198 protein-coding genes and 6 pseudogenes (2 of these 204 only partly in view) are annotated in these 230,686 nt (G+C 44.3%); 41 read left to right on the top strand and 163 right to left on the bottom strand.

Translation table 11 applies throughout. The features are described 5' to 3' along the window. The 6 genes from MHB54_RS21295 to MHB54_RS21270 form a co-directional block, all read right to left on the bottom strand. On the bottom strand, positions 1-1,259 hold the 5' portion of the coding sequence (locus tag MHB54_RS21295; RefSeq protein WP_069081181.1) for a glycoside hydrolase family 3 N-terminal domain-containing protein. 1,045 nt of this gene lie to the left of the window's left edge; only the first 1,259 of its 2,304 coding nucleotides appear in the window; it begins with the start codon at positions 1,257-1,259; its stop codon lies beyond the left edge, outside the window. Between the two features lie 22 nt (positions 1,260-1,281). Further along, complete coding sequence (locus MHB54_RS21290) at positions 1,282-2,202, bottom strand: carbohydrate ABC transporter permease (RefSeq protein WP_028542304.1); 921 nt, start codon at positions 2,200-2,202, stop codon at positions 1,282-1,284. Between the two features lie 23 nt (positions 2,203-2,225). Next, a complete protein-coding gene (locus tag MHB54_RS21285) occupies positions 2,226-3,155 on the bottom strand; it encodes an ABC transporter permease (RefSeq protein ID WP_069081138.1) in 930 nt (309 codons plus the stop codon). Between the two features lie 111 nt (positions 3,156-3,266). Next, positions 3,267-4,745: an ABC transporter substrate-binding protein gene (locus MHB54_RS21280; RefSeq protein ID WP_340981945.1), complete on the bottom strand. Its 1,479-nt coding sequence runs from the start codon at positions 4,743-4,745 to the stop codon at positions 3,267-3,269. 187 nt (positions 4,746-4,932) lie between these two features. Continuing rightward, complete coding sequence (locus tag MHB54_RS21275) at positions 4,933-6,456, bottom strand: response regulator transcription factor (RefSeq protein ID WP_340981943.1); 1,524 nt, start codon at positions 6,454-6,456, stop codon at positions 4,933-4,935. Further along, positions 6,449-8,293, bottom strand: coding sequence for a sensor histidine kinase (locus MHB54_RS21270; protein WP_069081140.1), 1,845 nt, complete (start codon positions 8,291-8,293; stop codon positions 6,449-6,451). Before MHB54_RS21270 ends, MHB54_RS21275 begins: the two co-directional genes overlap by 8 nt. A gap of 190 nt (positions 8,294-8,483) precedes the next feature. Between MHB54_RS21270 and MHB54_RS21265 the strand changes: the two genes are divergently transcribed. After that, positions 8,484-11,231, top strand: a complete 2,748-nt coding sequence (locus MHB54_RS21265) for an endo-beta-N-acetylglucosaminidase (RefSeq protein WP_076157370.1) — start codon at positions 8,484-8,486, stop codon at positions 11,229-11,231. A 135-nt stretch (positions 11,232-11,366) separates the two neighbouring features. On the opposite strand, the gene MHB54_RS21260 is transcribed toward MHB54_RS21265, so the two are convergent. The 22 genes from MHB54_RS21260 to MHB54_RS21155 form a co-directional block, all read right to left on the bottom strand. Beyond that, entirely contained in the window at positions 11,367-11,903 is a 537-nt protein-coding gene (locus tag MHB54_RS21260; protein ID WP_023989666.1) for an SMI1/KNR4 family protein, read from the bottom strand. Positions 11,904-11,959: 56 nt separating this feature from the next. Continuing rightward, positions 11,960-12,619 (bottom strand): DUF2625 domain-containing protein, encoded by a 660-nt coding sequence (locus MHB54_RS21255; RefSeq protein WP_340981939.1) that lies wholly within the window; start codon positions 12,617-12,619, stop codon positions 11,960-11,962. Between the two features lie 36 nt (positions 12,620-12,655). Then, positions 12,656-13,174, bottom strand: a complete 519-nt coding sequence (locus MHB54_RS21250; RefSeq protein WP_340981937.1) for a hypothetical protein — start codon at positions 13,172-13,174, stop codon at positions 12,656-12,658. A 35-nt stretch (positions 13,175-13,209) separates the two neighbouring features. Next, positions 13,210-14,361, bottom strand: a complete 1,152-nt coding sequence (locus MHB54_RS21245; protein ID WP_340981935.1) for an Imm26 family immunity protein — start codon at positions 14,359-14,361, stop codon at positions 13,210-13,212. Positions 14,362-14,445: 84 nt separating this feature from the next. Continuing rightward, positions 14,446-15,453 (bottom strand): phosphotransferase enzyme family protein, encoded by a 1,008-nt coding sequence (locus tag MHB54_RS21240; RefSeq protein ID WP_023989670.1) that lies wholly within the window; start codon positions 15,451-15,453, stop codon positions 14,446-14,448. Positions 15,454-15,547: 94 nt separating this feature from the next. Next, positions 15,548-16,546 (bottom strand): AraC family transcriptional regulator, encoded by a 999-nt coding sequence (locus MHB54_RS21235; RefSeq protein WP_034095071.1) that lies wholly within the window; start codon positions 16,544-16,546, stop codon positions 15,548-15,550. An 84-nt stretch (positions 16,547-16,630) separates the two neighbouring features. Continuing rightward, on the bottom strand, positions 16,631-17,827 hold the full coding sequence (locus MHB54_RS21230; protein WP_023989672.1) for an MFS transporter: 1,197 nt from the start codon (positions 17,825-17,827) through the stop codon (positions 16,631-16,633). A gap of 34 nt (positions 17,828-17,861) precedes the next feature. After that, positions 17,862-20,603, bottom strand: a complete 2,742-nt coding sequence (locus MHB54_RS21225) for an alpha-L-rhamnosidase (protein ID WP_023989673.1) — start codon at positions 20,601-20,603, stop codon at positions 17,862-17,864. Positions 20,604-20,870: 267 nt separating this feature from the next. Continuing rightward, the gene (locus tag MHB54_RS21220; protein WP_023989674.1) at positions 20,871-21,872 is read right to left on the bottom strand and encodes an ABC transporter ATP-binding protein; all 1,002 of its coding nucleotides are present in this window, start codon (positions 21,870-21,872) and stop codon (positions 20,871-20,873) included. Next, positions 21,856-22,845 (bottom strand): ABC transporter ATP-binding protein, encoded by a 990-nt coding sequence (locus tag MHB54_RS21215; RefSeq protein WP_023989675.1) that lies wholly within the window; start codon positions 22,843-22,845, stop codon positions 21,856-21,858. Before MHB54_RS21215 ends, MHB54_RS21220 begins: the two co-directional genes overlap by 17 nt. Before the next feature lie 64 nt (positions 22,846-22,909). Continuing rightward, positions 22,910-23,845, bottom strand: coding sequence for a DUF1177 domain-containing protein (locus tag MHB54_RS21210; RefSeq protein ID WP_023989676.1), 936 nt, complete (start codon positions 23,843-23,845; stop codon positions 22,910-22,912). 13 nt (positions 23,846-23,858) lie between these two features. Continuing rightward, positions 23,859-25,130 carry a M20 family metallopeptidase gene (locus MHB54_RS21205; RefSeq protein ID WP_023989677.1) on the bottom strand — a complete coding sequence of 424 codons (1,272 nt, stop codon included), beginning with the start codon at positions 25,128-25,130 and terminating at the stop codon, positions 23,859-23,861. Positions 25,131-25,264: 134 nt separating this feature from the next. Then, positions 25,265-26,857: an ABC transporter substrate-binding protein gene (locus tag MHB54_RS21200; protein WP_023989678.1), complete on the bottom strand. Its 1,593-nt coding sequence runs from the start codon at positions 26,855-26,857 to the stop codon at positions 25,265-25,267. A gap of 35 nt (positions 26,858-26,892) precedes the next feature. Then, positions 26,893-27,801 (bottom strand): ABC transporter permease, encoded by a 909-nt coding sequence (locus MHB54_RS21195; RefSeq protein WP_028542289.1) that lies wholly within the window; start codon positions 27,799-27,801, stop codon positions 26,893-26,895. Between the two features lie 34 nt (positions 27,802-27,835). Further along, entirely contained in the window at positions 27,836-28,846 is a 1,011-nt protein-coding gene (locus MHB54_RS21190) for an ABC transporter permease (RefSeq protein ID WP_023989680.1), read from the bottom strand. Between the two features lie 405 nt (positions 28,847-29,251). Next, positions 29,252-29,659, bottom strand: a complete 408-nt coding sequence (locus tag MHB54_RS21185) for a hypothetical protein (RefSeq protein WP_231517239.1) — start codon at positions 29,657-29,659, stop codon at positions 29,252-29,254. 15 nt (positions 29,660-29,674) lie between these two features. Next, on the bottom strand, positions 29,675-30,001 hold the full coding sequence (locus MHB54_RS21180; RefSeq protein ID WP_076157390.1) for a hypothetical protein: 327 nt from the start codon (positions 29,999-30,001) through the stop codon (positions 29,675-29,677). Between the two features lie 333 nt (positions 30,002-30,334). After that, positions 30,335-31,537: an MFS transporter gene (locus MHB54_RS21175; RefSeq protein WP_076157394.1), complete on the bottom strand. Its 1,203-nt coding sequence runs from the start codon at positions 31,535-31,537 to the stop codon at positions 30,335-30,337. 108 nt (positions 31,538-31,645) lie between these two features. After that, positions 31,646-32,608, bottom strand: coding sequence for a helix-turn-helix domain-containing protein (locus tag MHB54_RS21170; protein WP_028542287.1), 963 nt, complete (start codon positions 32,606-32,608; stop codon positions 31,646-31,648). Positions 32,609-32,824: 216 nt separating this feature from the next. Beyond that, on the bottom strand, positions 32,825-33,808 hold the full coding sequence (locus MHB54_RS21165) for a sensor domain-containing diguanylate cyclase (RefSeq protein ID WP_340981929.1): 984 nt from the start codon (positions 33,806-33,808) through the stop codon (positions 32,825-32,827). A 24-nt stretch (positions 33,809-33,832) separates the two neighbouring features. Then, positions 33,833-34,639, bottom strand: a complete 807-nt coding sequence (locus MHB54_RS21160; protein ID WP_023989686.1) for an alpha/beta fold hydrolase — start codon at positions 34,637-34,639, stop codon at positions 33,833-33,835. 183 nt (positions 34,640-34,822) lie between these two features. Beyond that, positions 34,823-35,377 (bottom strand): TetR/AcrR family transcriptional regulator C-terminal domain-containing protein, encoded by a 555-nt coding sequence (locus MHB54_RS21155; protein WP_053325875.1) that lies wholly within the window; start codon positions 35,375-35,377, stop codon positions 34,823-34,825. A gap of 196 nt (positions 35,378-35,573) precedes the next feature. Here MHB54_RS21155 and MHB54_RS21150 point away from each other — a divergent pair, with 196 nt between their 5' ends. Continuing rightward, positions 35,574-36,068: a nuclear transport factor 2 family protein gene (locus MHB54_RS21150; RefSeq protein ID WP_028542284.1), complete on the top strand. Its 495-nt coding sequence runs from the start codon at positions 35,574-35,576 to the stop codon at positions 36,066-36,068. A gap of 87 nt (positions 36,069-36,155) precedes the next feature. Here the strand turns inward: MHB54_RS21150 and MHB54_RS21145 are convergent, their stop codons facing one another. From MHB54_RS21145 to MHB54_RS21035, 23 genes are all read right to left on the bottom strand, one after another. After that, positions 36,156-36,992, bottom strand: coding sequence for a methyl-accepting chemotaxis protein (locus MHB54_RS21145; protein WP_023989690.1), 837 nt, complete (start codon positions 36,990-36,992; stop codon positions 36,156-36,158). 276 nt (positions 36,993-37,268) lie between these two features. Further along, complete coding sequence (locus MHB54_RS21140) at positions 37,269-38,726, bottom strand: glycoside hydrolase family 1 protein (protein WP_076264744.1); 1,458 nt, start codon at positions 38,724-38,726, stop codon at positions 37,269-37,271. Between the two features lie 30 nt (positions 38,727-38,756). Then, the gene (locus MHB54_RS21135) at positions 38,757-40,670 is read right to left on the bottom strand and encodes a beta-glucoside-specific PTS transporter subunit IIABC (RefSeq protein WP_340981925.1); all 1,914 of its coding nucleotides are present in this window, start codon (positions 40,668-40,670) and stop codon (positions 38,757-38,759) included. A gap of 107 nt (positions 40,671-40,777) precedes the next feature. After that, positions 40,778-41,611 carry a BglG family transcription antiterminator LicT gene (gene licT / locus MHB54_RS21130; protein ID WP_068942159.1) on the bottom strand — a complete coding sequence of 278 codons (834 nt, stop codon included), beginning with the start codon at positions 41,609-41,611 and terminating at the stop codon, positions 40,778-40,780. Between the two features lie 586 nt (positions 41,612-42,197). Beyond that, positions 42,198-43,214, bottom strand: coding sequence for a GTP 3',8-cyclase MoaA (moaA, locus tag MHB54_RS21125; protein ID WP_075154568.1), 1,017 nt, complete (start codon positions 43,212-43,214; stop codon positions 42,198-42,200). Positions 43,215-43,251: 37 nt separating this feature from the next. Then, positions 43,252-43,485 (bottom strand): MoaD/ThiS family protein, encoded by a 234-nt coding sequence (locus MHB54_RS21120; protein WP_023989694.1) that lies wholly within the window; start codon positions 43,483-43,485, stop codon positions 43,252-43,254. Then, positions 43,482-43,922, bottom strand: coding sequence for a molybdenum cofactor biosynthesis protein MoaE (locus tag MHB54_RS21115; protein WP_023989695.1), 441 nt, complete (start codon positions 43,920-43,922; stop codon positions 43,482-43,484). Before MHB54_RS21115 ends, MHB54_RS21120 begins: the two co-directional genes overlap by 4 nt. Before the next feature lie 85 nt (positions 43,923-44,007). Beyond that, positions 44,008-45,027 carry a ThiF family adenylyltransferase gene (locus tag MHB54_RS21110; protein WP_023989696.1) on the bottom strand — a complete coding sequence of 340 codons (1,020 nt, stop codon included), beginning with the start codon at positions 45,025-45,027 and terminating at the stop codon, positions 44,008-44,010. After that, complete coding sequence (locus MHB54_RS21105; protein ID WP_023989697.1) at positions 45,020-46,174, bottom strand: nitrate/nitrite transporter; 1,155 nt, start codon at positions 46,172-46,174, stop codon at positions 45,020-45,022. The genes MHB54_RS21110 and MHB54_RS21105 overlap by 8 nt, the downstream gene beginning before the upstream one ends. A gap of 166 nt (positions 46,175-46,340) precedes the next feature. Next, the gene (locus tag MHB54_RS21100) at positions 46,341-46,871 is read right to left on the bottom strand and encodes a hemerythrin domain-containing protein (RefSeq protein ID WP_340981921.1); all 531 of its coding nucleotides are present in this window, start codon (positions 46,869-46,871) and stop codon (positions 46,341-46,343) included. A 22-nt stretch (positions 46,872-46,893) separates the two neighbouring features. Then, positions 46,894-47,541 carry a response regulator transcription factor gene (locus MHB54_RS21095; protein ID WP_071559595.1) on the bottom strand — a complete coding sequence of 216 codons (648 nt, stop codon included), beginning with the start codon at positions 47,539-47,541 and terminating at the stop codon, positions 46,894-46,896. Between the two features lie 7 nt (positions 47,542-47,548). Further along, positions 47,549-48,613 carry a PAS domain-containing sensor histidine kinase gene (locus tag MHB54_RS21090; RefSeq protein WP_340981919.1) on the bottom strand — a complete coding sequence of 355 codons (1,065 nt, stop codon included), beginning with the start codon at positions 48,611-48,613 and terminating at the stop codon, positions 47,549-47,551. A gap of 1 nt (position 48,614) precedes the next feature. Further along, positions 48,615-49,067: a GAF domain-containing protein gene (locus MHB54_RS21085; protein WP_340981918.1), complete on the bottom strand. Its 453-nt coding sequence runs from the start codon at positions 49,065-49,067 to the stop codon at positions 48,615-48,617. A gap of 45 nt (positions 49,068-49,112) precedes the next feature. Then, positions 49,113-49,796, bottom strand: a complete 684-nt coding sequence (narI, locus tag MHB54_RS21080; protein ID WP_081327516.1) for a respiratory nitrate reductase subunit gamma — start codon at positions 49,794-49,796, stop codon at positions 49,113-49,115. After that, a complete protein-coding gene (gene narJ / locus MHB54_RS21075; protein WP_028542276.1) occupies positions 49,796-50,362 on the bottom strand; it encodes a nitrate reductase molybdenum cofactor assembly chaperone in 567 nt (188 codons plus the stop codon). The genes narI and narJ overlap by 1 nt, the downstream gene beginning before the upstream one ends. Beyond that, positions 50,355-51,932, bottom strand: coding sequence for a nitrate reductase subunit beta (gene narH, locus MHB54_RS21070; protein ID WP_028542275.1), 1,578 nt, complete (start codon positions 51,930-51,932; stop codon positions 50,355-50,357). The genes narJ and narH overlap by 8 nt, the downstream gene beginning before the upstream one ends. Next, positions 51,922-55,596, bottom strand: a complete 3,675-nt coding sequence (locus tag MHB54_RS21065) for a nitrate reductase subunit alpha (protein ID WP_339200630.1) — start codon at positions 55,594-55,596, stop codon at positions 51,922-51,924. The genes narH and MHB54_RS21065 overlap by 11 nt, the downstream gene beginning before the upstream one ends. Before the next feature lie 198 nt (positions 55,597-55,794). Next, the gene (modB, locus tag MHB54_RS21060; RefSeq protein WP_028542273.1) at positions 55,795-56,472 is read right to left on the bottom strand and encodes a molybdate ABC transporter permease subunit; all 678 of its coding nucleotides are present in this window, start codon (positions 56,470-56,472) and stop codon (positions 55,795-55,797) included. Next, complete coding sequence (gene modA / locus MHB54_RS21055) at positions 56,469-57,320, bottom strand: molybdate ABC transporter substrate-binding protein (protein WP_076264745.1); 852 nt, start codon at positions 57,318-57,320, stop codon at positions 56,469-56,471. Before modA ends, modB begins: the two co-directional genes overlap by 4 nt. 29 nt (positions 57,321-57,349) lie before the next feature. Further along, complete coding sequence (ric, locus tag MHB54_RS21050) at positions 57,350-58,069, bottom strand: iron-sulfur cluster repair di-iron protein (protein ID WP_076264746.1); 720 nt, start codon at positions 58,067-58,069, stop codon at positions 57,350-57,352. A gap of 109 nt (positions 58,070-58,178) precedes the next feature. Then, positions 58,179-59,600, bottom strand: a complete 1,422-nt coding sequence (gene hemG, locus MHB54_RS21045; RefSeq protein ID WP_076264747.1) for a protoporphyrinogen oxidase — start codon at positions 59,598-59,600, stop codon at positions 58,179-58,181. After that, positions 59,584-60,699, bottom strand: a complete 1,116-nt coding sequence (locus tag MHB54_RS21040) for a TIGR04053 family radical SAM/SPASM domain-containing protein (RefSeq protein WP_076264748.1) — start codon at positions 60,697-60,699, stop codon at positions 59,584-59,586. The genes hemG and MHB54_RS21040 overlap by 17 nt, the downstream gene beginning before the upstream one ends. Before the next feature lie 14 nt (positions 60,700-60,713). Then, positions 60,714-61,502 carry a YwiC-like family protein gene (locus tag MHB54_RS21035; RefSeq protein WP_076264749.1) on the bottom strand — a complete coding sequence of 263 codons (789 nt, stop codon included), beginning with the start codon at positions 61,500-61,502 and terminating at the stop codon, positions 60,714-60,716. 169 nt (positions 61,503-61,671) lie between these two features. Between MHB54_RS21035 and MHB54_RS21030 the strand changes: the two genes are divergently transcribed. Beyond that, positions 61,672-62,094 (top strand): hypothetical protein, encoded by a 423-nt coding sequence (locus tag MHB54_RS21030; RefSeq protein ID WP_023989712.1) that lies wholly within the window; start codon positions 61,672-61,674, stop codon positions 62,092-62,094. A 29-nt stretch (positions 62,095-62,123) separates the two neighbouring features. Here the strand turns inward: MHB54_RS21030 and MHB54_RS21025 are convergent, their stop codons facing one another. The 5 genes from MHB54_RS21025 to MHB54_RS21005 all read right to left on the bottom strand — a co-directional run bounded on the left by MHB54_RS21025 (position 62,124) and on the right by MHB54_RS21005 (position 65,869). Further along, on the bottom strand, positions 62,124-62,921 hold the full coding sequence (locus MHB54_RS21025; RefSeq protein WP_023989713.1) for a hypothetical protein: 798 nt from the start codon (positions 62,919-62,921) through the stop codon (positions 62,124-62,126). Positions 62,922-63,000: 79 nt separating this feature from the next. Next, the gene (locus tag MHB54_RS21020) at positions 63,001-63,468 is read right to left on the bottom strand and encodes a hypothetical protein (protein WP_023989714.1); all 468 of its coding nucleotides are present in this window, start codon (positions 63,466-63,468) and stop codon (positions 63,001-63,003) included. A gap of 50 nt (positions 63,469-63,518) precedes the next feature. Beyond that, positions 63,519-63,989, bottom strand: a complete 471-nt coding sequence (locus MHB54_RS21015; RefSeq protein ID WP_053325884.1) for a DUF6097 family protein — start codon at positions 63,987-63,989, stop codon at positions 63,519-63,521. 231 nt (positions 63,990-64,220) lie between these two features. Continuing rightward, positions 64,221-64,931 (bottom strand): DUF1963 domain-containing protein, encoded by a 711-nt coding sequence (locus MHB54_RS21010; protein ID WP_445671135.1) that lies wholly within the window; start codon positions 64,929-64,931, stop codon positions 64,221-64,223. Positions 64,932-64,942: 11 nt separating this feature from the next. After that, a complete protein-coding gene (locus MHB54_RS21005) occupies positions 64,943-65,869 on the bottom strand; it encodes a cell division protein ZipA C-terminal FtsZ-binding domain-containing protein (RefSeq protein WP_340981913.1) in 927 nt (308 codons plus the stop codon). A 161-nt stretch (positions 65,870-66,030) separates the two neighbouring features. Between MHB54_RS21005 and MHB54_RS21000 the strand changes: the two genes are divergently transcribed. The 4 genes from MHB54_RS21000 (at position 66,031) to MHB54_RS20985 (ending at position 69,483) form a co-directional block, all read left to right on the top strand. After that, positions 66,031-66,777 (top strand): hypothetical protein, encoded by a 747-nt coding sequence (locus tag MHB54_RS21000; protein WP_075154578.1) that lies wholly within the window; start codon positions 66,031-66,033, stop codon positions 66,775-66,777. Positions 66,778-67,049: 272 nt separating this feature from the next. Beyond that, a complete protein-coding gene (locus MHB54_RS20995) occupies positions 67,050-68,135 on the top strand; it encodes a WXG100 family type VII secretion target (RefSeq protein WP_028542261.1) in 1,086 nt (361 codons plus the stop codon). A gap of 33 nt (positions 68,136-68,168) precedes the next feature. Beyond that, positions 68,169-69,005 carry a hypothetical protein gene (locus tag MHB54_RS20990; RefSeq protein WP_028542260.1) on the top strand — a complete coding sequence of 279 codons (837 nt, stop codon included), beginning with the start codon at positions 68,169-68,171 and terminating at the stop codon, positions 69,003-69,005. Continuing rightward, positions 68,998-69,483, top strand: coding sequence for a DUF5381 family protein (locus MHB54_RS20985; RefSeq protein ID WP_023989721.1), 486 nt, complete (start codon positions 68,998-69,000; stop codon positions 69,481-69,483). The genes MHB54_RS20990 and MHB54_RS20985 overlap by 8 nt, the downstream gene beginning before the upstream one ends. Before the next feature lie 18 nt (positions 69,484-69,501). Here MHB54_RS20985 and MHB54_RS20980 read toward each other — a convergent pair whose 3' ends face one another. The 3 genes from MHB54_RS20980 to MHB54_RS20970 all read right to left on the bottom strand — a co-directional run bounded on the left by MHB54_RS20980 (position 69,502) and on the right by MHB54_RS20970 (position 72,337). After that, positions 69,502-70,212 (bottom strand): 5'-methylthioadenosine/adenosylhomocysteine nucleosidase, encoded by a 711-nt coding sequence (locus MHB54_RS20980; protein WP_013311357.1) that lies wholly within the window; start codon positions 70,210-70,212, stop codon positions 69,502-69,504. A 40-nt stretch (positions 70,213-70,252) separates the two neighbouring features. Next, a complete protein-coding gene (locus MHB54_RS20975; RefSeq protein ID WP_081365969.1) occupies positions 70,253-71,428 on the bottom strand; it encodes an aminotransferase class I/II-fold pyridoxal phosphate-dependent enzyme in 1,176 nt (391 codons plus the stop codon). Between the two features lie 69 nt (positions 71,429-71,497). Continuing rightward, the gene (locus tag MHB54_RS20970) at positions 71,498-72,337 is read right to left on the bottom strand and encodes a MetQ/NlpA family ABC transporter substrate-binding protein (RefSeq protein ID WP_071558422.1); all 840 of its coding nucleotides are present in this window, start codon (positions 72,335-72,337) and stop codon (positions 71,498-71,500) included. Positions 72,338-72,626: 289 nt separating this feature from the next. On the opposite strand from MHB54_RS20970, the gene MHB54_RS20965 reads away from it, so the two are divergent. Continuing rightward, positions 72,627-73,184 (top strand): YdhK family protein, encoded by a 558-nt coding sequence (locus MHB54_RS20965; protein ID WP_071558421.1) that lies wholly within the window; start codon positions 72,627-72,629, stop codon positions 73,182-73,184. A gap of 85 nt (positions 73,185-73,269) precedes the next feature. On the opposite strand, the gene MHB54_RS20960 is transcribed toward MHB54_RS20965, so the two are convergent. From MHB54_RS20960 to MHB54_RS20940, 5 genes are all read right to left on the bottom strand, one after another. Next, a complete protein-coding gene (locus tag MHB54_RS20960; RefSeq protein WP_339200637.1) occupies positions 73,270-75,153 on the bottom strand; it encodes a stalk domain-containing protein in 1,884 nt (627 codons plus the stop codon). Positions 75,154-75,320: 167 nt separating this feature from the next. Beyond that, on the bottom strand, positions 75,321-75,608 hold the full coding sequence (locus MHB54_RS20955; RefSeq protein ID WP_023989726.1) for an antitoxin Xre/MbcA/ParS toxin-binding domain-containing protein: 288 nt from the start codon (positions 75,606-75,608) through the stop codon (positions 75,321-75,323). 13 nt (positions 75,609-75,621) lie between these two features. Continuing rightward, on the bottom strand, positions 75,622-76,107 hold the full coding sequence (locus tag MHB54_RS20950) for a methylated-DNA--[protein]-cysteine S-methyltransferase (protein ID WP_023989727.1): 486 nt from the start codon (positions 76,105-76,107) through the stop codon (positions 75,622-75,624). A 25-nt stretch (positions 76,108-76,132) separates the two neighbouring features. Beyond that, complete coding sequence (locus MHB54_RS20945; protein WP_023989728.1) at positions 76,133-76,693, bottom strand: bifunctional transcriptional activator/DNA repair enzyme AdaA; 561 nt, start codon at positions 76,691-76,693, stop codon at positions 76,133-76,135. Between the two features lie 37 nt (positions 76,694-76,730). Further along, the gene (locus MHB54_RS20940; protein WP_339200640.1) at positions 76,731-77,519 is read right to left on the bottom strand and encodes an isocitrate lyase/PEP mutase family protein; all 789 of its coding nucleotides are present in this window, start codon (positions 77,517-77,519) and stop codon (positions 76,731-76,733) included. Positions 77,520-77,792: 273 nt separating this feature from the next. Here MHB54_RS20940 and MHB54_RS20935 point away from each other — a divergent pair, with 273 nt between their 5' ends. Continuing rightward, positions 77,793-78,821, top strand: a complete 1,029-nt coding sequence (locus MHB54_RS20935) for a chitosanase (RefSeq protein ID WP_339200642.1) — start codon at positions 77,793-77,795, stop codon at positions 78,819-78,821. A gap of 229 nt (positions 78,822-79,050) precedes the next feature. Here the strand turns inward: MHB54_RS20935 and MHB54_RS20930 are convergent, their stop codons facing one another. Then, positions 79,051-79,422, bottom strand: coding sequence for a hypothetical protein (locus tag MHB54_RS20930; RefSeq protein ID WP_023989731.1), 372 nt, complete (start codon positions 79,420-79,422; stop codon positions 79,051-79,053). 437 nt (positions 79,423-79,859) lie between these two features. Here MHB54_RS20930 and MHB54_RS20925 point away from each other — a divergent pair, with 437 nt between their 5' ends. Both MHB54_RS20925 and MHB54_RS20920 read left to right on the top strand, forming a co-directional pair. Further along, positions 79,860-80,126, top strand: coding sequence for a hypothetical protein (locus MHB54_RS20925; protein WP_023989732.1), 267 nt, complete (start codon positions 79,860-79,862; stop codon positions 80,124-80,126). 28 nt (positions 80,127-80,154) lie between these two features. Further along, positions 80,155-80,301 (top strand): hypothetical protein, encoded by a 147-nt coding sequence (locus tag MHB54_RS20920; RefSeq protein WP_254347592.1) that lies wholly within the window; start codon positions 80,155-80,157, stop codon positions 80,299-80,301. Between the two features lie 100 nt (positions 80,302-80,401). Here the strand turns inward: MHB54_RS20920 and MHB54_RS20915 are convergent, their stop codons facing one another. From MHB54_RS20915 to MHB54_RS20900, 4 genes are all read right to left on the bottom strand, one after another. After that, positions 80,402-81,574, bottom strand: a complete 1,173-nt coding sequence (locus MHB54_RS20915) for an MFS transporter (protein WP_340981907.1) — start codon at positions 81,572-81,574, stop codon at positions 80,402-80,404. A 70-nt stretch (positions 81,575-81,644) separates the two neighbouring features. Further along, positions 81,645-81,923: an ArsR/SmtB family transcription factor gene (locus tag MHB54_RS20910; RefSeq protein WP_013311367.1), complete on the bottom strand. Its 279-nt coding sequence runs from the start codon at positions 81,921-81,923 to the stop codon at positions 81,645-81,647. 220 nt (positions 81,924-82,143) lie between these two features. Continuing rightward, positions 82,144-82,881 carry an SDR family oxidoreductase gene (locus MHB54_RS20905; protein ID WP_028542250.1) on the bottom strand — a complete coding sequence of 246 codons (738 nt, stop codon included), beginning with the start codon at positions 82,879-82,881 and terminating at the stop codon, positions 82,144-82,146. Positions 82,882-82,920: 39 nt separating this feature from the next. Further along, on the bottom strand, positions 82,921-83,199 hold the full coding sequence (locus tag MHB54_RS20900; RefSeq protein WP_013311369.1) for an Atu4866 domain-containing protein: 279 nt from the start codon (positions 83,197-83,199) through the stop codon (positions 82,921-82,923). 199 nt (positions 83,200-83,398) lie between these two features. Between MHB54_RS20900 and MHB54_RS20895 the strand changes: the two genes are divergently transcribed. Further along, a complete protein-coding gene (locus MHB54_RS20895) occupies positions 83,399-84,328 on the top strand; it encodes an AraC family transcriptional regulator (protein WP_028542248.1) in 930 nt (309 codons plus the stop codon). 160 nt (positions 84,329-84,488) lie between these two features. On the opposite strand, the gene MHB54_RS20890 is transcribed toward MHB54_RS20895, so the two are convergent. Continuing rightward, positions 84,489-85,139 (bottom strand): hypothetical protein, encoded by a 651-nt coding sequence (locus MHB54_RS20890; RefSeq protein ID WP_075154587.1) that lies wholly within the window; start codon positions 85,137-85,139, stop codon positions 84,489-84,491. A gap of 107 nt (positions 85,140-85,246) precedes the next feature. Beyond that, positions 85,247-86,284 carry a LacI family DNA-binding transcriptional regulator gene (locus MHB54_RS20885; RefSeq protein ID WP_013311372.1) on the bottom strand — a complete coding sequence of 346 codons (1,038 nt, stop codon included), beginning with the start codon at positions 86,282-86,284 and terminating at the stop codon, positions 85,247-85,249. Positions 86,285-86,624: 340 nt separating this feature from the next. Here MHB54_RS20885 and MHB54_RS20880 point away from each other — a divergent pair, with 340 nt between their 5' ends. After that, a complete protein-coding gene (locus tag MHB54_RS20880) occupies positions 86,625-87,677 on the top strand; it encodes a 2,3-butanediol dehydrogenase (protein WP_023989740.1) in 1,053 nt (350 codons plus the stop codon). Between the two features lie 115 nt (positions 87,678-87,792). On the opposite strand, the gene MHB54_RS20875 is transcribed toward MHB54_RS20880, so the two are convergent. Next, a complete protein-coding gene (locus MHB54_RS20875) occupies positions 87,793-89,787 on the bottom strand; it encodes an AraC family transcriptional regulator (RefSeq protein WP_264454703.1) in 1,995 nt (664 codons plus the stop codon). Between the two features lie 180 nt (positions 89,788-89,967). Between MHB54_RS20875 and MHB54_RS20870 the strand changes: the two genes are divergently transcribed. The 3 genes from MHB54_RS20870 to MHB54_RS20860 all read left to right on the top strand — a co-directional run bounded on the left by MHB54_RS20870 (position 89,968) and on the right by MHB54_RS20860 (position 94,018). Continuing rightward, positions 89,968-91,233 (top strand): VWA domain-containing protein, encoded by a 1,266-nt coding sequence (locus MHB54_RS20870; protein WP_069081164.1) that lies wholly within the window; start codon positions 89,968-89,970, stop codon positions 91,231-91,233. A 279-nt stretch (positions 91,234-91,512) separates the two neighbouring features. Beyond that, complete coding sequence (locus MHB54_RS20865; RefSeq protein WP_028542243.1) at positions 91,513-92,856, top strand: amino acid permease; 1,344 nt, start codon at positions 91,513-91,515, stop codon at positions 92,854-92,856. A 7-nt stretch (positions 92,857-92,863) separates the two neighbouring features. Next, entirely contained in the window at positions 92,864-94,018 is a 1,155-nt protein-coding gene (locus MHB54_RS20860) for a VanZ family protein (RefSeq protein WP_264454702.1), read from the top strand. 134 nt (positions 94,019-94,152) lie between these two features. Here the strand turns inward: MHB54_RS20860 and MHB54_RS20855 are convergent, their stop codons facing one another. The 9 genes and pseudogenes from MHB54_RS20855 to MHB54_RS20815 all read right to left on the bottom strand — a co-directional run bounded on the left by MHB54_RS20855 (position 94,153) and on the right by MHB54_RS20815 (position 103,712). After that, the gene (locus MHB54_RS20855) at positions 94,153-94,806 is read right to left on the bottom strand and encodes a nitroreductase family protein (protein ID WP_069081166.1); all 654 of its coding nucleotides are present in this window, start codon (positions 94,804-94,806) and stop codon (positions 94,153-94,155) included. A 334-nt stretch (positions 94,807-95,140) separates the two neighbouring features. After that, positions 95,141-95,920 (bottom strand): annotated as a pseudogene (locus MHB54_RS20850) (transposase); the annotation flags it as partial. A gap of 100 nt (positions 95,921-96,020) precedes the next feature. Beyond that, a complete protein-coding gene (gene dmpI, locus MHB54_RS20845) occupies positions 96,021-96,203 on the bottom strand; it encodes a 4-oxalocrotonate tautomerase DmpI (protein WP_023989746.1) in 183 nt (60 codons plus the stop codon). Positions 96,204-96,247: 44 nt separating this feature from the next. Next, positions 96,248-96,640: a MarR family winged helix-turn-helix transcriptional regulator gene (locus tag MHB54_RS20840; protein ID WP_028542241.1), complete on the bottom strand. Its 393-nt coding sequence runs from the start codon at positions 96,638-96,640 to the stop codon at positions 96,248-96,250. A 243-nt stretch (positions 96,641-96,883) separates the two neighbouring features. Beyond that, on the bottom strand, positions 96,884-98,260 hold the full coding sequence (gene gdhA / locus MHB54_RS20835) for an NADP-specific glutamate dehydrogenase (RefSeq protein ID WP_264454701.1): 1,377 nt from the start codon (positions 98,258-98,260) through the stop codon (positions 96,884-96,886). A 417-nt stretch (positions 98,261-98,677) separates the two neighbouring features. After that, on the bottom strand, positions 98,678-100,069 hold the full coding sequence (thrC, locus tag MHB54_RS20830) for a threonine synthase (protein ID WP_264454700.1): 1,392 nt from the start codon (positions 100,067-100,069) through the stop codon (positions 98,678-98,680). Positions 100,070-100,284: 215 nt separating this feature from the next. Further along, on the bottom strand, positions 100,285-101,628 hold the full coding sequence (locus MHB54_RS20825; protein ID WP_264454699.1) for a TldD/PmbA family protein: 1,344 nt from the start codon (positions 101,626-101,628) through the stop codon (positions 100,285-100,287). 3 nt (positions 101,629-101,631) lie between these two features. Then, a complete protein-coding gene (locus MHB54_RS20820) occupies positions 101,632-103,026 on the bottom strand; it encodes a TldD/PmbA family protein (RefSeq protein ID WP_264454698.1) in 1,395 nt (464 codons plus the stop codon). Positions 103,027-103,445: 419 nt separating this feature from the next. Next, positions 103,446-103,712 carry a hypothetical protein gene (locus tag MHB54_RS20815; RefSeq protein ID WP_081391261.1) on the bottom strand — a complete coding sequence of 89 codons (267 nt, stop codon included), beginning with the start codon at positions 103,710-103,712 and terminating at the stop codon, positions 103,446-103,448. Between the two features lie 108 nt (positions 103,713-103,820). Between MHB54_RS20815 and MHB54_RS20810 the strand changes: the two genes are divergently transcribed. Continuing rightward, a complete protein-coding gene (locus MHB54_RS20810) occupies positions 103,821-104,048 on the top strand; it encodes a helix-turn-helix domain-containing protein (RefSeq protein WP_053325902.1) in 228 nt (75 codons plus the stop codon). A 304-nt stretch (positions 104,049-104,352) separates the two neighbouring features. On the opposite strand, the gene MHB54_RS20805 is transcribed toward MHB54_RS20810, so the two are convergent. The 4 genes from MHB54_RS20805 to MHB54_RS20790 all read right to left on the bottom strand — a co-directional run bounded on the left by MHB54_RS20805 (position 104,353) and on the right by MHB54_RS20790 (position 111,711). Next, complete coding sequence (locus MHB54_RS20805; RefSeq protein WP_264454696.1) at positions 104,353-105,375, bottom strand: reverse transcriptase family protein; 1,023 nt, start codon at positions 105,373-105,375, stop codon at positions 104,353-104,355. A 252-nt stretch (positions 105,376-105,627) separates the two neighbouring features. Continuing rightward, entirely contained in the window at positions 105,628-107,706 is a 2,079-nt protein-coding gene (locus MHB54_RS20800) for a retron Eco8 family effector endonuclease (RefSeq protein ID WP_053325904.1), read from the bottom strand. 182 nt (positions 107,707-107,888) lie between these two features. Further along, positions 107,889-109,859, bottom strand: coding sequence for a UvrD-helicase domain-containing protein (locus MHB54_RS20795; protein ID WP_053325905.1), 1,971 nt, complete (start codon positions 109,857-109,859; stop codon positions 107,889-107,891). A 4-nt stretch (positions 109,860-109,863) separates the two neighbouring features. Then, positions 109,864-111,711 carry an ATP-dependent nuclease gene (locus MHB54_RS20790; protein WP_053325906.1) on the bottom strand — a complete coding sequence of 616 codons (1,848 nt, stop codon included), beginning with the start codon at positions 111,709-111,711 and terminating at the stop codon, positions 109,864-109,866. A 642-nt stretch (positions 111,712-112,353) separates the two neighbouring features. Here MHB54_RS20790 and MHB54_RS20785 point away from each other — a divergent pair. The 4 genes from MHB54_RS20785 (at position 112,354) to MHB54_RS20770 (ending at position 118,258) form a co-directional block, all read left to right on the top strand. Beyond that, positions 112,354-113,136 (top strand): alpha/beta fold hydrolase, encoded by a 783-nt coding sequence (locus MHB54_RS20785; RefSeq protein WP_053325907.1) that lies wholly within the window; start codon positions 112,354-112,356, stop codon positions 113,134-113,136. A gap of 582 nt (positions 113,137-113,718) precedes the next feature. Continuing rightward, positions 113,719-116,766 carry a nucleic acid/nucleotide deaminase domain-containing protein gene (locus MHB54_RS20780; RefSeq protein ID WP_340981896.1) on the top strand — a complete coding sequence of 1,016 codons (3,048 nt, stop codon included), beginning with the start codon at positions 113,719-113,721 and terminating at the stop codon, positions 116,764-116,766. A gap of 4 nt (positions 116,767-116,770) precedes the next feature. Then, positions 116,771-117,280 carry a hypothetical protein gene (locus MHB54_RS20775; RefSeq protein WP_053325908.1) on the top strand — a complete coding sequence of 170 codons (510 nt, stop codon included), beginning with the start codon at positions 116,771-116,773 and terminating at the stop codon, positions 117,278-117,280. A 618-nt stretch (positions 117,281-117,898) separates the two neighbouring features. After that, on the top strand, positions 117,899-118,258 hold the full coding sequence (locus tag MHB54_RS20770) for a putative zinc-binding protein (protein ID WP_053325909.1): 360 nt from the start codon (positions 117,899-117,901) through the stop codon (positions 118,256-118,258). Between the two features lie 319 nt (positions 118,259-118,577). On the opposite strand, the gene MHB54_RS20765 is transcribed toward MHB54_RS20770, so the two are convergent. Further along, positions 118,578-118,733: a restriction endonuclease gene (locus tag MHB54_RS20765; RefSeq protein ID WP_264454811.1), complete on the bottom strand. Its 156-nt coding sequence runs from the start codon at positions 118,731-118,733 to the stop codon at positions 118,578-118,580. Between the two features lie 147 nt (positions 118,734-118,880). Here MHB54_RS20765 and MHB54_RS20760 point away from each other — a divergent pair, with 147 nt between their 5' ends. Beyond that, positions 118,881-120,305, top strand: coding sequence for a pyridoxal phosphate-dependent decarboxylase family protein (locus MHB54_RS20760; RefSeq protein WP_245240363.1), 1,425 nt, complete (start codon positions 118,881-118,883; stop codon positions 120,303-120,305). 384 nt (positions 120,306-120,689) lie between these two features. On the opposite strand, the gene MHB54_RS20755 is transcribed toward MHB54_RS20760, so the two are convergent. From MHB54_RS20755 to MHB54_RS20715, 9 genes are all read right to left on the bottom strand, one after another. After that, positions 120,690-121,496 carry a M23 family metallopeptidase gene (locus tag MHB54_RS20755; RefSeq protein ID WP_264454695.1) on the bottom strand — a complete coding sequence of 269 codons (807 nt, stop codon included), beginning with the start codon at positions 121,494-121,496 and terminating at the stop codon, positions 120,690-120,692. Between the two features lie 126 nt (positions 121,497-121,622). Next, a complete protein-coding gene (locus tag MHB54_RS20750; RefSeq protein ID WP_034095077.1) occupies positions 121,623-122,747 on the bottom strand; it encodes a serine hydrolase in 1,125 nt (374 codons plus the stop codon). 10 nt (positions 122,748-122,757) lie between these two features. Continuing rightward, positions 122,758-123,546, bottom strand: coding sequence for a DCC1-like thiol-disulfide oxidoreductase family protein (locus tag MHB54_RS28755; RefSeq protein WP_254347599.1), 789 nt, complete (start codon positions 123,544-123,546; stop codon positions 122,758-122,760). Between the two features lie 544 nt (positions 123,547-124,090). Then, positions 124,091-124,774 (bottom strand): DUF5819 family protein, encoded by a 684-nt coding sequence (locus MHB54_RS20740; RefSeq protein ID WP_028542218.1) that lies wholly within the window; start codon positions 124,772-124,774, stop codon positions 124,091-124,093. A 75-nt stretch (positions 124,775-124,849) separates the two neighbouring features. Next, positions 124,850-125,167, bottom strand: coding sequence for a hypothetical protein (locus tag MHB54_RS20735; RefSeq protein ID WP_028542217.1), 318 nt, complete (start codon positions 125,165-125,167; stop codon positions 124,850-124,852). A gap of 491 nt (positions 125,168-125,658) precedes the next feature. Beyond that, on the bottom strand, positions 125,659-126,171 hold the full coding sequence (locus tag MHB54_RS20730; RefSeq protein WP_028542216.1) for a copper amine oxidase N-terminal domain-containing protein: 513 nt from the start codon (positions 126,169-126,171) through the stop codon (positions 125,659-125,661). Positions 126,172-126,396: 225 nt separating this feature from the next. Then, complete coding sequence (locus MHB54_RS20725) at positions 126,397-126,921, bottom strand: VOC family protein (protein ID WP_264454693.1); 525 nt, start codon at positions 126,919-126,921, stop codon at positions 126,397-126,399. A gap of 51 nt (positions 126,922-126,972) precedes the next feature. After that, positions 126,973-127,599 carry a type 1 glutamine amidotransferase family protein gene (locus MHB54_RS20720; protein WP_264454692.1) on the bottom strand — a complete coding sequence of 209 codons (627 nt, stop codon included), beginning with the start codon at positions 127,597-127,599 and terminating at the stop codon, positions 126,973-126,975. Between the two features lie 113 nt (positions 127,600-127,712). Beyond that, entirely contained in the window at positions 127,713-128,675 is a 963-nt protein-coding gene (locus MHB54_RS20715) for a helix-turn-helix transcriptional regulator (RefSeq protein WP_264454691.1), read from the bottom strand. Between the two features lie 376 nt (positions 128,676-129,051). Here MHB54_RS20715 and MHB54_RS20710 point away from each other — a divergent pair, with 376 nt between their 5' ends. Both MHB54_RS20710 and cdiI read left to right on the top strand, forming a co-directional pair. Next, entirely contained in the window at positions 129,052-132,285 is a 3,234-nt protein-coding gene (locus tag MHB54_RS20710) for a contractile injection system protein, VgrG/Pvc8 family (RefSeq protein ID WP_340981886.1), read from the top strand. 12 nt (positions 132,286-132,297) lie between these two features. Then, positions 132,298-132,681 (top strand): ribonuclease toxin immunity protein CdiI, encoded by a 384-nt coding sequence (gene cdiI / locus MHB54_RS20705; protein WP_049828469.1) that lies wholly within the window; start codon positions 132,298-132,300, stop codon positions 132,679-132,681. A gap of 1,246 nt (positions 132,682-133,927) precedes the next feature. Here the strand turns inward: cdiI and MHB54_RS20700 are convergent. The 10 genes from MHB54_RS20700 to MHB54_RS20655 form a co-directional block, all read right to left on the bottom strand. After that, positions 133,928-134,809 (bottom strand): carbohydrate ABC transporter permease, encoded by an 882-nt coding sequence (locus MHB54_RS20700; RefSeq protein WP_340981883.1) that lies wholly within the window; start codon positions 134,807-134,809, stop codon positions 133,928-133,930. 55 nt (positions 134,810-134,864) lie between these two features. Beyond that, positions 134,865-135,746, bottom strand: coding sequence for a carbohydrate ABC transporter permease (locus tag MHB54_RS20695; protein WP_340981881.1), 882 nt, complete (start codon positions 135,744-135,746; stop codon positions 134,865-134,867). Between the two features lie 26 nt (positions 135,747-135,772). Continuing rightward, positions 135,773-137,116, bottom strand: coding sequence for an extracellular solute-binding protein (locus tag MHB54_RS20690; protein WP_069080745.1), 1,344 nt, complete (start codon positions 137,114-137,116; stop codon positions 135,773-135,775). Between the two features lie 136 nt (positions 137,117-137,252). Continuing rightward, positions 137,253-138,053 (bottom strand): response regulator, encoded by an 801-nt coding sequence (locus MHB54_RS20685; RefSeq protein ID WP_023989783.1) that lies wholly within the window; start codon positions 138,051-138,053, stop codon positions 137,253-137,255. A 2-nt stretch (positions 138,054-138,055) separates the two neighbouring features. Next, positions 138,056-139,822, bottom strand: coding sequence for a cache domain-containing sensor histidine kinase (locus tag MHB54_RS20680; RefSeq protein ID WP_340981879.1), 1,767 nt, complete (start codon positions 139,820-139,822; stop codon positions 138,056-138,058). Between the two features lie 278 nt (positions 139,823-140,100). Beyond that, positions 140,101-141,093, bottom strand: a complete 993-nt coding sequence (locus MHB54_RS20675) for a Gfo/Idh/MocA family protein (RefSeq protein WP_023989785.1) — start codon at positions 141,091-141,093, stop codon at positions 140,101-140,103. A 211-nt stretch (positions 141,094-141,304) separates the two neighbouring features. Then, complete coding sequence (locus tag MHB54_RS20670; protein WP_028542207.1) at positions 141,305-141,748, bottom strand: HEAT repeat domain-containing protein; 444 nt, start codon at positions 141,746-141,748, stop codon at positions 141,305-141,307. A gap of 224 nt (positions 141,749-141,972) precedes the next feature. After that, positions 141,973-142,314 carry a cupin domain-containing protein gene (locus tag MHB54_RS20665; protein WP_023989787.1) on the bottom strand — a complete coding sequence of 114 codons (342 nt, stop codon included), beginning with the start codon at positions 142,312-142,314 and terminating at the stop codon, positions 141,973-141,975. Between the two features lie 89 nt (positions 142,315-142,403). After that, positions 142,404-143,648: a PTS ascorbate transporter subunit IIC gene (locus MHB54_RS20660; protein WP_340981877.1), complete on the bottom strand. Its 1,245-nt coding sequence runs from the start codon at positions 143,646-143,648 to the stop codon at positions 142,404-142,406. A gap of 326 nt (positions 143,649-143,974) precedes the next feature. Beyond that, the gene (locus MHB54_RS20655) at positions 143,975-144,997 is read right to left on the bottom strand and encodes a substrate-binding domain-containing protein (RefSeq protein WP_076157537.1); all 1,023 of its coding nucleotides are present in this window, start codon (positions 144,995-144,997) and stop codon (positions 143,975-143,977) included. A 338-nt stretch (positions 144,998-145,335) separates the two neighbouring features. Here MHB54_RS20655 and MHB54_RS20650 point away from each other — a divergent pair, with 338 nt between their 5' ends. After that, positions 145,336-146,529, top strand: a complete 1,194-nt coding sequence (locus tag MHB54_RS20650; RefSeq protein WP_028542203.1) for a glycoside hydrolase family 5 protein — start codon at positions 145,336-145,338, stop codon at positions 146,527-146,529. A 281-nt stretch (positions 146,530-146,810) separates the two neighbouring features. Further along, positions 146,811-147,140 carry a hypothetical protein gene (locus tag MHB54_RS20645; protein ID WP_061828748.1) on the top strand — a complete coding sequence of 110 codons (330 nt, stop codon included), beginning with the start codon at positions 146,811-146,813 and terminating at the stop codon, positions 147,138-147,140. 149 nt (positions 147,141-147,289) lie between these two features. Here MHB54_RS20645 and MHB54_RS20640 read toward each other — a convergent pair whose 3' ends face one another. Continuing rightward, positions 147,290-147,871, bottom strand: a complete 582-nt coding sequence (locus MHB54_RS20640) for an NAD(P)H-dependent oxidoreductase (protein WP_025723258.1) — start codon at positions 147,869-147,871, stop codon at positions 147,290-147,292. A 74-nt stretch (positions 147,872-147,945) separates the two neighbouring features. Continuing rightward, positions 147,946-148,530 (bottom strand): TetR/AcrR family transcriptional regulator, encoded by a 585-nt coding sequence (locus tag MHB54_RS20635; RefSeq protein WP_023989793.1) that lies wholly within the window; start codon positions 148,528-148,530, stop codon positions 147,946-147,948. A gap of 276 nt (positions 148,531-148,806) precedes the next feature. On the opposite strand from MHB54_RS20635, the pseudogene MHB54_RS20630 reads away from it, so the two are divergent. Then, positions 148,807-148,884, top strand: a pseudogene (locus MHB54_RS20630) (transposase); the annotation flags it as partial. Positions 148,885-148,967: 83 nt separating this feature from the next. Here the strand turns inward: MHB54_RS20630 and MHB54_RS20625 are convergent. Further along, positions 148,968-149,591, bottom strand: a complete 624-nt coding sequence (locus MHB54_RS20625) for a DUF4183 domain-containing protein (RefSeq protein ID WP_023989795.1) — start codon at positions 149,589-149,591, stop codon at positions 148,968-148,970. 454 nt (positions 149,592-150,045) lie between these two features. On the opposite strand from MHB54_RS20625, the gene MHB54_RS20620 reads away from it, so the two are divergent. Further along, a complete protein-coding gene (locus MHB54_RS20620) occupies positions 150,046-150,459 on the top strand; it encodes a DUF4183 domain-containing protein (protein ID WP_023989796.1) in 414 nt (137 codons plus the stop codon). 151 nt (positions 150,460-150,610) lie between these two features. Here MHB54_RS20620 and MHB54_RS20615 read toward each other — a convergent pair whose 3' ends face one another. The 7 genes and pseudogenes from MHB54_RS20615 to MHB54_RS20585 form a co-directional block, all read right to left on the bottom strand. Beyond that, complete coding sequence (locus MHB54_RS20615) at positions 150,611-151,348, bottom strand: cyclase family protein (RefSeq protein ID WP_023989797.1); 738 nt, start codon at positions 151,346-151,348, stop codon at positions 150,611-150,613. Positions 151,349-151,903: 555 nt separating this feature from the next. After that, positions 151,904-153,004, bottom strand: a complete 1,101-nt coding sequence (locus MHB54_RS20610; RefSeq protein WP_028542198.1) for a GerAB/ArcD/ProY family transporter — start codon at positions 153,002-153,004, stop codon at positions 151,904-151,906. 28 nt (positions 153,005-153,032) lie between these two features. Then, complete coding sequence (locus MHB54_RS20605) at positions 153,033-153,275, bottom strand: hypothetical protein (protein ID WP_023989800.1); 243 nt, start codon at positions 153,273-153,275, stop codon at positions 153,033-153,035. Between the two features lie 14 nt (positions 153,276-153,289). Next, complete coding sequence (locus MHB54_RS20600; protein ID WP_023989801.1) at positions 153,290-154,447, bottom strand: Ger(x)C family spore germination protein; 1,158 nt, start codon at positions 154,445-154,447, stop codon at positions 153,290-153,292. Continuing rightward, positions 154,444-155,922 carry a spore germination protein gene (locus MHB54_RS20595; protein ID WP_279835788.1) on the bottom strand — a complete coding sequence of 493 codons (1,479 nt, stop codon included), beginning with the start codon at positions 155,920-155,922 and terminating at the stop codon, positions 154,444-154,446. Before MHB54_RS20595 ends, MHB54_RS20600 begins: the two co-directional genes overlap by 4 nt. 105 nt (positions 155,923-156,027) lie before the next feature. Then, positions 156,028-156,157 (bottom strand): annotated as a pseudogene (locus tag MHB54_RS20590) (Cof-type HAD-IIB family hydrolase); the annotation flags it as partial. 628 nt (positions 156,158-156,785) lie between these two features. After that, positions 156,786-157,118 (bottom strand): annotated as a pseudogene (locus MHB54_RS20585) (HAD-IA family hydrolase); the annotation flags it as partial. Positions 157,119-157,468: 350 nt separating this feature from the next. On the opposite strand from MHB54_RS20585, the gene MHB54_RS20580 reads away from it, so the two are divergent. Continuing rightward, positions 157,469-158,752: a pectate lyase family protein gene (locus MHB54_RS20580; RefSeq protein WP_028542196.1), complete on the top strand. Its 1,284-nt coding sequence runs from the start codon at positions 157,469-157,471 to the stop codon at positions 158,750-158,752. A gap of 147 nt (positions 158,753-158,899) precedes the next feature. Here the strand turns inward: MHB54_RS20580 and MHB54_RS20575 are convergent, their stop codons facing one another. The 5 genes from MHB54_RS20575 to MHB54_RS20555 form a co-directional block, all read right to left on the bottom strand. After that, on the bottom strand, positions 158,900-159,967 hold the full coding sequence (locus MHB54_RS20575; RefSeq protein WP_013311421.1) for an ABC transporter ATP-binding protein: 1,068 nt from the start codon (positions 159,965-159,967) through the stop codon (positions 158,900-158,902). A gap of 214 nt (positions 159,968-160,181) precedes the next feature. Then, positions 160,182-161,561: a HAMP domain-containing sensor histidine kinase gene (locus MHB54_RS20570; RefSeq protein WP_053325918.1), complete on the bottom strand. Its 1,380-nt coding sequence runs from the start codon at positions 161,559-161,561 to the stop codon at positions 160,182-160,184. Positions 161,562-161,563: 2 nt separating this feature from the next. Then, positions 161,564-162,274, bottom strand: coding sequence for a response regulator transcription factor (locus MHB54_RS20565; RefSeq protein WP_340981874.1), 711 nt, complete (start codon positions 162,272-162,274; stop codon positions 161,564-161,566). A 168-nt stretch (positions 162,275-162,442) separates the two neighbouring features. After that, positions 162,443-162,949 carry a hypothetical protein gene (locus MHB54_RS20560; protein WP_340981872.1) on the bottom strand — a complete coding sequence of 169 codons (507 nt, stop codon included), beginning with the start codon at positions 162,947-162,949 and terminating at the stop codon, positions 162,443-162,445. Between the two features lie 157 nt (positions 162,950-163,106). Then, on the bottom strand, positions 163,107-169,337 hold the full coding sequence (locus tag MHB54_RS20555) for a WIAG-tail domain (RefSeq protein ID WP_340981871.1): 6,231 nt from the start codon (positions 169,335-169,337) through the stop codon (positions 163,107-163,109). Positions 169,338-169,526: 189 nt separating this feature from the next. On the opposite strand from MHB54_RS20555, the gene fabV reads away from it, so the two are divergent. Both fabV and MHB54_RS20545 read left to right on the top strand, forming a co-directional pair. After that, positions 169,527-170,714: an enoyl-ACP reductase FabV gene (gene fabV, locus MHB54_RS20550; RefSeq protein WP_028542496.1), complete on the top strand. Its 1,188-nt coding sequence runs from the start codon at positions 169,527-169,529 to the stop codon at positions 170,712-170,714. Positions 170,715-171,012: 298 nt separating this feature from the next. Then, entirely contained in the window at positions 171,013-171,165 is a 153-nt protein-coding gene (locus MHB54_RS20545) for a DUF1540 domain-containing protein (protein WP_023989813.1), read from the top strand. A 153-nt stretch (positions 171,166-171,318) separates the two neighbouring features. On the opposite strand, the gene MHB54_RS20540 is transcribed toward MHB54_RS20545, so the two are convergent. Further along, the gene (locus MHB54_RS20540; protein ID WP_264454681.1) at positions 171,319-171,558 is read right to left on the bottom strand and encodes a hypothetical protein; all 240 of its coding nucleotides are present in this window, start codon (positions 171,556-171,558) and stop codon (positions 171,319-171,321) included. Between the two features lie 93 nt (positions 171,559-171,651). After that, complete coding sequence (locus tag MHB54_RS20535) at positions 171,652-172,023, bottom strand: DUF4190 domain-containing protein (protein ID WP_025720792.1); 372 nt, start codon at positions 172,021-172,023, stop codon at positions 171,652-171,654. 223 nt (positions 172,024-172,246) lie between these two features. Between MHB54_RS20535 and MHB54_RS20530 the strand changes: the two genes are divergently transcribed. Continuing rightward, the gene (locus MHB54_RS20530) at positions 172,247-172,834 is read left to right on the top strand and encodes a hypothetical protein (RefSeq protein WP_340981870.1); all 588 of its coding nucleotides are present in this window, start codon (positions 172,247-172,249) and stop codon (positions 172,832-172,834) included. A gap of 11 nt (positions 172,835-172,845) precedes the next feature. Here MHB54_RS20530 and lpdD read toward each other — a convergent pair whose 3' ends face one another. The 5 genes from lpdD to MHB54_RS20505 form a co-directional block, all read right to left on the bottom strand. Next, the gene (gene lpdD, locus MHB54_RS20525) at positions 172,846-173,193 is read right to left on the bottom strand and encodes a prenylated flavin chaperone LpdD (RefSeq protein ID WP_068942071.1); all 348 of its coding nucleotides are present in this window, start codon (positions 173,191-173,193) and stop codon (positions 172,846-172,848) included. A 305-nt stretch (positions 173,194-173,498) separates the two neighbouring features. Continuing rightward, positions 173,499-179,003 (bottom strand): S8 family serine peptidase, encoded by a 5,505-nt coding sequence (locus tag MHB54_RS20520; protein WP_340981867.1) that lies wholly within the window; start codon positions 179,001-179,003, stop codon positions 173,499-173,501. Positions 179,004-179,569: 566 nt separating this feature from the next. Next, on the bottom strand, positions 179,570-181,195 hold the full coding sequence (locus tag MHB54_RS20515) for a S8 family serine peptidase (protein ID WP_028542492.1): 1,626 nt from the start codon (positions 181,193-181,195) through the stop codon (positions 179,570-179,572). A gap of 516 nt (positions 181,196-181,711) precedes the next feature. Then, entirely contained in the window at positions 181,712-183,493 is a 1,782-nt protein-coding gene (locus MHB54_RS20510; RefSeq protein WP_076265309.1) for a SulP family inorganic anion transporter, read from the bottom strand. Positions 183,494-183,522: 29 nt separating this feature from the next. Continuing rightward, a complete protein-coding gene (locus MHB54_RS20505; protein WP_013311437.1) occupies positions 183,523-183,852 on the bottom strand; it encodes an ArsR/SmtB family transcription factor in 330 nt (109 codons plus the stop codon). A gap of 543 nt (positions 183,853-184,395) precedes the next feature. Between MHB54_RS20505 and MHB54_RS20500 the strand changes: the two genes are divergently transcribed. The 3 genes from MHB54_RS20500 to MHB54_RS20490 all read left to right on the top strand — a co-directional run bounded on the left by MHB54_RS20500 (position 184,396) and on the right by MHB54_RS20490 (position 188,551). Next, on the top strand, positions 184,396-185,853 hold the full coding sequence (locus MHB54_RS20500; protein WP_071558392.1) for an RtcB family protein: 1,458 nt from the start codon (positions 184,396-184,398) through the stop codon (positions 185,851-185,853). A gap of 1 nt (position 185,854) precedes the next feature. Then, positions 185,855-187,135, top strand: coding sequence for an AAA family ATPase (locus tag MHB54_RS20495; protein ID WP_023989822.1), 1,281 nt, complete (start codon positions 185,855-185,857; stop codon positions 187,133-187,135). A gap of 261 nt (positions 187,136-187,396) precedes the next feature. Next, positions 187,397-188,551 (top strand): MFS transporter, encoded by a 1,155-nt coding sequence (locus MHB54_RS20490; protein ID WP_069080317.1) that lies wholly within the window; start codon positions 187,397-187,399, stop codon positions 188,549-188,551. A 119-nt stretch (positions 188,552-188,670) separates the two neighbouring features. On the opposite strand, the gene MHB54_RS20485 is transcribed toward MHB54_RS20490, so the two are convergent. The 3 genes from MHB54_RS20485 to MHB54_RS20475 form a co-directional block, all read right to left on the bottom strand. Further along, a complete protein-coding gene (locus MHB54_RS20485; RefSeq protein ID WP_023989824.1) occupies positions 188,671-189,423 on the bottom strand; it encodes an amino acid ABC transporter ATP-binding protein in 753 nt (250 codons plus the stop codon). Between the two features lie 14 nt (positions 189,424-189,437). Next, on the bottom strand, positions 189,438-190,106 hold the full coding sequence (locus tag MHB54_RS20480) for an amino acid ABC transporter permease (RefSeq protein WP_023989825.1): 669 nt from the start codon (positions 190,104-190,106) through the stop codon (positions 189,438-189,440). Positions 190,107-190,179: 73 nt separating this feature from the next. Then, complete coding sequence (locus MHB54_RS20475; RefSeq protein ID WP_023989826.1) at positions 190,180-191,031, bottom strand: amino acid ABC transporter substrate-binding protein; 852 nt, start codon at positions 191,029-191,031, stop codon at positions 190,180-190,182. A 278-nt stretch (positions 191,032-191,309) separates the two neighbouring features. Here MHB54_RS20475 and MHB54_RS20470 point away from each other — a divergent pair, with 278 nt between their 5' ends. After that, positions 191,310-192,611, top strand: a complete 1,302-nt coding sequence (locus tag MHB54_RS20470) for an MFS transporter (protein ID WP_053325926.1) — start codon at positions 191,310-191,312, stop codon at positions 192,609-192,611. Between the two features lie 129 nt (positions 192,612-192,740). Here the strand turns inward: MHB54_RS20470 and MHB54_RS20465 are convergent, their stop codons facing one another. Continuing rightward, complete coding sequence (locus MHB54_RS20465; protein WP_023989828.1) at positions 192,741-192,998, bottom strand: GlsB/YeaQ/YmgE family stress response membrane protein; 258 nt, start codon at positions 192,996-192,998, stop codon at positions 192,741-192,743. A 296-nt stretch (positions 192,999-193,294) separates the two neighbouring features. Here MHB54_RS20465 and MHB54_RS20460 point away from each other — a divergent pair, with 296 nt between their 5' ends. Together MHB54_RS20460 and MHB54_RS20455 are read left to right on the top strand one after the other, a co-directional pair. Further along, positions 193,295-193,558 carry a YkgJ family cysteine cluster protein gene (locus MHB54_RS20460; protein ID WP_176716855.1) on the top strand — a complete coding sequence of 88 codons (264 nt, stop codon included), beginning with the start codon at positions 193,295-193,297 and terminating at the stop codon, positions 193,556-193,558. A gap of 36 nt (positions 193,559-193,594) precedes the next feature. Continuing rightward, positions 193,595-194,545, top strand: a complete 951-nt coding sequence (locus tag MHB54_RS20455; RefSeq protein ID WP_264454678.1) for an acetylxylan esterase — start codon at positions 193,595-193,597, stop codon at positions 194,543-194,545. 166 nt (positions 194,546-194,711) lie between these two features. Here MHB54_RS20455 and MHB54_RS20450 read toward each other — a convergent pair whose 3' ends face one another. Beyond that, positions 194,712-195,035 carry a DUF3817 domain-containing protein gene (locus tag MHB54_RS20450; protein ID WP_053325928.1) on the bottom strand — a complete coding sequence of 108 codons (324 nt, stop codon included), beginning with the start codon at positions 195,033-195,035 and terminating at the stop codon, positions 194,712-194,714. A 153-nt stretch (positions 195,036-195,188) separates the two neighbouring features. On the opposite strand from MHB54_RS20450, the gene MHB54_RS20445 reads away from it, so the two are divergent. Beyond that, positions 195,189-196,193 carry an LLM class flavin-dependent oxidoreductase gene (locus MHB54_RS20445; RefSeq protein ID WP_023989831.1) on the top strand — a complete coding sequence of 335 codons (1,005 nt, stop codon included), beginning with the start codon at positions 195,189-195,191 and terminating at the stop codon, positions 196,191-196,193. Between the two features lie 321 nt (positions 196,194-196,514). Here the strand turns inward: MHB54_RS20445 and MHB54_RS20440 are convergent, their stop codons facing one another. The 4 genes from MHB54_RS20440 to MHB54_RS20425 form a co-directional block, all read right to left on the bottom strand. Then, positions 196,515-198,131 (bottom strand): cellulase family glycosylhydrolase, encoded by a 1,617-nt coding sequence (locus tag MHB54_RS20440; protein WP_023989832.1) that lies wholly within the window; start codon positions 198,129-198,131, stop codon positions 196,515-196,517. Positions 198,132-198,537: 406 nt separating this feature from the next. Further along, complete coding sequence (locus MHB54_RS20435; RefSeq protein WP_025723818.1) at positions 198,538-198,789, bottom strand: hypothetical protein; 252 nt, start codon at positions 198,787-198,789, stop codon at positions 198,538-198,540. A 223-nt stretch (positions 198,790-199,012) separates the two neighbouring features. Next, positions 199,013-200,773 (bottom strand): dihydroxyacetone kinase subunit DhaK, encoded by a 1,761-nt coding sequence (gene dhaK, locus MHB54_RS20430; RefSeq protein WP_068942057.1) that lies wholly within the window; start codon positions 200,771-200,773, stop codon positions 199,013-199,015. A 1-nt stretch (position 200,774) separates the two neighbouring features. Further along, positions 200,775-201,908: a glycerol dehydrogenase gene (locus MHB54_RS20425; protein WP_023989835.1), complete on the bottom strand. Its 1,134-nt coding sequence runs from the start codon at positions 201,906-201,908 to the stop codon at positions 200,775-200,777. Between the two features lie 189 nt (positions 201,909-202,097). On the opposite strand from MHB54_RS20425, the gene MHB54_RS20420 reads away from it, so the two are divergent. Next, positions 202,098-203,129, top strand: coding sequence for a PocR ligand-binding domain-containing protein (locus MHB54_RS20420; protein ID WP_053325930.1), 1,032 nt, complete (start codon positions 202,098-202,100; stop codon positions 203,127-203,129). 174 nt (positions 203,130-203,303) lie between these two features. Here the strand turns inward: MHB54_RS20420 and MHB54_RS20415 are convergent. From MHB54_RS20415 to MHB54_RS20285, 27 genes and pseudogenes are all read right to left on the bottom strand, one after another. Further along, positions 203,304-204,235, bottom strand: a pseudogene (locus tag MHB54_RS20415) (DUF2167 domain-containing protein). Positions 204,236-204,987: 752 nt separating this feature from the next. Beyond that, a complete protein-coding gene (locus MHB54_RS20410; protein ID WP_264454676.1) occupies positions 204,988-205,626 on the bottom strand; it encodes a suppressor of fused domain protein in 639 nt (212 codons plus the stop codon). A gap of 47 nt (positions 205,627-205,673) precedes the next feature. Further along, positions 205,674-206,162, bottom strand: a complete 489-nt coding sequence (locus MHB54_RS20405; protein ID WP_023989838.1) for a hypothetical protein — start codon at positions 206,160-206,162, stop codon at positions 205,674-205,676. A gap of 258 nt (positions 206,163-206,420) precedes the next feature. Then, positions 206,421-206,909, bottom strand: coding sequence for a hypothetical protein (locus MHB54_RS20400; RefSeq protein ID WP_023989839.1), 489 nt, complete (start codon positions 206,907-206,909; stop codon positions 206,421-206,423). A gap of 339 nt (positions 206,910-207,248) precedes the next feature. Continuing rightward, positions 207,249-207,695, bottom strand: a pseudogene (locus tag MHB54_RS20395) (SUKH-3 domain-containing protein). 565 nt (positions 207,696-208,260) lie between these two features. After that, positions 208,261-208,386 (bottom strand): hypothetical protein, encoded by a 126-nt coding sequence (locus MHB54_RS20390; RefSeq protein ID WP_023989841.1) that lies wholly within the window; start codon positions 208,384-208,386, stop codon positions 208,261-208,263. Positions 208,387-208,510: 124 nt separating this feature from the next. Then, positions 208,511-208,966, bottom strand: a complete 456-nt coding sequence (locus MHB54_RS20385; RefSeq protein WP_023989842.1) for a DUF6630 family protein — start codon at positions 208,964-208,966, stop codon at positions 208,511-208,513. Positions 208,967-208,987: 21 nt separating this feature from the next. Then, entirely contained in the window at positions 208,988-209,962 is a 975-nt protein-coding gene (locus MHB54_RS20380) for a hypothetical protein (protein WP_023989843.1), read from the bottom strand. Positions 209,963-209,978: 16 nt separating this feature from the next. Continuing rightward, positions 209,979-212,885 (bottom strand): hypothetical protein, encoded by a 2,907-nt coding sequence (locus tag MHB54_RS20375; protein WP_264454675.1) that lies wholly within the window; start codon positions 212,883-212,885, stop codon positions 209,979-209,981. 21 nt (positions 212,886-212,906) lie between these two features. Beyond that, positions 212,907-213,299 (bottom strand): DUF4280 domain-containing protein, encoded by a 393-nt coding sequence (locus tag MHB54_RS20370; protein ID WP_023989844.1) that lies wholly within the window; start codon positions 213,297-213,299, stop codon positions 212,907-212,909. Positions 213,300-213,314: 15 nt separating this feature from the next. Further along, positions 213,315-213,839, bottom strand: a complete 525-nt coding sequence (locus MHB54_RS20365; protein WP_028542476.1) for a hypothetical protein — start codon at positions 213,837-213,839, stop codon at positions 213,315-213,317. Then, positions 213,821-214,468, bottom strand: coding sequence for a hypothetical protein (locus MHB54_RS20360; RefSeq protein ID WP_023989846.1), 648 nt, complete (start codon positions 214,466-214,468; stop codon positions 213,821-213,823). The genes MHB54_RS20365 and MHB54_RS20360 overlap by 19 nt, the downstream gene beginning before the upstream one ends. After that, positions 214,465-215,877, bottom strand: a complete 1,413-nt coding sequence (locus MHB54_RS20355) for a hypothetical protein (protein WP_023989847.1) — start codon at positions 215,875-215,877, stop codon at positions 214,465-214,467. Before MHB54_RS20355 ends, MHB54_RS20360 begins: the two co-directional genes overlap by 4 nt. Then, the gene (locus MHB54_RS20350) at positions 215,874-216,473 is read right to left on the bottom strand and encodes a hypothetical protein (RefSeq protein WP_023989848.1); all 600 of its coding nucleotides are present in this window, start codon (positions 216,471-216,473) and stop codon (positions 215,874-215,876) included. Before MHB54_RS20350 ends, MHB54_RS20355 begins: the two co-directional genes overlap by 4 nt. 25 nt (positions 216,474-216,498) lie before the next feature. Continuing rightward, positions 216,499-217,275 (bottom strand): DNA and RNA helicase, encoded by a 777-nt coding sequence (locus tag MHB54_RS20345; protein ID WP_264454674.1) that lies wholly within the window; start codon positions 217,273-217,275, stop codon positions 216,499-216,501. Positions 217,276-217,293: 18 nt separating this feature from the next. Then, a complete protein-coding gene (locus MHB54_RS20340; RefSeq protein WP_023989850.1) occupies positions 217,294-217,446 on the bottom strand; it encodes a hypothetical protein in 153 nt (50 codons plus the stop codon). A 60-nt stretch (positions 217,447-217,506) separates the two neighbouring features. Continuing rightward, entirely contained in the window at positions 217,507-218,019 is a 513-nt protein-coding gene (locus MHB54_RS20335) for an RDD family protein (RefSeq protein WP_103744868.1), read from the bottom strand. 37 nt (positions 218,020-218,056) lie between these two features. Further along, positions 218,057-220,708 (bottom strand): molecular chaperone, encoded by a 2,652-nt coding sequence (locus tag MHB54_RS20330; RefSeq protein WP_264454673.1) that lies wholly within the window; start codon positions 220,706-220,708, stop codon positions 218,057-218,059. A 31-nt stretch (positions 220,709-220,739) separates the two neighbouring features. Next, positions 220,740-221,429 (bottom strand): hypothetical protein, encoded by a 690-nt coding sequence (locus tag MHB54_RS20325; protein ID WP_025720815.1) that lies wholly within the window; start codon positions 221,427-221,429, stop codon positions 220,740-220,742. Continuing rightward, entirely contained in the window at positions 221,426-222,745 is a 1,320-nt protein-coding gene (locus tag MHB54_RS20320; protein ID WP_264454671.1) for a normocyte-binding protein, read from the bottom strand. The genes MHB54_RS20325 and MHB54_RS20320 overlap by 4 nt, the downstream gene beginning before the upstream one ends. A gap of 46 nt (positions 222,746-222,791) precedes the next feature. Further along, positions 222,792-224,669: a PP2C family protein-serine/threonine phosphatase gene (locus MHB54_RS20315; protein WP_264454670.1), complete on the bottom strand. Its 1,878-nt coding sequence runs from the start codon at positions 224,667-224,669 to the stop codon at positions 222,792-222,794. A gap of 22 nt (positions 224,670-224,691) precedes the next feature. Continuing rightward, a complete protein-coding gene (locus tag MHB54_RS20310) occupies positions 224,692-225,522 on the bottom strand; it encodes a PP2C family protein-serine/threonine phosphatase (RefSeq protein WP_023989856.1) in 831 nt (276 codons plus the stop codon). Between the two features lie 35 nt (positions 225,523-225,557). Beyond that, complete coding sequence (locus tag MHB54_RS20305; RefSeq protein WP_023989857.1) at positions 225,558-226,088, bottom strand: FHA domain-containing protein; 531 nt, start codon at positions 226,086-226,088, stop codon at positions 225,558-225,560. 67 nt (positions 226,089-226,155) lie between these two features. Next, complete coding sequence (locus MHB54_RS20300) at positions 226,156-226,704, bottom strand: FHA domain-containing protein (RefSeq protein WP_264454669.1); 549 nt, start codon at positions 226,702-226,704, stop codon at positions 226,156-226,158. A gap of 32 nt (positions 226,705-226,736) precedes the next feature. Then, a complete protein-coding gene (locus tag MHB54_RS20295) occupies positions 226,737-227,186 on the bottom strand; it encodes a J domain-containing protein (protein ID WP_025720823.1) in 450 nt (149 codons plus the stop codon). Between the two features lie 130 nt (positions 227,187-227,316). After that, positions 227,317-227,742: a hypothetical protein gene (locus MHB54_RS20290; RefSeq protein WP_013311475.1), complete on the bottom strand. Its 426-nt coding sequence runs from the start codon at positions 227,740-227,742 to the stop codon at positions 227,317-227,319. Positions 227,743-227,861: 119 nt separating this feature from the next. Next, positions 227,862-230,030 (bottom strand): hypothetical protein, encoded by a 2,169-nt coding sequence (locus tag MHB54_RS20285; protein WP_023989860.1) that lies wholly within the window; start codon positions 230,028-230,030, stop codon positions 227,862-227,864. Between the two features lie 638 nt (positions 230,031-230,668). Here MHB54_RS20285 and MHB54_RS20280 point away from each other — a divergent pair. Further along, on the top strand, positions 230,669-230,686 hold the beginning of the coding sequence (locus MHB54_RS20280) for a vWA domain-containing protein (RefSeq protein WP_340981852.1). Its footprint extends 2,070 nt past the window's final position; only the first 18 of its 2,088 coding nucleotides appear in the window; it begins with the start codon at positions 230,669-230,671; the stop codon falls past the right edge of the window.

The following is a 230,686-nucleotide window of genomic DNA, read 5'->3' as shown; positions in this document are numbered from 1 at the left end:
ATGACCGCAATACGCTTGGAGGTTTTCGGCAGGGGGAGCGTTCCATCGACGTTTTTGAGCAGCACAATCCCTTCTGTCGCAATCTGACGAGCCAACCGAATATGCTCCGCCTGACCAATCACCTGCTCTGCTCGTTCCGCATCCACATACGGTTTGTCAAACAGACCCAGCCTGAATTTTAGCGTGAGCACCCTGCGAACCGCCCGATCCAGCACACTCGTCTCCAGCTTGCCAACGCGAACCGCCTCGGCCAGATGACTTCCGAACATTTCGCCGGACATTTCCATATCAATCCCTGTGCGAATCGCCTGCACAGCGGCATCCAATCCATCCTCGGCCACATCGTGCCCGCTCGCCAACATTTCAATCGCGCCACAGTCCGTAATGATCACACCGTCAAATCCCCACGCCTGACGAAGAATATCGTCCAATAGCTCAGCATTCACTGTACACGGGACCCCATCGATTTCGTTATAGGCTGGCATAACAGATTGCGCCCCTGCTTCCACCGCTTTTTGAAATGGATACAGATCCACCTCCAAAAGCTCGCGCCAGCCCATATGCACAGGTCCGGCGTTACGTCCGCCTTCCGAGCTGCCATAGCCTGCAAAATGCTTTAATGTGGCAGCTACGCTATGTTCGCTGAGTAAGCTTTTCCCCTGAAGCCCCTCCACTGCGGCAACAGCAAATTCACCGATGAGATAAGGATCTTCGCCGAAGCATTCCTCTGTGCGTCCCCAGCGCGGATCACGCACAACATCAAGCACGGGCGAGTACGTGACCGCCCCACCCTGAGCGCGGGTTTCACTCGCAACCGCACGGCACATATCGCGGTACAGATCGACATTCCATGTGCTGCCGATGGACAGCGGAACCGGAAACACAGTGCCGTCAATCGCCATATGCCCATGAGAGCATTCCTCACCGATCAGTATCGGGATGCCAAGCCGGGAATGCTCTACTGCATAGCGTTGGATCAAGTTCACAGCCTTCGCCCCTTGCTTGGCAGATAAGCCATTCTCCAAGGTCACCCCGGTCCACGGATCAGCGCGAAGTACCCCGTATAAGGAACCGACTCCCCCATTTTGCACCTGCTGCTTGAAATCATGATGTAGGGACAATCCCCCATCTGTGTGCTCATACACTTGCCAGCCAAAGGGCTGCACAAGCTGTCCCACCTTTTCCTCTATTGTCATCAAACCGATTAAGTGCTCCACCCGTTCTTCGATCGGTTTGCTTTTATCTTTATAAATCAACATGGTCATGCCCTCTCCTCCCCTGTTATTCCTTCACAGCCCCAACCGTAAGCCCCTGCACAAAATAACGCTGGAAAAATGGATAAGCGAATATAATAGGTAGCGTCGCCAGTACTACCATCGCCATTCGTGAAGTATCCTGCGGAATGGATTGAAGCGCAGCCAGGCTCATAGAGCTATTCTGCGAATTTTGCTGGATGAACTGAATGCTGGATTCAATCCGCATCAGCATGGACTGAAGTGGCACCAGATTGGGATTGTCAATATACAACAGGGCATTAAACCAGTCGTTCCAGTAACCAAGCGTGCTGAATAAACCAATGGTCGCAAGTCCAGGCAGAGAGAGCGGAAGCACCATTTTTAAAAAGGTGTAAAACTCGCCTGCCCCATCTATTTTGGCTGATTCGACGATGGCATCTGGCACGCTGGTGCTATAGAATGTGCGCAGGATCATAATATAAAAGGCATTCATAGCCAGCGGTAAAATCAAAGCCCAAATCGTATCCTTAAGCCCGAGCAATTGGGAAACGACCATATAGGTCGGGATCATTCCGCCATTAAAGAGCATGGTTAAAATTGCAAAAACCGAAAAAAATCTTCTATAACGGAAGCTCTTTCGTGAAATAGCATACGCATATAATGAAATAAGAATGAGACTGATCACCGTACCGATGACCGTTACAGCAATCGTCACCCCATAGGAGCGCAGTAGCGTATCACTGGTACGAAATATGAAACGATAAGCCTCCAGACTCCATTGGGACGGGAGTAACCGATATCCGTCCCGCGCCAGCGTTTTCTCATCGGTTAGGGAAATAATGACGACGAATAAAAAGGGAAATACACACAAGAACGCGAACACCCCTGCTACCACATTCAGAACAACATTCCAGCCCCGTGAAATATGATGGAAATCTCGTTTTTTTCTTTCTTTTCCAGAAGCCACAGTCCACACCCCTCTCCTCTTTTTTAGAACAAAGCGCTGTCTTTATCTATTTTTCGCACAACATGATTGGATAGGATGACGAGAACGAAGCCAACCACCGACTGATACAAACCTGCGGCTGTGCTCATCCCAATTTCCCCTGTCGTTTTCAACCCGCGATATACATAGGTGTCGATGACGTTCGTTACCGAATACAAGGTGCCCGAATCTCTTGGAACCTGATAGAACAAACCAAAATCCGCATAAAAAATCCGACCAACCGCAAGCAGCGTCATTATGATAATGATTGGCGAGAGCAAAGGGAGCGTCACATTACGAATTTGCTGCCATTTGCTGGCTCCATCTATCATGGCTGCTTCATACAAGGATTTGTCGATCCCCAAAATCGAAGCCAGATAAACGACACTGTTATATCCAATCGCCTTCCATAGACTGACTAGAATCAAGATATACGGCCAATAAGCAGCCTCCGAATACCACTGAACCGGCTCGATGCCAAACCCTGCGAGAATTTGATTCAGCATCCCCCGATCCATGCTCAGAAAGCTGAAGGCAAAGTAGCCCACAATGACCCATGACAGGAAATACGGGAGAAACATGCCTGTCTGGTACAGCTTCGCCAATCGTTTATTAATCAGTTCGGAGAGCAGAATAGCCATAGCTACCGAAAACACAAGTCCGAGAATAATAAAGACCAGGTTATACAAAAGGGTATTTCGCGTGATGACATAGGCATCGTTGTTATTGAACAGAAACTTGAAGTTATCCCAACCCACCCACTTGCTCGTATAAATACTGGCCCAGAATCCTTCCCTGTTAAAACGATATTGCTTGAAAGCAGCCACTGTCCCGACCAGCGGCAGATATGAAAAGAAGAAGAACCAGATAGCGCCGGGTAGCACCATGAACAGCATAACTTTGTTTCTAATCACATTTTTGAAAAATGCGGCCATAGGTATCCCCTCCCAATCTGTTATGAGAAAAGCAGCTAAAATAGCTATTGGAAAAAGACCGGGCGTAACTTACACCCGCCCGATCTCTCCTATATTTCACGAATTAAAATATTATTTGCTGTTTTTTTCCTTCCAGGCATCAAGCTGGGATTGCGCTTCCACCATCACCTTATCCAGACCAGCCTGCTTGAATTTTTCAATCACTTTCGGGAGATTCGTTTCCGGGTCCAGCGTACCTGTCATCAGCGAAGCCCAAAATTGCTCTTTGACGTTCTGAACGGCTGCCATCTCCGCAGATACTTTACTGCTGTCAAAGTTGAAGCTTAGGATTGGAGAGTTTTTTCCTTCCGAATTGAACTTCTTGAATTGCTCCCATTTATCAGCCGGATCATTCGGATTCAGATACAACAGCATATTGTTGCCGAGTGAATACGAAGGCATATCATAGTTTTTGGAATTAGCCAGATTTTCGATATACTGGCCATCTGTTTTTTTGTAATGCACTCCTTCAATACCGGAGTCAACCATATTGCGTAATACCGGATCTGTATTCAGCAGGTTCAGGAACTGCATCGCCTTTTCAGGGTTTGCCGAGTTTGCCGAGATCGCCATAATGGAGCCCTGTACAGACGTATTGGTCACAATTGGATCGCTGGCAGGTGTCGATATCACTGGATAACCGTAGCTTGCAGACCACAGGTTATCGGCCAGCGGTTGAGTTTGCGCACGATCCAGAAACCAGTTCCCGGACGTAGTTAAATCATTGGTCGAGCCTGTGGTTGCAGCTTCCGGTGATACGTATCCGGCCTTGTAATACTTATGCATCGTCTTCAGCGCCTGCTTCATTTCAGGCGTTTCCAAGATGTTTACGATCTTATAATCCGTGGTATCCAGTTTGACAGCCATCGGCAGGTTTTGAATGATATAGTCATATGAAACATAGGGAACATAGTTTTTGTCCATGCCGAATGCAGTTACGCCAGGCTCGTTTTCTTTAATCGTTTTGAGCAGAGGCTCCAGGCTATCCAATGAGCGGACATTTGAAAGGTACAGCTTGTATTGGGTCAGCAATTTGTTATTGAACCGCCATACCTCTTGCTGTGGAAGCTCCTTATTGGCAGGAATGCCATAATGATGTCCATCCACCTTAGAGCCTTCCAGAAACGCAGGGTCAATCGTCTTTTTAAGATCCTGGCCGTACTTGTCAAGCAAGTCGTCCAGTTCCATGAATGCGCCCTTTCTGGCATTTTGCACATAATCAAAGCCACCGGAAGCCGTAAATACAATATCCATGGGCTCTCCCGAAGCCACGTTCACCTGCATTTTTTGCGGGTAGTCTCCCCAATCGACCATTTTCATTCTAATCGTGGCGTTTATTTTCTTTTGGGTATACTTGCTAACCTCTTCCATCACCCGATCTACATCTTTTTGAGGCGTACCAATGGTGTACCAGATCAGTTCTACCGGTTTTTCCGCTCCTCCATTCGTCGTTTCCCCGCCACCGCTGCTTCCTCCACAAGCACTGAGAACGAGCGTCAACACCATACACATCACGAGAACAAGCGAGTAGCTTCTTTTGCTTTTACCCATGTATGATCCTCCCTTATGAATTGGAATTTGACCCTATCTTGTTCATTGGAAGTCGCTTATGGGATTTTTGCAAAATCCTCATTTATGAAGCAACTACGTTAACCTTAACTAATGTAAGCACTTTCATAAAGAAGATAAACTTAATAAACCAAGGTACAAATTAAAAAAATCCATGTACACCTGGTATTTATCCCAATCCTTTATAGTCTGTCGGGGAAATGCCCACATATTTTCTGAACTGCTTATAAAAATATCCCGTCTCCCAATACCCCACGTTCCGCGCAATTTCGTGTACCTTGAGATTGGTATTTTTAAGCTGTTCCTTGGCTTTTTTAATCCGGTACTGATTGATATATTCAGCAAAGGTTTCGCCCGTTTCCTTATGAAACAACTGACCGAGATAAACGGGATGAAGGTGGTACTGGTATCCTAATATTTTTAATGATAGCTCCTTGGCATAATGAACATGGATATAGGACAGCACCTGACTTACGATAGGGTTTTTCATATCTTGCAGCAGTGAATTCACCGTCTCTGTCGCCACATGCTGAAGCGCACTCACCAGCTCTGCCAATGTCGTACAGCATTTTATCTGGTGAAGCCCCTGCTGAAACCGTTCCGACTCATTGGAATGCTTGATGCTCTCCAGCTCCATCTTGAACCGGATCACCAGCTCCAGCGCCATATTCCGCAATTCATCCGGGGTAACACTTTCAAGATGCTGAAGCTGCTCAAAATCACTCTGAATTCGTGCGGTAAGCGCATCTAGGTCTCTTGCTATAATCAGCTTCACATAATCCTTCCAGTCGATGGAACAAGTCTCACCAGCGTTGCCCTCGCTCTCCTCCAGCATTGTATAGTCAATGATCCGGCGGTCATTATATATCATAAAATATTCCAAAGATTTTTTAGCTTCATTATAGCTGCGTGGAGCTGCAGCAAGCGAACCGGCGCTGCCTATCCCGATATACACCGTTTCTTCCCCGTCCGTCGACCACTGAACAGAAAAATCCTCCAACAGCGTTAACAAGTCCTGTCTGCCCTCTTCATAATTCGGTAGTGCGGCAATGATTACACTAACCGCATCAACATCGCGAAACAATGTTAAATCGGGCTGGTGTTGAATGTACTGCCTTAACTGTTGATGCATTCCTGCCGAATTCCCTTCCGTCCGTAACACAGCTACCTCCATGAAGGGGATATTTAACGAAAAACCTATCAATTCAGCACGTTCCTGGAATTCTGTAGGCGCAATCTGTCCTGTCAGCCAACGGTACAACGTATTTTCCTTGAGAACTTGCACCCCAAACGTCTCATATTGTTGATCCAACCGGGACCTGTCCAACTTCTCCATTGTATTGCATAAAGTGGATTCCAGTTCCTCCACATTAATCGGCTTCAAAAGGTAATTTTCGATGCCCAGCTTCATGCCTTCCTTCAAGTAATCAAATTCATTAAATCCACTCAACACAATCGCCTTCAAGTCAGCATACAGCTTTCTCGCCTCATGAATCAGCCTGAGACCATCCATCGTCGGCATAGAAATGTCCGTAATCAGTACGTCCACGGGTCTGGAGGCCAGCGCTTCCAGCGCTAAAGATCCATTTTCCGCATGTCCGACAATTTCTAGCCCAAAAGAGGTCCAATCCACAATATCGTATAATCCCTCAATGATAAAAGGCTCATCGTCTACAATAAATACTTTATACATATATGGCATCCATCCCTTCCCTGTTAGGGCATCGTACCCGAATCGTCGTTCCCTCGCCGCTGCGGCTCTCCAGTTCAATCCCGGAATCGGCTCCGTGTAAAAACCGAAGTCGGGTGTGCACACTGCGTAGTCCAAACATTTGTCCGTCTTCTTCCTGGCGTTCCAGTTCCTCCAGAATCTGTTTCAAACGCTCCCCTTCAATGCCCTTCCCATTGTCACGGATCTCAACCAGCAGAACCTCCCCCGTTTCACTCACTTCAATGGTCAGCACATTATCATTCCGGTCGCTTTGGATACCATGAACAATATAATTCTCAATAATGGGTTGAAGCATCAGCTTCATGACAGAACGAGTATACAACTCGGGGTCGACCGTAATCGTGTAATTGAACCTTTCCTTGTAGCGTATTCTGAACAACTCAAGATATAATCTGCAAGCCTCCAATTCATCTTTAAGCGTGTATATTTTTTTCTGCTGAACCAGGCTTTTGAACAATACCGATAAGCTATAGATCATTTCTCCTACATCCTTGGCTCCCTGGGAAATCGCCCTCATACGTATCACTTCAAGCGTGTTATACAAAAAATGTGGATGAATACGTGCCTGCAAGGCAACAAGCTCCGTTTGCTTTTGCTTGATCTCTGCTTTATACACCCGTTCAATATATAGATTAAGATCGTCCAGCATATCGTTGAAGCTTCGAGAGATTTGTCCCAGCTCATCCTCTTGGGGGTCTTGGATACGAGCTGTAAGATCGCCATTTTTCACCTGACGAGTGAATTTAATAATCCGATTCGTTCGTTTAGCAAAGTTAATGACGAAAAAGGCAGGGAACAGCACAGCAAACAGAATACAAACGACACTGATTGTCAAAATCGTATTACGGATACCCCGGTACGATTGAGCCATTTCCTCATTGGGGACTGCCCCAATCACGACATATCCTTCGTCCGGAGAAATCAGCTTGTTGATGTACATATTTTGCTTCGCCTGAATGATCCCGGCATCGGAATCCACATCGTCATATAATGATCGGGTCACTTCGACATAAGGATACGTTTTCCCGTAATAGTTACTCCTTGAATCGAACAGAACCGTTCCATGGGTGGACAGAACGATAATTTCGCCCTTTAGGTTGTTCCCGTAGCTGGAAAGTGCATTGGAGATACTTTTGGAATTTAGAAACACCAGAAGCTGACCGGTATTTTTGAGTGTTTGCTTATTGTTAATGGGGACTTGTAACGAATATAACGAGGGGCTCCACTGATCGATCGCCTTCCGAATCCAGTAATTCGGAGCAGAGACGCTTTTGCTTTCGGCAGCCATCACATCCGGTACAAAGGAACGCGCCGCATGCACCGGGAATTGCTTGAATTGCTTGCTCTCATTGAAGGTGGACAAATATTGCTGGTCGGCACTGTACAATATCAAATTGTTAATATCGCTATTTTCATCCAGCCAATTTTTAAAATAGGTGAGCACATCTGTTGAATAATCATGACTCTCCATGTACGTTTCGTCCATGCGGTGCTGTACATATTCGGAATACGCGTGGTCCATAAAAAAAGAAACGTTCATCGAGAGCGCCTCATTCCGGTACATATCCCGCACCATGTTCTGAACGGATTCATGCCGGAGATGGATATAGCGGTCAACACTCTCCATCGCTGCTTTCTGGGTATCCAGTTCCCGTCGAACCATGGATTGCGAAATGGATATATACGTGACATATGCAATCGTAATAATTGACAAAATGGCAATACAGGAGAACAACAATAGTATCCTCAGGAACATGTTGTTTTTAAAATAAGCTGTGTATCTATTGCCCCTTTTCATCGTATAAGCCCTCCAGGATCGTTCATGCGTAAATAAAGTATACCATGTCCTTCGCTGGATATAAGTAAGCGCATTCATGAAAATGAGGATTTTCTTTAATTTAAACGCCATATCTTTAATTTAGCCTCTATGTAAAAACCGTTTTATTGATTATCTTTAGGGGGATAAATACTCGTTAGGGGGATGAGCTATGAAACGTAACAAGGTTCACAAGTTCGCTTTAAAATGGACTGCGCTGGTTTTGACTTCTGTCCTGTTAAGTCAAACCCTCTCTCCATCCGTTTATGCAGGCGATACCCTCCCATATGAAGGAGAAAGCGCCAAAGGGCCGAATCAGCCTTATCAGCACGGATACGCCAGCTCACATATTTTGGACTGGACTCCTACCAAAGATGTCTATGGAGATATGCTTCGCGCTCGCGTCCCTCTGCAACAACGTAACAGCTCCTTCGCCGCTACACAGGCCCAACCTGCTTTAAGCCCTGACACGCAAATGTTTACACTTAGCGGCGATTATGGAAACGCTTTTTTTGATAGCTATTCCTATACCAATAAATTCAGTCAATACTTGTTTAACTATTGGCAGTATACCGACTATTACGGCTATTGGCACGGCATGCCTACCGCCCGTGTACCCGAAGAGCTATACGATCCCCAAAAGGATTGGACGGAAAAATGGTTCGAGTTCGGCATTCTGAACATTCCAAATCCGGGTTATACAAATGCGGCGCACAAAAACGGCGTTCTCTCCATCGCCTGCATTTTTTTCTCGGATAATGACCGTGGACCGCAAACGTATAAGCAAATGCTCGTACAGGATACTCAGGGTGGATTTCCGGTAGCCAAAAAATTGATCGAAATGGCGAAATATTATGGCTATGACGGCTACTTCATCAACCAGGAGGAAGCTTCAAAAGGCGTAGCTACAGAGGACATCCCCCGTTACAAGCAGTTTATGAAATACTTGCGAGATCAGGGCATGTATGTGCAATGGTACGACTCCACCGTAAACGAAACCGGTAAAATTGCTTATCAAAATGAGTTTAATGCCGTGAACAGCCCGTTTGTCAAAGACAAGCAATACGGACAGGTGTCCGATTCTATTTTTCTCAATTATTGGTGGGACAAAGCGAAGCTGAAAAGCTCCCGCGACCATGCCAAGCAATTGGGTCTGGACTCTCTTAAAACCGTTTTTGCTGGGATTGAGGGCGGGAACGGTGACTTTGGCAGATGGAAGCAAAAATACGATCTTCGTCTGAATATCGGTGATAACGGGCAGCCAATGAACAGTATCGCGACGTTGGGAGCAGATTTCACACATAATGCGCTGGATGAAGAGTTTGGCGGACAGGACACCAATCGCAGAGCTGACAATGCGTATCAATGGATGACCTTTATCCGCGACCGTGTCTGGTGGTCAGGTCCGAATCAGAATCCCGTCCGTGCACAAAGAAACCCAAGTGTAGATTTGTCCGATGTAAAAGCTTCGGGCGCAAACTGGGACGGTATCGCGGCATATATCGCCGAACGTTCTGTCATCCGTGGCTCCCATTTTAATACCAGCTTCAATACCGGACATGGCTTGCAGTATGTCGTGAATGGAGTCATCTCCAATCCCAAGGAATGGTCCAACATCAATATTCAGGATATCCCGGTAACTTGGCAATGGTGGCTCGATACCAAAGGTAAACCGCTCTCGGTTGACTATGACTATGGTCCGAATTATACCAAAGGCACTCGGTTTACCTATCAGCCTGTGGGCGCTTATCAGGGTGGCAGCTCCCTCGTCGTTAACGGAGAGCTGAATTCAGATAACTTTTTACGCCTGTATAAAACGGATCTGTCGGTAAATAAGAATTCAAACTTGTCCATCACGTACAATAAGCCTTCCTCCGATGACAGCTCGGTGCTGAGTATCGGACTTATTTTCAAAGATAACCCCGGCCAAGTCGTAAAAGTCAGCATCCCTAACTCTGGTAAACAAACCACGGGCTGGGTAAGCCACAATCTGGATTTGAGTGCCTATAAAGGAGAAACAATTGTAGCTTTCGGTTTATCTTTTGATAACGCGAATAAAACAATCAAAAACTATCAGATGAATATCGGCCAAATCAAGATAACAGACCATTCTGTCCTGAAACCAGCCGCGCCGACGGGATTCAAAATCACCAAGGCACTGACCGATACGAACGAAATGCTCGTAGCCTGGGACCTTGAGGATTACTCCAAAGTTAAACAATACAATCTGTATGAGAACGGCTCCTATATCGGCGGAATTTATGACTCATCCTATTATATTAAATCCCTAAACCATAAATCCGGTGAATTAATGCTTACTGCAGTTGGGGCTGATGGAACGGAAAGCGAACCGGCTCGATTAAGCTACGATCTGAATGCTGCCGTCAGTCATATTAAGGTGGAGACTCAAGAAAACGGTGAGGCTACAGTAACGTGGAAAAATCCCTCTGAAGCGGACGGAACGGTTAAATTGACCTTGATCACCGACTATACGGACACCGTATTCCATAAAACCATTACGGCGGACAATAGCGCTGAAACGGCTACGTTTACCGATCTGCCCACAAACGGTGATAGCTACACACTACGTATCGCTATCGGCAATCATGAACCTGTAGCATACACTGGGTATCTCGCAGACACGACGATAGAGCCTTATGTAGAAGAGAATGTGACGGTCACTGGGTCAACGTATACGCTTGCTCTACCAACCTTGAAGGACTGGCATCGTTTATATGTATACGAAAACGATGTGCCCAAGCAATTTGGCGTAACTTATGTATCGAAAAAGTTTCCTTACATTGTCCGGGGAAGAACAAAATTAAGTGAACTGACTTTTACCCCTACTTCTCGTACCAGCTCGCTAAAGATCGTGCTTGAAGATTATGCCGGCAATCAGGCCACAACATATGTAAGATAGCTTTGTGCAAGAATCCCATGGTCCTGATTGTGTATCGCATATCCGCTACAAACAGTCCCAATGAAGAGTTCCTTCAATGGGACTGTTTGTAGACTTCTCACTATTGGCTATATATTGGGCAGAATCATGCAGGTATCAATACAATGCCCATTTTTCCGTACACAGCTCTATAAATGAATGGGCAACCTGTTCACATTCGTCATATCCCAGACTACCAGAATGAGCAAAAAGAACGGGATACTCATTGTTTCTTTTTTCCTCTCTCATATCAAACATATAGTGGTTTCCGCACCCATCCATCGCAAACGACACAGCACCCGGCATATATTCCGGCAACTCGTAGGCGAGGTTCATTTCTCTCAAATCTTCGGTATTGAAAAACTGAAAATAACGTTCTCCATTTTGAAACTCCCCACCATTAGAATATTTCAAAAACTCCATATAGCTGTCAGGAAATTGTCCTTGGGGCAGATGCCAGCCAACAGGATCTAAAGGTTTATATTGATCATAGAAAGGAGACGACTTTGGAAAAGGGTTCACTTGTCTTTGCTTGATTTCGTGAATCTCTTGCTCGGATAGCTTTATGTTCCATGTTTTCAAAAAATTCGCGATTTGTTCATCAGTTGCTTCCTGACTTATTACAAACGGTTGTTCAAATTGAATACTCCACATATGTGCCAACCTCCATGCCTTGATGCCTCTAAGAGTTGTTATTTCTACCGAGCAAGCTATTCCTTATCCACTACCGCCTGCCATGCTTTTGTAATGTCTATAGGCGACTTGCTGCTGGTCTCCCCTCCACCTTCTTGGGTCCATAGCGGCGGATAATATGCAAATACCTCTCCCGGCTGAAGTTGCTCCATATCCTTCTGCCAACCGTTCCAGCGGAATGTCTGGTAGAACAAGCCCAAATCTCCCTCAGCCAACCAGCTCAAGAAACCGGAATAGGCCAGCTCAGTGGATTCCCATTCCAATGCATCTGGTGCAAAATAGTAGATATGACCGCTACGTCCGAATTTCCCTATATCCAATCCAAAAAATCCACCTGCTGCATCATAGGCAACAATCAGCATCCCCTCAAGCGCAGGAACACTTTCCGGTTCTTGAAGCCCGTTCCATGAGGTCAAGCTACCGAAAATTCCAGAGCCACCCGCACCCAGCAAGGTGATCCAACCGTAATCAAACACGATTCCTCCTGTCTCATAGGCAACTGTTCCCAAATACGATTTCGTACTCACCTGCAAACGGTACAGCGTGTCCCCTGGAGTGGATTCCGATTCGGCCGATACAATGTGATGTGAATTCCGGCCTTCTTTCAGAATATTTCTGACCTCTTCCCATGCATGGTTATCCTTATCCACCAGTTCATCAACCGTTAAAGTATGCATGTTCATTCCCCTTCCCGCATATCCCAAAATTCACTTTCAACCTACAAACTGATTTTTGAAAACCTGCGTTTGATCTAAAATCACCCACTGATTCACTTCGTCGTATCCTTTTACAATTGCCGTGACCTCATGCTTCGGATACATCCACTCGGATGGTGTCTTTTCCTCATATGTACGAGTGTCTGACAATCCGACCGCATGATGCTGGAAAATATGAATAAGCGTACCGTGTGGGAAAAATACTTCAATATAACCCTTTACCTTAGTTCCAACGGGCAGTGCATTTTTGATTTGATGCCATTCCTGGTTGAAGGTGCGAAGATAATTGGACCAGACTTCTTCAAACTCTTTTTTTGTAATTTGCGTATAATAGGGCTCTGTATATTCAATCGCTTTCTCAGCTAATAAGAAATGATACTGCTCGTGCTTGCGATTAGAGGCGATATACGTGCCGTCATCCTGGATAACAATTTGCCGATAGGCTACGCCATCCGAATCTATTTCAAAATACCAGGTTCCCATGCCTGGTTCCGGACAATCTTTAAGATATTTCATAGGCCCCTCCTATTAAAAAATTCAATTCGTTTGTATCACTTTTTCCCGCCATAGGTTCTTGCCAAATATGCGAGATACTCCGAACGCGTCAGTCCTCCCGTTTGACGGTTGAACTCATCATACGTAATGTCTTCCGGGAATCCGAATTCGGCCAGTGCTTTTCGACGCTCATCCTGATGTAACGGATTATCCAGCGTTTTGTGCCACTCCCGCTCTTCCCAGGAGCCAAAACAGTCGGCAACGATACCTGAATAAGCACCGTTATTTGAAAATTTTCGCGAGGACTTGAACACGGTCTCCCCTTCCGGTTTGGAAACCGTGCCCGTTCCCCAGGACAGACTATATGTTTTTTCTTTTCTACTATCCGTACTACAGCCATAGCCGATGGGGAACACAATATCCTCTTCCACTAACAGCTTATGTCCAACCCGCTCATAGGCACCCCGCATAAAGGAATCATCCATAACAATCCAGGTCGTTTCGGATAATGGGGCGGATGTGATAGATTCCAAAGCTGTTGAACGGTCACGACTCGTAAACAAATATGGACGTACGAATAAAGGCATGGTCATGACACTGTTCCAAATGCTCTCCTCTGCAAACAACTGATCCTTTTGCATTTGGCGCAAATCTCCAACGACCAGCACATATCCATCTGTGAAAAGGTCTATTTCCACGCGGAAGATGTCTCCTGGGACCGTTTTATAACGCTGGTTTTTCATATGCTTCAACCGGTGCAACCTGCGATCGTAATCCTTGGGCACAAGTGACGGATATTGCTGAAGCCAATCGATGATCTCTTCTTTACTATGTAAATGCTCACATCCCGTAATAGGGAGTTTCACACCCGTTTTGCTATTCACAGCAGTAACATAACTAAGAGGACGATCCCTTCGAATGCCTGCTGAAAAGGTCACGCCTTCTGCCTTGATACTCGAAACACTTGTGTAATTCAGCTTTTTCTCTTTGCCACGAGCCGTTTTAGGCAAAACAAATGCCCGATCACGAGTAAAAATCTCTACATCGGTTTCTCCATAAGTATCCTCAGTGGAAGAAATTCGCTTGCGAATTACGTCTCCATCCACACAAATATAGTATCCTTCTTTAATTTCTATCACATCCCAATGCTCTTCCAGCACCTCCAGCCCGAAGTACGGTCGTAACGCGTTCGTTAGCCAACTATTCATCTGTTCCTCCAGTTCCAAGTACATCTCAATGCACCCGGGTTCAATTTTCCCAAAGATTATAACATAACGCGGCATTTAGCTCGTTTATTCATACACTGTTCCAGCTTGGACCAACTCTTCCTGAATCCAGCTACTGCTGGTGGAAAGCTGGCGCAAGTCGGCAGAGATCTGTTTGACCTGCTCTTGCAATACGTGTGACTGATCCGTTCCTTCCAGAAAGCGACTCAAAAAATGAAGAAATACGTCTACCTTCCTAAGCAGCATCAATATAGGCACAGCATCAATCTCGGTGTGGCTTAAATGAACCTGGCGGCTGAAGCCCCGGCAAAAATCCCGAACTGCTGTCGTCTCCTCTGGTTGTCCCAAAAATCCTGATAAGATGACCGCCGGCTCCATGACCCGAACGTCTAGCGTACAAAATTCGAAATCAAGCAGTGCGGTTACTAGACTATGATCAGAATCCTTTACTAACAAATTGGAAGCGTTCAAGTCTCCATGTACAAGCTGATGCGGCAACTCTTCCAATGCATGAAGCGAATCTGTAATCTCTTCATAAGCTTCCCCTATTAATCGCAGTTCTTCATGCAAATCCTTTAGAGGCTCAGGCGGATGTAAACAAAAGCCCTGAACCGTTTCCCGGTTACACAACGGATAGGATTGCTGCAAAGCATAATACGGTCGATAGACTGGAGTCATATCAAGATTAACTGTCGCAAGCACAGCCGATAATTCCCCCGTAGTCTCGCCCAAAGAATAGGCAAAGCTTGAATCCTGCTCCAGGGGTGATATGCCTTCTATGTATTCGAACAGACATACATATTTACCGCTTTCCTTCTCCAGCTGAGCGAGCGTCTCTCCCCTGACCGTCGGAATAGGCGTGGGTGTCCTGAACGATAGTGAATGCTTACTCAGCTCCTGCAAAACTGCATGCTCAAATTCAATTTTGTCCCGATCCTTGTGTGTATCGTAGACGCGCAGCACTCCGTTTCGCCCACCACTCTTAACAAAATACGTCGTATTATTCCAACCCCCGGTTTGTTTCTGCAGCGTTCCGTTCCACTCTGGCCAGTGACGTCTTAGTATTGCCTCCAAGGATGTACCCTCCCTTATAAACACCAGCTTATGAATTTGCAGATATTATAACAAATATAGACGCCCATTAGAATTGGACGTCCTTGTATATCCTTCATTTCCTCAACTGTTTGTTTCGGATATTTTGCGGGGTGGCACCATATGCTGTTTTAAACTTTTTATAGAAAAAACTCATGCTGTTATATCCCACCTGTTTAAATATCATTTCGAACGGCAGATTGGTATTCACTACCAAAGAATAGGCTGCATTGAGTTTAATGTTGGCAATAAGCTGAGTGTAAGTAAGACCGGTTACTTTTTTTAACTTATTACTTAAATACGTGCTATTGTAATTAAAATGGTTAGATAATTGCTGTAGGCTTAAATGCTGATAGTGCTCTTCCATGTAATTCAGAATAGAGGTAATATTATTTTCCTGCTGGTTTAAGTGAATATTATGCTCGCTTTCCAATACACGGACCAATTCTCCAAATACAATTTGCAAATAAGCCTTCACCAATTCCATCGAATCCTCTTGCCTGGAATAATATTCGATTAAGATTCTACGCAATATATATTGAAGGTTCTCATTATGCTGCGACTCAAAAATAATAAAGTGATTATGGTGCTGATGCTGGAGGACAGAGTTGGCTAGAAATTCGCCAATCAGGCTTTTTTTCTTAGATAGCCGCTGCAGAAATAGGGATGAAATTGTTTCTCTTTGTAGCAAGATATTAATCAGTATATCGTCTTCTCCCAAAGGAGCGATGCTGTGCGGCACATCCTTATCCAGGACACATACTTGGCCTTCACAAAGCTGAATTTCTTTGCCTGCTATGATTTGATTGCACTTACCTGAGTAAACATAGTTTAATTCGATAAATTCATGCATGTGCTCCAGCATCGGAGCAAATCTATTGTGCTTGCTAATATAAATATCATGTTCTCCAAAGAAAAATAAAGCGGGCATACGGTATATATTCTGATTTATATCAAAAAAACGCTCATTCTCCGATTCTTTGGAGAGATCATTAATCACCTGATTGTTTTGCTGTTGTAAAAGTTCAATTTCCGTTTTGTTTCTCAGCAACTGATCCAACTCATGAAGGTTCATAAACACTGACTCCTCCTTCACTATATGATGGAAAACGGGCGGTTCTCCGCCCGTTGAAAAAATTACTATATCGGATACATCCCATTAACTGTGGACTGCCGCTTGAGTTTTGCTTCCCTTTCCTCTAATAGCGATTCCCAGACAAAGGAGTGCCGCAATCGTAAATACAATCGCAGAAACAAGGAAGGAAAATGAAGCCGTTTCATTTCCAGACAACACGCCAACTAACTTGATCACATAAGGCGAAGCAAACGCTCCCAAATTGGACCCTACCATCGCAATGGAAATGGATAAAGTCTCACTGCCTTTAGGTACGATTTTAGTTAGTATGGTAAAAATATAAGGAATAAACAGCGCAAAACTAAAGCCAATGATCAGCATGGCAACGGTAACCATGGTAACATTCTGAGCAAACCATAGTAGTACAAAACCAGTTGCTGTTAATAGACTGGAGATAAAGGGAGCGTAATTTCTAAACCATTTATAGATTCTACCAAACAGGAAGCCCGCAATCATGGTGGACAAGGAAAACAGCGTTAACGCAGTTCCTAAAAAACCAGCATTGGGCATGCTCTTTTCAGCAATCATAATGCCTGTTTTGGTATATACAATCATGATAAAAGTCATAAACAGAAAAAGTGCAGCCCCTAATCCAAGTACAGGTATGGATATTCCCCCGCTCTTGTGACCCTTTTCTGTCGAGTTCTCTACTGTAGGCTCCCCGCGCTCTGGTTCGGGAATGATCAGAAAGAATAATAGCGCAATAGGAATGGTGATTCCATAGCATAAAAAAGCGAACTGCCAGTCAATTAGGGCGAGCTGCCCTGCCACAAAGGTAGCCAAGCTGCTTCCGAGTCCTTGAACGGCGCTTTGAAAGCCTACTAATTGAGCACGTTCATCCCCTTCAAAAAAATCACTAATTAAACTGACGGCCAGTGAATTGAACATCCCGAGACCTGCACCTAGTACCAAACGCAGCGCAAGAATCCATGTAATATTCGTCGTGAACATGGGAAGTATTCCGCCGATGACTACGAGCAAAAGCCCTAGCAGGACTGTATTTTTTTTACCCAATCGAGAAGAAATCGGGCCACTCAATAGCACAAACAGCATCATCGAGAAGGATGGAATCGTGACTACGCTTTCAATCAGCGAACTGGAGACGCCTGATAATTGGTTCAGCATCATTGGTATGACAGCCGAAATGGCACTCGCTGACGTCAGGACTAAGGAAATGGATAGCAACGCCGTTTTAAACAAAACTTTGTTCTTTATATTCATTAAGCTCTCACCTCTAGTCTATGTTATTTAGCCTCTAGTTGCATCTGTACTGGAACGTATACTGTCCAGAACCGACCGTAAACGTCATTTCATGATCTCCGCTCCTTTGGAAAATCGCCTGTTCCCCTGTAGAACCTAATTTCCCGGCCAGCTCCTGTGGCACATCACCAGGCGGATACTGAATCGACGGATATTGCATAGCAATGGTCTGCTGTAGTGCATCCGGCTCCATAACGCCCGGAAGTGTAATCTCAGCCGTCGTATTATGTGGTACGTGAACCGTCATCTTCATTTCTTTATTCACGATTTCCCATTGGACTTCAAGCGTGCCATATGGCGTCTCCAGCTTGCCATGGGCCGAAGTAAGATTGGCAGGCGGTTTAGGAGCTAAACGTGATTTTTTATAGCCCGCTTCAAGCACATCGATTCCGGCAATATTTTGGTACATAAAGTCTCCTACTGAACCGTACGAATAGTGATTGAACGAGTTCATATCGGTGCTCCAGAATGAGCCGTCCACTTTAATGCTATCCCAATGCTCCCACATGGTCGTTGCTCCCCGTTCAACCTGATAGAGCCATGAAGGATAATCATTTTGAAATAAAATGTTATAAGCGACATCCGTATAGCCATGGTCGGATAAAACCAGACATAGATAGGGGGTGCCCACAAAGCCGGTATCCAGATGCATATCATTTTTTTCGATGAGCCGTACGAGCTCCTGAATCACTTGCGTTTTATACTTTTCTGGCACCAATCCGAAGTGCAAAGCCACAACCTGTGCAGTCTGGGTATTGGAGGTTAATTTGCCCGCGTCATCGAAGTAGCGGTTCGCAAAAGCCGTTTTAATCCCCTCATGTAAGTTTTTATATGTGTTGTAATCGGTATAGCGATTCAGCAGTTTGGCCGTCTGTGCCAATATATGAGTCGAATACGCAAAATAAGCAGTAGCCACCAGCGTTCCGTCCGTCGCCCCAAAATAGCTTCCTTCCTCGCTATCCAGCGCCAGCCAGTCTCCCAGTTGCAAACCGGTATCCCAAAGACATTCTTCGTCCCCCTGGGCGCGAATATAATCCACCCATGCTTTCATACTGTCATACTGCTGCACTAAGATTTGCTTATCCCCATAGCATTGATATAGGGTCCACGGACATATAACCGCCGCGTCTCCCCATGCTGCCGTCGTTTTGTCCATATTATCGGCAAAGGTTCCTTTGAGGACATCCGGCACTACAAAAGGCACTGCCCCATTTTCCAGCTGGTTGTAAGCCAAATCCCTAAGCCACTTTCGGAAGAAGGAAGCCGCATTCATATTGAAGCTGGCAGTTCTAGCAAAAATCTGTGCATCGCCGGTCCAGCCTAATCGCTCATCACGCTGCGGACAATCGGTTGGCACATCCAGGAAGTTCCCCTTTTGCCCCCACACAATATTGTGTTGAAGTTGATTCAGCTTTGGATCAGATGTCTCAAACACCCCGATCGTCTCCATGTCCGAATGCAGAACAACGCCCGTAAAATCTTCAATCGTAACGCTATCAGGAAAGCCCTCAAGCTTCACATATTGAAAGCCTTGAAAAGTGAAATGCGGCCTAAATATCTCCGTCCCCTTCCCGCTGCAAATGTACGTAATCTGCTGCGCTGCATCCCGAATATTATCTCTGTAAAAGTTCCCTTGCTGATCCAGCACTTCACCATGAACCAGATTCAGAACCGTACCTTCGGGGGCTTCAACTTGAAATTCCAGCCAGCCTACCATATTTTGACCCAAGTTAAGCACCAGCTCACCTTTAGGAGTTCGAATGAGTTCAACAGGCTTCAATCGGCTCATCACACGGACAGGCTCGTTCTCCTGAGCAATCAGATGACTTAACGGGAATGAGACGACCTGCATCATTTTCCGTTCGGTTAAGGAGCTATGTTCGGCTGCCTGCTGCTCAAGTCGGGCATCATAGATTTCGCCGTTATAAATATCCGACATTAAAATGGCACAGCTCGTTTCCTCCCAGGAAGAATCAGAGCAAATGACTTCAGAGCGGCCATCTTCATAACTAATCTTCATTTGAAATAACAATGCATTCGTGTTCCCGTAGGTGTCCTTGCGCTTTTGCCAGCCCAAATAACCGCTGTACCAGCCTTCTCCCACCGTGGCTGTGATTCGATTATGTTGTTCTCGAATGGTAGAAGTCACGTCATATGCTTGCACCTGGACACGATCGTTATAATCCGTCCATCCCGGGGTAAAGTAGGCATCGCCCACCCTTTGTCCATTGAACTCCAGTTCATACAGCCCAAGACTTGTAGCATAAATGACTGCTTTTTTCACTTTTCCCTCAACCGAAAAATATTTGGAAGCGGCAAAAGGAGCTCTTGTCTGAAACTGTTCATGGATGCTCCGCTCCTTCACTGTGATCCATTGTGCTTTCCAGTCCTGCTCATGGAGCAGCCCCATCTCCCAAAAGCCGGACTCACTCCATTCCGATTCTTCCGGTTCTGTGTCACCTGCTCCCTGAGCCCATACTTTTACCCGATAATAATATCTTTGTCCTGATTCCAGCGGGGGGCCTTCATAGGGAAACAAAATGGATTGATCCGAATAGGTAAAATGATTCCAAATCAGCGGTTCAAAAGTGGGATGAACGGATACTTGCAATTGGAAACGTTTTTGAGAAACATACATTTTTTCAGATTCGATCTGCCAACTTAACCGCGGTTTTAGACAACCCAATCCAATCGGATTATTTAAATGCTCGCATCTAAGCGCTTTCACTTTTAGCATTCTTATGTCCTCCCTGAGGTCTTCTTTTGTATTTCTATATTCAAATTAAAACGCTTCCATTGATTGTGCGCAATGTTGTATCCCTGCATGTTATATGCTTGATTTACAGGTGTTGAAATTCCACCCCTTATATTGAATCTTAAAATGGATTTATTAGAAAAATATGTGCGTTTGCAGAGCAGCTACACTTAAAAAAGCCTGAATCCGTTTGAGAAGGATTCAGGCTTGATTCTTGCTAGAAGGTCTATCTATTCTTTTTCAGTTGGCTTATGCTCGTCCGGCTATCGCTTGTTCCGGCGTGGAAGCTGGATACAAGTGACAGGCTACCTGTCGCCCTGGTGCAGCTTCGGCAAAGATGGGCTGTACTTTGCTGCATATCTCCATGGCTGCCGGGCAGCGATTATGAAACGCACAACCACTTGGCGGATTTTCTGGACTGGGCACATCCCCTTTAAGTACAATCCGATCACGCTCCGCTTCCGGATCAGCTACAGGTACCGCAGACATTAGCGCCTTTGTATACGGATGCAGCGGCTCTCTGAACACTTCTTGGGTCGGTGCGAGTTCGACCAGCTTGCCCAGGTACATCACACCCACGCGGTCGCTGATAAATTTGACGACCGACAGATCATGAGAAATGAACATATACGTCAGGTCATATTGTTTTTGCAGGTCCTTCATCAGATTGAGCACTTGCGCCTGAATCGACACATCGAGGGCCGAGACTGGCTCGTCACACACGATAAATTTGGGATGAAGCGCCAGTGCACGTGCGATCCCGATCCGCTGGCGTTGACCACCCGAGAACTCGTGCGGATAACGATGTGCGTGATAAGGAGACAATCCGACCACTTCGAGCAGCTCTTCCACCCGCTCTTTGAGCTGCGTTTTGCTTAGCTTTTCATGCGTGATGAGCGGTTCTTCCAGCACCTGCTGTACCGTCCATCTGGGATCAAGCGAAGCAAACGGATCTTGAAACACCATCTGCATATCCGTTCTGAATTTGCGCAGCTGCTCTGTGTTTAGCTTACGTATATCCGTGCCGTTAAACAGAATCTCTCCATCCGTCGGTTCGATCAATCTGAGAATTGCCCGTCCAGTTGTGGATTTGCCGCAGCCGGATTCTCCCACGATTGCCAGGGTTTCACCCTGCTGTACAGTCAGGTTAATACCATCCACCGCTTTGACTGCTCCCACTTGTTTGGAAAAAAGTCCTTTTTTGATCGGATAGTGTTTTTTCAAATTACGTATTTCAAGCAGTGTACTCATGATATCCCTCCTGCTGTAGCAAGCAGCGGCTTTTGTGTCCGGGTTCCACTTCTGTAAGCTCCGGGGCCTCTGCACGGCAAATTTCCTTGGCAAACTGACAACGTGGTGCAAAGCGGCAGCCATGTGGCATATCAAGTGGGTTGGGAACCTGGCCCGGAATGGAAGCCAGACGCTCCTGATCACTGTTTAATTGTGGCAGTGAAGCTAGCAAACTTTGTGTATACGGATGCTTGGGCTCTTTAAAAAGCGTTTTTACATCGGTTTCTTCTACCACTTGTCCGGCGTACATAATCACGACCCGATCGCACATTTCAGCAACGACACCAAGGTCATGAGTAATCATCAGAATGGAAGTTCCTTCGGACTTCTGCAGCTCACGCATCAAGTCAAGAATCTGTGCTTGAATGGTTACATCTAGTGCCGTTGTCGGTTCATCGGCGATCAGCAGCTTCGGATTGCACACCATCGCCATCGCAATCATCACCCGTTGGCGCATCCCGCCCGAGAGTTCATGCGGATAAGAAGCGGCTACTTTTTCTGGACGTGGAATTCCCACTTTCGTCAGCATGTCCACAGCCATGTCTTTCGCTTTGTGTTTGCTTACACCGTGGTGGTATCGGGCAGACTCCGCAATTTGCTTGCCGATTTTGAACACAGGATTTAGCGAAGTCATCGGCTCCTGAAAAATCATGGCCATCTCGTTACCACGAATCGAGCGCATTTTCCGCTCCGAAAAATCCAGCATGTTTTCACCGTTAAACCGTACTTCACCAGCGGCTACTTTCCCAAGTCCCTTGGGGAGGAGCTGCATAATGGAAAGGGAGGTAATGCTCTTGCCGCACCCGGATTCGCCAACGATTCCGAGTGTTTCGCCTTTGCCAACCGATAGATCGACGCCGTCCACAGCCCGGATGGTGCCAGCCGCAGTCTTGAACTCCGTCCGGAGGTTGGTTACTTCAAGCAGTTGTGCCATGCCCTCTTCCTCCTCCTTGTCCATCATTGAACCTTCATGTTCTTTTTAACTTAGGGAATAAAGCTTATTCAGACTTGCCCATCGTTTGCAGATGCTTCATGGTACCGTACAGTTTAGTAATATGTTGAAACTCCTTTTCCGAATGAAAAGAGCATTGCCCACGTCCATAAGCTTTGGCTGTTTCTACAGCCAATTTAGCCGCCAGCGCAATATCGCTTTCGTGGCTGGCCCCCGTTGCACTGCCTGGGACAGGAGCAGCGGCCGTGATGGCTACACCAACCACTGGAGCGGAAGTTGCCACCGCTGGTTGCAAAATGCTGTTGATGTGATACAGGTCGTTACCATAAGGTGTGATGTCCTGCGTAGTTACAGCAAACGTGACACACGGTTCGCCAGTAACGGTCTGAACAATATCGACGAGGTCTTCACTAATTCGTAGCACATAGCCTTGACGTACCGTCGGGGAAATGGCAATACCTTTATGGTTAATGACCCGATTCCCTTTGGTCGTATCAATGGATAGGATCGCTTCCATTTCGGGTGTCACTTCATATTTGTTCATCGTCAAAATATCTACGGGTGAATCCATAAATGGAACCGGATCATGGGGCTGAGTGGGTGCATCTGGACAAATATGTGTACATATGATCACGTCTCCATCAAGCACATCTCCTTTGGACTGCATGCACAATAGTTTAGCCGCCGCCGAAATTGCCGCTGCCGCACCGTCACCATCGGATACAAATCCGATCATTTCCGGTCGTGCTCCAAGTCCACCAAGTCGCCCTACTACACCCAAGGTTGGAGAATCGCCCCCCTGAACGCGACCCGTTTTACCGGCAATGACAATTTTAATAAAATCCGTAGAGCCCTTTTCACCTTTCACGGTGGAGACCGTAATCTCAGCTTGACCCAGTTGTTCCAAATAAGCTTTGACTTCTGCCCCGCTGGCAAACGGACTATCCAAAAGGTCATAGACTTCAAAAACTTGTTTCATCATACGGCAGATCCCCTTATGCTTCTTTTTGTGTTGTTTTCAGATATTTAAGCGCCGTCAAGGCGTATACTTTCGCAGATTGAATGATCTGCCATACCGGAGCTTTTTCATTAAAATTGTGAATGGTCGACAGTTCGGCAGGCCCGTATTGCAATACCGGGATATTGTATTTGCGGAATGCACGTGCATCGCTGGTTGCCCATTGCAGTACGCCATAGGCCTCTTTACCGCTGACCTCAGCGATAGATTCCACAAGCTCCTGTACAATCGGCTCGGTTGGAGGGGTCCAGTTGGCATTACCATAAAATCCGAATTGTTTGGGTTCCGCGTCAATGCCAACACTTGCAAGCAGTTCTTTGGCTTTGGCCAGTACATCGCGGTGGTCTACGCCAAATGGAACACGGGAATCCACTTGCACTGTGCAACGGTCCGCAACCACATTGACTTTGGTGCCTCCCTGGATCGTACCAATGTTCACTGTTACATGATCAAACGCTTGTCCATAGCTTGGGTTCTCCCGTTCACTTGCATAACGCTTGGAAATTTCAATGATCTCTTTGACTTCTTCCGGGATGTCCGGCTTGATGTCCCACAGTTGTTGCAGCGCTTCAATCCCTTTTGCTGCCTTCAAAATAGCACTTTCACCTGCTATCGGCTGCAAACTGCCATGACCCGGTGTGCCTTCAACGGTAAATTCAAACCAGCAGCTTCCTTTTTGCCCGATGGTCGGGTTTTGTGGGCCTGAAGGCTCTGCGATCACAGCAGCTGTTCCTTCAATCAGCTTTCTTTCCAGCACCCAAGGTACTCCAAGATGTCCCCCGGTTTCCTCGTCTGGAACTACAAGCAACGACAACGCACCTTCGAGTGGTACGCCTAGTTTGGAGAAAAGCGCAACGGTAAATATTAATCCGCCCAGTCCTGCTTTCATGTCCGAAGCACCGCGACCCAGGAGGTAGCCATCACGTATCTCACCACAAAACGGATCAAAATCCCAACGAGTACGATCCCCTGCCGGCACAACGTCTGTATGCCCACAGAAAATCAGTTTTTTTCCGTCCGCCGTTTCAGCGCCATAATCAGAAATGAGATTCCACATATTCGGCCCGGATTCATGCACCGTTGTTTCTATACCTGCTTCTTTAAGATAGTCCATAATGAACTGACTAATTTCGCGTGAATCACCTGGAGGATTTTCCGAAGGAAACTGAATCAACCGCGAGCATAGCTCAAGCAATTCGTCCTGCCGTTTATCTATTTCATCAAGAACCAACGTTTTCCAATCTGTCATTTCCATTCAGTCCCTTCACGTTTTTCATTTAGCCAACTAAATTTTTTACGATCCATCGGGATCAGCTTCATACTTCAGGTGTAAAATGATAGCCTTCGGCTGTAAAAACCGAAGGCATAAGGTAAGATCACAACTTACTCTTTATTCAATGAATAGAATCGGATAACCTCATCTGGGTAGTAAACATATCCAGTGACGTCTTTGCTCATGCCAACAACCCGATTGTATTCATACAGGTACGCCCATGGCGAATCTTGATTTATAAGCTCTTGTGCTTTGCCATACAGCTCTTTACGTTTATTTTCATCTTGCTCTTTGCCTGCTTGTTCCCAAAGCTTATCCACTTCTGCATTAGCATAATGCATATAATTCGAAGAACCGCCGCTGTACATCAGGAACCCGAGATGGTAACCAGGGTCGTTGACGAAGGAAGTCCATTTGGAAATGTATGCTGTCAGGTTGCCTTCTCGTTGCTGTTCAAGGAACTGTGCACGGGCAACATTGACAACATTCATCTTTACGCCAATCTTGGCAAGTTCAGCTTGAATCAATACAGCATCATCTGCCCAGTCCTGGAAGCCGGAACCCAGTGTCAGATCAAAATTAAACCCATTAGGATAACCCGCTTCTGTAAGCAGCTGTTTTGCTTTGTCCAAGTCGTGCTTGTAGCTGTAGCCCGCATCGGTGTAGCCAGGCGTGTTACTCGCTACAGAACTCTTCATTTGCTTTGCTTGACCGTACATGACATCGTCGATTAATTGGTCGTAAGGAATAGCATAAGCAATGGCTTGACGCACTTTTGGATCATTAAAAGGTTTGACTTTGTTATTCATGGCGAAATACAGAATCCGGTTACTTGCATTGGATTGAACCTTCAGATCAGCGTTGGTTTCCAGCTTCGAAACGTCCTTTGCAGGAATTTCAATCGCCATGTCCACATCGCCTTTATCTAGCAGAAGTACACGGTTGGAAGCTTCCTTGGTAAACTTCATCGTTACTTTGCTCAGATTTGGCGCTCCTTGCCAGTAGCTGGCATTAGCATTAAAGACAGCTTCTGTCGCAGGGTCCCATTTTTCAAGCTTGAACGGACCTGAACCTGCCGCATGTGTTTTCAAATAGTCGCCATCGCCATTTTCTTTGACAAGCACATCATCCACAATAGAGAAGTTGTACAATGACAGGATTTGCAGAAACATATGATTGGGTTGGGACAATGTAACGACAACGGTGTGCTCATCAGGCGCTGTAGCGGTTTTAATGGAGCTCATACCATACAGGAAGCTACCGGAATCGGAATTTTTAAGCCGCTCAAAGGAATACAACACAGAATTGGCGGTCAGCGGGTTGCCGCTTTGGAATTTAACGTCTTTACGCAGATGGAGCGTATAAGTCATGTTATCAGCGGACACATCCCATTTTTCAGCCAGCATGGGCTTAATTGCTTCCGTATCTGCCACTTCACCGCTATCCGTAGACTTTTTGCCGTAGGTCACAAGCTGATCATAGAGCGCAAGCACAAGGGTGTCCGAGGTAAGATCACTTGCTTCAGCAGGGTCCATGGTTGACCCTCCCTCCGAGTAAGCAAGTGTAATCGTCTTTGGTGGGGATGGGGCATCTGCGCCTTTCTCTCCAGATGAAGCGGACGGGCTGTTAGCATTGCTCGCACAGCCTGCCGTCCATAGCAACGTAGACAAGACGACAATTAGAGAAAGACTTTTTTTCAACATGGCTTACGTTCTCCCCTTTAATGATCTATTTATTTTTATTTGCTAGAGCGCAGTCTAGGATCAAGAACATCCCGCAAACCGTCTCCAAGCAAATTGAAGCCCAAAATAGCTGTCGCAATTCCAAGACCTGGGAAGGTTACAATCCACCACTCACCGGAAATGATATACGCTCGCCCTTCTGAAATCATTGCACCCCATTCAGCAATCGGGGGTTTCACACCGAGCCCCAGGAAGCTGAGACTGGCTGAGGTGAGGATGGCGAAGCCCATTCCGAGCGTTGCATTCACAAGCAGTGGGGCAAGTGCATTAGGCAAGATGTGGCGAAACAGGATCGTTCCGTTCGTTACACCAATTGCCCGGCTGGCCTCAACAAACTCCTTTTCCCGGAGAGAGATGGTTTGTCCGTGAATCAGTCTGGCGAATTCGGGTATGCCTACAATGCCCACAGCGATGAGTGCACTCATCAGTCCTGGTCCCATCGCTGCAGCAATGGCCATGGCGAGTACCAGCGACGGGAAAGCCAACAGAATATCCATACAGCGCATAATAATGCTGCCCATTCGACCGCCATAGAAACCTGCGATGGCTCCAAGCGGTACGCCGATGATAAATGAGATCGACACGGCAATCATCCCGGTCCATATGCTGATTCTGGCTCCGTAAATGACACGGCTGAGAATGTCACGTCCGTAATTATCGGTCCCAAACCAATGTTCTGCACTTGGCGGCAGCAGCTTGTTCGCCGGGTCGGTTACATAAGGATCATGTGGAACGATCCATGATGAGAGGATGGCAATGAGCGTCCAGCCAACGATAAAGATGAATCCGATTAAAGCGAGTTTATTGCCAAACAGTAATCGCCAAAAGGTCTTGCGTTTCGGTATAGCGGCTGCATTGGGCTGAGGTACAGCCGCTTTTGCCACCAAATCACTTGCAGTGCTCATCCGAGTACCTCCCCCTACTTTTGTGCTTCGTTCATTATTCGTACCGGATACGTGGATCAATCAATCCATAAACCAAATCGACTCCAAGATTGATAAAGCTGTAAATCAGCGCACTTACGAGGGTAAATGCTTGAATCGGTGCGTAGTCAGCCGCCAAAATGGAGTCCGTCACATAGCTGCCCACTCCTGGCCAGGTAAAAATGGTTTCGGTAATAACCGCTCCACCAATCAGGTAACCGACCTGCAAACCAAGTACGGTAAGTGTTGGAATAAAGGCGTTAATGAGTGCGTGCTTATAAATAACAATTCCTTCGCGCAGACCTTTGGCTCTGGCTGTGCGAACAAAATCCTGACCGATCACTTCCAGCATGCTGGAACGCATCATCCGTGCCACAATCGCCATAGTGCCTGTACTGAGACAGACTGCTGGCAGAACCAAATGGGATAAACTGCTTTTTAAAGCTACAAAATCACCGGTCATCAAACTATCGAGTACATAAAGTCCCGTAACGTGCGTCGGCGGATTGATGTCACCGCTAATTCGACCCATGGGCGCAGGAGCGATGCCCCATTTAGCATAGAAGATATAAATGAATAACAGGCCAATCCAGAAAATGGGCATACATGCACCGATCAAGGAAAACACACGTGAAATGTGATCCACAATCGATTCTTTACGGGTTGCTGCCAGGATGCCGATTGGGATTGCCACCAGAATCGCAATAACCAAGCTTGCCAGCGCCAACTCGATGGTTGCTGGAAACCGGGTAGCAAAGTCGCTTGCCACTGACTGTCCGGTGTGATAAGCCTGACCCAGATCACCTTGGAACAATCCAACTACATAATGAAAAAATTGAATGTACTTCGGTTGATCCAGTCCCATGCTGCTTCGAATATTTTCAATCGTCTCGGGTGTAGCCTGTTCCCCCGCAAGCATCACGGCAGGATCACCCGGAAGCACTCTTGAGATCATGAATGTAATGACGACAATACCAAGCAGTGCCGGAATCATTTGTATCAATCTACGTAGTGTGTATACGGCCACAGCCTGTCCCTCCTTATCCGTAATTCCTCGTGTCTTTGTCACCTTTCTTTTCATCACTTGTTATTTTTATTCATTGTACTAAGGAACAAGAACGGTTTCCACGTCCTGAATAACTAAAAATAATGACGAATTTTGTCGTTTGCGCACTAAAGTTACTCACCATGTTATTTAAATGTCGTGTTTTATTCGAATATAGAAATCAAAATCAGCATGATGCCAAAAAAAGCGGTCCCCTTTCAAAAGGAAATCGCTTGTTTTTTATATATAGATTGTAGTATTAGGCCGATCAGGAAAGGAGAAATAATCGCGAGCACTGCAAAGAACGAGGTGTTCGACTCAGCAGCTTGCTGTCCGGTCGCACCTTGAAGCGAGGGGGAGCGAAAATACGTATTGCTTTGTCTTTCTCTATAGATTTCCAGTCACGATAATACCATTTGCTCGCTTCAGGTGTGCTCTGACCCAAGCTATAAAGGAATCGATAAATATGCGCAATTCCGGCTCCTTGGCAGGCCAAGCATCCAATTCTGTTAATATCTCATGCCATATCGACTCCGGAATCGGATTATCCCAACAGGGATCAAAAGCCTCATACGTTTCCCCCGTATCAGGATCGTCAAGTGGATATTTGGACTTTAACGCAGACAACACGATATCAAAGTCATCTGCGTAGATAAAGATTATCTCCTCCAGCTTTGGTTCATCCGTATCCCCATAACGCAGCGGTTCAAAAGTATATCCAATATTGGCTCGTGGACCACTATAGCGATAGATTAGTGTCTGAATCTCTTTTTTGTCCTTCTTACTCAATCTCACCACTCCTTTCTTCGGCTACAACTCGAACCAATCCGCAGCGCATTTCTCTTCTTCCAGCACCCTGCACATTCCTTCCCTCCACTTCACCGCATCTTCGCCACCAATATGAAATAGACAATAGATATAAGGTTCACCATCTTTTAACCCTTCAATATTCCTTGCCTCTTCCACAGACACCTGGAACGCCTCAGGCCAATCGGGATCATTTTGAAGCAGGACAAAGCCATCCTCATCCCTTTGCATCCGATATCCGTCAATCCTAGGCAATGCTTCAGCTAAACGATCCATTAGCACTTGAATATCCTTAACATCTGCGACTTTAATTCCATACTCCCAACCCATCTGCATCCCTCCAATTTTATGAACTCCTCCTTAACTAGCCCCCCCTAAATCGGATTTCACCTTCTCATTCACCTCAGGAGTTCAGTCGTAGTCCGCATATAAGAGGTACTTTTTTGTTTAAAGCCACCCACTTTTGCTGGATTTCCATGAGCCTCCCACTTTCCTTCTGCTTTCCCTGAATTTTCTTAAAACTTATTATAATAGATATCTAAACTATGTAGTTTATGAATTAGCAAATTGAGACCTTTTGACTATCATTCAAACCAGCAAACAAAATAGGCTTCTCGTGAATATAGCACGGAAGCCTATGGGTTCATCAAACAATTCTTTTATTTATTTGGTCCTCTGAGATACCAGCTCACTATTCCCTTTTCTCTTTCTTACCCCCAACATAATGATGGCCATAACAGCTACTAGAGCTGCTATAAGAGCAAAAGGAATATATTTGTCCACCCGATATAGCGTCGTTGTCAAAATAGGAGCAATAATTGCAGAAATCCCTTGGACAGTGGCCACCAGACCAGCGGCTCCCCCTTGCTGTTCTTTACTAACAGAAAGAGAAGCCCCAGCCATAAATCCAGGCATAAGCAAGCCTGTACCTATACCAAACATAAAGAACGCTAAATAGTAAACAACCATGCTGGCTGACATGAGGAATATCAGCATACCGGCAATAAGGAACAGAGAACCGAGCAAAATCATCGGCTTGGGTTGCCATTTAAGCCATTTCATCTGAACGATCTGTACAATCAACATGGCTGCACCGGAAAACATAAGTCCAAAGGAAACCACTCTTGCTGTTTCTTCGGATGAAAGGCCTAGTTGATCTTGAAAATAAAATCCGCCTATAACCTGGATGGTCACAATACTAATCATCGTAACCAAACCTGCAAACAAATACATTCGTAGACCGGGTTGAAACGGGTTAATCCGAGCTGGCTTTTGCTGAATAACGGGTTTGGCAGACGGAATTGCCAGCAAGGCCACTACAAATGCTACAGCCGCAATCACGATCCCAAAATATAGAGGCCACAGCAAGCCTATTAAAGTAAAGGCACCTGCAATAGCAGGCCCAAATACTAATCCAAGTCCATTGGCTGCGCTAATGATCGCCATCCCACTGCCTCGATCTTCTCCCTCGGTCACATCTCCCATATAAGCTTGGGAGGATGACAATACCGCCGGGATAAACCCGCCGATCAAACCGCGTGTAACAATTAACAGGACTAACAGCAGCCCCCCGCTGAGCCAACCTTTTAATCCTACAAAAAGAGTAAGCGTAAACAGCAAGCAGCTTACACACATCCCTATGAATCCAAGCAGAATCACAGGCTTGCGTCCCTTTGCATCACTCAGATTTCCCCATATTGGGGCCATTAAGGCCATCGTTATGGAGCCAAGCGATATAATTAACCCAGAATGACTTTCTCTTAATCCCAACTCACGAATAAGGGGCGGCATAATTGGAGCAATGAGCATGAGCCCAAGCATAGCCACAAATACACTGAAAAAGATGCTCCCTTTTATTCTGTTCATCCTCGCACACTCCTCTGTTATAGATTCTCTCTATGCAGAAGTATACGAGTCACAGCACCACTCTACTGCCTATATACGGATTATTCTACGGTTAAACGGATTTTTATTTTAAAATACCTTCTTTAAGGACGATGGCTTCACTCCGTATTCCCGGAAAAATTGCTCTGAAAATGCACTCACATTGCTATATCCTACAGCCATCGCAGCTTCAGTCACATTGCTTTCTTGGCTTCGGAGCAGCTTCATCGCATAATCAAGACGAATTTGGCGCAAATATTCAAATACAGTAGTTCCAAAGCAGGCTTTGAATCCTTTTTTTAATTTAAAATCGTTTAATCCAACCTTTTTGGATAATGTGATCAGTGAGGGTGGATCAATCATGCTGAACTCAAGTATCTCCCGAGCCATATGCAGCTTTCTGACATCTTCTTTAGACAAACCTTCGGGCATAGGTGTTAAATCAAATAATTGAATCATAAATCGATTTAAAATCTCAAGTGCCGCTGCTTCCATTAACAAAGGCGATTTATGCACACTTTTCAAGTCTTTGATCAAATGTTCAATCATCACTATACTTCTGTGATCCAGTTCAAAACTAAAGTGATGGAATGCAGCTCCCTTAAGAATTTGATTAAATTCAATAGCTACCTGCCGACGAGCCGCTAACTGTGAAGCCGCATAATTAAACAACGAAATCGGAATGCCAAGTGCAAATGATTTGTATTGTTCGTTAACCGGAGGATGAAAGCACGCTTTAAAATCCTGTAAAAAAATAAGTGCCCCCTGTCCCATCGGGAGTGTATAATCCAACCCAGCCACATTCACATGACGTTGACCCGAAAGCGCAAATTGGAGTTCAATCATTTGTCCACTGGAAGCAAAGTTCGTCGGATACGGCTCGTGATATTGAATATGCGAATACACGATCTCAATTCCGCTATAAGTTGTAACTCGGTAGATATGTCCATGGCCCGCTTCCGGTAAAATCATATACGTATGCTCGTTCTGCTGTCTGAACGGAGTCTTTTCCAAATAATGCTGATATATTAATGATAACGAATTTGAATTCACAAGCGTCCACCTCAAATGTTTTCATTCATCCTGATCCTTCGAATGAGAATCGTTATCAATAATAGTAGCTGAATTTGAATGGTTTGACCAGACCTATTGGAGTAAGCTGTGGAGACATTCGGGGGCTTTTATAATAAAAAGCCCGCCGTAAGAGGCAGGCTCGGCTAATTAGCTCTAAGGCGTGTCAGCTCTTAATTCCCTTTATTAAGACTTTATCTATCCCTTTACGAGATTTGCTGAATGAGTGACCCGATTTCTCCCGCCACTTTTGGAAGTATACAGAGCCAAATCCGCTTGATGAACAATCGTTTGTTCCGTATCCTCTTGCGTCACCGTTGCCACACCAATACTCACAGTAATAGCATATTCTCCCCAATCCATCGAGGCCGTCGTGGAGCGGTATCTTTCCGCTGTAAGAATAGCTTCTTCTTGATCGTTGCCCGGAAGAATAATTACGAACTCCTCGCCGCCATACCGAGCGACAATGTCCCTATCCCGTGACATGGATTGCAGTAATTCTGCCAGATTCGTAAGCACTAGGTCGCCCACTGGATGACCATAAGTATCGTTAATACTTTTAAATCGATCAATATCAATGATAAGCAGCGAAAAAGATATTCCACTCTCACGAAAAGACGCGAGGCTAGCTAGTAATTGATCTTGGAAATACCTTCTATTTTTAAGACCGGTTAACGGGTCCGTTGATGCCATCGTTTCAAGCTGGAGATTAATCCTTTCTAGCTCCTGCTGTTTGATTTCATATTCTTCGTGCAACCGTTCAAGCTTCTGGTTCGCTTCATTCGTAGCCTGATATAATTCCTGAAGCTTGGTTTTGGTCTGCAGAATATCTCTCTCATGTTCAATTCGCTTACGCATCATAAGCACTACACAATCAATAACAGTTTCTCCGTTGCGTTCCTGGCGTACCCCGTTTAGAAGTACAGGCACATCCTGTCGATCACTTGTCCGAAACGAGAAGTACATCTCATCGACATGCCCGTACAACTGAATATAGGGATAAAAATAAGTATGAAAAAATAGCTTGTTGGTAACAGACATTGTGGATTCAATCGGCCGTCCGAGCAATTCATTACGATCATAAAGTAGCATATCCAATAAAGTTTGGTTTACCGATTGAATGAAGCCAGAATCCGAGATTGAGAAATATCCACAGGGAGCTTTATCTAATTGAATATCCATTTCATGACTGCCTTTCTCCTGATATTACACACTGGCTAAATACTCTTTAATCAGATCGCTTGTTTCTCCAGGTTGACTTAAGTGAGGATAATGCCCCTTTGCCCTCATCTGTTGAAGCCTGCTGTTTTTAAGATGAGTATGTAAATAATTCCCTACTTCAATTGGAGCAATGCTATCGTCCGAGCACTGGAGAATCAGTGTAGGAATCGAAGCATGCTGGAGATCGACACGGCAATCCGAAAAAAAAGTCACTTCCGCAAATTGTCGTGCAATATGAGGGTCTCTTGAGCAAAAGGTTTTCTCCAACTCTTCGGTTAATTCCTGTCGTTCAGGATTCTGCATAACAATGGGTGCCAGGTAACTAGCCCAGCCAATGAAGTTCATTTGCATCATATCAAGCAATTCATCGATGTCACTCTTATCGAAGCCTCCATAATAATAGGGGAGGTCATTCACATAACGAGGAGAGGGACCGAGCATGACGATGCGCTCAAAATATTGGGGATTGCGGATAGAAGCAAGCATTCCGATCATACTACTAACGGAGTGTCCGACGAATATGACATTTCTTAATTCTAGCGCTTCCATAATATCTAGCACATCTTGGGCATACCCTTGTAAGTCGCTGTATTTTTCTGAATCATAGTACTTAATTTGAGAATCTCCAGAACCTACGTAATCAAATAAGACGATTTGGTAGTTGTCGATAAAGCTAGGGACGATATAACGCCACATATCCTGATCGCATCCAAAGCCATGAGCAAATACGATCGTTTGGCTGCCTGAGCCCAGCACTTTTACATTATTACGTACGAGGATGTCAACGGTCATTATAAATCACCTCTCTGAGGTAGTATCTGTTCTATCAGCTTCTTTTCATTATTATATCGGAAAAGATTTGATTATGGATAATGAATCTCATTCAGAAATACATGTACCCCATATTTTTCTAGTTCGGAGTAACTCTGTTCATTTAACTCATTCAAATTCATATCTGTATCCTCTCCGCGGCATTTATTCATCTAAATGAAAATATTTTTTTATAGGCAAGGGCATCGCAGAGAATATTAATTCGCCTAATTGCTCTGGAGATTCCTTCATGCCATTCTCAAGCCAGTCCTTAGTCACATTCACTCCTCCATAAGCGTTAAATCTTATAGCAAAAAGGATGTCGGGAGGCAACAAAGTCCTATTTGTTTTCTTAAGAATATAATTGGTGTGGCATTCAACCGTATAGTTAAAGATATTATTATAAAAAGACAAGTGCGTATTGTCGTCAAAAGCCTTTTTAAAATAGATGTAATCCTCTTTAATAAACTCAACAATTCTCCCGGCAACACGTCCCCAAGGCTCTTTTTCTATATATTGTTCAATAATTTTATCTGCCTTATCACTATATATCCATGAGATCAGGTCATATTTACTGGAAAAATGATAATAAAACATCTGTCTGCTAACCTGACAATTGTCAGTAATATCCGTTACGGTGATGGACTGGATTGGATGTATTTTGGCTAAGTCTATCAAAGATTCAGCAAGAAGTTCCTTAGGAGTTGTTTTTCGAATCATGTTAGCCCTCACAAAATTTTATTTTACATTTGTACACTATGAAGCATTTGTCTACATTTTTAACACTCTTAAAAATCAGTCTATTATTATTTAATTGCCTATATTTTATACTAATGATGTAAATAGAAGCTGGACAGCCATCTACCAAATGAAAAGGTAATGGTTCAAAATCTTTTTTATAAAGGAGAATAACAGCATGAATCCCAAAAAGATTAAAAATGTAACTATTAATGCTTCATTCAACAGCGAGAATGAAGTTGCTAAAAAGAACATGGATGTCATTGTAGACTTTTTTTCTTTATATTTAGGAGATACGGACAAATTTTATTCTTTGTGGGTTGAAGATAATCCGGCTGTAATTACCCCATTTACCACTGATGATGTGGCAGTTTTGCACAATTCTGTTCAAGAAGGCTGGGATGCTGTAAAAGGCTTCTTTAATCCCATTTTTAATGATATGAAAGGGAAATTCGAATGGACCATCGATGAGTTTATAGTCGGAGAAAATCCTAACACGATTGTGACAAAAACACGCAGCCATATTGATATCACAGCGAATGGACCATGGGGAGAAAATAAAAAAATAAAATACAACGGGATCTATGTCCAGATCTTTAAATTTGAAAACAATAAAATCAAATCTTTCGAAGAGTATTATGATACTGCACTGTTAAACCAACAATACTCGTAAATATTTACTATTAGAAAAAGTCTCGGCCTGTAATCTACATTTCCATACGGAATGTACAATTCACAGACCGAGACTTTTTTTCATTCTTTATTCTGCTTCAACATCATCCGTGATTTTTTCTACTAACCCTCTCAAGCCGTGGTTGGTTACATTTAATTGATCAATAATATTCATAAATTCCGTAACAAGCTTGGCTTGCTCTTGGGAGGATACCGCAATCTGTGTGATTTCTTGTTCCATGTTATAAACCGATTGTCTGACGGCTTGCAAGGACTGCTCAATCCGTCCGGTTGCTTCCTTGGTGCCCGTAGACATTTTTCGGATTTCTGTAGCCACAACCCCAAAACCAGCTCCTGCCTCACCCACTCGGGCTGCTTCAATTGCTGCATTTAATCCAAGCAAGTTCGTCTGCTCTGAAATTTCCTTAATGTAGCCGGCCACCTCAGTCACGTTACCGGAGTCCTCAACCGCCTGTTTAGTATTGCTTAAAATTTCTTCGGCAGTCGCACTAAGCTCCTCCGAATGGGCCGCCACATGCTGAATCCCTTCAACTAGCTTGCTTGTAACATCCTCGGCTTGAGTCATCAACTTCTTCAGTTGATCTTGATTATCCATACTATAGGTGATACACATTACGGCCTCGATCTCATTCTGTTCATTCTTAATCGGATGAAAGTAAGAATCAGCAGCGATGCCGAAAACTTCAGCAGCGTAACGCTCTCTGGTCTTTTCACCGCCTACTAGCATTTTGAAGTCTCTGTGTACATCAGGAAGAGGATCGCCTGCTTTGAAGTCATAAACTAAGCTTTTACCCGACTGAAAGAACAGAAATTTTTCCCTGTCCATTACGGAAATTGAAACATCTTGTCGTGCAGCTTCTTTGATAAATGGCATGGCGGTCAAAACAGCTTCTACTTGATTCATAATATGTATCCACTTCCTTATATTTTGATATAAGTCCTATCTTCTTTTTCGACATTTTCATCCCATGTGTTTAGTGAATTTTAAAATACATGGATGATGTTGAGCCCCTACCTATAAACAATCTCCGTAGTTTCCTGAAGGGAATCCATTTTCACAGCCGGGATGAATATCCATTTAAGGTATTATTTTCGTTTCATAATGTAAATTCAAGCAGCGCGTACCGATTAAAATTGGCACGCGCTGACGGTATGACTTTTATGAAACAGGCGCTAAGATTTAATCCAACTGCTCTCCATTGGTTTCAATCACATTCTTATACCAATAGAAACTCTTCTTTCTGGATCTGGCAAGTGTCCCTTTGCCTTCATTATCCTTATCTACGTATATAAACCCATAACGCTTTTTCATTTCACCAGTTCCCGCACTTACCAGATCAATACATCCCCAAGGCGTATACCCTATTAAGTCTACTCCATCAGCAATCGCTTCTTTCATTTGCTCAATGTGTTGCTTTAGATAATCAATTCGATAATCATCGTGAATGGTGCCATCTTCTTCCACTGTATCTACGGCGCCAAGGCCATTTTCAACAACCATTAACGGGATTTCGTATCGGTTGTAAATGTTATTGAGGGACCATCTCAATCCCTGTGGATCGATCTGCCAATCCCAGGCACTTGCTTTCAAATGAGGATTCTTTAAGCCCATAGATAAATTTCCTCCCACCTTCTCCTGGTTGGGATCGGCGCTGACACAAGTAGAGGAATAATAGCTGAAGGTATAGAAATCTACGCAGCCTTCCTTTAAGATGTCCTCATCCTCTTCTTGCATTTTGATCTGAATGTTATGATCTCTAAAATAGCGTTTGGCAAATCCCGGATAAGCGCCTCTTACTTGAACATCTGAGCATAAGAAATTACTTAAGTTATCCTTTTGTTGAGCTAGCAGAATATCATCAGGATGGCATGTAAGTGGGTAGGAACACATATAAGCAATCATACAACCGATTTTAAAGTCCTTATTGATTTCATGACCCAGCTTTACAGCCTTTGCACTGGCAATAAATTGATGATGCAACGCCTGATACAAAACCTGCTCATCCTTCACTGTAGCATGGGCAAGCTCTCCATTCCCCTCCGGCATCATAGCTCCAGCCATGAATGCGCCAAATGACAAGGTTAAAATATTGATTTCATTAAAGGTTAACCAGTATTTCACAACATCTTTGTATCTGTTAAAAAGCACTTCACAATATCTCACATAAAAATCTACGACTCTGCGATCTGACCAACCATTATATTTTTGGGTCAAATGAAACGGTGCTTCATAATGTGAGATTGTAACCAAAGGCTCAATATTATACTTTTTCAATTCTGCGAATACACGATCATAGAACTGCAAGCCTTGCTCATTCGGCTCTGCATCATCTCCGTTAGGAAATATTCTTGACCACGCAATGGACATTCTAAAGACCTTGAATCCCATCTCTGCAAATAAGCGGATATCCTCTTGATAGTGGTGGAAAAAATCAATAGCCTCGTGACTCGGATAGTTCACTCCTTCTTCCAGTATAGGTGTAATTCTTCGGGAAGTCGTATGCGTTCCAGCCGTAATCACATCCGCAGTGCTTAAGCCTTTACCTTCTTCATTATATCCACCTTCAAATTGGTTGGCAGCCGTTGCACCTCCCCATAAAAATCCTTGTGGAAATTCCAATTTAGTTGTATTTTCCATTGTTAATTCCTCCTCAACATTTAATTAAGATTAGACTACGACGGTCAATAAATCCTCTTGATACTCAATCGCCTTCTTCTCTGTTTCAATGACATCCAGGTAATTCGTAGTATTGGCAACGATAACGGGTGTGGTCAAAACATAACCAGCCTCTTTTATAGCTTCCATATCAAACTCCATAAGCAGCTGGCCTTTTTTAACAGCATCTCCCTGTTTTACTTTAGGATAAAAATGTTTACCTTTTAATTTGACCGTATCTTTGCCTACATGGATGAGGACCTCAACACCGTGATCACTTGTAATTCCAATCGCATGACCTGACGAAAATAATGATGTTAATACACCATCTACAGGTGAAACGACCTTACCTTCAGAAGGTTCAATGGCGATCCCTTTACCCAGAGCACCTGTCGAAAAGGCTTCATCTGTTACTTCAGATAAAGACTTCACTTCACCTTTTAATGGACTCATCACCGTCTCTTGTTTTACTAAAACTTCTCCTTTTGCCGCTCCTGGTGCACTATCTTCCTTTTTTGCTTCTTTCACTTCATCATCTTTAAATCCGCCAAAGAACATAAGCAAGAAACCTAATACAAAGCTTATCAGGATACCGATAACAGCCCCATAAAATCCGTTGTCTATTCCTGCCGGACTGATATAGCTCGGGATAGCGAAAATACCCAATCCACCAATAATGTAACCTTTAGTTCCCATCATTCCTATAATACCGCCGCCTACTGCGGATGCTATACAGCTTAAAATAAATGGTTTCTTACGTGGTAATGTAATCCCGTAAATTGCTGGTTCTGTCACACCAAAAATCCCCGAGATGACAGCTGGAATGGAAAGTGATCTCAGTTTTACATTTTTGGTTTTAAACAAAATCGCCAGTACGACGCCCGTCTGAGCAAAGGAAGCTCCCAGTGTAGCCGCAAGAATCGGATCGAATTTAAGCACTGCTAAATTGTTCATAGCGATAGGAACAAGTCCCCAGTGTAATCCAAAGATAACAAACACTTGCCAGAAAGCGCCCATGAGCATACCTTCAATAATCGGACTTAAGTTATACACAAAGAGGGTTCCAGCACCAAGCAGTTGACCTGCCCAAGTCGAGAGAGGTCCAATCGCAATCAACGCTAAGGGTACAATAACTAACAATGTGAAAAACGGAACCAAAAATGTTCTTACTACGCTAGGGATTACCTTTTTAAAGAAGTTTTCTATTTTTGAGCCTACATAGGTGGATATGATAATCGGAAGAACGGTTGACGCATAACTCATCAGAATGACCGGAATACCTAAGAAGGTGATATATACCGGTGACTCAAATATAGTACCGCTAAATAGAGTGTATAGCGGTTTGCCCGAGGCTGTTATCGTGCTAAATGTTGGGTACACAAGCGATGCACCTATAGCCATACCTATAAAAATGTTGGCATTGAACTTTTTAGCTGACGTATACCCCAGGAAAATAGGAAAGAAGTAAAACAAACAATCACCTAAAGCATTGAGAATTTGATAGGTACCCGATGTAGTGGCCAGCCAGCCCAAAGCTACAAATAAGGCGGTGAAGCCCTTAATCATACCTGTGGCACTTAAGACACCCAGCGTGGGTGTAAATACACCTGAAATGGTATCAATGAATCTATTGAACAAACTCATTTTTTCACCTGATGCTTCTTCTGAATCTCCTGTCTGAAAACCGCCTACAGCAGTAACATCAGCATAAACCTCAGGTACATGGTTACCTATAACAACCTGGTATTGCCCGCCACTCTTTACCACAGTGACAACACCATCCATATTTTTCAAAACCTCTGTATTGGCTTTACTTTCATCTTTTAATTTGAAGCGCAAGCGTGTAATACAATGAGTTAGACTATTCACATTTTCTTTGCCGCCGACATTTCTGATGATGTCTTTTGCTAATGTCTCATACTTCATTGTAACTTCCCCTTTAATTGTATTTATAAAAAAAGGCAAAACCAAAATAGATCAAATTCGATCTAGGTTGGTTTCGCCTGCATTACCAGTAACAATCCAAGTGTTATTCAATTTTCTCTTTGGGTCACACGCTGAATATGAATCGTTATATACAGCTTTTCCTCATCTGACAATACCATATCCAAGTATTTCTCAATCTTCAGCATGCAGCCATAAGCCTTTTTGTACTTTGCTTTCACTTGCCTCCACAAAAAATCGTCTTCCAGTTCTACTTTTTCTTTTTTATTTAATCGCTGAAAGAAGAACCTTAAATGCGTAATAAATCGCTCATAACTGATCGAGTGTTCATCTATGGTGGTATTATAAGAGTATTTAATAATATTCAAGATGTCGTGTATTTTTTGAGTTTGCTGAGCAACATCTGCTACCTTGTTGTAGGAGCTGTTTACTTGAGCATTTATTAAATGAAGAGCAATATTACCTGCTTCATCTTCTGACAATCGTTTGCCTGTTTCGTCTTCAATGAACTCCAGTGCTTTTAATCCAACCGCAAATTCTTTGGGATAAAATTTTTTAATCTCCCAAATTAATGGATTTGCATTTTTAAACCCTTCATCAAACATTTTAAATGCATTGTTCATGTGATCCGTAAGCGAAACATATATATAATCGCTCAATTGTGCTTCTAATATGCTTTTTCCATATTCAATGATGTCATAGCATAACGAAACATATTCTGTTGGAACATCCTCTAACAATAACTTGAATTTCTCTGAAGCATCTTTATGTTTAAGCACAAAGACCTTTTCAATTAGATGCTCTTCTACTTGTTCACCTGCACTCTTTTTGAATGCAATACCACGACCCATAACAACAAATTCATCTCTTTTTTGATCTTTGGCTATTATGGCGTTGTTATTAAATATCTTCGTTATGATCATCTAACTGCCCCCCTTATCCCATCAAATTTAAAAAAGGATTTAGTTGCTGGGCGAAATTTCAGATAGGTCACAAGACGGTAATAGCCGATCAAACCTTCGTCGTAAATCAAATGCAAATGTATTGATTTACAATTTCGTGTTATGAAAACGCATTCATAATGAGAGACAAAGCCTTACGTTTTCCCTGAATGATCTTGAGTGCTTCCAAACCGATCTGATATTCCGTTTTGAAAATGAATATAGTCGGTTAACCACGTCCTATGACATCATTTTTCGGATGTCGATTCGTTGGTCGACGTCATCATCTTTGTTGTTCAGCACTTGTAAGGCTTTATATCACTCACCTTTCTGCGTTATGGCTGGGCCATATATTCATATCATGCAGGATATCGTAAAGCTTGTATTCTAAAAAGAAAAGGCAAAACCCAACACATGGAAATCTAATTCCATGCCTCGGGTTTTGCCTTTTCAGTAACAATCCCAAGATCATAATAACATCGAATTTAAGTTTTGCCAACAAAAATGTTTGCGCTTTCTTTTTCGAGGCGACCACATCAAATACAGCACATTCTCATGGTATAAAATGTCAGCCGCCAATGTAGGACATGTTAATCTTTTTTTTGTTGTTGGCTGTCTGCTCCGTACGTTCATCGGAATACCGATCTGTGCGTTGTTCCCATACTGAAGTAATCACATCGAGTAATTCCTGGTCATTCGCTCCATTACGAAGCATCTGACGTAGATCAAATCCGCCTGAAGCAAACAAACATGTATAAAACTTGCCATCGCACGATAAGCGGGCACGTGTACAAGACGAACAAAACGATTCAGAAACCGAAGTAATAAAACCAATCTGTGCGTCGCTGTCTTTATAACGGTAACGCTTTGCTACTTCTCCAAAGTAATCCTGATCCATCGGCTCCAGCTCGTACGCATTCTTAAGTCGTTCAACGATTTCTTTTTTGGTTAGTACCTTTTTGAAGCTCCATCCGTTGTCATTACCTACATCCATAAACTCGATAAAGCGAAGGGTTATTCCCTGCTCCTTAAAATAAGCGGCCATCGGCAAAATCTCCGAGTCATTAGCGCCTTTTTGAACTACCATATTGACCTTGATTTCAAAGCCGATTTCTCTTGCATATTCGATCTGCTTCAAAATAATATCAGGCTTAATCCCCCGCCCATTCAACCGCCCAAATAGCTCGGGGTCCAGAGCGTCCAGACTGACATTAAGCCGTCGTAGCCCCGCGTCATAGAGAGGCTTAGCCTGCTGTCCTAGCAGCACACCGTTGGTGGTCAAGCCGACATCTTCCACTCCGTCAATGGACAGGATTTGGGAGACCAGGTCGGGTAGATTCCTGCGCATTAATGGTTCGCCGCCCGTGAGTCGGATCTTTTTTACACCCAGGGATACAAAGAGCTTCGTCAGCCGGTGAATCTCTTCAAACGACAGACATTCATTTTGGGGAAGAAAGGCGTAATCGTCACCGAAAATTTCTTTAGGCATGCAATAGGAACAGCGGAAATTGCAGCGGTCTGTAACCGATATACGCAGGTCACGAATCGGCCGCTGCAACTTGTCTTTCAGTGGATGAAAATTCATACGCCCCCTCCTTTCTAGTTGTTTAGCATCGTTATCATTAGCCGCCGCTGACTGGGGGAATGAAGGCTGCAATGTCTCCATCCTGTAATACATCCGTAGACAACGCATACTCCTCGTTTATCGCAATTCGCACAGACTTGATCGGCATATCTGGATATTGATCTGTTATCCAATTGGATAAATCGCCTACCGTTTGGCCCGCCAAATCTGCCAATTCTTCTGCTTTTCCCGTCACCTCACGGAGTCCCGCAAAGTAGTACAGCTTAATCATGACTGATCTCCCCCCGGCTTTTTCTTTTGATCTCCGACCCACTGCGTTCCATCTTCCCAAATCTCTCGTTTCCAAATAGGAACTATTTCTTTGATTCGTTCGATCGCGTATTCATTCGCCTCATACGCATCCGAACGGTGAGGTGAAGAAACGGCAATGACAACGGCGACATCACCGATTTGAAGCTCGCCAATGCGGTGCGCGATCGCCACTCGCGTTCCTTCCCATTTCTGTTCGATTTCGCGACCAATCTCTGCGAGTTTTTTTTGAGCCATAGGGACATAGGCCTCATAAGCAAGGTATAAGGTCCGTACGCCTTGAGTCCATTCTCGTACGTGCCCTGTAAAAATAGTCACCGCTCCTGCTTCCGGCCTTAGGACATAATCCGCATAAGCCTGCGGGATAATGGGCTCCGTTACGATTTCAAACACACTCATCTTTTCCACCTTCCAGCCACCGGACAAGCCACTCTCCGGTGACAGACTCTTTTAAATGTTTCTGCTTTTTGTATCTACATCTCATTTAACCGAACAGCTGATGATATAGTTTTTGACCGTTGGCAACACTCCGGACACCGTGTATGAGAAGCCTTCCGTTTTTGAATAAAATCATTCGATGCTTAAAAGCATAAAACTCAACGAAATAAGGGGTTCTTTTTACACGATCTGCTATAAGCCTGCCCATTTTCTCTGCATCATCAAGCGTGATCGGACGTTGTGGGTCTGGAAGAACCTGTACCACGTTCCGTCCGCACAGAGTCGCATACGCCGAGCGACGTGATGCTGTCAGTGCAGGAAACGTAGGATGTTCTCCACAGGTTGGACAATCTTGGTTACGGATGCGGGAAATCCCTATGTCCATCTGCGTATTCTCCCATAGATCAAATAGATGAACCTTGCGGCGCATCTTATCATGTCTGCCACTCAGCCACTTCATGGCTTCTGCACATTGGAGGGCAGCTGTCACCTGGACTGCGGGTGAGATGATTCCAGCCGTATCGCAGGTCTGATTGATCGCAGGCAACGATGGCAGAAGGCAGCGTAAACAAGCAGACTCGCCCGGCACGAATGGAAAAACAACGCCTGTGCTTCCAACACAGGCTCCATAAATCCATGGAATTCCTGCCTTCAGTGCAGCGTCGTTGATAAGCAGACGAGTTTCAAAATTGTCCGTAGCATCCATCAGCAATTTACTTTTGCTGGCAAGTTCTTGAACAAGCTCGGCATCCAAATTATCGAGATATGTGTGCAACCGCACGTCTTCTCGTATGGCTTTCAGCCTTTTTTCGGCTGCCATGACCTTAGGCTGCATTTCCGCGGCGTCCTGCTCCGTGAACAGCTGCTGACGTTGCAGATTCGACATCTCCACATAATCCCTGTCGACAAGATGAAGCTCCCCAACGCCCGCTCTTACCAATGTTTCGGCAATGGCGGAACCCAGTGCCCCGCAACCGATAATGGTGACGACAGCAGCGGATAAATTACGCTGCCCTTCGCCACCAATAGGTCTAAATAAGATCTGTCTGGAATAACGCTCATTCATTAGATTGTGTCCCTTGATAATACAGCCATATAACGAGGATCAGGCTAGCCAGCGCCACTTGGGAGAGGAGCATGAATCCAATGGAATATTGGCCAGTAGCGGCATGAATCGTCGACAACAAGATCGGAGGGAAAAAGCCACCGAGACCGCCCATCATGGATACAATTCCGTTAACTATACCTGCCTGTTTATTAAAATAAAATGGAACTAGCTTGAAAATGACGCCGTTCCCCATTCCAGCACATACAGCGATCGCCAAGCAGCCTACTGTATAAAGGGTAATCCCTGGTGAAAAAGCCAAAAGAATCGCAGCGACCGTATAAACAGAGAACGTGCCTACCAGCAGGAACAGGGGCTGAAACCGATCCGCCAGCCAGCCACCGATGGGGCGGAAGAAAGTGGCAATCGCTATAAAGCCTGCTGTACGCATCCCTGCATCCACTTTAGTCAGCTCAAAATTCGATACCAGGAAATTCGGCAAGTACACCGTGAACGCTACAAATGAGCCAAATGTAATAAAATAAAAGAGCGAGAAAAACCAAAGCTTTTCATTTTTGTAAACCCCTTTGATCTGTTCCATAATGGGCGTCTTTACTTTAGCTTCATGACGATCCCCTAAGAAGAAATTCAAAGCGATAAAAACAAGCAGCAGAATGAGATACAGCTTCACTGTAGGGGCCCAGCCAATTTGAGTAGCCACAATAGGGGCCGAGAAGGTAGTGACGGCTGTTCCCAAATTCCCTATGCCATACATCCCATTTACAAACCCATGCTTTTCCTTTGGATAATACTTCGGCAGCGAAGTCACCCCAACCGAGAACACAGCTCCCCCAATCCCAAGGAACAAGCCACCGATAATTAAATCCATCATCGTAGAAGCTTCACTGATATAGTAGACGGGAAACAAAAGCAAAATAAAGCTAACGAGAAAAACGATTCTTGCTCCGAAGATGTTGGCATAATAACCAAGCGGAATGCGCAGAATCGAACCAAGCACGACCGGAATTGCTGTGACCATGGCCAATTTTCCGGGTGGAATAGCAATATCCTCCGTAATGAACGGCATAAGAGAAGAAATAATAACCCATACCATGAATCCAAGAATCAAGTTCAATGTTTGTAGCGGCAACTGCATTTTTCTAATCATTTAACTCACCTTTTCAACGTTTTTTCTGTCGAATTATTGATTTGAATTTTCTGTCCCCATTGTAGCCGCTAGCCCATCCATTCGAATATAGGGGAGTCCCCTTTACCTAACAGGGGACTCCCTGAAAATATAAAAAACCGCTTCTATAGGAAGCGGCTTGGTCAATTCAAGAGATAAGCGTATTTAATTTGTCACATAACTTGGTCAGATCATTCCGATTGATCTGTTGCTCTGCCATAGGAAAAAGTACGGCTTCTTCTTTTATAAAATGTACAGTCAGGACTTCGAAGGCCTCCCCTGCGTTCTTGGTCGCCTCTCGAATCTCATCAAGCGTGAGCAAACTCAGATCGCCCTCCGTCTGATAAAGAAAATGATCGATATAGCCCTCTATTTCACGGTGCTCCTCCTGTATACCGACGAGCGGTCCCTGTTCAAAACCAATATAGGTTCCTAGCAGAGAAAAGAAGTATTCTTCTTCCTTATCGGTATGTTTCTTGAGGGGTACCCTAAAATCGATAATCTGCATTCTCAGCTTTTCCAGTTGCTTGCGGCCTTCTTCCAAATCTAGTATTCTGTGCTGCTCAAACCACAATACAATAGCATGCCATTCATCCATCAGATAGGTTAGATATCGATGCTCATTTTCAAGAATACGCATGGCAGGTTTGGAAAAGCGCAATTTCTCATTTTCCAGCACGCGGATTTCCTCCATTCATCGGCTAAAAATCCAGCATTTTTTTCTTTAATGCATATTGGACCAGTTCAGGCCGGCTTCTTAAATTCAATTTCTCCATGATTTTCGCTTTGTTCGCTTCCACCGTCTTGACAGAGATGAACAGCTTTTCCGCAACTTCCTTGTTACCGTAACCTTTTGCGACCAGAGGCAGAATCTCCAGTTCCCGCTTGGACAGGATCTCATAAGGATCTTCTGATTGTGACGCCGTATCTTTTTTGATGAACTCACGAACGAGAGAAGTAGCCATTTTAGGATGGATATAAGTCCCACCCCCATGAATGGTTCGTATAGCAAGCAATAGCTCCTCATCTGGAGCATTTTTCAAAACGTATCCTGAAGCACCATTCTTTAAAATATGAAAAAGATATTCTTCATCGTCATGCATGGTCAGAATCAGAATTTTAGTATCAGGGTGGTCCTCTTTAATCTTGCCTGTAGCGATCAATCCACTTTCGCCTGGGGGCATGCTGAGATCCATGATTAGAATATCCGGACGATATTTAGCTACCATCGTATACGCTTCAATGCCATCCGCAGCCGTTCCGACAACCTCCATATCCGATTGGAAGTTCAAAATCATGGAAAATCCGCTTCGTACAATAGCATGGTCATCCGCTAACACAATTTTGATCAAGTCTCTATTCCTCCTCTTGGCCAATCGGAATTTGTAAAAAGACTTTAGTTCCCTGACCAACATTTGAAAGGACGCCAAAACTTCCGCCTACCAGCTCTGCTCGCTCCTGCATGCCATATAAACCTAATCCCGTTCCAATAGGCTTATTCCCCTTTTCAAAGCCAATTCCATCGTCCTCTACAGTCAAACGAAGTGTATGATCGTGCTCAGTCAAAGAAACTTTAACCATATCTACCTGGGCATACTTCAAGGCATTGAGAACAGCCTCCTGGCAGACACGGTAAATGACCGTTTCCTTTTCACTTCCATATCGCTTTTGGGAAAGATCCGACACAAATTCAACTACCAGACCAAAGCTTTGTTCAACCCTCTTAAAGTGGGAACGAAATGCCGCTTCAAGCCCAAAATCATCAAGTGTGGCAGGGCGTAATTCCACAGACAGGTTGCGGATATCATCCAGCAATCGTGTCATGGATGCTTCAGTCTGCTTCATATTTTTGATGAGCTGTTCATCATTCGTCATGTATTTTAACACCCGTAGTTCAACAACCGCGCTCATCAATTCCTGGGCCACACTGTCGTGCAGTTCCCTGGAAAGCCGTTTGCGCTCATTTTCCTGCGCTTCAATGACATGCTTCATCATTTTGTTTTGATACAATTTTTCTTGCGTCTGAAATTGTGGAGTCAAGTCTCTCAACATCAACACCCGTGTTCCATGTTCAGAATCAATGGTGTGAAAAGAAGCGGCATAGGGAACCATTCGGTTGCTCTTCGTTTCCAGATACACCTGAAAAGAAGCGAAATCCTTGGATTCTGGCATATTGAAATAACAGTCAAGGCAGGTACGGGGCTCCGTTTCGCTTGTATAGCCCCTGCATGTTCCACATAAAGCTCTTTCCTTCCCTTCATAGAGTTGGATGAGGACGTCATCGCCCACAATCTCCTCAGCTGCCGGATTCATGGCTAGGGTATTCCCTTGCCTATCAAAAAAGAAAATGGCTTCCGTACTGTTCTCAAACAACTTCACCATTAACGCACTCAAAGAGCCAGTCCCTAAAGACAATGTCAATTCACATCACTTCCTTCCCGTTCAACTCTCCAATTCCTCTATGTGCCAAGGCTTTCAAATCACGCATCATGGCTTCGGTCATGAGCTGTTCTTCCCGAAATCCACCAAGCAGTACGCCCGCGACGCGAGCATCATTCCATAGGGGAACAGCCCCGAGACTCTTGAGCTTCTCGGATTGAACGATCGGATAGTTAAACAGGTTGTCTGCCCCCACATATTGATAAATAGATGGAATGAAAACGGATTTCCCGGTTTTAAACACGATTCCTGCTATGCCCTTACCGGATTGCAGCACAATCCGCTTAAAGCGATCATTTAAATTACCGGCTGCATTTTTCCATTTAATTACGTATTGATATTCGGCCGGTTCAACCAGAGCAAGCGCCATGAAATCATAACCGAAATGTTCGCGTATTCGCTCAAGCTCCCTTTGATAATCCATCCTATTATTCATCGCTCTCTCCTAATAGAATTAGGAAAGAAGGCAGAGCCCGCTTTCCTAATTCGATTTATGTCTTCTGTAAAGGATATAACTTCTGCGCACATAATTCAACGGAACACTCCACACATGTACAAGCCGGGTAAACGGCCAGAATGCAAAAATCGCAAAGCCCATAAGTATATGAAGCCTGAAAGACATCGGTACGTCTCTCATCAGAGTCGGGTCAACACGGAATATGAATAAACCGCGGAACCAGATCGAGATCGTCTCCCGATAATCGAATTCCGGCTGTACCGCATTCGTTACGAGAGTCGCGAACATCCCCATGCATACAATGGCCAAAAGCAATACGTTTACAATCATATCAGACGCTGTACTTAAACGGCGCACATTGCGCATTGTAAAACGACGAGAGGTAAGAATCAACATACCGAGGAATGTCATCGCTCCAAATATTCCACCAACATAAACTGCTCCAATATGATACAGATGATCGTTTACACCCAGTGCATGCATCCAGGTTTTTGGTATACCCAGACCGGATACATGACCCATAATAACTGGGATAATACCCAGGTGGAATAAGAGACTTCCGATCATCAATTGTTTTTTTTCAATAAACTCACTTGATTTTGCTGTCCAATTGAACTGGTCGTTTCTATAGCGGAAAATATGCCCTACAATAAAGACCACCACGCACATATAAGGGAAAATAACCCATAAAAACTGCTCTAGCATCATCATTGCGCGGCTGCCTCCTGTTCTACGCAAACTTTAAGCGTTTCACGCAGTCCCTTCACCAAATGAAAATACGGGCTTTCCATTTTTTCCAGCGCTTTAAGCAAATGATATGTGCCGTCTTCCAAGATCGCGATTGGCATGCGGAAGTTTTCTGTCGTCTTCGGATCTTGCGACCATTCGGCGGCATACAGAAATTCACACATGAGCGGCAGGTAATCTGGCAGCTCTCCATCTGGCATTTCAAGACCATACATCTCGTATAGCACCTTTAACTTGACCAACATTTGTCCCCGTTCTTTTGCATCTTCGAATTTAAAGTAAGTCATATATAGTGCACAATTTTTTTGAAAATCAAAGGTTTCCGTATACATTTCCTGAATCTCTTCCATACTGAACTCTTGCATAAGGGACCAGTAGGTGTTCGCATACGTATATGCCGGATGGTTCGGATCAAACGATGTTTCCAGAAAAGCCGGATGAAAATCCAGCTTTTCCGGGTACATGAGTTGCTGAGCGAAAAACCCGAATGATGGCTTGCATTCATACAACTTCGCTACATTAATCACGCCAAATACCCCCGTAGAAGTTTTCTTCATACATTTCTTTGCCCGTTTTCAAAGGCTCTTCCATCCCCATCGAACTTGCCATACTACAGCCGTCACATCCAGAGCCAGAACCCATGTTTCCCATGGTATCGCCGTAACCAGCAGATCCTTGAGCCCGATACGGATTCGAGTATCCTTCTTTATGCGATGTCGGAATGACGAAACGATCCTCATACTTGGCAATCGCCAGAAGTCGATACATCTGCTCAGTCTGCCGCGGTGTCATGCCGATGCGCTCAAGACGGCTTTCATCGAAAGATTGTCCTGTGGATTGGGCACGCATATAGGAGCGCATCATAGCCATTCGCTGCAAGGATTCCTTCACGGTTTGCGTGTCGCCCGCCGTCAGCATATTGGCAAGATACTGAATGGGGGTGCGCATCTCTTCGATAGCCGGAAAGATCATATCGGGATTCTCAATCGAGTCTTTCCCTTCAAAGTAATTCATGATCGGACTAAGTGGTGGCACATACCAGACCATTGGTAATGTGCGGTATTCCGGATGAAGCGGGAATGCCAGCTTGTGCTCAATGGCAAGCTTGTAGACTGGCGAGTTCTGCGCTGCTTCAATCCAGTCCTCCGAGATACCGTCTTTTCTCGCTTGAGCAATCACTGCCGGATCACTTGGATCCATGAACAGGTCGCACTGCGCTTTATAAAGTTCTTTCTCATCCTGCGTAGAAGCGGCCTCAAGCACTCGATCCGCGTCATACAGCATAACGCCGAGGTAGCGAATTCGTCCTGTACATGTCTCGGAGCAGACTGTCGGCAGGCCCGCTTCCACACGTGGGAAACAGAAGGTACATTTTTCCGCTTTGTTCGTCTGCCAGTTAAAGTACACTTTTTTGTATGGACAGCCCGTCATGCAATACCGCCATCCGCGGCAGGCTTCCTGATCCACGAGCACGATTCCGTCCTCGTCTCGTTTGTACATGGCGCCCGAAGGACAGGACGCGACACAGCTTGGATTTAGGCAATGTTCGCAAAGCCGTGGGAGATACACCATGAACGACTTCTCAAAGTTAAATTTAATCTCTTCTTCGATTTTCTGAATATTTGGATCAAGCGGACCGGTTACATGCGCACCCGCCAGGTCATCTTCCCAGTTTGGGCCCCACTCCAAATCCATTTTTTCACCTGTTACCGCAGAATGCGCGCGTGCCACAGGTGAATGCTTCTGTTCGCCGGCGTTGGTCAGTTGCTCGTAATTGTAAGTCCAGGGCTCATAATAGTCTTTCATTTCCGGCATGTCTGGATTGTAAAAAATCTTACCCAGTGCTATCTTGGACAGCTTGTTGCCTGACTTCAGTTCCAGTTTCCCTTTGCGGAGCTGCCAGCCCCCTTTATATAATTCCTGGTCTTCCCAGCGCTTCGGATAACCGATACCGGGTTTGGTTTCCACATTGTTAAACCACATATATTCCGCACCTTTGCGGTTCGTCCAGGTTGTTTTACATGTCACGCTGCACGTATGACAGCCAATACATTTATCCAGGTTCATGACCATGGCAATTTGAGCTTTAATCTTCAAGCCAGTTAACCTCCTTCATTTTACGTACCGCAACGTACACATCACGCTGGTTGCCGATCGGACCATAATAGTTGAATCCATAACTAAGCTGAGCATATCCACCGACCATCTGGGTTGGTTTGAGATGAATTCTTGTCGGTGCGTTATGACTACCGCCGCGTGTATCCGTGATTTCGGAGCCTGGCACTTGAATGTGCTTATCCTGAGCATGGTACATGAACATCGTTCCTCTTGGCATCCGGTGGCTGACAACGGTCCGGGCGGTTACGACGCCGTTACGGTTGTATACCTCTACCCAATCATTGTCGGCCAGATCATGTGCCTCTGCGTCTTCATTGTTGATCCACACCGTAGGACCTCCGCGAAACAGTGTAAGCATGTGCTGGTTATCCTGATAGGTGGAGTGAATATTCCATTTACCATGCGGTGTCAGATAACGAAGCACAAGTGAATCTTGCCCGCCTTTTATTTCCCGGTCGCGAGGGCCGAACACCATCGGCGGCAAAGTCGGTTTGTAGATCGGCAATGATTCCCCAAATTGTTGGAAAATCTCATGATCAATATAGAAATGCTGTCTTCCCGTCAAAGTACGAAACGGAACGAGACGTTCAATATTCGTTGTAAATGGTGAATAGCGGCGTCCCTTCTTGTTCGATCCAGTGAATACCGGTGTCGGTATAACTTCACGCGGCTGTGCCGTGATACTTTGGAAAGTAATCCTTTCCGCTGCCCGATCGGCCGAGATGTCTTTGAGTTCCACACCGTGAAGCTCTTCTGCCTGCTCATAAGCCTTTTGCGACACCCGTCCATTAGTCGCGGATGAAAGGTGAAGAATTGCATTGGCCACTTGGCGAGCTGTCTGGATTTTGGGCAGCCCATCTTTAATGGACTCATCGTAATAAACTCCGTTCAACTTTTTCATTTCCTCATATTCGTCCGCTACGGAGAAGCTGACGCCATGCGCACCTGCTTTCCCAGTAGTCAAATTAGGACCGAGTGAGATAAATTTATCGTGAATTTTAGTATAATCGCGTTCGATGATGCTGAAATTCGGCATGGTTTTACCCGGAGTCGCTTCAATCTCGCCCTTCGTCCAATCCTTTACAAGACCCATCGGCTGTGAAATTTCGCCTATACTATCGTGTGCGAGCGGCGCGGTCACAAGGTCTTTATATATTCCTGGTAGATACTCTTTTGCCATATCCGAAAAGACTTCGGAAAGCTGGCGGTAAATATCCCAGTCCGCGCGGGATTCCCACAGAGGGTTAACAGCCGGATTAAATGGATGCACGAAAGGATGCATGTCTGTTGACGACAAGTCTGTTTTTTCGTACCAGGTTGCCGCCGGAAGCACGATGTCCGCGTACAATGGAGTTGTTGTCATCCGGAAATCAAGTGCAACCATCAAATCAAGCTTTCCTTCTACATCTTCTCTCCAGACGATTTCCTCAGGTTTCTGTTCTTCGTTCGGCCGGGCAAGCAGGGCATCAGATGCTCCGAGTAAATGTTTCATAAAATACTCTTGTCCCTTCGCCGAACTGGAAATCAGATTTGACCGCCAAACAAAGAGTGAGCGCGGGAAGTTCTCGGCTGCCCCAGGATCTTCTACAGCGAAGCGTGTCTTACGTGATTTAATCTCTTCCACAGAATGATTAATGATGTCCTCGTTGGACTTCTTGCCTAATTGCGCAGCCTCTTCGGCGAACAGTAGACTGTTTTTATTAAACTGTGGATAAGAAGGTAGCCATCCCAGACGCGCTGCGAGCACGTTGTAGTCTGCTGGATGTCTGTAACTGACATCTCCGCCAATCGGTGACTTCAAGGAGTCTGTTCCACTTTCTTCGTAACGCCACTGCTCTGTTGCAAAGTAGAAAAACGATGTAGCATTTTGCTGTCGAGCCGCCCCTTGCCAGTCTTTTGCAAAGGCAATCGTTGACCAGCCTTCGATTGGGCGAAGCTTTTCTTGACCCACATAATGCGCCCAGCCTCCACCGTTTACACCTTGGGAAGCAGTCAACACGACAAGATTCAAGATGGACCGATAGATCGTGTCACTATTGAACCAGTGGTTGATACCCGCACCCATAATAATCATGGAGCGACCTTTAGTATCGATAGCATTTTGGGCAAATTCCCGAGCAATCTGTACCACAACAGACGCCTTCACACCTGTGATCTTCTCCTGCCAGGCAGGGGTATAATGCGAAGCTTCGTCGTAATAATTCTTGGCGTTATGAGGGCTGTCATTGCGTGCGACACCGTACTGGCTCATCATCAAATCGTACACGGTTGCTACGTAACGTTCCGAGCCATCTGCCAAGCGTACTTTTTTGGCTGGAATTACACGTTTGAACGTTCCATTACCGGCGTTATCAAAGTAAGGGAATACGACTTCTTCCCATTGCTCGCCATGACCTTCCACAGTGAGCGCGGGCTCAACCTTTGTTCCGTCTTCCCGTTCCAGAATCAGGTTCCATTTCTTATCCTGCTCCCAGCGCTGTCCCATCGTACCGTTCGGGACCAGCATTTCCCCCGCCGCTTCGTCATATATGACCGGCTTCCAGTCCGCATGCGGCGAAACATCCCCCAGGTCACTCGCCCGTAGAAAACGTCCACCTTTCCAAGCTCCCTCGTGCGGATCAAGCAGAATCATAAACGGCATATCTGTATATTGTTTGGCATAGTTAATGAACATCGGTTCTTGGCGCTCTCTGTAAAACTCATCCAAAATAACATGCGTCATAGCCTGGGCTATGGCAGCATCTGTACCCGGATGTGGTGCAAGCCAGTTGTCAGCGAACTTCACATTCTCCGCCAAGTCGGGAGCCACGGATACGACTTTTGTTCCCTTATATCGTACTTCCGTCATAAAATGAGCGTCTGGCGTCCGGGTAAGCGGTACGTTCGATCCCCACATAATCAGGTAACCCGCATTGTACCAATCAGAAGATTCCGGTACATCCGTCTGTTCACCCCAAATTTGAGGAGATGAAGGCGGAAGGTCGGCATACCAGTCATAAAAACTCAACATCTGTCCACCGAGAAGCGAAATGAATCGGGCTCCTGAAGCGTAGCTTATCATTGACATCGCCGGAATTGGCGTAAAGCCCGCGATCCGGTCGGGACCATACTTACGAATGGTATAGATGAGTTGCGCCGAGATCAGGCGTAGGACATCGTCCCAAGCGACACGGACATGACCACCTTTTCCGCGAGCTGCTTTGTAGAGCTTGGCTTTCTCCGGATCTTCCACAATGCTTGCCCATGCTTCCACCGGATTGGCATGTTCCTGGATGGCTGCCTGCCAAAGCCGCAACAGCTTGCCGCGCATATAAGGATATTTCACGCGTAATGGACTGTATTCATACCAGGAAAATGTAGCCCCACGCGGGCATCCGCGCGGTTCAAATTCTGGCATATCTACACCGCAGGAGGGATAATCGATCTGTTGATTTTCCCAGGTAATGATGCCGTTTTTTACAAAAACCTTCCAACTACAGGAACCGGTACAGTTCACTCCGTGAGTCGTCCGAACCACTTTGTCGTGAGACCAACGCTGACGGTACACGTTTTCCCATTCTCTATTTTTTTCCTCAAGGATTGACCAATTTCCCGAATAGCTTTCGATCGGTTTAAAAAAGTTGAGGTTGTATTTTTTTTTCATCGATGACCAACACTCCTTTTTAGAAAGAATCATCCCAACGCAAGTTCCAAGGTAAGACTCATTCGCTTACTCTCATTATGTAATTCATTCATCTCTGTTCCCATTAGGGAATGTCCTATAGCGCTACAGGAAATCCCTCGTTCTATGGAAAGATACAAAAAAGCCTCCCCCTGCTAAAGGGAAGCTTGTATGGAGTAATTAATTGTTCTTTTGACCCGTTAACAGGAGCATGATAAAAGAAATGAGTATGATAGAGCATGTCCACGCCCAGGCCATAGGAAGATGACCAGCATCCACCGCAATATAAATGGCCGTCGGAATCGTTTGTGTTTTACCCGGAATATTTCCGGCAATCATCAGCGTAGCACCAAATTCGCCCAGGCCGCGGGCAAAACCGAGTATAAAGGCAGCCTTAAAAGAAGGGAAAATTAAAGGGAAGGTGATGTATCGAAAAACCTGCCATTCACTTGCACCCATCGAACGTCCCGCGTTTTCCAAGTCCCGGTCGACAGAAGACAGTCCCATTCTCAGCGTCCGATAGACAAGAGGAAAAGCCACTACCACCGCTGCTATAACCCCAGCCCACCACGAGAATATAATAGGCTCGCCAAACCATTGCTCCACAAACCGTCCGAACCCGCTTTTTCGTCCAAGTAATATGAGCAGTAAAAAACCAACAACCGTCGGTGGGAGTACCAAAGGCAGCATAAGCACGGTTTCAACAACCGTTTTCCCTTTAAATAATCCCAACCGCGACATTGACCATGCCACAAGCAAGCCTAATATGATTACCAGAACGCTGGATAACAGTGCAACCTGCAACGATAATCGGATAGGAGGCCAATATTCATTCCAATCTATATCTTGCATGCTCACTTCGGTATGGTAAATCCATACTTAGCCATAATATTCAGAGATTCTTGCGATTGTAGGTATGCATAAAAGTCTTCGGCTTCTTGAATGTGCTTTGAAGCTTTGACAATCCCGATTGGATACTCAACAGGTAAATAGGTTTTGGGATCCACCTCAAAGGCGATTTTTGCCTTCTGTGAAGTCAACGCATCTGTTTTATATACAAATCCGACATCAGCATTCCCCGTTTCCACATATTGCAGCACTTGTCTAACGTCTTTTGCTTGAACCAGCTTGCTCTGTAACGTGTCCCAAAGCTTCGCTTTCATCAGCGCTTCCTGTGCGTAGTTGCCCGCAGGGACACTTTCAGGAATTCCGATCGCAACTTTCTTCACTTCTTTTTTTGTTAAATCGGTTACACTCGCGATGTTCATCGTCCCGTCTGCAGGGATAACCGCGACCAATTCGTTCGTCAGCCACGTTTTTTGTTTTTTTGTATCTATTAACTGCTGATCAACAAGGGACTTCATGTTTTTGGTCGAAGCGGACAGAAACAAATCCGACGGCGCTCCTTGCTCAATTTGTTTTTCCAACGCACCAGAGCCGCCGAAGTTAAAATTCAATTTGATGCCTGTATGGGTTGATTCGTATGAATGCTGAATTTCTTTGAGCGCATCCGTTAAACTTGCTGCTGCGGATATGGTAAGCTCAATAGTTTCAGCCGTTTTCGAAGATGTCTGGCTGGAAGATCCGTTCTGACCCGCGCTGCCAACATTTGAATCTAGTTGTTGTTTCGTACCGCATCCTGAAAATAATAAAATAATGGAAATAACCATAACGAAAACAGTGCTACTTTTAATTAATTTATGCATTTGGTTCGGCTCCTCATGTTCGTTCATCATCAATTAATGGGTTTCGCGATTAGCTGTGCCTGTCTTGTACGTTCGATTAGTGTACAATTTTCAAGAAGAATATGATTAAAAATATCTGCTTCCAGGTCTTCTAACCGCTTCAATACGAGTCGGTGCGTACCACAAGCTTCCTGCATTGGCTCAAAGCCGTTTGTGATCAAACGCATTTCCTTCAGGAATTCCACCACTGTTTGATGTTCGTCTTGCAACTTGGATAAAGTTGGATTTAATGCATCTGCTCGTTCCACTGTTGATTCTTGTAAAAATGCTTCAATCATCGGAAACACAAGGTTCTCCTCATTTTGAATATGTTCCGATAATTCCTGTTTAAGCAAGGTGAACAGTTCATTAACCCGCTTTAGATGCGGATAACGTTCGCCGTGAACCCGCGTTAGTTTGGTTACATACGGCGTTAACGCCGATAGTTCTTCCCGAAGCTTCGTATGATACTCATTTTGAATATAGGCGATTAGTTCTTTTGGTTCGAGTGAAGGAGGTTGCATTTGCTTATGCTGTGCCTGCTTTTCTTCCACTTCATGTATCTGCGTTAGCAGTTCACCAGCGTGGAGGCCTCGATTGGCTGCTGCTTCACGGAGCGATATTTTCCCTCCACAGCAGAAATCAATCCTCAGTTTGCGGAACAGATCTCCCGTTTTGGGTACTGCTTTCACAATGTCCGCCACCCATGTTTCTTCCGTTAACTGGCTCATCTTCCATTCCTCCATCTTACTTCGATTTTATGCTTAACTTTCATTCTACGTCTCCCTTAAAGCTGAACCAATCAGGGGGTTCCCTCTTTCACTAGTGGAAAGAGCCTGATTATAAAAAATCAGAAAGCAACTGTTCAGCCGCTTCTTTCCCTTGAGCGATGCAATCTGGAATTCCAACGCCCCCATAGCCGGCACCGCATAGAAAAACACCCGGTAAATACTGTGCAAAGTCCTGTCTCATCTTCGCCATATGCTCTTTGTGTCCAATCGGATATTGCGGCATCGATCGATCACACCTACTGACTTCTGTGAATTCCGGTTCCGCTTCCAGGCCCATTAAATCTTTCAAATCCTTGCGCGCGGCATCCACAAGTTGATTGTCTGTCATTTGAACCCACTCCTGTGCACCTGCATGTCCGATATAGGTCCGTAAAAGCGTATATCCTTCAGGAGCCGTATGGCTCCACTTCGTCGAAGACCAAGTACATGCGGTAATCTTTTTGCCTTCTTTGCGGGGGACTAGAAATCCCGTTCCCTCAAAAGCAAAATTAAGATCTGTGTTTTTATAAGCAAGGGCAATATTGGCTACGGAAACATAGTGAATCTTGTGTAACCAGCTAGCGCTTGCAACGCCGGAAAATAATGCAGCCGCTTCAAAAGCTGGAACAGCACAAATCACCGCATCCGCATCTATTTTTTGTCCATGTTCTAAAATGACCTGATAACCGCTTTCTTTCCTTACTTCAACTACACCTTGCCCCATAACAAAACGTACGGTATCCAGCCTTTCCTTTAGCCGCTCCACGATCGTAGATAATCCTAGCCGATAAGAAAGAAACATACTTTTCTTAGCGATATCCGGCAGTTTGTCTTGTACTGCTGGCTTTCTTCCCGCCCCTTTAGACATACCCTTAATCAAACTTCCATGCTTTTGTTCCATTAGTTTAAATTGAGGGAAAGTTGACATAAGGCTCAGAGAATGAGTATCCCCAGCGTAAATTCCAGACAGCAGAGGTTCTGTAATCTGATCCAGAACTTCTTTGCCGAGACGCCGTTTGATAAAATCCCCTAGAGATTCGTCCTCATCACCTTTCTTCGCTGGAATGAATAAATCCAAGGCTGCCCGTGCTTTTCCCAGCGGAGAAATAAGCCCTGTCCGAATGAAGGGGGTGAGCTTTGTTGGAATGCCCAGAATGAAGCCCATCGGCATCGTATGAAGTTTGCCCTTATGCAAAATGCAAGCAGATTTGGCTTTTGGGTTTGTCGATACCAGCTCTGCTTCCAGCCCCAACTCCATGGTCAGATCCAATATTGCCGTCTTTCTGGCCAAGAAAGCATCTGGTCCTTTTTCGATCATAAAATCGTTTTGGCGAACGGTTTGTAGCTTTCCTCCCAGACGTTCACTTTTCTCCACCAGTGTAATCTCCACTTCAAGCTGCCGATCCTCAGCCAGCTTTTTCACATAAAAGGCAGCACTTAAACCGCTTATTCCTCCACCGAGTATAACGACTTTTTTAGAACTTTTTTTCATGAAAACACTTATCCTCTCCAACCCCGGGTATATAAGCGCAATAAGGGTCACTCTCCAAATAGTCTCCTGTTATTGCAAAAGCCCTTGCTCTAGAGCCCCCACAGACGGCCTTGAATTCACAGACTCCACATTTACCTTTAAGTAGGGACTTATCTCTAAGATTCATCATGATCGGAGAGTTGCGATAAATATCTGCCAGGCTATCCTTTCGTACATTCCCGCACATAAGAGGCAGGAAACCGCTCGGGTATACTTCGCCGATATGACTAATAAAAACAAATCCATCTCCATCATTTACGCCTTTAGGAGCACGTCCTAAAACATCTGCCCTCTTTTGTCCGTCTGCTACACTGCTCTCACCTGCTCTGTGCTTTTGCTGCAGTACGACCCTCCGGTAGTGAGGAGCTTCTGTAGCCTTCACGCCGTACGGCATCTGTTGCTGTATTTGATACAGCCATTTCATTACGGCTTCATGCTCATCAGGAGTAATCATATCTTTCTCCATGCCACGTCCGGTTGGAACAAGGAAAAATAAACTCCATAACACAGCCTGCATTTCCTTTACCCTTTCTGCAATTTGCTCCAGATCATGAAGGTTGTACCGGGACACCGTCGTGTTCACTTGAATAGGGATGTTCAGTTCCTTCAAATAACCAATTCCTCGCATGGTCGTATCGTAAGAACCCGCTGTACCCCTAAAATGATCGTGAATGTCTGCACATGAACCGTCCAGACTAAACGCCCATCGCGATAACCCAACTTGCTTTGCTTTCTCTACCGCTGCTCGTGTCACTTTAGGGGTGGCACTGGGGGTCATTGAAACCGACAGATTTTTCTCTTCAATTGCATATCGTGCCAGTTCAAACAGATCAGGACGCATTAAAGGATCTCCGCCTGTGAATACAACCAACGGATGATTCATTTCAGCAATTTGATCTATCAGCTTCTTACCCTCTTCTAATGTCAGCTGGCGAGGATCAGGTTTGTACTGTGCTTCCGCTCTACAGTGAAGGCACTTTAAAGCACAAGCTCGTGTAACCTCCCAGATGACTATAAACGGGTCTGTATGATAATCACGCGGCGTTTTCAAAGATATCATTGATGTCTCTCCTTTTAGAAGTATAAAAACAACACAAAAACATAGAGCATCATTGAAAATCCAATTTCCGCCATGCCAACTTGTTTTGCCTTTAATCCGAGTTTAGGAAGCCATATGGCTCGTATCAAAAAAATCAAAAAAGGAACAAACAGAGGTAACTTTAACCAAGTAGCAAACAACAAAATCACCAAATGATAGATGACGGAAGCATAATGGTAACGTATATTTTTTCTTTCACGAATGATCGTTTTGACATACAAAGCAGTTCCGATAAAGTAAAGCACCAAAAGCAAGAATAGCTCTGTTGCTACTCTCCAATTCTCTCCTCCCCCCATATAAATAACAGGGTATATAAAAGAACAAAAGAGTAGAATTGCAACAATGTCATTGAGTAAAGCACGTTCATTTTTCGTTTTTGCAAAATAAATATTAGCCATAAAAAAGAGCAATAGAAGAACTCCATACCAGATCAAGGCAGGCTCAAACCATATCAGTGAAATTAACAAAGGAAGTAATATCACTCCGTATACAACGGCGGGTTTGCGGTATCTTGCACTGCTGCCTGTTTTGATCCATTGGAGGACAGGAAAACTGAATAAGTAGATAAAAAACCAGCACACAAATAGGGGAATATGAATAAGTTCCCCTCGAGAAGCAGCTAAACCGAATAAAAATGGAAGAATGAGCATGGCCCAGGCTCCATGTTGATTAGGTATGTATCTGCTCATTCCCTTCAAACCCTTGATCCTTTTTTCACAATCTTTTTTATGTCTGTTATTTCGGTTAATCGATTCATCATCCATTCCCCCAAAATTGAGTTTTATCTTCTAACTTCATTCTAAGTATTATATGAAATTGAACCAATTAGGGAGTTCCCTTTTCCTTAGCGGGGAATATCCTAACCGGAAAAATAACGCTATTTTCTTATGCTATACTGTACTAAAAAAGGGAACAAAGAAAGGATGAACTGTTATGGGAGGACCTTCTTTACGTCAACTGCATGCTCATCATGCCATTCATCAAGGCGGGCTAACTGGCGCTCTAGATAAGACGAGAGAAGTAGAAGAATTACTCGAAGCAAAAGAATTCAAGGTGGCGCGTCAGGCTGCCGACCACTTGATCGAATATTGGGAAACCCGCATTCTCAGCCATGCTGATGCAGAAGAGGAAGGATTCTATCAGGAAAAGGTCGAGAAAAAACCGGAACTGCAGGAGGCTGTCGTCAAACTTACACGGGATCATGACCTGCTCCGAATCATTGTAAAAGAGCTCAAAGCCGGGATCCGTGAAGAAGGGCTTACGCCTGAAGTTCTTCAGCAGTTCCACGCGCTTCTGGTTGTCAATGCTATTCATAGTCGGGAAGAAGAACGTTTGTTGTTTGAGGAACCGTCATGATCAAGATGTGGCATAACGATTCACTTTCTCTATAAAAACGTACCGAAGAAATAGTCCAACGCCTCCTGCGAGTATCTGTCATCTCCTTGCCAAGCTGCTACGGAATAAAAATCATGATTGCCGTGCTGTCGTTTACGAGGCGTGTCCTGTGGGACCAGCAGTCCGGCATATCCCCACACCTCCATGACTACATCACGCTCGTTTTTGCTGGATGGAAACACATCCTTCCAGCGCTTTTCCAATTGACGTGCACTGCTTTGGGCATCACAGTTCTGAACAGCTTCGAGCATGTTATGAAGTATAGCTAGATCCTCATCGGAAACCTGAACATCCTCTTCTTGACTGAACAATTCAAGGTCCATCCAGCAATATAGAAGGTGGTTCAGACGAATACCGCCCCATTTGATTCGTTCAAAATTCAGTACATTCAAATCTTCATTGACGTATTCATTATCAGACATCATTTTATTAAAATTACAATCCCCACAGCTACTGTAATTGGGCAGGACGACAGGCCGCTCACCATAGGTGTGCAAAGGAAGCCCAGCGGTTAATGCCCAGCTCGATAAGGCGCTTCGTAAATGAACCTTTTTCGTGGAAAGGCTGTGCAAAAATGCTGCTGCCACTCGCTCTTTTGTAGCCTTTTGCTGATGCAGCTCATGTAATCTGTTTATAATCTCGTTATGTGTAATGGTGATCGGATCGAACATCAAGCCCTTACTTTTGGCATATTCAAAATCCTCACCCGAAAAAGATCCCCGCTCCTGCTTCCAGCCGCTGGAGGACCAGAATGTGTTCATCAGTATTTTTTTTGCCTTTTTATCCACAACACATCTCCCTTACTCATCTCAACCCCTTCACCTCCAATACAAAGCTCAGGGTTGTCGTGTATTTTATGTAAGATTGCTATTCATCTTTATATTTAAAAGCAATGGCCGTATTTCCTGACCGGGGGTCAAAATAAGAAGAGATTTTCCCCCAGCTCAGTTCATATTCCATATAGGGGTAAGGCTTGGTTTGACGATAGCTTGGCTTCACGGACAAATGTTGCTGTAACAAACGGTCATGCTCCCCTTGCCGCTTTCTCTCCCCTTCCTCAGACCAATTATCCCAAGAAGTTGGAAATTCATTGCCCTGAAGCGAAATCTCCACGACAATTAGGCTTGTATCCTTAAAGCATACAGACACAAAAAAATGCCGACGCAGCAAAGAAACCTGATCGAAATGATACCAGATGTAGTCATTCCCTAGCCTTCTTACAGAATGAAAATATTTCGAATACCAAGTGGTCTCTAACAACTGATCTTCTGTTAAAGATGAGTAGATCGCACGCTCACCATCGACCTGAATGATTCCTGATTCCCAGTCATTCATTGCTGCCACTCCTTCAGCTATTATGCCAATCTCCTACAGTTACTCTGTCCTCATATGTACACATGATTGAAAATGGCCTGCCAAGCCCGCTCTAGCACGCGCGTATGTAATTGTTTGGCATAAACATTTCTAACGATGGCAAGAACGATCACACCCACGAATACAACACTGAGCAAAGTGATAGAGGGAACCCAATGGTCAAACATGGCATTCGCCAGCACTTGCAGCAAATGTCGTTCGGGTTGTAAATATTCCACCGCCGCAACGATGCCTGCTGCCAGCAATATAATCACAGATATGGTCATAAGCATTACATTGATTACTTTGTATTTGGCAAGCCCTCGCTGAAAAACGCGAGTTCCAGCATATTGCTCCAGCACGATGATCTGTTTGTGAAAATCATTTTCTACCTGTTCTACAGGCAGATCGTGCTTCTGAATAAATGCATGGGCTTTCTTCAATTCGGATTGTATAAATAAACTACTCTGGATAGCAGATCCCAGCTGACCTAAAACATTCATATCTTTTTACCCCACTTCAATAGTGTCTAACTTACGAGTATATAGGGACATACCGAACATGGCAATGTATGGAAGAATATAAACCAATAATCAGGTATAATGGTCTATTATTATTAAACAGAAGGGGTAGCATGCCGGAGTTACTTTTCAGGAAAACTTTGATAGGCTCAAAAGTATTCGAACCATGCTCTACAAAACGATCGGTTCCAGACTGCTCTCTAAGTGAGCTTATCAGTAAAAATCAAAGTAACCCCGCCAGGCTCCTTCATTCTGATGCTTCGCAAAATAAAAACTGCCCCCATCGACAATATTCAATTCGGCTTTGGCATCTGAAGCAATCTGAAACACAAATTCATAGCCCTCGCCAAAGTCGATGCCCGATTGAACAAAGCTGGGATAGCCACCGATTTTGTGAACCGCATATATTTCCTCTACGATGTCCTCAAAATAGTCGGGTTCCTCCTCGTCCAAATGGTTGAGGGCATCGCCATATTCCTCAGGAATGTCTTCACCGTCCCAGACCGGATAGTCATTCTCTTTGAGCTCAGGGAATAGCGGGAACGCCTTGATTTGCATAAATGCCGGACCAAAATCTTTTTCGACCAAATCCTCTACCGACGTATACTCACGAATACACATATATCCTTCCATGTCCTCATGATCCAGTACATCGGGAGACAGAAAGACCGTCAACAGCTTGACACTGTGTATAGCCGGAGGAACAAAGGGCAAGGCAGCCAAATACAATTGCATGATCGGAGCCATAACATTCCCCTGTCCATCAATGGGTTGCTCCTCCGTTGGCAAAGCCACTGTAACTCTACCAATCCAGCTTTGTTCAAGGGAATCCGACGGTCTACGACCCCCTGTATGGAAAATAGTAGCTTTACGTTTTAGAATCGTTCTTAGCTTCTCAATAGAGTTGCTGGACAACGAAATCACTCCTTTCTAAACTAGAATAGAAACGCAACAACATCCTCGCCTGCTTTAAATCCAAACTCACTTAATCGATCTTCCATCTCTTGAATCTGATGTAGATAATCTTCCTGCACAGCTGGCAGACCCTGTTCATTCACTAATGTCCCGCCGAGTCTGGCGCATGCATATTCGGCACTTTTCCACATCGTCTCAAACACAGTTTGCGGCTGCACGGTCCGTACCCCATCCATACTGAAAATCAAATCTGCAAAGCAATCCTCCGCGAGTGTACTCAACCAAAAAAATCCAGGCTCGGTTCCCGTATGTACACTAAATAGTTCATCATAGCCTCCCGGCCCGTGATGGTGTGCATGGAAAATATCCATATCTCCCCACTCCATTCCGAGACTCAGCATGACATCCCAGATATCCGCTCCACGGTAAGATTGGCCTTGATCCGCCACCAGCCTAAGCATGACAGCGTGTTCCCTTTCACCTTCCTGATCTGTAAATGCTTTAAGTTTTTCCGCTTTTGCACGTGCACGGGCAGCAACCTCCCGAGGAAGCACATGAACGGTGCCCTTCTCCTGAAAACGCGCTGGCAGTGTGTTCATAAAGTCTGCAACCTTGGCTTCATCTAAACGAATCTGCATCTCTACATTATCGAATATATCCATACAAATACAGATTTTATCAAAATGGCATTCGCCTGCCGATCTGCGCCCCACACTAGTCCACATCTGTAAATCATGGACATGTCCATACACGATATATCCTTTGAGCAATTGCAAAATATCCTCATCTGACAACGTAAAACCACTGAATTCCACATCAATCAGCCAATAGATATTTGCATCAGGCTCCACTTGATGGATTCCTTTTATGGTCTTCACAGGCTCATGTTCCAACTCCACGGCAAGGATGCTAGATACATCCTCACCCCCATGTTCAGGTAAATTCATGAATCTCCCTCCTAGCTAGCTGTTTTCACTTTACAGTTTCCTATAATTCTCAATCTATATTAAACTATAACTCACCAAGCACAAAATAGTATAAAAACGGTGCTGGGTTGTTGAACATAACTTTTTAGAAACTTCACAGCTTCGAAAGGGGAGAACTCATGATGCAAAAACTTTGGCAACAAGGGAAGGCTTTGTCTCTGCCTATTATGGTGTCCGCATCGCTAATATCTGGAGCGCTGTCTGTAAGTACACCTGCGGCGAATGCGGCTGCAACCAAGGAATTGCTTCAGCTATCCGGTCAGACTACTTACTATGGAGAGGTCGAGCATGGGCAGCCCAACGGACGTGGTACGATCAAATGGAGCGAATATAAGCAGTATTCGGGTGATTTTGTGAATGGCAAGCGCTCAGGTACCGGAAAATATATAAATCAATACACCGATGCAGATGGACAAAATCATAAAGTCGTATACAACGGTACATGGAACAATGATACGATGAGTGGCAAGGGTACGCAGACTGAAAAAGTGACCCAAATGGACGGAACCGTACGTTCGAACGAGATCCAAGTAGGTACCTTTCAGAACAATGGATTACAGAGTGGCTACCAAGTGATCCACGCTGTGGCAGATCCAGACTACAGCTTCACTTATAAAAATAGCAAAGAAATACTAAATATCTTGCACAGTAATCAAGATCTGGTCCAAAGATGGCAAAAAGGAGATCTCTTCTCCGTAAATTATAAAAATGGCTCTGTCCAAAAGGAATACTCTATGTTCCCTGAAGAGACTGCTACCAAAGAACGTCAAAGACAAGCGTCCATCAAGTATCTCAAAGGAATTACTGCCAAGGTCACTCCTTATTTGCAGCAGTTTGAAAAGCTGTCCAAGCAGATTCCGCTAAAATAATTAAAACGACGCGAAATATGTATTAGCTTCTACGCAAGAAGGCCTCTCTTTCTAATGGAAAGCTCCATTTGAAAAGAGGGGCTTTTTTCGTTTTCGTTATGAATGGCATATAAGAACTTCGGAGCATAACACCTCCTACTATTCTCCCTTATGAATCCTCAGGAACTCATACAAATGACTTATTTTTCACTTAAATACCCTCCTTTTTTTGCTAACCCCCACTAGATTCACTAGAATATAAGTAATTATTTTAATCATCCGAGGTGGACATCATGGCTAAAATTATGGTTCCTCCTGAGAAACTAGAGGCGGTTTCCAGGCAGTTCGCACAAGCACGTGAGCTGGGGGCACAAATTTGCGGACAACTGTCACAGCATATTCAGATGTTGGAAAATAGCTGGGCGGGAACAACACAGCAGCGCTTTTATCAGGATTTTCATAAAGCGCGTGGACAAATGGATGCTTTCACTCAAACTGTCGATTCTGTCAGCACAGAGCTGCGTTCCATTGCAGTAAAATTCAAGGAAACAGACACCCAAGCAGACACGGGTATTCCCAAAGGAGATCACAGCGGACAGATCGGCAGCAGTGAAGGGGCAACTTCCGGGAAAAAAGGACCCGATCCAGCAGATATAGCTATTAACAGCATTTCAGAAGCCAATAAATGGCGCGGGCAACTGGGATTTGCCGGAACAGCTATCTATAGCGGTCTGGCTTCCACACTTGTGCTCACCAAAACAGTAGAATTCAAGAAAAGTCTGAAGAATCCCACTCGAGCGGTTATACATAATGCGGCATGGGTGAATGGCAAGGGTAACAATGCGTTTATGCGTAATTTGGGCAAAAGCCTAAACCGCCAATTCGCTAAACCCGGTATTGTGATGAAGGGTTTAAAGGGCTTTGATCGTTTAGCTGGAAAGCTTCAAATGGGTAAGCTCGGCCTCGGATTCAACAAAGCCAATAGCTTTCCTCAGTGGACGCGGAACGTCATCGCCGGGGTGGAAAAAGGCCGTTACGGCATAGCCACCCGCCAAATTCCCGGCATGATTGCCAAAAAGCTATACCCTATTAATGCCACCATGAATATTGTGGGCGAGGGTATCAGTCTGGCTGGAAAATGGAAAAGCGGGAAGCTTACCGGAACGGATGTGGCTGTATCTGCTTCTAACGTAGCGATTAAAACCGCTGCAACTTATGGCGGTGCTGTTGCTTTGGGAGCCGTAGGCGGCGCTATCGGTGGTCCGGTCGGTGCAGCCGTCGGTGCTTACGTCGGCGGTACGGTGGGAAGCTGGGCAGGTGGAAAAGTCGCCAAATTCGCCGAAAAGGGGATACGTTGGGCCAGCAAACTATTTAAATGACATACACCTAACAGATGGAGAAGGAGCCTGACTATGGACAAACAAACGGTAATTTTAACGCTTGAGGAACTAGGCTTTGCCTTGACCGCACTGGGCGCAGAAGATATGGCTTCTGGTCTGCTCCAATCTTATTACGGGGAACTAACCGAAGATCGCTGGGAACTGCTTTTTCATGCCGCAACGCATAGCCTGATATCCAAGGGTTTGATGGAACAACGGGATGACGGGCAACAACAGCTCGAATTTGATGCGTTCATTGTTGAGATGCTAGCTCATCTGGTACAAAGCCGCCAGATGCTACGTGGCTACAAGGAGCAACAGGACAAGCAAAATACATTAACGATACACCATGGAAATGAACGTTTTCTGTATCATTTTTCCAGCCACAATGAACTCCATTTCTTTCGCTGGTCTTCCCCAGAAGACTGGCATCACGACATTGATCAATTGTTCGGCCTGCTTGCTTCGAACTTCAATGAGCACAGCCGATACGTCGATCTGACAGAAGAACAGTGGAATGAGTTAACCTCTTCCAGCTTCAGCATGCAGCAAATGACAACGTGGAAGCTTCATGAGTCCGCTCAGCAAATAATACAAGACTGGCGAGAGGATTTTGATCGTAATCAGTGTAGCCTAGATAATTTGAGCCAGATGATATACGCGGATACGGATGAAGATGGACCTTCCGTTACAAATCTACTATTTGTTCTTAAAGGAACGAATGATGTGTGGATCGTAAGAAATACAGAACTGGATATGCAGGCCACCCCATGTCTGCGTATTGAAAGTGTAACCGAAGCTGACTGGAGAGAACGAATAACTTATTTCATTCAGGAGTTTGTACGCGACGAGGCGGTATTCCGTGGATAAAATTGTATATCGAAGATCTTTGGCATTTTGGAAAGCCATGGGCAGCTTGATGTTTGTGCTGATTTGTCTGCTTTTGCTGCTGCTCATTTTTATCGACGAAGATATCTCAGCTCTACAAATCTTCTTCTTTATTACGTCCGCCATTGTCGGACTTCCTTTTTTCGGTAGCTATCTTGTGGTTTGTTTGAGCAGAACGCTTCGTAAGGATACCTATCTGTTCATTTTTGACGAGCACAGCATTTCCGATGGTATTCGAACTGTCCCATGGTCTGCAATCACTAAAGTCGAATTCGAAGGGGCCTCCATCCGCAAATGGTTGCGTCCTCGCTTTCCCGCCTTTATTTTTCATCTGAATGACCACAGCACCTGGGAAGTCAGCACCGATTATGTGTTGAACGATGTTGAGCTAAACCAAGCCGGGAAACAACTTCGAACTCTCATTAACCAGCATGGCAAGCCAAAGAAAAAACGTTCCTGAATAGTGCCATTGGATATGTCAAAGCTTGTCTCTATCATATGCAGCTACAAGAGCCACAACCACTGCTGCCGAGTTGGCCGCAGCCAAATCAAGATTGGAGTCAAAAGAATCCGCCGCTTCTACACCGGCAAGATCAGACAAAGAACGGACAGCCAAAAACGGAACACCAAACTGGTACGCAGTCTGAACGACCGCGGCCCCTTCCATATCCGTCACTTTCGCTTCAGGAAACTGGCTACGGATAAAATGGGCGCGCTCAGCCTGGGAGATGAAAGAGTCAGCCGTCGTAATCAATCCGTTGACGATCTGCCCCTCAATCCTGGTCTCCGCCAGCGCTTCTGTCGCAAAAGCAAGCAGCGCTGGATCGACAGGATAACTTGCCGGCATCTGTGGCACCTGTCCGTAGGTATAGCCGAACGCCGTTCCGTCCACATCGCTGTAAGTCAGCTCGGTCGCCACTACAACATCGCCAACATGCAGCGCTGGATCGAGCCCACCCGCAGACCCGGTATTAATGACAAGCTCCGGGCTAAATCGCTCAATCAGCAGCGCCGTAGTCGAGGCTGCGTTCGCTTTGCCAATTCCTGATTGCAGCAGAATAACCTCCTTGCCCTCAAGCTGGCCTGTATAAAAAATCCCGTTCGCAATCTGGGTCATCTTTATCCCTTCGATCTGCGCTTTCAAATCTGCTATTTCTTCCTCCATGGCTCCGATAATCGCTATACTCAAAGTTCTTCTCGCTCCCTCCATGAATTCCTTGTATTCCAGCTTATACTTGAAAAATACCCGTTGCTGCGATGCGCTGCACCGCCTCCAGCAGCCTTTCTTCACTGTTCACCAGACTGACCCGCACATAAGAAGCTCCCGCACGACCAAAGCCTTCTCCAGGGGCGACCGCAACATGTGCCTCGTCCAATAAAAAGTCTGCAAATGAAGCGGATGTGTAACCCTCTGGCACCTTGAACCAGGCAAAAAAAGACCCTTGGGGAACAGCTACATCCCAGCCAATACCTCGTAACGCTGCAATGAGAATATCACGGCGCCGCTCATATAACGCCGCGAGTTCCCGTACCGGTTCCTGCGTGCCCAGCAATGCCACAGCCCCCGCATCCTGTACCGCTCCAAAAACAGTGCTGTAGGCATGCGTATGATAATGCTTGAGCGCACCAATGATGGACGAATTTCCCACTGCAAAGCCGAAGCGCCATCCAGCCATGTTATACGTTTTGGAAGCCGTATACGTCTCGACGCCATATTCCTTGCCGCCGGGGATTTGCAATAAACTAATCGGCTTATGCCCGTCAAATCCAAGAGCACCGTAAGCAAAATCATTCATAACCGGAAACTGATATCGAGCGGCATAATCCAGCGTCTTTGTCAGAAAATCTGCAGTAGCTACTGCTCCAGTCGGATTGTTCGGATAATTAATCATGAGCAATTTGACCTGCTCTGCGATTTCTTCCGGCACGGTTGTATAATCAGGCAAGAAGCCATGCTTCTCATCAAGCGGAATCGTATGAATATGGGCTCTTGCCAGCGCAGCAGCGGAATAATATTGGGGATATGCCGGATCGGTGGTCAATAACCAATCACCGGGATTCAGCAGCGCCTGTGGAATCCCCATTACGCCTATGGCTGAGCCGTTGAATATGGCAACCTCCCGGTCAGGATCCAGCTCCACCTGATACTCCCGTTTATAGAACGCGGCGACAGCCTCCAGCGTGCTTTTTTTCCCATGAAAAGGTGGATAGCCCTGATTGATCGGTTGATCGACCGCTTCCTTCAAAGCGCTGATGATATGCGCCGGTGTTGGCTGATCCGGGTTGCCGGCTGCCAAATTGATTACATCTATTCCTTTGCTTTTATACAGATTCACTTTGTCATCCATTGCGCTAAAATAGTTGTCAGGCAGAGCCTTGACGAGATCAGAGGATGAAAAAATCACGTTCATCTCCACCTTTTATCCATAAGATACAGGCTGACAACGTCAGCCCGCAGAAGATAATACCCCATATTATTTGAAATAGCTTGGTAGCTTGTAGCCTTCATAAACAGGATTCGATTGGATGTACTTTTGGAATTCATCTGAATGATATCCTTCAATAATGTCTTTGACGAAGGGCTTATCCTTGTTCTTGTTGTCCACAGCTACCACGTTCGTGAACGGATCTGTCATATTTTCAAGCTTTAATGCCGAGGTCAGCTTTATTCCATTCGATACAGCAAAGTTCCCTTGTATAGCCGCAAAATCAACATCCTCTAGTGCACGTGGCCCCTGTGCCGGGTCGGTAGCAACAAATTGCAGATGATGCGGATTAGAGGTGACGTCATTCACCGAGGTTTGCAATGGATCGATTTTGTCCTTTAACGTAATCCAGCCTACTTCCTTCAAAATATTCAGCGCACGCAGCATATTGACTGGCTCGTTGGGCAGGTTGATTTGGGCTCCATCGCTGATTTCGTCAAGGCTGGTGTGCTTGCTGGAGTACAATCCCATTGGAGGAGTCGGGACCTGCACAGCACCAATCAGATCAATATTCTCCCGCTTATTCATAGAATCCAGGTAAAGCGAATGCTGGAACACATTAGCATCAATATCCCCCTTAGCCACGGCTACATTGGGCTGAACACCGTCTGTAAACTCTTTATATGTAATCGTATAGCCTTTCTTCTCCAAATATGGAGCCACACCATTCTTAAACTGATCGCTATATGGACCGGGATTAAAGCTGATATGCAGTGTTTTCTTTTCTTCACCCGCAGCGTTGCCCAACGTATTCTTGCTGCCGCAACCTGAAATAAAAAGCACGACTGCTCCCAGCAGCAATATAAATGAAATCCATGGTTTCTTCATTTTGATGTCTCCCCCTGCTCCTTGATATCATCTACTTTTGGTGAGTTAGAATGTTACAGTCGCTCAAAATACCAAGTAACTTGATGCGTTTTATAGATATTACAATGATTTTTTATTCACTGTCAACAACATTTAATTACGCATCTTCTGCATAACAAAAAAGGGGTCACAACAGGAGATCCCCTTGAAAGCAAAACACTTCACAAGTTTGTCATATACATCCGTTTTAAATATACCCCATAGGGGTACATTTAAAATATGTAATTAAAACCCTAAAGGAGCTGTAAATATGAGAATGCAATGGGCTTTGCTCGCTGGTACAATCATGATTATTTTGAGTGGGTGCGGGAACAGTAACACGCCGAACCAGGAGCACACGACAAACAGCAGTCAACAGCACGACACATCGGATATGAACCATTCCACTTCCAGTGAGCTTCCTACCGGACTAAAAGAAGCTGAAAATCCAGCCTTCAAAGCTGGTAGCCAAGCGACTATCCAAGCCGACCATATGGCAGGCATGAATGGGGCTACTGCCACGATTGTGGGTGCTTATACGACTACTGCTTATACGGTCTCATATACTCCAACCACTGGAGAAGAAAAAGTGAATAATCATAAGTGGGTTATTCATGAAGAGATTAAGGATACAGGCAGCGAGCCCTATGCACCGGGAACGGAGGTTATTCTTACAGCAGATCATATGAAGGGGATGGATGGGGCTAAGGCTACCATTGATTCCGTCGAGCCAACGACCGTATATATGGTAGATTATACGCCGACTACAGGAGGAGAGCCTGTCAAAAATCATAAATGGGTGACGGAGAGTGAGCTTTCAGCCCATTAGAACTCTTACAACACAGGCGCTTATGATAGCAAAAGGGAGCCTTACATCGGCTCCCTTTATACGGCTTATTTGAGTTTGGACAAACCTACTTTGCTAAATTCAGCTTGGCATCCTTGATGTCATACAAAGTCCCTTTGTTGGTTTCTACAAGCTTTTTCATTTGTTTGTTGGCTAGTCCATTTGCAGGCACGATTGCATTAAAAATAACACCATTTTTCTGTAATTGCTCGTTGATTTCATCTACTGAAAAACGGGCTTTACCCAGAGCTGTATTTTTATCATGAACTGGTGCATCTGTAATGAATATAATTGTTTTGGAATTAGAATTCTTGGGAAATTTACTTATAGCTAACTGAATAGCCTCTAATCCCGATTCCTTCAAATCCCCGCCAGCGGAAGGGCGCAGCATATTCAAATTACCTTTTAACTTGTTTTTATCGGTCGTAAACTCCAAAAATTCTAAATCTTTATCTGCCTTCAGATTGATATCCCGAAATGCAACGACAGCAAATTGGGAACCTGCTGGAACGGAATCAACAAAGCCTTTCACCTTCTGTCTCACATAATCCAGCGTCCCTGTCATACTACTCGTAACATCTATGACGAACACAATATCCGTAGATTTGGAGAAGGTGGTGGATATCTTTTTCAGAATCGTTGGATTGGAATGTGATTCGGAAGCATCTTCATTTTCCTCCATTAATTGTTCACTTTCACTGGTTGTCAAAACCTGCGGTGGAGCAAGAAAAATCACAACGCTCTGAGCTGCAATATTCCATTTTACCTTCGCACCCAGCGCCTCACTTACAAAGCGAATAGGAACCATTACTTTGCCATTAATGAGTCTCGGCGCCGCATTGAGACGCACTAATTTACCGTTGATATAGGCATCTCTGGAGCCTACAGTTAACTTAATCGTTGTATTTCCCTTGGTTGCAGTAACGGTCTTGGTAGCTCCATCCCATTTCACTTTCGCCCCAAGCGCCTCAAAAACGGCACGAAATGGCACCAGCATACTTCCGCTAATAGAGGTCGCAGGCTGCTCATATTGTTGCAGTTTCCCGTCTATAAACACCTCAACCTGCTGAGCCTTGTTATTATTTATGGGAACAAATTGGGGTACAGATGCTGCCGAATTTCCCGACTGATCGATCATTTTGATATAAAAGTAGTATCCACCCGTAGATAAATTCAGGTTACTCAATGGGTAGCTAAATGTTGTTTCCGGATCGAACTGAATCCGTTTAATTAATTGAGCATCCGCATTTTTGACCATAACGTATGAAGTGTACGTGGGTTGAATATTTTTCATTTTCAAACGAACCGAAAATGACGTACCTGAAGAGTTGATTGTAAATGTACCCGGAAAATCTTCTCCAGACGGGATAGACAAAGGGATTTCCGGTGACTCATCCACCTCTTGGTCCACTTTAGGCTCCACGACAGGCTGGGTTACTTGAGGTTCAATGACTTTCGGTTCATCCACAGGTTGAGCAACCTCGGGTTCACTGGGAGTGGGAATCTCTTTTATATTGGTCTCCACCTCAGGCTGCGTTACTTTCGGCTCCTCAGCAAGTGGAGTTACTGTAGATTCATCGACTGACTGCACAGTCCCTTCCATAGTTGTAGCTATAGGAAACTCTATATGATTTTCTGATCCTGGCCCAGGTGCTGGTCGTGAATCCGCAATTGAAATTGTGGAGTTGGCATAATCGATCGTAAAGTCACCCGGAGGAATTTCAATATAGTTGCTATACAGACGAATTGGTGTATCAGGCTTAATCGTAAACGGGAGATCGAATTTAAACACTCTGTTTACTCCATTACCATCACCAAGGGTAAGCTTAAGCTTATCTCCATCTCTGAATACTGTCGAATTGGCAGCATGAACACTTTCTGTACACAAAGTGAACAACCCTACGAGTATCGTTAAAAACGAAAGTAGGAACATCATTCTTTTGAGCTTCATTCTTATTTCCCCTTTTGAATCTATAGTCTTGTCGGTAAATCATAGCATAGGGTTAGATGAAGTTCATGCCATCTGATTACAGTTATGGATATGCGAACTCACTTTTTCCATCATTCGCGCTCTGTTCATCTGTTCAATGTTCATATGTATCTCCTTGGCCCGCTTCTTCAACGTGGCATACGTAATATGGCCGCCTTCAGTGCTTTAGTGCCTTCTTCGCTTTTCAAATAATCCGACGGTGTTTCGTTGCCGAGTGCGGGGACTTTTCGATCCATCCAAGTCAGCAAATATTCCCCCATATCGGGCAGCAGCACAATCTGAATCTCCTTGGGAATTTTACTTTCGACCACTTTTGCTCTTATAGCCGGATCTACCTGTGCATACCGCTCCTGATAGATCTGAACCATGTTGGCCCAGTTCTCCGGCTTAAACTCTTTCAAATATATGTCTCTCATCTACGAACCCTCCTTAGGGCCTCAGACAACGCTTTTCATGCTGGAGCAACCATTCTTTTCTCCATAGCCCTCCTGCATAGCCCGTTAGTTTCTGATTGGAACCGATAATTCGGTGACATGGAATCACAATGCTCAGCTTATTTTTTCCATTAGCACTGCCTACGGCTCGGATCGCTTTTTCATTTCCAATAGCAAGAGCAATATCTTTATAAGCTGTCGTTTTACCGTACCCCACGGACACCAGAGCATTCCATACTTTTTGCTGAAAATCCGTACCTTCAAAGGCATAAGGAAACGTAAACTCAAAGCGCTCACCTTTAAAATACTCGTCAAGCTGGATAGCGCATTCCGCTAATACTTGGATTGGAACCTCTTCTATAGCCCTCGTTAAGAGCTCATTCCGATTAGAGAACATAATAGAATAGACAGCCTCATTTGTGCCCTGTATCTCTATCTCTCCAATCGGCGATACATACTTCAATACGTAAAGTTCACTCATAAAAGGATACGACCTCCTTCCTTTCCTATTCCTTACTCAACTTTCTATACTCACTAGGAGAACAATGGTTCAAGCTGCGAAACGCCTTATAGAAATGGGAGGGACTTTGGAAGCCCGTCTCATAGCAAATCTCAAGATTCGTAAGATTTGTACTTTTAAGAAGATAGGCTGCCTTATCTACTCTTATTTTTTCCAAATACGTACGCGGGGTTTCGGCGGTTTCCTGTTTAAAGATCCGATCCAAGTAAAAGGAGCTTATTCCGATATGGTCCGCAATATCCTGCAATACAAGTTTTTCCTTGTAATGATTGACCAAGAAGGTTACTACATTCTGCACAAGTCTGATATACGGCGAATGGTCTGTATGGGGCTGGCATCTTTTGCAAGCACGAAAACCCGCCTTTTCCACTTTGTCCAAATCAAAGTAAAACTCCACATTTATTTTCTTCGGCTTTTTGGATCGACAGGAAGGTCGGCAGTATATGCGGGTTGTTTTCACTGCGGTAAAAAACAACCCGTCATACTTACGATCACACGCTATAATTTTCTCCCACATTTCTTCAAAAGAAAGACTAAGGTTAGCCATGATCGAATGCTCTGTCCTTTCTATAGTTCATATTCATCTAGCTCAAGGATTTTGCAAAATCCTCATATAAATGTGATGTATCTTGAAGCTCTATCAACTGTTCTGCATTCTTTTGCAAAGCAACTATTATCTTATCAGAAAATGCATTTCCAAAGCTAAACCGTTTAACTCCTAACTGCTGAAGCTGGTGGACATTCGTCAGACCCGGCAGGGATAAAACATTAAGCGGAGCATGTATATGAAACACAACTTCCCTGATCTCTTCATCACGCTTTAATCCTGGAACAAAAATTCCGCTCGCACCACTATCCACATACGCTTTGGCCCGCTCTATGGTCTCTGAAAGTGGGGCATCCATCTGCAAATATGTATCCGTTCTTGCGTTTATAAAAAACTTTTTAAACCCACGCGTATCCAATGCTGTTCTTATTTTGGACAACAGGTTACTGTGCAGGCCCACTTCTCGAAGTCCCTTTTTCGTTTTCAAAGAATCCTCAATATTAATCCCTGCAACTCCCACATCGGCTATCCTTAAAATATGCTCAACAATCGTTGCCGTATCCTCCCCATATCCTGCTTCAATATCTGCCGACACTGGAATCTGAACATGCTCAGCAATCGTCCGAATAATGCTTACATGCTGGTCAAAATCAATAAGCTCTCCATCTGAGAATCCAAGCGTATTGGCAATTCCCCAGCTCGTCGTACCTATCGCCTTAAAACCTGCCTTCTCCAGAGCCACCGCAGATAGCATATCCCAGGCGTTCCCTAAAAATAAAAGTTCCTCTGATGTGTGAAGTGCATGAAACTGATGAATTTTGTTCATAAATATAGCCTCCTGATATGTGATGTAACTCATTTTATCAAGAGGCTATCTTTGTTTCGTCCTCATTCTTGCACTTATGGTCTGTAGGAATCTAGGAACAACTAGGTCCATTTATTCACATATAAATCATAATTTTTGAAAAAAACGGTTATTTAAGCTCTATTCAATCATATTCTTCTTATCTATACTCTTGCTAAATCAATTCGAGTTAGATGCAAATCTACGCTTTTAGCTTTTAGCCTTTCACAATTACATTATTATAGGAGGAGTTATATGTATAAAATAAGCAATAAGCTCATTTCCAATAAAACAAAGTTTCTTATGATCTTGCTAAGCTTTACTGTAATTGCTTCTTTCTCTAGCTTGTCGGGCCCACCTGCCAAGGCTTTTGCTAAAGAGAATGGAACTCCAGTACAGAAAACGATCGATTTAAATGAGGGCTTCGACAACTCAAATGAAGCTAGTATAGAGCCATTATCCCTTACCAGCGAAGCAGCTACTAGCCAAGAAGCGGTTACAGCTATTGATCATGATGCTAATTTCTCACCTTCAACACTTCAGTTTCTGAAGGCTAATACAGGACTCGACGGTGAGCAATGGGATAATATTATGAAGCTAGTGAACAAACCAGAGCAAGATTCTTTGAAATGGACTGAATTCTATGGATATGCTGAAGATATCGGCGATAATCGCGGATACACCATTGGTATCTTTGGAGCAACAACAGGCGGTTCAAATGATACGGGACCCGATGGTCCGGACTTATTCAAAGCTTTTGATGCTGCTAGTGGAGCTAGTAACCCTTCCATTGCAGGTGGATTAACACGTGCTGGCCTGAAGGGGAAAATGAGTGGTTCGATTCTAAAGCTCAGCGATAGCGATAGTGTTATCAAGAAGAAGATCAACGCTCTCCAAAACAATGAAGCTTGGAGAGAAGCCATGTGGCGTACGTTCTATGACACCTATATCGAATATAGTGTACAGCAAGCACAGAAACGTGGATTTAATACTGCTCTGACGATTGGTTCATTTGTCGACACAGCACTCAATCAAGGCGCTACTGGTGATTCAGGTAGTCTTGAAGGAATCCTCTCACGTTCAGGCAGTAGTACGAATGAGAAGAAGTTCATGACTAGCTTCTATGCTAAGCGTACATTGGTTGTCGATACCAACGATTATAACCAACCTCCCAATGGTAAGAATCGTGTGAAACAATGGAGCTCTCTCTTAGCTTCTGGCGAAACAGATCTTAAGAACGCAGATGCAGCTGTGATCAAAGCAACGAATTGGGAACTGAAGTAAATATAATATACGTCATTAGGAGGGCATATCGTATGTCCTCCTTTATCTATTTTTTATGAACATTGAGTTGGTGTTGACTGCTAACAACATCCCATTCTCCCATACAGTTCCTCTCATCATTCGAGTATGTAGGTCGCGTGTACAAATAGAGAGACTGTCCCAAAAGCCCGAAAGTTGCAAGCTCCTGAAACAGTCTTGTAAAATGGTTTATGAAGTCGAAATAAGGCCGTTAGATGATTCGATAGCCAGATGGCAGTCTACCGCTACTGCGGATATTACGGATTTGCTGCAACGTCAAACGTTGATTGGTAGAGATAATAGATTCCACATCATTCCCGCGAATCAGATCATCCAGGTCGGCGATGTTGCGATTGCCTCTAAACACACGGAAGTTACCTCTAAACCGCGTGCCAGTAAAGAGTACAAGTGTAGCATTGCTGCTAGTAGAAAAGAAACGCAAACTTTCGATGCCGTTGAGAATGTTATCGGTATTACGAATGCCTAGGTTTCCTCTGAATACTCTCCTGGAACCCCGAAAATTTTCTTCGTTGTAGACTGTAAGACGTGGATACGTTTGAGATACATATGCTTTGTTGTCCATGTTGTAATTCCTCCTTTCAACTTTATCTTATGCTTCACCATCCGATTGGCGCGGGCCTCGCAGCATCCATCTAAAAATAGTTATGTGATTGAATAGAGCAGATGCAGACTTGAAAAAGGAACATATGTTCTGTATAATCTAGCTTAGCAATTTGGAAAATCCTGAACTAACGGAGATGCGGACATGGACGATAAATTTATTGAGGAACTACGTGAAATTAGCAGAAACGACAAGCGAAGATCCGAATTTCTTATTAAGGGTATGAAGGAAACACTTCAGGAAAGAAAAGAAAAAAACTTTATCGAAAGATGGATTTGGCGACAAAAAAATAAGAAGCTTATAGCGCGGAAGTTTAAATCCTAGTAGATATAACAACTGAATCTTCATAGATTTCTACTTTTTGTTTAGGTCATAGCTCATTTTTAGGAGGCAGAGTCATGATTGAGCTACTAGTCTCAAACGACGATATATTAAATCAAAATCAATTTTTGGCTGATGAAGTTCGATACAATTTGATCCATCGAATTTGTGAGTCAGAAGAGTCAACATGCCTCAAAACGTCCGATAAAAATATGATCTTTGCTCAATCACCCGGACATAAGGCTTGGCTATGGATCTCACAACAAATCACAGATGATTATAAATTGACCTATATAGAAGAACTCTTACGTTATTTAAAAGGAACCACCCTATACCCCGCCTAATTTGCGAAAGAAAGGTTTTGCCAGCGCAATGGTATCCGAGCTATGTTGCATTTTGGAAAATGAGCATTTAGTACCCATGCTATATGCAGATTTAAAAAATTCGGTTTCCAATCAAGTTTATAATAATATCGGCTTTGAGGAAGGCGGCAAAATCACTGATATTGCGTTTGAATAAGCCTTCCTACTGCAAGAGAGCATGTTATTGCTCATTCAAATCAAAGAAGGCCGCAATGTCACCTTCATCACTGGGCCTCCTCTTCACTTATCTATACACTTTACTCCGTAACACCCACTTGTGTTTGAACTGAGGATCTTCGTGTAAGTAAATACGTAGCCACAATAGCGATACCAACCCCTGCTGCTCCAAACCAGGTGATGGAAGACAGCGAAACCTGACCAACAACTACACCGCCAATTCCGGCTCCGGCTGCCATAGCAAACTGCATTGTAGATTGATTGAGACTCAGCATCACACCGGAAGATTCAGGCACAAGTGTGACCAGATTATATTGTTGAGTAGGTCCAGTTGTCCAGGCTGCGAACGACCAAAGGATCAATAAAGCAAATACTGCGATCAGGGAATGAGCGGCAAAAGGAAGCAAGAGTAAGGAAATACCGTGCAACACCATACCCCCTAATAATGTAAAGGGTATACCCTTTTTATCCGCACTGTACCCACCAATTTTTGACCCGATTAGACTGGCAATTCCGAAGGCGAGCAATACTGAGCTTAGCATATCCTCTCCTACACCTGATACATTCAGCAAATACGGTGAGATGTAAGTATACGCGAGTGAATAACCACCTAGCCAAAAGAAGGTAATGCCTAATCCCAAAGCAACTTCAGGCTTTTTCAGAAGAGCAAACTGTTGTAGTAAGGGGACAGGTCGATCTCCTTTTAAGCGGGGAATTGTCATAGATATAACAATTAGGGCAATAATCCCTGTCAACGCGATGCCGAGAAATACGGTTTTCCAGCCATATGCAGAAGATATCATTCTCCCAAGCGGCACCCCAATAATCAGCGAGGCTGTAAAACCCATAGTAACCGTAGCAATAGAACTGGCCTGCTTGCCGGCTGGGGCAATTTTCGCAGCAATGCTCAGTGCTGTAACCACGACCATCCCCGCCCCGAGGGCCATAAGAATACGTGCGGCGATAAACATTCCAAAACCCGGCAGAACAAAGGAGAGGACATTGGCTACTGCAAATAATCCGAGGGAACTCAAGAGCAGCTTGCGTCTGTCCCATTTAGCGGTTACTGCCATCAGGATCGGCGTGCCAATCGCGTAAGCAAGGGAAAAGACTGTAATCAGCTGGCCCGCTGCGGACACCGTAATCCCCATGGTTGTTGCAATCTGATCCAAAACGCCTGAGATAATGTATTCGGATGTGCCTACCAAAAAACTAACAATTGCCAAAATATACACTTTCCATGTACTCTGCATTTTCTAGTAACGCCTCTTTCTTTTTATATTTTTATATTTTTACAAATATCGAAATTAAGACTAAAAAAATTTATGTTATTAAGAACGGGGCATATTTCTGCGCTGCTTCCACATCCAAGCTGTAATAAATAAACGTCCCCTCTTTACGGTATGTGAGCAACCCCGACTCTGCCATTTGCTTCAGATGGTGCGATAGCGTTGAAATAGCTACACTGTTCAGCTTCTCGCCCAGCACAGAGCAGCATTGGTCGCTTTCCTCTTTTAGCAGAAGTGCTATCTTGAGACGAGTCGGTTCTCCAAGTGCTTTATATATTTTTACAGCCTGCTGCATCTCTGTTGTATCTTTCACCCTGTTCGGCTCCCTTCTGTTCCAGTCTTAATTTCGATGTTTGTCGAAATAAAATTATCACAAACATTTGTAAAAGTAAATACGTTTATTATAAAGGTACAGCTATTTTACACTCTGTGGTGTAAATGATGTTCTTTCTCATCCGATAAATAACCCCCCATCCATAAAGGATGGAGGGAAAAATGATCTGAGTAGAGAGAGAGTCATGGATGCCATGGCGTTAATTCGGGCTTGCCGTGGGTCTGACAATAATTTCATTAACATCTACATCTGCTGGCTGCTCCATGGCATACAGAATGGAACGGGCAATGGCATCAGGCGAAATCGAAATACGACGGTACTCTTTCATTCCTTGCCGGGCCTCTTCATCTGAAATACTGTCAGCAAGCTCAGATTCGGTTACTCCTGGCGATACCAGCGTCACACGAATATCTCCCCCCACCTCCAAACGCAATCCTTCAGAGATCGCCCGAACCGCATACTTCGTTGCGCAATACACCGCTGCAGTTGGGGTTACACTATACGCGCCAATAGAGGCGATATTGATAAACTGACCAAATCCTTGCTTTTTCATAATCGGAAGCCCTGCCGCAATCCCATGCAGAACGCCCCGTATATTTACATCAATCATGCGATCCCATTCCTCTACCTTCAGGGCTTCTAATTTTGAAAGAGGCATCACTCCCGCATTGTTCAAAATGACATCCACACGCCCAAATGTTTTTTCCGCGTACTTAATGAACGCTTCCATCTGGTCCCTCTTAGTCACATCCAGTTGCTGATAATCAGCCGATCCACCTTTAGAACGAATCTCAGATGTCAGAGCCTCTAGTCGCTCTGTGCGTCTGGCCCCTAATATTACATGAGCCCCATGGTGAGCAAGTAAACGGGCAGTAGCTTCACCGATCCCACTGCTTGCCCCCGTAATAGCTACGACTTTCCCTTTAATATCCAACATTCTTATTCCTCCTCTAGTTAAAAATATCACTGAAACAGATTACTTTTTTACTTCCCTGTAAAAAACCATCCCTGCATGATACAAAACACCATTTTTGAATACACCATCTGCCGTAAATCCGGTGTCGTCCACATATTCGATATAGTCATCTTCTAAGATATAGCTGCCTGTATAGGCACTTTGTCTCTGACCCCGTGCTTCATCATAACGGCCATTAGGCAAGAGTTCGTGACGGATATTTCCGTCTTCAGTTACCCACATCCCTATATAGGGATGCTGCGAAGCGTGTACACTTTTTTCCGCTTTGTTACTCTCCATGACTCCCACTCCTTTGTACTTCTATTTTTTTCTCAATTGCTCATTAGGTGTTGTATCTGCATCTTATTATGAGAGGAATGTCCATCAGCCCGGTAGAAGAATCAGAGCAAATTATTGCCTAATCCTCCAAAGCCCCTTAATATGTAATAAACTACTGAAAATGAAAACGGGCTACGTTGCAAAGAAGGGATGTGTCATGATGGGGGCAACCAAAATAGAAGGTTCTACCCTGGAAAAACAAGCCGAGTTGGCAAGGCTTATAGAACGATTTTCAAATCAGGACGGAGTTCTCACTACAGCCATACCTTCGCTTCATTTCGTCCGAAGTTCAAATACAACCGTACCGATACATCAAGTCCATGAACCTGCTTTATGTATTGTGGCACAAGGCAGAAAAGTCGTGATGCTCGCAGAGGAAAGTTACCATTACGGCACATCCGATTACCTTGTTGTGTCGGTGGATTTGCCGATTTCCGGGCAGGTCATTCAAGCGTCAGCAGAAGCTCCTTATTTGTGCCTCCGGCTCAATTTTGATCCGCATCAGGTTTTGGACCTGATCAAGGAATCTGCTTTTCCCACAAGCCCAATGCCTGATTCCAGACGAGGCTTGTATGTAAGCCAAACTAACTCTCTACTGCTGGATGCCGTGGTAAGGCTAGTGCATCTTTTGGAAAACCCGCAAGATGTTCCGGTGCTGGCTCCATTAGTCATTCGTGAGATACTGTATAGGATTTTACAGGGGAATCAGGGGGAATCCTTAAAACAACTGGTCATGACCGGCAGCCATTCCAACCGGATCGCAGAAGTCATAAAGCGGATTAAGCAGGATTATGATAAGCCGTTACGTATTGAGGAATTGTCCAAACTAGCGAATATGAGTCCTTCGTCACTACATCGTCATTTTAAAGAGGTTACGGCTATGAGCCCAATGCAATATCAAAAACAATTACGTCTACAAGAGTCCCGCCGCTTGTTGTTATCTGAATCAGCGGATGCGGCAGATGTCGGTTTTCAGGTAGGTTACGAGAGTCCCTCACAATTCAGCCGCGAATACGCCCGCTTGTTCGGCCTGCCTCCAATTAGTGATATTAAACGCTTGCGCTCAGATCAGGATCACCAGACCACTTGAACCCATTGTTAGATGAACATCTGAAACCAATGGTTCTACTAACGTTAATCCCAATCATAAATGCCAGGATGTAAAAAACAGCACAAAACAGCCGCTCCTCCGGTAGAGACGCGGCTGTTCAATATATTCCTCTATGCATGTGGTCATCACTATTTGAGCATCAATACGGATTATCCAGCTTGACGAACAAGGCTCGGATGACATCCTTCTCTGCCGTAGTAAGCTTTTGTCCTGCCTGCCATTGTTGAATCTCTTTCTTGACTTCCTTGGGTTCTCTATAGCTGAGAGCATACCCGATGCTTCCTATACCTTGTGTGCGGTTGGTTTTGTCCATATTTGCCAATGCTCGAGTCATCGCAGTTCTATCTCTTGTAAACAAATCTCCCATAAGACCAGCATAGCTTTCGCTTAAAGCTCCATCCAATCCGTCAGAAGCCTGAATCAGATTTGCAAAGCTTTCCGATGGAATAAAAGCACGCTGCCTATACAGATATTCGATAATTTCCAGGCTTTGATGTTCTTTGATTTCGTTTATCTTTCCCCATTGGATTCCTGCTAAATGGTCCGTCATATGACGTACTTTTGCTTCATCACTGAGGGATGAATCCTTATAAAAGGACAGTACAAGCTCCTCTTTACTTTGCTGGGTGTGCTGCGTATTGGCTGCAGTTTGCTTGGACTCCCCATTGTTTGCACCGGACGGCGCCGCAGTTTCAGCATCCTGTCCCACTGGATGAGGAGTACACCCTATGGTTACAGCCAGCAATAGTGCAGCACAAGCTACAGAAACGAACCCATTACCTTTTAACATGAATCCACTCTCCTGTCTGAACAAACAGTGGTCGTTATAATGCCCAAAATCCACTCATAACCTCGTTCATCTATCGTTATAACGATAGGAAGATTCCATCTAGACTTCTACGCGTCACGTCCTACCGTGGGCTTACGGATCACAGAGACGCTCGATTCCCTCACGATCAGACGAGGCTCGAATTGCACACGCTCATAATCCCCAGGTGTCTGTTCCTGAATCCGCTTGAGCAGCAGCTCCGCAGCCAACCGTGCCACCTCTTCCCCCATGATGGAAACTGAGCTGATCTGAGGGGTCGTTACCATAGCCCACAAATTGTTATCAATACCGACTACAGCAACCTCATCTGGCACCTTTACACCCAAATCCTTAAATCGATTGACGATCCCTATCGCCACCATATCATTAACCGCATAAATAGCATCCGGCATATGTTTCAGGCTGTAAAAATAATCGGCTGCGCGCAGCCCTGTCTCAAAGGAGAAATCATCGCCAAAATAAACGAGTGAAGGGTCCACATGCTGGAGAGACTGCTCATAAGCGAAGTATCTTTCCTCGATTTTGTCCTTCGCAGCACCTGCATAGGCAATTCTTGTTCTGCCGATTTTAAGCAAATGCTCCATCACGAGTCTTCCCTCTTGCCGGGCCAGACTGACGATATCCGCTTTGACATCTTCGCCCAGCTTCTTGCCATAGTTAATAATGGACACGGGAACGCTGGCTTTGTTAATCAGATCTACCAACATTTTGGGATACGCCAGCGGCATAATGATGAGCCCGTCGACATGCAGCTTCTTGACCTCACGAACTGTTTCAAGCTCCATTCTGGCATTCCCAGCAGTATTGATTTGCACGACACGGTATCCATGCTGCTTGGCGGCCTGCTCTACGGACCAAGCGATCTCTGGAATAATCGCGTTACGAATGTCCGGCACGGCTAGCGCGATTTGTCGTGTCTGACGAACTTTCAAGCTCTGAGCCGAGGTGTTGGGCGTAAACCCCATCTCTTCAATCACTTGCAAAATTAAGGCTTTCGTTCTCGGGCTGATGCCCTCACTATCATTAATAGCTCTGGAGACAGTCGCTATACCGACTCCTGCCCGCTTGGCTACATCCTCTATGGTTACTTTCTTTTGATCTGTCACGCCCAAAATCCTTTCAAGAACGGAATCGTTTTCTGACTTTCTAAAATAAAGTCTTAATGTTGATATTATACCACAGAATGAGTGTCTAAAAATTGAAGTCGTTTTCTTCTTGTCTTTGCTTCACCTGAAAAATTCACAAAATCTCTTTGTATAAAAGTAATGAGCCAAATATAGCACTGTAGTCACAAGTGATTATATTCACAAAAAAATCAAGTGCTTTTTGCATTAAATTGGTTTGACAATGTGTAAAAATTGTGACATATTATTTTTCGGAAACGTTTCCTAATTCATTCACTTTTATAGAGGCAATGATCATATATTCGTCAAGGAGATGACAGACATGCAAGCATTGAGATGGCATGGAGTAAAAGACTTACGATTGGAAAATATTGAGCAGCCCGCTGCTCTGGCAGGAAAAGTAAAAATCAAAGTAGAATGGTGTGGCATTTGCGGAAGTGATCTTCACGAATATGTAGCAGGACCGATCTTCATTCCCCAAGATGCTCAGCATCCATTGACTGGCGAAAAAGCGCCGATCGTAATGGGACATGAATTCTCTGGACAAGTCGTCGAAATCGGTGAAGGTGTAACCAAGATTCAGGTTGGCGACCGTGTAGTTGTAGAACCGGTTTTTGCATGTGGAGAATGTGATGCATGTAAACAAGGAAAATATAATCTTTGCGATAAAATGGGCTTCCTCGGTCTGGCAGGCGGCGGCGGTGGATTTTCTGAATATGTCGCAGCTGACGAGCACATGGTTCACAAAATTCCAGAAAGCGTATCTTTCGAGCAAGGCGCATTGGTAGAGCCTTCGGCCGTTGCTTTGTATGCTGTTCGTCAAAGCCAACTGAAAGTCGGCGACAAAGCCGTAGTATTTGGCGCTGGTCCTATCGGATTGCTGGTTATTGAAGCATTGAAAGCTTCGGGTGCATCTGAGATTTATGCAGTAGAGCTTTCCGAGGAACGCAAAGCTAAAGCTGAAGAGCTGGGTGCTATTGTGCTTGATCCTAAGACTTATGATGTGGTGGAAGAACTGCACAAACGGACTAACGGCGGTGTAGATGTAGCCTATGAAGTCACTGGAGTACCTCCTGTACTGACTCAAGCTATTGAATCCACTAAAATTAGCGGACAAATCATGATCGTCAGCATTTTTGAAAAAGAAGCTCCGATCAAGCCTAACAATATCGTTATGAAGGAACGCAATCTGACTGGTATTATCGGCTACCGTGATGTATTCCCAGCTGTTATCAGCCTGATGGAAAAAGGTTATTTCCCTGCCGACAAGCTGGTTACCAAACGTATTAAGCTCGAAGAAGTGATTGAGCAAGGTTTTGAAGGTCTCCTGAAAGAGAAAAATCAGGTTAAAATCCTGGTATCTCCGCAAGCCTAATATCGAAAATAAACCAGATGTCTGCTTTATGCAGACATCTTTTTATAAAAAAACGCTCTCCTTCCTGCGACATGCTGTCGTCAAGATGAGTAGCGTTTTTTGTTTACCATTCGGATTACTTAGTTACATTTTTCAGAACATCGTCAATCATTTGACTGTTTGCAATTGTACCTGTATATAACCAGCTGGAATCCTTACCAAAATCGTATACGTGGCCTTCTTTAACGGCTGGGATTCCCGCCCATACAGGATCTTTTACAATATCTTCTTTACTTACATTTTTGCTATTCACGATAAAGATATAATCCGCATCCAGCTCGGCCAGCTTCTCCAGCGATAAATTACTCCAGTTCGCCTTAGCCGTTTTGGAAATCTCCTGTACGACTTGTGGAATCTTGAATCCCAAATCCTTATACAATACATCACCGCTGGATAGATTCTGGTTTACGACATACACGTTTTTATCCGTTACCCATAATGCCGCCGCAGTTTTTTGTCCCACCGTCTGGCTCAGCTTGGCCTTAGCCTCTGCTGCTTTTTTGTCGTAGTTGCTCAATGCCTGCTTCGCTTCATTGCTCTTATTCAGCACCTCACCCACGGTCAGCAGCTCTTGACGCCAATCATTGTTCATATTAGTGCCTACCACGTAGGTTGGAGCAATTTTAGAGTATTGATTATATTTGTCGCCTTCCACCATGCTCGCACTGTCCATAATGATCAAATCAGGCTTGAAGTTCAGAACCGCCTCAAACGGAAGATCTGAAGCAATGGTAGGAACGTCCTTCAGTTCTTTTTGCAGGTAACCTTGAACTGAATTTTTGCCTACCGACCATTGGGCTACGGGTTTAACACCTAGGGCCACTAGATGATCCTCCAGATAAGAAGCGATCACACGCTGAGGCTGAGCCGGAACCTTCACCTCATGCCCAAGTGCATCCTTCAGCACCCTTTCCTGTGATGTTGGTTCCGCTGATGTATTATTGTTCCCTTGGGAAGCGCCATCGGTTGCCGCAGGACTGGATGTGCCTGAGCACGCGCTGAGCAGCAGGGTAAAACTAAGCAATAAAATAAATGCCATGGAATGCTTTGCGTTTCTATTCATTCGTAAAATCCCTTCATCATGATTTTGATAATGATTATTATCCTCAATAACAGTATGCAGGGCGCCACTTGCCGAATCAATGGAACATTCGGACATGCTTAATGGATTATCCAGACTGGTATCTCTCACAAAAGCAGATGAATATAGGCTGTCCCGGTAATGAACCGGGGATACCCCCGTATATTTTTTGAATGCCCGGCTAAAGAAATAAACATCCGGGTACCCCACACTGACAGCGATATCCTGTAAAGTCGCATCCGTCTTCCGCAAAAGCTCCTTAGCCTTGTCCATTCGCAGTTGAATTAAGTACATAATCGGGCTACAATCCGTTTGTTTTTTAAATAACCGAGTCAGATGTCTCGGACTGCATTCCAACAATCCGGCCAAACGTTCGAGCGTTATGGACTCCGCGTAATGATCCTGCATAAATCGAATCGCCTGTGTCACGATATCCCGCGCAGAAGTTCGAGCCTTCGGTTCTTGCAATTGCCGCATACATTCATATGCAAAATCATAGAACCGACCCTGAGCCTGAATCTTGGATAGCGCCTCATGATCCTGCCATGCGTACTCCAGTAGTTGCAGCTTTTGGTACAGTATAACCGGATAAGGCGGTACAAAACCATGAGCTATCGAAGGATGATTATACATCGTGTGTCCGGATAGAGAAGTCGCTTTATATAGTACAAGGATATATTCTATCCCGTATTGCGAGGGTTTCATATTCAGTTCAAAGCCTTTGCTGCCATGCAGTACGTACCCTGAATGTGGCGTATCCTTCCAATCACCATCCAAACGCACGCTACCCTGCAATACAAATACAAAAGCCTGCGCAGGAAGACGATACGGTTGAAGCAACTCTTCTGGCTCCAGTCGAATATGCCGGACATCCATGACACGGATCGACGAATGAAGCCATAGGGACAGCAGTTTGTTTAACTCATCAGCTTCATGTCCCTTGCTCATCCCGGTATGGGAACCTGCCTGCTTTTGCCGATCCTGCTTCACGTATCAAAGCCTCCGCTTCATAAATATCATACTTTTTTTCCAAACCAACCTTATTATATATCATCTTTTACTGCGTCTACCATGAGACAAATATTCCTGCACGAAACAAGGTGAATATACCATTTCCATGGTACAATTTGTATAAATACAAGATTTAAAATACATAGGGGGTTTGACAGCATGAGCGGTCCCAACATTGCATTGAGTACAGGAGCTAATGCACCATTCGGTAAGGAAGATACGGTGCGGGTCACCATTACATGGAAGCATGCACCTGCCGAACTGGATGTTAGCTGTTTTATGGTAGGAGCAGACGGAAAGGTTTCCTCAGATGACTATTTCATTTTTTACAATCAACCCGCTGACCCGCACGGCCATGTACGGTTACAGCGTCCAAATGACAGAACCACTGAGTTTACTGTAGCGCTCCAGGAACTGGAACGAACCGGAGTGGAAAAATGTGTGTTTGCGGCCACACTGGACGGCCCGGGTACTTTTGCCGATGTGGTCGGCTGCTCACTTACTGCTCAAGGCAAGCAATCCCATATCACCTACAGTATCACCGAAGCCACCAGTGAGACATCACTTGTGCTGGCAGAGGTGTATCGTCATACGTCTGGCTTCAAGCTTCGCGCAGTTGGGCGTGGTTTCAATGGAGGACTAAAGCCGCTCGCCGAGGCTCATGGTGTCACCGTAGAGGAAACGGAATCACCAGCAGCACCGTCAGCGGATAAAGCCGGCGTGAAGGAGCCTTCTCCTGTGAATGGAAGAATTAATCTGCTTAAACAGAAGGTACAAATTTCACTCCAAAAGAAGCAGATAGACCGTGAAAAAGCACGAGTAGCGGTTGTATTCGATGCTTCTGTTTCTATGTTCAAATTGTACACGGGTGGGACGGTGCAAAAAGCCTGCGAACGTGTGTTGGCTGTAGCCGCCTGTATGGATGACAATGGTGAAATGGATGTATGGTTTTTTGCAGACAAAGCCAAGCGTGCTCCAAGCGTCACAGAGAGGAATTTCGAGAATTACATTCATAGGAATTATGCTGAGCCTAGTGAAGATAGTGAGCTGGGGTGGGGCAATAACGAGCCGGAAGTCATGAAGGATATCATACTTAAATACACAAAGGAAGATCCCAACGATATAATCCCGACCTACATTATCTTTTTCAGTGATGGAGGTATTTATGAACAGAAAAAAATAGAACAGCTGCTGATTAAAAGCTCAAGCACTCCGATTTTCTGGCAATTTGTAGGTCTTGGTAAAGCCGATTACGGAATCCTTCGAAAGTTGGATAAGATGCGCGGCCGCGTAGTGGATAATGCAGATTTCTTTGCCTTGGATGACATTGACTCCGTGACAGACGCAGAATTGTACGACCGTCTGCTGAATGAGTTTCCTGGTTGGCTCAAGCAAGTGCGGGCTAAAGGAATATTGCGGAGCTAATTCTTCACCGCAATGCGATACTCCTACATGATCACTTAAATATCCGCCGAGCAGAACAATAAAGGCAGAATGACCGCAGATAGAGCAATCATCAGCGCCAGCATGCTGCCTCTGTTTTCCTCGGTTTTCTTCAGTTTGTCCTCTAGCGATTTCAATCTCCCTACCAGATCCTATTTATTTCATTTCCTAATTGGATATTTTCATGTAGTATAAGTCTAATTGAAGTAACCCTGTTTGGGCCATGCTGAAGCTATACACTATATGAAGGAGGATTTCATATTGAAATCAAATGAAGCAACTTTGCACAAAAAGCTGCTCCCACGGCACATTACCTTTATGGCTATGGGTGGAGTTATCGGAACGGGAATTTTTAAAGGAAGTACCGAAACGATTAGCTTGGCGGGACCTGGAGTTATTTTATCCTATGTCTTCGCAGGACTCTTGCTCTTAGTCGTTATGGGCGCAATTGCCGAGATGGCTACCGTCTACCCCAACATGAATATGAAGGATTTTATTCGCAAAGCTTTTGGAGAACGTCTGTCCTTTATTATCGGCTGGTTGTATTGCTTTATGTGGCTGGCCGTCTGTATCATTGAGGTCATTGCTGCGGGGAGCTTCCTGCAATATTGGTTGCCAGATGTTCCTCTATGGGTACTCAGTTTAGTGAGTGCGGCTTTCATTATTGTCGTCAACATGCTGAGTGTCGGCGGTTTTGGGGAGCTGGAATTTTGGCTTGCGGGTATTAAGATTGCCATGATTATTATCTTCATCGCCTTGGGTGGCTGTATACTGTTCGGGATTATTCCCACTGAAACTCCACCTTATCTAAGCAACTACGCGCAGCACGGCGGATTTCTACCTAATGGCTGGTTAGCTATCTTTTCAGCGCTGCTGGTCGTTACCTTTTCATACGGAGGGTCCGAGCTGATTGGACTGACGTTGACGGAGACAGAAAATCCGGAAAAGGTACTGCCTAGAGTGGTTAAAAGCTTTATTCTTCGCGTTGTTTTGTTCTATACGTTGCCCATTCTCATCATTTGTGGCTTGATTCCATGGAACCAACTGGATGCGAATACCAGCCCGTTTGTACAGGTATTGTCTTCTGTAGGGCTTCAAGGCTCGGCTCATGTTATGAACTTTATTCTGATCACTGCTGTACTGTCTGCCGCCAATTCGGGAATTTACGGGGCTACACGTATGCTGCATTCGCTGGCTATCAATGGAGAAGGTCCCAAATCACTCGCCCGCTTATCTTCAAACGGGGTTCCGGTAAATAGTCTCAAATTGTGCGCTGTAGTCCTGATTGTCGGTTCCATGGTTGCTTATGTCGCTCAGGACGGGCTGTTCCGTATTTTAATGGCTGTACCTGGCTTCGTCGTGTTGCTCGTCTGGAGCTGCATTTGTCTGTCCCAATTGAAATTGCGCAAATCTTATCCAGTGGAGCCTACTTTCAAGATATGGGGATTCCCTTATGTAACGGCGGTTACAGTGGGATGCCTATGGGTCATTGCGTTTCTATTCTTGCTTGACCCGCAAAATCGCATTAGCATTAGCGTATGCGTGGCTTTCATGGCATTTCTGGTCATCTGGTCTTTGGTGAAATTCCGGAGAAAGCAGGCGTAAGCAGCACATGATTCAATCTTACCTGTTTCCTGTTTCATATGCCTTTCTTGCGTTTCCTTTTGCTGCCTTATTGTTCACACTGCCTTTCCTAATCGTGCAATATCGCAGGCATGGCTATATTCACAAGGCTAGAGCATGGCTGCTTTACTTGATGCTGTTATACTTAATGAACGCCTTCTTTCTGGTCATACTCCCACTTCCGGCATCGCGTCATAATGCTGCATTAGCCGGGGGAGCGTTGCAGTTGATGCCCTTGCAGTTCGTTCATGACATTATAAGAGAAACATCCATCTCACCCGCCCATCCCTCCAGCTATGTTCATTTGCTGAAGGAGCGAGCTTTTCTGCAAGTCGTTTTTAACGTAGTGATGACCATGCCTTTCGGGATGTTCTTACGTTATTATTTCCGTGCACGATGGGGATGGTGTCTGATTCTGTCCTTTATCCTCTCCCTCTTCTTTGAGGTGACGCAGCTGACAGGACTGTATGGATTTTTTGACCATGCGTATCGTGTGTTCGATGTAGACGATTTGATGGCTAATACATTAGGCGGTATGCTAGGCTTTCTATTAGGCGAATGGTTTTCACGCTTCCTGCCCCGCTTGGAACATCTGGACAAGCATGTGGACATGGCAACGAAGCGAGTGTCCTATACCCGACGGGGCGTAGCCATTTTCGTGGATTCTATCATATGGACCGGGCTACTCGGAATCATGGAGTCTCTGCATGTGCCTGCTGCTTTCTGGGTTTCCAGTGGGGTATACTTTATGGTGGTTCCTTACCTAACGAATGGACGAACTCCAGGGAAATGGCTGGTGCGTATTCATCTCACAGGGACAGGACAACGGATTTCCCTATGGGAGCTCATAAAGCGTTACAGTCTCTTGTACTGGGTGTATTTTGGACTTAATTACGTACTGGGTGGGCCTGTCCTATGGTCTCAAGTGTCCCCTTGGCTAAGTGTTCTGATTAGCCTTTTGCTGTTAGTGATCAACGGATGGTTCTTTTTCCATCTGGTCATACGCCTATTTAAGAAAGACCCGTTATTTTATGAGGAGCTTAGCCATACTTCACACCAAATTATATGGCCCAAGCACTATCATCATCCTCAAAATGACACCGCTGACTCGGCAGAAACGTCGGGAGCGAATACCGTGAAATGATAACTGAAAGACTGACAACGTGATAAGCACCCGCGATCTACGTTGCATCTAAGCAAATAAAAAAACAGGCGAAGCAAAGGATTTCCTTTGTCCGCCTGTTTTTTATTTTGCGCATAGATATTAGTTCGTTTCCCTTATTTCCACTGTGCAATTTGATCAATAGGCAATCGTGTGGACGGATGACCATCGTTGATACCTTTACCCATGGAAATGAGCATAACAGGGACATAACGATCTTTTTCCAGACCAAAGGCTTCAGCAATTTGATCCTTTTCAAAACCGCCAATAGCGTTAGTATCATAACCATGAGCGCGCGCTACCAGCATAAGCTGCATGGATACCAAACCACCGTCAATCAGGACTGTTTCTTTGTTCACAACTGGATCAAGCGCTGCAAAATGAGCTGCCACTTTTTCCTGTTGCATTTCTTTAATGTCTTTTGGCATATAGCCCAGTTCTACAGCTTCTCCGAAAATTTGTTCGAAATTATCAAAGTTATTCAAATCCCCAAATACAGCGATCACTGCCGAAGATGTTTCTACTTGACGTTGGTTGAAACGGGCCAATGGTGCCAGTGTAGCTTTACCTTCAGGGCTGTCAATGACGAGGAAACGCCAAGGTTGCAGGTTAATGGAAGATGGTGCGCGTGTAGCTTCTGTCAAAATCTCAGTCATTTCCTCACGGCTGATCTTCACGGACGGATCGTATACTTTTACAGAACGGCGTCCTAGGGCGATTTCTTTAAAATCATTCGTTTTGACAATATTGGATGTGTTCGTATTACTCATTCAAATCTCTCCCACTATAAATTAATATTTTCTCATGTTTTCTCACTCGTTCTTCGGTTTTCAGCCATTGACATATCGAGCACTGGAGAAGTCATGTAAGGATGTCATTATTTTTCGGATGAGCCGGTGGCAGGAATAGAGGTTGAGACATTTTTCCCAATCTATGGATCGACTTCTATAATCGCACCTTGGATATCCACTCCTGACTCTTGACGGCTTACCCTCCCATATCACGCGGGGTCTTTGCCCTTATGGAAATGATTCCTGCGGCTGCTCCGTGCTTCCTTTGTCTCTGCTTATTCCTATCCGATGAGAAACATGAATCCGGTTTTTCTTAAGCTGTCTTCTGTAACTGGGCCTCACGTACTGGCCCTAAAACGTCGTTTGCATCGTACCGAACTTGCTTGGTGCCGAGCGTGTGAAGAATGCGAATCAGCTTCCCGCACAACGCTACAATCGATTGCTTTTTCTTCAGTGGATTCTGGCTTCGTTTGGTAAAGTATTGGTGCAGTGCCTTAAACTCCGCATTCTTCGCCACCATGAGCACCACGGCCCGAAACAGTAGCGCTCTTAGCCTTGCGCGTCCTCGTTTGGTTATACTGGATTTTCCTTTTTTCTTCCCCGAGCTGTTCTCTTTGAGATTCAGTCCGGCCAGCCGTATAATCTGCTGTCCATGCTCGTAACCCCTTAGATCCCCCACTTCCGCCAGGAACCCCGCCAAGGTGACCACAGCCACGCCTGGCACAGTAAGCATCTCTTTCGTTCCTGGGATTTGAGGGAGTAGACGTTCCACCTCGGCTAGAATCTCTTCGAGCTGTCTGGCGAACATGTCGTACTGTTCCAGAAGTGTTTTAATCTCTATTTTTGCTGCTGGAAGTCCTTCGGTCAGACCGATGGAACTTCTCGCCGTTTCCACCAGTTGCCGGGCTCGTTTCGTCCCTACGGCTCGCTTCACGTCTTTCTTCCAGCGCTGGACGATGGCTTCTGCACCTAATTCTACGATCTCACCTGGCGTTGGAAACTCCTGCAAGGTAATGCGCGAAGCTTTCCCTTCCCAGTCTTTAAATACCTGCGTGTACTCTGGAAAAAAGCGATCCTGCCAGTTCTGTACCCGTGCATACAGGAGGCGCTTTTTTTGTTCAAATCTCAAATTAATTCATTACAGAAATGGCTCCTTACCTTAAAAATGAATGAACCCACTTCATCTTCTGACATTAGCGATCAGATAATAATTTTCCTCCCAAACCAATGTTTTCTTTTTCGCTTTCCTTAATCAAAACAATAAAAGCCGACTCGGGTACATTCATTATGGTTGAAGCTGATGTGGTAAGTTCAGTGACCAACGATCTTTTTTGTTCTTTATTTAATTTGCCTGCTTCAATAGTAATTACTGGCATGTAAATTCCTCCTTGTTTCCCCTATGGGTATAATGTAATTGGGGTCAGTCCATATCGGACATATGACCATTCATAACTTGCAGCATATCGGCTAGCTGGTGCCGCTGAGTCTCGTCGAAACTTTGGAGCAACCGGGTCACAAACTGTGAGCGTTCCTGTTTAAAAGTAACAATACGTTCACGCCCATAATCGGTCAGGCTAACCAGCGTAACTCTGTTGTCCTCCGGCTTGGTTCGTCGTGTGACCATCGCTATCGCTTCAAGCTGCTTCAAATGGCGCGTTACGGCTGCAGCGTCAATGCCAACCTCTTTTTGCAGCAGAGTTTGACTAATCTCCTCCACTTGATACAACTTGCACAATAGCTGCAATCTGGATGCGCTGACTCCTGCGCAACGCTCAAACTTGGAGCTAATCTGCTTGTTCAGCAACAACAGCATGTCAAAAATATACTCAGGCTCGGATGGTGTCTGGGTGATATCAATCTCTCCTCCCTTAAGCATATCGCTGGGCTTCGTGATCCGACCTTTGATCCATCAATTATTGATCTATCAAGTAATATACATCCTCTTTAAAAATAAATCAAGTCCCTGAGAAAAATAAAGTGCTCTTTGCAAATAAAAGCTGAGCGACTCGCACAAGAGCCGCTCAGCTTCAATTTAACTTTATTATGTTCCGTTGTGCTAAATAATCCCGTGGGACAGCATTGCGTCGGCCACACGCACAAATCCTGCGATATTGGCTCCGACAACCAGATTGCCCGGCACGCCGTATTCCTCAGCCGCCTTCACGCTGTTAGCATAGATATTTTTCATAATATCATGCAGCTTGGCATCCACTTCCTCAAAGGTCCATGACAGACGCATGCTGTTCTGCGACATCTCAAGCGCCGAGACCGCTACTCCGCCTGCATTGGCAGCTTTGGCTGGCCCAAACAGAACTCCATTGCCCAAAAATACTTCAATGGCCTGTAACGAGGATGGCATATTGGCACCTTCGCCTATAGCTTTTACCCCATTGCTTACCAGCAGCTGGGCTGCTTGCTCGTCAATTTCATTCTGTGTGGCACATGGCAGTGCGATGTCGCATGGGATCGACCAGATCCCCGAACAGCCTTCTGTATAGATTGCGCCTGGACGCTCTTGAGTATACTCGCTAATCCGCAGACGGCTCACTTCTTTCAGCTGCTTCACCAGCTTCAGATCGATACCGTCTGGATCATAGATGTAGCCATTCGAGTCACTACATGCCACGACTGTAGCGCCAAGCTGCTGTGCTTTTTCAATCGCATAAATGGATACGTTCCCCGAGCCCGACACGACGACGCGTTTTCCTTCAAAGGACGATCCCTGCGCCTGCAGCATCTCGTTTACAAAATAAACACAGCCATAGCCAGTCGCTTCCGTACGTGTGAGACTGCCTCCGTAATGAATCCCTTTACCCGTCAGGACGCCACCTTCATGTCCTCCGCGAATCCGCTTGTATTGTCCGAACATGTAACCGATCTCGCGGCCACCTACTCCAATATCCCCAGCCGGAACGTCGGCATCTGGACCAATATATTTATACAACTCAGTCATGAAGCTTTGTGTAAAACGCATCACTTCGTTATCTGATTTCCCTTTGGGATCAAAATCCGAGCCGCCTTTACCACCACCGATGGGAAGACCCGTCAATGCATTTTTGAAAATCTGCTCAAAACCCAAAAATTTGACGATTCCCAGATATACAGACGGATGGAAGCGAAGTCCACCTTTATAAGGCCCTATCGCACTGTTAAACTGCACACGGAAGCCACGGTTGACCTGTACAACCCCCGCATCATCCACCCAAGGTACACGGAAGGTAATGACTCGCTCCGGCTCCACTAGCCGTTCCAGAAGCCCCTGCTGCATATACTTAGGGTGCTTAGCCAATACCGGAATTAGCGAATCCAATATTTCCTTGACGGCCTGATGGAATTCATTCTCATGAGGATTGCGCGCGATAACCTTCTCAAAAACGGACTGCACATATTCGGCTGCTGCTTGTTGACTCTGCTCTGGACGGATCATGGTCATTATTTAATACACCCCTTTTATAATTAGCCCCTCTGTTAAATGACGGAACGACGTTATTCTGCACCTTCGAGAGTGGAACTTTATGTATTCATAAAATTTAGTTAACTATACATGATTTTTTATAATAATACATCTAATTCGCCTATAAAAAATTTTTGTATCCTTCATTAAATAACTCTATGAACCTCTCATTGTCTGTTAGTTTCCTAAAGCTAAATCCCTTGATTCATGGGCTTTTTTCACGATTTCTGAGGCCCTAACACCTTACCCTACATGGCATTATAATGTGAACAAATTGAAACTAAAACATACATTATGTCTGGAATATGGAAATAAGAAAAAGAGGCTGCGCGCAGGGCGTAGCCTCTTTTCCCATCCTATAAGGGTGCAACAACTCACCATTACAGAAATGATCTTTTACACATAAAAGGCTTCAAGCTGACGCACAATTTCTGCCTCGTCATGCTCTACCACCTGCTGATGCTGTGATTTGGAGAACAATTGTTCAATTTGCGCTGGGAACTCCTGCTTGATGTCCACCAGACGGATGGCTTCATCAAATTTGGCCGGATGTGCTGTCGCAAAGGTCACACATACTTCGTCCCCACCATTATACGCCTCATACGCGGCAATACCGCATGCCGTATGGGGATCGAGCAAATAATCGTATTCGGCCTTGTATTTCTTGATTAGCTCCAGACACTGCTCATTCGAAGCGCCGAGCGCTTCAAAATCCTGCTGTACCCGTTTCAAATCCTCTGCACTGATCACAATCCGTCCCTCGGTTTTGAGGTTATTCATGTATTCAGATACCTTGGCTGCATCTTCTCCGAGGAAGTAATACAGGTATCTTTCGAAATTGCTCGCCACCTGAATGTCCATCGAAGGACTGTATGTGCTTTTGAAGTCGCCTGGCTTGTATTCGCCTGTCTTCACGAAGCGCTCCAAAATATTATTTTCATTGGTTGCAATGATCAGCTTATGGATCGGCAAGCCCATTTTCTTCGCAAGAAAGCCGGAAAAAATATTGCCGAAGTTGCCAGATGGCACACTGATATTGATTTTTTTCGTACCCGTAGACTCCTGCGCCCGGAAATAAGCATAGAAGTAATATACGGTTTGCGCCAAAATGCGCACAAAGTTAATCGAGTTAATCGCCCGCAAATGATGTTTACCTTTGAAATCCAGATCGGCAAACAGGTCCTTAATGACTTTTTGACAATCGTCAAAGTTCCCTTTTACGGATAGATTCAGTACATTTTCATCGTCTACCGTCGTCATTTGCAGCTCTTGTACCTTGCTCACCTTTTGGTGTGGATGCAAAATACAGATTTTAATGCCTTCCTTGCCACGCACGCCCTGAATCGCTGCTGCCCCGGTATCGCCCGAGGTTGCACCCAAAATGTGGATAATCTCATTCTGCTTTTTGGACACATAGGAATAAAACTCACCCATAAATTGCAGCGCCACATCCTTGAACGCGAACGTAGGCCCGTGGAACAGCTCCAAAATAGACAGGGAATCATTGATCTTCTTCACTGGCGTAACTTCCGGGTGACGGAAGCTCGCGTAACTGCGCTCCACCAGCTGCTCCAAATCTTCACGAGGAATCTCATCATTGATATACAGCGCAAAAACTTCCAGCAGCAGCTCTCTGTAGCTCAATGTTGCCCATTGCTCCAGCGTAGCTGCCGACACGGTCGGAATCTGCTCAGGTACCATCAGACCTCCATCGTCAGCTAACCCCATGAGCACGGTATCAATAAATCCCTTGGCTTCTACTCGACCTCTAGTGCTTATATATCTCATATACATCCCCCAATAAAAATTCAATTCGAACCTTTTTTCGAATATATTATTGTCTATAATACCCTGTCGCGGTGCTGTAACCAAGCCTTTTTTTCATATTTCAAAGACTTTCTCCTACTTTACCATACCCTGATGCATCAGGCATCTGTAATCGCTAGGCAATCGGAACGTCAGAAACAGGCCGTGAGACTGAAAAAAGAAGGCTGCTCCAGTCATTAGGAACCTGAAATCGAGAGTGCAGCCAGCTTGAGCGAAGGCGATGTGCAGCTTCCCGTAAAACGCAAATCATTGCCAACTTCCTCTATCTGCTGCAACACATCAAAGAAGTTGCCCGATACAGTGATCTGATTGACTGCTCTGACCACTTGCCCCTGTTCAATCCAGTATCCCAGACAAGCCAGCGAAAAATTACCGGACGCCGTATTCGTACCCGCATGCAGCCCCTGCAGCTCTACGATCATCAGCCCGCGATCCGTCTCGCGAATCATGTCCTCCAACGTAGACGTGCCTGGTTCCACATACAGATTATGATACGACACACCAATTTTGCCGTTATAGCTACCCTTGGAAGCATGAGAGGTACTTTCCACCCCAGCCTTGCGAGCCGTCTTGCGGTTATGGAAATACGTCCGTAGTTCTCCGTCCTTGATGATCTCATTACGATGCGTTGCGCTGCCTTCGGCATCAAACGTACTGCCTGCGGGAACGTTCTCCATCAGCGGATCATCAATCAGCGTAATACGCTCACTTGCCACCTTTTGCCCTAGTTTCCCAGCCAATCGCGAAAAGCCTTTATCCACCGACTCCGCTGAAAATACCGACGTATACGCAGCCAGCAATTGCGCTGCTGCATCATGACGGAAAATGACCGGATAGTTATCCGATTGGATCGTGTGCGCACCCAGCTTGGAAACAGCCTCTTTTACGGCTTTATGCGCCACATCCACAATATCGATTTCCTCCACGCTCCGCAGGGAATAATCATGCCAGCCCCCGGTAACGGTCTCGTCATGGTCTGCTGCAATCACATACACATAAGCGGTCGCCAGACTTTTGCGACGATGGCAGTGCAGTCCTTTTGTATTTACTATCAGGACTTCATTTTCACGAATGCCGACCGAGCAATGCCGAGCCATCACAATCCGTGGATCTGCGGCAAGCGCTGTGCGCTCCATTTCCAGCGCCGCTTCGATCAGAATCTCAGGAGCCGTGTCAGCTAACGCTGCGGCATAGGCAGGCTGCTCAGGGTAGCTCTCAGAGCCTGCGAACAGCTCATCCTGCTCCTCGCTCTCCAATATGTCCGCGTTGCTGCGTGCCTCTTCCAATAAAAAGTCGATCACGTCCGGTTCCAGCTTCTCCGTAGAGGCATAACCCATTTTCCCGTTAATGACACCCCGGAAGGAAAGCCCACCGTTTTCGACGATGGTATATTGATCAATTTCTCCCTTCAGTACCTTCACTGAGGTAGAGCGTCCATTTACATAGTAGATTTCCATATCCGCGTAGCCGATTTCCCGACCTTTTGTGAACAACGCTTCCTGAAATTGCTGAATATTCATCGCCTATTCCCCCTTCCGTCCGCCGACGGTCATCTCGGACACTCGAATTGTCGGCTGTCCGCAATTGACCGGAAGACTTCCGCTGACCGAGCCGCACATCCCCTGACCATGATCCAGATTGTTGCCGACCATATCAATATTTTGTAGGGTTTCAATCCCTTTGCCGATTAGCGTTGCTCCTTTGACCGGCTCGGCAATTTTGCCGTTGCGAATCATATACGCCTCTTCGACTGCAAAATTGAACTCGCTCGTCGAAGTATTCACCGAACCACCACCCAGCGATTTGGCATAGATCCCGTACTCCGTATTGGCAATGATCTCTTCACGGGTAGACTCGCCATTCGCAATAAACGTATTGTTCATACGGGATGCAGGCGCGAATTTATAGGACTGTCTTCGTCCTGACCCTGTCGCAGGTACACCCATCTGGCGCGAGCCCATGCGGTCGATCAGATATCCTTTTAGAATACCGTTCTCGATCAGTACGTTACGCTGTGTCGGCGCTCCTTCATCATCGATATTGAGCGAGCCCCACGCGTTCGGAATCGTTCCATCATCTATAGCCGTGACGAGCGGTGAAGCTACCTGCTGCCCGATCTTATTGGCAAACACGGAAGTTCCATGCGCCACCGCCGTAGATTCCAGCCCGTGTCCACACGCCTCGTGAAAAAGAACGCCGCCGAAGCCGTTCTCAATTACGACCGGCAGTCTGCCACTAGGCGCATATCCCGCTTTGACCATCGTGGTCGCAATACGAGCGGCGTGTCTGGCATTTTCTTCGATATTCAGGTTCTCCAGGAATTCAGTCCCCGCATACGCTCCCGGCCCACGGAACCCGGATTGTCTATGCTCTCCATCAGTCGCAATCGCGCTTATTCTCATGCGTGTATACGTACGGGTATCCTCCACCAGCAGCCCGTTGCTATTGGCGATCAAGACGTTCTGGATCGAGTTGCTAATCCCAATGGAGGTTTGCGTGATGGAAGGATCATATTGGCTTGCCGCCTCATGCGCCCGTCTCATCATGTCGATCTTGGATCGTTTCTGTGAACCGTCAGGAATGATCGCAATCGGATGTTGGTTAGGGATAGCATGAGGATGGAGTGTAAGGGTGTGTGTACCTGGCACTCCACCTCCGCGAATGGCCTTGGCGGCCGATTTGGCCAGTCGGATAAGGCTCTGTTCGCTCATGTCGCTGGTGTAGGCATACACCGAAAAATGCTCCTTCATGATCCGAATACCAATCCCAAAATCCCGGCCTGACAGCGCCGTATCCACGACGCCTCCGGTCATGCCCAGTTGTCCATTGGTACGGTCCTCGACGAACACCTCTGCAAAATCTCCGCCCGTCTCCAGCGCGGCTTGCAGCATATCCTGAATCTGTGTTGGATGTATCATTACGTTCCTCCTCGTTTTTGCCATGTTTCTTATTGTACGTCTAAGCGATCAAGAACATATGCGGGTTCATGTTCATTTCCCATAACTTTACTATACATGATGTTGGGAGTGGGTGTAACTATCTGGGTGGCAGTGTTGGAAGGGTAAGATGAGATTTTAGTCGTGAGGATAGGGCTGTAAAATGAGAAAACCCGAGTAGACCGTGAAGGGTCATGTCGGGTTATTGAGCAAATTGATTGCTGGTTGGATTGAGCAAGTAAGTGCAACTAAGGACGCTACGTAGACGGATCATTCTTCCGATCGCTGTTGCCCCCAGATTTTTTTGATTATATTTTAACGGTAAAAATCCGGGTTCAAAGGCGAACGCTTTGCTTCTTCAGAACGATTCCATCCCCTCCGCTGCTAAGCTTGGGTTTGCTTTATTTTGTTTCAAATCCTAACTGATTAGTTAAAATGCTTTTCTCTAAACGGATATAGTACAAAACATGGTTTAGTTCAATCTCCGTTGAGTGTAAATAATAAGCCGCTTCCTTAACTGAATCCATGCTCAACGCTCCTGCTTTGGCAGCGATAATGTTAAAAGCATCTCCAAGTAATTTAATACAAGTTTGAATCCTCTCTGTGTATTGCTCTTCAAGTTCTACTAACTTTTCATACTCCGCTACCATGTCACTCTGAGAAGTCAAAATATTCCCCACCTTTTGGTACGTATATGAGTACCAGTTTTACAAAAATTATATGTTACGTTTATGCGTATCGTCAAGAAAAATTTGTAAAATAAGGTGGGAAACCTAATGGCAAAGAAAGTAGTTGTGAAAATTAACGAAATTACAAGACAACACAATATTTCCTTGAGAGAACTCTCACGTTTATCTGATGTACGACACGCTGCTCTAAGCGAACTTCAATCCGGTAAACGTGAAAGCATCAATTTTAATCATATTGAAAGAATAGCCGAAGCCATGAATATTGAAGATATTCGGGAAATTATTGATCTGGTTGAGATGGAAGAAAAGAAATAGTCATCATTTGCTGAAAGAAAGTTTTTTGTGGAACGAGACCATATAGAGGCCTAGCATCGATTGCTAGACCTTTAAACTTGATCATCAATTTGATTGGTTTGAAAAGATGGAATAATAAGATCTCTCCCACGCAATGCATACAGAACAATATTTTCTGACCTATCGCTGACAGTGGAGAGATGGGGTCTTGTAAGATAAAAAAATGTGAAGAAAAACCGGGACAAGGCTTTTTTGAATTTCTTGTTTCACTGTTGAGTGCGCCGTAGCATTCAAGAGCAAAAAAGTGTGGCCACGAGGTAACCTATCAAATATTAGCAGCAGTCATATCTAATATTTTCTCTATTTCGTTTATTTTATATAAAATTTTTTTGTCTGTTCTTGTTATAACCTCAGGAAGAACTCCTACGCTATCAAAAGGTAACAAACCAAGTAAAAAAGATCGATAACCTGCTAAAAAGTTATGAAGATTGGGTATCTTGATCTTTATCTCAAGGTTCTTTTCGACCTCAGTTAGTAATTCTTCAAGAGTCTTGTTGGGAGAACATTGATAGTAATAAATGAATGAAGAAATAATTGCTGTTTTTTTACGAGATAAACGAATGTTTTCACCCACTACAAAGCCATTTAAGCATATCTCAGACTTCGTTTTCCGAACCTTTTTAGGATTTAGTTGAAATCCTTGACTCTTAAGAATTTTTGTAATCCCATTAATAAATACTCTCTTATGGATAAATAAATTATCAGATGAAAAGAGTAGATCATCAACATACCTAGTATAATTTATACCAAACTTGCGGCAATATCTAGATATTCTGATGTCTAGGAACCTGAAATAAATATTAGAAAGGACAGGTGAAGTTACTGCACCTTGGGGTAGGAACTCATTAACAGTAACAACTTTAGTAATAAAATCTAAAATAGTTAAACTTTCATTAATACTAACATCATCAACGTAATATTTTAAAACCTCCCTTAATTCCTTTTCTTTGATAGAGTGAAAAAAATCTTTAATATCCAACTTCATATAGTAGCCGTGTTTTACATGTGGTTTAAGATAATCGTAATATGACTTCCCCTTAACATATCCGTATGCATAATTAGAAAGAGGAATGAAATCAAGAAAATTATTCTTCAGTTGTTTTTGAATCTTATATATCAAATGTTCATTATCTATACAATGAATAACTCTATCGGACTTATCCTTCTTTTTAATTATTTTCGTATAATATGCTGTAAGTAGTTGCTCTTCAGTTAGAAGGTCAACATAATGAGATACACTATCACGAAGAACTTTTTTCTCGAATTTACTTAAACTCTCAATACGCATTTAAATTCTCCTAAAAAAGCAAGGGTAAGTACATCCCAGAACCTCGAAATTAATGCATAGGCCAATAAGCGTATACTAGCGCGACAATTAGCAGGCCTCAAACCATGGATTTTCCCTACACCCGTTACTAAGCACGTCACAAGAGATTTTTAGTTTCTTGTATAAGGGATAAAAAAACTGTCATCATGGCATCTATAGTCAATAAATAACTACTTCAGATTTTACTACTTACCCCATTGCTTTAGAATTAGTTTATAACAATTTCTCCAGTTTCTCAATAACTTTTCCTAATTCGGGAAAGCTCGCTTGAAATAAGCTTCTATTTACAAATACATCCTCGGACTTTTCTATTTTTAATTTTCTATCGAAGAACCAATTAAGATAGTTAGTAACCCAACCGCTTGTCTTATCTCCAAAATCAAGTGTAGATTCTTTTAATTGCTTGCGTATCTCTTTTATAACTTTTAATTTTTTCACGAACTCTTGATTGTTGTTATTTCCTTCTTTATCACTACTGAACCAATCTGTTTTCCCAAAAAAGACCAACCTAAGAAAGGTTGTTTTATGATCTTCCGTCTGTAAATCGGAGTACAGATTATCAAAATTCTCTTGGTTCCAATCATGTTCTTTAATCCATTGCCAGAAGAGGTGGTAGTTTCTCTTATTGATAATAGTACCTTCAATAGTTGTCTCTAATGGCATAAAGTTGTACTGATCATAATATTGCTGGATAAGTTCGATTAGTTCAGCTCGTTCCTCACTTTGTTCAATACAAAGTCCTGTGGAATCTACCTCAAATTTATTTGAGTTTAATCTTTGTGTTATCTCGCTTCTGACTCTAAATGTATCATTAAACTTCTTTGTATAGTGATATTTTTCACGTTTAATAATGTTTCTGTTTTTAATCACATTTAAATAAGCACTACCTGAAAGCATATATTTTTTCTTTTTAGGAGAGTAGTTCAATATCTTGTCCATATCAATCATAACTAAATAATTTATTTTAGTTTTTCTATCATTCGGATTAACTAATTTAAGTTTATCCTCCTTTCCATCAAAAGCATATATATCTATTTTATTCAATTTAGGATGCAGAATACGCAAATTGTCGTTTCTAAAAACCTCTAATTCTGTATCCCCTTCTACAAAAAAACAAACCTCTGAGAAGAATAAATTAGCTTCATTATCTGATATTAGTTTATGTTTTTTTTCCTTAAATCCATTTATTCTCGATACATAAGATTTATTAAAAAATTCTGTATTGGTTACGTGAAACATTTCGTAGTTCTCATGTTCAACGATTATGTTCTTTACAAAAGTCGGGGAGTGAGTTGCAAATATCCATTTAGTTGTTGAGAATCTCTCGTATTTTTTGATTTCTCTTGTAAATTGCTCTATTTTTTTTAAGTGAAGATGAAGTTCTGGCTCGTCTATCATTATCAACGGGCTCGATAAATGTTTATTATTAAAAAGGCGTAAGATTAATTTTACATATAAGCTCATAAATGAATAAGAATTCATTCCATAAGAACCAATTTTTAAATTATGAGCTTCGTACTCAAAGCCATTACCCCCTAATTGAAGCTGTATAATCTGACTGATTTTTTCATATATATTTGACTGCTTAACTCGTATATTTGATTTTTCAATTTCTGAGATAATATCTTGAATCACTGTACTGTAATTATCTCGTCCCTCATCATCTAATTCAAAAATCCCTTCAATATTTCCTGTTATAGAGACTTTTTTTCTGAACGGAGCTATTTCTCCTATGAGCTTCCAGATGGATTCCCAATTATAAAGGTCAATATTTCTAGACTCTAAAAAAAAGACAGGGAACCTCACAGAAATAAATGCTCGAAACTCATAGTCTTTTATATTCCAATTAATTGATTTATTTTGACGGTTGTATTTTAGAGTAAGCGTACACTTATCTTTTTTAATATATTTATCAGCATATTTTTTTACTTTCTCTACTATATCATTCAAAGGATCCAAACCACTATGAAATTGACTGAATTTAATGTTTGAAAAAAAGTCATCTAAAAATCCATTATTGACATTGGTATTACCTTGTATTTTATCTAATAACCCTTTGAAATTATACTCTATAGAAATTTCAACTTCATCGTTGTAAGGGTTACTTTTACTAAACATTGAATCATCATAAAATTCCTTAGTTAGATTGATATAAAAAAAATGAATAATTTTCATAATATTTGATTTACCAACATTATTAATACCTATAAAACAATTGATATTCATATTCAAGTTCAGTTCAAGAAACTCAATTGATTTGCAGTTTTTTATTGTTATTTTCTTAATAGACATCTTAACTACACCCTTTTTCTGATATCAAATGTGAGATAGGAGATCAATTCAATAATGGGTTCTGATTTTAGTAAAGTCTAAAGTGGTTTTTCATTCAAGCTTTTAGGCATAATCACAACTTCACCGACTTGATTTTCCATTTTTCCTCTCCGCTTGCTTCAGAGAACTTTATATTTTTTTGGCTATATTATTTCTTGGTAATGTATCCACCCTAAGTCATTTAACTTTACTTTGTTCTCCAAATAAATTTCTTCATTCAACACAATACACAGTAAATCAGTAGGTCTTGTCATAGCGACATACGCAACACGTATGTGTTTTTCAACGTGCTCCTCAATGGTGGAACTTTGTTCCCCAATCAAAAATTTAATAATACTTTCATTTGTTCTAGAAAAATAAAAAGTTTCCAAATATAAAGTGGCATTATGCGTTTGTCCTTTAACTCCATGAACACTGTCTAACTCAATTCTTAAGTCATCATATCTGTACATGTTCACTTCTTCTTCATTAACAGCTATTGTTGCAACCAAAGGAGTTCCGTTCATAAATTCATCCTTATATATGTTAACTTTAAAACGGAATAGACGATTCACAATAATGGCTAAAATGTACTTAAAACTAGCTAATACACATTTCCCTTTAGCTATTGCTAAAACTATTCTTGCAAAGTATCTATGCGTCGTTTTATATAATCTCACATCGTTTTCACGTAAATACTTCAAAAATGATACTTTAGAGAAAAGCCTGCCTTCGTCAGTCCTAATATCATTTATTCGCAAGTACTTTAATATTGCTAGAATGAATCTATCATAATACGCCTTTATACCTTCTTTCTCAATTACCGCTCTGTCAAGCATAACTAAGTAACTCTTAAGATCAGAAAAATCTTTGTTTACATTACTCCTAATCTCTAATTTTTCGAATACTGGGAAATAACTCGTAATAGATAGCTCTTCATTTTTGTCCTTTACCATGCCAACTGCTTTAAATATCGCATTATCCAGTTCATTCAACTTATATTTGATAATCAACTTAGCAAAAGATTCAAGTACATGTGATACATCATTATCTTTATAACTGATAATCACTGGCGAAAGTAGGTTTCCTTTTTGTGATTCTCTGCCTTGCATTCCATAAGGTTTTAATGCTACAACATCTGCAACTTTTGCGATACTTTTACTCAGTCTATTACTGTTTTTTATGAATAAAGGATCTTTGGGTTCCCATGAACAGCCTTTATCATCGGATTCATAAATTGTTTGCTGCGGATCACCAAAACATTGGAAAATCATTTTTTCATTGTCAAAAATTTTTTCTAATACTTGCAACTGAAGTAGGCTAGTATCCTGCATTTCGTCTACAAATACAAACGAAAATCGCTCTGAAAAAATACTTTGTAGTTCTCTTGGAAAATCATTTACATACCTATGTGCGAGTCCTTGAAGTTCATTGTAGGAGTATATACCTTCATTTTGAAGTTGATCAATTAATGTAATGTATTCTTTATAAGCATCCGAGTTTGGATTCTTTAAAACAGTAGTTTTTTTGTTAAAAGTGACTTTTTTTATCGTGTTATCTGTGTAATCCAATTCTAAGGATCGTAGTAAATCATCTTTTGCCTTTGCTATTTTAGAATTGTCTTTTGATTCTTTTATTTTTTTATTGAGTCTTCCATAGAGGAAACCATCTAGTTTACTTCCTGAGAATGGAGGATACAGGGACTTATATTTTTTTATTAATCGTAATTTATAATCTACAGGTTCAAAAACTCTTGAAATTCTTCCAGAGTAGTAGTTAACAAACGCAGGATTAGCTAAAAACTTACTGATAAATGAATGTATTGTTCCAACAAAGTTTGGATAAGTGAGTAATTCATTGGCTTTATCACCTAGCCGTTCTTTAATTTCGTCAATCGCTACATTTGTATGAGTTAAAATACAAATTCCTCTATTATTTTTTAAAGGTATATGTCTTGCTAGAATTAATAACTTAGCGAGTAATACTGTAGTTTTTCCACTCCCTGGGCATGCAACTACATCTCTACTCTCCATGCACTTTATAACGTTAACTCTTGGGGTATCAAAACCATTTGGTATATTTAAAACTTTAGCTGCGTATTCAATATCTTCATCTGTTACGGTTAACATTTGCATTATCCTAAGCTCCTGTCACATAATCTATAGCATCAACTAGGTACTTTAGATAACTGTCGCTTCTGATATCTTCTAATTCCTCCAATGTAAAGCTACGTTCATTCAAAATTTCAGAAAAGCATTGAGCAACAACCGCTTTTGAAATGTTTTTCTTCAGTATTACATCTCTAACTATGTTTGAAGCTAGCATGAAGGGTTCATAGGTGCTCCATCCACTAATCTGTGTTTCAGCTTCTTTTAAATAATCACCGATTTCCTTATATGTCTTTGCCGCTCTCCCCTCTGTTAATTCCTTATCTTGATTAGCATAATCCCTTGCCATGAGAATTGAGGCGAACAGTTCTTTTTTTAAGCAACTACAAGCCAAATCGAATTCTAAAGTCCACTCATGAGATATATAAGCTTTTACATTTTGATCGCTATATTTGACTTTCTTTTCAGACTTTATTTTTTGGGGTTTTCTAGCTGGAAGCATGACAATACCACCAGACTCTTTATCGATCTTTGATACTGGCTCGTCACAATCGGTAACTATTGCAACAGGTAACTGCATAATAGGATCTAATTCTCTAATAAATATTTTTGAGTATCTCAACAATGCAGTACTCCCTACATTGACAATGGAAACTCCATTTTTAGCAAAAGATTTTCCTAATTTATCCGCTAATGTAGGAAGCAATAGGTTCTCTGCATCACCTTCGACAATCATAACTCCTTTAGCAAAGAAAAAGTTAGCTTTTGTGGAGTCTAGGAATCTTTCTAAAAATCTATAGTCTCCATTGTGTAGTTTAGTATTACCTTCAGACAAAGAAAACGACTTGCCTTCAGCAAACAAAATTAAATTATTCAATTTGATAACTGAAGCTAATGTGACACTGTGAGTTGTTAATAGTATTTGCATCGGAGATGTGCTACTTTCACTTAATTCTTGAAGGTAATCTATCACTCTTATCTGAGCCTGTGGATGCAAGTGAGCTTCTATTTCCTCAATGAGTGCGAGGTTAATACCTTCAGTTTTTTCAATTTGTAAAAGTAATAACTCAGCCGCAATGTATAGTTGATTAAGGGATCCTAAACCTGATTTCGTAGTAACAAGCAAAAGATCAATTTTCTCTAAGATCATTTTTAGGTTAACTGCAGCAATTTCTATATTTGAACTCAACAAATTTTTGTTATCAGAGAACTTTGATAAGTAAAAATTGATTGATTTTAGAATCTTTTTTTCCTCACTAGTTAGCTCGTCATAATCAAAGTATCTCTTGATTTTTTGATTAGCCTCCTTAATGATTTCAACCAGTCTATGATCTTCACCCGTAGAAAACTCGGGATGTGAATATAATATTTGAGATAATCGTGAGTTTCGTTTAGCAGCAAGTTCATTTTCTGCATCTCTCAATGGTTTAAGATAAATCGTTCTAAGTAAATCACGTGCTTTACTATGTAGTATTTGCCCTTCGCTATCACTTCCTGCATGCACATCGTCAATTAATATCTTTCCTTTAACATCCTTTTTGGCAGTTAGAAAAACACGAAGACTATATTGTTTATCTGAATCAATAGTAATCCACTCTAAAAAATCCTTTGCTTGGTTTACTGAAAACCCCTTAAAGATGCATTCGATTTTCAGTTCATTTGAATCAGCATGAAAATCATCTTTTTCTAGTCTAGAATATTCTCTGCTTTGTGTTAATAATACAAATTTGATTGCATCAATTACTGTCGATTTTCCTGCATCATTTTCACCAATGAGAACATTCAGCCCTTTATTTAAAACGAGAACCAATCCGGGTTCACCATTTGTTCCTTGACCAAACTTTCGAAAGTTTGTAATTCTAACTTCTAAAAGAAACATAGAAAAGCCCCCCCTTTAGTAGATAGTCAACCCACTACATTAGCACTACTGTTTCGTCATTTTCCTTTTCAAATAAAGTAGAGGACTAATAACCTATAGTGATAAGCAGATCAAGGAAAAAGAATTCTATATTATACCCCTGATACCTACTATGATAGGCAGTCCTCTCGAGAGACTGTAAAGCAAATACGATTTTCGTATCCAGCATTTTGTTTTTTTATACTCTAATCTTAGAAGGCTCTTTTACGATCGAATATTAAAACGGATCATTGACCCACCTATTCCATTATTCTGTCATCGTTTCCGTGTCTACATTGATCCGAATATCTCACTGAGAAATATCCCTTCAGCATAATACGTCCTTGCCACTGACCTTTACCCCATCGCAATATTCCAAATAATATAAAAGGACTATATGCCCATGACCAAAGAAACAACTAAGTCACACTCCTACTAAAACCTGCATAAATTTTCTTTATTTCTTACACTATAGCATATTGTTGGAGATATATGGAACAAAAAGACCCTTTAGTAATACCAAGGGCCTAATATTGAATACCGCTTAGATAATATAACTTTTTAGGGAATTTCCTAATTATATAAAATGAGGATAGCAAATCACCCTGAACAAAAAATTAAAAATTGGTTGTTTTTGTTATCTCCTTCGCTTCTCTAATATCCAACACAGGTGCAAAATTACGTGCAGCCTTTTATTTCAGAGGCTCTGAGTTTTTTATTCCACAATCAAATTCACTCAAGCTAAAATTACGTGATCAGTTTATTCAGCTCTCCAAAGAAGCTTATGGTATTACAGATGAACAGCACTATTTAATTCCCTATGAAAGAGGCTATCTTTCCGCTTATCGTCTTTCGGCAGAAAATCCGAAAAAGACTTTGGTTTTATTTGGAGGTTTCGACAGTTATATCGAAGAGCTTTTCCGAATGTCTATGGTATTCAGAGATGCTGGATATGATGTTATTATGTTTGAAGGTCCAGGACAAGGAAGTGTCTTGGACACCTACAATATTCCAATGACACATGAATGGGAAAAACCAGTTAAAAGTTTGCTGGACTATTTCAAGGTTGAAAATGTAACACTTATAGGCCTCTCTTTAGGCGGCAATCTTGTTTTGAGAGCAGCTGCTTATGAACCGAGAGTAAAAAAAGCAATTGCCTATAATATATTAACGGATTTTTATGAAGTGGTAACGCATCAAATCCCCCCTTCCTTCCGGGATAAGATTAATATCATGATGGATGAAGGAGATTCGCAAACCGTAAATGATACCTTAGCTCAATTGATGAAGCAGAGTTTAATGCTAAATGGGCTCTTGCTCAAGGCATGCATGTTACAGGAAGCAACACCCCTTATGACTTCATTAATGGCACAAAGGCCTACAACGCCAATCACTTCTCTCATTTAGTAACTCAGGGTGTCTTGCTGCTTGCAGGACAAAACGATCATTACGTGCCAATCAATCAGCTTACAGATCAAATTTTGATGCTAACAAATGTTCGATCACTTTCAGCAAGAATGTTTACTCCTCATGAAACATCTGCTACTCACTGTCAGATTGGTAATATTGGACTGGCTTTGCAAGTTATTCTAAATTGGATGGAACAAACAGACTAAGTCTTAGAAGCTGCAAACTATAAATTTTATACAAGAGCTCCCTTTGACATACATCACATATGTATGACTATTCAAGGGGGTTTTTGCTACGTCCCCTCTCCCATTTTCCCTATCTCCAAAAATACACATTGAAAATCCCCCAATGAATGGGTCATTCTGTATACTAAATCTCTCTTTTAACCGATAAATACATATGCTGGGTTGTTTATTAAATATCACCTCTCGTCCCTTTATAGCGTACAAACCTTGTTATACATATTTATATTGACTCACCGTTATACTCATCTGCAGCTTCTTTAATCAGAAGCGAATTCAAGATGACGTGCTTTACTTGGAAATACCCATCGCATCTAGAAAGGAGTCTTGAACTCACTTGAGCGTATTATCAGATGGGATCGGATATGAAAGCCTACGCTTTTATGGTCCCTTTCAGCCACTACACATCGAACAACTTCAAATAACACGTGCTATCAACGACCATTCCTTTTTACATATCAGTGGGTTGCTCTCTGAAGAACAAGGAGCTGCATGCATCGGACAGGATATGGAGCAAGAGCCCATTGTGATTCGTCAGTTGAATGATCAGGGACAATCGCTGAGAAGATTGTTCCATGGGATTGTTACGCATATGTCCGTACACTGTGTGCGAGGCGTGTATACATTTGAACTGGAGGCCGCTTCCCATTCGTACCAGATGGATATTAAGCGTAAAAGGCGCTCCTATCAAGATATTCACCGCACCTATGATGATCTGGTCACTGCGCTGGTTCGAAAATATCAATACGGAGATGCCATTGATACGGCAAGCAACTATGCCAAACTGGAGACTTTTGTTTTACAATATGAGGAGACCGATTGGGCGTTTTTAAAACGTCTCGCTTCTCGCTTTGGCTCCGTACTTGTGCCAGAGGTAACCGCAGCCTCGCCCAAGGTTTTCTTCGGGATGCCCGAAGGCAAGCAGCATAAGGTGGAGCGAGATGTATTTTATCGAGTACGAAAAACGTTTCATGAACTGGATACGGAAAAGCCAGGCGAACGTGCTGGCTCGTATATCACCTATATGATCGAAAGCCTGCAATACTATGCGCTGGGCGACCTCATCACGTTACCCATTGGACAAGGCAAAGAACTGGTCGTGGTTCGAGCCGTGACCACACTAACGGATGGCTTACTGCGCACTCGCTATGATCTTCAAGCCGAACAGGATATCCGCTATGCCCGCTATGAAAACGATCAGGCCACCGGGATTTCGTTGACAGGAACGATACTGAAGGTACAGCAGGATTTTGTACAGCTTCAACTGGACATTGACCCGAAGCAAGATCCTTCCAAAGCCTGCTGGTTTCCAGTGGTCACCCGTTATGTCGCCGAAGAACATAGCGGCTGGTACGATATGCCTGAAGTAGGAGAACAGGTGGAATTGTATCTGCCTACCCACCGCGAACAAGATGCCTATGTAACGGATTCACTGCGACAACAACGCCACACCAATGGTCAGCCGAATGTGAAGGTATGGCAACATGTGCAAGGTAGCGGCGTAGAAATGTCTGAGCATGAACTGACCCTATCCACCTCCGGTGAATTTTCCATTACACTGCATGAAAGTAGCGGAATTACGATCGACAGTCCGGGGAATGTGCAGATTCAGGGTGGTCACGTGAAGCTCGATGCTGGCGAGGAGCTTTCACTGGAAGCTGGAACGGCGCTATATCTAAAAGGCGGAGCCAGCGGCATGGTACTAGATGGTGAGACGGATACCAAAGCTCCAGTGATATATCAGGAAGGTACGGTGAAGGCTCCTGTTTTCGTGACTGACCTCCCTCCTGTGCCTGAGCCGCCACTCATGAGCATCAAAGCATACGAGGCGGCGCAAGCTCCATCAGCTACTAAGACATCAAGCAGCACTCCTACCGCCAAAGTGACAAGTCCGGCTGCACTTCAACAGGCCAACTCTTTGTTGGGTACGGTGTCCAAGCTATTAGGCTCCATTCCAGTGATGGGAAAAGTGGCTGGCGTTGTTGCGGGAGCTTTAGGTGGACCTGCGGCGGGTGTCATTCTGAAAGCAACCGCAATGATCCCCGTTCGGAGCAAAGGAACTGCTACGATTGGAGGCGGAAAGGGGAACGGTATTCATCCGTTGAAACACTTGGCTGGTCTAGCACTCCAAGGATTGATTAACCAGTATGAACATGATCAAGCGAGACAAGCCTACTATAGCAAGTGGATTCTTGGGAAAGTGTTTACGAGTGCACGTCATATAGCGCATTCCGGTGGCCCACTGGAACTGGTTCAAAACCTGCTGAAAGAGTCTAATGCAATGGTTCATGCGTATCAGCAGATTCCTATAGATCTGAGACAACGCTGGAGAGCCAATTATGACAGCTACATGGCAGCTGAAAAAGCCAAAGTATCCTATAATTTTGATGAGTATGATAAAGAATTTATGGGTACTATGTGGGTCCTCAGTAAAAATGGAGTTACCGATCAGAAAGCAGCCCAAGCCACTCTTGCCTATAACGAAGCTATCAAAAATGGAGAAATCAAATTACATCACGAACCAGAAAATGTGGATATTTTCGTAGAACAGATTAAAGCAGCTAAAGAAGGAAAGAACTATTGGACAGGCGAAGAAATACCAAAATGGCAGGCAAATGCAATTATAATCAGTAGCGTATTTTCTGAATTTCAGATGGTTGGAAGTTTATACGGTGCTAAATTTGGCAGGAATATAAAGATACCTTCTAAATCAATTAAAGCTCCAAAAGTTAATGTTGAAACACCGGGGACAGGAGTAATTAAAGTATCTCCGGCCGAACAAATAAAACAGCGAGTATTACAAAACATCGCTCAGAGCAAAGCTGCAAGGGAAGCATCAAAGTTTGGGGATTATTCAATTAAAGAAAAGCTTACCTTTGATGATATTAAGAAACGACAGGCGTTAGAGGGGACGGGTAACCCTAACAGAATACCTAACTCCAAAATTCCAAAACAAGTTGGTTATGGAGAAACAGATTTAAGTGCAATGACGAAAAAGTATCGAATTGAAAATCAAATATTCGATTTAAGAAATCTAGTAGTAGCGGAAATTGAAATAGACGGTGTTCGTTTTCAGAAGGTTTTTGAAAGCACAGAAAGATCAGTAGTAAAGCCGAGTGGAAAAGTAGAAGTAAAAAAGGTCCATTCTGAAAAGGTTTTGGTTGAAGAAAAAATTGCCGCTGAAAAAAACGGGCAGACGTATATAGTTCATCGAGTTTATACTGAAAGAGAACCATGCATCCTTGGTGGTCATAATTGTAAAGAGCTACTTTCTAAGGAATTACCTGATGCTGAAGTAACTTATAGTGTTGAGTATGGGGATAAGGCTTCAAGAGATCGAGGCAATACTGGTTTAGCCCAAGAACTTGAAAAGTTAAAGGAGTGATAGTATGGATTATGATATTCGAGAAATTCGTGAATATTATGACTCAGAAATACGAGACTATGATTTTAATGAATTGGTAGGTCTTGGAGTAAGTCGTGAAAATGCTGACTTTATGATTGACATTGGAGTACCAGAAGAATTTGATGATTTTGTATTTTATGAACTGAATGATTTTAAAAAGTTGTTAATTGGTGAGGTACAATTTATCAAAATCGGTCATTATGCTTCATACGGATATGGACTTTACTTAAAAGAAGGTGAGGGTGGGCTTTTTACTAGTTCTTCTTTTCATCATCCATTTGTTTACATGCTTAATAAGAACTTAAGAACATTTTTTTTGTTTCAATTAATTAGGCAGGAATTGTCATCGGAAATGAGACAACGAGAGATATATACTTCATACAAATATGCAATTGAACTACGAAAGCTTTATGAACAGATTGACCCAGCTGCATTGAAGGATGTTGAAGGATATTGGTCACATTTGATAGAAGACTATGAAACTGGATTATAAAACCATATAAATAGACCCATGGAAACTATTCAAAAGAGTCTGTAAAAATTTTCATACCGTATGTAAAATTAAACGCCATAATACGTGCTAGCCGCGTGTTGTGGTTTCTTTTTATCCGCTGCAATAAGTTAAACAATACAAAAGTATAAGTTGCGGCTGCTCAAAAAGCCCCCCCAGTGCCGCATGAACCCATCATCCATCCATGAACACATCTAACCCATGTAATATCCGTATAAAGATTTCGACATTTTGATTGTACGTCAGACATTTTTAAATTAAATTATTTATTGATTTTTTACGGTAAAGCTTTAGAGAAATTAGAAAGTTCAACTAAACAGACAATTAAAGAAATTTTAATGGTGATTAACGATGACGATCCAGATTTATATTTAGATAGGGCTAATTCTCTATTAGAAAAATTAAGTTAAAAAGGGGGGTCTGGCTGAATTGTATACAAATAGTTAGCCCTATAACAGATTTCACAAAAATAATGTCGTGATCACGATCACGTTTTAGACTGTAAATTTAAGTTAAAATACAAACAATTTTAATTTGATTTCATCTAGAACCAAAGATACCGTGACCGATCACAAAGAAAAAACAAGGAAGTGTACAAAGATGAAAAGAACTGATTTACCTCTTGTTTATTCATGTTCTGGATGTTCCTCCGCAGCACAAACCGCTAACATGATCGCTATACAAATGGATCGAGAAAAAGTCGCTGAAATGTCCTGCATAGCTGGTGTTGGTGGTGATGTCAAACCACTTGTCAGAACAGCAAAATCGGGACGTGACATCATTGCAATTGACGGCTGTCCCTTGTCCTGTTGCAAGAGTTGCTTAGCAAGGCATGATGTTCAACCCAAACACCATTTCCTGCTGTCTGACTTTGACGTACCCAAGATAATAGGAGAAGATCCTAACCCCGATCATTATAGGAATGCTTACACACAAATCTTAGAACAAATTGGACAATAATTCTTAGTCAAAATTAAGGTGTGTATCGAAAGATGGCTCACCCATTTTTTTATTCCTTTGAGGTGTTGGTACAATATACAGTAAAAGTATAGTTGGCTCTTATTAACAATATAAGTAAATTAGTTTTTACTGGTGGCTCCTATCGCATCTTTAAGGGCCACCAGTATTTTTTTACTCCCAGTTTAATCCAGAGTCATTTTTTAAATTTTTAAGTAGCTCATGCAACATCTGGCAAAGCGTTTTTCGAACACTTTTCTTACAAGTACTAAACATTTATTCTCTTTTTTTAATTATTTTCAGATAACTAAGGTTCCCCCTCCTATATTACAAGCTCCCCCGCTCCTTGCTGCCTTGTAAAATTACTCGTCGTTACCATCCAAGCAACACAGCAACTATGTACCTGCTTACCAGCCTTGAGTTGGAGTACTATATCATTCTCAACATCACGTTTCCAGCATTTGCACTGAACGGCGATTTTATAGCTCTCTTTGCCTTTGAGAATTACTTTGCGTAATAGCGAAGAGCCTAAAAATAAACGTAATGATGAAATCGGTGAATATCACAATATGACAACAGATGTTATATTATACTTGATTGAAGTTAAGCAAAGGAGATGCTTATAATGAATCAAGAACCAAGTCAGCAATTAGGTGAGATTATTGAGCAGTTCATACATTCATTTATAGCAGAAAATAACAATATTCGATCCCGAAAAGTAATCAACACTGCAGATGGGGATACAATAGCTCATTTAAGGGGAATTGGTTTTCCGAAAAAAGGAAGACCGATACAAGAGGTCGTCGATGAAATGAGGAAAAACGTCTATCCTCACCAAACCTTCATGCAACACCCTCGCTTTTTCGCATTGGTTCCTGGTCCAATGTCTCTTTACTCGTGGTTAGGAGATATCATGACCAGCGCTTATAATACCCATGCCGGAAGCTGGATGCTGAGTTCGAGCGCAAGCCTTTTAGAGGGGGAAGTGATCCGGTGGATGTGTGACCAAGCAGGATATCCCAATACTGCTGGAGGCTTATTTCTGTCGGGCGGATCGCTGTCGAATTTGACCGCTTTAGCGGCTGCACGCAATGCAAGGTTATCCGAGCAGGAATATGCCATTGGAACTGCTTATGTTTCAGATCAAACTCATTCATCGGTCGCCAAAGGGTTACGCATCCTCGGATTCCGTGGTGATCAAATCAGAAAGATTCCAAGTGATAAAAATTTTCGTATGGATGTTTCAGCCTTAGAAAAAAAAGTAATGGATGATCAGGCGGCTGGCATGAAGCCTTTTGCGATCATTGCCACGGCTGGCACAACCAATACGGGAAGCATTGACCCGTTGAACGAAATTGCTGACCTATGTGAAAAACATAACATTTGGTTACACGTGGATGGAGCTTACGGTGCATCGATTTTGGCTTCTTCGAAATATAAGCCCCTTTTGAGCGGTATATCGCGTTCAGATAGCATTACCTGGGATGCACATAAATGGTTAATGCAGACATATTCCTGTAGCGTAGTTTTAGCCAAAGAAAATCAACAGCTTAGAAACTGCTTCAGCACACATCCAGAATATTTGAAAGATGCCGAGACTAATGAAGAATATATTAATTATTGGGATCTGGGCCCTGAATTAACGCGGCCTGCTCGAAGTTTGAAACTATGGGTGACACTACAGGCTTTAGGAACTAATGCTGTCGGTGAAGCCATAGAGCATGGAGTTCAACTCGCAGAATGGGCTGAAGATGAAATCAAAAAACATAATCATTGGGAAATTGTATCCCCCGCACAGTTAGCGATTGTTAATTTTCGATATGCGCCAACTGGATTATCTGAGCAAGAATTAGATTCACTCAATAAAAGGATCTCCCAAGAAATGATGACAAACGGATACGCCTCTGTGCTTACGACACAACTTAATGGAAAAACTGTTCTCCGAATCTGTGCAATTCACCCAGACACTACGGAACATGAGATAAGGAATACAATTCAGCTTTTATCGAATATAGCACGCTCATTGAATGAGACAAAAGCCTTTTTGTGATGAAAAATCTTGAAATGAAATGCTACGCTTTCTGTAAATGAATAAAAATGCTCAACATCACACAAATAAAAGGGGCTCGCGGCCCCTCTTTACCGTTTCTCCCTACCTCTTCCAAATTAATGTCCTTGTTCAGTAAAAATGAACAGCACTCAATCCTAAAACGTTTTTTTGGAATGCAGGAACATATTCAAATTCCCCTCTATCCCTCGTACATCAATGCTTCTTATCTCGATATATTACTACCACGCACTCTACATGTATCGAGACGATGGTAAGGATATACCTCTCGCTTAAGTTGAAAATACTTGCTTTGAAGAACAATACACCATACTAAAAATCTGGTAAACAAATTCTCAAACCGACTTTCTAGGTAGGTATACATTTTTAACGAAAAATAAGTGTTTGATTAAATAGCAAATCATTTCTCTTTAAGTAATTACCATTAAAAGTAATAGGAACCGAGGTTCCATTGAAGTAATCTCTCTTATTGTCATGTTTTATAGCATGAACATGAAGATGCGGCTCACTACTGTAACCTGAGTTCCCTACTTTCGCAATTTCCTGTCCAACCTTGACAAAATCATTTTTCTTGACTAATAGACTATTTTTCTTCAAGTGTAACAACAGAATATTATATCCTTGGTGTTTGATGATAATCATATTTGTAGTACTACGGCCCAGGGAGTTTGGGACATTATCTTCTACTCCATCCACAACTTCGATAATTCTACCCTCAACCGGACTATATACTGAATCATTATAAATGGGATAGGATTTTAAAGATTCAGGATTATCAAATATCCCTTTTCTTGAACCTAACGGGGTGAGCTTAGTTATATCCACCGCATATTTCAGAGTACGATGCGAAAAGTGATAGTTCATAGATGAACTCATTCCACCATTCACTACCTCGTAAGCCCCTCCTTTCAAAGGGAACGCTAAATCGACTGCATCTTCGTGTTTAGGAGTGGATGTAATGTATGAAATACTAAATAAAATACATATAAAAACTTGATATATTGCTAATAAACCATAAAGAGAAAGGAATATTCGTGTTTTTCTATTTAAGCCATTAAATTTAAAAGAGCGTAAAGTAACCATTTGACGGAATAAGGAACATCCAAACAATACGATGCAAACCGGTCGTAAATAATAGCTAATTTCTGTCCAATCATTTATGAATAAAATCATGAACGTATATGCACTTGTAAACAAAGTGTGTATATACCACGAAATACGATTTTTAAATGGAAAGTAAGCCATGATCCAGTAAAGTATAAGCGGAATCAGCAGCATTTTTACAAAATAAAAAAACATTCAATTTCTTCCCTTGTCATATGATAATTTGCTTCTTACCTCTTCTTGAAATGCAGTATCCGTTAATAATTTGTAAAAAAACAAATCCAGCTTCTGCTTGAGCCAAATATGATCCACCCCAGAATCATCTTGAATAAACATGGCTAGTTGAATGTCATTTCCTTCCCGATCCGTACAATATAAAGCCTCTGTTAGAACAGAAATGGTAGATCCACCTTTGTTTCCAAACTCTATTAACTTGGAGTTATCCACTTGTCGCTGAATTAGCATCTTTAGATATGGATTTATAGTAGAAGGAACCAACTCCCCCTTGTGTATAAGCTTCATGAGGTAAGCATACTCTTTAGTCGTTGAACGAGGAAGCTTGCGCGATTCCAGCACTTGAAGCTTTCGTACATAATTCTGCCTGGTGTTCCATTTCTGAATACATTCTATCCCCTGATCACGATTTAAAATCTGATGAATTTCAATAGATTTTTTCATATATTCCTCGTAGCTCATCTCACTTATCTTTTGTATCGACTCTTTAAAGCCTATGTTTTCGGTCTCTTGGATATAAGGAGACATGAATCCCGCAGATGAAAAAGGAAAGATTTTATCATGGGAAGAAAGTGAGAGCTTCATAATATTCTTATTTATCTTATCCAAACCCATTTTCGCCATCAGAAATTCTGTATTGGCATTGGAACTATATGCTAACATGCCGTGAGTAATATCCAATAACGTAATTTTCCCTCGAACCTCTTTATGGTTTGAGCGAATGGATTTGATCCAGTTATGATGAGCGTTACCATCGGAACCAGGGATATAAAATTTATTTAATTCCTCTAAAGGAACAAGTTCCTGCTCGTCTAATATTTCCGCCGCAACTTGGCGAGCAAATTCGATAGCAATGATCACTTTGACCGTGCTGGCAAGCGGCATTTTAACTTCTGAGTTATAGCTGATTTTCTCCATACCATTTTTGATCATAAACAAGGATGCTTTACTCGGATTTTCCTTCAAAAAACTTAGAACATCCATTTCTGTTTTCTTATTATTTTGGCGCTTCGCAATGAGCAAAAACAGGATACATATGAGAACAAATATTAAAATTATAGCTACTAACAATAAAATTATTTTCATACTTTGCTCCTTAATGGACACGCTTAGGCTGAAGTTCACATAAGTCGTCACAGTTCCCCACGGGAATCACTTTTCTTTTAGAAGCTATATAATCATACAAATAACCACCAATACCCATTTTTTCGAAAATAATTATAAAGGGAACCGCCCACCAAAGATACGGTATTCTTGTACAAATTTGTGCAATAGAGTCAATTCCACGTTGTATTTTACTGGAATCATTCATTGAGAAACTATGCATTCGCCTTTCTAATTCATTAACATCTAATTTGTATGCTTGAACCAATGAAGAATTCCGAAAACTAACAAGCCGTAGCATTCTAAAATAATCTAGCTTGTACAAATTGTCTTTTATATTTGTACAGACAGGACACCAACCATCATAGAAAACCAGAATTTGTTTGTGTTGAAAACTTACATATCCTAATTTTCTTGTTTTTCTTCGAATTGTAATTGATATTTTCCTGAAACTGATCTTTATAAAATGGTATAACTTTTTATATTCTCGATCCGTAAACAACAATAATTCCATAACAATCATAATTAGTGAAAACGTCAGTAAGCCCATGCCTATACCGATTCCTGCATGAAACAATATCATAGCAATAACTACAAACGGTTTAAGGCTTTTATTAATTACAGCAAAAGGAAAAGCTATTTTAACAATTATAGATAAATAAGTGAATAAAATGGTGAGTCCAACATAATGGTTAACCATATAATCCAAAATAGGTCTGCTAAACTCTCTCACCTGAGAGATATAATAAAGTGCCGTTCCGTTTTGCCACATTTCTCCCATAAGCTGATACATTCCTGAGAAGAAATAAACAATACACAGTTGTATAATACAAAAAAGTACTGCAAAATTGTGAATTATTATGGATAACTTATAAATCAAAGACTGCTTCGAGCCTTTTCCATGTAAGCTATTCAATTTAGAATCAAAAGAGAAATATGCAGTATTATTAGAGAATAGGAGAAAAAACATATTTACTATCAGTAAATTGTCTCCTCCGTCACTTATATGAAAAGAACGAACATACAGTGAATAAAAAAATAGATAGGTCAGAATTGAAAAAAGGCGGCCTTTGTATCCAATTAAATAAAAAATAGTAACCACAATTCCTAAATGATAGATAAAGTCAAAAAATAAAGGTGATGAATTCAAATTATATAAAGACCATGTTAATGACTTGTACCCAGCAGAATATATATTAATTCCAGATTCGTGCCAAAAAAAATATCTTTGTTTATAATGAATAAAATAATTGAAAAGTAATATCAACCCGATACATATCCGAAGGATACTTGTGCCAATAAGAAAGCGTTCATTCATAAAAAAATTACGGTAATTCAACAACATCCTTTACAACTCCTTTCCAACCATATACGACATTATCTTCTTTCACTTTAAAATGAAGATCATCTCGCTTTGAATATGGAATTGCATCCGATATTGAGGTCATAAACTGGACATCGGTTATTTCATGTTTCAAAAACTCTCTTTTCGCAAACGCAGAGGCATAGCGGTATATGATTTGTTCAACTTGATCCGAATCCTTTTCTAAAGAAGCATTTATTTCTTTGGCGACATTATCTTTTTTAGATATTTTCTCCATTAATTTATATGTTAGATCATCTTTTCCTCCTATATATAATTGATGTATGTATCCACTTCCAATTCTGAGCATCCTATTATAAGGTGAAAATACTGTCGTCTCATTCGTCCTGATCATAGGTTCAGTAACATCATACCAATTGCTTATAACAGTTTTGGTACTGCCCTCCCCCTTATACTTCACACGTACATATAATTTTAGATTTTGAGTCATAGGCTGGGGAGCAAATAGATGCCAGTTTTGTTGAAAAAACCGTCCAACATAGTTATCAGTTACTGATTTCAATGAAACAGAGACCGGGTTAAGCGGTCCAGCGTGAAGAAAAATAAAGAAGAAATGAACCATCAAGAACAACGATAAAGAGAATAACGTAGCATTTAAAATAAACGCTTCACTTCTTTTTTTCATTTAAGCAATCACCTCTTTTAAATAACATCAGGGAGAGAGAAATATAAAAATCTGATCCTCTCCCTGATGTTTCAGCTATTTATCAAAAATTACATCTGCATTCTCTACATCACTACTAGAAGCACCTGTACCTAATAGACTTCCTAAGCGGGTCGCTTCCCTCAAAGCATCCTTGTTAGCTTCATAAGCTGCTTTACCAACTTGTACTGCTTTACGAGCAAGGGATGCTATTGCTTGAGGCTCAACAGCAGCACCATTTGCATTCACGCTAATTAAAGGAGAAGAATTTCCAGAGGAAACGTCATAATCAGAAGCGTAAGAAGCGCTTAAACTTACAGTAGAGAAGGCTGTGATGGCTAAAGCTAGACTAAGTATTGTTAATTTTTTCTTCATAGATAATTCCTCCTAAGATGGTTAGTAACAAAATAATTTCAATTCCTTAGTTTATGACTTTTTTATCATAAATACTATTATTCAATATAATTACTTAATATATCACTCCCTTCCATATTTTATATCTTATTTTCCCTTGCCAAAAATCATAAGCATAAATTTTTAGTAATTAAAATTAAAAATTATTTCGGATTATATCCTATTCCAGCAGGTGTCGCGCTTCATTTTAAAATCCATCAAAAGAAGAAAACAGCAATGTCTACAAGTTACAACAAACTCTGTGCCTTAAATAGTTTTATGTCTACATTTGGTCTACAATAAGGGTGACTAAAAGCAAAAACCCGCTCAATGAGCGGGTTTCAGTATAGAGACATGGGGATTTGAACCCCTGTTCCAAACTTTTTGATATACATTAAAATTGCTACTCCTCAAACTCTACGACCCAAGATTTAAAGAGCAATTAGTTTTACCCATTTCAAAACTATCAAGCATTATTTCTTAATGTCAACATGTAATGTTCCATTGATCGTAGTTGAATTTACTGTAGCTCCCAGAACTTCCGAAACAAATCTAAGAGGTACCATAACCCGATTTGGATATTCCGGCATAATGGGAGCACTCGGCATCATCTTTTCTTCATCGTTCACGTATGCAACTTTGCTACCCACGGTTAATCGTATAATTGTACCATTCTTCGATTTAATTGTAACTTCTTGTGTAGGCATGTTCCATGAGACAGACTCTCCTAGCCCTTCAATTATGAATTTAATAGGAACATATACGGTGTTTGTGGATCTCTCTATATACGGACTGACGTCTGTCGTCAAGGTGCTATTATTTTCGTTTGTGGCTCTCTCTAGAAATGGATCTAATGTCAAAGCGCTGTTATTTACAGAAACTTCAACATTATAACTAAATTTAGATCCCGCATGTGCTCTCTCAACTGAGACTAAAGAAACGAACACAAAGATAACAGCTAAGGGTAAAATTATACGTTTTAACATGGTTTACCTCTCTCTATTTATCGACTAGACCCTCATTGAGGAGCTAAAACACCACCTATGCATCCTGTATTCAATCTTTCCTTACTGACAGTGAACAGCGCTCAACATGCCTTATGTGGTGATAAAGATGCCGTATTTTCCGCCAACTAATTGCCACCAGAATTTCGATTACATCATTTTAGCAGATTGTCACTTTAATACATTTTACCAAAAAAGTTATTGCATTTATTCTCCACTAAAGCTTTTAGCCCATTCAGCAACCCTACGACTACTTTCTTCTTCTGACAAATCCTCGATTCTGGTCATAATAGACCATCTTACTCCGCAAGGATCCAATATACTTCCGAATCGATCACCTGAAACAAAGTTTGTAACTGGTTCCCTTACTTTCGCTCCTCTTGCTACCGCATTTTCAATGACCTGATCAGCATTCATGACGTAAATTCCGAAAGAATAACACGCATTGTCTTCATCTGGCGGCAAGACCAATTGATATGCCGGATTCGCTGCTCCCAGCTGCAAAAAACCATTTCCAAAATCTAATTCCGCATGAACAATTATTTTATTGCCATTCTCATCAGGATATTCAGTAATATCCTTAACCCTTGCATTGAAAACCGTTGTATAGAACTCTATTGCTTCCGAAGGATTCTTCACTGTAATAAAAGGGGTAATAGATGTAAAGCCGTTGGGCATTCCATTCTTTGTATATTTACCTGACACTCCCGTATATTCTCTGCTTTCAGTCATTTTAACTCCTCCTTTAAATGATCGTAATAGTTCAATTTTATGCTTATACCTTCATTGGATTGAATTCATCAACTCATAGTAATATTTGGATTCACGAGTTTTGTTAAGACTATACCAGGCTTCTAATGTTTTTGAAGAAAACACACCCAGAGCTTTTAAGACATGTACAGAAAACTCCAACGGAGCTGTTCCAGATGCAGTGATCAGTTTTCCATCCGTTACAGCAGACTCCACTTTGTAATAATTTTCGCCCGTGTAGTTGGGACAGATCATTTTAAGGTATTCCAGATCATTGCTTGTATGCCAACGTGAATTCAGCAATCCTGCCTGGGCAAGTCCCATGGTAGCACCACAAATCGCTGCAACCCATATCCCTTCCTCTAAACACCTCTCAGCTATTTTTAAGATGGGTTGGTGAATGGTTTCTGTCCATGTATCTCCACCGGGTAAAATCAATGTATCTGTGCTTTCAATTTTGCACTCATCCAGTTTGATATCTGGCAGGATTTTCAATCCGCCCATTGTAGTTACAGGAGTCTTTTCAATTCCCACGGTAACTATTTTGGATGGGACCAGCCCCTTTTTATAATATCTCCCCGAGTTCAGTTCGGCAGTTAAGTAACCGATCTCCCAATCTGCCATGGTGTCAAACACATAAAGATATACTGTATTATTCATTTGCAAATTCTCCTCATTTTATAATTCATCGAGTGATACCAATCATCCTTCGGTAATCAATGATTATCATCATTATAAAAAAGCTTCACTGACATCTGCTGTCAGTGAAGCTTTTAACGTTGATAATATTCCATTAACTCCGACGCAACAGCAACAAGTTTTCCCTTCAAACTCTGTGGTTCGATGACTTGAATGGATTTCCCATAGGGTAAGAGTAAATAAGGGACATATGTATGAAGTGATTTTTCCTCAAGCAAAAAGATGGCTTGATTGGATGTCCTCTCTTTCAGATGATGCCCCAAAAACCAATGCAGACATAAGTCATCCAATGCCTCTGACCTGCCTCCGATAGTTAAAGAAATTAAACTGTCCTTGCCCACTAAATCAGGTAATAGATTTTGCATAAAAAATTCACGGGCTGAAAAAGCTTCAGAACGCTTAAATATGATTGGAGTACGCTTGATTTGTAGAATTCGATCTGCCCGAAAGCAACGGATCTCATTTCTTAGGTGACAAAATGCAACAGTATACCATTTATTGTTCCAGTAGACCATTCCATAGGGGTCTATCACCCTATTCTTGGGTTGCTCTTCATGGCTTGTGCGATAATCTATTTCTACAGAGAATTCGTTGGCTACAGCCTGCTCCAATTCCGCCAATATCGGCTGAAGAGAAGGGTCTCCCATGCGGTTAATAACTTCAAATCCGGCTAAATGACGGCTAAGTATACTTTCCTGCTCTTGATTCGAATACATTTTCAATTTTGATGTCGCATTGTCTAATGCCTCACTCAAAGGGTATCCAGCTTCTTTTGCAAAAATAGCAGCATGAAGTAGTGCTTTTTTTTCTTCAATATCAAATAGTAAAGGCGCTCTGATAAAATTATTCAGCAGGCTATACCCGCCATTATGACCTGTGTCGGATATTATAGGCACTCCACTGGCACAAAGTGCATCAATATACCGATAAACTGTCCTTATATTTATTTCTAACTTTTCGGATATTTGTTTTGCAGTCATCTTTACGCCCGAATTCAGCATCCATAGAATGGCCAGCATATTATCGTTTTTTGGCATAACATAAACCCTCATCTTTCATTTAAGCTCAATCTTTTATAAATATCTTTTGATACTCCCTCTTACCATCTATTATATGCTTTTTCTGCTCAAAACTCCCCTCCCATATCTTCTGCTTCCAGAAATACACATTGTAAATACCGCTTCTAATGGTTCATTCTGTAAACTAAATCTCTCTTTTAACCGATAAATACATATGCTGGGTTGTTTATTAAATATCACCTCTTGTTTCTTTATAGCGTACAAATATTGCATTGCATTACTATTTTGACTCACTGTTGTACCCATCTGCTGCTTCTATAATCAGAAGCGAATGCAAGATGGCGTGCTTTACTTGGAATTACCCATCGCATCTAGAAAGGAGTCATGAACACACTTGAGTGTATTATCAGATGGGATCGGATATGAAAGCCTACGCTTTTATGGTCCCTTTCAGCCCCTACACATTGAAAAACTTCAAATAGCACGTACCATTAACGATCATGCCTTTTTACATATCAGTGGCATGCTCTCCGAAGAACAAGGAGCTGTATGCATCGGACAGGATATGGAGCAAGAGCCCATTGTGATCCGTCAGTTGAATGATCAGGGACAATCGCTGAGAAGGCTGTTCCATGGGATTGTTACGCATATGTCCGTACACTGTGTGCGAGGAGTGTATACATTTGAACTGGAGGCCGCTTCCCATTCGTACCAGATGGATATTAAGCGTAAAAGGCGCTCCTATCAAGATATTCACCGCACCTATGATGATCTGGTCACTGCGCTGGTTCGAAAATATCAATACGGAGATGCCATTGATACGGCAAGCAACTATGCCAAACTGGAGACTTTTGTTTTACAATATGAGGAGACCGATTGGGCGTTTTTAAAACGTCTCGCTTCTCGCTTTGGCTCCGTACTTGTGCCAGAGGTAACCGCAGCCTCGCCCAAGGTTTTCTTCGGGATGCCCGAAGGCAAGCAGCATAAGGTGGAGCGAGATGTATTTTATCGAGTACGAAAAACGTTTCATGAACTGGATACGGAAAAGCCAGGCGAACGTGCTGGCTCGTATATCACCTATATGATCGAAAGCCTGCAATACTATGCGCTGGGCGACCTCATCACGTTACCCATTGGACAAGGTAAAGAACTGGTCGTGGTTCGAGCCGTGACCACATTAACGGATGGCTTACTGCGTACTCGCTATGATCTTCAAGCCGAACAGGATATCCGATATGCCCGTTATGAAAACGATCAGGCTACCGGGATTTCGTTGACAGGAACGGTACTGAAGGTACAGCAGGATTTTGTACAACTTCAACTGGACATCGACCCGAAACAAGATCCTGCCAAAGCCTACTCGTTTCCCGTAGCCACCCGTTATGTCGCGGAAGAACACAGTGGCTGGTACGATATGCCTGAGATTGGGGAACAGGTGGAGTTGTATCTGCCTACCCACCGCGAACAAGATGCCTATGTCACGGATTCACTGCGACAACAACGCCACACAAATGGACAGCCGAATGTGAAGGTATGGCAACATGTACAAGGTAGCGGCGTAGAAATGTCTGAGCATGAACTAACTCTATCCACCTCCGGTGAATTTTCCATTACACTGCATGAAGGTAACGGCATTACGATCGACAGTCCGGGGAATGTGCAGATTCAGGGTGGTCACGTGAAGCTCGATGCAGGCGAGGAACTTTCGCTCGAAGCTGGAACGGCGCTGTATCTAAAAGGCGGAGCCAGCAGCATGGTACTGGATGGTGAGACGGATACCAAAGCTCCGGTGATATATCAGGAAGGTACGGTGAAAGCTCCTGTTTTCGTGGCCGACCTCCCTCCTGTACCTGAGCCGCCATTGATGAGTATCAAAGCATATCAGGCAGCACAAGCTCCATCGACAGCTAAGACATCATCAAGCAGCACTCCTACCGCCAAAGTAACAAGTCCGGCTGCACTTCAACAGGCCAACTCTTTGTTGGGTACGGTGTCCAAGCTATTAGGCTCCATTCCAGTGATGGGAAAAGTGGCTGGTGTTGTTGCGGGAGCATTAAGTGGACCTGCGGCGGGTGTGATTCTGAAAGCAACCGCAGTGATCCCTGTTCGGAGCAAAGGAACCCCTACGATTGGAGGCGGTAAGGGGAACGGCATTCATCCGTTGAAACACTTGGCTGGTTTAGCAGTGCAAGGGTTGATTACTCAATACGAGCATGAGCAAGCGAGACATGCCTACTATAGCAAATGGATTCTAGGAAAAGTGTATACAAGCGCACGTCATATAGCCCATTCCGGTGGCCCATTAGAGCTGATTCAAAACTTGCTGTCAGCATCAAAAACTATGGTTCATGCCTATCAACAGGTACCTAAAAGTGTTAAAGATAGAATGCTGAGGGAATATAAAGAACAAGAAAAAGCTAGAACTGAAGCTGCCCTTAAAGCAAAAAAAGAAGCTGCGCCACCAGAGCTGACAGAAGAAGACTACGAAAGAATCTGGCAGGATTATCTTAGGGCAGCATATACCGAAGACTTTACACCCAAACTTAAACCGGGGAGTTATCGAGGAGAAGATGGTCTTGTACGTACTCGTGACGGTAAACCGGATCGCCAATACTATAGTGAATGGAAACATAATTATCCCGGCGATTTCTTCATGCTAACTAGGAAGCAAGGAGTATCTGAAGAAGAGAAGAAATGGATGTTCTATGCTATTATCACAGAAAACCCTCTTATGTTTGGTGGTCGAGGGGGGATAGACCATACTAAAGAATTAAAGGGGATACTTTCAAAACTGGGTAGAGGAAAAGGGTTCTTTAATATTTCTTCTGGAGTAAGTGCAAAAGTAAGAGTCCAGGAATTATTAGCGAGACAACAAATAGAAGCTAGAGAAAACATAGCTAACCCAAAAAATAACCAAACTCTTGAAACCAAAGGCTACAAACCACAACCAAATGAAAGGTTAACAACGAAAAACCAATATAAACAACAGGATCAACAGGCAAGGAAAACGCTACGAGAGACTGCCTCCAAGGCAACTAGAGAAGAAAATAGTAAAATTCAAAAGAAGGTCATATATAATGTAGCTAAGAGTACAAATACAAGAAAATCCTCAAATATAAAAGAATATTTAAAAAAGGAAAAAGAAATTGTTAAATCATCAATAACAGCAACTCCCGAGTTGGAGACTCATATAAAACATAGAGAGTTTGTGGATAAGAACGGAAAAGAGCACCCAAACAAAAAAGGAATCGTTGGTGCACACAATAGTGAGGAGTTTTATAAAAATGATGTAAAAGTAGTAAACGAGTATAAAGTTTATGACGTGAATGGTAATGAAGTAAGGGGAGTTAAACAAGTAGAGTATAGCATGCCTGAATTAGATCCTAAAACAAGACAACCGACTGGTACTTATAACAAGAAGGTGCTAAAGAAAACTATTTATGATCCTAATGTTATATCTGATAAAAAATATATTGAGAGAGGTATCGAAGCTGCGAACAATGCTTTAACAAAGGAGACGTCAGGAACTTTACCTCGTGTTTGGATGGGAGTAGATTCAAAAGGAGTATCATGGGTCGGATATTATGAAGATGGAAGAATAACATCGTTATTCCCAACCACACCTTAGGAGGAATGAAAAATGAAAAATATTTTAAATTCTGAAGATTTGATTAGTATTGAACACTTGCCATTGGAAGGGCTGGTGAATTTTTGCTACTTATCAAATTCATTTAAAGATGCAATGAAGTATTTAAGTAGGGAAGTAGGTTTTGGGACAGATTTCGGCGGTTTTACCTTTTGGAGTGATCTTGATGAAAGTGATAAAAGTTTATATCATGAAGAGTTCAAAGGTATTGAAATCGAGTACGGAGATGATTCGATAATTATTGCTTATGAAAATCTATATTATTATTTTAAATTAGCAGCAAAGAGATACATTGAAAAAAATCCGCAAGATGAGCAAGAAATCGAAAAGTATCTTAAAGAAATGAGAAGTAACCTAAATGTAGAGCAGGAAAATTGATTTATAAATTTTATAAGAATTAACTATCAGTATGTATATTGTATAACACCATATGTATAAAGATTTCTCCATTTTGATAGTACGTACAATTTATACCCCAAATAACGCAATAGCATTACATTGAACAGGTCGACTATGGTCAGATACCACCATGATTGACCTGTTTTATGTTATATTCGTTTTTTTCACAGTTTTTCAAAATCCTTCAAACTGTAGAGTATACCTCCCCGATAGGGAGAGTGAAAGGATAATACTGCAACATCCAAGCAATATAGGCCAAAAACTATAGTGCAAGGATTAGAATAGTTCCGCAACAATCAGAACAGCATCCGTATTAGACTTTACTGCTAAGTGCATATTTGCTTGAGTATAATATATAAAACTTATTCCAATAGAGTTAGGGTTGGAGTTATCTAAACGTATAGAGAGATAGCAACTTTCCCTGATAATATGCTACAACCATAATTTTAAGGAGGATATTTAATGTTTGAAGAAAAAGTAAGAGCAATCTTGGGTGCACGGGCATTACTTGATGATAACGATCCAAGAATAGAATAAAAATGGGATGAATTAATTAATTTACTCAGTGAAGATGAAAACTCAACTTTGAATTTCTTGCAGATATGCAATAAAACAGAGATTTCATTTTTAAGTGAGTTTTCGAAGAAGTGGCGTACAATTTACAGAGCAAAAAGTATATCGACATATTATATTCTTTAGATAAGAGATATCCAGACTTAGATTTAATAAGACATATTCACACCGCTGAGAGCTACATGGATTATCGATTTGAAGCTCACAGTATCGATTATATCAATATTGAATAATTTACAAATTTTACTGTATAATACCTATTCCAACTATCCCTTCGCTTTTTACGCGTACGACAGCAAAATATATCACTTAAATAGTGGAAAGTAGTTACATAGAATAGGTCAGTTATGGTGAGAACCATCCATAATTGACCTTTTTCTCCACAACACCGTTACATTTAAAATAGATAACCCCCATTAGAATGGATATAGTAAAAGCTAGCCACCCTAAAAAAATTATTTTAGTGAAGTTCTTGTTCTCCCAAGCAAATAGTCCAAAATTTAATTTCACACAAAAGAACAATGGCTCGCAATCATCTTCAACTCAAACTAGACTCGCATAAAAAAGCACCTCCTAGCATTCATCGGACAAACCAAGAGGTTTGTTCCAATGTCTACACTAGGGGGCACTCTTCTAATCTGGGGAATTTGTTTTATCCCTTAACCGACCCGGCCGCGATCCCTTCCACAATTCGGTCACTCATGATGAGAAACACGAGCAAAATGGGCAAAATGCTGATCATCAACGTAGCTCCGATAGCTCCCCAGTCGGTCGTATATTGTCCAATAAAGTTTTGGACGCCTACAGTTAGTGTTTTGTTTTCGTCCGAGCTGATGAACGTATTGACGAAAATAAACTCATTCCAGTTATAGATCATGTTAATAATAGATGTCGTTGCCATGACGGGGGTTGTCATGGGCAGTATGATCCGAAAGAACATCCGGTTGACGGAGCAGCCGTCCATAACGGCCGCTTCTTCCACTTCACGGGGCAAAGCGTAATAGAAGCCCAGCAAGATCATCATCGTTGTCGGTAGATTAAAAGCAACATACGACAGGATGATGGAGAGTGAAGTGTCTGTTAAATGCAGTTTGAGAAACATACTGAACAACGGAATCAAGGTAGAATGGACCGGAATCATCAGTCCGACCATAAAGAGCCCGAGGACCAGTTGGCTTCCTTTCCACCGCATACGCGTAATAGCAAACGTTACAAAGCTGGCTAGCAGCACCGTCAACGCCACGGATATGACCGTAATCCACACACTATTGAAAAAGTACCGCCCGATGTTGCCGCTGGTCCACACATTCATATAGTTCTCCCAATGCGGCTGGGACGGGAGTGCAAACGGCGGAAGGTTAAACACTTCCTGATTATTTTTAAGCGAGAACAGCATCAGCCACACCAGCGGTAAAAGCTGCGTCACCGCCAAGATGATTAAAATGATATACAAAGCGGCATAACCGACCCGATTTAACATTTTGCCGCGGCTAGCGACTCCAAGCGGATAGTTGGCGGCTGCCTGGGTTTTCATATCCGTTCCTCCCTCTTCCTGTCCTTTGTTACCCTCATCTGTTTGCAAGACTGGATTATGAATACTGGATGGTTTCACTTGTGGCCGTAACCTTACGGATCAGCCACGTAGCGATCAAACAGATGAACAGCAGGGCGAAGGCTGTAGCGCTGCCGTATCCAAAGTCAAAGCTGCGGAATGCCTGGTGGTACATGTATGAGGCCATCACTTCACTGGCTCCATTCGGTCCACCGTCCGTCATGACATAGATAAGGTCAAAATATTTAAGCGAGCCGACAATGGACAATATGATCGTAACGTTAATCACCTCGCGCAGCAGGGGCAATTTGATACGAGTCGCAATCTGCCAGGCACTGGCCCCGTCGATCCGGGCAGCCTCCATCAGCGTTTCGGGAATGTTTTTCAGCCCGGCATAGTAGATCAGGATATAAAAGCCTGCATATTGCCAAATAATCGGGATAAACAAGGCAATCAACACCAGAGACGGATTAGCTAACCATTCAGGTGGGTTGTGAACGCCGACCGACACCAGTAAGGAATTGAGCACTCCGTTCGTTGGATGATATATTTTGAGCCACAGCTGTGCGATCGCTACAGATGACAACAGCATGGGAATCAGATAAATTTTCCGCAGCAGATTCGCTCCCTTGATTTTTCCTGACAAAATCATCGCAATGACCAGATAACCGATCAGACTGATGCCTGAAAACAAGGCCAACAGCAGCGAATGCCAGGCACTTTGCCAGAATGCACTGTCTGTGAGCAAATGTTGATAATTGTCCAGTCCCACAAAAGTCATAGAGCCGATTCCATTCCACTGATTCAGGCCGTAATAGCCGGTCAGTACGATGGGTACATATATTACGGCGAATAACAGCAGCAGAGAAGGCAATACATATAGAGCAATGACAAGCTTATTGGACATGACCTTTTCCACGGTCGGACCTCCTTAGGTGGTCAATTTCAATTTCCTTTCTCGATGGCAGCCTTATGCTGCTCGGCAAATTGTTGCGGTGTCACCGCTTTACCAAACAACGCCTGAATCATATTCAAATGTACCTGTGCTGCATTCGGCTTCATCTGTACATCGGCGAACAATGTAATGCTGCTGGCTTGATTCAGTCCGTTCAGCAAATCGACATACAGCTTGGGCAATTTTTCTTTGGAGGTGTCCACTTTCGTCGCCGGAATTACGCCCGCCTGTGTGACCGATTGCTCTCCCCATTTGACTACGAAGTATTCAACGAACGCTTTGGCCTCTTCTTTTACCTTGGAATTTTCCGAAACGAACAAGCCTACTCCCGGACCTCCTACCCAACTGTTCTCGTTCCCCTTGCCGCCTGCAACCATCGGAAATTTAAAGAAGCCAATTTGATCTTTAAATGCTTGTGGGATTGCGGGATTGGTCGTAAAATTCGGCAATTCCCAAGTAGCCATCAAATACATAGCTGCCTTGTCGTTCATAAACTCGGATTTTCCCTCATCATTGGACAAGCCGTTAAATCCTTTGTTAAAGGCATTCATATCCACAAGCGTCTGGACTTCGGAGGCCGCCTGAATTAAACCAGGGTCATCGAACGATCCTGAACCGTCAATCGCTTTTTTCAGCGTTTCGTTACCCGCTATACGCTCTGCCAGATACATGTACCAGAGTGAGCCGGTCCAGCGGTCTTTATTGCCCAATGCAATCGGTGCAACTCCATGATCCGTAAGTGTTTTCACAACCTGCTTAAACTCGTCAAATGTCACAGGTACCTTCAAGTTGTATTTTTGGAATATGGCTTTGTTGTAATAAATAGGTGTTATGTTCAATTCAATCGGAAGCGCATACGTTTTGCCATTCAGCGCATAAGCTTCGGTCGTTCCCGGTACAAATTTGTCCTTCAGCTTGGAACCATTCAACAGGTCATCCATCGGTGTAAATAATCCACCTTTAACGTAAGGCTCCATAAAGCCCGCTGCCCAGGTGATTCCGATATCCGGCAATTCATTGGAAGCTGACAGCACTTTGAGTTTGTTTTTATATTGTTCATTTTCCAGCACTTCCTGCTGAATGACGACATTCGGATGATCCTTTTGGTATTGATCTATAATCTGAGTCACAAGCTTGCTCTGCTGTGCCGAGCTTCCCTCTGGCCACAGGTGCATCATTTTGAGTGTAACCTTTCCCCCTTCTCCACTGGAACCGCCTTGACCATCCTTACCAGCACCGCAACCGGATAGCACCAGCATGAATGACAGCAGCAGGGTCAACCCAGCAAACCATTTTTGATGTGAGCGCTTACGTAAACCATACTTGTTGGACATCGTTAGACCTCCGTTTGTTGTATTTATATTTTTTGTAACCGTTATCATTTGTAAGTTTAGCACTCCATTCCTGCTTCCAACAGGGTACGCTCATTGGGTATAATTCCACTTTTATTGGGTTTGATCTGCCTATACGTCAGTCGATATTCTCCGGCCCTGTACGCATCTGCTGCCTGTAGCGGCTGGGGCTTACCCCCTCGGTCGCTTTGAATACTTTAATAAAATATTTATCTGTTCGGTAGCCTGATCGCTCGCCGATTTGGGCAATCGTTAACTGGGTATGCAGCAGCAACTCCTTAGCCCGTTGGATCCGCAGCCGATGCAGATATTCGCTGAAGGACAAACCACTTTGCTCCTTGAATAAAACACTAAAATAGCTGGCATTCAGGTGTGAATGCGCGGCAGTCTGCGCCATCGTAATGGATTCGTGAAGATGCTCCGCCATATAGGTGAAGGCACGTCGTACCGGATCACTAAGAGTAGTTGCCTGGAGATCAAGCTCTAGCAGAACAGGGTCAGCCAGCTTGTCCAGCTTCTCGTACCGCTGCCGCTCCTCTTCCAGCCGAAGCGCTTCATTGACCGCATTCAGCAGCTCCTGCTTATCAATCGGTTTGAGCAAATAATTGACGGCTCCCAGACGAAGAGCCTGCTGGACATAATCAAACTCCGCATAACCCGAGATGACAATGATCGCTGGTCGTCGTGAATCCCGTTCCAGAGAGCGGATTAAATCCAGCCCACTGAATTCCGGCAACCGGACATCCGTAATCAACAGATGAACTGTCTCCGCTCGCAGTATATTTAATGCTTCCAAACCATTATCGAATGTTACAATCCGGTATTTCCCGGCGGCCCATTGCTCCAGTGTCTGGTGTATCCCCTGACGTGTTCGCTGTTCATCGTCTACAATGACAATGGTTTTGGATGAAACACTCATTCCTACCGCCCTCCATGTTCATCAGGAATTTCAAAAGCGACCACAGTTCCTTCCTGCTCAGCACTATGTATCAGCACACCATCCGTTGAATAAGATGCGCTGTCATAATAAAGAGCAAGCCTGCGCTGCACATTCACTAGTCCCATACCGATTCCCTTGCTCTGGCAGGCTGCTCCCCCCATCAACGCTGTACGCACAGCTGCAAGTTCTTCCAGTGTCATTCCAGGTCCGTTATCTATGACCGCGATCTTGGTCCAACCCGTTCTGGTCGAAGGAGTGACACTAATTTCAACACGGCCGTTGCCGATGCGATTTTCGACACCATGCAAAATGGCATTCTCTAGAATAGGCTGGATCAGCAGTTTAGGAAGCGGAATTCTGGCTGCCTCCGAAGGCATATGAATTTGCCAGCTCAGACGTTCACCCAGACGCATCTCCATCAGTTCCAGATAACGACGGATTTGCGCCATTTCTTCCCCGAGTGTCACCCAAGAGTCATGGTGAGCCGGTTCGATAACATAACGAAACAGCCGCGACATGGACACCATCAGCCCGGCAAGCTCCTCTTCTCCCTTCTCCTGTAGCGACCAGTTGAAAGCATCCAGCGTATTAAAAAGAAAATGCGGATTGATCTGCGCCTGCAGAGCTTTAAGTTCGGTTTGGCTTTGTAAAACCTCCTTCTCGCAAATAACACGGATCAATTCATTAATATCGACAATCATTGTGTTGTACTCTGCATTTAATTCTCGCAGCTCGACCGCTGCTGCCGGTTCTGGATTCAGTGCCAATGCCCCTTCCCGTGAACGACGCATCGCCTGAATCAAGTGACCTATCGGTCTGGTAATCAACGTAGACAACATAAAGGACATGAACAGGAATAGCACGGCACCAAGAGACGCGGAAATGATAAGTGTAGTCCGTAAAACCGTAATTCCGTCTGTGACGACGCTAACCGGAATCAGGATCAGCAGCGACCAGCCCGTCCGCTCCGACTGCTGAACTGCCTTCACATATTCCCGCTCCCCAATATGAACCGTCTGTGTCTTGCTGTGCAGTACACCTGACAAATCCGTCTGGTTCATTGGTTCACCCGACAGCAGCTGGCCTTGTCGATCTACAAGCAGCATAGTTTCATCCGCTTCTTCATTGACCGCTGTCGCACCATTCAGCCCAAAATAACTTCGCTCCATACGGGTAATCAAGTACCCTCCACGTGAGAACCAGCGATCCACCAGGCTCACCTGCCGAATTGCCAGCAGTGACCGGGAGTCTTCGGGATCAATGCCGATCCAGACCAGTCTTCCCTTCATCTGATTCGCTTCCCGGATGTCTGCTTGTCCAATACGTTCCTCCAGACTGCCCTCTCTAATCGGAAACAACATCTTTCCTTCGGCGGTATACAGCTCCAGTGAGCCGACACTCGGCATATATGCCTGATAGCTATGCATCACTTGCAGTAGTGATTGACGCTGTCCGAAATTCACCTTGACCCCGTTGCGCTCCTCCAGCAGAATATGCTGAACAGACGGGTGATTCGCGACCTGCTCCGTCAAGCTATCCATCTGGCCGATTAATGCATCCAGCCTACCGCTTGCTTGTACCGCAGTCTGACCAATATGCCGCTCGGCACTGTCTTTTAACAGGTGAGACACATTGAGATAAATGAACGCCCCCGCCACACTCATCATAATGAGCATCACCAGTATAAATCCGATAAAAATCTGATTACGTAATGTGTTTAATGGCTGAAACCTTGACCTTGAACGCATAAGCCTTCTCCCCCTGAACCATCGCAGAAAAATGGGTGATGATAACGCTTTCCTTTTCCTATTCTATCGCATCGTTCGTCTTTGTTGGCATATTTTCAGCAGAGATTAATCAAAATGGGCAGGAATGCTATGAAATAGAAAGGTCGTAGGGTAAACGAAAAAAATGACTCCCGACAAATGCAGGAGCCATCTACTGACCAGTTACACCGAAGCTTCTTTCAAATCACCCAAACTAAGGTACCGTCCAGGCTCCGAAGCTTGCATATGAAATGGGTATCCTATTGGAGCGCAGCCAAAATGCGGTCGCACAGCTCCATCGTTTTCACGTTATCCCGTCCACTTGAATCAGGCGTCCGTCCTTCTTGGCAGCAGTTCATGAAATGTGCGATTTCACCAACAAAACCGCGCAAGTACAAATCACGGTATCCGCCCGACATCGCGGAAGCTGATGGTGTCAGAACCGTATCGTTTTCCGCAAGGGATTTCCAAGGAAGCTCTGTATGACTCTCCGACTTGTGAATGATCAGTGTATTCACCTCATCCGCGTTCGCAAAACCATGATCAAAGGTTACCGTGAACCCTTCGCTCTCGCGTGTCCATGCTGTCATACCTGCGAAGTATAGGCTACCCACTACACCATTTTCAAATTTCAGGGCAATCGTATGGGAAATACACTCGCCGTTATCGTTCGCAAATCCGGTAACCTGCACCACTTCTCCAAACAAATAACGTACCAGATCGACCATATGAACCGCCGCCAGCTTCATGAAATCTTCGCCAGTTTTGCAAAACAGGGTACTGTCCACGAGGAATTTCGCCTGAAACGAGCGTGCGGCTCCAAGCGAGCCACCCTCAATCAATTCTTTTAATTTTATGTATACAGGCGCGTAGCGCTTCATGAAACCGACCATCAGCACGACCCCCGCTGCTTCTGCCGCATCTGCAATTTGGGCCGCTTCCTCGGCATTCCAGCCCAGTGGCTTGTCTACAAAAACATGTTTTCCAGCCTTAATGCAGTCCAGTACGAGCGAAGGATGATCTGCCGCTTGTGCAATCACGACAACTCCATCACAGTCTTCCTGCTCCAGCATAGCCTTGTAATTGTCATAAGGTGTGCCACTGCTTCCAAACCGCTGGAGTGCCGTCTTCGATCTGCTTAGATCTCTAGTCGCAATCGCCTGAATTTCAGCACCTGCCCCAATAACAGCAGGATATATATTCGTTGAAGCGTGAAAGCCAGCCCCGATAAAACACAGCTTCGCCTTGCTCATGTTAGTCCCTCCCATGTACACACTAAAATAATCCGATCCCATCGTACCATATTGCCGAAGTATATACAGTGGCATAAAGATAAAGGACATGATTCTTAAGGAGAACAAGATAAAAAAACCTTAACAAAGATAATCCCTTATCCTTGTTAAGGCTCTGTCTGTATCACCAACAACAATCCTTAAAAATACATTCAATTACAGGGTTCAGACATTATCTTGTGGATAACGAAGCCCATTTTTGCTCCAGCCACTGATCAAATTCAGCACCCTTGTCACCTTCATAGATGTCATAAATATCGACTCTCATCTTGTGCAGCTTCTCGCGAAAATCGTTATAGGTATGGTCGGCTGGTAAGCTTTTTTTAATCCGCACCAGAATCTTCGTCAGGCCCTTAACAAGCTCACCCTCTTTGCGCACAGGCGGCTGTACATTCTCGCCCCATTCCTGAAGTCTGCGGTAAGCGGCTTCCTGAACGGCATATACCGTATCATTATTCAAACGGTGTGTCAGCAAGTCAATCGTCTGCTGGTTCTTCCATGCACCCAGATCATTTACCGCGGCTAGGCGTGTTTTCCAATCGGAGGTTCGGTTTGCAGCTACTTTAAGCTGCTCATATACATCTGCAAATTCTTGCTGAGTTTCGTTGTTTTCCAAAATCATCTCATCCTTTTCTAAAAATCACTATATTACTGTTCATCACGATTGCCGTTTGTTAAATATAACATACTTGCAGGCCTTCTTCTAAAAAAAGATAAAAAGAAATGTATCGGACATGACATGGTCAGAAGGCGTTCATTCGCCTCTGTTGTCTGCCGCTGAAAGGCATCGTAAATTCCTCCAGATATCGGGGTAGATAAACCGTATTTTGAAAGGGGAATTTACAGAAAATCTGCACGTGCTGGTGTAAATGCATCTAGCAGAATACCGCCATCCTCCAGTGGGATACAGCCATGAAGAGTATCGGATGGAAAATGGATGCTGTCTCCTTCTTTGACAGTCTGCACTTCCTTTGTTTCGCCATTATCGATCATGAACTTAAAGCTTCCCTTTATTACATAAGTGACTTGTTCATGGACATGCTTATGCAACAGGATCTCCCCTGTTTGGGCTTTAGCAAACATCACTTTGACATACATAAGCTGGTCACTGTGGGCTAGCACTTTCCGGGTTGTATTACTGTCAACGATATCAATTTGAATATCTTGATCGTTAAAAAACATGGATAATTCCTCCTCTTTTTAAGCACAAATGATTTAGACGCAAATGATTTAGATAAGTTATTTTGAAAAAAATCATAAATCGATTTAGTTTAAAACCAGCGAAAAATAAGCCAAAGTACTCCAGAAAGAGTAGTAAAGTCGGGATCGGCGAACGTTACCCCTTCGGCACCCAAAAAAGAAAAGAGCGGCAAGGTGAGCGCTGGCAGCAGACAGAGCAAGAATCCATTAAGACAACTGGAAATAACAGCTCCTCTGAAACCACCGCTGGAATTGCCGAATATCGCGGCTGCACCACCAGCGAGGAAGCAGGCCATGATCCCTGGCACAATGACAGGCAATCCGATAAACGGGAAAAGAAAGACGCAGGCAACGCCTGTGAAGAAGCTAACCAAGAAGCCTACCAACGCGGAATTGGGTGATTTGTCGAACAGTACCAGAACATCCACACCAGGGATTGCTCCAGGTGCGAACACTTGGGAGAAACCTTTGAAAGCGGGTACAATTTCAGTTGTGAACAGCTTAACACCTGCTTTTGCGATATACAAGCCGGCAGCAAAAATAGCTGACTGTTCGAGGATGAAGACGATGTATTCTTTGCCATCCGATAATTTGCTGACATAATCAGAACCAGCAACCAGTCCAGATACCAGTAAAAGCACAAGCATCGTCAAGGTCGTTGCAACATTGGGGTCGCGCAAAAAACTGATGCGGTCATTAATTTTTACATTTTCGGTGTCATTTTCACGGTTGCCAAAAACTTTCCCTAAATAGGTACCTAGAATGTAAGAGGTCATGGAAGCATGAGCAATCGTATATTCATCCGATTTAATAATGTTTTTGCTGGCATTCCGGAGTAGGTAAGGAAACACCGCCATATAGCTCCCAATTACCAAAGAACCGACGATAATCGTAGTTAGCGAACTGAGACCCAGACCTTTCATAACGGCTGTAGCGGCAAAGCTCATAAACAAAATCAAGTGAAGAGACAAATAAATGTACTTGAACTTGGTCAGGCGTACAAGCACGATGTTAAGGATCATGGAAAAGAGCAGAATGAGCGCAGCATCCGCCCCGATCTGATCAATGGTCAGTGCCATAATGGCTTCATTGCTTGGTACGACACCTTTAAGGTTGAACGCATAAGAAAAAATTTGACTGAAGTTGGTGAGAACGCCACCTAAAATGCCGCCGCCGACCTTGATCATGGTGAAGCCCATAAAAGAAAGGGTAGTTCCAGTAATGATCTCTGATACTTTCTTCCTCTGGAATATAAGGCCGAGTAATGTCACAATCGCGATAATGATGGATGGCTCCCTGATAATGCTCATAAACATTTCCATAGTGATCTCCGACTTTCTTTTATTTATTTTCCATTCTTACTAAATCGATTTAGTAATACTCGAAAAAAATTTCCCTCTCGGGAATGTAAAAAGAAGCAGAATCATTTTTTGTGAATTAATTCACAACTCACTCCATACATTATTCGTTAAGCTTCATTCCTCCCCTCTCTTCAATCACAATCATCACTAAAATCAGGACATACATAAATGAAAGGGTATTCATGACTCGAATCATAAGATCATTATAGCTCTTTATTTTCTTTTTACAATAGAATTTATAAAAACGTTTTCAAAAAGATGAAAAGGACATATTCAATCATTCAGTTCAGTTTTTGAACAGATTCTCTGTGGTTAATGACCGGATTCATTCGGATGATTTCTGACAGATCCTCATGATCCTGTTCTTTTTGATCAATTTTCTCCAGCAGTAGCCTGGCACTTCTTCTCCCCATTTCAAAACTCGGCTGGGAAACGGTTGTGATCGGCGGATTATAAAAAGATGCAAAGGATACATCATCTATGCCAATCAAGGAAAAATCATTAGGTATGGTCAGATGATTATTTTTTGCATAAATCAGCACCTGCTCCAAAATCATGTCATTCGTAGCAATGATTGCGGTGGGCGGATGCTCCATATGGAATAGTTGTCCAATCAGATTAGGCATTTCATCCAACCTGCCGCTTTTGATATAGTTTTCATTCACTGATATGTCATGTTTGCCCAACGTATTTCGATAACCTGACAGCCGCTCACTTCGTGTGGTAATCGCTTTTTTGCCTAAGGGGAACGTGATAATCCCAATGTTGTTATGACCATGCTCAATGAGTGCTTCAACCGCAAGCTCGCTGGCCTTTTCATTATTCAACAGCACTGTGTCTACGCTGATTTCATCGATTTTTCGGTCCACAAACACGAAAGGATAGCCATTCTTGGCAAGGGAAACATATAATTTCTTGTTCTCTTCCGTCGGGAAAATGATAAGTCCATCCACTTGCCGAGCAATCATCGACTGGACATACTTTTTCTCTTTGAGCGAATCATCATCGGTATTGCAGACAATGACCTGGACATTTTCCAGTTGGCATTCATCTTCAATTGCACGCACGACTTCTGTTGTAAATCTCGATAAAATGGTTGAAGAAATAACCCCCACAATGAAGGTCTTCTTCTGCTTGAGACTACGTGCCACCTCATTAGGTATATAACTGAGATCCTCAATCGCTTGCTCGATCTTCTTCTTAGTGTTTTCACTCATATAGTTGTATCTCTTTTGCAGAAACTGCGAAACTGTACTCTTCGACACCCCGGCACGTTCTGCAACTTCCTTCATCGTTGTTACCATAATTACCCTCCTTTCTTTTTCTGCATGTCAGCCGTATTAATTTTCAAATATATATATTCTGCAACCTGTATGTAAAGTGAATTTCACTTTATTATATACCTTCTTTTACAGCAGGAAAATATAATAAATGAGGAGTTAGAGCGTGCCCTCCACCTCATATATAACCGCCCCTACAAATGCTGGACACTTAGCTTAACCATCCGTTGTTACGAATCTATTGAATTCGAACGAAATCTTAGAAATATACGAATTTTATGACTTGTTTGATGGAAGATTTGAACATAAAATGAGAATGTAATCGGTTACAATTTCTTTTAAATAAAGGAGGAAGCAGAATTATGAAGAAAAAAGGACTGAAAAAAACATTTTTCATCATTACCTCCCTCGTAATGGGCTTCACACTGTATGGCTATACTCCCGCTTCAGTAGATGCAGCCAGTGTGAAAGGATATTATCACACCCAAGGAAACAAGATTGTAGACGAATCCGGGAAAGAAGCGGCATTTAACGGCCTGAACTGGTTCGGTCTAGAAACTCCTAATTACACCTTGCATGGACTGTGGAGCCGCTCAATGGACGACATGCTGGATCAGGTGAAGAAAGAAGGCTACAATCTGATTCGTCTGCCTTACAGCAATCAGTTATTCGATTCCAGTTCCCGTCCAGACAGTATTGATTATCACAAAAACCCTGACCTGGTCGGATTAACTCCGATTCAAATTATGGACAAGCTGATCGAAAAAGCTGGACAACGCGGTATTCAGATTATCCTTGACCGTCACCGTCCAAGCTCAGGTGGGCAATCCGAGCTGTGGTACACATCCCAGTACCCTGAGTCTCGCTGGATTAGCGACTGGAAAATGTTGGCTGATCGTTATAAAAACAACCCTACCGTCATTGGTGCGGATTTACACAATGAGCCACACGGTCAAGCAAGCTGGGGCACAGGCAATGCCTCCACAGACTGGCGTCTGGCGGCACAACGTGCAGGGAATGCGATTCTGTCCGTGAATCCGAATTGGCTGATTCTCGTAGAAGGTGTAGACCACAATGTACAAGGCAACAATAGCCAATACTGGTGGGGTGGCAACCTGACAGGTGTAGCCAACTATCCTGTCGTTCTGGACGTACCGAACCGTGTCGTATATTCTCCTCATGATTACGGCCCTGGTGTGTCTTCGCAGCCATGGTTCAACGACCCGGCCTTCCCGTCCAACCTGCCAGCGATCTGGGATCAAACCTGGGGCTACATCAGCAAGCAAAACATAGCTCCGGTGCTGGTCGGTGAATTCGGCGGTCGTAATGTTGATTTGTCTACTACTGAGGGGAAATGGCAAAATGCACTCGTAGACTATATTGGTGCCAACAACCTGTACTTTACGTACTGGTCCCTGAATCCGAATAGCGGCGACACAGGCGGTCTGCTGCTGGACGACTGGGTTACCTGGAATCGTCCGAAGCAGGATATGCTGAGCCGGATTATGAAGCCTGTTATTTTTGTAGCGGAACAAGCGAAAGCAACCGCCGAATAGGCACAGGGCTTCACTTCACTTATTGAAAAAGCCGATTTTCCTCCTTCAGGCCAGATTATACTGGGCTATGAGGATGTGGAGAAACGGCTTTTTTTTGTGATACCTGCAAACCTCCAGGATTACACTCCACGTGTGTACATGCTTTCCTCCCCTTCTTGACGCCTTCTTTCCAGTTTTACACATTGTAAATCCCCCATCTAATGGGTCATTTTGTAAACTAAATCTCTCTTTTAACCGATAAATACATATGTTGGATTTGAATTCAGGAAGGAAGATTTCATGTGATTATTTGGAAGGGTTTTGGTATTTTAAACATCGTTATTCCAGGGATCTTATTTGTTATTGTCGGGAGTTTAGTATCCGCTCTAGGGCTTGACTCCATAGATTCCCGGCTACCGATGGCTTTTGTGTTCATTGTGTCGGGGGTTATTATCTGGTACTTGGGAAAAGCGCTTAACGCCGACTCGGACAAAGTGCTAGTTGATATGGAAACGGGGCAACGCTATCGAATGGGAACCCAGCACAGTCTGTTTTTTATCCCTATGCATTATTGGGGCCCTGCCGGTCTAGCGATCGGATTTATTTTAATCGTTGCATCGATATTTATATAACGTTGATTGCAAACATGAGCTATTCCGAACACCACAATGCGAGCCAGTTGCTCCCATTGTGGTCTTTTTCCTTTTCGCAGGTCAATTATGATCAGATACCACCATGATTTACCTGTAGGCCAATGAATTTGGGGCAGGCAGGTGAAAACCTAGCTCATATTTCGCCCCAGCTGCTCCACCTTGCTCAGCCAATCGTTGCGCTGCTGATCCGATAATTTATTCATGAGATCAATCGCAGTAGAATGCACCGGTTTGACACCACATAGATGCAGCGTGGAATCCTTCATCATCCGATGCCCAGGCTGTCCCTGGAAAAATCGGTAGTACCAATGCGGACCGTCCATCGTTGTAATGAGGCGGGCCGTTCTTCCTTTTAGAAGCTTGTCAGGCAGGGGTTTTCCTTTTTGATACTTAAACGCAAATCCCGGCATAAAGGTACGGTCAATGAATCCTTTCATTAATGCAGGCAAGCTGCCCCACCAGATCGGAAAGACAAAAACGAGATGTTCTGCCCATTTAATCGACTCCTGTGCTTGGATCAAATCAGGTTCCAGCGGTAATTTATTACGATATCCACCTAGTAGATTTGGATTAAAGTCCAACGCGGATAGCTGCAACAAACGAACCTCCGCCCCTGCAGCCTTCGCTCCTTTTACATAGGATTGAGCCAGCGCTTCCCCATAACTGCCAGCGACCGGATTCCCTTGAATCACCAATATTTTTTTAGACATATAAACCACTTCCTACCTTCATATTATGATTTTAGTTAGAAGACACTAACTTTATATTTAAAAAGAAAAGGTCACTACTGACCTTTACTTAATAAAGCAGTTAAACGTTGTTTGACCTCTGCTGCAAATGGAACCAACTGCTGTGGAAGTTCACCTTCCAGGCTGGAGACGGACAAGCGTGTAATGGCTCCAATGATGAGCACACCGGATAGCAGAGCATCCTGCTTCGGCAGTTCACCTTGTTGAATCCCCTGTTCGATGAATTCAGTCAACGCCTCCAGCGGCTGACGCACATTCTGGCTCTGGCTTGCTTCAACATACAGCTCATGATGTTGTGATAGTAGAAGCAAACCATACTGGTCCTCATCATGCATATCCAGCACTTCATCCACCAGTTGATGGAAACGACTAACGAAGTTCCCACTCTGCTTGCGATAGAAGTCAATTAATGTGGTGTAGCTATTACAATACTGCCCGAATACTTCCAAGGCCATCGCATCTTTACTCTTAAAATGCTTATAAATCGCGGCATCCGTCACACCAGCAGCCTCTCCAATTTCTTTGACTGAAATGCCGTCAATTCCTTTGGTTGCAAATAAGCACATTGCTGCCTGCAGAATATCTTTCTTTTTGCTGTCTACATGTGTTTTCTTATTCATAAGCTTATAGTAAGTGATAACTAACTAAAATGCAAATTATATTTATGCAGGCTCATTCTGTCTTCATACTTTCATTTGAAATATATTGAATTAAACCTAAAAACCATGTTTTATAAGCGATTAATCATAAATACCCTAAATAATACGTGCATCATCCCATTTTATTCATATAAAAAAGATATGTAACCGAATAAAACGGGCGCTAGGATAGGTGGGACTCATTATGCTTGAGGTGCATGCAGTCACCCAGCAGGGAAAAGACTCAGGCAGTCTTGGATATGGAGCGACGAGTACATTTCCCCGCTGCAAAAAGTCGTACAAGCCATCCATGACCAAGGCCCCAAAGCCGATCTTCAGCTTTGGCGTGTCGGGCGCAAAGGCTCGTTGCCCCAAGAAACAGCTGTATCTGCCTCTGGGTTGCCTCACCGCAAACAGTATCATCCACTGGATCGCACACTAAATTGGACAATTTCCACAATAATAGGTGTGCCGGAGAGAATTGCCTCTCCTTCGTTAAGGCGAATCGTCAGCGATGAAGGTGTTAGGCTATACAATGTGCTTTCTTGTATCATTCCATTAATGTATAGATTGGCATAACTGTTGCTTCCGACATTAAAACGCTTAAAGGCCTCCTGTACACCATCTACAGAAAATTGATCCGCCATTATCGTGATTGAAGATTCAATTGTAGCAGGTGCAAGATAAAAATACCGCTCAGCTATGGGTATAATTTCAATATTTGAAATGTCAGGTGCCGGGCCGGTTGGCCCTGTTATACCTCGGGCTCCAGTAGGACCAGCTATGCCCTGCGCTCCAGTAGGGCCGGGTACTCCTGTTGCACCTGGACTTCCTTGGACTCCAGCCGGACCTGGCACTCCTGGCGCTCCCTGTGTTCCTGCTGGACCCTGTATTCCTGGTATTCCTTGGACTCCCGGTGTTCCCGCAGTTCCCGATATACCTTGGGCTCCTGCTAAACCTGGAATACCTTGTACCCCTGTCAAACCGGGAATGCCTTGTGCTCCTGCCGAACCCGGTGCAGCTCGCTTTCCCGTCTGGCTCATGCTCTTCCTCCGCTTGCTAGGAGTATTTCTGCACCTCCGTTGCATGATTAGCTTTGGATGCTTTTTGGCATGGAACCCCGTTTTTGTTCTACCTTTGAATGAATAACTTGTTTTACACTTTTTACGTTTGTTGATCTTGTAATGTACGGTCCTCTTTCCTAGCCTCCTTAGTGATGAATCGCGTCTCCTCATACCAGCCGTATACACCTCCTTCTCACATGCTTATTTATGTAGTGTATGCACATCCCCCTTTAGGGTTTTAGGCATTTGTAACCTTCAGATTCCAAGTATTCGCTTCCATCTATATTTGTAGCAAAATAGGGCCTTCTCCATTTACCCTATTATTAATAGAAAGGTTAATATGCCGTTTCCGAATAGGTTGAACAATCATTTATTGATTAAGAGCCAGCGAATGCAAATGGCTCATTACCAGTAAAGAAAGGAGATGAGAACTATGCCAATCATAAAACCTGTGTTTACAGCAGTAGCTACTGCTCCCGTATCAACGGGTGGCGCCATAGCCACGACCGTAGCCCCAGCCACGACTCGCTTTTTTGCAACGATTACAGCTGGAATGATCGGAACAACAGAAACAACCGTTCCTGCTGCAAGCTTTGTAGATGACGCCGATGCTCCAGTTGTTGCTTTGCCGACATTAGCAGCTACTGATTCTTCTAATTTTTATATTAACGGAGTTATTCAGCAGAGCTCCTTATTCACCCTCACCACAGCAAGTCTGGTCATTGCCTCCGTAGATATTACACCAGGTGTCCCAGTTGTTATAGAAATAACAGATTTTAGCGGCACAACTTCCATTATCGCGACTCAGCCTACCATCTCTGCGCCTACCGTCACTATTATCACTTAACACTTTTCATATTTTTGATTCAAGTTGGACTGAACGGTCATTCACGCTGTACATTACCCCGTATAAGCTAGAAAAGACCGATTCAGATGTCGATATCTGAATCGGTCTTTTAGATTATATAATCGTTTTCAAATGACTGGATACTGTATGATTAAGGCAAAATAGCAAAGGAGCGCACCGGAAATCCAGGGGAATCTTGAATGCTCGGAACGATATTATATATGACCGCGCCCGTCGGGGGCAGCTTGTCCAAATTCGTCAGCACCTCAACTTGATACCGATCCTGCTCCAATATGTAATATTCCCCTACCAGCTTGCCAGCTTTGCGATAAGCTACAGAGGAATCGGTATCTAGCGTTTCATGCCCAATGGCAGCCACATTCCGTTCTTCTACCAAAAAGCGCAGCGCCTCCAGCGACCAGCCCGGGCAGTGTGCATCTCCGGCGTCGTCCTTGTTCGAGAAGGCATCTGAATCAGGCCAACGTTTGCTCCAATCACTGCGAAAAGCGACAAAGGACTGATCAGCAATGCGTCCATGCTCTTTCTCAAAGTCCAAAATATCCGCAACCGTAAGTTCATAGTCAGAATTGGCTGCAACGGCTGCTGAACGGTCAATGACAACTAGCGGCAAAACCAGCTCCTTCAACGAAAGCTCATGCAAGTAACGTTTGCCCTTCACAAAATGAACGGGTGCATCAATATGAGTCCCATACTGACCGGGAAAGCAGTATTGTTTTACAAAAAAGCCATCATCGTGGGTAAACAGGGTATCCACCTGAACATTATCGAATACTGGAAAATGAGGGATTTCAGGATAAAAAGCGTGGGACAAATCCACCCACTCTTTTTGCTTCAACAACTTCAAGATATCTGCTAAATGCTCTGCCATGATGCCCATTCCTCCTCAGCTTTATTACAAGCCATTTTACCTGAGGATTCTGCAAAAATCTATAAATCGATCTGCTCTTCTAATATATAGAAAGAAATCTATTTTGTGCGACGGTATGGACGAAGAAGCTGCCATCCCAGTCTACGATGAAATGAGCAATTTATTAACATTTGATATTCATGAATGGCCTGTACCAGGCAAGAACTCCTCCAGCGACTTTTTAAGCCTCCCTAGAGATCGGTTAAGCGCGAGCCAGCTTCCCGTCTATTCAAATGCTGATCAGTTCTATCTTGTACAACAGCAAAAAAAAGACGTTTCCAGTTTATACTGGAAACGTCCTCTCGTGCCGATCTGAGCATCAACAAAATTGTACCTCTCTCTAATACTGACAGCCTCATACTTTCCATTCCTAGCACGTATATTTTCGCAAAAACGAACGAATACTGTTAATTTTCAATGTGCTATTTTATTCAACTCCTGTGCTTTTTGCGGGCTGTCTGCACCTTTACCGTTCATTAATTTGAAACTATCCCAAAAGGGGAACCTCTACTTAAATCAAGCTCTTTTGCTTCGGTTTCTCATTCGTGTAACGACTACGATCAAGAGTAAGGGAAGAACATATGCCAGATTATCGAATAAGGTCCAAGCCATGTATCCGTCCTCGTTGAAGGACGCCTGATCATGGTACATGGTAACTGAAAGAAGCAAGCAGATATATGCTATCGGAAACGTTAAAATACGGTAATTTTTTACTCTAAAAAATCGCGAAAATAAATTCGTCAATATAAATACCATGATCGAGGTTTTCATGTACGAACCGGCAATTAATGAAAATCCGATTACAGGCTCAATTCTTTCGATAATCTCCTGTATATAGATTAATCTGGCCAGCTGATACATGGAATAATTCATCTCGCCTGCTAAAGGTCCTAGAGCCAGAATGGTGCAAATAATAGATGCAATTAATGTGACTCCGTTCATTATAATAGCAAAGTACATATATTTTCCGAGCATTCGCTCTTCGCCTTTACGTGCAAACGGAAGAAGTGAAGAGTACAATACGACTTCTGCGAATGGAAACCCATAGGTGATATAGGCTCCATGAAGAATCGGTTTCATTCCGTCCGGCATGATCGGCAGTAAAAATTCTGGATGGTAGTTGGCAGAAGCCAAGACCAAAACCAATAAAATAAACCCATACATCATAATCAATAAAATGAAAAACATTCGGGCCATAACTTCAATTCCAGCCCGGGCTGTCAGTGCAGCCGTCACAAAAAACAAGGTATGGACAACAGTTACAGGCGTTTTTGTCATTATAGTACTATTGAAAAAACCGCCAACTTCAATAATTATGGCGGCGTTCTGCCAGAACAGGGCACAAGTAAAAGGAATGATCATTAAGAGGGTCAACCATTTTCCCAGCGCTTTACGGCTGTATTCGACGAAGAGCAATCCGGGATATTGGCTGTGCAAATAAAGGACGCAGGCCAATAGACACATCCCCATTACCCAAGCTATTAATAAGGAAATCCATGCTCCGTTTTTAGCAGCGCCGATTACTGAAGCAGGGATCAGAACGATGGCCGATCCCGTCATTCCGGCAAGAAACAACACCGCTGTCTGGAGCGCACTGATACTCTCTTGATTTTTCATGAGATTCCTCCGCTGATATGAAGTGAGTTCAGGTCGGGAGCCTGAACCATGCGACGATGCGTTTGGCCGGAGCGAGAAGAAAGAAATCAATAAGCTCGTCAAGATTTGGCCACGGGAGATTCGTAATATAGAGTAAGCCAAGATAGGCTATAGGCAGCATAAGCGATAGATACAGGATACGTGCTCTGCGATTTGTCCGTTTCCACTTTGGAATATCAGTGATCAGCATTGCAGCATTACAAATCATAAAAAACAAAAATTTAGCAAACATGGCTATCTCCTTTTCTAAAATGGTACTCCTATCCCCATTCCCGTACTCACAATATTAACTTCAACGGCTACATTAAACTCAGCCTTGGCAAACCGTTCGTTCCAGGTTGGCTTCCAGCGTTTCCATAATGCCGAATTTTTTTGAAAAATCTGATTGCCGATTCCTATTGCATCTAATCGTTCCTTCTGAAGAAGGGAAATCGTTTCCCTCAATTTCTCCTTAATCTCGGCTTCGAGTCTGCCTTTAAATTTATTTTGCTCCTCTCTGGTCATCACGGAAGAGCTATGCAGCTCGCCGATTGCCCCTATGATTTTGATATGTACACGAGCAACGACATCCTCTCCTTCGATAAAAGGTACTATCTTCGTTTTTAAGGAGATAACCTGGAGGCTTTCTTTGGTTTTCTTTTTTTCAGACTCTGCATCCTTATCCGCAATATCGATAACTCCGCTTTTGAATTTTCCAAGCAGCATCAATAATGGTTGGGTATTTGTCGGGCTGATAACACTTTTTACCAGCTTTCCTTCTTTAAGCAGCGCAACTCCGGCAATGGAAATCTCATCGAGGGGCTTGTCTTTGAACACATTAGGAAGCGTTGTGACTCCGGTTTCGTTTTTTAGTTGAATCGCCAGATCAAGTAACGGAACTCTGGAAGTTTTGGCAGAAAACCGTGCTGTCGTTTCTTCAATTTTCCGTAATTGCTGACCTATGGTGTTCTCAATATACGGCTTGGTTTCTAAATAGTCGCTTGCTTTCCCCCGAGCAATCAGGACAAGTATGGTTTTTCTAGTTTCAGGATCTCTCATGAAAAAATCAAGAACGTCTTCTAAACCTCGTTGTCGGGACATTTCTTCCCCGATGATAAGAATGCGCATGTGATCCAATTTTGCCCTTCTACCAAGGTGGATGGGAATGTCTTTTATCGCTTCATTCATGTTATCTCCTTTTGTTAGGATATTAAATGCTTTTGAGGACTGCTTGGGGGCTCCTCCCATCTCCTGCGAACCCGAGGGATTGTAAAAATGGGTAGTGAGATATATTTCTTCACTTTGGTCCAGGTCAACCGCTATCGCTTGTGCATACCCGAATTCCACCAGCTCCGCCTTGTCCCAGCAGCCCGCGAGCAGGATGACAGCCAATATACAGAAACCAATGGATATTCGCGTTCTCATGTTTTCCCCCCTTTTCTTTTATGCAAATGGCGGTTTCGCGGTTGGTGAAGCAGTATTTTTCGCGGGGCAACAATGAATACATCGCGCAATTGATTGATTCTAAGCGGCCCCAGTGGTGCAAAATAGGGTTGACCCAAAGAGCGCAAGCAAACTAAATGCAAAAATATGAGGAGAAGTCCGAACATAATTCCAAGTCCTCCCAAAGTGCTAGCAAGGATCATTAAAGGGAATCGCAGCATGCGGATCGATATGGCCATACTGTATTGAGGCAGTGTAAACGATGCGATACCGGTCAGAGCGACGACTATGACCATTACCGGCGAAGCAATCTTGGCTTGAATCGCAGCTTGACCGATGACAAGCGCTCCGACAATGCTTACAGCAGAGCCTATCGGACGGGGCAACCTGATTCCAGCTTCCCTAAGAAGCTCGAAAAAAACCTCCATAATCAGTGCTTCCACGAAAGCGGGAAACGGAATCCCTTCTCTCGTATCCAGAATGGCTAGAAGCAGAACGGTCGGAATCATCTCAGAATGGAAGGTTGATAAGGCAATATATATGCTTGGAAGCAGGAGTGCCATCACGAATGCACCAAATCTTAGTATACGTATCAGCGAAGCGAAGATGGTTTGCTGATAGTAATCCTCACTGGAGGCGAGGAACTCAAAAAAAATTCCCGGACATATCAATATTGTTGGAGTTCCATTCACCATTACGATAATCTTTCCATCCAACAGGGCAGACACAACGGTATCTGGCCGTTCCGTGTAGCGCACCTGAGGAAAAGGAGAATAGACAGAGTCGCTGATCCATTCTTCCAAATAAGATGTTTCAAGAATCTCTTCCGTGTCGATGTCTGCAATTTTTTGTTTAAACTCTAATAGCGATTCAGGATTGACGGCTCCATCCAAATATCCGTAAGCAATTTTTCTCTGACTTATTTCTCCTACCGTGAAATACTCAAATTTAAGTTTGGCTGATTTGAGCAAGCCACGAATGATGCCTATATTCACATTCAGTTCTTCAATTGTACTTATATGAGGCCCTTGAACGACCGGTTCTGTGATCGGCTCACTAACTTGTCTAAAGGGAAGCCCACTAGCAGCATAGCTAATTGCTTCCTCCCAATGATCAAAGAATATAACTATGGCTCCATTTAATATCTGTTCATTAACTTGATCAATGTCTTTCAACAGCTTGGGAGAATGACCAGTTATTCCATGTTTTTTGAAGAAACGCATCACAGCTTTGGGAGTGACCGCCTCCGCCGAGCCAGCTTCATAAGTGATTAGATCCTCCATAGCAGATTTCATGTATTTTAAATGTTCATTTTGAATCATTGTCTCAAAGTAAACAGAAAGAGCATTATGTTCAAAACTCGAACCATAACTCCAAGGTATGAGAACAAGATCGGTACAATCGGAAAAGCTGTCCTGAATTTGTTTTAAATTTTCGGCCAAGCATTTCGATATCATCACCGTTCCCACCTCTTAGCTATCCTTATTTAAACTATTTTTAATGTGCTGATTAGTATCTCTTTAAGATGAATCTTTTATGCAAGGCTATATCTAGTTTCTCACGAACAAATCAGCCTCTCCATATGGCAAACCCCGCGATAAATGGGTGAGGGGAACACTCCATTTTTTCTCTGGCCACAGGGTCGTTCTCAACATCTCCATAGATCCGTCTCTCCAGATGAGGTCTTAAATTTTGGCACCATGCTATCATCACCGACAAGTGTACCGTCAATGTCGATAAACACAAATGACATGATTGTTGTTATGTACTACATTTACACCGTAATTAGTGTAACGCATTACAGGTCAAATCTTTTTTGAGAAACTGATACGTTTTAAAAAAAAGCCGCCAATATGGCGACTTCCTATATGACTAAAACCTGCTTGGAGTGTAATTGCTGTTTTTTAAATACTCGATTACGAATTTGTCTAAAAATAAAAACAGATTTTCATTCATCACTTTGTAGTCACTATTTCTCAGTAGTTCTGGCTGCTGAATGAATCTGTGGCTACTACGTTCAGATAGTCCGGCTTCCGAATTCTCGATTAGAAGCTCTACCAATTCATGTTTAAACTCCATATGGCATTGAAAACCGTAGACAAGCTTCCCGTATTCTCTATAATCTGCCTCGGACAAGCCTCACTGTAGGCTATTATTTTGCAATTTTCAGTTAATCCAGGCTTATCATTTATGCCAGTGTCCAACAATACTAGTATTGTCAAAATGGGCAAATTTATCATTGCATTTTCCTTCATCTGTGAAGATTATGAAAAAAAATCCTGCTTCTAACTTTTTCAGTGTACGATTGTACGGTTATGTGTTATCCAATGTTTTTAACATTCCGCTTCGGGCGTTGTAAGATCCAACACATACTTTCTGAAAGTACAATATTCGCTAGCTCCATCAGGGTTTTTATTTCAAAGGTTGGTTGAATTGCAGATGTGTTTATTTTCCCGGTAGGGTTGAACCAACAGCTATCAATTCCGTTATTGTTCCCTCCCTGAATATCCTAAGTCAGTGAATCACCGATCATGAGAGCCTTCCTTTTATCCGAAATGACCCGCTTTGTAAATACATAATCAAAAATAGCAGCTTGTGGCTTTTGGTAACCTACTTCTTCCGAAATAATCACCTGTTCAAACACATCACGCAGTGTTTGATCTCCCAGTTATTATACAGAAGCTGGTCGTGCCATCAAGATACGATCAAGAATTGAAATCGTTAACATTCTGATAAAAATACAAAAACAATTCCATATATTCATATATACATTTCCTATTCCGTGTGATTGTTAACGTTTTCATTATTACATATACGTCTTGATTGGAAAAAGAAGGGGGCTATTGAATTATATAAAAAATTCGACAAAAATTTTAGTATGTAACTTTTATTATATTAACAAATACTGGAACAGAAAGTATGATAGAAAATGTAGAAACCACAGGAGCACCCGGGACTCCCTTCGTTCATCTACTCCAATAATCCAATATACGGAGGTATTTTATGAAAAAGAGATTTTCACTCGGAATCGCAGCGGCTCTACTGTTCACTACTCTGGCTCCTATAGGTGCACCTGCTCATGCAGCCAGCGATATTGGCAAGGAGACGCTCGGCAGCAAAAACGGATGGGCAGCCTTTTCTACAGGCACAACAGGTGGAGCTACGGCGACTACCTCCAATATTTTCACCGTAACGAATCGCAAGCAACTTGTCGATGCTTTGGGCAAAAACAGCAATAGTACGCCTAAAATCATTTATGTCAAAGGCACGATCAACGCCAACGTCGATGACAATAATAAACCGTTAGGATTGAACGACTACAAGGACTCTAAATATGAGTTTGACGCCTACCTCAAAGCGTATGACCCGTCCACATGGGGTAAAAAGGCCCCGTCTGGCACATTGGAAAAGGCACGTGAGGCTTCACAAAAAAATCAGGCCAGTCGTGTCGTCATTGAAATTCCGTCCAATACTACGATTGTCGGTCTGGGAAGCGACGCGGTCATTAATGGCGCAAACTTCCAACTAAAAAAAGGGACAGACAACGTTATTATCCGTAATATCGAATTCCAGGATGCCTACGATTATTTTCCTCAATGGGACCCGACGGACGGCAGTACAGGCAATTGGAATTCGGAATATGACAGCATTACAGTTAACGGCGCCACACATGTATGGGTAGACCACAATACCTTCAATGATGGGTCTCACCCCGATAGCCAAAATGGCACCTTTTACGGCCAAGAATACCAGCATCATGATGGACTTCTCGATGTGATTAACCAAGGCGATCTGGTTACGGTTTCTTACAATCATTTTTACGATCATGATAAATCATCGATTATTGGCAACAGCGACAGTAAAACAGCAGATGAAGGGGCTTTACGTGTAACTCTGCATCACAACTATTATGAAAACACGGTACAACGCACACCACGCGTGCGGTATGGACAAGTCCATCTGTACAACAATTACTATACTGGTGATGTAAAACGCTCCGAATATCCTTCACTGTATATATGGGGCGCAGGTAAATCCTCCAAAATCTTCGCCGAAAACAATGTCATTGACGTTGCCGGTTTAACTGCAGCTAAAATCGTGACTGTCTTTGGAGGAACTGCCCTGTCAGATACGGGCACAATCCTGAATGGACAAGCTGTTAACGCAGGCTCCAGCGCGGGTCTTAGCTCCTCTGTAGGCTGGAAACCATCGCTGAACGATAAAATCTCCCCATCCGCCAGTGTGAAGGCAGAAGTCACTTCCCAAGCCGGTTCCGGTAAGCTGTAAGCACTGCCTGCTAACACAAATAACCACAGGCGCCTACAACCTGCGATTTTACACCAAAAAGGCTGTTTCCTCCGTAGAATGATTCCACACGGAGAGAACAGCCCTTTTTTTATTTTTCATTTGTTTAATTACAAATTATAACACGCCTTAACTGCCGTATTGTTCTACCAAAACCGGCTTTTCAAATGCGTTATCCAGCTTGCGAAGTTTAGCCTTTACAGCTTCTGGTGGCTCAACCGCAGGCGCATCTGGATGCAGCAACCATGATTTCACAAAGTGCGTATCGGATAATTGAAAGAGTGGAGGCTCTTTCTCAAAGTCAATTTTCATAGCATAAGAACTGCGGGCTGCAAAAGCATCCCCTACAGGTGGGTGAAGCAGATCCGGAGGTGTTCCCGGAATAGCTGCCAGCTTCTGACCATGGCTGTCCAAACTTGGCATAGAAGCGAGAAGGCCCCATGTATATGGATGTTTCGGGTTATAGAAAATTTCATTAACCGTACCTGTTTCCACGATTTGTCCTGCGTACATAACGGCAACGCGATCAGCCATCTTCGCCACAACACCGAGGTCATGAGTAATAAAGATGATGGAAGTATCGATCTTTTTCTGAAGATCCTTCATTAACTCCAAAATTTGAGCTTGAATCGTTACGTCCAACGCAGTCGTCGGCTCATCGGCAATCAGAAGTTTCGGATTAGCAGCCAATGCCATCGCAATGACGACACGTTGACGCATACCGCCACTAAATTCATGCGGATATTGGTTAAAACGCTGTTCAGGATGTGGAATACCTACCAGATTCAGCAACTCAATACCCCGCTTGCGAGCAGCATCCTTGGATATTTTTTCATGCTTGAAAAGCACTTCCGTGATCTGCTTACCCACTTTCATCGTCGGGTTAAGCGAAGTCATTGGGTCCTGAGAAATCAGGCCAATTTCCTTACCACGAATTTTTTGCATCTGCTTCTCTGTTTTATTAATCAGCTCTTGTCCGTCAAACATAATTTGACCCTTTTGATAAATGCCCGGAGGGGTCGGAATCAACTTCATAACAGCTTGTGAGGTTACGCTTTTGCCTGAGCCGGATTCGCCCACAATCGCCAGCGTCTCTCCTTTATTGACATGAAAGTTTACGCCACGAATGGCCTGCACTAGTCCCTGACGGGTCTTGAAAGATATCGTTAAGTCCTTCACTTCCAAAAGGCGGTTCATCTCATCACTCTTTCATTTATTATTCATCACTATTATTGACCACTATCTAAAAAAACGACGTCCATGAGTCAAGGTATATACGATTAATTTTACTCAGTTTAGTACCTACCAGTCAAGCAATATCTAAAATATCATCAAAAACCTTTCACACCATGTTATATAAATGGAATGTTTGTCCGAAAAAACGATCATTTTTAACCATTTCTGTACTCATTTATAACATGCGCTGGATATAGCTGAAGCGTGCTCCACCCCATGGCGAACGTGTGCAGAGTAGTTCTCCGTTCAATCGGGTAGCAATTTGACGACAAATAGCTAATCCAAGACCTGTGGCACCATTCGAGCCCGCATAGAATCTTCCAAATACCTCGGCTGCCTCTTGTTCAGTCAGCCCTTCCCCATCATCATCCACATGCATAACCCATACAACCTCCGGTGTTGTCCCTGTCTCCAAATGAATGACAACCTCCGTAGAGGTGTGCCGAACTGCATTTTGCAACAAATTCAATATCATACGGAACAATTGCTCGGCTGGAACGGCCACATGCAGGCCCTCTCCCTCCACTCGAAGCGAGATAGAACGTTCAGCAGCCACCGGCATCAATAGATGAACAGCATCCTCCGCCATGCTTCTAAGATCAACCAGAGAGACAGGCCATTCTTCATTCAGCGCCTCCAACCTCGATAGCTGCAGCAGCTTTTCCACCATATCAATTAACCGCTGGGACTGCACTTTGATGATACTCAGCCCCTCGTCCTGGGATACCACTTGATCCTGAATGGCATATACATAGCCTTGAATCGACATTAACGGTGTCCTTAGCTCGTGAGATACATTTTGCAGGAATTCAATTTGACCGTGGTGATGGTGCTGAATACGGGCGGACATGGAATGAAAGGTACCGATCAGCTCGCCAATCTCACTTTTATCCGCCTGCGGAAAATCACTATCCTGCGGCTGATTCGGTTCGTAGTTGCCTACCGCCTCCTTCAATCGTTTGAGCGGACGCACCAGACGTGAGACAACCATCAGACCAATGACGAGAATCACCAAAAAACCCGCGATGATAGACAGTAATGTGGTTCTCATTAACGGTACATACAGTGCTCGCAAAGAAGATAAGGGTGAGTATACAAAAATACGAAAAGGTTGTCCGGGCAATTCTTCATTCGTAAACAGTACCTTTTTACCTTGAAGCACAGCCACCCCTTCATGTGTAGCGGTCAGATCCTGGGCAGACGGATGAACCGATGCAAAAAATCCTTGGCGGATCAAAAGCAAACGCTCTATCTTTTTGCCTTCCATTCCAGAGACGCTTGAGTCGATGATGCGGTTATCCGTGCTTAAAATAAAGTAATCGGCAGATAAAAGCACGCCCTTGATAACATAGTTAAATTCAGCATTATCCAGTCGATCAAAGCCTCCGTCACTCATAATATGGACGGCTTTGCGCGCCTGCTCATGAAGCTTGGATTTGGCCTGATTCACCAGAATGTCGTCGATAAGCCTGATGAATAAGACCACCGTAATACAGACGGTAATAAGCATGGCGATGGTCAGGGAAAGCAGTATTTTAGCTCTCATCGTACGCATGGTTACAACTCCTGAACCGTTGCTTTATATCCGAAACCCCATACGGTGTTAATGACGAGCGTAGAGTGATATTCAGCTAACTTTTTACGAATCCGCTTGACCAGATCATCCACGACTCTCACATCACCTATAAAATCATAGCTCCACACCTGCTGAATCAGATGTTCCCTGCCGAAAGGTCTTTCCAGATGATTCGCAAGAAACAGCAGCAGGTCGAATTCACGTGAGGTCAAATTTAGCTCTTGTCCGCCCACTGTGACTTTACGAAAGTCAGCAAAAATACACAGATTGCCCGCATGGCATATATCTGCGCTTTCTGCCGCTTGCCTATCGTCTGATGCAGACATTCCGGCCTTGCTCAGTCTCAGCATCGCTTTGACCCTTCCTACCAACTCCCTTGGATTAAAGGGCTTGGTCAAAAAATCGCTGCATCCCAGCTCCAGCCCGTGAATACGGTCGTTTTCTTCTCCACGGGCAGAGATCATAATGATCGGCATTTCCGTAAACTCACGAAGCTGAGTCAGTAGAGAAAGCCCATCAATGCCAGGCATCATAATATCAAGAACGAGACAATCCGGACGGTTCGTACGGATATGCTCTACCAGTGTTTTACCACTGGAAAAGGAAGTGACCTCGTAGGATTCTTTTTTCAAATATTCAGATATTAATTGCAGAATGAACACATCGTCATCCACTACTACTATTTTTGTCATGACCTTAACCCCTTGCCGTTGTTCTGGATGCTTCCATCCTCTCTTTAAGCTTAACAGAAGCCTAGCAGAATAGACAAAAGACGGGTATACCGTTCCCGGTCCCGTCTTTCTTATCATGAATCGCTGCTGTATATGCCAGGCGAGCTGAATGCTAACTGCATATCAATCTTATTTCTTGGTTGTTACTGTTTTTGGAGCTGTTTTGACTGTTTTTGAAGCTGTTTTGGCTGGGACTGCTTTTTTAACTGGAGCTTTGTGGGTCACTTTTTTAGCTACGACATGATGTGCACGAGTTTTATGAGTTGTTGCTTTGTGTTTAACAACATTATGTTTTTTTGCATGATGTTTAACTGTACGGTGCTGCACTTTCACTGCTTTTGTTTTGTGGCTTGCCACTTTTTTCGCAACGGATTTTTTGGCAGGGGCTTTCTTCGCTTTGGTTGTTGTTTTATGAGCTGTTGTAGCTTTTTTAACGGGTGCTTTCACTACAGGTGTTTTCGTCACAGGTGATTTTGCCGGTGTTTTGGTAGCCGGAGTCGTAACCGCAGGAGCTTTGATTGCTGGTGCAGTGTTCGCTGGAGTCGTTGTTGCTGTAGCGGCGAATACGCTGCTTGCTCCTCCCAATACACTTACTACGGTTAATACGGCTGCTGCATTTTTAGTCCATTTTTTCATGATTGAATCACCTCTCCTTTAAAGTATCTTTAGCTTATCAGGAGAATTCGGGATAATTGTGGAGCAAATGTGTGAAAAGTATATGAAAAAGCGTGCAGCCCTGTATTTAGAAAATACATGAGTCTGCACGCTATGAGTTTTACAATAACCATCTTCACTAACCAATGGCGATCCAGGAAATAATACCGTAGTTATGCGCGGTTTCGTTCCACTTGGTTACGACGATCACTGCTCCATTCGGCGTCTGAGATTTCAGCGTCGCATGAAAGAGAGGGTGGTTCGTCATCGCTACCAACGTGTAGTCCGGGTTTACAAAAGGCTCCCCGAATACAATGGTCACTTCCGTCTCTCCTTCACTGCCTTTCAAAAGAAACGGCGCTCTGCCAAACTGCTGCAATGCTGGCTGATTCGCACAAGTACGGACCGGAGTGATGCTCAAATGCTCCGGCTTCACTGCGTTCAGCTCCAGCTCACGTGAGCCTACCGAGCCTTCCACCAGATGATGACCTTCAATGCTCTGCTCTGCCACATGATGGCTTTGTACCGCAGCCGCTTGCAGATGCTCTGGTCCCACGGCTTCTGGGCTCAGCACCTCGCTGTCGACGGCCTGAGCTTTCAGATGGCTGCGAGATACACTGTTTGCCTGAAGTCTGTCGCCACTGACGCCTTCCTCTGGCAAAAGTCCCGAGAGATGTATATCTGTGGACAGCTGAGCCAGTGTCACCGAGCCCGGCTTTAGGTGATGCGAATCAATAACTTCCTCTCCAATGTGGTGGCTTGCAATAGCCTCCTCAGCCACATGGCGGGACTGTACCGTTCCATCTGCCAGCTTGCTGGACGTCACCGCTCCTTCCTGTATAGCATCCTCAGCCACTGCCTGCCAGCCTACATGCTGTGGCTGAATAGCCCCTGCCTGCAGATGCTCCGACTGGACTGAATCTAGCGCGATATGCCTGGACTGCACCACGCCTTCTGCCAGTGCGGACCCTTGGATCGCCCCCTCGGCCAAATGCTGAGCGTGTACGGCATGCTCCGTTAAATGCACGGAGTTTATGCTGGCTTCTGCCAGATTCGAAGCACGCACTGCCCGAAGCGCAAGCTTCTCAGCGTTCACGCTGCCTGCCTGGAGCGCGTGAACCGATATACTCCCTGGCGCAATATGCCGAGTCATCACTGCCGAAGCCTGCAAATGAGCAGAGGTGACGGATTCCGGAGCCAGATGGCTCGACTGGACGGCCTCTTCTGCCAAATGATTGGCTTGCACAGCTTCGTCCGTAATATGCCACGGCTGGACCGAATGAGGAGATATTTTGGCAGCAGTCACGCCATCATCCGCCAGTTTGCCGGACGTAACCGACTCATCCTGCAAAGCATCAGTTGATATTGCTTGGGATGCGATATGCACACCCTGAATGGTTCCAAGGTGTAGATGGTGCGGCTGAATGGACTCCGGTGCGATATGCACGGACTTCACTGCCCCCTCTGCCAGCGCCCTGTCCTGTACTGCGCCAGGTGCCAAATGTCGGGGGTATACGGCATGCTCAGACAACTGTGAAGGACCGACGCTTCCTTCCGCGAGATTCGTCGCTTGCACCGAGCGTGCCGCCAGCTTTTCCGAGGTGATGCTTTCTGCTTGAAGCGCACGACCTGACACACTGTCAACGGCCAGATGTCTCGCAAACACCGAGGAAGCCTGTAAATGATCAGAGGTGACGGATTCCGGAGCCAAATGGTTCGACTGGATGGACTCTTCTGCCAAATGATTGGCTTGCACCGCTTCGTCTGTAATGTGCCACGGCTGGACCGAGTGGGCAGACAGCTTGGCGGCAGTCACGCTCTCATCCGCCAATTTGTCGGACGTAACAGATTCATTCTGCAAAGCATCGGTCGATATCGCCTGTGAGGCGATATGCACACCCTGAATGGTTCCCATTTGCAGATGATGCGACTGGATGGACTCCGGTGCGATATGCACGGACTTTACTACCCCTTCTGCTAGCGCTCTGTCCTGTACTGCGCCAGGTGCCAAATGCCGGGGGTGTACGGCATGCTCAGACAACTGTGAAGGACCGACGCTTCCTTCCGCGAGATTCGTCGCTTGCACCGAGCGTGCCGCCAGCTTTTCCGAGGTGATGCTTTCTGCTTGAAGCGCACGACCTGACACACTGTCAACGGCCAGATGTCTCGCAAACACCGAGGAAGCCTGTAAATGATCAGAGGTGACGGATTCCGAGGCCAAATGGTTCGACTGGACGGCCTCTTCTGCCAAATGATTGGCTTGCACCGCTTCGTCTGTAATGTGCCACGGCTGGACCGAGTGGGCAGACAGCTTGGCGGCAGTCACGCCCTCATCCGCCAATTTGTCGGACGTAACGGACTCATCCTGCAAAGCATCGGTCGATATCGCCTGTGAGGCGATATGCACACCCTGAATGGTCCCCGTTTGCAGATGATGCGACTGGATGGACTCCGGTGCGATATGCACAGACTTTACTGCCCCTTCTGCCAGCGCTCTGTCCTGTACTGCGCCGGGTGCCAAATGCCGGGGGTGTATCGCCTGCGTGGACAGATGTGAAGGGCCGACGCTTCCTTCCGCGAGATTTAACGCTCGCACCGAGTGTGCCGCCAGCTTTTCCGAGGTGACGCTTTCTGTTTGAAGCGCACTACTGGATACGCTATCCGAGGCCAGATGGCTCGCAAGCACCGCCGAAGCCTGCAAATGGGCAGAGCTGACGGATTCCAGGGCCAAATGGTTGGACTGGACAGCCTCTTCTGCCAAATGATTGGCTTGCACCGCTTCGTCTGTGATGTGCCACGACTGGACTGAGTGGGCAGACAGTTTGGCGGCAGTCACGCCTTCATCCGCCAATTTGTCGGACGTAACGGACTCATTCTGCAAAGCATCAGTCGATATCGCCTGTGAGGAGATATGCAAATCCTGAATGGTTCCCGTTTGCAGATGATGCGACTGGATGGACTCCGGTGCGATATGCACGGATTTCACTGCCCCTTCTGCCAGCGCTCTGTCCTGTACTGCACCCGTTGCCAAGTGCCGGGTGTGTATCGCTTGCGTGGACAGATGTGGAGGGCCAACGCTGCCTTCCGCGAGATGCGTCGCTTGCACCGAGTGTGCCGCCAGCTTTTCTGAGGTGATGCTTTCTGCTTGAAGCGCACTACTGGATACGCTATCCGGGGCCAGATGGCTCGCAAGCACCGCTGAAGCCTGCAAATGGGTAGAGGTGACCGATTCCTGGGCCAGATGATTGGACTGAACGGCTTCTTCTGCCAAATGATTGGCTTGCACCGCTTCGTCTGTAATGTGCCACGGCTGGACCGAGTGGGCAGACAGCTTGGCGGCAGTCACGCCCTTATCCGCCAGTTTGTCGGACGTAACGGACTCATCCTGCAAAGCATCGGTCGATATGGACTGTGATGCGATGTGCTCTCCCTGAATGGTTCCAATTTGCAGATGATGTGGCTGGATGGATTCCGGTGCGATGTGCACGGACTTCACTGCACCCTCTGCCAGTGCTCTATCCTGTACTGCTCCAGCTGCCAGATGCCGAGTGTGCACCGACTGCGCAGAAAGATGTGAAGGGCCTATGCTACCTTCCGCGAGGTTCATTCCTTGTACCGAGCGCGCTGCCAGCTTTTCCGAGGTGACGCTTTCCGCTTGAAGCGCACGACCGGATACACTATCCGGGGCCAAATGTCTCGTGAGCACCGAGGAAGCCTGTAGATGCACCGAGGTGACCGCTCCTGCAGCCAGATGTGCCGAATCCACGGCCGCCACAGCCAAATGGTTGCTTTGTACAGCTTCGTCCATAATATGTCCGGACTGCACGGCATGGGCAGACAGTTTGGTGGGAGTTACGCTTCCCTCCGACAGTTTGGCAGAGGTGACCGATTCATCCTGTAAGGCCGGAGTCGCTATAGCCTGCAATGCGATATGCTCTCCCTGAATGACCCCGCTTTGCAAGTGCTCCGATTGGATGGATTCGGGCGCAAGATGTGCAGACTTCACAGCATTCTGGGCTAATTCCGTCTCCTGTACTGCTCCTGCTGCCAAATGCCGAGTGTGTACGGCTTGCGCAGCCAAATGTCCGGGACCCACGCTATTTTCCGCCAGATTGAGAGCCTGCACAGCACGGGCCGCTAGCTTCTCAGAGGTGACACTTTCCGACTGAAGCGCATGACCGGATACACTGTCGGGGGCGAGGTGTTTGGTTTGGACCGATGCAGATTGCAAATGATTAGAGGTGACGGATTCCGGAGCGAGATGATTCGCCTCCACCGCTTCAACAGCCAGATGGTTACTCTGCACTGCTTTATCCGTAATATGCCACGGCTGCACGGAGCGAGCAGACAACTTAGAGGAAGTGACACTACCCTCAGCTAACTTAGGAGCCGTAATCGCCAAATCATTGATTTTATCCGTGGCCACACTTTCCGGCGATAGTTTCAGCGAAGTAACAGCATGATCCTGCAAATGATGGGAGTACACCGCTCCGCTGGCCAAATGCGCGGTTTGAACAGCGCCTTCACCTAGTATGTCCGCGGTAACGGACTGTTCTTGCAAAGCCGAGGTTCCAACACTGTCTTCCCCAAGATGTTTGCTCAAAACAGAACTCTGGGCCAGATGGGCCGAATCGACGGATTGAGCCTGCAATGCCTTTCCACCCACACTGTTGTCGGCAAGGTGGTTTTCACGAATTCCCCCCGTTGCAATGTGTACGTGTGTAATGGCTTGAGAGGCAATCTTATTTCCGGTTACCGCCCCTTTGCCAATTTTAGGTTCTGTCACTGCTTCGTCAGCGATTTTGTCAGACTTAATCGCGCTCGAAGCAATGTGATTTTCCTTGACAGCCTGATTCGCCACATGGTGTTCCAGAACTGCTCCCTTCCCTAATTTCTCGCTCGTCACAGCCCCGGAATGCAAATGTTGCTCCGTAACCGCCTCCGATGCAATATGATTCTTTCGAATGATTTCGGACTGGAGGTGTACGGAAGAGACTGCCTCCGGAGAAATTTGGGGACCTTGTATGGCTGCTGTAGCAATATGTCTGGTAAGTACCGCCTCGTCGGCAATTTTGTGTGGTAATATGCTCTGATCCGATATCTTGGATGAAGTGACGGATTGATCGACAATTTGCAATGAGCCTACAGACTGATCTGCCAGTTTATTGGACTGAATACTCCGATCCGCCAGGTGACGGGCTGTTACTTGGCCCGTTCCAAGCTGCTCTTCCCCAATGGAGCCAGGACTCAGATGCTTTCTTTCAATCGCTCCAGCCTGAATATGCGAACTGGTAACTGCCTCCGACTCCAGATGACGCCCGCTGACAACACCTTCCTCCAATTGTTCCTTGCCCACAATTCCATTGGATAGCTGCTTGCGATTAATCGAACCGGGGGCCAGATGCCTTGCATGAACGGCATGCTCGGTCAGGTGTGCACTCTCAATGCTGCCAGCTTGGATTTTAGCCGCATCCACAGCCCCATCCCGCAGTTTGGAAGTGGTCACAGATTGATCGCCCAGCTTGGAGCTATCGACAGCTTCATTAGCCAAATTGTTCGATTGAATCGTACCACTGCGAATTTTATCAGATGTAACCGCCTGATCTTGAAGCATATCTGAAGACACGATCCATTGCTTGAAGTGACGGCTCTCAATGGAGCCATTCGCAATATGATCGCCGCTGATAATCTTATCAGCCAGCTTTTCTGGAGTGATGCTACCATCTCGAAGTTTTTCACCACCGATGGAGCGATCCTGCAATTTACTGCCTGCCACCGATGCGTCCGACAGATGTTCCACCGTAATGGAGTCCGGGGCAATCTTCGAAGAAGTCACAGCACCGTCGGCTATCTTAATCGTTTGAACGGCATAATCCGCCAGAGATTCCGTGTGGATACTCTCTTGCTTCAGCTTGCTGGAATCTATGGAAGCGGGAGCGATCTTCTCACCCGTTACAGCGAGATCGCTCAAATCGTCTGTATAAATGAAAGCGTTGTTTACATGCGGAGCCTTCTTATTGCTCAAAATTTCCTCCACATCAATTGGATCAGGTTCTGGTTCTGGCTCTGGCTCCGGCTCTGCTTCTAGCTCTGGGGGTTCCTCCATCGACACTTGAGTCTCCTCTGCATCCGCAAATTCAACCTCCGTCTCATGCGAAGCCTCGACTTCAGGTTCGACAACAGTCTGTAGCTCCGGCTCCTCTTTGGTTGGGGGAGGCGGAGAAGCAACTTGATGAAGTCTTGCTTCTGTCTCCCTCTCCGCAGGCTGTGGCTTCACGCGATGTATCATACTTAATTCATTCATATCCGGGTCAATTACACTATAGAGCGGCTTTTTGTTTCTTATGGTTTTGCGGCTCTTATTCTTCAAGCAACTCTCTCCCTTCTCATATTTATCGTTACAGCATCATATGCAGGCACTTAGGCACTTGCCACCCCGTGCAAGGATACACTTTTGGGTAAAAAGGATACTTACTAAAATCCACGTTTGAAAAAAAATAGTTAAAAGTTAAAATAGTAAGGGTGAAGATCGCTACAAGAAGAGAGGAATTACAATAACATGATTATCAAACCAAGAACACGTGGCTTTATCTGCACCACTGCTCATCCGGTGGGCTGTGCCCAACATGTTCAGGAGCAAATTGACTATGTACAGGCCCGTCCTGCTATCCAAGGACCCCGTAATGTACTTGTGATCGGGGCATCTGCCGGATATGGGTTGGCTTCTCGCATTACTGCCGCCTTCGGTGCGCGTGCCAATACAATTGGTGTATATCGCCCTAGTAATGCTACCGCCACACGTACAGCATCGGCAGGCTGGTACAATTCTGCTGCATTTGAAAAAGCTGCTCAGGAAGCTGGGCTTAAATCCTTAAGCGTAACAGGCGATGCCTTCTCGGATGAGGTCAAATCCAAAACGGTGGAAGCCATTCGCGAAGAACTGGGACAAGTCGATCTGGTGATTTACAGTGTCGCTTCAGGTCGTCGTACAAATCCCCGCACAGGCGAAACGTTTAATTCCGTGCTCAAACCTATTGGTAAGCCTTACACAAACAAGACCGTTAACTTCCACACCGGGGAAGTCAGCAGCGTGACGCTTGAACCCGCAACAGAAGAAGAAGTACAAGCAACTGTAGAGGTTATGGGTGGTGAGGACTGGAAATTGTGGATTAACGCCTTGCGTGAAGGCGGTGTATTGGCTGATACTGCAACAACCTTTTCCTTTTCGTATATTGGTTCAGATATTACGCAAGCCATCTACAGAGAAGGCAGTATCGGAAGTGCAAAGGATCATTTGGAGGAGACAGCACATCAGCTGAACGATCAGCTGAAAGTTACAGGCGGACGCGCCTTCGTCGCAGTCACCAAAGGACTCGTTACCCAATCTAGCTCCGCTATCCCTGTCGTTCCTCTGTATATTTCTGCTTTATATAAGATAATGAAGGAAAAAGGGCTGCATGAAGGGTGCGTAGAACAGAGCTACCGCCTGTTTGCTGAGCGTCTGTACGCACCAGAAACTCCTGTAGATGAAGAAGGACGTATTCGTATTGATGATTGGGAACTGCGCGAAGACGTACAGGCAGAGGTTGAGAAGATATGGGAGGCGCTGACGACCAACAATATCTACGAATTGTCAGATCTTGAAGGATATCGTCACGAATTTTTCCAACTGTTCGGCTTTGAGTTTGAGGGCGTAGACTATGATGCTGACATCGATCCCATCGTAAATATTCCTAACGTGCGCTAAGTCTTTTCATATCGTCATTATGTCAGAAAAACAAAAAAAGCTGTTCTCCAGCAGAGAAACATTTCGTTCTGCATGGAGGACAGCTTTTGTTTTTTAATTAAAAGGGACACTTGTGTCCGCTTCGAACTGCAAAAAGAAGCAAACATTGCAATTTTAAAATTCATTTGATATTGTACAAGTAGGCATAGCAAAGTCCCTCTTCCTAACAAGAGGGTAAACACAGTTGGACAAGTCCTACCTTGACTGACCGTGATTATATTTGCTCAGCCCACCACATCCATATAAGGAGGTGTACAACATGGCAAAAGACGTTCTGTGTGAAGTCAATTCATGTACGCACTGGGCCCAAGAGAATAAATGCAGCGCTAGCTCCATTTACATCGTAAGCAACAGACCTGAAGACACTCACAAGTCTGAAGAAACAGACTGCAAAACCTTCGAAGCCAAGTAAATCTTTGATTTCAAGCCTAGTTTTATAATGAAGGAGCCCATGCCCGGGTTCCTTCTTTCTTATGATATTCTAACAAGAATGATAATTATTATCAAGTCCTTTTTCGGTACAGAAAAACGCTATTCGCTTGTATACAATCATTTCTCTGCTACTTTATAAATCCAAGCCGAAAAGGACACTGCTGTTCTCTCTAAAGACAAAAAAAGAAGCGTCGCTCTGAACGATTCGCTTCTTGTGCTTGATCTTCTGTAATTGTTCTTGCTTGGTCGGCTTCATTCGTATGTGCTGTGAAATCTCGCCATAATGGTCATTCGTTTTGCGGCTTTGTGCCGCGCAATAGATTCCAGCGCGTTTTGCCTTGCTCAACGCTTTTTGTGTTTGAGTACGTGCCATATGGCTTCAATCTCCTTCATTGGACTCCTTTTATCATAGCATCCAATCGTCAAATCGTGAATGGTTTGTCTGACTCAAGCATTCTTCAATTGATTAAATGTCTGAAAAAATATCCGGATCGCCACTGGAGGCCGCTACAATAAAAACAATAACTATAAAAATGATGATCAGTGTATAAATCAGTGTACCGATAATACTACATACCAATCCAGCAATGGCCATACCTCTGCCTTGCTCGCCATGACGGTTAATTTCCTTCAAGGAAAGACTGGACAAAATAATACCCACAATTCCGATAATCAACCCGATATAGGGAATGACAACAGATAAAATCCCGAGCACCATCGAGGCAACAGCTTTACTATTCGTAGGTGGAACTACTGGGGGCGGGTTAAATGGGGCGTTATAATCGTTCGTCTCCTGAAAAGGATCGGAAGATCGAGGCTCCTTGTACAAATCACTCATCTGTTAAATTCAACTCCAATACGAAAAATAGCAATTATATAAGTTCTAGGGTACCACAATCTTACAAATCAGGACAGTACTTATTTCGAATTTTTAAATTAGAACGTTAAAAAGAAGAAACCTAGCGATATTAGCACTTTTTGAGGTAACCGGGCATACAGTATTTTACCTGTTACAGATCAATTGCGCTCCATGAGAGCATCCTGCCAAGGAGGTCGGAGCTATGCTATATCGTGCAACATCCCGCAGAAAGGGCTCGCCTCACAAACGTTTAAATGCAGACACACTTAGGAAAATATCCGCTGCCATGCTGCCATTTTACAAAGCTATTGCAACTCGCCGTGCTTTTGCCGTCCAATGGTCACGAGCTGTCGTTCAGGGCAACTTGGATCGGATGAAATCCCTTCTCTGCTCAGTAGCGCCATTTGCCGCCAAACAAGGCTTAGGCACGAATGGCATCGGCTACTTTATTTCCTTTTTAGCTCAGCCACCGATGCTCTATTATACGAATGGAACGACGATTCCACCGGGGACTGTGCAGTTTACGTTTGAGCCGAGAGTTCATCGCGCCATTGCAAAAGCCGTTTTTCCGCTGTATCGCGAATTGGCACGCAATCCATGTTTTGCTTCTGCCTTTGCCAAAGCGATCAACAGACAAGACCAGCGTGCAGTTCATGTAATGATCCGTAGTTTGATTCCATCCTCTGCGCTGAAATCTGTACACATTGAGGATGATGGCTTTGCATTGCTTTTTAAGTATCCCTTTAGTAAGTACCCATATCGCAATCTGCTCTTTCGGGAGTTCACTTAAAAAGGTCGCTACTAGCGTGCTTGCTTGAGTTCTCCAATGAGCTCTTTCCCCAGTTGTATAGCCATATCTGTCAGCACTCGGATTTCGTCCTTGGTTGCATGATCTAAATGTGCCCCGCAGCAAATGGCAAAATTGCCTGCAAACTCTTTTCGCAAGCGAACTGCAATTTCTTCGGTAATATAAAACTCCTTGTGATTTTGCAATTGCACAGTTTGAATCGGCTCGAGTCTGGCCCCTGCTGTAATCGTTCCCAAATGAGGCTGATCACCGCCTGAAATGAGTACAATGATATCTTCCCCCATAAAATAGGCATCCAGCTCTAGACGGATACGTCCGCTTTCTTTTTGCAAATGAATCAATAGGATCCTCTCCTGCTAAAAAATATTATTCAGGATTTTGCAAAATTCGATTCCAGTCGCTCCAAAGTGCAATATATAGACGAACTAGACCATTTCGATCTATATATCGTTTATTGAAAATCGCTTATTGGATTTTTGCAAAATCCTCTATTGTGAAACGATTCACTTTATAGAGTTCTACTCATTGTACCGCTTCTTGAACGGTTCGACAATTTAAAAATGGCCCACAGCAGCCTCTATAAACCGTGGCTTGCTGTGGGCCTTCATTGTTATTCTAAAAGAAGCATTTCCTTTCCTACTGGCTGTTAACGGATCGTGATCGTATGCACAGTCTTACCACTTGCGCCGTCATTATCCGTCACCGTTAGCTCTACGGTATACGTTCCAGCTGTGGTGAATTTATGCTTCACCTTGGAACCGACCGCCGTATCGCCATCGCCAAAATTCCAGCTGTAACTAACGATCTCACCGTCTACATCACGGGAAGCTTTGGCGTTAAATTGTACATTTTTGTTCTTCTTAGCTGATTCATTAGCCTGAATAATGGCTACCGGCTTCTCATTGGATGGATTCGGATCAGGGTTCTGTCCTCCACCATTGGCTACATACAATCTTCCCAGTGCCTCCGTCTCCACTTCATTTCCCGCTGCATCCCTTACCCGGATCACGATGACTCCGCCTTCCAGATTCAGAGAAGATGAAGTGAAATAAGTACCTTCATAGTGGCCTGACGAAGTTTCATTTAATGGAATATCGTTGCGGCCCAAAGTGGACAGGTTGAAAGGCAGCTCCACATGGAAGGACGCCTCCAAACCGGATGCACTGTCAAAGGATACTCGTACCGGCTGCCCTGGAGTAATACGCACATCCTCAGCAGGGCTAATGTTTTCAAGCTTCGGCAGAGCTGTATCGACATACACCGAGCGCGTAACACTTGTTTCGTTTTCGGCAAGATCCTTGGCCGTCACCGTAATTTGATTTTCACCTTCGTTGATAAGCAACCGCTTGTTAAAGCTGCCGTCACTTCCAAATTCAGCGGGCTCACCATTAATCGTCAATTCGGTGAGGAACTCGTCATACACGGTACCGACTACACTGACTACACCCGCGTTTGTACGGGCCCCTTCATCAGGTGAAGTCAGGATCAGACCCGGTTTAGTCTGATCGAGTGTCACAACCACCGTTTCGGAACGATCCGTTAATTTGCCGTATACCGCTGCTTGAACACTTAGCGGATTAGCACCTGGTTGAAGATCAACCGACAAACTGAAGTGGCGATCCTTCACTTTCGTTGTGCCAGCCAGCTCCTTACCGTTAAAGAGCTGAATATCGGCTCCTTCTGCCGGGGAAGTTCCTGTTACGGTAATCGACTCTTCCTGCGTATACGTAGCCTTCGTAGGAGTCGTAATCGTTGGAGCATTCACCGGATATCTGACGATAGCCCGGATCATGTAATTCCCTTCCTCCTCAGGAGATTGGCTCCATGCGCCGCTTACACCTTGCCAGCTGCGAAGTGCATTCGGGCCACTCTCATCTGTAGCAAGACCCGGCGACTGTGTGCCTACAGCAGACTGTGTATATACGATGTAGAAGTCACCTTGAACCGTCACCGGTTCTGGAAGCTGCACTGTCGTCCATTGTGACTCATCCCGCACGGCAGTCCCGTCGAATGGACCAGCCAATAATCGTCCAGGCGCTCCTGCCGCACCAGAGGCGTCATAAACAGAATATTGGAATGCCGTTCCTCCCGGATTCGGGAAGGCAGAGTTCCAGAACAAAAGCGATGCTCCTGTCACTTGAGCCACTTCCGACTCAGGCGTCATTCTGACTGCCCATGAATTGCCTGCCGCATTAAAGGCTCTGGCATTTTCTCCTGTCCCGTCATCGTAGGCGATGCCTCCCTGGAACCCGATGAAAGGTTTCAACGTGACATTCGCTTCCACGCTACCATTCGGAGGAGCAATAACGGATACACTGTCGCTATAATAATTCTCAGCTGAAATGGACAATGTGTATGTTCCTTCCAGCACGTCCAGCGTAAATTCTCCAGCCTCATTCGTCTCTACCGGAGCAATACGTGCATCCTCCAGCACCAACACTTTCGCTTTTTGGATCGGTTCACCGGATTGCTTGTCGGTAATGACCCCGTGAATCGTACCGTGAGGTATGGCCTGAAGGCTAAAGTTTGCTCTAATGACTTTGTTATTCTCAATCGTGACTGCTTTCGTTTGAGGCACATAACCATAGGCTTCAGCCTTCAGCGTATAGTCGCCTGCTACATGGGTGAAGCTGTATTTGCCCGTGGTCGGATCCGTTTTCACCGAACGTCCGGTTTCCAATACCGTAACCGTAGCGCTGGCTGGAAGACTGTCGAGCCCGACACGTCCACTATCCATCGTTGTTTCTGCCGGCTTCACTTTCTCCTGGAATTCACTCTTTTCAGTGCTCGTAATTTTGTACAGCGGAAACTGTTCTTCCGCCTTTTCCAGCTTGATATTCGACTCAGGTACAATGTCCTTGGTCACTGTCGCAGCTGGAATGCCCAACACACGGAAATCGTCAATGTACCAGCCGTTCTTGTTCACACTGTTATCCGATTTCAAACGGAAGCGAATTTGAATCTCATTGCCGGTGTAGCTATCCAGATTGTAATAAACTGGAGTCCACTTTTTCCCATTCGTATTGTGAGAGAACTTGCCCAGCTCGCTCCACGTGTCGCCATTGTTTTTGGACACTTCCACATAACCGTAATCATAGCTGGCCTCAATTTCAAACCAGTGATTGAAGGTCAGTGTTGCATTGCGTACAGCCTGCAAATTAATTTTTGGAGAAACCAGCGAAAATTCAGCCCCGTTCTCATAATTGCTATCAAGATCGGTTGCCCACACATTCGGTCTGGACACTGCGCTCTCTGGTCCTACTTCCTTCGGAATGCCACGTTCCCACTCATCCTTGGTACCGGAATGAGTCCAGCCATTATCCGAGCTGCCGTCAAAATGATCGCTATACAGCGTATCCGGCACGTCTACTCTCAGAGAAGCCTCATTCGACTTGATTCCTTCATTGCCACTATAATCCTCAGCCGCCACTGCATAATGATAGGTCGCTCCACCGACCGTGATGGTATCTGTGAGTGTCAGTGCTGAGGTTGTACCGATGGAAGTATAATTTTTGCCTGATTGGGTAGAACGATACACCTTGTACTGCTTCACATCTTCATCGGAGGAAGCATTCCAGGCCAGTGTGACGTTGCCCACAGTATCGGCTTCAGCAGTCAAATTGCTCGGCGCAGCAGGTGCAACGGTGTCTGGCTCCTGAATTGACAGATCGTCAATATACCAGCCATCTTTCACAACCGTATTGTCACTCGTAAAGTTGAAGAGGAGGTATACCTTTTGACCCGCGAATGCCCGCAAATCAAGATATTGTGTTTTCCAGCCGTTGCTGGTGCCAGTAAACGATAATACCTGCTCAAACGCATTCTGATTGTTTGTGGTTGCTACGTATACTTTGCCGAAATCAGAATTGTTTTCAAGATCGTACCAATGCTTGAAGCTGACCAGTGCCCCTTTTGAGCTCTCGGTCAGATCAATCGGAGGGGCCATAAAATAACTGTTGGAGTTGGCCTGATATTGGCCTTCGAGATTAGTCGCGATGACCTTTGTACCCGAATTTGCGCTTTTAGGGCCGCTTGTCGGAGTTCCCCATTTCCAAACACTGCCCTGTCCACCGATATTAATACCGGCAATGTCTTTTTCAAAGTCTTGTGTGTAACCTGGTTTTACGCCTTTGGAGATTTTAACCTTGTATACTTCAGTTTCAAATCCGTTATTACCGTAATCATTTACACGAATATAGTATTCCAGACCAGCGCTGTCCACCAAAAAAGTCGGGATGGACGCTTGATATGTACCATCTTTGCTGTCGCCGGAGGTCCGTTCCAACGGAATATATACATAGTTTGACGTACCTGCTGTTTTGGCAAATGCCTCAACGGCTGTCACGCCGACATCATCCGTTACATGAGCAGTCAGAGGTATATCAATACCTTCGAATGCCGCTGCGGGCGGTGTATGCTCGAGAACAGGTGCTTCCAGATCGTCGCCACCCGTTACAACTTTACCAGACACGGAGCCCAGACCTTGCATGACCGAACCGACTGCATCCAGCGCATTAATGACACCATGTCCGTAGCCATTGTTTGGCGAAGTAGGATATGTGCTGTCCGTGCGCGGTGTAGCTGTGTTCATCAAAATTTCCTCAAGCTGATCTACGGTAAGCGAATGATTCGCTTGCAGCAACAGGGCTGCAAGAGCCGCAACATGAGGTCCGGCCATAGAAGTACCGTTATATCCGCCTTTATAGCCGCCACCAGCGACAGATGACCGGATATTAACACCCGGTGCGGAAACTTCGGGCTTCACCTCACCATAGGGTGATGGTCCTAACAAGGAGAAGCTGGCTAGATTATCATTGATATCGGTGGCTCCAGTAGCGAAGGATTCCGGATAGTTCGCCGGATTGGCTACCGAAGCAGGTCCGCCCGGATTGGAAAGAGAGGTATTACCTGCAGAGAATTCAGGGAAGATTTGAGCATCCCGCCATGCCTGAACCACAGGCCGGAACCATTCATCAAGACCCGGTCCGCCTCCCCACGAGTTGTTCACTACGTCTGGAGCAAGCTCGGGATGAAGATTCCCTTGGGCATCTTTTGGCGCAAGCAGCCATTGACCGCCATCCAGTATAATCGCATCCGTCGTTTCCGGATTAAAAATCCGAACCGCAATCCACTTCGCACCAGGTGCAACGCCAACTCGGTTCGTTCCGTTTTCCTCAGAGCCGACCATCGTGCCCATCGTATGTGTACCATGGGAATCGTCTTCCTGATCGACCGGAAGCGTCGCATGACTATGCGGATCGTACCAGCTCAGTTCGGGATTCACGACATTGCCTGCCGCGTCCAGCCCCCGCCATTTGCGATGAAGGGCCGGATGTGTATAATCTACACCTGTATCCAGATTGGCAACCACGATTCCGGTTCCGTCAATTCCCTTTTCCCACACTTGTGGTGCGTTAATATGGGATATGTTCCATTCCACCGTAGATGGGTCTACAGCGTTCTTACCTGCATTGCCAGGCTTAGCCGATGTTTTGCCATCGTCCTTCTCCAGCTCTACAGCTTTCTCTACCGTCGTAGACTTCGCTGCGGCTGCTGTCACTGTTTCAGCTGTTTCAGCCGTTTTGGCATTTGCTCCTGCTTGCTTGTCAACCGTCACCTTTTGCAGATAACGCGTTTCATTCGGCAAGACTTTATCGACCTCAGGCAGCTGCGAAATATGATCCAGCACCTCCTTGGTGCTTGTTACAGCCAATGCATTGACAATAAAAAAGCTTTTATATTCCTTCACTCCGCCGCTCTCTGATTGCTTATCCAAATAATTTTCAAGCCCATATTGGGTTCTTGAAGCCGTTTCACGCAGAGAACTGATCACATGGCTGCGTGCAGCCATTTTGGCAGCGGAAGGTGTTATTTTCTCAAGTGAGGCCTTTTGAAGAGCATTTTTGGAAACCTTGTTGGTGTCTACCTGTTCTTTTAATTTGACCAGATAGGTAACATAGTTATTCTCCTCAAACTGTTTGGTCAGTTTCGGGGATACCTTCGCGGTCGTGACCTTATGCGAGGCGGATTTCAGCTCCAGCTTGGAGCCATCTGGTGTGTTATTCGCCAAAGCGGGTTGAACAAAGGAAAAGGCCATTAGCAAAGATAGTCCAATAGATAGTGGTTTCTTGAATCGTTTAGGTTTAATCAATTACTTCTCCACTCCTTTTACTAGGTTTAATGTTTCTGGAATAACCTGTACAGAGTAAGACCTCATACCTTACACATCAAACACACGGGTTGCGCAACACGATGTGGTTGGCGACCACCTCCTTCATAGAATATAGAGGCACAAAAATATTTGGCTGTTCATAGGTGGTGGTACTTCATAGGTGAGTTTACAATCCCAATAGGAAGCGATGAAATTCAGTAGAAACCAAGGAGAAAAAGCAGGAGAACTTCGAAGAAAAACATGTTATATCATTACATTTTATATTAAAAATTGATATATAATCATATATTATGGAATAGTATAAAGTTATCAAAACAGATATACAAGTCATTTTTTTGCATTTTTCTTGAAATTCTATGACTTTTATATTCTTTTATGTACGAAAACCCCTTTTTGCGGCTACGTAATAGTGCATTACACGGTTAATAGGTGTATGCAATCTCTGTACGAGCCGCTCAAAGGGATTTTCGGGGGTCTTTCTTAATCCTATCTTTCGCTCTATATCTTGTTCATTGGAAGTCGCTTATAGGATTTTTGCAAAATCCTCACTTAAGTACGGAGTTCACCGCAGCAAGCGCGTCGATCAGACCATATCCGTAACCATTGTTCGGTGAAGTCCGATACTGGCTATCTGTCAGCGGAGTCGCTGTTTTTGAAATAACATCCTCCAGTTGATCCACAGTCAAAGATGGTTTGGCCTGAAGCAGTAATGCTGCTAATCCAGCAGTATGCGGGCCTGCCATAGAAGTACCGTTCCATCCCCCCTCATACACTCCGCCCGGTACAGAAGAACGGATGTTCACACCAGGAGCCGAAATTTCAGGCTTCACTTCGCCATAAGGAGAAGGACCGCGCAGCGAGAAGCTGGCCAGCTTGTTGTTAACGTCCGTGGCTCCTGTCGCATAAGCTTCCGGTAGATTCGCCGGATTGGCTACAGACCCAGGTCCGCCCGGATTGGACAGTGTTGTGTTGCCTGCGGAGAACTCAGGGAAAATCTGAGCCGCTCTCCACGCCTTGGTGACTGGACGATACCATTCATCCAGGCCAGGTCCACCGCCCCAAGAGTTATTCACCACATCCGGTGCAAGCTCAGGGTGCTTTTTACCGTTTTTATCTACAGGAGCAAGAATCCACTGTCCACCGTCCAGTAAGATGGAGTCGGTGGTATCTGGATTGAATACTCGAACCGCAATCCATTTGGCGCCGGGAGCAACACCGATTTCATTCGTACCGTTGCTGTCCGAGCCAACGCTCGTCCCCATCGTATGTGTACCATGTCCATTTGAATCAGTTGGCAGCGATGCTCCATTAACCGCATCATACCAGCTCAGTTCTGGATTAACGACCTGGCCGGAAGCGTTCAGACCACGCCATTTTCTTTTCAGTGCCGGGTGAGTATATTCAACGCCTGTATCCAGATTGGCGACAACAATGCCTTTGCCGTCAATGCCTTTGGCCCAAACCTGTGGTGCTTTGATTTTAGAAATATTCCACTCGACACGGCTTGGCGTTACCGCATCCTTATACACGGATTCTTCCACCGATTTTTGCGCATTCTCTTCCGTCACAGCCGTATCTACAGCGGCTTGATCTGCAACCGCTTGGTCAGCTGTAGATTCCTCAACTACGGGCTGGGCATCCTTATCTATTTCTACCTTTTGCAGTTCCCGCTTTTCATCCGGTAAAATTTTGTCGATCTCAGGAAGTGTGGCGAGATTATCCATGACCTCTTTGGTGCTGGTTACCGCAAATGCGTTCACGATAAAGTAACTCTTGTATTTTTTGACGTTTCCGTTATTGACTTCCTTCTTTAAGTATTCTTCCACGGATTGTTGCGTTTTTTCTGCTGTATCCATGAGAGAGTTCACAACCGTTGTACGTACAGAAAGCTTAGCAGCAGCCGGTGAAATTTGCTCTGCAGAGGCCTTTTGGAAAGCATGCTTGGCAACTGACTCCGTATCCACCTGATCCTTCAATTTAACCAGATAGGTGACATACTCACTGGAACTGAATTGTTGGTTCAGCTTGGCTGAAACCTTGGCGGAAATGGTTGATCCTCCTGCTGAGGTGGTTGTGCTGGAATCTCCATATACCGGAGAAATTAGAGAAAAAGCAAGAAGAGCGGTAAAACTGACCGACAGCGTCTTTTTGATATTTTTCGACTTAATCAATACTTTCCATCTCCCTTTACTTGGTTTTTTAATTCTCAAGGACAGCCTCCGAGTAGCTACGTCAAAAGCTCACAAAATAGCCTCTGGTACTCACCTCCTTTAAAAAATATAGATTCCGCTGGGGTGAAATCCATAGGTCATCATTCTGAGGTGAATAACCCTTGGTGCAGACCGCAAAGAACGAGCATCGGGTAGGAACAGGTGGACAAGTTTGAAAATAGTAAGTGAAAAAAATGAAGAAAAAGGTAGGGTAAGAAACTAGAAGTGATCGAGGAGGTTGATAAGCAAGTATTAAAATACAATTTAAAACAAAAGAATGAAACATATGGTATCTTTTGAATCTAGTATAGTGTCATAAAATCAGATATTCAAGCATTTTTTTGAATTTTATTCCTTTTTTTCTTTAAGAAGAGAAAAATCTCTTCCATTTTCGAAGCAAATGCAAGTCTTCATTGTGCACTTGGTTTCGGAGATTAGAAGAGATTTTTCGGCATTCAGCAACAAATTTAAAGAGTGTTATCTGCCGCTATTTACAGGTATGGGAACCGATACGGCTCCATCTGGAAAGGAAGATTTGGTTTGCTGCGATCTGCGGCACAGACTTGTACATTCCCGAAAAGCCATTTGCCTGCATCCACAGCATTGATCCTGATTCACCAGCGCAAGGGCAGCCGTAAGGGCCTCTCCTGTATGTTCGAAAAAATGCTTTTGTCCAATCATGTCGTAGCATCCGGTCTTCTGTAGTAATGCCAGCGGTTGAGGCTGGAGTCCGGAAACAAGCACCGTCCCGCCAGACTTCCGGTATTTCTGAATTAATGCGGTAAAGTTACCTTCTCCCGTCATATCCATAAAAGGGACCTTTCCCATACGCAACAACAAAATCCCTTGTAGGTGGTCAGTCTGACCTCCCACACCTGAGTTTTCCAATACCGAAGCTGCACCGAAAAATAGAGGGCCTTCCACATTGTAAATAGCCACCTGTGGACAATCATGCTGATCTGTGACCATATGCGCGCCTACTTTTTCATGTTTTACAGAAGGATCAGGAAGTACCTTGTCTACTGAAAGTGTATTGCTCATACGTTTAACAAACAATACAACCGCCAGAATTAAACCCACCTCCACAGCCGTTGTCAGCGTCGTAAAAACCGTCAGCAAAAAGGTGACAACCAGTACGATAGAATCCGCTGTCCGCGTTTTGAGAATGTGCGCAAAATGCTTGCGCTCACTCATATTCCACGCTACTACCATCAGCACCGGAGCCATACTGGCCAACGGAATATTAGATGCATAAGGTGCAAAAAGCACCAGAATGAGGAGCACCACGAACCCATGTACGATGCCTGACATAGGAGAAACAGCACCGTTACGGATATTTGTGGCAGTGCGGGCAATTGCACCTGTCGCAGGAATACCGCCGAACAGCGGTGTCAGCAAATTAGCAATCCCTTGTCCAACCAGTTCACGATTGCTGTTATGCCGAGCTCCCGTCATACCGTCAGCTACCACCGCTGAAAGCAGAGATTCAATAGCTCCCAGCATTGCAATAACAAGTGCTGGCGGCAAGAGTTTCACGATCAAATCCCACGTCATCACAGGAATATGTAGCTCAGGTAAAGATGCTGGAATTGCGCCATACGCAGATCCAATGGTAGCCACCTGCCCTGGAAAAAGTAAAGCTGCCACCAGCGTTGACAAGAGTAGGCCAACCAGTGAGCCGGGTATCTTGGGCCATTTTTTTGGCACCAAAATAAGCGCGGCAAGACAGATACAAGCCGTCAGGATACTATATACATTCAGTGAAGGAAGTCGATGGATGAGCTCTGCCATGGAAGGCAGAAAAGTTTCATGCCGCTCTACCCCGCGCAAGCCGAGAAAGTTAGCAATCTGACCGCTGAATATCGTCACGGCAATTCCGGCCGTAAAGCCAATTGTTACTGGCTTGGGAATAAACTTAATCAGTGCCCCCAGCCTTAGCACACCCATTAAAATGAGCATAATGCCCGCCATAAAACCGGCTATGAGTAGGTTCTCATAACCGTATTGCATGACAATAGCCAGCAAAATCGGAATAAATGCACCAGTAGGTCCTCCGATCTGGAATTTGGACCCTCCCAGCAGCGAAACCAAAATCCCCGCAACAATGGTCGTATACAGCCCATATTCCGGCTTTACTCCTGATGCAATGGCAAACGCCATACCGAGCGGAATCGCCACAATTGCTACAATACTTCCGGAAATTAGATCCTTTCGCAAAGCCCCTGCGTTATAGCCTTCGAACCTTCCTATCCACTTCATTCCTATAACCCTTCTTTTCTGTAATAGCATTACTTCTCGTTACGTATACCTTCCAGCAACGAGATAGCTTCGACCAAATGATTGTCAAAAATCCGCCGCGCCACCGCAAGCAGCTCCGTCAAAAGCGGATCACGTAGTGAATATACAACCGATGTACCTTCCTTGAAGCTGTTCACCAAATTTTTGGCCCGTAAAACGGCCAATTGCTGCGATACGGCAGAACCTTCGGAACCGAGCGCAGTCTGCAGCTCGTTCACATTCCGTTCCCCTTCACTCAGCACCTCCAAAATGCGGATGCGCAGAGGGTGAGCCAATGCTTTGAAAAAGTCGGCCTTAAATTTCTGGAGATCTCCTTCCATGCCTGCTCCGTCCCCCTCACAGAATTGTCCTATAAACGATCAACAATATCTGAATATTTGAATATTCAGTACAATAACAGCTTTAGGCCAATTGAACTATGATGTTACTCACACTTCACCATGAGTAAAGTCACATTCTCCCACACTTCTATCTTTCAGGGGTTGACAGCTTCCACAGGTTTCCATTAACATAGCAATTAACTTTAAGAAAAGGGGGCCGACAGACATGACCGAGCTTTATATGATAACGACAGACAGGCAGCATGATACAATCACATATTTGTGTTTTCGTCTCATCGGCCCCGTTCGGGCGACATGATGGGTGATATCACGCTGTCTGACGGCGTGATTAGCCAGGCTTTTTTATTTTTTTATGCTATTGGAAGAACAGGTTATTTTACGTATTTATGAGTTGATCATAAAATGTAATGACACTTTCGGTGCAGGAAGCCGTAGACGACAAGTCTGCGGTTTTTTTTGTTTTTTAAATCTTTTTATGCAAGTATTTATGAATTTACATGAAGAAGGGAACTACCCATTTATATGAATATACAACATACAACCAACTCGTCCTTGCATGAAGGACCATACAGCCATCTGATGAAGCTTCCGGCAGGTGATCTAACCGTATATGCTTCTCAGCAACTTTTCTCCTCACTGGATTACAAGGTGTTCGAGATGGCTAATAACAATTTACAAATTCCTGGTATCCGCTATATGGGATACACACCAGATGTACATGTAGGCGTCGGAACCTGCATCGGTACGACTGCTGTATGGGGAATGGAGGACGGCTATGTATCTCCCTCCATCGTCGGCAGCGATATTGGCTGTGGCATGCGCGTACACCTGACCAATCTGCACAAGGATGCTTTGAAGGAAACCAAGCTGCGCCGTAAGCTGGTCAAAACCATCGACAAATACTTGCCCATGGAAGTCCACCAGCGCGGGCATTATTCGGATATCCGACTGGAGCATATTGTACGCAAGGGTCTGCACGGCTTACCCAACAAATATATTCCGGACAGCTACACTCCTAAGAAATCCACCTCACTCACCCATGTAGAGCACAGTAAGTTCTCCTTTGACGAGGAGGTGCTGAATCTTGTCGAAGACCGTACATGGCATCGGGCTCACCGACAGCTCGGCACACTGGGTGGAGGCAATCATTTCGTCGAAATTCAGGCGATTGAAATCGCTGAGGAAAACCGCGAAACAGCTGAAGCATGGGGTATGTTCGACGGTCAGGTGGCTGTGATGATTCATTCTGGATCGCGGGCTTGGGGTGGAGCAGTCAGCCAGGCCAGTTCATCTGCTATTGCCAAGACGATGAGCCGTCTCGGACTCGGCACCTCTGACCCGAGACTGGTATTCGCACCGCTGGACCATCCCGAGGCTGCACATTATGTCGATATGATGTATTCGGCGCTGAATTATGCCGTGGTAAACCGACATCTCATCGCATACTCGGTGCGTGAAGCCTTCCGCGATGTCTTTGGTACAAAGTGCGAGTTGCGTACTTTGTATGATCTAATGCACAATTATGCTTGGGAGGAATCCCATCCGGATCACGGCAGCGTGTTTGTGCATCGTAAAGGTGCTACGCGTGCTCTTCCAGCAGGACACCCTGACAATCCGCGGCCTTATCAGGCGACAGGGCATCCGGCCCTGATCCCCGGCTCTATGGGGACAGCCTCTTATATTATGGTAGGTTTACCGGGCGGTCAGGATAACTTCCACTCCATTTGTCATGGAGCAGGCCGTATTCGTTCGCGTTCTGCGACCAAACGACTCGTCAGTGTGGACGATTTTGCAGGGGCCCTGGGTGTAGGGACAGACGACGAAATTGTGGTCAATCAGGCATCACTGGAAAGCATTATCGACGAATCTCCGCAAGCCTACAAAAATGTAGATGATATTATCGAAAGTGTCACCGGGGCAGGACTCGCAGCAGTTGTAGCCAAATGCAAGCCGCTAGCCGCCCTGAAAGGAGCCAAATAATTTGAGTATAGACATCCCAGCTATTTACGAATTTGATGAACGTACAGATGGGCGCATTACCGGTTATGCCGCTTATGCCCGTCTGATCGACGGTATCAGTGAAGCACTCTATAACCGCTACGGCGTAAAATACGTGCTGTATGCCAGCGATGATCCCAATATTGAGTATTGGGATTTACTGGAGGAGGACATTCGTGCAGGCAGTCCCGATCTGGAGCATGTAGCACGGGTCTTCGATCGTCTGGAGGAACGCACCATCCAGTATGACGATGACGGGCCGACTCCTGAATATGGCGTGCATCTGTCGATGCGTAATAATGTATTCGCCTATCCCAAGTGGGGCATCGCGCTGGCGCGAGTTCCCTTTTTCCGTGAGAATGGCGTGTACAATGAAGATTACGTATTTGCGATAGGCGACCAAGAGCTGCAAGGCTTCCTCGCGGGAGTACGCGGTCGTGAACGTAAGCAGAATATGAAGCGTGTCACCGTTTTTACCGACACAAGCCGTGGACTTTCTCGGCAGGCAGAGCCGATAACCCGCGCAATTACGCGGGATGACGTGATTTTGAAAGCGGAAATCAAACGGGATATTTTCCGATCACTCGATCAGTTTTTTGAAGCGGATCGTACCTTCTATCAGACTTATAACATTCCTTACAAGCGTGGTATTCTGCTATACGGCCATCCGGGCAACGGTAAAACAACACTTGTAAAATCAATTGCCAGCAGTGTACCGGGTCCGGCAGCCTACTGGCAAATTACGGAGTATACAACCAGTGAATCGGTCAAAGAGGTGTTCGAGGCGGCTACTCGCCTGGCTCCGATGGTACTGGTTATTGAGGACATTGATTCCATGCCTCAGGAGGTGCGTTCTTTTTTCCTGAATACCCTCGACGGTGCTACATCCAAGGAGGGCATCTTCCTGATCGGAACGACCAATTATCCCGAAAAAATCGACCCAGGTCTGATGAACCGGGCAGGGCGTTTCGACCGGGCTTATGAAATCAGTTTGCCTGACGAAGCGCTGCGACTGGCATATCTCAAGCTGCGCAACTTCCTTGTTTTTGCAGGGGAAACAGGTACACAGAAGGCGGCAGCCATGACTGACGGGTTTTCGCTGGCACAGCTCGGAGAACTGTATGTCAGCACTGCTCTGGAGTGGCATGAGCAGGGAAAAGCCGATATTGAACTGATTATCAAAGGTATGCGAGGCGAGCTCGATAAGAGCCGTAAGCAGGACTGGTTAAAAAATGTGGCCGAAGGACGAGTCGGGTTCTTCTGAGTTATCCTTTCATTGCCTTATCAAGAAATTTATGTTACGTTTATAAATAATAAAGTATCGAAAGGGTGACCTTAAGCCAATGATCTACTAATCCTATTCCACCGAAGAAAAAAATCGTAATCTTACGAATTTTCTGGATAGGATTAGTGTAGGCTTTGGGTATTCACGATAAGAGCATTGCTTCTTTGACGGGAGCAGTGTATCTTCTTGTTCGCACGTCTACCTCCTATCCAGAAACCAATGGATAAGGAGGTTTTTTGCATGAAAAGAATACTTGGAATCCTAATGATTAATATCTTCATCGTTATGGTGGGCGTTGGTTTAATTACCCCCATCCTGCCAGAACTGATCATTGAGTTTGGAGCCAGTGGACGGGCGATCGGTTTATTGGTAGCAGCCTATGGCATGACACAATTCCTGCTCTCTCCCCTGACTGGACAGCTGTCTGATCGATATGGGAGAAAGGCATTCATCGTCGTAGGTGTCATTGTTTTTGCTGTGGCTAAATTTATCTTTGCTATTGGAGATGAGCTGTGGATGCTGTATACCTCAAGACTTCTGGAAGGAATGGCAGCAGCCCTGATTGTTCCACCCATGATGGCATATGTAGCGGATATTACAACAACCGAAGAACGCGCCAAAGGAAATAGCCTGCTAGCCGCAGCCATGTCATTCGGATTTGTTATTGGACCTGGACTGGGTGGTCTTCTTGCAGGATATGGAACGAGAGTGCCGCTTTACGCAGCGACAGGTGCTGCTATGGTTGCAATTATTTTTTCAGTGTTTTGTTTGCCTGAAAGTTTATCGAAAGAGCAAATGAAAGCAGCACGGGCAAGAATGATTCAGAAGGAATCTATTTACAAACAATACGCGAGATCGTTGAAGTCAAAATATACGATGCTCTTTGTACTTGTCCTGGTGATGACCTTTGGACTCGCTAATTTTGAATCTGTTCTTGGTTTATATGTAACGAACCGCTTCCAATTCTCACCTCAAAATATTGCTGTCATTCTGACCGCAGGTGCTGTGATCGGAGTCGGTATGCAAGCATTAGTTGTTGCTAAAATAATCAATAAGTTTGGTGAACAAAGGGTGATCAAAGGATCGCTTCTTTTCACCTCAGTTGCTTATATTTTATTTCTCTTAGCCAAAGATTTTTGGAGTATCTTCCTTGTCACTTCCCTTATTTTCTTTGCCACAGCTATGCTTCGTCCAGCTCTTAATACACAATTATCGAAGATGGCCGGGAATGAGCAAGGATATGTAGCGGGTATGAATAATGCCTATATGAGTGTCGGGAATATTTTAGGCCCTACTCTAGCGGGATTTTTATTTGATGCAAATCTGTTCGCTCCATTCATAGCAGGCTGTTGTATTCTGTTGATTACTTTTTTGCTTACATTAAAATTGAAATAAAAGAGGACAACTGATGAGCAAAAGGCAGCTACGGGTGCGAGGCTTATTTTTCAATGCCCGGCTGTAGCTGCCTTTTTATTCAGTCTAAACGCTTATTTTAATAAATACTGTAATTCCCTTTATTCCGCTTCCCCGCTCAGACGATTCAAAAACTGAATAGCCCGTGGACTGGTGGGCTGCTCCAGAACCTCATGCGGCGTACCCTGCTCAACGATTACACCCTGATCCATCAAAATCACATGGTCCGCGACCTCAGCTGCAAATTTCATTTCATGGGTGACAATGACCATGGTCATCCCTTCGGCGGCCAATTGCTTCATGACCTTAAGCACCTCGCCTACCAACTCGGGGTCAAGCGCAGAGGTCGGCTCGTCAAACAATAGTACCTCAGGTTCGACCGCCATTGCCCGGGCAATACCGACCCGTTGCTGCTGTCCTCCCGATAACTGATGCGGATAGGATTCCGCTTTATCAGCCAACCCCACTTTTTTAAGCAACTCCAATGCACGTTTGCGCGCCTCATCCTTGCTCTTTTTCTGAACCGTGACTTGGCCCTCCATCACATTTTGTACTGCTGTCATATGCGGGAAGAGATTGTAGGATTGAAATACCATCCCTGTCCGCTTGCGCAGCGCCAAAATGTTTTCTTGCCGGAGCTTCGTTCCTTTCGCAAAATTCAGTACAATATCCCCTACTTGGATCTCTCCTTGGTCAGGAATTTCCAGCAAATTCAAGCAGCGTAAAAGCGTTGTTTTACCAGAACCTGAAGGACCGATGATAACAAGCACTTTCCCCTTACCCAACGTCACGTCAACACCCTTAAGCACTTCCAGCGAGCCGAACGATTTGTGTATATTCCGAATTTGGATCACCGGTACAATCTCCTTTATCTGACGGAAAAACGGCCTAGTCGCTTCTCCAGGTAATTTTGCAGCACAGTCAAAATAGTGCTAAACAGCAGGTAAATAACCCCAGCCTCGGTATACACCAATAGCGGTTCGTATGTGGTAGCTACAATCTGGTTAGCCGTTCTGAACATTTCCACATAAGTGATGGTCGCAGCCAGTGAGGTATCCTTCACTAAGCTGATGAATGAATTAGCCAACGGAGGTACGGACACACGGGATGCTTGCGGAAGCACGATACGCCGCAATACTTGCCAGCGCGTCATACCCAGAGAGTATCCCGCCTCCCATTGGCCTTCCTGAATGGATATGATAGCCGCACGCATAATTTCAGAGCTATAAGCCCCTACGCTGAGGGTAAAGCCGATCACTGAAGCAATAAACGGGTCCAGTGTAATACCCACGGAAGGTAAACCATAGAAAATAATATACAATTGCACCAGCAAAGGAGTTCCTCGAATCACCCATACATAGAAGCCGAAAATCAGCTTGAGTATTCTCCATTTGGACAGCCGGGCCAACGCTGTAATCAGCGCCAGCACGAGTCCCAGAGCAAAGGAGATAAGCGTGAGTGGAATCGTAAAAGAAACCCCTGCTTTTAGCAGAGGCAATAATGAATCGATAATGATTTGTATTTGACGATCATCCATTGTACAGACATCCTTTGAAAAGATAGGTTTGAGAAGATTCAGTTCGACTTGGCGAACGTTTGGTCTTCATTTATTATTTGGATACGTCAGCTCCAAAATATTTCTCGGAAATTTTCAGGTACGTACCATCAGCCTTCATATCAGCCAGCGCTTTGTTTACTTCCTTGATCAAATCTTCGCTGCCTTTATTGAATACAGCTGCGCTGTGTGAAGCATCTGGAGATTCGTCCACCTTTTTGATGGGTGCGTCAGGCTTTTGCTTTTTCAGATCGAGATAGGATAATCCATCATTGACGGTCGCATCCACCCGTTTGGAAGTGAGGAGGTCGATGGCTTGGTTGAATCCCTCTGTTGCCACAATTTCCGCACCGTTGCTTTTCGCGATTTGAGTCAGGTTACTGGTCAGGGACTGCCCAGCCTTTTTTCCTTTTAGATCAGCAAATTTCTGGATGTCTGTATTGTCTTCGCTTACGATCAGAACTGCCTTGGAGACAATGTACGGATCGGAAAAATCATATTTTTGCTTGCGTTCATCTGTAATGGATACTTCATTGAACACCGTGTCAAACCGCTTGGAGTTCAATCCTGCGAATATGCCGTCCCATTGCGTCTCGATAAACTCCGGTTGTACCCCCAGGCGTTTACTCACTTCAGTCGCAATATCGACATCGAAGCCTGTCAGCTTACCAGCAGCATCATGGTAGGTAAACGGAGCATAGGTACCTTCCGTGCCAATTCTTAGCTTGCCGCTTGCTTTTACAGATTCAAGAGTAGCTGTAGCAGTAGTATCTGCTTTTCCATTATTAGATCCGTTATCTCCGGTAGATGCATTATTGGTACTGGCGCCTTTATCGTTGTTACCGCAGGCCGAAACCAGCAATGCCATCACGATGAGTACAATCGGCAAAAAACTAAATTTTTTCATGGTATCCACACTCTTTCCCTTTTTCTTGATAACCTAGCACGCGGCTGGTCATTGAATAGTACATCATTCATTTTCACGCGTCAATGCTTTTATCCAATAATCCCTATGCAAAAGGTAAGTTATATATCTTTGCAGCCTAAAGTTATTCTAGGTTGACTCTTTCATTGGCAGGCTATTCATTACAACTCCCCTCACAGCAACTTTTTCTGTACCCTTACGTTAGAGATTTCGTATAATAGGTTTTAATATGCAGTTTAGAAATATACCGGAGTGTGATCATGGATACCCAAAATTCAACCTTATCCTCTACATCACCTGAAGGAAGTCACTCGGCCTGGGCTACCTTCACTTCACCTTTAAAACAATCCAAAGCGTTCACCTTGTTGTGGCTTGGACATTGGATCGCAATGTTGGGGAGCTCAGTCACCACAGTCATTTTGCCACTGGTTATCTATTCCCTAACAGGCTCGACTACTATCATGGGACTGGCGATGACTGTTTATATGCTGCCTAACGTACTTATTCTGCCTTTCGCAGGAATGATCGTGGACAGAATTGACCGAATTCGTCTCCTTCTGTTTACGAATATCGCCCGGTTTGGACTGATGTTCATTGCGGCAGTGCTGATGTTTACAGGCGGGATGAAATTGCCGGTTCTATTCGTTGGCCTAGCGTTGTACGGATTGATGGACGGTATCTTTAATCCTGCTTATTCTGCCTTACGCGCACAGGTGTTCACACCGGACATACGTAATGCAGCTAACGCGCTTAGTCAGATCAGTATACAAGCCGTCCGTCTACTTGGCCCTCCGTTAGGAGGCTTCATTGTATCTTTTTCCTCACCGGGTGTCGGCTTTGGACTGGATTCCATCGCTTATCTGATATCTTTTGCCTGTTTTTGGATGCTGAGCGCTCATTTGGCCTCCATCATCGGCAAAGGTCAGGTAGATCCAGAACAGCAAGATCAGGGTGGACAGCATTTTCTCAAGGATTTTATCGCAGGCTTTATCATTCTCAAAAGCCACCCCTGGCTATGGATTACGATTCTTGCCTTTTCCTTCATTAATATTTGTTATTCAGGCATTATCGCTGTACTCATTCCGTGGCTGTTCAAGGTTCATCATGGCTACAATCCAGTCGTATACGGCATTGCGATGGCAAGTAGCGGCATTGGCGCCATGCTGGGGGCCTTTGTGTATGGATCACGCAAACATTGGAAGCATCGCGGTCTGCTCGCATACTTAGGAGCTTTTGTCAGCGGCCTTGCTTTACTACTGTTGTCTGTAGTCACTTGGATGCCAGGACTGATTATGAGCATGATGCTCGAAGGATTTGGCATTATGATATTTGCGATTATCTGGGAGACAAGCCTTCAGGAATTAGTCCCAGCCGAGTCTTTTGGACGTGTAGCTAGTCTGGATCTAATGTTTTCCTTTGCCCTGCTCCCTGTCGGCTATCTGGCCGTAGGTGCTGTAGCGGATAAGCTTGGTGGTATGTTCACAATTGGCATGTTTGCAACCATCGGCATGTGTATCGTGCTCGGCGTTCTAAGTGTTCCTCATATCAGGCGTTTTCAATAGGAAAAATTCGTCACTTTTCCTCAAAAAAAGCTGCTCCCACAGGTTCTTTTTCGAACCTTGCGGAAGCAGCTTCTTTCCATTTTTAGCCTTGTGCCCCATAGGGGCTAGTCTATTCATTGATTCGTAAAGTTAGCCTCTACTTCGTCCAACGGAACGGAAGATCAAGCTTACAATCACGACCAGCACAATCGCACCAATTAATGCAGGAACGATGTAGAACGATCCGATTTCAGGACCCCAGTTTCCCAGAATCAAGCTACCCAACCATGCGCCGATAAAACCAGCGATGATGTTACCTATCACGCCACCCGGAACATCACGACCTGCAATAATTCCTGCCAACCAACCAATAATACCACCAACAATCAATGCCCATAACCAACTCATTTTGCGTCACCTCGTTTAAGTTTTTATCGTTGTGTTCTATTATTAACCACTCGAACTCCTTTTGAACACACAAAAGACGATTGGTTAATATTACCACAGAACGGAACACTGATTTAGGGACTTGATACCATCTTACGTGCCTCTATGACTATTTATACCCCTTGTGTGAAAAGTGTGTCTCATATGCGTTTATCCTTGTATTCCTGCTTTTTTTGTGCCATCCTCACATTATGGCTTCATTAATGTCACTTCATGCATAAGTTACAAAAATAACAGATTTTAAGGAGTGACCCCAACTGGAGTGTCGAGTAGGATGTGCCGCGTGCTGTATTGCCATTACGATTTCTTCCCCTATTCCCGGCATGCCAGATGGAAAACCAGCTGGTGTTCCTTGCCCTCAGCTCACTTCCGATTACCGTTGCCGATTGTTTGGCAAACCTGAGCGCCCAGTTGTATGCAGTGGATTCCATGCTGATGAGGATACGTGTGGAAGCACTAATGAAAGAGCATTTGAACTGCTGAGAAAGCTGGAGGAGTCAACTTTACCGGGTAAAACTTAAGGAGAAGTTCATTCTATATGAAGGAGAATTTTAATTATGAATGTTATTGAAAAAAGAATTGCCGAATTAAAGCAATATCGGCCCGATCTTACCGCCCCGAAGGATATCGATTTATTCTGGGCCAAAACATTGGAAGAAGTACACACCAAACCTGTACGTGCGTTCAAAGCTCCCGTAGAAACACCTTATCCTCATATCCTTGCCTACCGGGTTACTTTTGAGGGTGTCGATGATACGCCTCTGCATGCCTGGTATGTACGCCCCCGATTTGCCGGAGATCAAAAGCTGCCGTGTATCGTTCTGTTTCATGGCTATACAGGCGGAAAAGGCTATCCTGAAGATTATTCCTCTTGGCTCATGCTTGGCTTTGCTGTATTGGCAGTAGATGTACGTGGTCAGGGAGGAGAAACGGGAGACCGTCTGGGTGATCCTCACGGTACGGTTAAAGGCTGGGTAACGAAAGGAATATTGGACAAGGATACCTGCTACTACAAAACGATTACAACCGATGCCCTTAGAGCCGTAGATTGGGTAGCGGAGCAGTCGGATGTTGATTCGGCTAAAATCGCAATCAGTGGCGCCAGTCAGGGCGGCGGACTTTCATTAATGGTGGCTGCGCTCAGCGATAAAGCTGCCATTACGGTCGCGGATATCCCCAATATGTGTCATATGGATTTTGGTATGATGAATTCTACCAGTTCACTGACGGAAGCAGCTGAATTCGTCAACCGATTTCCGGAGCATTTGGAGCAGGTACTACATACATTAAGTTATTTTGACGTGATGAATCTTGCTCATCGCATTCGTACCCCGATCATGGTATCGGTAGGGTTCAAGGATACTGTGTGTATGCCAGAGACGATTTTCGCCGCTTATAACCGTATTGAATCACCTAAAACGATTGAAATTTATCCGTTTATCGGACATTGGGTTGAAGGCTTTCAAAGACGCAAAACGGCAGAATTTTTAGTTCAGCATTTTTCATAATTCGCTTCCCAACGCTCGAAAGTACAATATATAGAATGATTCCTCCGGTGCACAAAAAAAGAACACCACGCATCAAACTGCGTAATGTTCTTTCTACTGCATCGGGGTCAGTCCCGCTTACGCTAGACAAACTCCTCGACACTTCACACGAAAAAATCTTCTAAGATTACGATGCAGCCCGCTGTTCTGCTGCCGAATCCCCTGTCCATTTTCGCACCCAAACAAAATCCATAATCATCAGACCAAACGGGATGAAGGAGGCAAACATAATAAAAAGAGGCCGCCGTATAGACCAGTGCAGTGCTGTTTTTCCATAGATTAAAGCAACGAGGAGCAACAAAAAGCTCACCCGGTATATGTTACCAATCACCATAACCGCCTGGGTCATGCCCGCAGCTTGCAGCGGCTGGTGGGTGAATAGTATCGCCAAATAAGCTATAGCTTGAAGCCAAAGCATGAGTCGGACACGCCCCAAAGGTGTTCTTAACACAAATTCAATCCCCTCTCCATAAGCAAGGATGTTCTCTCATCCTTTACACATCCTTTATTATAACGAAAAGGTCCCCAAACTCCAACCTATCCATTTTTGAGTTTTGACCTAATGAGTTGTGTCTGATACAGTTGTGTAAGAGGTGATTGCAAAATGCTTAAACTGGGTATACTGGACCAGTCTCATATTCCTGAAGGCGGTAATGCTCAGGATGCATTATCCAATACAACAGATTTAGCGCGTGAAGCTGATCAACTGGGATATAGCCGTTATTGGGTATCCGAACATCATGCGTCCAAAACACTAGCGCACTCCAGCCCTGAGGTGCTGATTGCGCATTTGGCTGCTCACACATCACGCATTCGTGTAGGTTCAGGCGGTATTATGCTGCCACACTACAGCGCGTATAAAGTCGCCGAAAACTTCCGCTTGCTGGAGGCACTCCATCCAGGACGCATCGACCTGGGAATAGGGCGTGCTCCCGGTGGTTTACCGCTGGCTACTCGTGCTCTGCAGGAAGGCAAGTACCAATCTGTCGAACAATATCCACAGCAGATTCTCGATTTAATCGACTACTTCCATGATTCGGTGCCTGACAATCATCGATTTGCCGGTCTTCATGCCTCCCCGATGATATCGACCGTCCCTGAATTATGGTTGCTTGGCTCCAGCGGAGAAAGCGCTAGATTGGCTGCGATGATGGGTGCCTCCTATGCCTTTGCCCAATTTTTCGGGACTCCAGGTGGTGTAGAAGCTACCGCACGTTACCACGAGCAATTCCAGCCTTCGATCCTGGGTGATAAGCCCCATTCCATGGCGGCAGTTACGGTGGCCTGCGCGGAAACCGAAGAAGAAGCTGAACAACTGGCGTCCAGTGCTAGTTTGTATTTCCTTTTGCTTATGCAAGGTAAAGAAATGAGTTCTCTTCCGTCGGTGAAAACAGCAATGTCCTATCCGTACACGGAGTTGGATCGTGAGCGGCTGCGTCAATCCGCAGCATGGCGTGTTGTTGGTACCCCTGAACAGTGTAAGGAACAGCTGCTAAGACTGGCTGAGCAGTATCGTACCGATGAGTTGCTGATCGTTTCATCCATACATGACTTTGATAAACGTGTTCAGTCCTACCGTCTGCTGGCCAAAGCTTTTGATTTGGTATAGACACAGTTGAACGGAGGCTGAGCTTCAGAAACATAAAAACCCCCGCCTGCCTATAATGGCAACAGCGGGGGTTTGTCGTAGAGAAGGGTCCATTGGAACCAACCCCTCTGCACTATAGAAGTAATTCAAGCACCACAAAAGTCGAATATCATATGGTACTTTAGTAGTATATACACCGAAACTAAAGTGTCAGTCGTTACCTTCTAAAGTTCCAGTCCTCATATACAAAAGGCGCATACTCTATACTCCAAACCTTGGCAAGATTGCACCCAAAAGTCCCATATCTTTACTCATTCCGATAAAGTTAGTAACGATTAAATTCTAAGGCTCTATCCCCCAAACCAGCTTACCCTGCTGATATACAGTACCATGGTCCCAGTCTGCGAATGCTGTTTGGGTAGCACCATAGGAGTAATCGTTGGTCTCATCAAAATTGCTCCAATTTGCAGCATGAATCCGGGGTTGAATTTCTCCGCTTTCCCCTCCGGGCTGAATCGTTCCCGCTCCATCTGTGAAAGAGATCTCCATATATTTATCAGCCTTAGCCTTTGGATTCGGCAATGTTACAAATGTTGCTTTTACCTTTTCATTGCCAATCCTGGCCCAGTCTACAAAAAACTGCTGAGCTTGTTTGCTTTCATCTGTGTAATAGTAGCGAATTTTTAGATCACTCAACTTCACAGCTGTTTTCCCTGTATTTTTGATATTAAATTCAGGACGGATTGCGTTATCCTTGGCGTTCGTGTCACCGGTGCGATACTGAAGCACAATCCCTTGATCGTTACTGCCTGGTGTACTTCCTCCGTTACCGTTATCGCCGCCGTTGTTGCCACCACCGTTATTACCGCCAGTGTTGCCGCCATCTCCGCCGTTATTCCCACCGTTGTTTCCGCCTCCACCATTGTTGCTGGAGCCTTCCAGAATCGCCTGTTTTACGAATTTGCCGGAAGCGGATAATTGTGAATCAGGCCATCCTCCCTTACGGTCAGCACCAGGCAACAGCGCAGCAGAGGTCTCATTTTTATCTGCCAGCGACCAGTTAGCCCAACTGATTCCACGGCTTGCCAGAAAATCAGTCCATACTTTGGATTCATTCAGGAACGGACCACCGTTACCCGAAGCATCGCTTGTACCCCACTCGGTAGCAAATATGCCCACGCCTTTGTTCAGCGCATAATCGACCCGATCGCGCAAGTACTGTCCATGCGTACCCGCATAGAAATGTACGGTATACATTGTATTCTTGTCTGGAAGTGGATGGTCTGCTGCATCATGTACATCCTGACTCCATGTGCCTGTTCCTACAATAATAATATTGTCCGGGTCCTTAGCACGAATAACCTGAGATACCTCAGACGCATAAGGTCGGATTTGATTGTTCCAGTTCACATTCCCATTCGGCTCATTGGCAAGCTCATAGATTACATTAGGCAAATGGCCGTACTGAGTCGAAAATTCATTAAAGAAAGCTTTGGCTTCATTTTTATGAATGTTCGGATCGCCATCTGAGAGAATGTGCCAGTCAATTATGACGTACAAGCCCAGTTTCTGTGCTGCCTCAATCGCTTCCTTCACTTTATTTTTCAAAGAAGGATTGGCGATATAACCATCTTCTTCAGTGTACAGTGCAACCCGGAATACGGAAATGCCCCAATCGTCCCGTAGCCATTTCATAGAGTCCTGATTTACCAGATCCCCAAACCATTGGACGCCGTGAGAGCTAATACCTTTGAGTTGTACAGGTTTACCGTTTTTATCCACCAGTTTGCCATTCTTTACTGAAAGTTGTCCGTAACGTTCCACAGGGGTCGTCCCAGCAGCCTCTGCTGTTTGCGTATTCCAGTTGAATCCGTTCGTTAACGTTAACAGTAATACTGCTGTTAGCATCACCGCTACTCTTTTTGCGATCCTTGGCAGGATCCATTGCCCATTCATCATTTACACATTCCTTCCTTTTTATAAAGTAGATGAGACTTATCAGTACGTTGTTCTCCGCTCTTTTGCCCCCTCCTTCATACAACAAGAGGATCAGGTCCAAACATAGATGTCACTTACCTGTATATGGATGATACTACTATTATAGTTAGTTTCATGTTACATTTCGACTTTATGATAGAAAATGAACAGGAAGTCACGGTTTTGGGATGTGTTCTGCTTAGTTGACTACTATAGAGTACTAAAGGGACAAAAGACTCATTTTCCAAATGCAAAATTTGGAGAATTTTAGTTGTTTAATAAAAAAAGACTGCTTCCCGATGCTTTAGCTCGGTATAGCAGTCTTATAGATGATCTTATATGTGATCGAATAATGTTACAAATATCGTCTTAACGTATGATCTCCCTATTACCCCTGAGCGGTTGCTTGAGGCTCTTTGGTCGTCTGATCTTCCTTCATATCGCCGCCATCCGTCGCTTGATCTGTCAGTACAGTCTCAGATGAGTTACCTATTACCTTGTCTATAAGTTGCAGCCAAGGTTCTTCACTACCTCCACAGCTCTCAATATCACCGAGCAGGGACTCTAGCGTGGTTCCTTCTTCTGGCAAATCAATAACTAAACTGTCTTCGTCAACTTGGATGGTGCAGCAGGTTTTCATTGTAAATCCCTCGCTTAATTCATATTTGAGCATGCAGTAAGCTAGCTCAGATGGGATGAACTCCCATGGATTCCGGGATAAGCCCTTTGAATCCGTCTGAAATTATAAACCTAATGCACATCAATTGCAATGAACAAAACTTGAATTTTTAAGAATTAGCGAGTGTTACAGAATGGATATCTAAACGAAGTGTTCGCTACAGTAATTTTGGATATATAGAGAATCATTTCAAACACTCAGCGAGCTCCGTAAATATCACCCCAAGCGCATAAGCCCCCGCATCTGGATAACCGAGGCTTCTCTCTCCGACCGTTCCGGCACGACCCATGCGCGCCACGATGTCTTCCGTCTTTTTGGCCCCTGATACAGCAGCTTGAGCACCACTTACAAAGGCTGCCTTCACATCAAAATCTAATTTTACGCTCTCCAACCAGCTATCCGCACATGGCACTAATGCATCTATAAGCGTTTTATCGCCAACGACGGCTCCTCTGCCGAAAGAACGTTCGCCTGTTGATTGTATGCCTTGCACCGCAGCCTGCATCATATCCGCGAATTCGGAAACGGTGAGTTCGGTTCGTTCGCCCGCAGATCGTGCCGCTGCGCGAAATGCTGAACCCCAGATCGGACCCGAAGCGCCACCGCAATATTCCATGATGACGAGCGAGCATGAATGAAGAAAGGCTCCCATCGTCAAAGAATCTTGATTCAGGATGTCTCTCCATTCCCGTTTCAGCTGACGAAATCCCTTAGCAACGCTCATGCCAAAGTCGCCGTCGCCTGCATGAGAGTCAAGATCGCAGAAAGGTACCTCATTCTTGATGATAACCTCGCTCATCTTATCGACTAAATAGATAAGATTGTTCAACGTAACTTTGTTGTTCTCAATAACCGCGAAGGCAGGGTCCGTTTCCACCTCAAAGGATACTTGCCGCTTTTCGTCTGCTACAGTTGAAATATCCGTGAATACGACATGATCAACAGGTCCAGCCACCTTGAACGCAGGTGCGTTGCTTTCATGGGAAAGGAGCGTTTTCAGTTCGTTGTCCAGCTTCATGATGGAAACCGAGATGCCTGCCATATCGATACTCGTCATATAATTGTTGACAAAAGTGCGATCGATCGTGATCCCCTTCGCTGCTAGTTCGCGAGTGACCGAATGATTGAAGAGGTACAGTTCTTGCAGAGGGGTGCCGCCGAAACCATTGATCAACAGGGCGATTTCTCCGCCGAATCCAGTTTCAATCTGCATGTCTCTAAGGAGATCGGTTACCATTCTGCCTGCCAACGTATCCGCATCCGTCAGCTTCTCACGGCTGGTCCCAGGCTCGCCGTGAATGCCGACGCCGTACTCGATTTCATCATGCCCGAGCTCTAATGTTGGCGTACCCTTCGCCGGCACGGTACACGAAGTCAATGCGAATCCGATACTGCGTACATTCGCAGCGGCTTTCTCGGCCACTGCTTTAACTTCCGCCAGACTCCGGCCCTCTTCCGCCGCTGCACCCGCAATCTTATGGACGAGTACCGTTCCCGCCACCCCGCGCCGTCCGACCGTATATAGGCTGTCTTCTACAGCGATGTCGTCTTCAACCTTTACATAGTCCACTTCCAGACCGTCTTCAGTGGCCAGATGGGCGCCGTTTCTAAAGTTCATAATATCGCCGCTGTAATTTTTAATAATCAGCAGCGCACCTTTTTTCCCGGTTGTCGCTCGGATGGCCTGATATACTTGAATTTGTGAGGGAGAGGCGAAGACATCACCGCAGACCGCGGCATCGAGCATCCCTTTTCCAACAAAGCCGGCGTGGGCGGGCTCATGACCACTGCCACCGCCGCTGATGAGCGTTACTTTCTCCGCGTTCAATTCCTTTTTTTTGAGCACTTTGTATTTTGGCAGAAATTCCAGCTCGGGATGCGCGAGCGCAATACCGCTGCACATCTCAAGGACCAAATTTTCCGCACGGTTGATGACCTTTTTCATGCTACTTTACCTCCGCTTTGTACTGGCTCCCGATACGGTCGGCCGCAGCGATTGCCGCTGCAACCTGCTCCACTGTGACCGGAAACGGCATGGAATGAATCGATTCCTCCAGAATGCAGGCCTTTGCAGCTACTTCCATGAGTTCTTCCTGGCTGATATGATCGACGCCAATATCGGCCAAGCAGACCGGTAAACCGACGGCTAAACAGAAATCAAGTACCTGATGTAATTCTTCCGTCGGTGCGTTTTCGAGCACCAGCTGTGCGATCGTGCCGAATGCAACTTTCTCTCCATGATAATAATGATGCGTGCCTTCCAAAATCGTGAGTCCATCATGAATCGCATGGGCCGCCGCAAGTCCGCCGCTCTCAAAGCCCAGGCCTGAGAGTAAAATATTAGTTTCAATGATATTTTCGAGTGCTTGCGTAACTTGGTTTTCATCACATGCCGCTTTTGCTTTGGCACCGTCTTTCAACAGCATTTCATAGCATAGCGTTGCAAGTGCAATCGCCGCATTCGTACCTACTGCTGGCGCACACTGTCCTTCGCGTACTCCGTTAGGCAGTCCGGCATTGACCCTGGAGTAAGAACGGGAGGTCGCACGGGCTTCAAAGTAAGTCGACAGTGCATCACCCATGCCTGATACGAGGAATCGGGTTGGTGCATTGGCAATTACGGTGGTGTCGACTAATACGACACTCGGACTTTGCTTAAAATAGGCGTAATCGTCGAAAGCGCCTTCCGGGGTGTAAAGAACGGCCGAGTGACTTGTCGGTGCATCCGTCGCAGCAATCGTCGGACAGATGATAAGCGCTTCCCCTTGGGCCACGCATTTCGCCGCGTCGATCGCTTTCCCACCGCCGAGACCTACGATACAATCGCATCCATTCGCAGTAGCAATTTCCTGAAGTCTAGACACTTCCTGTCTGGAACACTCACCCATAAAACCGCTTTCAATAAAGGTCACGTTATATTTATCCAAAGTGGAATCAAGCTTATCTTTTACCCGCGCCACATCGGCAGGATGCGCAATCAGTAAAGCGGATTTGCCGAAGGTGCTCACATAGTAACCCAAATTCAACAATTCGTTTTCACCTTGTACATATTTGCTTGGGCTGATAAAAGCTTTTCTCATCTATAATTCCTCCTTATGATTGTGTTGGCTTCGTTCTGATTAAAACTATAACCGAACCATGTAAACTTTACATTGGAGGAATCAAGGAATATATTATAATCTACAATCGTATTTTTTTGCACTGAAGATCACAAATTGTACTTTTTTGTTATCGCTTACAGGATAATTTACCATTAAGGGATGAGAATCTTGATACGTGAACATTTGAGCATCCAGAAAATCTTTGATTTGAAAAAGTGGGAGCAGTTGCAGGATTCATTAGCATCCGTTACCAAATTAGCCATTCTCACCGTCGATTATAAAGGGAATCCCGTAACTAGCCACAGCCAATGCCAATCGTTCTGCAAGAAGGTTCGCCAGGATGAGAGTCTCCTTCCCTACTGCCAAAAATGTGACTCTCGCGGTGGACTTGAAGCGGTGCGTTCCAACAAACCTTATATTTATCTCTGTCATTATGACATCGTCGACATCGCGGTACCGATCATTATTGACGATAAGTACATCGGCGCCGTCATGGCAGGTCAGGTCCGCTTAGCCGATCCTTCGAGCGCCTTACAGCTGGAGCAAATCCTCACGTCAAAAAATGAAAAATTGTACAGTTCCAAATGGGAGGAACTTAAGAACGACTACGCCGATCTGCCATCCATGACCTATCAGGAAATTCAGACGATCTCCAACATGTTATCCTTATTGTGTAATTATATTGTTGAAGAAGCCATGAACAAAAATCTTCTCGCAGAAATGTTCGAGAAGGCGTCGGCCACACAGTCCACTCCGCAGTTGTCCGAGATCCTTCCTGGCTACTCGCTGGAGCATATCGAAAGCCTTAAGAAAGAAATGAATAATTTCTTAGCAGATGCCTATCTGAATTCCTCAGGAGATGTGGATATTCCGTGTGGAAATCCCGTACTAAAACCCGCCTTTGAATATATTTTTCAGCACAAGGGTGAAACTTTTTCTCTCAAAGCCATGGCTGACTTGTGCCACATTAGCCCAAGCTATTTTAGTCGGCTGTTTGCCAAGGAAACGGGGGAGAACTTTTCCAGCTATCTTTCCCGCCTGAAGATTAAATGGGCGAAGCAATTGCTCGAAGCTACAGATATTCCTGTATCTCAGATCAGTAGCGAGCTCGGCTTCAATGAGCCGGGATATTTCATTAAAATATTCAAAAAATATGAAGGCACAACGCCCGCGGTGTACCGAAAGTATTACAAGGGATAAAATAAACGAAAAACAGATGATTCACGGGTCTATCGTCTCCATGATCATCTGTTCATGTAAATTAGTTCTGCTCAAGTTACGTATCCAAGTGTGCTTCCAGGCTGCCTGAGATTGTGTTTTGCGCTCAATCATCATCCCCTATTTATCAGCAATTTTATAGAGTGTTTTTTATCTTTACTGTAGTGTTTCTGACTGATCCTGGGCGTTCGTTTCATTGTGCATGGATCCCGATTTTTTCTTGCGAAATAATTTGGCGAAAAACTTGCCTATTACACCAAACATACCTGCACAAGCAGCACCAATAAGTAGGATAAGCTTAATTCCCGCGCCCTTAAAAAAAGCAATGAGTAATGCCAACAAGCCTACTTTTTTAGCTACTGCCAAGCCTGCTCCTCCCAAAATCAATCCGGTTAGGCCGTATTCGGAAATTTTGTCCGTTGAAGCATTAAATTCCTCGTACCGCTCACCTGATTTGACTGTCAGCTTGGGTAATATGTTCTCATTCAAAAACTTCTTATCTGCGTCCAAATGCGCAGGATCGGACACTAATATTGCAGAGATATAACCCTGACGAGTGAGCAAGCGAACATTATAATTGATCAGTTTTTCCTTGTTCCCATCCTCCGCCAGCATAGACCAGGTTAGATTATGGGTCGCCTCATTATAAAAAGGCTCCACATCCCAGCCCGTAACATACAGACGATCACTTTCCGCTTTTTCCTTGTTACTCTCTTCCGTACCCTCTTTATAATTATCTAGAATGGCATCCGCATCGATGTCTTCTTTTTCATCATCCTTGATGTGTCCAGTTCATCGTATTCAAAAACAACTTCCCAATTTTGATTTTCATCTTTCGGAAATATACTCCCAATCTCCTTACCAGATAGCTTATCATGATTCATCTCGCTTACCTTTGCTGTGTTAGCCGCATCCAAGAAAAGAAGAGATGAGTCCAGTTCAACCGTAGCCATTTTTCCCAGGTCTACCTTTCGTCCACCCTCAATCCATTTTAATTGTTCATTGGATGAGGCCCACGCATTACCCCCACTGAGTAACACCAGACTAAGCGCCAACAGCGTTCCAAAAATCGTTTGGCCCCATTTCATTTTGTTACTACATCTGTTATCTAGTCTCTTGTTCAAAACTCATTACCCCTTTATAAATTCCAATATCTCCCGTGTCCCCAACCATATTAGCCACTGCTTCATATTTTGTAAATTCATAGTAGCAAAGGGAGTTTCCGAGACTTAATACTCATTTTTATACACATGTATGCAAATATTCTAATCTAATCGAACTGAATTTATAATATGTGAATGAGCGATAAGAAATACTCATAAAGGACAAGCACAATTGCGCAATGGCACTACTTCTCCGTTCCAGTTTCCTACTTATGAATTCCTAAACGGGGCTTATTCCTTGATACGACAACCCCATTGACTTCTAGCTTAATTTCGAACAATCCATCTAGCATAAAAAATGTCGAATTTCATCAGATTAAGGAATGTATAATTCATCTAACAAGAGACTTTAGTCTTAGTGACTTTTTGCCTGTTTTTAAACATATGTCAACTTTTTTATTTAAAAGAATGTATAGGCTTTCATAGAGTTGATTGATTAGAAATAAGCTAATTATTGAAAAGCCCCCATACAAGTTTACTGCTTGTTTTGGGGGCTAAGAGTTATTCACCAGTATTTGAATGAGCACACAACTGGTCATTCTCTACAAGTAAAAAAACTTATTCCTCTCATATTTCGAGTGAAATAAGTTTTTTAAAGATCAATTATAATTTTTGGAGTCAATTAATTGAGTAACTTCATTTCACAATCTGTTATTTTTGCTCTCTTTAATTAGCTATTAACATCCTTGTTTACATGTATTTAATCTATTAACTTTAACAATATCATTTACGTTATAATCATCAAACTTTTCAAGAAGAGCATCAAAGCCTTGTGATAATTGATATTCCATTTCTTCCTGGTATATTGGACAAGCAACCAAAAATTGTATTAATTTGTCCTCACTTAACATTAACGAACTAAATCCTTCATCTTCACGAATTGGAGGTAATAATAGCATACAAGTAAAATCATTGTTATTTGCAATTGGTTCTGGAGGATCGCCATTAGGTATAGTGTCTCCATAACAAAACCAAGTGCTTCTTTCATTCGGGAACTTGCCAAGTTTTCTTAGCCAACCAAATGGCCAATAATCTTTAAAATCTTTAATATCCTCTTTAGCCACAGGCCATGATTCCGGAAGATACATGATGAGTTCTGTACATTCCCAATCTTTATTATCCTCTGAAACTTGTGCAGGTAATAAGCTCATTCCTGACGTTATAATAGTATGATAGTCTCGTTGTTCGTTTGCTCGAAAAATGATTAAGTTTATATTCAAACTTTCTGAAGCGGTCTCTATGTTTATTAAATCTGGCTCACCAATGTATTTCTTATAATGTTCTAATAATTGAACATTTATATCCAATATTTTCACTTTCCTCTTCTAAGCAATCTCTTTATATTAAGTCTCCCCATAGGTTGTTAGAATATCAATAGGCTTCCTTGAGGCCACTTACCCTTCCAACCACAAGGTATATGCCCTGAATTATATATTTCCAATAATTCTGTATGAAAACCTGGTTTTACATATGTGCTATATGCATATTCCATCATTGCAGTAAGCAAATCCCACTCAACGCTCTCATATATACAATTATTTAATTTATTTTCTTGTATAAATGTAGAAATATTTTTAAGGTCTCCGTCCTTAAGTAATAATTTAGCCTCCATAGTAATATTATTCCACTGTCTGTACCCTTCTCGCCAGTTCTCATGCAGAGTCGAAGTTAATTGATTTCTTATTTGGAGTCTAACATTATCCCAAGTAGAATTGACTTTTTTTTCAACATCAACCCAGTTGCGTACTTGCGTAACATTAACATTGAATGTAGCATTAATAGCATCCCCACAGTTACTGAAAAAGTCAATTTTAGATATTTTATTATCATAAAAATCCTTTACTTCGTTCATTGTCTTCCCCTTATTTTAGTTTTATTTTTTGAAACAAATATTTATGTGCGACCTTGCTGCCTATTTTTGGAGTGCTCTGATTATTTTTACTAATGCTTTTAGATATAAAAAAAGCTTATTTCTCTCATTGGATCAAGTTGGTTGGAATAAGCTTTCTTGATTTTTTCAAGTATTTGTTTAAGTTTGGTATAACGTTCTACTTATTGATTGTATCTACAATCCCTTAGTCAAAAAAAGTAAACAAAAGCATTACTGTTTTTAAGCAAAGTAAGCAATAAGTTTTCCTTCTTCTGGGTAATCACCATCCCACCCACATGGAAAACCACCAGCCTTATAGATTCTAAAAATTTGTTCGTAAAAATTTTCAATCTCACCATTTATTGCACGATTTATTGCGCAGTTTCTCAAATCTACTACAACACTTTCAAAAAAATCACTATAAGAGTCCGTTATTTGACTTCTAAGACCATCAGCTATTAATCCAGTTAATTCATCCAAACCACTAGGTTTTTGGGAAGAATCTAATTTATACAACTTCCCCTTAACTTTTCCCATTTCAAGTTGTCTTATATCGGACCAAGTATATTCATCTTCACCGAAAACTTCAGTAATGGCTAGCCTTTTCGCCTCTTCATATTGATTAATTGTAACAATATTTTGAGGTCTCTGTGTTTTTGGAAAATCCATCATAGAATTTGAGAATTGAATAACCTCTTCAACTAAATTACTGTGTACTCCGTAATTCATAGCTTATCAAACCACCTTTCCCACAAATCTATTGTTACGCCCCCGCCTCTGTCCCAAACAGGCTCACGACTTAGAAACAAAGGTAAAGTTAATTTCGGATTGTATTAGAGGGTAAGGGTGCTAACCTAAAACTTATCCTTTTACCTGTATCGGTTGACAGGTCGTCACCAAATGGTTTTCTCACACAATAATCCCTGCTACGCGTAGTTGAACTGCGATTAAAGTAACTTTCTTTGTCTACCTTCATTACTATAGTTGTTGTACTAACCTTATTAAAAGTTGCAATTCATGTCCGCCGTCATCTTGCCTAGGTTCCTTTCAGCCGATAGCTGAACTTTATTATTCTACCTCTTCTGGTTTTCTAAATAAACATAGAGTATCTAGTGCTTCGAAGATGTTATCTCCGAACTTGAATAATGAATATCCATTTTTTCCGTATACCTTCCCGGATTTCGAAATAAACATTATTAAATTTCCGCGATATGCTTCTCCAACTACAACAAGCGGCTCTTTTACTCATGCCTCAAATTCCTCGAAGTCTTCTTTTTCATAATAATCCCCTACAGCTTCTTCAGGACTAAAAATAAAGGTTTCCAAACTTCCATCGGGATGCTTAAATTTATATTCGACTCCACCAAATACGCTTAGTGCATCAATCACTGAATCGAATACTTGATACCCCATTGCTTCTAATAACTTTACTGTTGCGGTTAAGTCAACCTCATTAATTGGTTTCCATCCTGCTGGTATTAGTATTTCTCTCGCATCATATGATAAGTTATCCATAAGCATTCTCCTATTTTTTCAAAAATACTATTCATGAAAGTCATCAATAAAATCAAAAAATGTCTTTTCACAGTTTTACATGGCTGGTAGTACTTCTCTTTACCTTTAAAGATACTTACTAGTATATTTTCTATTTTTAATGTTGACTATAAAAGTCGATGACCGCCTGAATCTCAGCACAATTTTCAACATGCCATGATTTGAAACTTTCATCATCCTTGTACGGATTTTTGGGGTCGTTTTTGGCTTTCCTCTTGTTTCTTGTACTTTCTTAATTAAGTCAGGATTCCATTACACTTGGATTGAATTGTTACTCTCGTCTTTGAGGAACTGAACATGCTTCTCTAACTGCTCCCTAGCAAGATCTCTAATTCTCAATTAGCTTTTGTCTTTAGCACTACCCGTTCCCTATGTTGTAAAGCTAATCTATTGAAAAGTAAGATGGTTGCTAAAATACTAGCATTTCCATCTGTTTAGTTTTCTTTTTTTCTGCTTGTTCAGGCATGCGGAATACTGTTTTGTCCTTCATCATGCCGTAAATAATGTTGACTACTATCAGCGCATCTTAACTGTCCGCCTGTTGCCGTGACCCTTGTACTTTCTGGCAGTAGCCTCTTATCTCCTGATACTCTGCTTGTGTCTGTGAAATCAATCCCAATTTTTCTTCTCCTGCCTGAACCTGCTTTGCCATTTCTCTTGCCCTCCTTTGATTTTGAGCATGCAAAAAAGCTCATTCCCCCTCATCATTCAAGTTGGAACAAGCTTTGGAAAGTTTACAAGGAGTTAGATCAGAGATTTATAGTACGAAAGTGGGGTTAATAATAATACTGTATACATCTTTCTTTGGGAGGTGTCCATTCATCAACCAATAGATCTTCTCGCAGCAGTTTAGATTTGTGCTCCAGTTTGGCAATAAATAAAGCATAATAGTCGCCACCAGTTGGATAAGCAAACAATCCATACTTTTTTGGATAAATGAGATTATTGACTTCTTTTATCTTGTCAGGCACATACTCATATTCAAATTCCCCCAATTTCTCCAATTCCTCCTGGGAAGCCAATTCAAGGTTATGAGCAAATTCATAATCCAAAATATAGTTAACAATCTCCATAGATTGCTCACCTCGATAATCAAGATAGAGAAATTTCTTCGTAGACAGACCATATTTTAATACACTTTCGTAGATACTTAACTCCTCCAAATCACTTAGAATGACTTCCATGTCTTGGCGATCTTCAAATATGAGCTGTACGATTTCCTCATCAGACATGTTGATTTCCTCCGCTTATAATTATTGAAACAATTCCCCATGTTTATTCGGAATATATTCGGGATAATTTTTACGATAAAAGTTATCTATGAGGCGCAACAGCGTGTCCCATTCCGGATAAGATTCATGATCTCCAATTTCCATTTTCGCTTCTGGCGTGTTCATCAATACATCGTCAAAATGATTGAAAACAGGTAGACTCAATTTATTCCTTACATAAAGCAAGAACAATATTTCATATGGATAGAATCCATATCTAAAGTCGCCAAATTCCATGGACTCGCCTATTTCTGAGGCTAACATCGAGTGGTAAAGTGACATTTCACCAATCAGGCGGTTAATTACTTCCGAATCACGAGTTTTCCATTGCTCCAACACTCCCTTATAAACATCCAGGTCTTCCGGTATTAAATCGTATCGAAGCCCAGCTTCCTTGAATTTTTCTTTCACAGCTATATGCAAGTATTGACTCGTTCCCGCAATAGTTTTATTTCTATATTGTAAGTATAACTCCAATAAAAACCACGTATGTTTGTTCCATTCATTAGCTTCTAGTATATTACTTCCAAGGTTGTTCTCTATAAAGTCAAATAATATGTTTTCTTCTTTCTCCCACCCAAACATCGTGAAATGAATTAAGGCTGTTATGACTTCCCGAAACGAGTATTCTGGCATCATCCCAGGGTAACGGATTTTATAAAGATCTTGCCCCATACACTGGTAAAAAACGACCATTTGCATCTTTTTCAATTCTTCTACTCTATTTCCACCATTAATTAAAACATCGTACTTCCATTTTGAGAGGTAATATGAGAAAACTGAGTCTAAATCTATTAATAAAATATGATCCTTCTCTACAGCATTCAAATCGACGATATTAATTATTTCACTTTGGCACTCTTCATATTCATTTTTAATTTCTTCAAATTTGATCCCGTCAACAAAGTTTTTACTGTATCTTCTATACGCCATTTCTAGTTTTTTTGGATTTAGCATTATGTCCTCCTTAAGGTTAGTCTATTGCTTTGTTCCAATCTTTTATCTTTAATTCGTCTACACCAAATCCAGTTTTGGTTATCTTTAAATCTGTTTCTACCCTAATAAAATCAAATTGCAATCCAGGATACTCCTTTTTTAGTTTTTTCAATTTAGTCTGAAAAGCCGCATATATTGAATTGCTACTTTTTAGCATATCTTGAAAATAAGCTTCCCCTCCTAATTTTTGTTTATTAGAATAACTAAAACTGGCGGAATCTGATGCTTTTGATTCAATCATTGTTAATTTTGGTGGAGGACCCTTTGATAAAAATGTCGCATCTACACCGTTCCTACCTATTTGGAAAAAATCTGAAATGTCTTCACCTAAATTGTTATCTTTTGCTACTTTTTTCGCTACTTCTTCTCCAAAATCACCTTTATCATGACTAAAATATTTAGAGTTATCGATTTTTCTTTCATGTTCTTTTGCGTCTTTCAAGTCAAAATTATCACTAATTTCATCTTTAGTATCTAGTTTGTTTGCCAATTTGTTTCTTTTACGTGTTAATCTTTTGAGGTCATCCTCATTTCCTTCTTTTTTCAATTTCGCTATTTGTTCATCTAAAGTTTTAATTTCTTTTTTGATATTGTCAGCCTTACTACCACCTGAATCACCTTTACCCGTCCCCTCAACCTTTTTCGCCGAGTTCTCTTCCATTTCCTTCATGACCTTGTTGTAATTCTTCTGCACATCCGTCTGTGGAAGTGGTCCGCTGTCCATCTTATTAACGTGCGGAACTGGCGCTCCGTTGGCTGTGGCCAACTTCCCGGGGCTGAGGCCGTCTGCCATTTTACTTAGTTGCTCATTGAACTTCTGACCCAGTTTACTGCCGGTCTGCTCCAGTTTGGTTACAGCTTTACCAAAGCCTGCCCCGACTGCATCTACACCTTTGCTAATCCATTGCGGTGTAACTTTGCTGCCTACCTTTTCCGCGAATCCGCCGATGGCCTTGCCTACTTTGGAATCCAGTACGCCTACGGTGACAAAACCTAGTCCTGCGTCTTTTGCTACTGAGCCCCAGTTGATCTTTTCACCACTTAGCACCTGACTCGCCAAATTTTCCGCGGCATTTGTTACACCGCCGATCGCTGCTTTTCTTAGCAACGTTCCTCCTACACCGAGTGGACCAAAGATCGCTCCAGACACTGCCCCGATCCCCGCTTCTTTTAAGCCGGTCAGGGCATAGTCACTAAAGTCGCTCACTTCCCCTCGAGCGATATCCGATGCCGCCAAACTCGCTACGCCCAAACCACCCGCCAGCAGTGCTCCTCCGGCTACCGCCGCAATGACCACCGTACCCGCTCCAAGCGTCGCTACCGTAATGGCTGCTACCACGGCTACGGCTGCGACAACCGCCAAACCGCCCAAAATATTCATCCCCAGCTTGCCCCAGTTAAACGGTTCAGGGGGTGGCGGCGGTGGAGGTGGCTGTCCTTCCTTCGGCTCATCGTCGAACGGCGGGTACGCGGTTCGGTCGCTACCGTCCGCCCATACATTTCCTCCCAACACGTGGTATTCGTTCTCTACCGAAAGTCCCGTGCTTCCTCCCGTCTGGTACGCCATGACCTGACTGGTTCCGTCAATAATGATTTTCTTCGGCGTATTCAGAATGATTTTCTGCTCTGCTTCTAGTGTTAGCTTTTTGGGACTAGTTATTTCAATCCCAGTAGCATCGTCCAGACTCATCTGCAATGTCCCACCCGGATCACCCATGATATGGATGCGACCCGGTGCCATTTTCAGCTCACTTCCATGCTCCGTACCAAAATATCGATCATTGGGATTACTCGTTTTCGCGCAACCGTCTCCATTTGTACGAACCGCACCCAAAATCATTGCTCTGGAACCAGACGCATCTGGAAAATACAGGCTTGCCTGTGTTCCCACCTTCGGCATACTGTACATCGCACTTCCCGTTGGGGGAGCGAATGGATACCAATGCGGCTCGGATACCCCATCATCCTTATCAATCGTCAGCCGCAGCTTCACTTCCTCTCCCCGAACCGCGAGAACCTCTCCTTCCAGTGAAATCCCGATTGTTTTGGGATTGGGGATGAAATCACTGCGAATGCCCTCCGCGCGGGCCAACACATAACTGAATAGCAAATGCCCCTTTTCCATGCGGCTTCGCAATTCAGTTACAATCATTGTTTTCTGGCGAAATTGCACCTCGTCTCCAAGAGCATACCGTTCTCCGCTTTCGATCTCGTATTTGAAAAAGTCGGTATCATGTAGCCCGGCTGACGTTCCGCCTGCCCACTGATAGCCCTTTAAATCTTTACTTGCCGTATAAGGCGTATCCTTCCGAATCGTTCGTTGGGTGCCAGCAGGCATGCCGAAATACAGCTTCGGCGCTGCGGACTCCCATATGTCGCTGACCACCACTGTATGTAAACGGCTCGCCATCCGTTTCATAAGCTCCCAGTCGGTTTCATCATATTGTAAAATGGCTTCGCCTACCGACTGCTCTCCGGTCTGGAACAAGACATCACTTTGCTCATAGCCTTGAGCAAGCTTGTGCACTAACTGTCTATATGTTTGTTTTTCCTCAGGAAAAGACCGCTTTCTTTTGACAATATCCAGCTCAAATGAGCCACTGATTCCTTCCAGTGTAAGTGTATATACTCCATTATGGTTCTCAACTTCCACCGTATGGACGACACCCTTAAACAAGCTGATTTCTTCTTGTCCATTCTGCGCATACACATGTAGCTGATCCTCTGAGGTCGCATCTAGCGCAGCCGTGGCATGACTCGACTCCTTACAAATGCCTGTGAGTGTAATACGCCCATGCTCACTCGGCTTCCACTCGATCTGAACATCCTTTAAGACCTGAATGGGGTAGGGGGAATCTATTCGAATCTGATCATATCCTATCATGTTTTCAAACCTCCCTTCCAGCTACTCCTCCTGCTGGCCATTCGTATGAAATTCGATAAATCCATGATATAAACAAGTCTGAAATGAAGAGGTCGTCAAGGCTGGCTGGCCTTCCACCTTTGTCTGTTCTTTTGTGTTTTTCCACTTATCCGTCAGCATCGGCAGGCATGGCTTTCCAGAAATAGTAGAGCCATCTTCGGCGATCAGATAAATAGTTTCGGCACTCGGCTGTTCCGGACTATTACAAATTCCAAAATGAGGAACATTTTCAGGAGAATAATCTCCTTCATTCATCATGGGTTTACCATTAACAAAAGCCCCGTGGCTGTTCGGCAAGTTGATCTTTCGAGGATGGGTCCCGCAAGTGCAACGCATACAGGCCCCCCGTACGACATAATACTCATTGTCTGACATGTGCCCTTTCCCTCCCTATTTCACCTCGACTTGCTCCAAAGCGATCCCTGTGTAATCACGCCGCAATATACTTTCCGCCACGTCTAAACGGACGATGATCATCGGGATAGCACTCTCCTGGATTGTAAATATCTTGTGGCTCCGAATAGCATCTGCTTGTAATACCAGCTTTCGAAACACACTTTGATCCAAATTCCATTCACTTTCCGGATGTACAGCTGTGAGCCGCTCCACAAAAGGAATATAGTAATTCTTCTGTATCCTCTGTTCGATCTGAGTAAGTATCGTTAATTTCATAGGCATCTCCGGCACATAGGCCTGGACAAGACGCTTTAAAGCATCTGAAATAAGAGGAATGGGACCTTCTAGATAATCAATAAAAATACTTTCTGCATCTGCCTTCACGTGAAACATCAATGGCTTGACAATATCCTCCGGCTGCAAATCATACAGCTTCCACGGATCAATCGTTTCCATCACCTTTTGTAGCGTAGGAACATTGGTATACCGCACATCCTGCTTTAAGAGGAAATAATCCATGAAGATTCCCCCTCTCGTGTCTCGGCTCCCTCACTATGCGTAAAACGGCACAATATTTCGCTATCATCTCGATACTCTCCGGCAAATATCGTGCATATGTCAGCTTTCGGCAACCTTTCTAGTGAAGGGGAAGCAACGAAGGCGGGCATCTGACTTTTCAGAAACTCAACGGTGAGCAGATGGTATTTAACCGCTTCAATTTGTTGAATTTGCTCAATATCCATCGTCGTAATCTTACGGGCATAATCGGACTTGAGCTTTTCCAGCTTAGCCATGCGATTGAACAGAGGCTCGAAAACAAAGTTTGCCGACCATTCCACAGCGCATTCAGCCTCATCCAGAAACCAATTCTCATCATAGGCGTCTATACGATAAACCGCTCTATTTTTCATAACACGGGTTCTGAGCAAGGAGATATAAATATATCGAATATCCCCCTTGCGACCTTGCTCGTGCTGAAGGGTAGCGAGCTGGCATAGCGACTCTAAAGCTGCTAAAAGCTCCTCTTCAATGGCTTGCTGCCGTGCCAGAAAGTTGTTTTCAATAAGTGCCAAATCATGTAGCCATTCCGTAAATACGTGCTTTTCCAGCAAATCCTGCAACGCAGCATCCCGATCCATGAGCTTCATTCAATGTTCACCTTACCCCCGGTTAATCTCACATCGTCCATGATGTCGAGTTTGGCTCCGGATTGAATAAAACTTACGCCTTCTTTCCCCTCCATAATAATTTTCGCTCCCCCTGTAATTTGGATATCTTCCTGAGCAGACAGGGTTATTTTTTTGTTACTATTAATTTCAATCCCGCCTTCATCCGTGAGACGCATGAGCATTTGCCCACTGTTGATAATTTCTACTGCACCAGGCTTGAAAACGACTTGTTTGCCGTACTTGGTGCTGATACTTTTGACCGCAGGATCACTCCTTTTAACCGGATCAGAGGAGGCAAGATCGACAGAACTGGCGGCAAAAGCATGCTGCTCCCGTTCATCCGGAAAGTACAGACGAATTTGATCCCCTGCTTCTGGCATAACATACCAGCCGCTGCCATCAGGAGAAGAATAAACCGTAGAATAGGGAAACCACATAGCCCCGGATGCAGTCGAGTCTTGATCAATTTCCAGCTTGATTTTCACTTTTTCTTTGGAAATATCAATCACCTTGCCAAACAGAGAGGCTCCTGACAGATCATAGGCATAGACGGTTGGGCATTTTAACCCATGTGCATCTCGTAAAATGTAACGATTCACGATCAGATTTCCTTCTGTGGTCGTTTCCGCCTTGGCTATGTAAAGAGTTCTTTTATGAAAAATGACGGAACTACCGAGTTCTAGCACTTTGTTGCTGGTCACTTCATAGCTCAAGCTGTTAGACTCGCCATATTCCGGCAGTCCGTTGCGGGACATGAGCTTGTGCTCCTTCAAGTCTTTTTTTATGGAATAGTTATGTTCGTTCAGCGGTTGAGGGGCACTAGAATGGGGGACACCAATCACATATTTCAGTCCTTGTTGCATCGTAATTGGAATTAAAGCAGCATGTAGCCGAGAAGCAATTCTTTTGACAAAAGCCCAGTCCGTTTCATTGTATTGCACTAATAATTCACCGATAGCTGCGCCATGAGAAGCCTCATCAATCACTTCTGCATCAGTATATGAACTTGTAACATGCGAAAACAGTTTGTTATACGACTCTCCTGTTTTTTGGAATGAACGACGTTTTGGGCGAATATCCATCATTAAGGTTTCACTGCTAGCCTCAATCGTAAGCTCGCGTACTCCGTTTACAGCTTTTACAGCAATATTCGTGACGATTCCCTGAAAAAACCGGATCTCCTTGCCTTCACTTTTTAAGAAGACTTCAATGTGCTCATCTTCATCCGCTTTTTCTACGTATTGATCCAGCTTGTCCTCCGAAACAATTCCACGTATGCAGAAGCTCACATGTTCGTTTAACTGTTTAATGAGATGGATACTTAATACACGCTGAAACTGATAAGGGGCCACCTGAACATCTGCTGTGGTGTAAATGGGGTTACTCATTCATATCCCTCCTTTTCTGCCTCGTCAACCGTTTGAATGGTACGAATCATCTGCAGGGCGACATCCCGCCATTCAGCATACTGCTTATACGGACAACAAAATGTTCCCATGACCGTCTTTCCTTCCAACTCAAAGTAGAACATATTGTGGTAGATGGGCTGGTCCAGCGCAGGACTTTTAAAGTCAAAATAGCCAATCTGCTTACCATGTATCTCTTCTATTTTTTCTTCATAAAATACGTGGGCAGGATTCATATTTTTCATCATGGCCTTCATGCCAGAAGTGAGCTGCTCCACCCATTCATCTTGTAACGTCTGGTCCACCCGATTCAGGGTAACATCCACACTGCCCAAATCATTCGTCAAAATCATTTCTGGACGTTGCTCATGAGGATATTTGATCTTTTGTAAATGCTTGGGCATTGGAGTAAAGATAGAGGGGACATGCATTTTCAGCCGATCCTCAAAAAAAGATCGCTCTTCAAACACATAGGATTGACCGTTAATGATTATGGGTCCTGCTAAAATATTGTTAGACCTCTTCAGCTTCTCCATCTCACGGAGCCGATCCAAAATCTTTTCATCCTCATATTTCATAATGCACACTCCTCTACCTGATTTTCTAATCCACAATCATCCGTCCTGCTCCGCCGCCCTGCCAACGGCCTGCTGTTCGTTTTCCACGTCCGGCGCCTTCTAGAATAAGAACTAGCTGTCTATGCAACTGAGCATGAGAATAATCTCTGTATTCCGCACCATTTCGGTTTGCAATGTAATGCTGGATAGATTCTCTGTCCACGGCTTCCAGGTTCAGGCACATAAGCGCAAACATACAATCCATCGGATCTGTGGCACCACTTTTAAGCAGTTCGGATGCGAAGTAGCGCATCATTTCCGGGCGCAATGTACTCTGCTTCAAACCCGCAAAAGGAGCATAAATATCGCTCCATGTATTGAATTCGGTAGCCATGTCAGCAAAATCCTGATAATCCGAGCGAAGCACGGCTCCATCTTTGAGCTTGAATCGGCCCAGCTCCATCTCATCCAGACCGATCTCTGCCTCATCCTCCAGCACGATATCTGCATGATGGGCTGTGAAATCCGGGCGATCTGTTTGTTCCAAAAAGAGCAGCTTCAACACCGACAGCCGCCCCGTGGCCGCATACGGCACTTCCTGCTCCTGCTCCAGCAGGTATAGTCTGTCCTTGTGCTTCACGATGCCTCTACCAATGGTCAGCGTGTACTCCCCTACAGTTACGTTCATTCCGGTAATAATGCCATCCGAAAAATCCTGATACCGGATATCCAGAAAACTGCGAGGGTAGTCTCGCAGGTTCTCTAGCATCTCGGTTTTAAGAATACGGCCCTTCTCAAACTTCGGAACGATATGCGTTAACATGGTACTCCCCTCCTTTCCCTATTCTTCTTTATTTAGGGGAACAGATAGCCGATTCACACCGGGTGCAGGAGGCGGAACAGGAACTGCATCATCGATGGGTTGAGCTTTACTTACTCCAAGTAGTCCAGTAAATAGGCGAATATTCTTTTCTAAAAATCTGCGTATATCCATCGTGCTCCCCCTGATTGAAAACTACGGTTCATAATAATCTTAGAATCTATTTATCCACCTTTACATCCCGGCTCCCCGTTGAGCCTGCTCACGAAGGATATAGTCCAGCTCGCGTTTGTCCACAACATAGGTACGGGCAATTAGATCGTGGAGGGCCTGTTTTCTCGCCGTAAAGGCTGCCATGATAAAGCCGACGAACAAAATGATGACCGATATAAGCTTACTCCAGTAGCGGGCACTTGCACGTCCAAAGCTGAGCTTGTGATTAAACTCATCTACCACAACGATGCCGAGAGCCAGCTTGCCCACCGTGGCTTTGCATTTGGATGATTCCATAAGCGCATAATATAGCCATATAGCCCCCCAATTCAGCAAGGTCTGTCCTAATAATCGCATTGTAAAAATAGCAGACGGCCCGTCTGTCAGCATAGAGTTTTCTGCTGGGGACGGTATCCAATCCCCTAAGGCCCGAATCACAATCCAGATCAATCCAATTATTAAAAATACAAACCATAGAATAAGACTATCGATGATATAAGCTAAGGTGCGTTTCCAAAAACCCGCATACAGCATGCTGTCCCCTCCAAATGTGTTTACTTTTCTTATTCAATTATTTCGTGCCGTCAAAGAAATCCAGCTCGGAGAGATCATTTTCGAAGGCAAAAAAGCGTTTGGGACCCAGATGCAACAATTCATCTCGACGGGTAATCGGGACCACATAAAAGCCCCAGCGGCTATCCCCGACAAAAACAAAATATTTCGTTTCCTCATTGCGGATGGAGTCCGTATCATCTTGCGGGATATCCCGCCCATACAACACGGCAATTTCCTCATACGGCATGGGTTCAAAAGCTTCTGGCCGACTACGATACACATGCCGCTGACGCAGCTTGCCACCGTCGGCCGTCAGGAAGAACTCCACCTCAGCCGCATGGGACGGCCGGGAAATAGAACCGCGTACCCGGTTGCTCTCCAAACTCGCAATCAGCTCCTTCTCGCGTCCCGTATGTGTCCATGCGCTGACCGTATACGGAATAGCCGGAATATGATTGGTAATGACAGGCTCAATCGTGCCCATTTTTTTAGCGTTCAGGTAACGGATAGCCCCGCGCAGACAGGCCATTTTCAACTCAGGTACCCGGCTGAGGTCCTCTGCCTTTTGACGAAACTCAATACTGCGCCCTGGTACAAATTCCTTGAGTGCTTCGCGAAATACGTCAATCCGGCAGGACTGCCCGGTTAGCTTGATAATCGAATAATCCTGCAAGCGCCCCTCCAGATAAAAATCATCCAGAAACTTGCGCACAATATTGTAGATGTCTGCCTTAAGAAGTTGCTGTATCTCCCGAATGTTAAACACCACATCAGGCAAACCATATTCATCACGAAACCGTCCGTTCTCGATGACTGAAACCAGCCAACGATCCATCACTGCAATGTTCAGGTCGCTTTCAGCAGATAATACCTGCTCGGATTCGAAGCGGCTGCGCAAGATCCCCGTACGTAGAAAAAATTCCTTTTTCATATTTTCTGCCGCGCTCCACAACAGATGAAAATTACTCAGTACCCGCTGATATTCATCCCGTGTAGCATGCTCATACTGTTTGAATGCGGTAGGCAAGATGGCCTCTGCCTCACGGTAGCGTTCCTCCAGTCCCGCATATACAGCATCTACACCAAACTCATCCACATGACGGTACAAATCTCCCGAAGGAATACCGATCAGGGCATCAATATCGGTGTCAGGCAAACGAGTCTCCGCAGCATAATAACCTGCAAATACAATTTTCATAAACTGCATAATCCGATACGTCAGATTGTTTCCGCCAAAATTGGTATCCCCATTTTCATACGTTGTGTGAATATCCAGCTTGTAAGCAATACGTCCGTCCTCAATTCGGAATCGGCAGGAAGACAAATCTGTCGTGCCTCCACCACAATCAATGACAAGTGCCTGATACTCCTCACCGTCCGCAAAAGTCCCTCGTTCCATCTGGTCTGCCAGCGTGTTGTACAGCACCGCCAGCCCTTCGTCCAACGCATCCTCCGCTTCAATCCGGTAATCAGGCAAAATATCGCTAAACATCTCTATAAACTGGGGCTGCAGCTTGACCGGAGCAGAAAAGTGCAGATTGCGGAACCGACACTTAAATTGCTGCTCGGCTGTAGCAATCACATAACGGATAAAAGCAGCTAAAATATCGCTGCGGGAAGCAGTTGCTGTATTCCCCTCGGAATCCATTAATTCCTCGATTCGCTTATAATCGTTGACCCACCGCTTGATCCCTCGCAATACTGTCGCACGGCTGCCTGCCACGTCAGATCCACGTAGTGCATCCTCCCCAAATACATAAAGGATACGTTCTGGATTGGAGCAGTCTGCGACGCGAATAGCAGTCGGCAATACTTCGATCCAGTCGCCTTCTGCTCCTTCTGGGCCGGGGAATGACACATAATTGATGGCGTTCAGCCTTACCGTGCTGCTCATACCTGTATCAGGGGCCGTAACGTAGGAACTATCCAAATAAGTACCTGCTGTGGTGTTCGAGGTGCCAAAATCAATCGCAAGTACCGCATCTGTTGTTTCCGTACCCCGAATGATCAACTCTGCCACCGGAATCCGGTGACCTTGAAGCTTCAGCGGCAGCATTGGCTTATCTCCATAGTAGAGGTTATAAAAATATTCTGATTCCTGTCTTCGCAAAAATAATAGGCTATAACTATGATTGGACGTCTCTCGCAGTTCAGCATCACGATGACGAGAAAGATAATATACGCCTGTTCGTCCCTCATCCTTCACCAAATTCAAAACACCGCACAGTTCTCCTGTCGCATTCACCAGCAGCACATTAGATGAGCTCAGCCAAGGCAAATCGGATTCGATCCGGTAGTTGTCCATGCGACCTGTGCGTACACCCTGATACAGCGTGATTTTGGCGGGAACCCGGATACCGCTGCTCTCCTGCCGACGGTCGTTCCAGTTTCGCTGTAGTGCCGATTCCATGCGTTCAAAACCACCAGGATTCGGCCTTGTGATGAGTAAATGCTCTTCCGCGCTCCGAAAACGCAAAATCACGCGAATCAATTCTTCACGTGCCAGGCGATTGGCAAAGCCCTCGACCAGTCGTTCCTTATCGCATATTCCGCGTAACTGAAAGGTCGTCATTTGTTCCAATTCCGCCCGCGTGTATTTCGCCGTGAAGCGTATGCTTTTTCGATCGGTGAGCGGGTCTAGCAACCTGTATGTATAGGGTCCGTTCATCGTTCACATGTCCTTTCTTAGCCATTTAGCCTTAATAGAGGGCGATAGCGTCTATTTTCATCGTAGGATCTTCCTCTAAAATGCCGAAATGACTTGTCCAATACAATTCCGTCGTAAAACGTGCCGGAAGAAACAAATCCAGAATCAAATCCACTTTAATCCGTGACAACGGTGTCTCCTCTTGGCCGATATAGATGAGCAGTTCGTCTTTTTCCTCACAATTGGTGTAAATGATTGAGCGATGAAAGACGCGCCGCATCGTTTCTTTTAGCAGATGTACGGCTTCTCCCGTCTCATACAGGCGCAGCAGTCCTTCAGCAATCGCGTCCTGATCCTCACGGTTTAATTGTCCAAAGCCTTCCTTTACCTTCGGGCCAAAAATGCCCTCTGCAATATCACACCGAACAAACCGGATATGGTACTCCCGCCGATTCATCCCTTGATACAAGTCCATTTCCGCCAGAAAATGCATCATAATATCAAATAGCGATTCTCTCAGCTCCAGATACTCTTCAGCATCCGGTGGAAACAGATCCCGAAATATAGAATAAAAGCGGTAGTACGGATTTATTTCCACTACCTGCTCCAAATGGGAAGTATTCAACTCTGCCAGACTAAGCTCCATATACGGAGAGTAGCTGACAGCGGGTACGAAGCGGAATTTATCTACATCCAGCCCCTGTTCCCTCGCGCGCATGAGCAAATCCCAGACGTAATTCACACCCATTCTCCTTCACACTTGTACTCCGGAAAATACATCTGCACTTCCGATACCAGAAAGCTCATTAAATCGGATAAAATATAAGCAGGCGCGGTGGGCAAAACATCGTCAGAACCACGCCTGAACCCCAAACGCATGATCTGCTTGCCTTCCTCTGTCCGCACGTTATCGCTGACAAACGGATTTAATGGATACGTCTGGGTTTTGGTTAACAGGTTGCTTACATCATTTCTCCCTGCACCTCCCCAGATGTCCACACGTTCCAGCTCCAGCCCCTGCGCTGCTTCAAACGAGTTTACGATGCGCATGATTTCCGCTTTGGCACGGACAATCACGGCCTGTTTTCCTGCATAGCGGCCCAAAAAGCTGTCCTGTCGCCGATTGGACAATAACGGATAAGTCTGACGACTAAGTCTCGTTGTAACAGGCTTCGTAACCTTCAACACATTCCATTCGCCAGACTTATCACGTGGTGTGACAATCGTCAGTTCCTCTTCTGTACGCTTGATATACCGGATATCACCTTCAGTCCCGTCAATCAAATAACCATGCTCAGGACCTGTTTTTCGCAAAGGCAGCACATGCTCATAATTCACACGATCCATAGCGGGTATAGGAAAACCGCTGTTCTTTAGAGATAGCCTTTCAATGTTCCAAAGAGGAAAAACGTCGCCCTTCTTAAAAACATCGAATTCCTCCAATGAAATTGTAATTTCATGAATTTCTTCATGGGCAGCCGGCTCGCCGTCTCCACCAATCAATACACAGTCCACAAACTTATAAGCGTATGGGTGATTAATTGTTTTCCACGGCATGCCATTTTGCATAAAGGTATGATATAACTGCTCAATCTCCAAAACATAGGAACGGTTATGCTCCAAACGAAAACGAATCGGATAATTGCCGGTTTCCGTGACCAACATTCCTGAGAAAATTCGCTTGCTGCGCACCAGCGCTGAGATTCGTTCGGTCTCCATCTCAAGAAAAAGCGTAAACAGCGGCATCGCACCGCCTTCGCGTACCACCTCTGCCACACGGCTGATGTCCATCTGCTTTTCCTCCGTATCAGACGGTAACACAGGATATAAAAATTCATGAATCGGGTCATAGTCCTCACGCGATGTCAATGACACGTACACATCAATCTTTTCTTCCGTATTCTCAATTTCCTCAAATACCCGCCGTTCTAGCTGGCGGGTCATTTCTTCCTGATATTCGACGAGGTTCATAAATACCCCCGCCATCATATTTTTCAGTAAACGTCTCTGCTCTAAATCGTCCATCTTGCTCAAACGGTCCTGTACCAGCTCTTTCACGACGTCTCACTCCTTTCCGGCTCCAGCTTCAGTGAACATGAAAAACTTAACTTCCGTTCGCAGCAGCCCGATCTTGGTTCTCTGAATCAGACGCCCCTGCTGCTTTAGAAGCAGAATCAGCAGTTCCTTGCTCTTTGTTGGTATCCACCTTGGCCGAAGGGGCAGTTCCATCGCCTGTACCCATGCTCTTTGCAGCCGAAGAGGCTTCCTTCTTCGCGGGTGTAGTTCCCGCTGAAGCCGTTGGCGCAGCCTTCGTTTGCGATTCTGCAGCAGGGATTGCAGCAGCGGAAGATGAAGCTCCACCCGCTGCGTCCCCTGCGTCCGTGTCGTTCAACGCTCCGTCAGACAATCCCAATGCAGCAGGAAGCTGACCGTTTTTCTGCTGCTCCGCGCTCTGCTTTTCCTCCGCCTTGGCTATGCTCCGCTCCAATGCCAGAACACTTTCGAGCTTATCGATCTCCTGATAAATTTCCTGTGCCCCGCTATAGGCATCAATGGCTCCTTCATAATCGAGATCCTTCATCATCCGATCCCCTTTGGCCTGAAGTTTGCCAGCTTGAATCTCCTTGAGTTGCTGCTGAATAGCTGTCAATTTATCGTTGGTCTCGGTAATTTTCTTCTCCAGTTCTTTTTGCGCGGACGTATAACCGGATTCCATCGCAGCCTTGTTCGCTTTTTTGTACAGCTTAAGCGCATTCGTGTAATCTCCGCCCTGAAATTTTAAATCTCCGTCCTTCATCCAGCTCGCCGTCTCGGCATAGCTGTCCAATTGATCGATTTTATGCTCAATATCCTTCACATTAAACGGTGGATATAGCCCGGCACTTTTCCGTGCTTTAGCGTAGCTGGCTTCTGCTTTGGTGAAGTCCGCCTTTTCCACATAGCCGTCACCATCAACCATTAATTGAGACAGTTTCTGCTCTGCAGTATACAATCGCTTGTGAATCTTATCGTTAATTTTAACCGCCGCGTTTTTCGCTTCGCTGTAGGACTTAAGCGCCTTCGCATAATCTCCTGTCCTTGCATAATCGTCTGCGGCTTGGGCTGATTCGATCATCGTTTCCAGTGCAGCTGCCTTATTCGCAGCCATACGAGCCAGCGTAATCCATGCTCCCCCGCCCACAACAATAAAGACAAGCAACGCAATCAAAATCCGTTTGATCAGCTTACGGCGGTTTTTAGGCTTTTCCTGAAAAACTTTATTTACATAAATGGCCGCTGCCGTGTAATTATTCACCGTCCGGTGCTGTTTGCTTAGCAGAACCTCTTCCAATGTATCCGTCAGCATGACCGGGTCCTTCGCTTCCTCTAGTGCCCCCAGCATTTCCGCCAACTCGACGTCCTCCCACATCCCTGACGTAGCGAGCAGGATTACATCTCCATCTGCAAGCTGCGTCTTTTTGGCGTAATGGGCATGAACTCCATTGGGATTTCCCAAGTATTCCAGCAGATTGCCTCGTTCCTCATGTGTGCTGGTCGCTTCGTCTGGAATGCGTCCATCATCTGCCAATGACTGAGCCAGGCTATGATCCTTACTGCGAAAATTAAGCCTTCCATTGCGAAAATGATATAGTCGCACATTACCGCACGAAACATACACCATTTTGTTGTAGTTGGTCACTACCATCAGCAGACTGGCTTTGAGCCGAACACGACGGCTTTCAAATTGCAGCCAATCCTGCGCTTCACGCAGATCTCTCATCAAGCGCCGTTTGGACATGGAAGGCTTCTCCATGAAGTTTTCCAGCACCGTTTTGACAACCATTTCTGCGCTGCGCAGCTCCTGATCCGAATCCAGACCGTCTGCGAGGACATAACAGGCCATGTCGTCCGTCTCCATGAATGCAAAATAGTCCCGGTTGTCTATGTAAGAGCCCGCTTCCGACACAAAGGCGGTACTAAAATCGCTGTTGTCCTTGCGCATCGCTACCCCCGTCTTTCTTGTTTCATCCTATCGCCAAAATAAGTACTGTCGCATTATCCTGACTTTTAAAGCCTTTATCATTAATGGCGTCGATCATGGCATCCGCTGTTTCCTGTGGTGTTCCACCCTTGCGCATAATCTCTTCCAATTCAATCTCCGTCAGCGCCTCCTGAATGCCATCGCTGCACAGCAGCACATGATCGCCTGAATACAGACGAATCGGTGCACTACCCAGCTCCATGCTCTCAAAGCCCTCATAGCCCAAGTAGTTGACCAGTTGATTGCGCACTGGACTCGTTTTGGCTTCCTCCGAGGTCATTTGTCCAGCAAGCACTCGTTCCTCCAGCAGTGTTTCCGCTGTATGCTTGGAATTGACTGTTTGGAAATGACCATTACGGTAAATCGTAATCAGGCTGTCGCCCACCGCTCCGTAATACAGCTGATAGCCGCACACAATGACCGCAGCCAGCGTCGTTCCTCCGCCCTGTCCATTCAAATTTTGCAAAATGCCGCGATTGCTTTGAGTTGCCGCCTCTGCAAAATATCCGTTCAAATTCGTTGCATCTTCCAGCTTGGCAAACGCCTTCGTAAAAGTCGTCACAGCCAAGGTACTGGACATACGTCCATTGGCCAGTCCGCTAATACCGTCTGCGACAACAGCCAGCGTACCGACAGGTGTCGTCATACTGGAGAAATAATCATCCTGCTCGCTCCGGCTCCCGATCGTTTGACCATTTCCGATCTCAATTCCACTCACGGTACGGCTGCCGGAAATTCGCGTCAGTCGTATACGGATCATGAGCAGAACAGCGAATAGTACCGCAGCTCCACTTACAACAAAATAAGGCTGCATATCGTTACCTCCCTGCACCATTGCCCAATTCCGTCCTAGTTTTCGTTATCCCACTCAAAATGGGCGCCACACAGCGGGATAAAGATAAATTTGCTGTGTCCCAGCTGAATCACGTCATAGGCAGCCAGCTCTGCTGGTGAATATACCGCTTCGTTATTGTGGTACGCCAAACCTGATGAATCGCCTGGCAGCAAGTAAAAGTTACGTTTCTTCGGATCATACACAATGACCGCATGATTTCTACGGGAAATCGTGTTGTCCCCGATAATGCGGACATGCATTTCCTCTGCGCGCCCGATAAAGTTTTTCTCCGCCATAATGCGATAATCTTGACCCACCTGTGCTCCTTCGATGCATACCAGCCATCCAGTTACTGGATGAATGCCTACTGTCTCACCCAAATACGGCATTGTTTTGTCGTTATCTCCTGCGACGTTTGTTTTCGCTGCTGCTGGCTCTACGCTCTTGGGTGCAGCTACATTTACTACCGTGTTGCAATATGGACACGTATTTCCGTGCTTTCGTGTACTGAACATGTGTCCGTTCGGGCATCTTGTCAAACTCATAGTCGGTTCCTTCCCCCATTGTCATGATTGTCTTTTCAGCGATCTAAGGATTTTGCAGCATCCTCATCTATTTAACGAGCAGTCTCGTATTGGCAATATATAATAAGTCACCTGAGTAAATCCGGTATGGCTCACCGCTTTCCAACTTCTTGGTTGCACTTTCGTTGGCAGACCGCAAGCCTGTACCATTACCGGAATCCACATCCTCCACAAACCAGTCGCTGTTCACCCGGTTGAGTACCGCATGCTCCACACTTACCAGGGAGGCATAGTCTGTACCTACCAAATCAATATCCGCCTCTGAACGTGACGTTGTTTTACCGATTAAGAGCGACGTTTCGCCTTCGATATACCATTCTTTAATGGACTCGCCCTCTTCATCAATCAACACCAGCTTGGCAATCCGATGACGTTGTGCCTTTGGCTTGGCCACGGGTACAACGGACACCAGATTGCGCAATATGTATACAAGCACGCCGATTCCAATACCTATCGCGACCACGGTTTTCAAACCGCTGTAGCCTGTACGATTAAACACATAAAAGGCGATCGCCAGCATCAGCCCGAACATGGCAACATCTATGATGAAAACCCATCTGTTCTGCGCCGTTTTCACTGCTTGCTTCCCCCATTTCTATCCTGAAATCATCACTTTTTACGAATACCGAAAAATTGGTTAAACATCGCTGAGGTATCCGTCGGATCACCGGGTTTTTTCGTTTTTTTCCCTGGTGAGCCCTCCTTCGTTTTCGGATGAAAACCAAAAAATTGCTCAAAATCAGTACCTATATCAGCCGGATTGAATCCTTTGGCTGCCGTACGCGCACCGCCGGAGGATGCAGCCCCTCTGCCTCTCTCTCGCTGTTCCCCGCCAGCTCCCTCAGTTTTTCGGATGAGCTCGGCATCGTATGCCTGCCGCAATGCTTCGTCACGCAAGGTATTATAAGCCTCGTGAATTAGCTTGAACTTGCGCGTTGCTTCCTCGCTTCCCTGGTTGGTATCAGGATGATACTTTTTGGCCAGTTTACGGTAAGCCTGCTTAATCTCTGCCTCCGAAGCATCCCGGCTGACACCGAGCAGCTCATAGTAGTTGGTCATTGTGTGATGTTCCCCTCTCCGAAAAAAATAAATATTAAGAGACCCGTAGGCCTCTTAATATTTATCCACCCTGCACTTGTGTGCCGGGTGAGTGTGTGTTTAAGCTGCACTTAACGTGAAGACGTTAAGCTTAAACCGGATATCCGCCGTCGATTGTAGCCAGCTCGGTTTTGTCTTTCTTTTGTTTGATGTAGAGTGTAAATGCACCTACACCTTCTGTGTCGCCGAAGTGCTCGTTGTAGTCTACAACGAAAGCATTCGGGAAGTGGATTTTACGCACAACTTGATCAGCTGCGATAACTTCCAGTGTTACTTTACGGTAGCTGTCTGCTTTTTCAGCAGGAACCAGAGACCACAAAGCCAGTTTCAGCGTGTCATCCGCGCTGTCACCGTCTACTGCTGTGATGATTTTGCCGCTGATGCGCAGCGTGGAGCCTACGTCAGTGGAGCGTGCATTGGAATCGTCCGGTGTATCGGTGTCATAAATAACCGTTTGGATGTTATCCAAGCCCAGCTCGATTGTTTCTTGTCCTTCTACTTTCAATCTGAATCCCATGTGTGTTGCCTCCTTGAAATTAGGTAATATGATGGCGGGAGATGCAGAGCTTCTCCGCGATTTATGTATAAAGGCGGTTCTGGATAGAAACGCCTCTAACATCTTTCGTAGTGCTCGGATCATGATTTGACCGAGCTGGTTCCCTTAGTGATCATGACTTCCAGGTTCTTCACATTACCGTTGAAGACCAGATCGATATGGCACATATTGCTTTTCTCATCAATAATGAAGCTCATATCGTCTCCGTCCTGAATGATCGAGTTAACAGATCCTCTGCTGCTCAGCCACTTGCTCTTCTGACTGCTCGGATTGTTACTGAAGAAGCGGACGATATTTTCGTGTTTGAAGTCCCCTGTCTGGTAGCGCAAAATACGTTCAATGTACGTGCTGACCAGCGTCTTGTAGATGGAGTCAAAGCCGTCCTCGGACATCGCCATGCTTCTCGCCTTGTAGACGGTAATCCGGCGGATATCCTTATCCTGAATCTGGGCATTCTCCGACGAGAATACAAAGCCGAAGTTTTTACGGTTGATGGCATCCTTGATCGTGTTGGTGAAACCGGTGATTTCCTTGGCCATCGTCGTCACCGTGCGCAGACTGTTGTCTCCCGCTTCAATGTCGAAGCGTACGCCAGGGAAGTTCTTATTGACCGTTTTGAACGTCTCACGCAGGTATTCAGGACACTGATAGGAAGCGACCAAGCCGGCGGCAACATAGGCTGCACCCACATAAACGCCCTCGATCCACAGCTTGAGAATATCCTCTTTCTCCTTAGAGAGCTGTACACCGTCTTCGGTCTGTAGCATTTTGCTGTCGATAATGACACCCGATTTATCCTTCGGAATAATCGTAAAGTTCGGTACACAAGGAATGGCAAATTCGCTATATTCTCTGCGAACGAGACTGGCGCATTTATCGACATATTTATCGATGCCTGCTGTCGCCATACTGTTGAAAGTCGTTTCTTCACCGGATTCAAAGTTAAAGAACATTTGAATTTTGTAATCCTTCACGACTTGCAGCAGCATCGAGAGCGATTCCATAGAATTCCCGCCCTGCTTAACGACCTTCTCGTTACCCTTGAAGCGTTCACGTGAAACCTTTACCTTACCGGCTGCTTCCAGCTCGACGGATGGAACGATACCGAACCAGATCGTGTCGCTGAATTCATTCTTAGCATTCACAGTGTTCAGGTACGTTTCCAAGCGCGGGATATTGCTGCTTTTCACCAGCATGTCCAGCTTGTTGTTCGCCACCAGCATTGTCGGCAGCATGCCTTTGCTCTTCGTTGCATATTGATCGAAGAACATTTTGACACCGAGGATTTTCTCCACAAGCGGCTTAACCGCCTTTACGAAATCGTCCTTGGCATTTTTATAGAACTCCAGATACGTGTTGTAGTTTTGAACTTCAACCGCTGTATCCACCTTCGTCTGAACAGCTGGCAGTGGCACAAATGTGCGAACCACCAAATCCTTCACATAGTCAGAAGGCGTATCTGTGATGGAGTTATAATCCTCTTCGAATACTTGGGAGAGATCGCCAGTGCTGTTCTCATCCAATAACATCAGCTCAGTACTGTCGCTCTTCGGCGCTTCAATAATTTTCAGTTCGCCGCTTTCCCCAATGGAGAGCATACCCACCTGAATCAGCTCGCCGGAGTTTTCCTCTTGGGCGCCACCGAGCAGAAGGCGGGTTTTGATGTCCTCAATTGCCAGTGGGAGCATAGCCATAACATTGTTATAGTTCTGACTCGCTTCCTCGAACATTCCATTCAGCTTGTCACCCATGTCGAGTTTCTTTGGATCGCCATCATCCAGCTTGTCGTATTCACCATACATATAGTGAATCTCTTTGCGGACTTGACGAATATCATCCATGACCTTTTTCGGTGAAATCATATCCAGCAGATTTTCAAATTTGAAATCTACATTTGTAATTCCTTGACTGCGCTTGGTATCGATGAGCGTAAACAACATTTTCAGAAAGTCATTACTTTGATTTACACGAATTTCAGAAATGCTATCCTCATCAATTCCCTCTGGCTTTTTAAGGGTGTAGACGACTTTTTGATTGGCCGCGTTAAAAAACGAATACACGGTTGGTGAAAACTTATCCAAAAATTCGTCAAAGCTGCGCACCAGAAGGTGCTGATTAATTTCCTTGATCTTTTCATCGCTCAAGCTGTCAATACCCTTCACATCACCTACAATGGTGATCAGGTCCAGCTTTTCCGGGTTAATCTCTTCAAAAAGCATTGTACGGTTGGTTTGATAAATGATTTCCATCGCTGTCGGCAAATGAATAAAGTATGAGTTATAGGTCCATTGCTCCATATACGGACACGGGATGTCCAATTTGAAACGGACGAATACTCATTTTTAGTTCTTTTGCCTCCTCCCCCCTACTTAACATTTAAATTCGTCAAAGGATTGAGCTTATACCACATTTACGGTACAGGCATGTAACCTCGAAAATCGGTCCGAAGCGTTATTCGGCTTTTAACGGCAAAGCATACAAATGAGATGTTTTTCAAATTCAAAAGTCAGATAACACAGAAATTTTAAATTTATGATTTCGTATTCCTAACTTCAATCCCAATTTTTGCCGTTGATACGAGAGCTATCATACAAAGTACCCTTCAGTTTTGTCAATTTCTGTAGTCTCAGATTGAAACAGGGCATTTTGACTCATTTTATGCGTGAATACGTAATTTTCATGATATGTTAGACCTGTTTCTTCAGGGAAATATTCACAAATGGAACCCAATTACCGATAGAAGTCCATTGGATATTTCTGATAAGCGTAAAAGAATCAAATTCATGGCTAATGTGAGGGTTATCAGCTGTTTTGATCCTTTATCCCTTATATCCCAAGGATTAGGAGAGTTGATCCCCCCATGTTGGTCTCGACGATGGAGGAGCTTATGTTCAGAATAAGGAAA

The sequence above is a fragment of the Paenibacillus sp. FSL M7-0802 genome (genome assembly GCF_038004945.1).
GTDB classification, from domain to species: domain Bacteria; phylum Bacillota; class Bacilli; order Paenibacillales; family Paenibacillaceae; genus Paenibacillus; species Paenibacillus polymyxa_B.
This window is presented reverse-complemented; position numbering and strand designations above follow the sequence as displayed.

Excerpts from the sequence above, each read along its gene's own strand:
- MHB54_RS20800 (WP_053325904.1), bottom strand. The coding sequence starts at position 107,706 with ATGTCTATTAAGAAAATAACAATAAAAAACTGCAAATCAATTGAGTTT.
- MHB54_RS20635 (WP_023989793.1), bottom strand. The coding sequence starts at position 148,530 with ATGAATAAGAAAACACATGTAGACAGCAAAAAGAAAGATATTCTGCAG.
- MHB54_RS20820 (WP_264454698.1), bottom strand. The coding sequence starts at position 103,026 with ATGATACATCCAACACAGATTCAGGATATGCTGCAAGCCGCGCTGGAG.
- MHB54_RS20940 (WP_339200640.1), bottom strand. The coding sequence starts at position 77,519 with ATGAACAAAATTCATCAGTTTCATGCACTTCACACATCAGAGGAACTT.
- MHB54_RS20995 (WP_028542261.1), top strand. The coding sequence starts at position 67,050 with ATGGCTAAAATTATGGTTCCTCCTGAGAAACTAGAGGCGGTTTCCAGG.
- MHB54_RS21270 (WP_069081140.1), bottom strand. The coding sequence starts at position 8,293 with ATGAAAAGGGGCAATAGATACACAGCTTATTTTAAAAACAACATGTTC.
- MHB54_RS21150 (WP_028542284.1), top strand. The coding sequence starts at position 35,574 with ATGAATCCCAAAAAGATTAAAAATGTAACTATTAATGCTTCATTCAAC.
- MHB54_RS20665 (WP_023989787.1), bottom strand. The coding sequence starts at position 142,314 with ATGTTTTTTAACGATCAAGATATTCAAATTGATATCGTTGACAGTAAT.
- MHB54_RS20660 (WP_340981877.1), bottom strand. The coding sequence starts at position 143,648 with ATGTTTATGAGCATTATCAGGGAGCCATCCATCATTATCGCGATTGTG.
- MHB54_RS20480 (WP_023989825.1), bottom strand. The coding sequence starts at position 190,106 with ATGGATGATCGTCAAATACAAATCATTATCGATTCATTATTGCCTCTG.
- MHB54_RS20620 (WP_023989796.1), top strand. The coding sequence starts at position 150,046 with ATGCCAATCATAAAACCTGTGTTTACAGCAGTAGCTACTGCTCCCGTA.
- MHB54_RS21040 (WP_076264748.1), bottom strand. The coding sequence starts at position 60,699 with ATGATATCTTTGAAAACGCCGCGTGATTATCATACAGACCCGTTTATA.
- MHB54_RS20990 (WP_028542260.1), top strand. The coding sequence starts at position 68,169 with ATGGACAAACAAACGGTAATTTTAACGCTTGAGGAACTAGGCTTTGCC.
- MHB54_RS21145 (WP_023989690.1), bottom strand. The coding sequence starts at position 36,992 with ATGAATCAAGTAGAAGCTGTTTTGACCGCCATGCCATTTATCAAAGAA.
- MHB54_RS20685 (WP_023989783.1), bottom strand. The coding sequence starts at position 138,053 with ATGAGTGTTTCATCCAAAACCATTGTCATTGTAGACGATGAACAGCGA.
- MHB54_RS21205 (WP_023989677.1), bottom strand. The coding sequence starts at position 25,130 with ATGACAGATTGGAAAACGTTGGTTCTTGATGAAATAGATAAACGGCAG.
- MHB54_RS20380 (WP_023989843.1), bottom strand. The coding sequence starts at position 209,962 with ATGCTAAATCCAAAAAAACTAGAAATGGCGTATAGAAGATACAGTAAA.
- MHB54_RS21115 (WP_023989695.1), bottom strand. The coding sequence starts at position 43,922 with ATGAGTGTGTTTGAAATCGTAACGGAGCCCATTATCCCGCAGGCTTAT.
- MHB54_RS21285 (WP_069081138.1), bottom strand. The coding sequence starts at position 3,155 with ATGGCCGCATTTTTCAAAAATGTGATTAGAAACAAAGTTATGCTGTTC.
- MHB54_RS20930 (WP_023989731.1), bottom strand. The coding sequence starts at position 79,422 with ATGGACAACAAAGCATATGTATCTCAAACGTATCCACGTCTTACAGTC.
- MHB54_RS20570 (WP_053325918.1), bottom strand. The coding sequence starts at position 161,561 with ATGCGTACGATGAGAGCTAAAATACTGCTTTCCCTGACCATCGCCATG.
- MHB54_RS20310 (WP_023989856.1), bottom strand. The coding sequence starts at position 225,522 with ATGCAGCCTTATTTTGTTGTAAGTGGAGCTGCGGTACTATTCGCTGTT.
- MHB54_RS21000 (WP_075154578.1), top strand. The coding sequence starts at position 66,031 with ATGCAAAAACTTTGGCAACAAGGGAAGGCTTTGTCTCTGCCTATTATG.
- licT (WP_068942159.1), bottom strand. The coding sequence starts at position 41,611 with ATGATCATAACGAAGATATTTAATAACAACGCCATAATAGCCAAAGAT.
- MHB54_RS21030 (WP_023989712.1), top strand. The coding sequence starts at position 61,672 with ATGGGAGGACCTTCTTTACGTCAACTGCATGCTCATCATGCCATTCAT.
- MHB54_RS21085 (WP_340981918.1), bottom strand. The coding sequence starts at position 49,067 with ATGAATAATAGGATGGATTATCAAAGGGAGCTTGAGCGAATACGCGAA.
- MHB54_RS20510 (WP_076265309.1), bottom strand. The coding sequence starts at position 183,493 with ATGAAGTGGATAGGAAGGTTCGAAGGCTATAACGCAGGGGCTTTGCGA.
- MHB54_RS20805 (WP_264454696.1), bottom strand. The coding sequence starts at position 105,375 with ATGCGTATTGAGAGTTTAAGTAAATTCGAGAAAAAAGTTCTTCGTGAT.
- MHB54_RS20870 (WP_069081164.1), top strand. The coding sequence starts at position 89,968 with ATGAGCGGTCCCAACATTGCATTGAGTACAGGAGCTAATGCACCATTC.
- MHB54_RS21175 (WP_076157394.1), bottom strand. The coding sequence starts at position 31,537 with ATGAACAGAATAAAAGGGAGCATCTTTTTCAGTGTATTTGTGGCTATG.
- fabV (WP_028542496.1), top strand. The coding sequence starts at position 169,527 with ATGATTATCAAACCAAGAACACGTGGCTTTATCTGCACCACTGCTCAT.
- MHB54_RS21035 (WP_076264749.1), bottom strand. The coding sequence starts at position 61,502 with ATGGATGATGAATCGATTAACCGAAATAACAGACATAAAAAAGATTGT.
- MHB54_RS20895 (WP_028542248.1), top strand. The coding sequence starts at position 83,399 with ATGGGGGCAACCAAAATAGAAGGTTCTACCCTGGAAAAACAAGCCGAG.
- MHB54_RS20345 (WP_264454674.1), bottom strand. The coding sequence starts at position 217,275 with ATGTTAACGCATATCGTTCCGAAGTTTGAGAAGGGCCGTATTCTTAAA.
- MHB54_RS21275 (WP_340981943.1), bottom strand. The coding sequence starts at position 6,456 with ATGTATAAAGTATTTATTGTAGACGATGAGCCTTTTATCATTGAGGGA.
- MHB54_RS21015 (WP_053325884.1), bottom strand. The coding sequence starts at position 63,989 with ATGAATGTTTTAGGTCAGCTGGGATCTGCTATCCAGAGTAGTTTATTT.
- MHB54_RS20750 (WP_034095077.1), bottom strand. The coding sequence starts at position 122,747 with ATGAAAATAATTTTATTGTTAGTAGCTATAATTTTAATATTTGTTCTC.
- gdhA (WP_264454701.1), bottom strand. The coding sequence starts at position 98,260 with ATGACCATGATCCGTCCAGAGCAGAGTCAACAAGCAGCAGCCGAATAT.
- MHB54_RS20365 (WP_028542476.1), bottom strand. The coding sequence starts at position 213,839 with ATGGATTATTTCCTCTTAAAGCAGGATGTGCGGTATACCAATGTTCCT.
- modA (WP_076264745.1), bottom strand. The coding sequence starts at position 57,320 with ATGCATAAATTAATTAAAAGTAGCACTGTTTTCGTTATGGTTATTTCC.
- narI (WP_081327516.1), bottom strand. The coding sequence starts at position 49,796 with ATGATGCTAGAGCAGTTTTTATGGGTTATTTTCCCTTATATGTGCGTG.
- MHB54_RS20565 (WP_340981874.1), bottom strand. The coding sequence starts at position 162,274 with ATGACAAAAATAGTAGTAGTGGATGACGATGTGTTCATTCTGCAATTA.
- MHB54_RS20720 (WP_264454692.1), bottom strand. The coding sequence starts at position 127,599 with ATGAATAATACAGTATATCTTTATGTGTTTGACACCATGGCAGATTGG.
- MHB54_RS20855 (WP_069081166.1), bottom strand. The coding sequence starts at position 94,806 with ATGAGTAATACGAACACATCCAATATTGTCAAAACGAATGATTTTAAA.
- MHB54_RS20385 (WP_023989842.1), bottom strand. The coding sequence starts at position 208,966 with ATGTCTGATGAGGAAATCGTACAGCTCATATTTGAAGATCGCCAAGAC.
- MHB54_RS21105 (WP_023989697.1), bottom strand. The coding sequence starts at position 46,174 with ATGATTAGAAAAATGCAGTTGCCGCTACAAACATTGAACTTGATTCTT.
- MHB54_RS20755 (WP_264454695.1), bottom strand. The coding sequence starts at position 121,496 with ATGATTTTATTCATAAATGATTGGACAGAAATTAGCTATTATTTACGA.
- MHB54_RS20890 (WP_075154587.1), bottom strand. The coding sequence starts at position 85,139 with ATGTTAAAAGGTAATGGGTTCGTTTCTGTAGCTTGTGCTGCACTATTG.
- moaA (WP_075154568.1), bottom strand. The coding sequence starts at position 43,214 with ATGAATTTTCATCCACTGAAAGACAAGTTGCAGCGGCCGATTCGTGAC.
- MHB54_RS20615 (WP_023989797.1), bottom strand. The coding sequence starts at position 151,348 with ATGGCAGAGCATTTAGCAGATATCTTGAAGTTGTTGAAGCAAAAAGAG.
- MHB54_RS20955 (WP_023989726.1), bottom strand. The coding sequence starts at position 75,608 with ATGAGAGACATATATTTGAAAGAGTTTAAGCCGGAGAACTGGGCCAAC.
- MHB54_RS20730 (WP_028542216.1), bottom strand. The coding sequence starts at position 126,171 with ATGTTAAAACGTATAATTTTACCCTTAGCTGTTATCTTTGTGTTCGTT.
- MHB54_RS20915 (WP_340981907.1), bottom strand. The coding sequence starts at position 81,574 with ATGCAGAGTACATGGAAAGTGTATATTTTGGCAATTGTTAGTTTTTTG.
- MHB54_RS21250 (WP_340981937.1), bottom strand. The coding sequence starts at position 13,174 with ATGAAATATCTTAAAGATTGTCCGGAACCAGGCATGGGAACCTGGTAT.
- MHB54_RS28755 (WP_254347599.1), bottom strand. The coding sequence starts at position 123,546 with ATGGGAGAAATGTGGCAAAACGGAACGGCACTTTATTATATCTCTCAG.
- MHB54_RS21260 (WP_023989666.1), bottom strand. The coding sequence starts at position 11,903 with ATGTGGAGTATTCAATTTGAACAACCGTTTGTAATAAGTCAGGAAGCA.
- MHB54_RS20595 (WP_279835788.1), bottom strand. The coding sequence starts at position 155,922 with ATGATATCGAAATGCTTGGCCGAAAATTTAAAACAAATTCAGGACAGC.
- MHB54_RS20505 (WP_013311437.1), bottom strand. The coding sequence starts at position 183,852 with ATGGAAGGAGATCTCCAGAAATTTAAGGCCGACTTTTTCAAAGCATTG.
- MHB54_RS20360 (WP_023989846.1), bottom strand. The coding sequence starts at position 214,468 with ATGAAGCTCATGGATCGGGATGCTGCGTTGCAGGATTTGCTGGAAAAG.
- MHB54_RS21020 (WP_023989714.1), bottom strand. The coding sequence starts at position 63,468 with ATGAATGACTGGGAATCAGGAATCATTCAGGTCGATGGTGAGCGTGCG.
- MHB54_RS20725 (WP_264454693.1), bottom strand. The coding sequence starts at position 126,921 with ATGACTGAAAGCAGAGAATATACGGGAGTGTCAGGTAAATATACAAAG.
- hemG (WP_076264747.1), bottom strand. The coding sequence starts at position 59,600 with ATGAAAAAAAGTTCTAAAAAAGTCGTTATACTCGGTGGAGGAATAAGC.
- MHB54_RS20640 (WP_025723258.1), bottom strand. The coding sequence starts at position 147,871 with ATGTCTAAAAAAATATTGGTGATTCAAGGGAATCCGGTCGCTGGCAGT.
- MHB54_RS20470 (WP_053325926.1), top strand. The coding sequence starts at position 191,310 with ATGGATACCCAAAATTCAACCTTATCCTCTACATCACCTGAAGGAAGT.
- MHB54_RS21155 (WP_053325875.1), bottom strand. The coding sequence starts at position 35,377 with ATGATTCGAAAAACAACTCCTAAGGAACTTCTTGCTGAATCTTTGATA.
- MHB54_RS20925 (WP_023989732.1), top strand. The coding sequence starts at position 79,860 with ATGATTGAGCTACTAGTCTCAAACGACGATATATTAAATCAAAATCAA.
- MHB54_RS21215 (WP_023989675.1), bottom strand. The coding sequence starts at position 22,845 with ATGGCACAACTGCTTGAAGTAACCAACCTCCGGACGGAGTTCAAGACT.
- MHB54_RS20540 (WP_264454681.1), bottom strand. The coding sequence starts at position 171,558 with ATGGCACGTACTCAAACACAAAAAGCGTTGAGCAAGGCAAAACGCGCT.
- MHB54_RS20965 (WP_071558421.1), top strand. The coding sequence starts at position 72,627 with ATGAGAATGCAATGGGCTTTGCTCGCTGGTACAATCATGATTATTTTG.
- MHB54_RS20920 (WP_254347592.1), top strand. The coding sequence starts at position 80,155 with ATGGTATCCGAGCTATGTTGCATTTTGGAAAATGAGCATTTAGTACCC.
- MHB54_RS20650 (WP_028542203.1), top strand. The coding sequence starts at position 145,336 with ATGAAGAAAAAAGGACTGAAAAAAACATTTTTCATCATTACCTCCCTC.
- MHB54_RS20810 (WP_053325902.1), top strand. The coding sequence starts at position 103,821 with ATGGCAAAGAAAGTAGTTGTGAAAATTAACGAAATTACAAGACAACAC.
- MHB54_RS20795 (WP_053325905.1), bottom strand. The coding sequence starts at position 109,859 with ATGCAAATGTTAACCGTAACAGATGAAGATATTGAATACGCAGCTAAA.
- MHB54_RS20330 (WP_264454673.1), bottom strand. The coding sequence starts at position 220,708 with ATGAACGGACCCTATACATACAGGTTGCTAGACCCGCTCACCGATCGA.
- MHB54_RS20840 (WP_028542241.1), bottom strand. The coding sequence starts at position 96,640 with ATGCTGTTGTTGCTGAACAAGCAGATTAGCTCCAAGTTTGAGCGTTGC.
- MHB54_RS20315 (WP_264454670.1), bottom strand. The coding sequence starts at position 224,669 with ATGCGCAAGGACAACAGCGATTTTAGTACCGCCTTTGTGTCGGAAGCG.
- MHB54_RS21245 (WP_340981935.1), bottom strand. The coding sequence starts at position 14,361 with ATGAATAGTTGGCTAACGAACGCGTTACGACCGTACTTCGGGCTGGAG.
- MHB54_RS21065 (WP_339200630.1), bottom strand. The coding sequence starts at position 55,596 with ATGAAAAAAAAATACAACCTCAACTTTTTTAAACCGATCGAAAGCTAT.
- MHB54_RS20950 (WP_023989727.1), bottom strand. The coding sequence starts at position 76,107 with ATGAGTGAACTTTACGTATTGAAGTATGTATCGCCGATTGGAGAGATA.
- MHB54_RS21160 (WP_023989686.1), bottom strand. The coding sequence starts at position 34,639 with ATGACCGTTGACATCCTCGTACGTAATAATGTAAAAGTGCTGGGCTCA.
- MHB54_RS21120 (WP_023989694.1), bottom strand. The coding sequence starts at position 43,485 with ATGATTAAGCTGTACTACTTTGCGGGACTCCGTGAGGTGACGGGAAAA.
- MHB54_RS21200 (WP_023989678.1), bottom strand. The coding sequence starts at position 26,857 with ATGTTGAAAAAAAGTCTTTCTCTAATTGTCGTCTTGTCTACGTTGCTA.
- MHB54_RS20340 (WP_023989850.1), bottom strand. The coding sequence starts at position 217,446 with ATGGATATACGCAGATTTTTAGAAAAGAATATTCGCCTATTTACTGGA.
- MHB54_RS21230 (WP_023989672.1), bottom strand. The coding sequence starts at position 17,827 with ATGAATATAAAGAACAAAGTTTTGTTTAAAACGGCGTTGCTATCCATT.
- MHB54_RS21005 (WP_340981913.1), bottom strand. The coding sequence starts at position 65,869 with ATGAATTTACCTGAACATGGGGGTGAGGATGTATCTAGCATCCTTGCC.
- MHB54_RS20290 (WP_013311475.1), bottom strand. The coding sequence starts at position 227,742 with ATGGGATTCAGATTGAAAGTAGAAGGACAAGAAACAATCGAGCTGGGC.
- MHB54_RS21225 (WP_023989673.1), bottom strand. The coding sequence starts at position 20,603 with ATGCTAAAAGTGAAAGCGCTTAGATGCGAGCATTTAAATAATCCGATT.
- MHB54_RS20545 (WP_023989813.1), top strand. The coding sequence starts at position 171,013 with ATGGCAAAAGACGTTCTGTGTGAAGTCAATTCATGTACGCACTGGGCC.
- MHB54_RS20580 (WP_028542196.1), top strand. The coding sequence starts at position 157,469 with ATGAAAAAGAGATTTTCACTCGGAATCGCAGCGGCTCTACTGTTCACT.
- MHB54_RS20370 (WP_023989844.1), bottom strand. The coding sequence starts at position 213,299 with ATGTCAGACAATGAGTATTATGTCGTACGGGGGGCCTGTATGCGTTGC.
- MHB54_RS20935 (WP_339200642.1), top strand. The coding sequence starts at position 77,793 with ATGTATAAAATAAGCAATAAGCTCATTTCCAATAAAACAAAGTTTCTT.
- MHB54_RS20535 (WP_025720792.1), bottom strand. The coding sequence starts at position 172,023 with ATGAGTGATTTGTACAAGGAGCCTCGATCTTCCGATCCTTTTCAGGAG.
- MHB54_RS20435 (WP_025723818.1), bottom strand. The coding sequence starts at position 198,789 with ATGAAAACCTGCTGCACCATCCAAGTTGACGAAGACAGTTTAGTTATT.
- MHB54_RS21235 (WP_034095071.1), bottom strand. The coding sequence starts at position 16,546 with ATGAACCTTCATGAGTTGGATCAGTTGCTGAGAAACAAAACGGAAATT.
- MHB54_RS20405 (WP_023989838.1), bottom strand. The coding sequence starts at position 206,162 with ATGAACGAAGTAAAGGATTTTTATGATAATAAAATATCTAAAATTGAC.
- MHB54_RS20655 (WP_076157537.1), bottom strand. The coding sequence starts at position 144,997 with ATGGTAACAACGATGAAGGAAGTTGCAGAACGTGCCGGGGTGTCGAAG.
- MHB54_RS21135 (WP_340981925.1), bottom strand. The coding sequence starts at position 40,670 with ATGAAGTATGAGACATTAGCAAAAGACATCATCAGAAATGTCGGCGGC.
- MHB54_RS21180 (WP_076157390.1), bottom strand. The coding sequence starts at position 30,001 with ATGGGTTGGGAGTATGGAATTAAAGTCGCAGATGTTAAGGATATTCAA.
- MHB54_RS21280 (WP_340981945.1), bottom strand. The coding sequence starts at position 4,745 with ATGGGTAAAAGCAAAAGAAGCTACTCGCTTGTTCTCGTGATGTGTATG.
- ric (WP_076264746.1), bottom strand. The coding sequence starts at position 58,069 with ATGAGCCAGTTAACGGAAGAAACATGGGTGGCGGACATTGTGAAAGCA.
- MHB54_RS20900 (WP_013311369.1), bottom strand. The coding sequence starts at position 83,199 with ATGGAGAGTAACAAAGCGGAAAAAAGTGTACACGCTTCGCAGCATCCC.
- MHB54_RS20880 (WP_023989740.1), top strand. The coding sequence starts at position 86,625 with ATGCAAGCATTGAGATGGCATGGAGTAAAAGACTTACGATTGGAAAAT.
- MHB54_RS20690 (WP_069080745.1), bottom strand. The coding sequence starts at position 137,116 with ATGTCCAACAAGTATGGTTTACGTAAGCGCTCACATCAAAAATGGTTT.
- MHB54_RS20905 (WP_028542250.1), bottom strand. The coding sequence starts at position 82,881 with ATGTTGGATATTAAAGGGAAAGTCGTAGCTATTACGGGGGCAAGCAGT.
- MHB54_RS20960 (WP_339200637.1), bottom strand. The coding sequence starts at position 75,153 with ATGAAGCTCAAAAGAATGATGTTCCTACTTTCGTTTTTAACGATACTC.
- MHB54_RS20445 (WP_023989831.1), top strand. The coding sequence starts at position 195,189 with ATGCTTAAACTGGGTATACTGGACCAGTCTCATATTCCTGAAGGCGGT.
- MHB54_RS20305 (WP_023989857.1), bottom strand. The coding sequence starts at position 226,088 with ATGAGTTTGACAAGATGCCCGAACGGACACATGTTCAGTACACGAAAG.
- MHB54_RS20860 (WP_264454702.1), top strand. The coding sequence starts at position 92,864 with ATGATTCAATCTTACCTGTTTCCTGTTTCATATGCCTTTCTTGCGTTT.
- MHB54_RS21265 (WP_076157370.1), top strand. The coding sequence starts at position 8,484 with ATGAAACGTAACAAGGTTCACAAGTTCGCTTTAAAATGGACTGCGCTG.
- MHB54_RS20700 (WP_340981883.1), bottom strand. The coding sequence starts at position 134,809 with ATGAAAACCCAGGCAGCCGCCAACTATCCGCTTGGAGTCGCTAGCCGC.
- MHB54_RS20475 (WP_023989826.1), bottom strand. The coding sequence starts at position 191,031 with ATGAAAAAATTTAGTTTTTTGCCGATTGTACTCATCGTGATGGCATTG.
- dhaK (WP_068942057.1), bottom strand. The coding sequence starts at position 200,773 with ATGAAAAAGGTCATCAACCGTGCGGAAAATTTGGTCCTTGAGATGTGC.
- MHB54_RS20945 (WP_023989728.1), bottom strand. The coding sequence starts at position 76,693 with ATGGCTAACCTTAGTCTTTCTTTTGAAGAAATGTGGGAGAAAATTATA.
- MHB54_RS20600 (WP_023989801.1), bottom strand. The coding sequence starts at position 154,447 with ATGAGAACGCGAATATCCATTGGTTTCTGTATATTGGCTGTCATCCTG.
- MHB54_RS21110 (WP_023989696.1), bottom strand. The coding sequence starts at position 45,027 with ATGAATGAGCGTTATTCCAGACAGATCTTATTTAGACCTATTGGTGGC.
- thrC (WP_264454700.1), bottom strand. The coding sequence starts at position 100,069 with ATGAGATATATAAGCACTAGAGGTCGAGTAGAAGCCAAGGGATTTATT.
- MHB54_RS20625 (WP_023989795.1), bottom strand. The coding sequence starts at position 149,591 with ATGAGCCAGACGGGAAAGCGAGCTGCACCGGGTTCGGCAGGAGCACAA.
- MHB54_RS20375 (WP_264454675.1), bottom strand. The coding sequence starts at position 212,885 with ATGATAGGATATGATCAGATTCGAATAGATTCCCCCTACCCCATTCAG.
- MHB54_RS21195 (WP_028542289.1), bottom strand. The coding sequence starts at position 27,801 with ATGAGCACTGCAAGTGATTTGGTGGCAAAAGCGGCTGTACCTCAGCCC.
- MHB54_RS20680 (WP_340981879.1), bottom strand. The coding sequence starts at position 139,822 with ATGCGTTCAAGGTCAAGGTTTCAGCCATTAAACACATTACGTAATCAG.
- MHB54_RS20825 (WP_264454699.1), bottom strand. The coding sequence starts at position 101,628 with ATGAATATTCAGCAATTTCAGGAAGCGTTGTTCACAAAAGGTCGGGAA.
- MHB54_RS20560 (WP_340981872.1), bottom strand. The coding sequence starts at position 162,949 with ATGAAAAAATGGACTAAAAATGCAGCAGCCGTATTAACCGTAGTAAGT.
- MHB54_RS20295 (WP_025720823.1), bottom strand. The coding sequence starts at position 227,186 with ATGACCAACTACTATGAGCTGCTCGGTGTCAGCCGGGATGCTTCGGAG.
- MHB54_RS20400 (WP_023989839.1), bottom strand. The coding sequence starts at position 206,909 with ATGAATTACGGAGTACACAGTAATTTAGTTGAAGAGGTTATTCAATTC.
- MHB54_RS20715 (WP_264454691.1), bottom strand. The coding sequence starts at position 128,675 with ATGCCAAAAAACGATAATATGCTGGCCATTCTATGGATGCTGAATTCG.
- MHB54_RS20390 (WP_023989841.1), bottom strand. The coding sequence starts at position 208,386 with ATGGCAAAGCAGGTTCAGGCAGGAGAAGAAAAATTGGGATTGATTTCA.
- MHB54_RS20735 (WP_028542217.1), bottom strand. The coding sequence starts at position 125,167 with ATGAAGAAAAAATTAACAATACTTAGTCTAGCTTTAGCCATCACAGCC.
- MHB54_RS20770 (WP_053325909.1), top strand. The coding sequence starts at position 117,899 with ATGAAAAGAACTGATTTACCTCTTGTTTATTCATGTTCTGGATGTTCC.
- MHB54_RS21255 (WP_340981939.1), bottom strand. The coding sequence starts at position 12,619 with ATGCATACTTTAACGGTTGATGAACTGGTGGATAAGGATAACCATGCA.
- MHB54_RS20455 (WP_264454678.1), top strand. The coding sequence starts at position 193,595 with ATGAATGTTATTGAAAAAAGAATTGCCGAATTAAAGCAATATCGGCCC.
- MHB54_RS20425 (WP_023989835.1), bottom strand. The coding sequence starts at position 201,908 with ATGAGAAAAGCTTTTATCAGCCCAAGCAAATATGTACAAGGTGAAAAC.
- MHB54_RS20285 (WP_023989860.1), bottom strand. The coding sequence starts at position 230,030 with ATGGAAATCATTTATCAAACCAACCGTACAATGCTTTTTGAAGAGATT.
- MHB54_RS20350 (WP_023989848.1), bottom strand. The coding sequence starts at position 216,473 with ATGAAATATGAGGATGAAAAGATTTTGGATCGGCTCCGTGAGATGGAG.
- MHB54_RS20465 (WP_023989828.1), bottom strand. The coding sequence starts at position 192,998 with ATGAGTTGGTTATGGGCATTGATTGTTGGTGGTATTATTGGTTGGTTG.
- MHB54_RS20355 (WP_023989847.1), bottom strand. The coding sequence starts at position 215,877 with ATGAGTAACCCCATTTACACCACAGCAGATGTTCAGGTGGCCCCTTAT.
- MHB54_RS21210 (WP_023989676.1), bottom strand. The coding sequence starts at position 23,845 with ATGATGAAACAAGTTTTTGAAGTCTATGACCTTTTGGATAGTCCGTTT.
- MHB54_RS20760 (WP_245240363.1), top strand. The coding sequence starts at position 118,881 with ATGAATCAAGAACCAAGTCAGCAATTAGGTGAGATTATTGAGCAGTTC.
- MHB54_RS20440 (WP_023989832.1), bottom strand. The coding sequence starts at position 198,131 with ATGATGAATGGGCAATGGATCCTGCCAAGGATCGCAAAAAGAGTAGCG.
- dmpI (WP_023989746.1), bottom strand. The coding sequence starts at position 96,203 with ATGCCAGTAATTACTATTGAAGCAGGCAAATTAAATAAAGAACAAAAA.
- MHB54_RS21220 (WP_023989674.1), bottom strand. The coding sequence starts at position 21,872 with ATGAGTACACTGCTTGAAATACGTAATTTGAAAAAACACTATCCGATC.
- cdiI (WP_049828469.1), top strand. The coding sequence starts at position 132,298 with ATGAAAAATATTTTAAATTCTGAAGATTTGATTAGTATTGAACACTTG.
- MHB54_RS20335 (WP_103744868.1), bottom strand. The coding sequence starts at position 218,019 with ATGCTGTATGCGGGTTTTTGGAAACGCACCTTAGCTTATATCATCGAT.
- MHB54_RS20790 (WP_053325906.1), bottom strand. The coding sequence starts at position 111,711 with ATGTTTCTTTTAGAAGTTAGAATTACAAACTTTCGAAAGTTTGGTCAA.
- MHB54_RS20605 (WP_023989800.1), bottom strand. The coding sequence starts at position 153,275 with ATGTTTGCTAAATTTTTGTTTTTTATGATTTGTAATGCTGCAATGCTG.
- MHB54_RS21165 (WP_340981929.1), bottom strand. The coding sequence starts at position 33,808 with ATGGATATTCAATTAGATAAAGCTCCCTGTGGATATTTCTCAATCTCG.
- MHB54_RS20775 (WP_053325908.1), top strand. The coding sequence starts at position 116,771 with ATGGATTATGATATTCGAGAAATTCGTGAATATTATGACTCAGAAATA.
- MHB54_RS20490 (WP_069080317.1), top strand. The coding sequence starts at position 187,397 with ATGAAAAGAATACTTGGAATCCTAATGATTAATATCTTCATCGTTATG.
- MHB54_RS21140 (WP_076264744.1), bottom strand. The coding sequence starts at position 38,726 with ATGGAAAATACAACTAAATTGGAATTTCCACAAGGATTTTTATGGGGA.
- MHB54_RS20575 (WP_013311421.1), bottom strand. The coding sequence starts at position 159,967 with ATGAACCGCCTTTTGGAAGTGAAGGACTTAACGATATCTTTCAAGACC.
- MHB54_RS20500 (WP_071558392.1), top strand. The coding sequence starts at position 184,396 with ATGAATATACAACATACAACCAACTCGTCCTTGCATGAAGGACCATAC.
- MHB54_RS20675 (WP_023989785.1), bottom strand. The coding sequence starts at position 141,093 with ATGAGCAAGGCGAAGCTGTGTTTTATCGGGGCTGGCTTTCACGCTTCA.
- MHB54_RS20740 (WP_028542218.1), bottom strand. The coding sequence starts at position 124,774 with ATGAAAAAAAGAAGTGAAGCGTTTATTTTAAATGCTACGTTATTCTCT.
- MHB54_RS20610 (WP_028542198.1), bottom strand. The coding sequence starts at position 153,004 with ATGAAAAATCAAGAGAGTATCAGTGCGCTCCAGACAGCGGTGTTGTTT.
- MHB54_RS20530 (WP_340981870.1), top strand. The coding sequence starts at position 172,247 with ATGCTATATCGTGCAACATCCCGCAGAAAGGGCTCGCCTCACAAACGT.
- MHB54_RS20970 (WP_071558422.1), bottom strand. The coding sequence starts at position 72,337 with ATGAAGAAACCATGGATTTCATTTATATTGCTGCTGGGAGCAGTCGTG.